The sequence below is a fragment of the Streptomyces sp. NPDC087300 genome, assembly GCF_044744425.1.
Lineage (GTDB): Bacteria > Actinomycetota > Actinomycetes > Streptomycetales > Streptomycetaceae > Streptomyces.
The window spans coordinates 847579-1011094 of record NZ_JBIUYI010000005.1; the positions used below are offsets into that span (position 1 = coordinate 847579).

157 protein-coding genes, 8 pseudogenes and 1 riboswitch (1 of these 166 cut by a window edge) are annotated in these 163516 nt (G+C 70.9%); of the genes and pseudogenes, 83 read left to right on the top strand and 82 right to left on the bottom strand.

Annotated elements, in window-relative coordinates; translation table 11 throughout:
* Positions 1-210, bottom strand: the beginning of a protein-coding gene (locus tag ACIO9J_RS24105) for a GMC family oxidoreductase (protein ID WP_402003090.1). Its footprint begins 1323 nt before the window's first position; the window shows 210 of its 1533 coding nt (coding positions 1-210); its start codon is at positions 208-210; the stop codon falls past the left edge of the window.
* Between the two features lie 201 nt (positions 211-411).
* On the opposite strand from ACIO9J_RS24105, the gene ACIO9J_RS24110 reads away from it, so the two are divergent.
* Entirely contained in the window at positions 412-723 is a 312-nt protein-coding gene (locus ACIO9J_RS24110) for a cupin domain-containing protein (RefSeq protein WP_402003093.1), read from the top strand.
* Positions 724-766: 43 nt separating this feature from the next.
* On the opposite strand, the gene ACIO9J_RS24115 is transcribed toward ACIO9J_RS24110, so the two are convergent.
* Entirely contained in the window at positions 767-1429 is a 663-nt protein-coding gene (locus ACIO9J_RS24115; protein WP_402003096.1) for a pyridoxamine 5'-phosphate oxidase family protein, read from the bottom strand.
* Positions 1430-1588: 159 nt separating this feature from the next.
* Between ACIO9J_RS24115 and trpS the strand changes: the two genes are divergently transcribed.
* From trpS to ACIO9J_RS24130, 3 genes are all read left to right on the top strand, one after another.
* Positions 1589-2752, top strand: coding sequence for a tryptophan--tRNA ligase (gene trpS, locus ACIO9J_RS24120; protein ID WP_402003098.1), 1164 nt, complete (start codon positions 1589-1591; stop codon positions 2750-2752).
* Between the two features lie 148 nt (positions 2753-2900).
* Positions 2901-3065 (top strand): DUF5993 family protein, encoded by a 165-nt coding sequence (locus tag ACIO9J_RS24125; protein ID WP_402003101.1) that lies wholly within the window; start codon positions 2901-2903, stop codon positions 3063-3065.
* Position 3066: 1 nt separating this feature from the next.
* A complete protein-coding gene (locus ACIO9J_RS24130) occupies positions 3067-3702 on the top strand; it encodes a disulfide bond formation protein B (RefSeq protein WP_402003104.1) in 636 nt (211 codons plus the stop codon).
* 85 nt (positions 3703-3787) lie between these two features.
* Here the strand turns inward: ACIO9J_RS24130 and ACIO9J_RS24135 are convergent, their stop codons facing one another.
* On the bottom strand, positions 3788-4630 hold the full coding sequence (locus ACIO9J_RS24135; protein WP_402003107.1) for a methyltransferase domain-containing protein: 843 nt from the start codon (positions 4628-4630) through the stop codon (positions 3788-3790).
* Positions 4631-4899: 269 nt separating this feature from the next.
* Here ACIO9J_RS24135 and ACIO9J_RS24140 point away from each other — a divergent pair, with 269 nt between their 5' ends.
* Positions 4900-6123: a glycosyltransferase gene (locus tag ACIO9J_RS24140; protein WP_402003621.1), complete on the top strand. Its 1224-nt coding sequence runs from the start codon at positions 4900-4902 to the stop codon at positions 6121-6123.
* Positions 6124-6156: 33 nt separating this feature from the next.
* Here ACIO9J_RS24140 and ACIO9J_RS24145 read toward each other — a convergent pair whose 3' ends face one another.
* The 3 genes from ACIO9J_RS24145 to ACIO9J_RS24155 all read right to left on the bottom strand — a co-directional run bounded on the left by ACIO9J_RS24145 (position 6157) and on the right by ACIO9J_RS24155 (position 8093).
* Positions 6157-6645 carry a DinB family protein gene (locus ACIO9J_RS24145; RefSeq protein ID WP_402003110.1) on the bottom strand — a complete coding sequence of 163 codons (489 nt, stop codon included), beginning with the start codon at positions 6643-6645 and terminating at the stop codon, positions 6157-6159.
* A gap of 71 nt (positions 6646-6716) precedes the next feature.
* The gene (locus ACIO9J_RS24150) at positions 6717-7343 is read right to left on the bottom strand and encodes an SAM-dependent methyltransferase (protein WP_402003113.1); all 627 of its coding nucleotides are present in this window, start codon (positions 7341-7343) and stop codon (positions 6717-6719) included.
* Positions 7344-7475: 132 nt separating this feature from the next.
* The gene (locus tag ACIO9J_RS24155; RefSeq protein ID WP_402003116.1) at positions 7476-8093 is read right to left on the bottom strand and encodes a TetR/AcrR family transcriptional regulator; all 618 of its coding nucleotides are present in this window, start codon (positions 8091-8093) and stop codon (positions 7476-7478) included.
* A gap of 230 nt (positions 8094-8323) precedes the next feature.
* On the opposite strand from ACIO9J_RS24155, the gene ACIO9J_RS24160 reads away from it, so the two are divergent.
* The gene (locus ACIO9J_RS24160) at positions 8324-9469 is read left to right on the top strand and encodes an FAD-dependent oxidoreductase (protein WP_402003119.1); all 1146 of its coding nucleotides are present in this window, start codon (positions 8324-8326) and stop codon (positions 9467-9469) included.
* Here the strand turns inward: ACIO9J_RS24160 and ACIO9J_RS24165 are convergent.
* From ACIO9J_RS24165 to ACIO9J_RS24175, 3 genes are all read right to left on the bottom strand, one after another.
* Positions 9466-9813: a VOC family protein gene (locus ACIO9J_RS24165; RefSeq protein WP_402003122.1), complete on the bottom strand. Its 348-nt coding sequence runs from the start codon at positions 9811-9813 to the stop codon at positions 9466-9468. The genes ACIO9J_RS24160 and ACIO9J_RS24165 overlap by 4 nt on opposite strands.
* Positions 9814-9901: 88 nt before the next feature.
* Positions 9902-10435, bottom strand: a complete 534-nt coding sequence (locus ACIO9J_RS24170; protein ID WP_402003125.1) for a putative immunity protein — start codon at positions 10433-10435, stop codon at positions 9902-9904.
* A 118-nt stretch (positions 10436-10553) separates the two neighbouring features.
* Complete coding sequence (locus ACIO9J_RS24175) at positions 10554-11690, bottom strand: PQQ-dependent sugar dehydrogenase (protein ID WP_402003128.1); 1137 nt, start codon at positions 11688-11690, stop codon at positions 10554-10556.
* A 501-nt stretch (positions 11691-12191) separates the two neighbouring features.
* On the opposite strand from ACIO9J_RS24175, the gene ACIO9J_RS24180 reads away from it, so the two are divergent.
* Positions 12192-13043, top strand: a complete 852-nt coding sequence (locus ACIO9J_RS24180; RefSeq protein ID WP_402003131.1) for an acyl carrier protein — start codon at positions 12192-12194, stop codon at positions 13041-13043.
* Positions 13044-13150: 107 nt separating this feature from the next.
* Here the strand turns inward: ACIO9J_RS24180 and ACIO9J_RS24185 are convergent, their stop codons facing one another.
* Positions 13151-13705: a MarR family winged helix-turn-helix transcriptional regulator gene (locus ACIO9J_RS24185; RefSeq protein ID WP_402003134.1), complete on the bottom strand. Its 555-nt coding sequence runs from the start codon at positions 13703-13705 to the stop codon at positions 13151-13153.
* A gap of 66 nt (positions 13706-13771) precedes the next feature.
* On the opposite strand from ACIO9J_RS24185, the gene ACIO9J_RS24190 reads away from it, so the two are divergent.
* Positions 13772-14797 carry an alpha/beta hydrolase gene (locus ACIO9J_RS24190; RefSeq protein ID WP_402003137.1) on the top strand — a complete coding sequence of 342 codons (1026 nt, stop codon included), beginning with the start codon at positions 13772-13774 and terminating at the stop codon, positions 14795-14797.
* A gap of 359 nt (positions 14798-15156) precedes the next feature.
* On the opposite strand, the gene ACIO9J_RS24195 is transcribed toward ACIO9J_RS24190, so the two are convergent.
* Positions 15157-15366 carry a hypothetical protein gene (locus ACIO9J_RS24195; protein ID WP_402003140.1) on the bottom strand — a complete coding sequence of 70 codons (210 nt, stop codon included), beginning with the start codon at positions 15364-15366 and terminating at the stop codon, positions 15157-15159.
* Between the two features lie 154 nt (positions 15367-15520).
* Here ACIO9J_RS24195 and ACIO9J_RS24200 point away from each other — a divergent pair, with 154 nt between their 5' ends.
* The gene (locus ACIO9J_RS24200) at positions 15521-15856 is read left to right on the top strand and encodes a hypothetical protein (RefSeq protein ID WP_402003143.1); all 336 of its coding nucleotides are present in this window, start codon (positions 15521-15523) and stop codon (positions 15854-15856) included.
* Positions 15857-16039: 183 nt separating this feature from the next.
* Positions 16040-16411, top strand: a complete 372-nt coding sequence (locus ACIO9J_RS24205) for a PRC-barrel domain-containing protein (protein ID WP_402003146.1) — start codon at positions 16040-16042, stop codon at positions 16409-16411.
* A gap of 125 nt (positions 16412-16536) precedes the next feature.
* Here ACIO9J_RS24205 and ACIO9J_RS24210 read toward each other — a convergent pair whose 3' ends face one another.
* The 4 genes from ACIO9J_RS24210 to ACIO9J_RS24225 form a co-directional block, all read right to left on the bottom strand.
* The gene (locus tag ACIO9J_RS24210) at positions 16537-17586 is read right to left on the bottom strand and encodes a glycoside hydrolase family 5 protein (RefSeq protein ID WP_402003149.1); all 1050 of its coding nucleotides are present in this window, start codon (positions 17584-17586) and stop codon (positions 16537-16539) included.
* A gap of 360 nt (positions 17587-17946) precedes the next feature.
* Positions 17947-18756, bottom strand: a complete 810-nt coding sequence (locus ACIO9J_RS24215; protein WP_402003151.1) for an SDR family oxidoreductase — start codon at positions 18754-18756, stop codon at positions 17947-17949.
* Between the two features lie 12 nt (positions 18757-18768).
* On the bottom strand, positions 18769-20013 hold the full coding sequence (locus tag ACIO9J_RS24220) for an NADH:flavin oxidoreductase (RefSeq protein ID WP_402003153.1): 1245 nt from the start codon (positions 20011-20013) through the stop codon (positions 18769-18771).
* Between the two features lie 51 nt (positions 20014-20064).
* Positions 20065-20694, bottom strand: coding sequence for a TetR/AcrR family transcriptional regulator (locus ACIO9J_RS24225; protein WP_402003156.1), 630 nt, complete (start codon positions 20692-20694; stop codon positions 20065-20067).
* A 264-nt stretch (positions 20695-20958) separates the two neighbouring features.
* On the opposite strand from ACIO9J_RS24225, the gene ACIO9J_RS24230 reads away from it, so the two are divergent.
* Together ACIO9J_RS24230 and ACIO9J_RS24235 are read left to right on the top strand one after the other, a co-directional pair.
* Complete coding sequence (locus ACIO9J_RS24230) at positions 20959-23034, top strand: WD40 repeat domain-containing serine/threonine protein kinase (RefSeq protein ID WP_402003158.1); 2076 nt, start codon at positions 20959-20961, stop codon at positions 23032-23034.
* A gap of 128 nt (positions 23035-23162) precedes the next feature.
* Positions 23163-25331 (top strand): protein kinase, encoded by a 2169-nt coding sequence (locus ACIO9J_RS24235; RefSeq protein WP_402003161.1) that lies wholly within the window; start codon positions 23163-23165, stop codon positions 25329-25331.
* Between the two features lie 117 nt (positions 25332-25448).
* Here the strand turns inward: ACIO9J_RS24235 and ACIO9J_RS24240 are convergent, their stop codons facing one another.
* Both ACIO9J_RS24240 and ACIO9J_RS24245 read right to left on the bottom strand, forming a co-directional pair.
* Complete coding sequence (locus ACIO9J_RS24240; RefSeq protein ID WP_402003624.1) at positions 25449-26108, bottom strand: ABC transporter ATP-binding protein; 660 nt, start codon at positions 26106-26108, stop codon at positions 25449-25451.
* Between the two features lie 70 nt (positions 26109-26178).
* Positions 26179-27615: an ABC transporter permease gene (locus ACIO9J_RS24245; protein ID WP_402003164.1), complete on the bottom strand. Its 1437-nt coding sequence runs from the start codon at positions 27613-27615 to the stop codon at positions 26179-26181.
* Positions 27616-27841: 226 nt separating this feature from the next.
* On the opposite strand from ACIO9J_RS24245, the gene ACIO9J_RS24250 reads away from it, so the two are divergent.
* From ACIO9J_RS24250 to ACIO9J_RS24265, 4 genes are all read left to right on the top strand, one after another.
* The gene (locus ACIO9J_RS24250; RefSeq protein WP_402003167.1) at positions 27842-28504 is read left to right on the top strand and encodes a response regulator transcription factor; all 663 of its coding nucleotides are present in this window, start codon (positions 27842-27844) and stop codon (positions 28502-28504) included.
* Positions 28501-29793, top strand: coding sequence for an ATP-binding protein (locus ACIO9J_RS24255; RefSeq protein WP_402003170.1), 1293 nt, complete (start codon positions 28501-28503; stop codon positions 29791-29793). Before ACIO9J_RS24250 ends, ACIO9J_RS24255 begins: the two co-directional genes overlap by 4 nt.
* Before the next feature lie 248 nt (positions 29794-30041).
* A complete protein-coding gene (locus ACIO9J_RS24260; protein WP_402003627.1) occupies positions 30042-30620 on the top strand; it encodes a transglycosylase SLT domain-containing protein in 579 nt (192 codons plus the stop codon).
* Positions 30621-30667: 47 nt separating this feature from the next.
* Positions 30668-31744, top strand: a complete 1077-nt coding sequence (locus tag ACIO9J_RS24265) for an LCP family protein (protein ID WP_402003173.1) — start codon at positions 30668-30670, stop codon at positions 31742-31744.
* Positions 31745-31762: 18 nt separating this feature from the next.
* Here the strand turns inward: ACIO9J_RS24265 and ACIO9J_RS24270 are convergent.
* Positions 31763-32588 (bottom strand): annotated as a pseudogene (locus ACIO9J_RS24270) (erythromycin esterase family protein).
* A gap of 169 nt (positions 32589-32757) precedes the next feature.
* On the opposite strand from ACIO9J_RS24270, the gene ACIO9J_RS24275 reads away from it, so the two are divergent.
* Positions 32758-33144, top strand: a complete 387-nt coding sequence (locus ACIO9J_RS24275; protein WP_402003176.1) for a hypothetical protein — start codon at positions 32758-32760, stop codon at positions 33142-33144.
* A gap of 17 nt (positions 33145-33161) precedes the next feature.
* Here the strand turns inward: ACIO9J_RS24275 and ACIO9J_RS24280 are convergent, their stop codons facing one another.
* The 3 genes from ACIO9J_RS24280 to ACIO9J_RS24290 all read right to left on the bottom strand — a co-directional run bounded on the left by ACIO9J_RS24280 (position 33162) and on the right by ACIO9J_RS24290 (position 38321).
* On the bottom strand, positions 33162-35963 hold the full coding sequence (locus ACIO9J_RS24280) for an ABC transporter substrate-binding protein (RefSeq protein ID WP_402003179.1): 2802 nt from the start codon (positions 35961-35963) through the stop codon (positions 33162-33164).
* 115 nt (positions 35964-36078) lie between these two features.
* The gene (locus ACIO9J_RS24285; protein WP_402003181.1) at positions 36079-37290 is read right to left on the bottom strand and encodes an NAD-dependent formate dehydrogenase; all 1212 of its coding nucleotides are present in this window, start codon (positions 37288-37290) and stop codon (positions 36079-36081) included.
* 107 nt (positions 37291-37397) lie between these two features.
* Positions 37398-38321: a LysR substrate-binding domain-containing protein gene (locus tag ACIO9J_RS24290; protein WP_402003184.1), complete on the bottom strand. Its 924-nt coding sequence runs from the start codon at positions 38319-38321 to the stop codon at positions 37398-37400.
* 163 nt (positions 38322-38484) lie between these two features.
* Here ACIO9J_RS24290 and ACIO9J_RS24295 point away from each other — a divergent pair, with 163 nt between their 5' ends.
* Positions 38485-39192 carry a M24 family metallopeptidase gene (locus ACIO9J_RS24295; protein ID WP_402003187.1) on the top strand — a complete coding sequence of 236 codons (708 nt, stop codon included), beginning with the start codon at positions 38485-38487 and terminating at the stop codon, positions 39190-39192.
* 18 nt (positions 39193-39210) lie between these two features.
* On the opposite strand, the gene ACIO9J_RS24300 is transcribed toward ACIO9J_RS24295, so the two are convergent.
* Positions 39211-40047 carry an alpha/beta hydrolase gene (locus ACIO9J_RS24300; protein WP_402003190.1) on the bottom strand — a complete coding sequence of 279 codons (837 nt, stop codon included), beginning with the start codon at positions 40045-40047 and terminating at the stop codon, positions 39211-39213.
* Between the two features lie 200 nt (positions 40048-40247).
* Here ACIO9J_RS24300 and ACIO9J_RS24305 point away from each other — a divergent pair, with 200 nt between their 5' ends.
* The 3 genes from ACIO9J_RS24305 (at position 40248) to ACIO9J_RS24315 (ending at position 42027) form a co-directional block, all read left to right on the top strand.
* Positions 40248-40643, top strand: coding sequence for a nuclear transport factor 2 family protein (locus tag ACIO9J_RS24305; RefSeq protein WP_402003193.1), 396 nt, complete (start codon positions 40248-40250; stop codon positions 40641-40643).
* Positions 40644-40933: 290 nt separating this feature from the next.
* Positions 40934-41230: a hypothetical protein gene (locus ACIO9J_RS24310; RefSeq protein ID WP_402003195.1), complete on the top strand. Its 297-nt coding sequence runs from the start codon at positions 40934-40936 to the stop codon at positions 41228-41230.
* Between the two features lie 245 nt (positions 41231-41475).
* Positions 41476-42027, top strand: coding sequence for a hypothetical protein (locus ACIO9J_RS24315; protein ID WP_402003198.1), 552 nt, complete (start codon positions 41476-41478; stop codon positions 42025-42027).
* Positions 42028-42064: 37 nt separating this feature from the next.
* On the opposite strand, the gene ACIO9J_RS24320 is transcribed toward ACIO9J_RS24315, so the two are convergent.
* Positions 42065-50272, bottom strand: coding sequence for a type I polyketide synthase (locus tag ACIO9J_RS24320; protein WP_402003201.1), 8208 nt, complete (start codon positions 50270-50272; stop codon positions 42065-42067).
* Between the two features lie 129 nt (positions 50273-50401).
* On the opposite strand from ACIO9J_RS24320, the gene ACIO9J_RS24325 reads away from it, so the two are divergent.
* From ACIO9J_RS24325 to ACIO9J_RS24345, 5 genes are all read left to right on the top strand, one after another.
* Complete coding sequence (locus tag ACIO9J_RS24325; RefSeq protein WP_402003204.1) at positions 50402-50893, top strand: MarR family winged helix-turn-helix transcriptional regulator; 492 nt, start codon at positions 50402-50404, stop codon at positions 50891-50893.
* Positions 50894-51135: 242 nt separating this feature from the next.
* On the top strand, positions 51136-52824 hold the full coding sequence (locus ACIO9J_RS24330) for a methyltransferase (RefSeq protein ID WP_402003207.1): 1689 nt from the start codon (positions 51136-51138) through the stop codon (positions 52822-52824).
* Between the two features lie 1461 nt (positions 52825-54285).
* Entirely contained in the window at positions 54286-54888 is a 603-nt protein-coding gene (locus tag ACIO9J_RS24335; RefSeq protein WP_402003210.1) for a hypothetical protein, read from the top strand.
* A 55-nt stretch (positions 54889-54943) separates the two neighbouring features.
* Positions 54944-55573 carry a hypothetical protein gene (locus ACIO9J_RS24340; RefSeq protein ID WP_402003213.1) on the top strand — a complete coding sequence of 210 codons (630 nt, stop codon included), beginning with the start codon at positions 54944-54946 and terminating at the stop codon, positions 55571-55573.
* A 170-nt stretch (positions 55574-55743) separates the two neighbouring features.
* On the top strand, positions 55744-57123 hold the full coding sequence (locus ACIO9J_RS24345; RefSeq protein WP_402003216.1) for a Dyp-type peroxidase: 1380 nt from the start codon (positions 55744-55746) through the stop codon (positions 57121-57123).
* 36 nt (positions 57124-57159) lie between these two features.
* On the opposite strand, the gene ACIO9J_RS24350 is transcribed toward ACIO9J_RS24345, so the two are convergent.
* Entirely contained in the window at positions 57160-57954 is a 795-nt protein-coding gene (locus ACIO9J_RS24350; RefSeq protein ID WP_402003219.1) for an SDR family NAD(P)-dependent oxidoreductase, read from the bottom strand.
* An 87-nt stretch (positions 57955-58041) separates the two neighbouring features.
* Between ACIO9J_RS24350 and ACIO9J_RS24355 the strand changes: the two genes are divergently transcribed.
* Together ACIO9J_RS24355 and ACIO9J_RS24360 are read left to right on the top strand one after the other, a co-directional pair.
* Positions 58042-58902 carry a helix-turn-helix transcriptional regulator gene (locus ACIO9J_RS24355; RefSeq protein WP_402003222.1) on the top strand — a complete coding sequence of 287 codons (861 nt, stop codon included), beginning with the start codon at positions 58042-58044 and terminating at the stop codon, positions 58900-58902.
* A 199-nt stretch (positions 58903-59101) separates the two neighbouring features.
* Positions 59102-59852, top strand: a pseudogene (locus tag ACIO9J_RS24360) (TIGR03619 family F420-dependent LLM class oxidoreductase).
* Positions 59853-59983: 131 nt separating this feature from the next.
* On the opposite strand, the gene ACIO9J_RS24365 reads toward ACIO9J_RS24360, so the two are convergent.
* Complete coding sequence (locus ACIO9J_RS24365; protein WP_402003225.1) at positions 59984-62002, bottom strand: M6 family metalloprotease domain-containing protein; 2019 nt, start codon at positions 62000-62002, stop codon at positions 59984-59986.
* A 313-nt stretch (positions 62003-62315) separates the two neighbouring features.
* Positions 62316-63011, bottom strand: coding sequence for a ribonuclease H (locus ACIO9J_RS24370; RefSeq protein WP_402003228.1), 696 nt, complete (start codon positions 63009-63011; stop codon positions 62316-62318).
* Between the two features lie 120 nt (positions 63012-63131).
* Between ACIO9J_RS24370 and ACIO9J_RS24375 the strand changes: the two genes are divergently transcribed.
* A complete protein-coding gene (locus ACIO9J_RS24375; RefSeq protein ID WP_402003231.1) occupies positions 63132-64529 on the top strand; it encodes a hydrolase in 1398 nt (465 codons plus the stop codon).
* Positions 64530-64589: 60 nt separating this feature from the next.
* Here ACIO9J_RS24375 and ACIO9J_RS24380 read toward each other — a convergent pair whose 3' ends face one another.
* From ACIO9J_RS24380 to ACIO9J_RS24395, 4 genes are all read right to left on the bottom strand, one after another.
* On the bottom strand, positions 64590-65207 hold the full coding sequence (locus ACIO9J_RS24380; protein WP_402003630.1) for a response regulator transcription factor: 618 nt from the start codon (positions 65205-65207) through the stop codon (positions 64590-64592).
* 171 nt (positions 65208-65378) lie between these two features.
* Positions 65379-66125, bottom strand: coding sequence for an FG-GAP repeat domain-containing protein (locus ACIO9J_RS24385; protein WP_402003234.1), 747 nt, complete (start codon positions 66123-66125; stop codon positions 65379-65381).
* A 416-nt stretch (positions 66126-66541) separates the two neighbouring features.
* On the bottom strand, positions 66542-67492 hold the full coding sequence (locus ACIO9J_RS24390) for an SDR family NAD(P)-dependent oxidoreductase (protein ID WP_402003237.1): 951 nt from the start codon (positions 67490-67492) through the stop codon (positions 66542-66544).
* A 210-nt stretch (positions 67493-67702) separates the two neighbouring features.
* A complete protein-coding gene (locus ACIO9J_RS24395; protein WP_402003239.1) occupies positions 67703-68641 on the bottom strand; it encodes a helix-turn-helix transcriptional regulator in 939 nt (312 codons plus the stop codon).
* 189 nt (positions 68642-68830) lie between these two features.
* Between ACIO9J_RS24395 and ACIO9J_RS24400 the strand changes: the two genes are divergently transcribed.
* From ACIO9J_RS24400 to ACIO9J_RS24435, 8 genes and pseudogenes are all read left to right on the top strand, one after another.
* The gene (locus ACIO9J_RS24400; RefSeq protein ID WP_402003242.1) at positions 68831-69751 is read left to right on the top strand and encodes an acetyl-CoA carboxylase biotin carboxylase subunit family protein; all 921 of its coding nucleotides are present in this window, start codon (positions 68831-68833) and stop codon (positions 69749-69751) included.
* Positions 69685-69822 (top strand): annotated as a pseudogene (locus ACIO9J_RS24405) (MFS transporter); the annotation flags it as partial. The gene ACIO9J_RS24400 and the pseudogene ACIO9J_RS24405, both read left to right, overlap by 67 nt.
* A gap of 58 nt (positions 69823-69880) precedes the next feature.
* Positions 69881-70171 (top strand): MFS transporter, encoded by a 291-nt coding sequence (locus ACIO9J_RS24410; RefSeq protein WP_402003245.1) that lies wholly within the window; start codon positions 69881-69883, stop codon positions 70169-70171.
* Positions 70172-70277: 106 nt separating this feature from the next.
* Positions 70278-70766 (top strand): MFS transporter, encoded by a 489-nt coding sequence (locus ACIO9J_RS24415; protein WP_402003633.1) that lies wholly within the window; start codon positions 70278-70280, stop codon positions 70764-70766.
* Positions 70767-71525: 759 nt separating this feature from the next.
* Positions 71526-72029, top strand: a complete 504-nt coding sequence (locus ACIO9J_RS24420; RefSeq protein WP_402003248.1) for a PH domain-containing protein — start codon at positions 71526-71528, stop codon at positions 72027-72029.
* A 40-nt stretch (positions 72030-72069) separates the two neighbouring features.
* On the top strand, positions 72070-72429 hold the full coding sequence (locus tag ACIO9J_RS24425) for a hypothetical protein (RefSeq protein ID WP_402003251.1): 360 nt from the start codon (positions 72070-72072) through the stop codon (positions 72427-72429).
* A gap of 29 nt (positions 72430-72458) precedes the next feature.
* Positions 72459-73052: a YrhB domain-containing protein gene (locus ACIO9J_RS24430; RefSeq protein WP_402003254.1), complete on the top strand. Its 594-nt coding sequence runs from the start codon at positions 72459-72461 to the stop codon at positions 73050-73052.
* An 80-nt stretch (positions 73053-73132) separates the two neighbouring features.
* Positions 73133-73591: an SRPBCC domain-containing protein gene (locus ACIO9J_RS24435; protein WP_402003257.1), complete on the top strand. Its 459-nt coding sequence runs from the start codon at positions 73133-73135 to the stop codon at positions 73589-73591.
* 28 nt (positions 73592-73619) lie between these two features.
* Here the strand turns inward: ACIO9J_RS24435 and ACIO9J_RS24440 are convergent, their stop codons facing one another.
* Positions 73620-74237 carry a LysE family translocator gene (locus ACIO9J_RS24440; RefSeq protein WP_402003260.1) on the bottom strand — a complete coding sequence of 206 codons (618 nt, stop codon included), beginning with the start codon at positions 74235-74237 and terminating at the stop codon, positions 73620-73622.
* Positions 74238-74353: 116 nt separating this feature from the next.
* On the opposite strand from ACIO9J_RS24440, the gene ACIO9J_RS24445 reads away from it, so the two are divergent.
* The 3 genes from ACIO9J_RS24445 (at position 74354) to ACIO9J_RS24455 (ending at position 75693) form a co-directional block, all read left to right on the top strand.
* A complete protein-coding gene (locus ACIO9J_RS24445) occupies positions 74354-74806 on the top strand; it encodes an Lrp/AsnC family transcriptional regulator (protein WP_402003263.1) in 453 nt (150 codons plus the stop codon).
* Positions 74807-74872: 66 nt separating this feature from the next.
* Positions 74873-75460: a DUF2975 domain-containing protein gene (locus tag ACIO9J_RS24450; RefSeq protein ID WP_402003266.1), complete on the top strand. Its 588-nt coding sequence runs from the start codon at positions 74873-74875 to the stop codon at positions 75458-75460.
* Positions 75460-75693: a helix-turn-helix domain-containing protein gene (locus tag ACIO9J_RS24455; protein ID WP_402003269.1), complete on the top strand. Its 234-nt coding sequence runs from the start codon at positions 75460-75462 to the stop codon at positions 75691-75693. The genes ACIO9J_RS24450 and ACIO9J_RS24455 overlap by 1 nt, the downstream gene beginning before the upstream one ends.
* Before the next feature lie 52 nt (positions 75694-75745).
* On the opposite strand, the gene ACIO9J_RS24460 is transcribed toward ACIO9J_RS24455, so the two are convergent.
* Together ACIO9J_RS24460 and ACIO9J_RS24465 are read right to left on the bottom strand one after the other, a co-directional pair.
* Positions 75746-76303: a DUF1062 domain-containing protein gene (locus tag ACIO9J_RS24460; RefSeq protein WP_402003272.1), complete on the bottom strand. Its 558-nt coding sequence runs from the start codon at positions 76301-76303 to the stop codon at positions 75746-75748.
* A 239-nt stretch (positions 76304-76542) separates the two neighbouring features.
* A complete protein-coding gene (locus ACIO9J_RS24465) occupies positions 76543-77601 on the bottom strand; it encodes a hypothetical protein (protein WP_402003275.1) in 1059 nt (352 codons plus the stop codon).
* A 203-nt stretch (positions 77602-77804) separates the two neighbouring features.
* Between ACIO9J_RS24465 and ACIO9J_RS24470 the strand changes: the two genes are divergently transcribed.
* From ACIO9J_RS24470 to ACIO9J_RS24480, 3 genes are all read left to right on the top strand, one after another.
* The gene (locus ACIO9J_RS24470) at positions 77805-78362 is read left to right on the top strand and encodes a hypothetical protein (protein ID WP_402003277.1); all 558 of its coding nucleotides are present in this window, start codon (positions 77805-77807) and stop codon (positions 78360-78362) included.
* A gap of 81 nt (positions 78363-78443) precedes the next feature.
* Positions 78444-78839, top strand: coding sequence for a signal peptidase I (locus tag ACIO9J_RS24475; RefSeq protein WP_402003636.1), 396 nt, complete (start codon positions 78444-78446; stop codon positions 78837-78839).
* A gap of 36 nt (positions 78840-78875) precedes the next feature.
* Complete coding sequence (locus ACIO9J_RS24480) at positions 78876-79235, top strand: hypothetical protein (protein WP_402003280.1); 360 nt, start codon at positions 78876-78878, stop codon at positions 79233-79235.
* Here ACIO9J_RS24480 and ACIO9J_RS24485 read toward each other — a convergent pair.
* Positions 79205-79720, bottom strand: a complete 516-nt coding sequence (locus tag ACIO9J_RS24485; RefSeq protein ID WP_402003283.1) for a lytic polysaccharide monooxygenase auxiliary activity family 9 protein — start codon at positions 79718-79720, stop codon at positions 79205-79207. The two genes, ACIO9J_RS24480 and ACIO9J_RS24485, sit on opposite strands and share 31 nt — an antisense overlap.
* Before the next feature lie 355 nt (positions 79721-80075).
* Between ACIO9J_RS24485 and ACIO9J_RS24490 the strand changes: the two genes are divergently transcribed.
* The gene (locus tag ACIO9J_RS24490) at positions 80076-80543 is read left to right on the top strand and encodes a diadenosine tetraphosphate hydrolase (RefSeq protein ID WP_402003286.1); all 468 of its coding nucleotides are present in this window, start codon (positions 80076-80078) and stop codon (positions 80541-80543) included.
* A gap of 1 nt (position 80544) precedes the next feature.
* Here the strand turns inward: ACIO9J_RS24490 and ACIO9J_RS24495 are convergent, their stop codons facing one another.
* On the bottom strand, positions 80545-81525 hold the full coding sequence (locus tag ACIO9J_RS24495) for an aldo/keto reductase (protein WP_402003639.1): 981 nt from the start codon (positions 81523-81525) through the stop codon (positions 80545-80547).
* A 108-nt stretch (positions 81526-81633) separates the two neighbouring features.
* On the opposite strand from ACIO9J_RS24495, the gene ACIO9J_RS24500 reads away from it, so the two are divergent.
* The 3 genes from ACIO9J_RS24500 (at position 81634) to ACIO9J_RS24510 (ending at position 84508) form a co-directional block, all read left to right on the top strand.
* Positions 81634-82176, top strand: a complete 543-nt coding sequence (locus ACIO9J_RS24500; RefSeq protein ID WP_402003289.1) for an Lrp/AsnC family transcriptional regulator — start codon at positions 81634-81636, stop codon at positions 82174-82176.
* Positions 82177-82288: 112 nt separating this feature from the next.
* Positions 82289-83239 (top strand): virginiamycin B lyase, encoded by a 951-nt coding sequence (locus ACIO9J_RS24505; protein ID WP_402003292.1) that lies wholly within the window; start codon positions 82289-82291, stop codon positions 83237-83239.
* A 138-nt stretch (positions 83240-83377) separates the two neighbouring features.
* Positions 83378-84508 (top strand): FAD-dependent oxidoreductase, encoded by a 1131-nt coding sequence (locus tag ACIO9J_RS24510; RefSeq protein WP_402003294.1) that lies wholly within the window; start codon positions 83378-83380, stop codon positions 84506-84508.
* A gap of 16 nt (positions 84509-84524) precedes the next feature.
* Here the strand turns inward: ACIO9J_RS24510 and ACIO9J_RS24515 are convergent, their stop codons facing one another.
* The 4 genes from ACIO9J_RS24515 to ACIO9J_RS24530 form a co-directional block, all read right to left on the bottom strand.
* Positions 84525-85403, bottom strand: a complete 879-nt coding sequence (locus tag ACIO9J_RS24515) for an endonuclease/exonuclease/phosphatase family protein (RefSeq protein ID WP_402003296.1) — start codon at positions 85401-85403, stop codon at positions 84525-84527.
* 140 nt (positions 85404-85543) lie between these two features.
* Positions 85544-85999 (bottom strand): hypothetical protein, encoded by a 456-nt coding sequence (locus ACIO9J_RS24520; protein ID WP_402003298.1) that lies wholly within the window; start codon positions 85997-85999, stop codon positions 85544-85546.
* A 172-nt stretch (positions 86000-86171) separates the two neighbouring features.
* Positions 86172-87056, bottom strand: coding sequence for an NAD(P)H-binding protein (locus tag ACIO9J_RS24525; RefSeq protein WP_402003301.1), 885 nt, complete (start codon positions 87054-87056; stop codon positions 86172-86174).
* On the bottom strand, positions 87053-87514 hold the full coding sequence (locus ACIO9J_RS24530; RefSeq protein ID WP_402003304.1) for a nuclear transport factor 2 family protein: 462 nt from the start codon (positions 87512-87514) through the stop codon (positions 87053-87055). The genes ACIO9J_RS24525 and ACIO9J_RS24530 overlap by 4 nt, the downstream gene beginning before the upstream one ends.
* A 275-nt stretch (positions 87515-87789) precedes the next feature.
* Here ACIO9J_RS24530 and ACIO9J_RS24535 point away from each other — a divergent pair, with 275 nt between their 5' ends.
* The 5 genes from ACIO9J_RS24535 to ACIO9J_RS24555 all read left to right on the top strand — a co-directional run bounded on the left by ACIO9J_RS24535 (position 87790) and on the right by ACIO9J_RS24555 (position 90958).
* Complete coding sequence (locus tag ACIO9J_RS24535; protein WP_402003307.1) at positions 87790-88221, top strand: DUF6003 family protein; 432 nt, start codon at positions 87790-87792, stop codon at positions 88219-88221.
* Positions 88222-88433: 212 nt separating this feature from the next.
* Complete coding sequence (locus ACIO9J_RS24540) at positions 88434-89255, top strand: hypothetical protein (protein WP_402003310.1); 822 nt, start codon at positions 88434-88436, stop codon at positions 89253-89255.
* 152 nt (positions 89256-89407) lie between these two features.
* Positions 89408-89479: riboswitch (cobalamin riboswitch) on the top strand.
* 60 nt (positions 89480-89539) lie between these two features.
* Positions 89540-89758, top strand: coding sequence for a CbtB-domain containing protein (locus tag ACIO9J_RS24545; protein WP_402003312.1), 219 nt, complete (start codon positions 89540-89542; stop codon positions 89756-89758).
* Positions 89759-89779: 21 nt separating this feature from the next.
* Positions 89780-90541 carry a CbtA family protein gene (locus ACIO9J_RS24550; protein WP_402003314.1) on the top strand — a complete coding sequence of 254 codons (762 nt, stop codon included), beginning with the start codon at positions 89780-89782 and terminating at the stop codon, positions 90539-90541.
* A 102-nt stretch (positions 90542-90643) separates the two neighbouring features.
* Complete coding sequence (locus ACIO9J_RS24555; RefSeq protein WP_402003317.1) at positions 90644-90958, top strand: hypothetical protein; 315 nt, start codon at positions 90644-90646, stop codon at positions 90956-90958.
* A 49-nt stretch (positions 90959-91007) separates the two neighbouring features.
* On the opposite strand, the gene ACIO9J_RS24560 is transcribed toward ACIO9J_RS24555, so the two are convergent.
* The gene (locus ACIO9J_RS24560; protein WP_402003319.1) at positions 91008-91583 is read right to left on the bottom strand and encodes a histidine phosphatase family protein; all 576 of its coding nucleotides are present in this window, start codon (positions 91581-91583) and stop codon (positions 91008-91010) included.
* A 108-nt stretch (positions 91584-91691) separates the two neighbouring features.
* On the opposite strand from ACIO9J_RS24560, the gene ACIO9J_RS24565 reads away from it, so the two are divergent.
* On the top strand, positions 91692-92597 hold the full coding sequence (locus ACIO9J_RS24565) for an alpha/beta fold hydrolase (RefSeq protein ID WP_402003321.1): 906 nt from the start codon (positions 91692-91694) through the stop codon (positions 92595-92597).
* 23 nt (positions 92598-92620) lie between these two features.
* Here ACIO9J_RS24565 and ACIO9J_RS24570 read toward each other — a convergent pair.
* Together ACIO9J_RS24570 and ACIO9J_RS24575 are read right to left on the bottom strand one after the other, a co-directional pair.
* Positions 92621-93199 (bottom strand): annotated as a pseudogene (locus tag ACIO9J_RS24570) (GAF and ANTAR domain-containing protein); the annotation flags it as partial.
* Positions 93200-93227: 28 nt separating this feature from the next.
* A complete protein-coding gene (locus tag ACIO9J_RS24575; RefSeq protein ID WP_402003324.1) occupies positions 93228-93566 on the bottom strand; it encodes an STAS domain-containing protein in 339 nt (112 codons plus the stop codon).
* A 416-nt stretch (positions 93567-93982) separates the two neighbouring features.
* Here ACIO9J_RS24575 and ACIO9J_RS24580 point away from each other — a divergent pair, with 416 nt between their 5' ends.
* Complete coding sequence (locus tag ACIO9J_RS24580) at positions 93983-95104, top strand: PP2C family protein-serine/threonine phosphatase (protein WP_402003327.1); 1122 nt, start codon at positions 93983-93985, stop codon at positions 95102-95104.
* A 31-nt stretch (positions 95105-95135) separates the two neighbouring features.
* Here the strand turns inward: ACIO9J_RS24580 and ACIO9J_RS24585 are convergent, their stop codons facing one another.
* The 4 genes from ACIO9J_RS24585 to ACIO9J_RS24600 form a co-directional block, all read right to left on the bottom strand.
* On the bottom strand, positions 95136-95990 hold the full coding sequence (locus ACIO9J_RS24585) for an alpha/beta fold hydrolase (RefSeq protein WP_402003330.1): 855 nt from the start codon (positions 95988-95990) through the stop codon (positions 95136-95138).
* A 62-nt stretch (positions 95991-96052) separates the two neighbouring features.
* A complete protein-coding gene (locus tag ACIO9J_RS24590; protein ID WP_402003333.1) occupies positions 96053-96676 on the bottom strand; it encodes a TetR/AcrR family transcriptional regulator in 624 nt (207 codons plus the stop codon).
* A 93-nt stretch (positions 96677-96769) separates the two neighbouring features.
* A complete protein-coding gene (locus ACIO9J_RS24595) occupies positions 96770-98293 on the bottom strand; it encodes a carboxylesterase/lipase family protein (protein ID WP_402003336.1) in 1524 nt (507 codons plus the stop codon).
* Positions 98294-98377: 84 nt separating this feature from the next.
* On the bottom strand, positions 98378-99292 hold the full coding sequence (locus ACIO9J_RS24600) for an MBL fold metallo-hydrolase (protein WP_402003339.1): 915 nt from the start codon (positions 99290-99292) through the stop codon (positions 98378-98380).
* A 231-nt stretch (positions 99293-99523) separates the two neighbouring features.
* Between ACIO9J_RS24600 and ACIO9J_RS24605 the strand changes: the two genes are divergently transcribed.
* A protein-coding gene (locus ACIO9J_RS24605) for an IS5 family transposase (protein WP_402003342.1) occupies positions 99524-100470 on the top strand; the annotation gives its coding sequence in 2 pieces (ribosomal slippage) (positions 99524-99923 and positions 99923-100470; 948 coding nt in all).
* On the opposite strand, the gene ACIO9J_RS24610 is transcribed toward ACIO9J_RS24605, so the two are convergent.
* On the bottom strand, positions 100467-100805 hold the full coding sequence (locus ACIO9J_RS24610; protein ID WP_402003345.1) for a hypothetical protein: 339 nt from the start codon (positions 100803-100805) through the stop codon (positions 100467-100469). The genes ACIO9J_RS24605 and ACIO9J_RS24610 overlap by 4 nt on opposite strands.
* A 97-nt stretch (positions 100806-100902) precedes the next feature.
* Complete coding sequence (locus ACIO9J_RS24615; RefSeq protein WP_402003348.1) at positions 100903-101286, bottom strand: DoxX family protein; 384 nt, start codon at positions 101284-101286, stop codon at positions 100903-100905.
* A 201-nt stretch (positions 101287-101487) separates the two neighbouring features.
* On the opposite strand from ACIO9J_RS24615, the gene ACIO9J_RS24620 reads away from it, so the two are divergent.
* From ACIO9J_RS24620 to ACIO9J_RS24630, 3 genes are all read left to right on the top strand, one after another.
* Positions 101488-102411, top strand: coding sequence for an RNA polymerase sigma-70 factor (locus tag ACIO9J_RS24620; protein WP_402003351.1), 924 nt, complete (start codon positions 101488-101490; stop codon positions 102409-102411).
* Between the two features lie 112 nt (positions 102412-102523).
* Positions 102524-105496 (top strand): AAA family ATPase, encoded by a 2973-nt coding sequence (locus ACIO9J_RS24625; protein ID WP_402003354.1) that lies wholly within the window; start codon positions 102524-102526, stop codon positions 105494-105496.
* 28 nt (positions 105497-105524) lie between these two features.
* Positions 105525-105791: a hypothetical protein gene (locus ACIO9J_RS24630; RefSeq protein ID WP_402003357.1), complete on the top strand. Its 267-nt coding sequence runs from the start codon at positions 105525-105527 to the stop codon at positions 105789-105791.
* On the opposite strand, the gene ACIO9J_RS24635 is transcribed toward ACIO9J_RS24630, so the two are convergent.
* Positions 105734-106741 (bottom strand): oxidoreductase, encoded by a 1008-nt coding sequence (locus ACIO9J_RS24635; protein WP_402003360.1) that lies wholly within the window; start codon positions 106739-106741, stop codon positions 105734-105736. The two genes, ACIO9J_RS24630 and ACIO9J_RS24635, sit on opposite strands and share 58 nt — an antisense overlap.
* 197 nt (positions 106742-106938) lie before the next feature.
* On the opposite strand from ACIO9J_RS24635, the gene ACIO9J_RS24640 reads away from it, so the two are divergent.
* The gene (locus tag ACIO9J_RS24640; RefSeq protein ID WP_402003362.1) at positions 106939-107496 is read left to right on the top strand and encodes a TetR/AcrR family transcriptional regulator; all 558 of its coding nucleotides are present in this window, start codon (positions 106939-106941) and stop codon (positions 107494-107496) included.
* Between the two features lie 27 nt (positions 107497-107523).
* On the opposite strand, the gene ACIO9J_RS24645 is transcribed toward ACIO9J_RS24640, so the two are convergent.
* On the bottom strand, positions 107524-108549 hold the full coding sequence (locus tag ACIO9J_RS24645) for a HEAT repeat domain-containing protein (protein WP_402003642.1): 1026 nt from the start codon (positions 108547-108549) through the stop codon (positions 107524-107526).
* 37 nt (positions 108550-108586) lie between these two features.
* On the bottom strand, positions 108587-109240 hold the full coding sequence (locus ACIO9J_RS24650; protein WP_402003365.1) for a HEAT repeat domain-containing protein: 654 nt from the start codon (positions 109238-109240) through the stop codon (positions 108587-108589).
* A gap of 252 nt (positions 109241-109492) precedes the next feature.
* On the opposite strand from ACIO9J_RS24650, the gene ACIO9J_RS24655 reads away from it, so the two are divergent.
* Entirely contained in the window at positions 109493-110689 is a 1197-nt protein-coding gene (locus ACIO9J_RS24655) for a cation:proton antiporter (RefSeq protein ID WP_402003368.1), read from the top strand.
* Between the two features lie 32 nt (positions 110690-110721).
* Here the strand turns inward: ACIO9J_RS24655 and ACIO9J_RS24660 are convergent, their stop codons facing one another.
* Entirely contained in the window at positions 110722-111201 is a 480-nt protein-coding gene (locus tag ACIO9J_RS24660; RefSeq protein ID WP_402003371.1) for a hypothetical protein, read from the bottom strand.
* A gap of 329 nt (positions 111202-111530) precedes the next feature.
* On the opposite strand from ACIO9J_RS24660, the gene ACIO9J_RS24665 reads away from it, so the two are divergent.
* Positions 111531-113225 (top strand): amidohydrolase, encoded by a 1695-nt coding sequence (locus ACIO9J_RS24665; protein WP_402003645.1) that lies wholly within the window; start codon positions 111531-111533, stop codon positions 113223-113225.
* A gap of 85 nt (positions 113226-113310) precedes the next feature.
* A complete protein-coding gene (locus tag ACIO9J_RS24670) occupies positions 113311-114120 on the top strand; it encodes a LuxR C-terminal-related transcriptional regulator (protein WP_402003374.1) in 810 nt (269 codons plus the stop codon).
* Positions 114121-114150: 30 nt separating this feature from the next.
* Here the strand turns inward: ACIO9J_RS24670 and ACIO9J_RS24675 are convergent, their stop codons facing one another.
* The 7 genes from ACIO9J_RS24675 to ACIO9J_RS24705 all read right to left on the bottom strand — a co-directional run bounded on the left by ACIO9J_RS24675 (position 114151) and on the right by ACIO9J_RS24705 (position 120254).
* On the bottom strand, positions 114151-114783 hold the full coding sequence (locus ACIO9J_RS24675; RefSeq protein WP_402003377.1) for an RraA family protein: 633 nt from the start codon (positions 114781-114783) through the stop codon (positions 114151-114153).
* Positions 114784-114892: 109 nt separating this feature from the next.
* Complete coding sequence (locus tag ACIO9J_RS24680; protein ID WP_402003382.1) at positions 114893-116161, bottom strand: cytochrome P450; 1269 nt, start codon at positions 116159-116161, stop codon at positions 114893-114895.
* A 111-nt stretch (positions 116162-116272) separates the two neighbouring features.
* Positions 116273-117481: a cytochrome P450 gene (locus ACIO9J_RS24685; protein ID WP_402003385.1), complete on the bottom strand. Its 1209-nt coding sequence runs from the start codon at positions 117479-117481 to the stop codon at positions 116273-116275.
* Positions 117478-118041: a GTP-binding protein gene (locus ACIO9J_RS24690; protein WP_402003388.1), complete on the bottom strand. Its 564-nt coding sequence runs from the start codon at positions 118039-118041 to the stop codon at positions 117478-117480. The genes ACIO9J_RS24685 and ACIO9J_RS24690 overlap by 4 nt, the downstream gene beginning before the upstream one ends.
* Before the next feature lie 25 nt (positions 118042-118066).
* A complete protein-coding gene (locus tag ACIO9J_RS24695) occupies positions 118067-118423 on the bottom strand; it encodes a DUF742 domain-containing protein (RefSeq protein ID WP_402003391.1) in 357 nt (118 codons plus the stop codon).
* On the bottom strand, positions 118420-118836 hold the full coding sequence (locus tag ACIO9J_RS24700) for a roadblock/LC7 domain-containing protein (protein ID WP_402003394.1): 417 nt from the start codon (positions 118834-118836) through the stop codon (positions 118420-118422). The genes ACIO9J_RS24695 and ACIO9J_RS24700 overlap by 4 nt, the downstream gene beginning before the upstream one ends.
* A gap of 2 nt (positions 118837-118838) precedes the next feature.
* The gene (locus tag ACIO9J_RS24705; RefSeq protein ID WP_402003397.1) at positions 118839-120254 is read right to left on the bottom strand and encodes an ATP-binding protein; all 1416 of its coding nucleotides are present in this window, start codon (positions 120252-120254) and stop codon (positions 118839-118841) included.
* Positions 120255-121011: 757 nt separating this feature from the next.
* Between ACIO9J_RS24705 and ACIO9J_RS24710 the strand changes: the two genes are divergently transcribed.
* From ACIO9J_RS24710 to ACIO9J_RS24720, 3 genes are all read left to right on the top strand, one after another.
* Positions 121012-121932 (top strand): trypsin-like serine peptidase, encoded by a 921-nt coding sequence (locus ACIO9J_RS24710; RefSeq protein WP_402003400.1) that lies wholly within the window; start codon positions 121012-121014, stop codon positions 121930-121932.
* Positions 121933-122311: 379 nt separating this feature from the next.
* Entirely contained in the window at positions 122312-123559 is a 1248-nt protein-coding gene (locus ACIO9J_RS24715) for a cytochrome P450 (RefSeq protein ID WP_402003403.1), read from the top strand.
* Between the two features lie 156 nt (positions 123560-123715).
* Positions 123716-124939 carry a cytochrome P450 gene (locus ACIO9J_RS24720; protein WP_402003406.1) on the top strand — a complete coding sequence of 408 codons (1224 nt, stop codon included), beginning with the start codon at positions 123716-123718 and terminating at the stop codon, positions 124937-124939.
* A 23-nt stretch (positions 124940-124962) separates the two neighbouring features.
* On the opposite strand, the gene ACIO9J_RS24725 is transcribed toward ACIO9J_RS24720, so the two are convergent.
* Together ACIO9J_RS24725 and ACIO9J_RS24730 are read right to left on the bottom strand one after the other, a co-directional pair.
* Entirely contained in the window at positions 124963-125748 is a 786-nt protein-coding gene (locus tag ACIO9J_RS24725; protein WP_402003409.1) for an ArsR/SmtB family transcription factor, read from the bottom strand.
* Positions 125749-125844: 96 nt separating this feature from the next.
* Complete coding sequence (locus tag ACIO9J_RS24730) at positions 125845-126513, bottom strand: hypothetical protein (protein ID WP_402003412.1); 669 nt, start codon at positions 126511-126513, stop codon at positions 125845-125847.
* 215 nt (positions 126514-126728) lie between these two features.
* Here ACIO9J_RS24730 and ACIO9J_RS24735 point away from each other — a divergent pair, with 215 nt between their 5' ends.
* The 3 genes from ACIO9J_RS24735 (at position 126729) to ACIO9J_RS24745 (ending at position 129411) form a co-directional block, all read left to right on the top strand.
* On the top strand, positions 126729-128105 hold the full coding sequence (locus ACIO9J_RS24735) for a rhodanese-like domain-containing protein (protein WP_402003415.1): 1377 nt from the start codon (positions 126729-126731) through the stop codon (positions 128103-128105).
* Between the two features lie 182 nt (positions 128106-128287).
* Positions 128288-128665, top strand: a complete 378-nt coding sequence (locus tag ACIO9J_RS24740; RefSeq protein ID WP_402003418.1) for a rhodanese-like domain-containing protein — start codon at positions 128288-128290, stop codon at positions 128663-128665.
* Entirely contained in the window at positions 128662-129411 is a 750-nt protein-coding gene (locus tag ACIO9J_RS24745; RefSeq protein ID WP_402003421.1) for a sulfite exporter TauE/SafE family protein, read from the top strand. Before ACIO9J_RS24740 ends, ACIO9J_RS24745 begins: the two co-directional genes overlap by 4 nt.
* Positions 129412-129424: 13 nt before the next feature.
* Here the strand turns inward: ACIO9J_RS24745 and ACIO9J_RS24750 are convergent, their stop codons facing one another.
* The 4 genes from ACIO9J_RS24750 to ACIO9J_RS24765 form a co-directional block, all read right to left on the bottom strand.
* Positions 129425-129706, bottom strand: coding sequence for a metal-sensitive transcriptional regulator (locus ACIO9J_RS24750; protein ID WP_018845516.1), 282 nt, complete (start codon positions 129704-129706; stop codon positions 129425-129427).
* 130 nt (positions 129707-129836) lie between these two features.
* Complete coding sequence (locus tag ACIO9J_RS24755) at positions 129837-130235, bottom strand: VOC family protein (protein ID WP_402003424.1); 399 nt, start codon at positions 130233-130235, stop codon at positions 129837-129839.
* Positions 130232-130753: a cupin domain-containing protein gene (locus tag ACIO9J_RS24760; RefSeq protein ID WP_402003427.1), complete on the bottom strand. Its 522-nt coding sequence runs from the start codon at positions 130751-130753 to the stop codon at positions 130232-130234. Before ACIO9J_RS24760 ends, ACIO9J_RS24755 begins: the two co-directional genes overlap by 4 nt.
* Before the next feature lie 139 nt (positions 130754-130892).
* Positions 130893-131714, bottom strand: a complete 822-nt coding sequence (locus tag ACIO9J_RS24765; protein ID WP_402003430.1) for a helix-turn-helix transcriptional regulator — start codon at positions 131712-131714, stop codon at positions 130893-130895.
* On the opposite strand from ACIO9J_RS24765, the pseudogene ACIO9J_RS24770 reads away from it, so the two are divergent.
* A pseudogene (locus ACIO9J_RS24770) lies at positions 131714-132826 on the top strand (AMP-binding protein); the annotation flags it as partial. The gene ACIO9J_RS24765 and the pseudogene ACIO9J_RS24770 overlap by 1 nt on opposite strands.
* Before the next feature lie 34 nt (positions 132827-132860).
* Here ACIO9J_RS24770 and ACIO9J_RS24775 read toward each other — a convergent pair.
* Entirely contained in the window at positions 132861-133658 is a 798-nt protein-coding gene (locus ACIO9J_RS24775; protein WP_402003433.1) for a phytanoyl-CoA dioxygenase family protein, read from the bottom strand.
* Between the two features lie 279 nt (positions 133659-133937).
* Between ACIO9J_RS24775 and ACIO9J_RS24780 the strand changes: the two genes are divergently transcribed.
* Positions 133938-134348 carry a helix-turn-helix domain-containing protein gene (locus ACIO9J_RS24780; RefSeq protein ID WP_402003436.1) on the top strand — a complete coding sequence of 137 codons (411 nt, stop codon included), beginning with the start codon at positions 133938-133940 and terminating at the stop codon, positions 134346-134348.
* Between the two features lie 56 nt (positions 134349-134404).
* On the opposite strand, the gene ACIO9J_RS24785 is transcribed toward ACIO9J_RS24780, so the two are convergent.
* Positions 134405-135628: a saccharopine dehydrogenase family protein gene (locus ACIO9J_RS24785; protein ID WP_402003439.1), complete on the bottom strand. Its 1224-nt coding sequence runs from the start codon at positions 135626-135628 to the stop codon at positions 134405-134407.
* A 23-nt stretch (positions 135629-135651) separates the two neighbouring features.
* On the opposite strand from ACIO9J_RS24785, the pseudogene ACIO9J_RS24790 reads away from it, so the two are divergent.
* From ACIO9J_RS24790 to ACIO9J_RS24805, 4 genes and pseudogenes are all read left to right on the top strand, one after another.
* Positions 135652-136209 (top strand): annotated as a pseudogene (locus ACIO9J_RS24790) (TetR/AcrR family transcriptional regulator C-terminal domain-containing protein); the annotation flags it as partial.
* Between the two features lie 100 nt (positions 136210-136309).
* Positions 136310-137368: a DUF6461 domain-containing protein gene (locus tag ACIO9J_RS24795; protein WP_402003442.1), complete on the top strand. Its 1059-nt coding sequence runs from the start codon at positions 136310-136312 to the stop codon at positions 137366-137368.
* Positions 137369-137548: 180 nt separating this feature from the next.
* Positions 137549-138355 carry an SDR family oxidoreductase gene (locus ACIO9J_RS24800; protein ID WP_402003445.1) on the top strand — a complete coding sequence of 269 codons (807 nt, stop codon included), beginning with the start codon at positions 137549-137551 and terminating at the stop codon, positions 138353-138355.
* 71 nt (positions 138356-138426) lie between these two features.
* Complete coding sequence (locus tag ACIO9J_RS24805; protein ID WP_402003648.1) at positions 138427-139311, top strand: helix-turn-helix domain-containing protein; 885 nt, start codon at positions 138427-138429, stop codon at positions 139309-139311.
* 68 nt (positions 139312-139379) lie between these two features.
* Here ACIO9J_RS24805 and ACIO9J_RS24810 read toward each other — a convergent pair whose 3' ends face one another.
* Together ACIO9J_RS24810 and ACIO9J_RS24815 are read right to left on the bottom strand one after the other, a co-directional pair.
* The gene (locus ACIO9J_RS24810) at positions 139380-140096 is read right to left on the bottom strand and encodes a 2-phosphosulfolactate phosphatase (RefSeq protein ID WP_402003448.1); all 717 of its coding nucleotides are present in this window, start codon (positions 140094-140096) and stop codon (positions 139380-139382) included.
* A 208-nt stretch (positions 140097-140304) separates the two neighbouring features.
* Complete coding sequence (locus ACIO9J_RS24815; protein WP_402003451.1) at positions 140305-140994, bottom strand: nitroreductase; 690 nt, start codon at positions 140992-140994, stop codon at positions 140305-140307.
* 100 nt (positions 140995-141094) lie between these two features.
* Between ACIO9J_RS24815 and ACIO9J_RS24820 the strand changes: the two genes are divergently transcribed.
* Positions 141095-141688 carry a TetR/AcrR family transcriptional regulator gene (locus ACIO9J_RS24820; protein WP_402003453.1) on the top strand — a complete coding sequence of 198 codons (594 nt, stop codon included), beginning with the start codon at positions 141095-141097 and terminating at the stop codon, positions 141686-141688.
* 44 nt (positions 141689-141732) lie between these two features.
* Here the strand turns inward: ACIO9J_RS24820 and ACIO9J_RS24825 are convergent, their stop codons facing one another.
* On the bottom strand, positions 141733-143136 hold the full coding sequence (locus tag ACIO9J_RS24825; RefSeq protein ID WP_402003456.1) for an amidohydrolase family protein: 1404 nt from the start codon (positions 143134-143136) through the stop codon (positions 141733-141735).
* 180 nt (positions 143137-143316) lie between these two features.
* On the opposite strand from ACIO9J_RS24825, the gene ACIO9J_RS24830 reads away from it, so the two are divergent.
* Together ACIO9J_RS24830 and ACIO9J_RS24835 are read left to right on the top strand one after the other, a co-directional pair.
* Complete coding sequence (locus ACIO9J_RS24830; RefSeq protein WP_402003459.1) at positions 143317-143883, top strand: dihydrofolate reductase family protein; 567 nt, start codon at positions 143317-143319, stop codon at positions 143881-143883.
* Between the two features lie 60 nt (positions 143884-143943).
* Positions 143944-144697: pseudogene (locus ACIO9J_RS24835) on the top strand (MgtC/SapB family protein).
* Between the two features lie 29 nt (positions 144698-144726).
* Here ACIO9J_RS24835 and xdhC read toward each other — a convergent pair.
* Genes xdhC through ACIO9J_RS24850 form a run of 3 tightly spaced genes read right to left on the bottom strand, consistent with a single transcriptional unit; the run spans position 144727 to position 149538 of the window.
* On the bottom strand, positions 144727-145536 hold the full coding sequence (gene xdhC, locus ACIO9J_RS24840; protein WP_402003651.1) for a xanthine dehydrogenase accessory protein XdhC: 810 nt from the start codon (positions 145534-145536) through the stop codon (positions 144727-144729).
* Between the two features lies 1 nt (position 145537).
* Positions 145538-148018 (bottom strand): xanthine dehydrogenase molybdopterin binding subunit, encoded by a 2481-nt coding sequence (gene xdhB / locus ACIO9J_RS24845; RefSeq protein ID WP_402003462.1) that lies wholly within the window; start codon positions 148016-148018, stop codon positions 145538-145540.
* Positions 148015-149538 (bottom strand): xanthine dehydrogenase small subunit, encoded by a 1524-nt coding sequence (locus ACIO9J_RS24850; RefSeq protein ID WP_402003465.1) that lies wholly within the window; start codon positions 149536-149538, stop codon positions 148015-148017. The genes xdhB and ACIO9J_RS24850 overlap by 4 nt, the downstream gene beginning before the upstream one ends.
* Before the next feature lie 539 nt (positions 149539-150077).
* Between ACIO9J_RS24850 and ACIO9J_RS24855 the strand changes: the two genes are divergently transcribed.
* Together ACIO9J_RS24855 and ACIO9J_RS24860 are read left to right on the top strand one after the other, a co-directional pair.
* Complete coding sequence (locus ACIO9J_RS24855; protein WP_402003468.1) at positions 150078-151301, top strand: serine hydrolase domain-containing protein; 1224 nt, start codon at positions 150078-150080, stop codon at positions 151299-151301.
* Between the two features lie 371 nt (positions 151302-151672).
* Positions 151673-152335, top strand: coding sequence for a DUF6299 family protein (locus ACIO9J_RS24860; RefSeq protein ID WP_402003654.1), 663 nt, complete (start codon positions 151673-151675; stop codon positions 152333-152335).
* 5 nt (positions 152336-152340) lie between these two features.
* Here the strand turns inward: ACIO9J_RS24860 and ACIO9J_RS24865 are convergent, their stop codons facing one another.
* From ACIO9J_RS24865 to ACIO9J_RS24890, 6 genes are all read right to left on the bottom strand, one after another.
* Positions 152341-152553 carry a hypothetical protein gene (locus tag ACIO9J_RS24865; protein ID WP_402003471.1) on the bottom strand — a complete coding sequence of 71 codons (213 nt, stop codon included), beginning with the start codon at positions 152551-152553 and terminating at the stop codon, positions 152341-152343.
* A 12-nt stretch (positions 152554-152565) separates the two neighbouring features.
* On the bottom strand, positions 152566-152922 hold the full coding sequence (locus ACIO9J_RS24870) for a hypothetical protein (protein ID WP_402003474.1): 357 nt from the start codon (positions 152920-152922) through the stop codon (positions 152566-152568).
* A 107-nt stretch (positions 152923-153029) separates the two neighbouring features.
* Entirely contained in the window at positions 153030-153305 is a 276-nt protein-coding gene (locus tag ACIO9J_RS24875) for a hypothetical protein (RefSeq protein WP_402003477.1), read from the bottom strand.
* 312 nt (positions 153306-153617) lie between these two features.
* Positions 153618-154277, bottom strand: a complete 660-nt coding sequence (locus ACIO9J_RS24880; protein WP_402003480.1) for a hypothetical protein — start codon at positions 154275-154277, stop codon at positions 153618-153620.
* Positions 154278-154371: 94 nt separating this feature from the next.
* The gene (locus ACIO9J_RS24885; RefSeq protein ID WP_402003483.1) at positions 154372-155262 is read right to left on the bottom strand and encodes a class I SAM-dependent methyltransferase; all 891 of its coding nucleotides are present in this window, start codon (positions 155260-155262) and stop codon (positions 154372-154374) included.
* 165 nt (positions 155263-155427) lie between these two features.
* Positions 155428-156021 (bottom strand): helix-turn-helix domain-containing protein, encoded by a 594-nt coding sequence (locus tag ACIO9J_RS24890; protein ID WP_402003486.1) that lies wholly within the window; start codon positions 156019-156021, stop codon positions 155428-155430.
* 263 nt (positions 156022-156284) lie between these two features.
* Between ACIO9J_RS24890 and ACIO9J_RS24895 the strand changes: the two genes are divergently transcribed.
* From ACIO9J_RS24895 to ACIO9J_RS24905, 3 genes are all read left to right on the top strand, one after another.
* Entirely contained in the window at positions 156285-157907 is a 1623-nt protein-coding gene (locus ACIO9J_RS24895; RefSeq protein WP_402003489.1) for an MFS transporter, read from the top strand.
* A gap of 42 nt (positions 157908-157949) precedes the next feature.
* On the top strand, positions 157950-158948 hold the full coding sequence (locus tag ACIO9J_RS24900) for an ArsR/SmtB family transcription factor (protein ID WP_402003492.1): 999 nt from the start codon (positions 157950-157952) through the stop codon (positions 158946-158948).
* Positions 158949-159221: 273 nt separating this feature from the next.
* Positions 159222-159569: a hypothetical protein gene (locus tag ACIO9J_RS24905; protein WP_402003495.1), complete on the top strand. Its 348-nt coding sequence runs from the start codon at positions 159222-159224 to the stop codon at positions 159567-159569.
* A 191-nt stretch (positions 159570-159760) separates the two neighbouring features.
* On the opposite strand, the gene ACIO9J_RS24910 is transcribed toward ACIO9J_RS24905, so the two are convergent.
* Entirely contained in the window at positions 159761-160690 is a 930-nt protein-coding gene (locus tag ACIO9J_RS24910) for an ADP-ribosylglycohydrolase family protein (RefSeq protein WP_402003498.1), read from the bottom strand.
* A gap of 42 nt (positions 160691-160732) precedes the next feature.
* Positions 160733-161911 carry a serine hydrolase domain-containing protein gene (locus tag ACIO9J_RS24915; protein ID WP_402003501.1) on the bottom strand — a complete coding sequence of 393 codons (1179 nt, stop codon included), beginning with the start codon at positions 161909-161911 and terminating at the stop codon, positions 160733-160735.
* Positions 161912-162252: 341 nt separating this feature from the next.
* Here ACIO9J_RS24915 and ACIO9J_RS24920 point away from each other — a divergent pair, with 341 nt between their 5' ends.
* Positions 162253-163266, top strand: a complete 1014-nt coding sequence (locus ACIO9J_RS24920; RefSeq protein ID WP_402003504.1) for a D-alanyl-D-alanine carboxypeptidase family protein — start codon at positions 162253-162255, stop codon at positions 163264-163266.
* A 130-nt stretch (positions 163267-163396) separates the two neighbouring features.
* On the opposite strand, the pseudogene ACIO9J_RS24925 reads toward ACIO9J_RS24920, so the two are convergent.
* Positions 163397-163516: pseudogene (locus ACIO9J_RS24925) on the bottom strand (alpha/beta hydrolase); the annotation flags it as partial.

Sequence of the window (163516 nt, forward strand, 5' to 3'; positions counted from 1 at the left end):
GCCGGTCTGCGGGACCGTGGTGTAGCCGTGGTCGACCTCGGTGCCCTGGAGCGTGGGCCAGGCCATCGGGATGCCGATCTCCGCCCGGCCGTCCTCCCCGCCCGCCTCGATCAGGAGGACCGAACTCCGTCCGTCCTCGGACAGCCTGGCCGCCAGCACACAGCCGGCCGACCCGGCGCCCACCACGATGTAGTCGTACTCCTCGGACATCTCTGCCTCTCTCGTACGGCAGTTGGTGCATCGGACCGGACCTCCGATTGTGGTGGAGGGCTGCTGCCGAGGTCCCAGGAACCTCAGAAGTCCATGCGTTTCCCGCTACGCCGGGTGAGGTTTTACCGAACGGTCGACCAGTGGCGTGCCGCCCCGCCGTACGGTCGTCCCATTCCTTGATCACGAGCAGGAGGCCATGCCATGAACCCCATCGACGTACCTGACCGGGCCGCACGCATCGGCGACGCCTGGAGCTCGTCGGTGCTCGGCCGGGTCGGCCGCGCCGAGGTGAAGGTCCTGCGGATGGACGGCCGCACCCTGCCCCTGGAAGCGCACGACACCGCGGAAGCGCTGTTCGTCGTGGACGGGACGCTGCGACTGATCGCGGACGGCGCCGAGGTCGACGTGCGCGCGGGAGAGATGTACGTGGTGGAGGCGGGGGTCGCACACGCCGTGCGCCCCGGCAGTACGGGCACGCTTGTCATCGTCGAGCAGGGCGGACCCGTGGCCTAGCCGGGGCGCGTGGCTCTTGGGGCCTTGCGGTGGTCCAGGCGGGTCAGCCGTTGTGCTGGATGCCCCGCAAGGCCGACGTGTCGGGCGCCGGGAAGCGGGCGCCGGTGAGGGCGTCGGGGACGGGGGTGCCCGGGGTGACGTTGAAGGGGATCGTCCCGGCCCACGCCTCGACGCCGTCGTCCTTGGGTTCGTCCCTGGCGAAGCCGCTGCGGGTCTTGAGGGAGAACTCCTCGATGGGCAGGGCGAGTACGGCCGTGTAGGCGGCCTCGTCCGTACTGGGACGGCGGGCCGCACGCGCGCCGGACAGGCGGCCGGGAACGATGCCCTCCACGATCTGCCCGAGCAGTTCGGCCCGTTCCTCGTGGTCCTCGATGCCGGTGGCCCGGCCGAAGACCATGACGGAGCGGTACGCGCCGGAGTGGTGCGAGGCCGCACGGCCGAGGATCAGACCGTCGAACAGGGTCACCGTCACGCACACCTCGACCCCGGACGCGGCCTCGGTCATGAACCGGCCGTACGCCGAGCCGTGCAGCAGCAGCCGGTCCCCGTCGCGTACGTGCAGGGTCGGGAGCACCACGGGGCCCTCGTCGGTGGCGAGGCCGACATGGGCGACAAGTGCCTGGTCGAGGACGGCGTAGGCGGCCTCGCGGTCGTAGGAGAGCCGCTCGGGGTAGCGCTTGCCGGTGGTGCGCGTGGTGGGGGGCATGGCCCTCACCGTAGGACGGCGACCGGGTTCGGGCGCGCTGCGTCGGCCGAGCGGCTGATGTCGGGGCGGCGGCGGTCGGGTCACGCCCCCGCGACCGTTATGCCGTGTATATGCCGGTTACTGTGGCGCCGAACGGTGAGCGCGAGGCGGGAGAGACCCATGGCAGGCGACTTGGCGGACGGCGAGCCCCGACCCCACGACGACAGGCCCCGACCCCACGCGGACGCGGGATCGGGAACGGGATCGGGATCGGGATCGGGGGACGCTCCCGCGGTCAGCAAGGCCGACGTGGCGGCGGCCCTGCGCCGAGGCGCCGAACTGGAGAAGGAGATCGCGGCCGACCCCGCCCGCTTCCGGGTCCTGACCGGGGACCGGCCGACGGGACGCCTGCACCTGGGGCACTACTTCGGCACCCTGCGCGGCCGCGTGGAACTCCAGGACCGGGGCGTGGACACCCTGGTCCTGATCGCCGACTACCAGGTCCTCACCGACCGGGACATCGCCGAACACCTGACGGAACGCGTCGAGGACCTCGTCCTCGACTACCTGGCGGCCGGGATCGACCCCGAGCGCACGACCGTCTTCGCGCACAGCGCGGTACCGGCCCTGAACCAGCTGCTGCTGCCGTTCCTGTCCCTGGTCTCCGTCGCCGAGCTGCGCCGCAACCCCACGGTGAAGGACGAGATCGCGCACTCGCGGCAGGCCGCCGTGTCCGGACTGATGTTCACGTATCCGGTGCACCAGGCCGCCGACATCCTGTTCTGCAAGGCCGGCCTGGTGCCGGTCGGACAGGACCAGTTGCCGCACCTGGAGGTCACACGCACCGTCGCGCGCCGTTTCAACGACCGCTACGGACCCGTCTTCCCCCAGCCGGACGCGCTGCTGTCGTCGGCGCCGCTGCTCCTGGGCACCGACGGCACCAAGATGAGCAAGTCGCGGGGCAACGCCATCACCCTGGCGGCCACCGCAGACGAGACCGCCCGCCTGATCAAGGGCGCCAAGACGGACGCCGAACGCCACGTCACCTACGACCCGGAAGGGCGCCCGGAAGTATCGAGCCTGGTCCTGCTGGCCGCGCTGTGCCAGGGGCGCGACCCGCGCCAGGTGGCCGCCGAGATCGGCGACGGGGGAGCGGCAGCCCTCAAGCGCACCGTGACGGAAGCGGTCAACGACCACCTCGCGCCGCTGCGCGCCCGAAGGGCCGAACTCGCCGAGGACCGCGCCCACATCCGCAAGGTGCTCCAGGCCGGGAACGAGAAGGCCTGCACGATCGCCGACGCGACCCTGGACGAGGTGCGGGCCGCGATGGGGACGTCGTACTGACGATCTTCCCAGCCCAGCCCAGCCCGGCCCGCGCCCGGTCCTGAGGTCGCGGCACCGAGCCTCGCTTGCGCCATGCGGAGGTACCGGCCGGGGACCGCATGCGCGGCGCCTTGGTGGCGGTGACGGGCCGTCAGTACGGACCGCGGTCATGGACACCATCATCTTCGCGGGCCTGCTGGCCACGCTCGTGGCGATCTGGCAGGACCGGTCCAGAGGCATGGTGCTCGGCGCCTGGGCGCTCGTGATCCTCCTGGTCGCCGTGCTCCTCAACCACCACGTCACCAGCGGGCTCGGGCTGGGGCTGAGCTACTGACATGGCCCACACCACGACTCCCACCGCTGCCACGGACCGCCTGCCCGCGGTGCTCGGACAGGTCCAGTTCTGGTTCGCCTGCTTCTTCGCCGTCGGCTGGACCGGCATCGTCTGCGCGGGCCTCGGCGTGCAGTTCGTCGGCTGGGACTACCCCTGCCCGCTCTGCATGATCCAGCGGATGTTCATGCTCCTCGCCGCGCTCGGCGCCTGCTGGATCGTGCGGCGCGGCATGACGGGCACCGTCACCGGCCGGGACTACATGCTGGGCTGGGGCCTCGCCCTGGTCGCGGTGATCGGCGGCTCGTTCACGGCCTGGCGCCAGACCATGCTGCACATCCTGCCGGGCGACAAGGGCTACGGTGCGCCGGTCCTCGGCCTGCACATGTACGTCTGGGCGTGGATCCTGTTCCAGGCCTCGGTGGTCGCGGTTGGCCTCGTCATGGCGCTCGCCCACGTCACCGCGGACCGTACGATCGCCCCCTCGCCGCAGCGCGCGATCGCCCGCGTCGTCCTCGGATTCGTCGGGCTGATCATCGCCGTCAACCTCGTCGCCGTCTTCCTGGAAGAAGGCTTCCACTGGTTCCTGCCGGACGACCCGACGCGCTACCAGTTCTTCTACGACATCGGAGTGCTCTGACCGGCACGGCTCCTGACCCTTCGCCAGGGGCGGCGGCCGGGGCGCCCACGGGCCCGGCCGCCGCCACGGCGGGCGTCAGCCGCCGTCAGCCACGGCGGCCGTGGAAGATCCCCCACCTGAAGTGGCCCTTGCGGCAGGCGGCCGCCGTCTGGGGCAGGCTCGTCCTCAGCCGGTCGACATAGCCGGCGCTGACGGCGCCGGTCAGCCCCGGCGCCGCCGCGAGGACCTCTTCGGTGAGGCGTTCGTAGTGGGTCAGCATGTGGTCGCTGAGATCGTCGAAGTCGACGTCAGCGTAGGCGAGTTCCTTGAGCTGCTTGACGTAGAACGCCGCCGTGGCGAAGTCGGTCAGGCGCAGGCGTTCGGCCGCCGGGCGCACCTCGTCGTCGGGCGCGTCCTCGGCGGCCATGAGGTCGGTGAAGACCAGGTGGCCGCCGGGCTTGAGCACGCGCCGCGCCTCCCGCAGGACTCCGGTCCGGTCACCGCTGTGGCACAGGGCCTCCTGGGACCAGACGACGTCGAACTTCCCGTCGGGGGCGGGGATGTCCTGGAAGGAACCGGTCACCACTTCGATACGGTCGTCGAGGCCGCGCTCGGCGTTGAGTTCACGGTGCCGGGCGTTCTGGACCTCGCTGATGTTCAGGGCCACCACATGGCAGTCGAATCCCCCGGCCAGCCTGCGGGCCGCGCCTCCGTAGCCCGACCCCATGTCCAGGACGGTGCTCCCCGCGCCGAGCGCGTCCCCCACCTTCGCGGCCATCCGTTCGACGGTCCGGCCCGCGGCGGAACCGATCGCTTCGTGCGGGTCCGTGTACACCCCGACGTGGATGTCCTCACCGCCCCACGTCTGCGAGTAGAAGCCGTCGATGTCATCGGTGTCGTAGTAGGCGCGTGCCACATCCGTGGCGTGCGTCGCGTTCTCCTCAGTCATGGGGCATTCCTCGGCAGACCGGGCCCGGCACAAACGCGCCTTCAGGACACAAGCGGAGCCGTTCATTCGGTGCTGCTGGCCGGAACCGAGAGGCTCACACGCCGGAACCGAGAGGCTCACACGCCGGAACCGAGAGGCTCACACGGCGGTCGCTATCGCGCCCCTCCACTTTCAACCTATAGCCCACCGGGGGGCTTGCGGCAAGGCCCCACCTCTCCGTCAAGATGGTCGGCCGAAGCCAGGACCTGCGGAAAATGAGGATGCACGAGATGCGTGTGGTGTTGTCGGCGTGGGGATCACGCGGGGACGTCGAACCGCTTGCGGCGCTCGCGGTGCGGCTGCGGGAACTCGGCGCAGAGGCACGGGTGTGCGCGCCGCCGGACGAGGAGTTCGCGACGCTGCTCGCGGGCGTCGGCGTCGAGCACGTACCGTTCGGCCCCTCGGTGCGCTCGGTGGTGACGGGCGAGCGGCCGCCGACACGCGAGGACGCCTTCCGGCTCGCGCCCGAACTGGTCGCCGCGCGGTTCGCCACGCTCGGCACGGCGGCGAAGGGGTGCGACGCGATCCTCGCGACGGGCCTGATGCCGGCGGGCGCGCGGGACGTGGCCGAGAAGCTGGGCATCCGCTACGTGCTCGCCTGCTTCCATCCGTTCGGACTCCCGTCCCCGTACTTCCGTCCGGGCGCGCGGCCCGGCACCCCGTCCCCGAGCGACGAGAGCGACCTCAAGGTGCTCTGGGAACAGGACGGACAGCGGGTGAACGCGCTGTACGGCGATGCGTTGAACCGGCACCGGGCGGAGATCGGCCTGCCGCCGGTCGACAGCGTCCGCGACCACGTCCTGACCGACCGGGCCTGGCTGGCCGCGGACCCGCTCCTCGGCCCGTGGCAGGACCTGACCCACCTCGACCTCGTCCAGACAGGAGCGTGGCTCCTGCCGGACGGACGCCCGCTCCCGGCCGTGTTGGAGACGTTCCTGGCCGCGGGCGAACCGCCGGTGTACGTGGGCTTCGGCAGCATGGCGATGCGCACATCGCAGGACGTCGCCCGGGTGACCGTCGAGGCGATCCGCGCGCAGGGCCGCCGCGCCGTCCTCTCCCGCGGCTGGGCCGACCTCTCCCTGACCGACGGCGCGGACGACTGCCTGGTCGTCGGCGAGGTCAACCATCGGGCGCTCTTTCCCCGGGTGGCCGCCGTGGTGCACCACGGCGGCGCGGGCACCACGACGGCGGCCGCCCTCGCGGGTGCTCCGCAGGTGCTCGTCCCACAGATCGCGGACCAGCCGCACTGGGCCGCCAGGGTGGCCGAACTGGGCATCGGCGCCGCCCACGAGGGCCCGACCCCGACACTCGACTCCCTGTCGGCGGCGCTCAGGACGGCCCTGACACCGGAGATCCAGGCGCGGGCGAAAACGGTGTCCGGCACGATCCGCACCGACGGCGCGACGGTGGCCGCGCGGATGCTGCTCGACGAGGTCGGCAGCGCGGCGCAGTAGACGTCGGCCGCGTGCCACGGGGCCGCCGGTGGATCAGCGCCCGGTGGAGCCGTCGATGAGTTCGCGGAGGATGTCGGCGTGGCCCGCGTGGCGGCCCGTCTCCTCGATCATGTGGGCAAGTGCCCAGCGGACGCTCGGAGATGAGCCGGGGCGTCCGGGGCGGGGGAGAGGCGCGCCGAGGTCGGTGCAGGCGTCGAGGGCCTTGTTCGCGCGGTCGACGGTGTCCCGGTAGCGGGCGACCACATCGGCGACGCTGTCCTGCGGGGCCCGGAAGGTCGCCTGCCAGTCACCGACCGTCTCGCCGAGGAACGTCGCGCTCTCCACGGCCGTCAGATGGTGGAGCAGGCCGAGCAGGGTCGTGCCCGAGGCCACCGCAGACGTCCGGGCCTCAGGGTCCGGGGCGCCCTCCACCTTCGAGGCGATGGAGGCGCGCAGATAGTCGAGGAAGCTGCGTAGGACGTCGCCTTCGTCGTTCGCGGTGCGGGGCGGCGGGCTGTCCTTGCGGCGGGCGGGGGTGGGCACGGCGGTCTCCTTGTCCGGTAAGTCCTGAGGTGCGTGTGCCGGTGTTCGCGCGGGTGTGTGCGGGGTCGGCATCACGCCGTGCGGCGTACGAGAAGGACGTGGTCGACGACCTCGGCGGTGCTGCCGTCGGGGCCGACCGCGGTGCGGGTCGGCGCGTCCGCCCGCTCGATCTCCCACAGTCCGGGCGCGAGGTCGAGCAGCGCGGCGACCTCCTGCGGCGTCGCGTACCGCACGTCCGGGTCCTGGTTCCACGACCACGGCGCCGTCGATCCGTGGTCGACGACCAGGAGGCGTCCGCCCGGCCGCAGCAGAGCGGCGGCGGCGTTGAGTACGGGCGTCCTGTCCTGCTCGTAGGGGGTCTGGAAGTAGTGCGCGGTGACCAGGTCGAGATGGAGATCGGGCAGCGCGTCCCGGGCGTCGTGCGGCACGGCGGTGATCCGGTCGCTCAGGCCGCGTGCGCGGGCCTTCTCGGTGAGCGCCGCGGTCGCCACGGCCGAGACGTCGAGGGCGGTGACCTGCCAGCCCTGCTCCGCGAGCCACAGCGCGTCGCCGCCACCGCCGCAGCCGAGGTCCAGCGCGTCTCCCGGCGGGAGTGCGGTGACCGTCTCGACGAGGCGGGCGTTCGGCCGCGGGTCGGCGGGCGCGGGCCGGTCCGTGTACACGGTGTCCCAGAACCTTGCCGCTTCGGCGCTCTCCATGGCGTGCCTTCCCCTCGATGTGCCGCCGGTTTCGCCCGGCGTCCGTGGGGCCAGTCTCAGTCGATGTGCCGGAAAGAGCATCGTTCGTTGCCGGTTCGGCAAACGCGGCTCCCGGTCGAGGGGCGCGGCCCTTCAGCCTGACGTACCGCGCCAGCCGTTCTCCAGCAGGTCGAAGGCGCGCGTGACCGCCCGGCGGGGATCGTCGTGGCTGTGGACCGCGTGGGGAGCCGCCAGGGCGAAGTGGGCCAGCGCGGCGCAGGCGGGGTCGTCGGCGGGCAGGCCGCTCTCCTCGGCGACGACCCGCGCCAGGGCGTCGGCGTGGCGCAGCCACATGGCCTGGAGGTAGTCGCGCAGGGCCGGGGTGGCGCCGACCAGGCCGGCGAAGGAGGCGAAGCGGGGGTCGTCGTCCGCCGAGGCCATGCGGTAGCTCAGCGCGTGGTCGCGCAGCGCCGCGGGGATCGACTGTCCGGCGGGCCGCTCGCGTACGGCGCCGAGCAGCCGTTCCTCCTGCTCGGCGTCCTCGTCGAAGACCAGGGCTTCCTTGACCGGGAAGTGCTTGAACAGCGTGGTGGTGGACACGTCGGCGGCGTCCGCGATCTCCCGGATGCCGACGTCGTCGTACCCGCGCTCCAGGAACAGGCGTAGGGCGGCGTCGGCGATGGCCTGGCGGGTGGCGGCCTTCTTGCGCTCCCGGCGGCCGATGGGCGGTGACGGAGCGCTCGTCGCGGAGTCGGCCTCGGTATCGGTCATGGCGACAGCGTACCTCTGAGTTGAGCGGATAACTAAGGTGGGCGAATTACTAAGGTGAGCAGATCTAAAAGTGCAACTGTTGCACTTAGTGGGTTGGTGTGCTCTTCTGGAGTGGCGGCCTGAGGCGCCGGCCCGGCAGCACGTCGCTCGCTCGGGTCGGTCCTCCTTCGCCTCCGTCGTGCTCCCTCTCTCCACTCCCTTCCTCCCTCCTCCGAAAGGGGCGATCAGCCATGTCCTCTCCCGAACCCCGCATCGCCGTCATCGGCGCCGGCCCCGGCGGCCTGATCTGCGCGCGCATCCTCCAGCAGCACGGCATCGCCGTGACCGTCCATGACCTGGACGCCTCCGGGACCGCCCGCGACCAGGGCGGCACCCTCGACATGCATCCGCAGTCCGGTCAACACGCCCTGCGCGAGGCCGGGTTGCTCGACGATTTCCTCGCCTTGTCCCGGCCCGAGGGTCAGCAGATGCGGGTGGCGGACGGCGAAGGCCGGATCCTGTTCGACGCGGTCCCGCCCGAGGCCGACACCGCCGAGGGCAATCCCGAGATCGACCGCGGCCAACTGCGCGCCCTCCTCCTGGAGTCGCTCAAGCCCGGCACCGTGCGCTGGGACCACAAGCTCAGCCGCGTCGAGCCCCTCGGCGACGGCACCCACCGTCTGCACTTCGCCGACGGCACCACGTCCGACGCCGACCTCGTCGTCGGCGCGGACGGCGCCTGGTCCAAGGTCCGCCGCGCGCTGTCCGACGCGGTGCCCGGCTACACCGGTGTCACCTTCGTCGAGACCGGCTTCGACAACGCCGACATCCGCCATCCCCGCCTCGCCGAACTCACCGGCGCGGGCACGCTCATGGCCCTCCATGACCGACGGGGCATCGTGGCCCAGCGCAACAGCGACGGACACATCCGCGTCTACATCGCTCTGCGTACGGACGAGGACTGGCACCGGCGGGCCGGGCTCGACCTCACCGACACCGGCGCCGTACGCGATGCCCTCCTGCGTGAATTCACCGGCTGGAGCGGCGAGTTGCTCGGGTTCGTCACCGACACGGATACGGGCTATGTCAACCGACCGCTGTACGCCTTGCCCGTCCCGCACACCTGGACCCACACACCCGGCCTCACCCTCCTCGGCGACGCCGCACACCTGATGTCCCCGTTCTCGGGGATGGGCGCGAACCTCGCCATGCTCGACGGCGCGGACCTGGCGCGGTCCCTCGTCACCCACTCCGACATGGACCGGGCCGTCATCGCCTACGAAGAGGTCCTCCTGCCGCGCTCCGTGGAGGCGGCTGAAGGCGCGGCGGGGGCCATCGACGACGCGTTCGGCCCGGACGGTGCCGCCCGGGTGCTCGCGCACATGACGTCGTGCTAAGAGATAGGGCTCTCGATCAGCGTGACGCGGTTCCCGTCGGGGTCCTGGATCGCGGCGAACCGCACCTGCTGGGAGCCCGGCTGGACCTGACCGGCCGTGATCCCGCGGTCGGCGAGTTCCGCCAGGGCCTTGTCCAGATCGTCCACCACGAGATTGACCAGGGACGATCCGGCGTGCTCGGGCGAGCGGAAGACCTGGAGCCAGGCCGTGGGGGTGATGTGCCAGTCGGCGAGTCCGGGCATCGGTGTCGTGTCCGCCGGCCTGCCGAGCAGCCGCTCGTACCAGGCCACCGATGCTTCGATGTCGCGTACCGGGGCGACCGCGAGCACATGGGTGAAGGACATGATGACGACCTTTCGCCGGGAGTTCCGTCCGTACGTCTAGGGAGACTGTCTCCGCGGACGAAACTCATCGCGACCGGACCACGCCCGGTCAGATACGAAGATCCGTGTCCAGCATGCGGATCAGCGCACCGACCCGGCCGCCACCACCCGGCGCCGCCGGAAACCGCCTGAGTACGTCGACGACGGCCGGTGTCGCACGGCGTACCGCCTGCCGGACGTGCTCGGCGCCCACGGCCGGATCGTCACCCGCCACCAGCTCGGCCGCCCGTGCGGCGTGCGCGCCCGCGCCGAGGATGTGTTTGACCTGGGTGGCCTTGGCCAGCGGATGCAGATAGGCGGCGCCCGCCGCGGCCATCGCCGCCCGTGCCGCCTCCCCGGCGGCCGCGGTGTCCGTGTCCTTGACCGCCTTGAGCGCCGCCCAGGCCGTGTCGCGCAGCGGCTTCCCGCGCTCGCCGCCCCGGGCGAACTCCCATGCCGTGCGGATCGCGTCGCGGGGACGCGGGTCGTCGGGCTGATCGGCCTCGAACAGGTCGAGGACCGTCTCCGCGCAGGCAGCGGCGTACGCGGTGACCTCACGAAGATCCTGCTTGCTCAGGGCGATCTCGCCCGTTTCCTCGGCCATGCGCCCATCTTCGGCCACCACGCCGGGCCGAGGGGCGGCGGGGCGCCGGAACGGCGAAGCGGGAGGAGCGGCCGACGTGGCCGCTCCTCCCGCTCCCTTCACCGGGTCCGTCGTGCCGTCACGCCCGGTCGATGCGGTAGACGCTGCCGCCGATGTCGAGTGCGTACAGCTCGCGGTTGCCGCCCTGGACGAACGAGACGACCTCGCCGCCGCTGGCCCCGAGGTCGTGCGTGCCGGTCACCTTGCCGTTCGCCATGCTCAGTGAGCGGATCGTGCCGTCGCAGTAGTCGCTGTACACGTACTGACCCCTGAGGGCCGGGATGGCCTTGCCCCGGTAGACGAAGCCGCCGGTCACCGAGCAGCCGAGGCCGGTGCGGTCGTACTCGTGGACTGGCGGTACGTGGTTCGCGGGCTCGGTGCCCTCGCGGAAGGGGTGGTTGCCCTCCATCTGGGACCAGCCGTAGTTCTCGCCGCCCTTGCTCTTCGCGGGGGCCCAGTCGATCTCCTCCCAGGCGCTCTGGCCGACGTCGCCGATGAGCATGTCGCCGGTGCCCGCGTCGAAGGAGAACCGCCACGGGTTGCGCAGCCCGTACGCCCAGATCTCGTCCTTGGCCTTCGGGTCGTTCACGAACGGGTTGTCCTTGGGGATCGCGTACGGCTTGCCGCCGTGCGGGTCGATCCGCAGCATCTTGCCGAGCAGGGTGTCGAGGTTCTGCCCGTTGCCGTGCGGGTCGCCGCCCGAGCCGCCGTCGCCGAGCGCGATGTAGAGGTAGCCGTCGGGGCCGAACTTGATGTCGCCGCCGTTGTGGTTCGAGTACGGCTGCGTCTGGGTGATGACGGTGCGCCGGGTCTCCGGCCGGAGCTTGCCCTGCCGTACGGCGAACTCGTCGACAGTGCTGGTGCCTTCGAGGTTCGTGTACGAGATGTAGAAATGCGCGAGCTTGTTGTCGAACGCGATGCCCAGCAGGCCGCGTTCGCCGTCGGTGGTGGTCTCGGCGGAGATGTCGAGGACGGGTTCGCTGAGCTTTCCCTTGTCCAAGACCCTTACGGTTCCCGCGCGTTCGGCGATCCAGACCGTGCCGCGCGGGCCTGCCGTGCCCGCGGACGGGTTCTTGGCCGTGGTCACCTTCGTGAGCGCGACCTTCGTCTCCTGGCGAGGGGCGGACGACTCGTCCGCGGACGCCGTGGTGAGGGCGAGGGACGCGACGAGGCAGATGGTGCCGATGATCGCCGTGCTTCTGGTGCGAACTTTCACCGTGAGCCTCCTGGAGGCGGCGAATGGGGGGCACCCGGCTGCTGGGGGCAGAGTTGGGTGGGCTACGCCCGCGCCAGCACGCAACCTGGGTGGGGGATGGTGGGCTACTGGCCACGGCTGAGGATACTGGGACAGCGGTGGTTGGTGTAGACCAAGGCGGCATCCATCTCGCTCGGCGTGTCGTCGTCTCGCCCCTTGGCGGGTTTCGCCGCGTCCTCGGGGCCGGTTCCCGACGGTTGGGCCGGAGCCTCTCGGTTCAGTGCTCCTTCGATGCTCGGTCCGGGCCCTTTTCCGACGGTCGATGCGGGCCTGCGAGGGTCCGGGCAACGCGCAGGAGGCCCGTCAGTGACCGGCAGTCAAACGCGTCATGCACGGTCCATGCACTCCCCGCGGCCCCTACAACCACGCACGGGCTCCCACATGTCGAACTTCACGCCGGACCACCGGCGAGACCCGCCGGACCCACCGGCCGCAACCGACCGCACCACCAACGGAGTTCACGTGCACCTGCGTACACGCGCCGCGAGATTCACCGCGGCCGCCGCCCTCACCCTGACCACCTTCGCGCTCGGCGCCCCGGCCGCGCACGCCTCGACACCCGCCCACGGACCGGCTGCTGACGGTGACTCAGCGGCTGCTCGTACGGCTGTGGACGACCCGACGTCGCCGTACAAGGTGGCGCTCTCCAGCAGCGCCGCCACGACCGACTTCGCCCACCGCACCACCGACCTCGCCGGCACCGTGACCCGCGCTGACGGCACCCCCGTCACGGACGCGCCGGTCCATCTCAGCAAGACCGTCCTGTACAAGACGTGGAACCCGTGGGGCGACCCCATCGACCCGACCGAGCGCGAGACCCTCGACCTGGGGACCGTCCGCACGGACGCCCAGGGGCGGTTCACGCTCGCCGGGGTGCGGGCGGACCGCTGGCTGGGGGAGAACAGCGTGTACGTCTTCCCCCGTCACCAGGTGCAGTTCGAGGCGTCGTACGACCCGGGGCCGCCCGACGACAACGAGATCTACTTCGGCGACGACACGCTCACCGTCCAGCCGGTCGCCAGTTCGCTCACCTACAAGGTGAACCGGACCAAGGTGCGCGCCGGTGACACGCTCGTCGTCACGGGCAAGGTCACCTGGCCCGCCGGGCACGGTCCGGTCGCGGGCACCCGGGTGCTGCTGCGGACCTACTTCGAGTCCGCGTACGACGCGCAGGCCACCACCGACGCCCAGGGCAACTTCGAGGTACGTGCCAAGATCCGGGACTACGACAACGAGTTCGTGGTCTTCTCCGCGCCCAAGGACTACTACATCGCGGGTGCGAGCAAGGTCCTTCCGGTCAAGAACGTCAGCTGACGACCGTGTCCGTGCCCGTCATCTGAAGCAGGGAGCGTGGTCCGCCGCCGGTACGCCTACGGCGGCGGGCCACGTGGTCGCGTGACCAGGCCGCGAGCTCCGGAGCCTCAGTCGAGGTCCGGCATGAGCGGCGTCCCGCCTTCCTCGACGGCGAGCGCCACGGTACGCAAGAGGGCAGAAAGAAGCTCCAACTCCCCCTGAGGCAACGGCGCGAGGAGCGAAGCCTCCGCCTCGCGCTGGTCGTCGATCACCGCCGACCACGCTTCGGCACCCTCGCGGGTCAGGCCGACGAGGAGGCTGCGGCGGTCCTCCGGCGGATGCTCGCGCGTGATCAGGTCCGAGGCCTGGAGCCGGTCGAGACGGTTGGTGAGGGTCGCAGGATGGACGCCGAGCCCCTGCGCCAGACGCGTCGGCGTCATGCGGTACGGCTCGCCCGCCGACCGCAGGCGCCACAGGATCTCGTACTCCCACATCTTCAGCCCGTGCCGCGCCAGGGCCGCTTCCTTCTGCCGGTGCAGGTGGCGCACCAGCATCTGCATGCGGGTGATCGCGCCTTCCAACTCCGGTACCAGGCCGGGCACTTCACGCTCCCAGCGGGCGATGTGCCGATCGACCGAGTCCCGTACCCGCGCCGATGCCGCCGTCGGCTTCTCTGCTGTCACCACTCCACCATACCGTTCATAAATTACGGACTCAGATATTTTGAAATCGTAGTAACGTCCTGCGGCATGTCGACCTTCACCCTGTCCGGCCGCATCGATGAGCACGTCATCGACAGCGCCCTGCTGCGTGACAACCCCCTCGGCGACCCCGCCCGACGCCCGCTGTGGGTCTACACCCCGCCCGGCTACGCGGAAGCCCCCACGCGCCGGTACCCCGTCATCTACTTGCTGCTCGGCTATGCGGGAACGCTGCCGATCTGGGGCAACCGCATGGCTTTCCGGCAGCCGGTGCCCGAGCTCGCCGACGCACTCTTCGCCCGTGGCGAGGCCCCCGGCGCGCTCCTCGTGTTCGTGGACGCCTGGACGACGTACGGCGGCAGCCAGTTCATCGACTCGCCCGGCACCGGGCGCTACCACTCGTACCTGTGCGAGGAGATCGTGCCGTACGTGGACGCCCACTACCGGACCCTGCCCGAACGCGACCACCGCGCCATCGCGGGCAAGTCGAGCGGCGGCCTCGGCGCCGCGATCAGCACGATGCTGCGCCCCGACCTGTTCGGCGCGTTCGCCACGCACTCCGGTGACTCGCTGTCCCAGGCGCAGTACCAGCCGCACTTCCTCACCGCGGCGCGGCAGTTGAGGTCCTACGGCGGCGACATCTTCCGCTGGTGGGACGACTTCCGCTCACGGGTCGCCTTCACCAAGGACGAGGACCTGAACCTCCTGGAGATCCTCGGCGTCTCCGCCTGCTTCTCCCCGGGGCCCGACGGAACTCCCACCCTGCCCTTCAACCCGCGTACGGGGGAGCTGCGCGAGGAGGAGTGGCAGCGCTGGCTGGCCTGGGACCCGGTACGGATGGCAGCCGGCCACGCCGACGCCCTGCGCTCCCAGCACGGCATCTGGATCGACGCGGGCACCCGCGACGAGTGGTTCCTCGACCTGGGCGCGCTGGCCTTCCGCGACGCGGTCGCCGCGGCCGGAGTGGCGGACGCGGACGTCCACTTCGAACTCTTCGAGGGCGGCCACCGCGCCGTCGAGTACCGGATGCCGCCCGCGCTGGCGTGGCTGGCACACCGGATCGCGTCCCGATAGGCGCGGCGCACGTGTTACGCCGCGCTGAGCTCCGGTACCCGCGATCTGGCCAATGCGATGGCTAAGGTCCTCCACGCCCTGGAGACGGGTGGGATGACCGGGGAGCTGCGCTCAGGTCTGGACCGCGCGCCGCGACCACCGCATGCGTCATGCCGAGGCCCAGATGGTCCTGCCCGACGCGGTGGCGGAGGCGGCCAGCACCGCCACCCGTCATCTCGGCGATTTGTACGGCCTGTTGATGCGACTCGACGGAGGCCTCGATGGAGGCACGGCGGAGCAGGGAGAGGACTTGGGCACCGCTCGCGAGCGCCTGGATGGGCTATGGGAGGAACTGGCCCGCGTCATAGGGCGGAAGCGGTTCATAGGGCGGAAGCCGCTCCCGGCGCCTGCGTGGCCGCCCCCTCCGGCCCGCCGCCCGCGGTCACGTCGGCCGCCGCCACCTCATCCTGTTCCTCCAGTTCGTTGAGGACTCTGGTCAGCGACTGGGTCTGGAGGCCCTCGATGGCCGCCAGTTCGGACGCGGTCGACACCCCGCCGTGCCGCAGGTTCGCCAGCACCGAGGCGGCCATGCGGGATGAAGTACGAAGCGTATGCGTAGTAGAAGTGGGACAGGGCCCGATCCCCCTGTTACGAAGTGCGGACAGAACTCGGTGAACGACTCGGTGCCGGACATCCCTCTGACCGGTTGTCGCACACCGCAATGACCCGTGGGGGGTTTCCCAGATGGCCACTCGTCCTCTTCGTCGTACGCGCCGCGCCGCCGGAACCGGCGGTCTGGCGGCCGTCGCCGCGGCTGCGGCCGTCGTGCTGTCGCTGACCGCCTGCGGCGGGAGCGGTGACGCCGCGGCGGGCGAGGGCCAGGCCGGCGACGAGGGCGGGTCCGGCGTGGTCACGGTCCAGGCCGAGCCGACGCCCGAGCCCGGCATCTCGGTCGTACCCGCCGACGCGGGCGCGACGATGGAGGCGAAGGCGCAGAGCGCCGGGCTGGGCAACCGGCAGGACGCCAAGGGTGTGTACGTCGTGCTCAGCGCCGGTGATGCCGTCAGCGCCCACGAGTAGTCGCCTGTCCCATCAGGCGGCTGCCGTAACCCCCGGGGGTGCGGTTCTCGCCGAAGGCGCGGTCGAGGTCCTGCCGGACGTTTACGTACGGCTTGCCCGGAGAACCGGGTGGTGTCGCCGGGAAGGACGCACGGTGCGGACCGCACCGCCTGACCGGACCGGCTAGCGCACGGAGGTCACACCATGACCGAGAACATCTGGAGCTACCCCGCCACGGCAGGTCACTCTCCCAACGCTGACCTGACGGGGTACAAGGTCGAGGCGACGGACGGGCAGATCGGCAAGGTCGACAAGCACTCGAACGACGTCGACTCGCAGTACATCGTCGTCGACACCGGCATGTGGATCTTCGGCAAGGAGGTTCTGCTGCCGGCGGGGACCATCACGGGCATCGACCCGGAGACGAAGACGATCCAGGTGGCGCGGACCAAGGACCAGATCAAGGACGCGCCCGAGTTCGACAAGCACAAGCACCTCACCGACCCGGCCTATCACGACCAGATCGGTACGTACTACGGCGCCCACTACCCGGGCGGCCCTGGCCGCATGTTCTGATCACGCTCCCGGCGGTCGGGACGCGCGCGAGAGCGCGCGATGCAAGATGACAGAGGCGGGGCCGGACCCTTTCGAAGGGGTCCGGCCCCGCTGCGCCGTGTTCGGCGCGCGTCGCGTCGAATCCGTCAGCCCTTCACGCGCTCCCGCACCCACGCCCCGGCCGGCTTGAGCACGCCGGTGCCCGACCACTCGTCACCGTCGCAGGTGCCCGGCTTGAAGACCGCTCCGGAGCGGTCGTCGTCCGAGTAGTTCCAGTTGGTCCAGGAGATGTTCTTCCGCTTCATGAGGTCGATGTACTTCTGGGACATCGCGAAGTCGTTGCCGCCGTCACCCGACGCCTCCTGCGTGCCGAACTCGGTGACGAACATGGGGATTTCGTCGGCCGCCCGGGACAGCGTCTGGAGGTACTCGTCGTCGTGGTCGGCGGCGTAGAAGTGGAAGGTGTACATGACGTTCTCGGCGTCGACCGGGTTGTCGACGACCTCCCGCTCGTCCGCGCCCTCGGACACGCCGAGCGACGACCAGGCGCGGGTGCCGACGAGCGCGATGCCGTCCGGGTCGTAGCGCCGGATCACGGGGATGATCTCCTCCGCGTACGACTTGATCTCGGACCATTCGACGCCGCTGGGCTCGTTGGCTATCTCGTAGAACACGTTGGGCTGGTCGGCGTACTTCCTCGCCATGTCGGTGAAGAACTTCTTGGCCAGCGAGGTGTTCGCGTTGGGGTCGCCGGGGGAGAGCATGTGCCAGTCGATGATGGCGTACATGCCGCGCTCGATGGCCTGGTCGACGACGCGCTGGGCGATCTTGGTGAACTTCGCCGGGTCGGTCTCGTAGCCGTCCTCCTGGACGTACGTGGAGACGCGCAGCACATCGGCTCCCCAGTCCTTCGCCAGGGCGTCGAGCGAGCCGTCCGTGAGGCACTGCTCGTACCACTGCGTGCCGTGCGAGCTCATGCCGCGGAGCTGCACGGCCTTGCCCTGCGCGGAGCACAACGTCGTGTCGCAGAGCTTGAGTTGGCCGTTGACGGCCACGGGTGAACCGGCAGGGGCCCGGACGGCGGCTCGAGCGTCCTGGTCGGCGCTGGCAGCCGCACTGAACTGCGGGGCGAGGGTGAGGAGTGAGCCCGCGGCGAGCGCCGCGGTGAGGGTGATCCAGCGTCGGTGGGGCGTCATGGGAGGTGCCTCCTGTGTTCGCGTCGCTCTGTGGGGGACGTGCTTCAGCGCGTGTTCAGGGGGTGCTGTGAGAGGTGCGGGCCCTGTGGGGGAGACGGGGCCGTGCGGAACGTGGGGTTGGCGGGAAAACTAAGGTCCATTTCCGGTGCCGTCAAGACTGACAGGAAACTTTCCTATTCCACGTAGGGGAACGCCGTGCCCGGCCTGCGCACCGGCAGGTGCGTAGGAGGGAGCGGGCGCAGGTTTCCCTGAGCAGGACAGAATCGCGCGACACCTCTCGGTGCGCGCCAGAAGCTCAACGCCCAAGCTCGGCGCGGGCGTTCAGAATCCACATCGCGGTTCAGCAGTGTGAACGACTGCTCATCGGGGGCGCCGGGTCGCCGCCTTCGGCCACTCCAGGCCGCGTAGCTTCGCGTCCAGGCCGCCGTCGCAGAACATCAACGAACCCACGCAGTACGCCGACGCGGCGGACAGCAGGAAGAGCACCAGGTCCGCGACTTCCTCCGGACGGCCCGCGCGGCCCGCCGGGATGGCCGCCAGGTAGGCCTTCATGCCGTCCGCGACGCGCGGGTCCTCGCGGCCTGCCCGGGTCATCGGTGTGTCGATGAAGCCCGGCGCGACGGCGTTCAGGCGGATGCCGTCGACTATGTAGTCGGCCGCCCGCGTACGGGTGTAGTACGCCAGGGCCGCCTTGGTCGCCGGGTAGGCCAGCACGCCGCCCTCGTCGGCGAGGGATTCGCCCAGCGCGCACGCGGCGCCCTCGTCGCCCGCCAGGCACGCATCCGCCAGTTCGGGATGCCAACCTGCTTGCGTGGTAGTGGAGTTGGACGAGATCAGCACCACCGATGACGTGCCCGCGGCGGCGAGGAGCGGCCGCAGGCCCTCCAGGACGTCGACGGCGCCGAAGTAGTTCACGGAGACCAGCAGGCCGGGGGAGCGCCCGGTCCCACCGGCGATTCCGGCGAACGGCACGAAGCCGTCCAGCCGCCCCTCGGACAGCCGGGTGACCTCCGCGACGGCCTCACTCCTGCCCTCGGGCGTGCCCAGGTCGGCCGCCACATCGGTGCCGCGCAGATCGACGCCGATGACGCGATGCCCCCGCGCCGTGAGCCGCGCGGCGACGCACGCGCCGATTCCGGAGGCGGCACCGGTGACGGCTATCGTTCCCACGATGAACTCTCCTCAGCGGCTGGGAGCTTTGAGCGGCTCAGGATCCACCAGGACGCAGCGCGTCCCCGAATAGATCGTCGGCATGCAGCGGTTGCAGTGGACGCACAGCGAGTGCGTGGCGCGTCCTGCGGCAAGGTCATCGGCGAAGCGGTTGACGAGGTCCGGCTCGCGCAGCAGCGCGCGGCCCATCGCCACGAACTCGAAGCCCTCGGCCATCGCCGACTCGGCGGTCCGCCGGTCCGAGATCCCGCCGAGCAGGATCAGCGGCAGCCTGAGCGCGGCGCGGAACTGGCGGGCCGACGCGAGGAGATACGCCTCCTGGTACGGGTACGCGCGGATGAACTTCTTGCCCATGAGCCGGACACCGAGCCGCTGAGGCCGCGGGAAGGTCGCCGCGAACTCCCTGACGGGGGCGCCGCCGCGGAACAGGTACATGGGATTGAGCAGGGAACTGCCCGCCGTCAGCTCCAGGGCGTCGACGCTGCCGTCCTCCTCCAGCCACGCGGCCGTACGCAGGCTCTCGTCCAGCCAGATGCCGCCCGGCACGCCGTCGTCCATGTTGAGCTTGGCGGTGACGGCGATCGCGTCGCCTACCTCGTCGCGCACCGCGCGGGCCACACCGCGCGCGACCTTGGCGCGAGCGGCGAGCGGGCCGCCGTACTCGTCCTTGCGGCGGTTGAGGCGCGGGCTGAGGAAGGAACTGGCGAAGTAGTTGTGGCCGAGGTGGATCTCCACCGCGTCGAAACCGGCCTCGATGGCGATGCGCGCCGCACGCGCGTGGGCGCGGGTGATCCGGGCGATGTCGTCTTTCGTGGCGGCCCGCGCGAATCGCAGGCTCCCCTTGTTGAGGAACCGGCTGGGGGCGAGCGCGGGCAGTCCGTTGGAGACGGGGTCGGCGACCGGTCCCGCGTGCCCGATCTGCGCGGAGACCGCGGCGCCCTGCGCGTGCACGGTGTCCGTGAGCCGGCGCAGACCCGGCACGGCCTCGGGCCGCAGGTGGATCTGGTCGCGTTCGGTGCGTCCCTCGGGCGAGACGGCGCAGTACGCCACCGTGGTCATGCCTACGCCCCCGGCCGCGGGGCGCCGGTGGTACTCGATCAGCGCGTCGCTGACCAGCGCGCCGGGCGTGACGCCTTCGAACGTGGCCGCCTTGATCACGCGGTTGCGCAGGGTGAGCGGGCCGAGCCGGGCCGGGGCGAGGAGGTCGGGGACCGGGTCCTGGTCGCCGGAGGGACGAGCTGAGTCTGTGGTGCTCACGGGTGGGCAACTCCTCAACTGTCGTACAGCAGGCGGGTGTTCAGGGGGTGCTCAGGAGGTGTTCGGCGATGCGGGTGGAGCCTGGAGACCGTCGCGACCGTCGAGTCCGGCGGAGACGAAGGAGACGACCGCATCGAGCGGCGGGCGTGGCACGCTGCCCAACTCCGCTGTGGCGGCGAGCGGTTCGCCGTAGAGCTGGAGCAGCAGGTCGAACGTCATGCGCCAGCGGTGGCCGATCTCGGCCCTGGAGAGCTCGGGCCGCGCGGCACTCAACAGGGCGCTCCACGGGGCGTATCCGAACCAGTGCGCGTCGAAGGGCAGCTCACGGCGGCGCAGCACCACGCGGGCGAGCAGATGCATGAGCATCCGCCCGCGCGGGCTCGCCGTGAGCAGATCGAGCGGCCGCACCAGTACGTCGACGAGCTCGCGGACGTCCGGCGGGTGGCCGTCGGCGGCCCGCCGCTCCACCTGCGCGAGAGGCTCCGCCCACAGCGGGCCGAGCCTGCTCTGCAACAACGCGGCGACCAAGTCCTCCTTGGTGCCGAAGTGGTAGTGCACGGCTGCCGGATTCATCCCCGCCCCGGCGTTGACCGCGCGGACGGACACCCGCTCGTAGCCCTGCGCGAGGAAGAGGCGCTCGGCGGCGTCGAGCAGCGCCGCCCGGGTGGCGTCGGTGGCCATCGCCCCATCAGAGCACGGTGTTCCCGCACTTTCAATCAGTGATGGGACACCTTCTTCCTCCGTTTTCCCTCCGTGAGGGAACGCTTTCGCCCCGACCCGTGAGGCGCACACAAGACGGCGGTCCCACCGGTCCGCGACACCGGATCATGGTTCAATTCCGGGCGTGTACGAATCCGTTGGTGATGCGTCGCCTCTCGCTCTCGGTCAGCCGCGAGATCCGGGGGACTCGGAACCGGAAGAGGAATCGGGAGATTCGAGTAGCGCATGGTGGAGTCGCTGAGCCCTTCGGACCCCCGACAGGTCGGCCCCTACCGGATCGAGGGGCGCCTCGGCCAGGGCGGCATGGGGTCGGTCTTCCTCGGAACGTCGCCCGCCGGCCGGCAGGTCGCGGTCAAGCTGATCCGGCGCGAGTTCGCGTCGGCGCCGCACTTCCGCGAGCGGTTCGCGCGTGAGGTGGAGGCGGCCCGGCGCGTCGGTGGATTCCACACCGCCCAGGTCGTCGACGCGGATCCCGAGGCCGAGTCCCCGTGGCTGGTCACCGACTTCATCGCGGGCCCCACGCTGCAACAACTCGTCACCGGACAGGGCGCCCTGTCCGCCGAGGCCGTGCTGCGGCTCGGCGCGGGACTCGCGGAGGGGCTCGCCGCGATCCACAAGTGCGGCCTCGTGCACCGCGACCTGAAGCCCGGCAACGTCATCGTCGCCCCGGACGGGCCGCGCATCATCGACTTCGGCATCGCCCACGCCGAGGACACCGGCACGATGACGCACACCGGCACCCTCATCGGCACGTACGCCTACATGTCGCCGGAGCAGATACGCACCCCGGCCGCTGTGACGCCCGCCTGCGACGTCTTCTCCCTCGGCTCGGTGCTCGCCTTCGCCGCCACCGGCCGGAGCCCCTTCGACGCCTCGAACGTCCCGGCGATCATCCACCGCGTCACCAGCGAACCTCCCGTACTCACGGATCTGTCCGGGCACCCGGGACTGCACCGCCTCGTGACCACCTGCCTGGCCAAGGACCCGGCCGCGCGGCCCTCCGCCGCCGAGCTCCTCCAGCGGCTCTCCACCACGGCCGCGCCGACGGTCGTCCCGCCACCCGCCTCGCCACCTGCCCCGCCGCCCGTCCCGCCCGCTCCTCCCGAAGCCTCGCCCATGGCCCCGTTCTCGGCCGCCGCGACGGTGCCAGACGCCGCCAAGCCGGTCGGGCGACGAGCCCTGATGATCGGCGGGATCGCAGCCGCCGCCACGGCCGCCGTCGCCGTCCCCGCGTACCTGCTCCGGCCCGAGGACGCCCCCGCGTCCGACCGGAAGCCCACGGCGAGGGGCGGCGGCGCCGCCCGGCCTTCGCCCTCCCGCGACATCACCAGGCCGGTCGCCCAACTGACCGGCCACGCCCTGGGCATCAGCTGCCTGGCCTTCGCCCCGGACGGCAGCACCCTGGCGACCGGCGCCCAGGACAAGACGCTGCGCCTGTGGGACGCGGGGGCCGGTCGCCTGATCAGCACGTTCGAGGGCCACACCGAGAACGTCATGTCGGTGGTCTACAGCCCGGACGGGCGCACCCTGTTCACCGGCAGCTTCGACAAGTCGCTGCGCAGCTGGGACGCGCGCAGCGGCGCGGCGAAGCGGGTGATCACCACGTACGAAGGCGAGTACGACAGCGTCAACTGCCTGGCCATGAGCCCGGACGGCAAGACACTCGCCGTCGGCGTGGGCAGCCGCGTCGAGCTGGTCGCCCCCGCCACGGGCCGCTCGCGGGCCACGCTCACCGGACACACGGGGAGCATGGGCTGGGTCGCGTTCAGCCCGGACGGCAGGACGGTCGCCAGCGTGGCCGCGGACCTCAAGGAGGGCACGATCCGGCTGTGGAACGCCCGCACCGGCCGCCTGACGAAGACCCTGACCGCCGACCGCAAGAAGAACTACTCGCAAGTGAGGTTCAGCAAGGACGGTGACACCCTCATCGCCAACGGGGCGGGCGTCCGGCTCTGGGACGTGGCCGAGGGCCGCAGTACCAGAACCCTCACCGACAAGCACGAGTACGTCCTGTCGGCGGCCTACCGGCCGGGAAAGCCGGGGCAGGGTGTGATCGCCGGGGCCGGTGGCTATGTGGAGATGGAGGGCGTCGACACGGTGGGACGCTCCGTCACGCTCTGGGACATGTCCACCGGCAAGGTCACCGCCACGCTGATCGGCGGACCGCCGAAGTCCACGCTGCGGGCCTCGATCCCCGCGCTGGCGTTCAGCCCGGACGGCAAGACCCTGGCGGGTGTGCTGAACCCGGCGGCGGACGCGGACGACGTCGAACCTTCGGTGCAGCTGTGGAGACTCACGTAGGGCGGCTCAGTTCCCGGCCGCGGGCTTCCCCGCTGCCTCGATTTCCCGACACCTTGATTTCCCGACACCTTGATTTCTCGACTCTTCGACTCCTCGCCCCTTCTCGATTCCTCGACCGGACGGTACTCATGGACGCGCTGAATCCCGACGACCCGCAGTGGGTGGGTCCCTACCGATTGGAGGGGCGGCTCGGTGAGGGCGGCATGGGGTCGGTGTTCCTCGGTACCTCGCCCGGTGGCCGGCAGGTCGCGGTGAAGCTGATCAAGCGGGAACTCGCGTCGGCGCCGCAGTTCCGTGAGCGGTTCGCGCGCGAGGTGGAGGCGGCCCGGCGCGTCGGCGGATTCCACACCGCCCAGGTCGTCGACGCGGACCCCGAGGCCGAATCCCCGTGGCTCGTCACGGCGTTCATCCCGGGCCCGACCCTGCACGACGTGGTCGCCACCGACGGCGCGCTGGCCCCCGACGCCGTACTGCGCCTCGGCGCCGGTCTCGCGGAGGGGCTCGCCGCCATCCACAAGTGCGGCCTCGTGCACCGGGACCTCAAGCCCGGCAACGTCATCCTGGCCTCGGACGGGCCGCGCATCATCGACTTCGGCATCGCACGGGCGGTGGACGCCAGTTCCCTCACGGCGACCGGCACCATCATCGGCACGTACTCGTACATGTCGCCGGAGCAGATCCGCGCCGACCGCGCGGGCGCCGCGAGCGACGTGTTCTCCCTGGGCTCGGTCCTGGCGTTCGCGGCGACGGGGCACGGCCCGTTCGACGCACCGACCCTGATCGAGGTCGTCCAGCGGATCCTCGACCAGCCGCCGGTGCTCGACGGCGTCGGGGGCGGCGACGGCGGCGAGGAGGGCGGTGACGGCGCGGAAGGCGGTGGTGGCGAGGAGGCGCGGCGGCTCCACGCTCTGCTCACCGAGTGCCTGGCCAAGGATCCGGCGGCTCGCCCGCCCGTCACGGAACTCCCTGCCCGCTTCGCGGGACGCGCCTCGGCTCGGTCCACTCCGCCAAGTCCCGTGCACAAGGCTCCCGTTGACCCCCGCGTGCCCGCGCGGCCCACCGCCCCGCCTCCCGGCGACACGGACACCGAGGGCGCGGACCACACGGTCCTGCTCGCGTCCCAGCAACCCCGGCTCGCCACGGTGACGGCCCCCGACCGGCCCGGGTACGCGCCGCAGGGCGGCGGCCCCGATGAGCCGACGCGGGGCGTGTCCCGGCGGACGCTGTTCTTCGCCGGTCTGGGCGTGGCGGCCGCCGCCGGTGCGGGCGCCTTCGTCCTCACCCGGCGAGACGACTCCGACAGCGGGGCGAACGCCGCTGGAAAGGACCCGGACAAGGGGACTCCGGACAAGAAGGACCCGGGCAAGAAGGACCCGGGCAAGAACACGGGAGACACCGGCGACGGCTCCGCGGCGAAGGGCTCCATCGCCCTGAAGGGCCTCAACACCGCACGCGCCCTCGCCTTCTCCGCGGACGGCAAGTCGCTGTGCGGCACGGGCAGCAACGGCGTCTGCCGCTGGGACGTGGACTCCAAGGAGGGCACGCCCGTGCACATCGGCATGCCCGGGTACCTACAGCCCACGGTCATCACCCAGGACCTCAAGTACGTGGTGCGGGCCGAGGAGAACAAGATCCGGGTCTGGAACACCGAGACCGGCAAGCTCGTCCGTACCTTCACCGGGCCGGGCTCGGCGAAGGGCCAGGACGGCTGGGCCACCGACATCGGCGTCAGCCCGGACGGCAGGACCGTGGTGGCCGCCACCACCAAGGGCCTCTACGTCTGGGAGGTGAGCTCGGGCAAGAGGCTCGCGCTGCGCAAGGACGCGCCGGGTGGTCCGGTGGCGTTCAGGAGCGACGGCAAGATGCTGGTGGCCGGTCGTCCGTTGCACCTGCGGAGCCCGAACGGCGTGTCGACGGCCGCCGTCAAGGACAGCGAGAACGCCGCGGTCACGGCGTTCAGCCCCGACGGCGAGATCCTTGCGTACGCGGAGCAGTCCGGGGCGATCCGGCTGTGGAACACCGGATCGCACCAGGAGACGGTGAAGCTCGACAACCCGGACGGCATGATCCACGCGCTCGCGTTCCACCCCAAGGGCGACCTGCTGGCCAGCGGCGGCCAGGACGGCACGGTCCGCGTGTGGAACACGGTGACGGGAAAGAGGGTCGGCTCCTTCAAGGGCCCCACCTCCGTGGAGGCACTGGCGTTCAGCCCGGACGGCAACACGGTGGCCGCGGGCCTCATGAGCGCGGTGCACTACGAGGACAAGGACGCGGTGCTGCTCTGGAAGCTCACCTGACGGGTCGGCACATCGCAGGACACCTCCCCGGGCTCCCCGGCCTCCCCGGCCTTCGCGGGCCGAGCCGAGAAGACCGGGGAGACCGTGAAGGCCGGGGAGCCCGGGGAGACGCCCGCCCTAGGCCGTCAGCTTGCCCCGCTTGAGGTGCAGCATTTCGTCCGACGCCGCGGCGACCTCCTTGGAATGGGTCACCACGATCACGCACTTGCCGTCGTCGTGCGCGAGCTTGCGGAACACCTCGATGATGCCGTCGGCCGTCTCGTGGTCGAGGCTGCCGGTCGGCTCGTCCGCGAAGAGGATGTCCACCTCGCAGGCGAGGGCGCGGGCGATCGCCACGCGTTGCTGCTGACCGCCCGAGAGCTGGAGCGTGCGGCGGTGGTGTTCGGCGGGTTCGACGCCGAGGAGCGTGAGCAGCTCGACGGCGCGCTGCTTGCGGCGGCCGCCCTTGACGCCGGTGATCTCCATCGCGGAGGTGATGTTCTGTACGGCGGTCATGTACGTCAGCAGGTTCAGCGACTGGAAGACGGTCGCGACGTGCTGGTTGCGGTACCGGCCGAGGCCGAGCCGCGAGATGTCCCGGCCCTGGAAGCTCACCGTGCCCGAACTCGGCGCGTCCAGGCCGCTGGCCAGCGAGAGGAGCGTGGTCTTGCCGGAGCCGGAGGGGCCGACCACGGCGTACATCCGCCCTGCCTCGAAGCGGTAGTTGACGCCCTTGAGTACCGTGCGGCGGCGGTTGCCGCTCTGGTAGGTGCGGGTCACGTCGGCCAGTTCGAGCATGACGTCGGTGGGGTTCTCGGCGAGCGTGGAGCGGGTGGAGTCGGTGGAATGCGTGGCGTCGGAGGTCACGTCAGTCGCCCTTCGTGAGGATGTCGCGCGGGTTCAGGCGCAGGACGCGGGAGCCGGGGACGAGGGTGGCCAGGGCCGCGATGCCCAGGCCGGTGGCGCCTACCTTGCCGATGTCGCCCGCGCCGATGCGGATGTCCATGGAGCTGATGGGTTCGGCCTCGGGTTCCTTGTCCCCGCCGCCGTTGCCCATGGAGTTGGAGTAGTCCGGTTCCTGGGACTTGTTCGAGGCCTCTTCCTTGGCCGATGACACCTCGCCGGCCAGCAGCTTGTCGCCGATGCTCTGCGAAAGGACCTGACTGCACGCTCCCGCGAGGCCGATGGCGACGACCGCGCAGGCGACCACCTCGACGAGGTGCTGGCCGAGCAGCCGCGGCTTCTTCTCCCCCAGGGAGAGCAGGATGCCGAGTTCCTTGCGGCGCTCGCGCAGCGACGAGGCCACGATCAGCGCGAGGATCACGGTGCCCGCGACGGCGACCAGCCAGACCGTGACGGAAGCGAAGTCCGCGGTCTTGTTGATCGGGCCGACGAGCGCCTTGTACTGCTTGTCGTTGACGGTGATCGGGAAGATCCGCAGATCGGCGCCCGCGGCCTCGGCGTCCTTCTTGAGCCGGTCGAGGTCCCCGGGATCCTTGAGGGTGAAGGTGGCGTTCTTGAGAACGGTGTCCTTGGTGCCCTTGCCGTCCAGCTTGGAGCCGCCGCCGGGCGTGACGTACAGGCGGTTGGCGGGGGCCATCATCGCGGGGACGTACTGGCCGCTGTCGGGCGTGCTGTTCTTGTAGATGCCGACGACCTTGAAGGAGTACTCCCGCTTGTCGCGCTCCTGGCCGGCGCCCGGCAGGACACCCACCATGAGCTTCATGCGGTCGCCGACCTTCAGGCCGTTGTCCTTGGCGACGCGCTCCTCGACGACGATCTCGTCGTCCTTGCTGTCGGGGGTGATGCCGTGCCCCGCGATCAGTTTCGAGTCGCCGTTGCGGAATTCCTTGACCTCGTCGATGTCGAGGATTCCGGAGGCGCTGAACAGGTCGGTGCCGAGTGAGTCCTGGCCCTGCGGCGGCGGTACCGGCTGGTGCAGCTTGGTGGATTTCGTCGGAAAGGCGCCGCCGTCGGTCGAGTAATTGCACTTGGCCACGGCGGACGACTTGCAGATCTTGTCGACGAGACTGGCGCGCAGATCGCCCTCGGCGCCGATCGTGCCGCCCTGCGGCCCGTCCGGCTTGTCCGTCTTCCCGGATCCGATGAGGCCGTTCACGTCGAGCTGCATCGTGGCCACCGCGCCCACCCGCTGCTTGGCGGCGTCGGCGGCGCGTGCGGCGGCCGACTGGATGAGGAATCCGGAGAGCACCAGGGTGCAGATCACGAAGAAGAGGCCGACGAGCATCAGTGTCTTGCCGAGGTGGCCCGTCAGCCGCCACCGGGCCCGTTTGAAGAGGTTCATGCCATGGGACGCTAGGCAGTCGCCGTTTTCAACCGCGTTTGGTTCCGGAGCCGCAGTCGCCGTCCTCATACACGGTTCAAAGACGGGATCTGGTAAATGTGGGCGAGGCAAGGGCGAATTAGCGGGAACGAGTATCCGGTAATTCATGGAATTCTCAGCCGCGCGGAACCTCCTTTCACGGCGTCCCGGGCGGGACGGACCGATCGGGCGAGGACGGGCGGACGGCGTGCGGGTGCTGGTGGTCGAGGACGAGCAGTTCATGGCGCGCGTCATCGAGATGGGGCTGCGCCGCGAGGCCATGGCCGTGGACGTCGTGCACGACGGCGCGGCCGCCCTGGAGAAGGTGACGGTCTACGACTACGACGCGGTGGTCCTCGACCGCGACCTGCCGGGCGTCCACGGCGACGAGGTCTGCCGCCGCATCGTCGCCCAGGGCCTGGACTGCCGGATCCTCATGCTGACGGCCGCGGGCCGCCTCGGCGACAAGGTGGCGGGCCTCGGCCTCGGCGCCGACGACTATCTGGCCAAGCCCTTCGACTTCCCCGAGCTGGTCGCCCGCCTGCGTGCCCTGTACCGGCGCAGCCCCCAGGCACACGCCCCCGTGCTCACCTTCGCCGACCTCGCCTTCGACACGCACCGGCGCCGGGTGGCGCGCGCGGGCCGGGAGATCCGCCTCACCCCGAAGGAACTGTCGGTCCTGGAGCTCCTGATGCGCGCCGACGGCGGGGTGCTCAGCGCCGAATACCTCCTGGACAAGGCGTGGGACGCGCACACCGACCCGCTGACCAACGCCGTGCGTCTCGTCGTGCACACGCTGCGCAGGAAACTGGGCGAGCCCCGGCTCGTGCACACCGCGATCAGCGCGGGCTACTACCTGGGAACCGAGTGAGGCTGCCCCGGCGCGGCCGGCAGCGCGCCCTCAGCATCCACCTGCGGCTCTTCCTCGGCTTCGGCGGCGCCCTGGTCGTCTGCTCGGCGCTGATGGCCGCCGTGATCTACGTCGGCATCCGCTTCGTCCCCACGTACGACCTGACGACCCCCATCGAGGTGAGCCCCCGGCCGAGCGGCGCGACCGGCGAGCCGCAGTGGATCGAGCCGCACACGGTGGGCCCGAGCGGCACTCCCGAAGCGGCTGACGGCAGCCCCGAGCCCGGCGACGGCACCCCCTCGCCGGGGAACGGCACTCCCTCACCCGGGCACGGCACCCCCGACCCCGGGCAGAAGATCTCCTCGGCCGGCGTGGTCCGTGACAAGGAGGACGTCTGGGCCTCGGTGCTCGCCATCTCCATCGGCGGGCTCCTGGTGGTGACCGCCGTGGGGCTCGCCGCGGGCTGGGTGATCTCGCGCAGGCTCCTCGCGCCCCTGCACACGATCAACCGGGCGGCCGCCCAGGCGGGAGAGGGCGACCTGGCGTACCGCATCAACGCGCAGGGCCCGCGTGACGAGCTCAAGCAGCTCGCGGACACCTTCGACACGACCCTGGAACGCCTCGAGGAGTCCTTCGCCGCGCACCAGCGCTTCGCCGCCAACGCCTCGCACGAGCTGCTCACCCCCCTCGCCACCACCCGCGCCGCGCTCCAGCTCGCGACCGCCGACGACTCGGGGGAGTCGCTCCGTGAGCTCCTGCCGATGCTCACGGAGACGAACGAGCGCAACATCCGGGTCGTGAAGGAACTCCTGGCGCTCGCCGCGGCCGACCAGGTCCCCTGCGACACGGAGCCGGTCGACCTCACGGTTCTCGTGCGCGAGGTCGTCGCGGCGACGGGCACGTCCGCCGAAGGACTCGCCCTCGGCGTCCGCGCCGACCCGTCACCTTGTGAAGTCCGGGGCAGGGCAACGCTGTTGAGGCAGCTGGTGACGAACCTCGTCGAGAACGCCGTCACCCACAACACCGGCGATCCGGACGCCTTCGTCGACGTGACCGTGCGGGGCGACGGGGCGGAGGGCGTCGTCCTTGAGATCAGCAACTCCGGCCCGCCGGTCGCGCCGGACACCACCGACCGCCTCTTCGAACCCTTCTACCGGGCGACGCCCCGGGTGGGCAGCGAACGCGGCCACGGCCTGGGGCTCGCCCTGGTCCGCTCGGTGGCCCGCGCCCACGGCGGCACGGTCGCGGCGACGGCACGGCCCGGCGGGGGGCTCGTGGTGCGGGTGGTGCTGCCGGGGCCGAGGGCCTGAGCCACGAGAGCATCCGTGTCCGCGGATGCCCGCGAAAACCACCATGGCTGTGACCCCACCCATAGGAGCCACGTCACATGCTAAGCGCGATAGTAGTGCCCTCCGAGGCGCCGGCAGAAGGCCCTCAGGCGGTAGCGACGAGGCTGGTGAGGGGCTTCTGCGTACCGGGGTAGTACGTCACACCTTTGCGTCCTGACGCCCCGCGCCGTTATCCCTGGCTGAGGTTCCGGTGAAGCGGGGGATCCGCGATCGCCCCTGGAACCACACGCACGCAAAGCCCCCCACGCGCACTCCGCGCATTGGAGAGTCAACGCAGCATGGTCACCACTCGTACGAAGTCCAGCACCGGCCGCACCGCTCGCATCCGCAAGATCTCCGTGGCGGGCATCGCCACCGCGGGCGCGGCCGCCGCGGCCCTCACGCTGGTCCCCTCGCCCGCGCAGGCCGCCGTGCCGACCGCGGCGAGCGCCTCGGTGTCCCAGGCCGCTGCCGCGGACAAGAGCTACCCGGACAACCTCGACGGCTGGATCCGCGAGTCGCTCGACATCATGAAGTCGAAGGGCATCCCCGGTTCCTACGAGGGCCTGCACCGCAACATCATGCGCGAGTCCTCCGGCAACCCGAACGCGCAGAACGGCTGGGACGTCAACGCCCAGAACGGCACCCCGTCCAAGGGCCTGCTCCAGGTCATCCAGCCGACCTTCGACGCCTACCACGTCGACGGCACCCCGCACGAGCTGACCGACCCGGTCGCCAACATCACCGCGGCCGCCAACTACGCCGCCGATAAGTACGGCTCCATCGACAACGTCGACTCCGCCTACTGATTCACGGGCCGGACGAAGAGACAGCGAACCAGCGAGAGGGGCAGCGCATGTCGGACGAGAGCCGGGTGCACCGGTCCCGGCGCAAGCCGCGGAAGAAGGCCCTTCGGTACGTCGCGTGGGGCGCCCTCGGCGTGGTCCTCGTCGGCGGAGGCGGCCTGGCCTACGCCTGGCAGCACCTCGACGGCAACATCCGAGGCACGGACGTCAACGCCGCCCTCGGTCAGGACCGGCCGAGCGAACAGCGCGACGGGTCCATGAACATCCTCCTGCTCGGGTCGGACTCCCGGGCCGGAACCCACGGTCAGTACGGCCGCGGCATCGACGGTGCCCGCGCCGACACGGCGATGGTCCTGCACGTCGACAAGACCCACAAGAAGGCCTCGGTCGTCAGCATCCCGCGCGACACGATGGTCGAGCGCCCCCGGTGCGCGAAGCCGGACGGCGGCGACGCGGCGGGCGCGCGCCAGGCCATGTTCAACTCGTCGTACCAGGTGGGCGGCCCCGCCTGCACCGTGAAGACGGTCGAGAAGATGTCGGGCGTCCGCATGGACCACTACCTCGAAGTCGACTTCAAGGGGTTCGAGAAGCTCATCGACGAGCTCGGCGGCGTGGACATCACCACCCGCAAGGCCATCGACGACCCCAACAGTGGACTCGACCTGACAGCGGGCAAGCACACGCTGAAGGGCAAGCAGGCGCTGGAACTCGTCCGCACCCGGCACGGCGTCGGCGACGGCAGCGACCTGGGCCGCATCCAGCTCCAGCAGGCGTTCATCAAGGCCCTGATCCACCGGGCCGACACCGTCGACCCGCTCGGCAGCCCCGCCAAGTCGTACGCCCTCGCGGACACCGCCACCAAGAGCATCAGCGCCGACTCCGAGCTGGCCTCCGCGGACAAACTCCTCGGTCTGGCCAAGGAGTTGAAGGGCATCAGCCCGGACCACACTCGCACGGTCACGATGCCGGTCACCTACGACACGCACAACTCGGGACGCGTCCTGCCGCTCGACAAGGCGTCGCACCGCGTCTGGACCGCACTGCGCGAGGACCGTCCCATCCCGAAGTCCGCGACCGAGGCATCGGTCGGCGACGCGACGGACTCCCCGGTGTCGGCGGGGTCCTGACGAACGTCCGCGATCTCGTCAGGACACCTCGCCCGCATCCTCGCCGACGTCTTTGACGAACACGATGCCGTCGGCGCCCGCCAAGTGCGCCGGATCCAGCGGGGAGTAGCCGTAGTACGACGAGACGCGTGCGGCGCGGTCCTCCGGGAGTGCGTACAGGAACCCTTCGACGGTGTTCGGCGGCGGGACGTCCACGCCCTGGTGCCGGAGCGTGCCGAGAGCCATGGCCAGGAACACGTAGCGCTCGCCCAGGTGGGCGGGTAGCGGAGCAGGCCGGATCCGTCATGGCCGCCGGATCGGCCCACCGGTCGTCGTCGCCGAGCAGCCGGTCCAGCGTCTTCGCGGTGCAGGGGAGCAGGCCGGCGTCCACGCGGGGCGCGAGGTAGTCGTGGAGCGCGGTGAGGGACTGCCGGGGGCTCGCGGCACCCGTCATCTCCAGCGGCCCGTCGAACCCGGCGAAGCGGAGCCGCTCGGATCCCGCCCTGCCGTCGTTGTGGGCGCGCATCCAGCGCACCAGTTCGCGATTGCCCGCGGACACGTTGAACCACTCGTGGCTGAAGCCGTGTGCCATGACGTCGTCGAGCGTGCCCGTGCCCGAGGTGACGTACGCGTCCACGAGCAGGCCCCGCAGACAGTCGCTCTCGATCGCGATCGTCAGATAGCCCTCCTGTTCGGCGAGTTGGCGGAACATTTCGTTGCGCAGGCGGAGCAGGTCGGCCTCGCCGTGCGTGGGCTCACCGAGGGCGAGCAGCCGAGGCCGGGCCGGGAGCAGCCGCAGGACGGCGGCGTCGACGGCACGGGCGGTCTCGAAAGCATGGGTGGTGTCTTGCATGTCGGCGGCCATGCCTTCAACAGCGCGTCCGTCAACGGCGTACACCGGGAACACAAAGAGCGAACGAGGCGTGTACGCGGGCGGCCCGACTGAGGAAGATGGATGGTGATGGTGTCGGCGTGCCGTCCCGGTTCCGGTGGCGGTGTGTCGGCACAGGCATGGAGACAGGGGAGAGCACAACATGACAGACGTCTCCGATGCGTCCGTGGACCGGTTGGCCGCACCCACGATCGATGAAGCGGTCGACAGCGCGGTGGTCCTGGACGACGGAATTCCGCAGCTCGTCATCCGTGTTCAGCCGTACGCGGGCATGAGCGGCGGGGACCAGGTGTATCTGCGCTGGGACACCGGGGTCCTGCGGACATCGCGGGTCGAGACGCACGTCGTCGACACCGCCGAGGTGGGGCAGACCACCCTCTTCACCATCCCGCACCCGAGGCCCGGCGCCGCCAGGGTCAGCTACGTCATCAGCCGCGCGACCGGGGAATGGCGGGCCTCGGACCGGCTGGACATCACGGTGCGCGGCCGGGACGGGGCCGGTCCCCGGGAGTTCGGGCAGGGGCCGTGACACGACCCGGCGCACCCTCACTCACGTACGTACGCGTTGATCGGGGAGAGCCCGGTCAAGTCGACCTGGAGCCCGCGCAGCGCCGGTGAGTACAGGTAGCTGCGGTCCGGTACGTACACGGGAACGGCGGCCGCCTGCTCCAGTACCAGGCGGTTGACCTTCGACCACAGCTCGCCGGCCTTCTCGAGGTCCGGAGCGGCGTTCGCGGCGTCGATCGCCTCGTTCACCTTCTTGCTGTTGAGCCGGCTGTAGTTGCTCGACGTCTCGGAGGGCACGCGGCCGTCGAAGTAGTCGGGCAGGTAGTTGGCGGCGGTGGGCAGACCGCCGCCGACGGACATGCGGAACAGGTCGTACTTGCCGGACGACGCGTCGGCCCAGTAGGTCTCGGGCGAGACCGGCTTGACGGTCACCTTGAACCCGGCCTTCTCCAGGCCCACGCGGACGGCCTCCGCGCGATCCGCGTCGACCGGGGTGGACGGATGGGCGAGGGTGAGGCGGTGGCCGAGTTCGCCGGCGTCCCGCAGGTACTGCCGTGCGGTGGCGGGCCTGCCGTTCTCGCCCGCGTGGTAGACGTCCACGGCGCTGGATCCGGGCACCCCCGGCGGCATCAGGTCGGAGGCCCGCTGCCCCAGCCCGCCGCTCGCCTTGAGGACCTGGTCGGAGGGGAGGGCGACGGCGATGGCCTTGCGTACGTCGAGGTCCTTCACCCGGGCCGTGTTGATGATGTACGCCTGCGCGTTCCAGGCGGGGAACGTGACGGACTTCGCGGTGCCCGAGGGGCCGCCCTGGACGCCGACCTGATCGGCGGTCCCGGTGAAGGTCATGAACGCCTGGTCAGCGGCCGCCGAGCCGATCCGTTGCCGCATTTCCTGCGGCTGCACCCCGGTCTCGATCCGGAAACCGTCCGGGTAGGCACCGCGCACCGGGTCGCTGCTCCGCTGCCAGTGCGGATTGCGGGTGAGGGTGACGGTCTTGGTGTCGGAGGGATCGCCGCTGATCTGGTATGGGCCGGTGGACGGCAGCGCGTCGGAAGGGCCGACGCCGCCGCCTGCCCCCTTGGGGACCGGCGCGCCGTAGGGTCCGGCGAGGACGACGTTGAAGTCCCGGCGGGGACCGGCGAGATGGAAGACGATCGTGCGGTCGTCGGGTGTCTCGATCGCGTTCTTCTTCGCGGACCCGGCGTCGGATTCCCCGGGGCCGTACACGAACCTGCGCAGCGTCGGGTCGCCCGCGGCCAGCTCCGGCTTGAGCGTGCGCTCGACGGCGTTGCGGAAGTCCTGGGAGCGCACCGGCGTCCCGTCGTTGTACTTGAGCCCGCTCTTGAGCCGGAACGTCCAGTCCTTGCCGTTCGTCGTCCGCCCGGCATCCTCGGCGAGGTCGCCGACGACCTTCACCTGACGGCCGTTCCCCGCCTTGACCGTGGTGAGCCCGCGGTGCACGAGGCGGGCGAGCTGGTGGTCGGCGCTGCCGGGCCACATCGTGCCGGGGTCGAGCGAGGTGAACGTCTGCGGTTCGAGAACGGTGACCTGGCCGCCCTTGCGGGCGCCCTTGACGGCGGGTGCGGGGCCCCTGGAGTCGGCGGCGCTGCCGACGACGAGGCTCGCCGTCGCGGCCCGGGTCAGCCCGTCGGTCACGACGGCCCCGTTGCCGCCGGAACCACCCTGGCCCTGGGCATCGTCCCGGCCTGCCCCCGAATCGTCGTCGAACGGGTTGCCGACCGTGAGGGCCGTGACCAGGGCACCCGCCGCCACCGCGACGGTCGCACCCGTGGCCCAGAGCTTCGCCCGCGACCTGCCGGGCGGGCCGGCGGGGCTCGCGAACGGGGAGGGGCCGGTGACGACAGGGACGACCGGAGGGGTGGGAGGGGCCGCCGCGGTCGGCGGCGGGGACTGCGGCAGCGGCGGCGCGAGGGAGTAGGAGGTGGGCGCACCAGACGCGGACGCGGGCGGGGCAGGGGCCGGCGCCTCGGCGCCCGGGTTCCGTGTGCTCAGGCCCTCCAGGGCGTCCCCGGCCTGCCGCGCGTCCGGGCGGTCGCCGGGCTGCTTGGCCAGCATCCGGCCGACCAGGTCGTCCCACGTCGGGGCCAGCCCCGGGCGGCGTACCGACGGCGGTTCCGGCGTCTCGTACACATGGCCGTGCATCAGCGCGGCGGCGGAGTCCGCGTCGAACGGCGGTCTGCCGGTGAGGAGTTCATGCACCATGCAGCCCAGCGAGTACACGTCGCCGCGCCCGTCGTCCCCGCCCCGCGTGAAGCGCTCCGGCGCCATGTAGTGCAAGGTGCCCACGGGCGCGTCGGCCGTGCCCGTCAGATATCCGGCCGTGGTGGTGACGTCGAGGAACTTGGCGATGCCGAAGTCGAGGACCTTGACCGTGCCCTCGTCCGTCACCATCACGTTCGCCGGTTTGATGTCCCGGTGGACGATGCCCGCGCGGTGCGCGGTGGCCAGGGCCCGGCAGACCTGCGCGGAGATCGCGGCGACCCGCTCGGGCGCCAGGGGGCCGCTCTCCCGGACCAGTTCCCCGACGGTGCGCCCGGACAACAGGGGCATCACCAGGTACGGGACGCCGTCCGCCGATCCGTGGTCGAAGACGGGCACGATGTACGAGCTGTCGAGCGCGGCGGCGGCCCGCGCCTCGCGCACGAACATGGCGAGGAAGCGTTCCGCCGCCGCGGCGCTCGTACCGCGCGGCGCGCTCAGGACCTTGACGGCGACGCGCCGCTGCAACCGAGAGTCCTCGGCGCGCCACACCTCGCCCATGCCGCCCGCGCCGATGCGCTCCACGAGCGTGTACCGGCCGTCCAGGACGGAACCCTGCATCCCTGCCTCCCCCGTCGACAGGCTTGCCCCGCCTGTCGTTGATCCTCAATCTATCGCCGGGGGAGGGGCGTTGCGGGTGCGGGGCCGAGGTGCGGCGCGTTCGCTCCGGTCGCTGTCAGAGCCGGGCGGTGCCGGGGAGCCCGTCGGGGGCGTCGGCGCGTACCGCGTACGAGCGCGCGCCCGTGCCCGCGAGCCCGCCGCCGTCGACGATCAGGTACTCCTCGCGCACGGGGGTGCCGTCGAGCCAGGATTCCAGGATCTCGCGGGTGCCCGCGGCGTAGCGGGCCTGCGCGGAGAGCGAGGAGCCGGAGATGTGCGGGGTCATGCCGTGGTGCGGCATCCCGCGCCACGGATGGTCGGCGGGCGCGGGCTGCGGGTACCAGACGTCGCCCGCGTAGCCCGCCAACTGGCCGCTCTCCAGGGCGCGTCGGACCGCGTCCTGGTCGACGATCCTGGCTCGGGCGGTGTTGATGAGATACGTGCCGCGCTTCATGGCGGCGAGCAGCTTGTCGTCGAAGAGGTGCTCGGTCTCGGGGTGGAGCGGCGCGTTGATGGTGACGACGTCGCAGTGCGGGACCATGTCGGCCGCCGACTCGTGGAAGACCAGGCCGAGTTCGGACTCGACGTCGGCGGGCAGCCGGTGCCGGTCGGTGTAGTGCAGCGCGACGTCGAACGGAGCGAGGCGGCGCAGCACCGCGAGGCCGATGCGCCCGGCCGCGACCGTGCCGACGTGCATGCCCTCCAGGTCGTAGGAGCGGGAGACGCAGTCGGCGATGTGCCAGCCGCCGTCCAGCACCAACTGGTGCGCGGGCAGATAGTTGCGTACGAGCGAGAGCGTCATCATGACCACGTGCTCGGCCACGCTGATGCTGTTGGAGTACGTCACTTCGGCGACGGTCACACCGTGCGCGATGGCGGCGTCCAGGTCGACGTGGTCGGAGCCGATGCCCGCGGTGACGGCGAGCTTCAAGTTCTTGGCGCCGGCGATGCGTTCGGCGGTGAGGTAGGCGGGCCAGAACGGCTGCGAGACGACGACGTCGGCGTCGGCCAACTCGCGGTCGAAGACCGAGTCGGGACCCTCCTTGTCTGAGGTGACGACCAACGTGTGGCCGCGGCTCTCCAGGAAGGCGCGCAGGCCCAGTTCGCCGGAGACGCTGCCGAGGAGGTGGCCGGGTGTGAAGTCGATGGCGCGGGGTGTGGGAGCCGTCTGGCCGTCGGGGTAGGAGTCGATGCGGGGCAGGCCGTCACGGGCGTAGGCGGTGGGGGACCCGGCGGCCGGATATCCGTCGGTCGGGTCGTCGTACAGGACGCATAGCACCTTGGCCATGATCGCGGCTCCTCAGCGGCGAGGCGGGTGTACGGGACGTGTCCCACGGTCCGCGCAGGGCCCGGCGGTGGTCAAAGTGAACTCTTCTATCTCCTGGGAGCCCTTGGCTATCGGTCCAGGTGGGCTCGGAGCAGCGCGTCGAGGGCGTCGCGCACCCCGGCGTCCCGCGCCACGGCCGACAGGGCCCGCACCATGGCCGGCCGGGGCTCCTGTGCGGGGAAGGCCAAGCCGACGCGGGGGCCTTGGGCGGGGCCGGAGAGACGGATCACGCGCATGCCGGCGGGGGTGGCGAACATGTGCAGCCAGGCGTGCGAGATGACGCTCGACCACCGCCCCGTGACGAGGTGTGCGTACAGCCCTGCGACGGTGTCCGACTCGACCGCGGGATCGGCCTTCGCGCCGTCGGCGGCGAAGTTCTCGTCGAGGATGCGCCGGTTGCGCATGCGCGGCGAAAGGAGGCACAGCGGCAGCGAGGCCGCCTCGGCCCAGCTCACCTCGGCGGCCGCCGCGTGGGCGGAGTCCGCCGGGGTGAGCAGGACGTAGCGCTCCTCGTACAGGGGGAGCCGCCGCATGCCGCGCAGCGCGCTGTCGTCGAGGTAGGTGAGGGCCGCGTCGATCTCGAAGTCGGTCAGGCGGCGGACGATGTCGCGGGAGGAGAGCGAGTGCAGGCTCACCTTGGCGCGCGGGTGGAGATCGCAGAAGGGCGTGGTGAGCAAGGACGCCACGGTCAGGGCGGTGGGGATGGCTCCCAGGCGCAGTGTGCCGGTCAACTCGCCGCGCAGGGAGGACAGTTCCTGTCGCAGCGTGTCTCGTTCGGCGAGGGTGCGATGGGCCCACGCCAGGACGTGTTCGCCTTCGGGCGTCAGGCCCTGGAAGCGGCTGCCGCGCCGGATGACGGGCACGCCGAGTTCGGCCTCCAGTCTGCGGATCCCCGCCGAAAGCGACGGCTGCGACACGAAGCACGCGGCGGCGGCCCTGCCGAAGTGCCGTTCCCGCGCCAGCGCGACCAGGTATTCGAGCTGCCGGAGCACGGATCCCCCCTCCCCAACGCAACTACGGCCTATAAGAGCGGTTTATCCGCGCTGAAGTGACGGCCGACGATCCATTAGAGTCGCATGTGCGGCGCCTGTGGTCACCTCGTCGGAACGGTGCGGGTGTGCGGGGGTCGCCCTACGGTGAAGAGGGGGAGCAGGCGTGGCAGTTGAGGTTTCCGCCGAGGCGGAGGAGCAGCGGGTCGCCGGACTGGTGGCGGCGCAGGAGAAGGCCGTCGCGCTGTTCGCGGAGGTCGAGGCGCGCGGCCTGATCGTGCCGGGCGTGGGGGAGCGCGAGGCGAGCGACCGCATCCGGGACCTGGCGAACGACATGTTCGGCACGACCAAGCACTGGCACAAGCGGATCATCCGCTCAGGACCCAACACCCTGGCCCCGTACCGGGAGAACCCGCCGGACCGGGTCATCGAGGAGGACGACGTCGCCTTCGCCGACTTCGGCCCGATCTTCGAGGAGTACGAGGCGGACTTCGGCCGCACCTACGTCTTCGGGGACGACCCGGACAAGCGCCGCCTCCTGGACGACCTGCCGCGGATCTTCGACGCCGGGCGCGCGGCGTTCGCGGCCGATCCCGCCATCACGGGACGCCGGTTGTACGCGGAGGTGGAGCGGCTCGCCGCGGAGGCGGGCTGGGAGATCGGCATCTGGCACGCCGGACACCTCGTCGGCGAGTTCCCGCACGAGACCAACGACGGCGCGAAGGCCGAGTCCTACATCACGCCCGAGAACGCGGGCCAGTTGCGCCGCACCACCCCTTCGGGCCGGGTCTGCCACTGGATCCTGGAGCTGCACTTCGTGGACAGGAAGCGCGGATTCGGCGGTTTCTACGAGCAGTTGCTCGACCTCGCCTGATCAGCGAGGGACCGCACGTCAGCTCTTGCCGAGTTCCCCCGGGGTCGGCGCGAGTGCCCAGTCGAGGGCGAAGTCGGCGACGCCCTCCCAGCCTGCTTCACCGCACGTGTAGTGACTGCGGCCTTCGAACAGCCTGAAGGCCGTGATCGCCTCGGAGTGCTTGGCGTTCTTCTTGTAGTTCTCGCGCTGCACGGCGGGAGGCAGGATGTGGTCGTTGCCACCGGCGATGAACAGCAGGGGAGCACGGTCGTCGTTGGCGAAGTTGTACGTCGTCACGGCGTTCGGCGTGAAGTTGGCGAATCCGCCCTGGAACAGCATGCGGCCCGACACCGGGATCGTATAGCGGTCGAAGACCACCTTCGATTCCTCGACGCTCAAGTTGTTCGTGAACGCGTAGTGGAATTCCTTCTCCGTGATCGGCACGGCCCGGTCCCGGTTGGCCGGGTTCTTCAGCACGGGGAGCGTCGCCTTGATCTCGGTGAGGGGGAGCGCCTTCACGCCCTTCACACCGGCACCGTCGATGGACACGCCCGCCGTGCCGAAACCGGCGTCGAGCAGCAGCTGAACGAAGGCTCCACCGAACGAGTGCCCGATGATCACCGGCTTCGAGTCGAGTGCGCCGACGACCTCGGAGAGGTGGTCGAAGATCTCGCGCACGCCCAGCTTCACCAGCGGGGAGGAATCGGCGCGGATCGCCTCGACCCCGGCCTCACCGGGCTCGATGCCCGGATATCCGGGGGTGACGACGCGCAGACCGCGCTGCTCGTAGTGGGTGACCCAGTGCTCCCAGGACAGCGGCGTCATCCAGAGGCCGTGAATGAGTACGACCGTGTCCGCGGCTGTTTCTCGATCCATCGCTCTCACCCGAATTCTCTCGTGGACTCGTGGAGGAGCGCGCGACGGGCAGGTGCGCAGCAGGCGCGGCCGCTCGACCGACTCGTCGGCCCTCTGTCGACGAGAGGAATGGTATGCGGACGACGGGCGATGCGTAGGTCTGTCGTACGGGCCATATCCGGGCGCCGGAAGCCTCGGGCGGGCGTGGTAGTAGTAGAGGAATGGAGAGCGATGAGGCACGGGCCGCGATCGACATGTTCCTGTCCGCGTTCAACGCCCCGGACGACGTCAGCGTTGTCGACCGGCTCTCCCGCGCGCTGAGCCCCGAGATCATCTTCTGGGGGCCGTGGGGCCGGTCCGACGGTGTGGAGGCGGTGGGCGCCTTCGTGCTCGACCTGCGCCGGCACTCCGCCGGAGAAGGCACGATGGAGCGCTGCTCGGGCGTCGACGTGCCGGGGGAGTGGGCGCGCTACCAGTGGCGCTACGCGGCGGCCGACGGCAGGTCTGCCCTCACCGGCACCGACGTGGTGCAGATCCAGCAGGGACGCATCGCGCAGATGATCGTCTTCGCCGGCGATCTGCCGACGCTGCCGACCGACTTGTCTCGCTCGGTCTAGCCGGCCGGGTCGTCACGTTCGCTCTGGACGGCCCTCATCGGTGGCCGGTTCTCAACTTGCCGTGTGCCAGCGGCCGTTGCGGCCATGCTCCTCGATGCCCCGTCCCGTCCTTGCAGGACGCTTGACGTTCCGCTCGTACCCGCGTGCCAGCCGGACACAACCCCGCGCTGCGAGACTCCCCGCGATACGTCAGCCGTTCGTCGTGGCGGCGGTCCTCCCCGTGTTCCTGTCCGGGGCTTCCCCGCTTCCCCACGCCGAAGGGTCATTCGACTCGCCAAGAAGCTTGCCTCATGCCCACCTTCCCGGCGGCACCGATACCCGGTTCGAACCGGACGGCCCCGTGGGTCCGGGCCGACCGTGACCGGTTCATCCATCCGAATCTCCCGAGCAGCCGCGGCCGGGACGAGCTCGTGGCGGCCGCCTCGGCCCAGTTGGGCACCCTGGAGTGCTTCCACCTCTGGGAGTCCATGAGCAACGACAAGGCGATCGAGCTGGCCGTACGGCTGACCGACCTCGCCCCCGCCGGTCTGGATGGCGCCTGTGCTTCAGCCAGGCCACCCCCGCGCTCGTCGAGAGCGGACTCATGACCGCCGAGGCCATCACGGCCGCCGCCGCCCACCTGGACGATCCGGCCTTCACGGACACCGCCTGGATGATGGTCTCGTGCTGGGGCCGCCGCCCCTGACTCCCCGACGAGGCCCGCCAACCGGACCAGGCTTACCGCCGGTCCGGCATGGCGGCGGGTCGCGGGCCCGATGCGCCGTGATCCTGATGGCTCCGTACGGCGGACCAGGCAGGAGAGACCATGCACGATCCCGGCGCCCCAGGAACCGTGAGGCCGGCGTCCACCGGCCGGGGCAGGGGCGCTCCCGGGCAGTCCGGCGTCATCGGCATCGCACTCGGGGCCGTGCTGACGGCGATGCTCGCGGACGGTTCGTGGCAGTGGTTCGCCACCTACGTCGGAGTGACGCTCCTCGCGGTGCTCTTCTCCCTCTACCGGCTGCCGCCGTGGACCCCGGGCCTGCGTGCCGCGTACGTGGGGAACCTCGCGGGGTACGCGCTGGTCGTGGGCCTGTGCGCGGCGATCACGCTGGCACCCATGCTCCAGCGCTGGGCGTGGCTGTTCCCGATGCCGGGCACCCGCGACAAGTGCGCCGAGCTGGGCGCCTACGAGAGCATCCGCACGCAGGCCGCGCTGTCGGACCTGGCCGGTCGGGACACCACCGCGCTGGCCCGCGCACAAGAGATCCAGAGCCACGACGCCGTCGCCGACTGCCTGTCGGCGACCACGACCCTGTGGCTCCCGGTGTACGCGGCGGGCATCGCGCTCCTGGTCGTCCTCGGGGCGTGGTCCGCCGGCCGGGTGCGGGGGAGCAGAGGCTGAGCGCGGGACAACTGGTGCTTGATCGGGGTGATGTGACTCAGCGGGCTCCCCTCGGCGTCGTCTGCGCGCCGATCCAGTCGCGCACCGCCGACGCGGTCGTCCCCGCGTGCTCCCGCATCATCGTCAGATGGTCGCCGGGCACGTCCACGACGTCGCGCGCCTGGGGCCAGGACGTACGCCAGGAGTCGCCTTCCGCGGTGGCCGCCATCGCGGCGGTGGGTTGCGACGCGCGGATCAGCAGGGTGGGCGTGGTGATCGGCTCCGGTGCCCAGCCGAGGAAGATCCGGTTGTAGGCGCCCATCGCGGCGAGCGTGCCGTCGTCGTCGACGGCCATGTCGGTGGGGAGGTCGGTGGCGACCTGTTCCTGACCGGTGGCCGGCGGCGGGGCGGCCAGGGAGAGCAGCCAGTCCGAACCGCTGTTGTCGGGCGTGATGTGATACGTGTCGAGCAGCACCAGACCGAGCGGCGCCCGCCCCGCGGACTCCAGGTGATGGGCCACCAGGTGGGCGACGTTCCCGCCCGCCGAGCGGCCCACGATCACGAGGGGTCCTTCCCCCGCGTGCCGCAGCACGTTCTCGGCCTGCGTACGTGCCAGCGCGGCGCGGTCCTCCGGTACGGCCGCACCGGCCCCGATCCCGGGATGCGGGAACTCCAGGACGCCCAGGTCGTCGCGGAACGCGCCGTGGAAGCGCGGGAAGTCCCCGCCCGTGGCGGCGAACGACGGGTGGTACGCCGGGAAGTAGACGACGGTCGGCGCGCCGGAATCCGGACGGCCGGGGGCGCGCCGGATCGGGGGCAGGGCGTGCGCGGCGCCCCGGTCGGCGGTGAAGGTGGGCAGTGCCCAGGACGCGGTGACGAGCAGATGCATCGCGGCCACCGGCTGACCGGCCGCGCTGACCGTACGGAACAGCGAGGAGAGGGTGTGGGCGGGCCGCGCCGTCCTGGGGGTCTCCTCGGGAGGCGATTCGGGACCCGTGTCGGCGGACGCTCCGTCCGCCAGCAGTCCGAGCAGGTGGCGTGCCAGGTCATCGCTCGTCCGGTGCTCGAACACCACGGCCACCGGCAGCCTGACGGTCAGCGCGGTACTCAGCCGGTTGCGGATCTGCACGGCCGTCAGGGAGTCGAATCCCAGCTCGGCGAGCGACTTGCCGGCCGGGAGCGCGTCGCCGTCCGGGTAGCCGAGCACGGCGGCCACATCGGCGCGCACCAACTCCGAGAGCTTCTTCTCCCTTTCGGCGGCGGGTAGTTGGACCAGCGCCCTCCGCCAGGACCCGGGCTGCTCGGGCCGCTCGGATGCGGAGGTTGTCGCCGAGGCCACCGGCCGGTTCTCGCGCACGAGGCCGCGCAACAGGGGCGGTACCAGCCCGCCGCCCGTCCGGAGCGCACCCCGGTCGACGAGGACCGGGGCAAGCACCGGTTCCGTCGTGCGCAGCGCGGCATCGAACAGGGCGAGGCCCTGCCGCGTGGACAGCGGGACGAGCACGTCACGCGTCCGTGGACGTTGTCGCGGCGGCCCGGAGACCGGTTCCGCCGCCATGCCGTCGGCGTGTTCCCACGGGCCCCATGCCAGCGACACCGTCGGCAGCCCCTCGGCGGTACGGCGCAGGGCGAGGGCGTTGAGGAACGCGTTGGCCGCCGCGTAGTTGCCCTGGCCCGCCGTGCCGACCAGACCGGAGACCGAGGAGAACATGACGAACGCCGAAAGCCCCATGTCCCGGGTCAGTTCATGCAGATTCCACGCCGCGTCGGCCTTCGGCCGCAGCACGGCCGCCATCCGCTCGGGGGTCTGCGCGTCCAGCACACCGTCGTCGAGCACTCCGGCGGCGTGCACCACACCGGTCAGCGGCGGTTCGCAGCGCTTGACCACTTCGGCCAGCGCCGCACGGTCGGCCGCGTCACACGCCACGATGTCGACGCGTGCCCCCAACTGCGCGAGCGCCTCTTGGAGTTCAACGGCCCCGGGTGCCCGAGGTCCACGGCGTCCGGTCAGGAGCAAGTGTCGTACGCCGTGTTCGGTGACGAGGTGACGCGCCAGCTCCGCGCCGAGTGCGCCGGTGCCTCCGGTGATCAGGATCGTGCCCTCCGCGTCGAAGGCGGTTTCCGGTCCGCCGGCCTCGGCGCCGACCGGCGTCAGCCGTGGAACCGTCAATCGCCCCTTTCGTAGGCGGAGTTGCGGCTCGCCGGTGGCGATGGCGGCAGACAGTAACCTCAGTGACTCCGGCTGCCCGTCCACGTCCACCAGGACGACCCGGCCGGGCAGCTCGGACTGGGCCACGCGCACCAGCCCCCAGACCGCCGCGCCCACCAGGTCCGGCACGGGGGCCGTGGCATCGCGCGTCACCACGACGAGCTGCGCGCCCGCCGTGTCCGGATCGCTCTGCCAGTCCCGCAAGGTCTCAAGGATCCGGCAGGTCACCTCGTGTACGTCGGGCAGCGGATCGGAGTCCGTCCTGCCGGTGCCGAGCGAGTTCGCCGCGCCGGCGACGGCCGTGACGGCGACGAACCGGGGACGCGCACCGCGGGGCAGGTGATCGGCGAGGCCCAGCGGATCAGGGCCGCGCACCGCCCAGGCGTCCGCGCCGGTGGACGGCTGGAGGACGGCTTCGAGAGCGGTCCACCCGGGGCGCAGCAGGGCGCGTCGCACCACGTTCAGCGTCAAGTCGTCCTGGGATGCGGGGAATTCCTTGGTGGTGAGAGAAGCGACGCGGGCCACGAGTCGGCCGCTCGGGTCGGTGAGGGTGACCGAGACCGCGCCGGTACTGGTGTCGGTGTGCGTCACCCGGACCCGCAGTTCCGTGGCGCCGGAGGCGTGCAGTCGTACGCCGCTCCACGCGAACGGTACCCGGAGTGCGCCTGGGGCGTCGGGCGCGGCGAGCAGTGACGCGTGCAGCGCGGCGTCGAACAGGGCGGGGTGCAGCCCGAAGCGGTCCGCCTCCGAGGCGAGCGACGCGGGCAGACGGACCTCGGCGAAGACGTCGTCGCCGTGCGCCCAGACCGCGCCGACCCCCTGGAAGGCGGGCCCGTAGGCCAGCCCGCCGTCGGCGAGAGCGGCGTAGGCGTCGGTGAGATCCACCGGCTCGGCGGCCGGGGGTGGCCAGGGCGCCAGATCGGTGACCGACTCCTCGCCCTCCGGGTACGCCCGCCCGTGGACCAGTTGCCCGGACACGTTCTGGACCCACGCCGAGTTATCCTCCACGGAAGCCCCGGCCTTCACGGGCTCCCCGGGCTCATCGGGCCGCGTGTAGATGTCCACCGCCCGTCGGCCCGCCTCGTCGGGACCGCTCACCACCACCTGGACGCGCACCGCCGACGCGTCGTGCAGGGCGAGCGGGCGCAGCATCACGAGCTCGTCGACCGCTCCGCAGCCCACCGCGTCCCCGGCGCGCACCGCCATCTCCACGAACACCGTGGCCGGCACGATCACCTTCCCGGCCACGACGTGGTCGGCGAGCCACGGGTGGGTCGGCAAGGACAACAGGCCGCTCAGTACGGTCCGTTCCGTGCCCGGCACCGCGAAGGCGGGCCCCACCAGATCCTGGGCGTCGGCGGTGGCCGTGTTCGGGGTGTCCAGCCAGTACCGCTGCCGCTGGAACGGATACGTCGGCAGGTCCACCTGCCGCGCGCCGGACCCCTCGTACACCGCTTCCCAGTCGACGGCTGCTCCAGCCACGTGCAACTGCGAGACGGCCGTCAGAAGCGTCTCCGCCTCGGACGCGCCGCCTCGGGAGGCGACGGCGAAGACGGGATCGCCCTTGTCGAAGGTGTCGGTCCCGGTTCCCGCCAGGCAGTCGGTCGCCGCCGTGGTGAGGGCCGGACCGGGGCCCAGTTCCAGGTGGGCCGAGATCCCGTCGTCCGCGAGTGCGCGCACGGCGTCGGCGAACCGTACGGACTGCCGTGCGTGCCGCACCCAGTACTCGGGCGAGCACAGGTCGGCGGGACCGGCGGGACGGCCCGTCACCGTGGAGATGATCGGGATGTGCGGCGGATGGTAGGTCAACTCCTCTGCCACGTCGCGGAATTCGTCGAGCATCGGCTCCACGAGAGGTGAGTGGAAGGCGTGGCTCACGCGCAGCCGTACGGCCCTTCGCCCCCGCGCCTCGAAGGCGGCGGTCACGGCGAGCACCGCGTCCACCACACCCGAGATCACCACCGAACGGGGCCCGTTGACGGATGCGATCGCCACCCGTTCCCCGAACCCGTGGAGCGCGGAGTCAGGTGTGGAGTGGAGCGCGGAGAGGACTTCGTCCTCGGAGGCGTCCAGCGCCACCATCGCCCCACCCTCGGGCAACGCCTGCATCAGGCGGCCCCGGGCCGCGACCAGCGCCGCCGCGTCCCGCAGATCGAGCACTCCGGCGACATGCGCGGCCGCCAGCTCGCCGACGGAGTGGCCGACCAGGTGGTCGGCGCGCACACCCCACGACTCGACCAGCCGGTACAGCGCCACCTCGAACGTGAACAGTCCGGCCTGCGCGAAGTCCGTGCGGTCCACGAGCGCCGCGTCCGGTGAGCCGGGCCCGGCGGAGAGCACCTCGCTCAGTGGCCGGGGGAGACGGCCGTCCAGGTGTCCGCAGATCTCGTCGAAGGCCTCGGCGAACACGGGGAAAGCGGCGCGCAGTCCGGCGCCCATCCCCGGGCGCTGGGCGCCCTGCCCGGTGAACAGGAAGGCCGTACGGATCTCCGACGACGCCAGGCCTCGTACGATTCCGGGTGCGTCCCTGCCCTCTGCGAGCGCGGCGAGTGCGGTGAGTGTCCGGGCCCGGTCGCCGGTCGGCACCATCGCCCGGTGGGGGAGGGCGGAGCGCGAAACGGCCAGTGAGCGGGCAATGTCGACGTCCAACAGGCTTGGCTGGTGGTCGACTTGGTCTGCCAGCCGCCGCGCCTGGGCGCGCAGGGCGGGTGCGTCGGCGGCGGAGAGCAGCCACGGGGCGGGCCGGGTCGTGGGGGTCGTCCGGGGCGCCCTCGACCCGGACGTCACGGGAAGCGCGGCCGCATCCTTCGGCGCCTCATCCGGCGCCGCTACCGGCGCCTCCTCCAGGATCACGTGCGCGTTGGTCCCGCCGATCCCGAAGGCGGAGATCCCCGCGCGCCGGGGCCGGTCCGACGCGGGCCAGGGGCGGGCGGCCGTCAGGAGTTCCACCTGGCCCGACGGCCAGTCCACGTGGGGCGTCGGCGCGTCGGCGTGCAGCGTCCTGGGCAGCTCGCCGTGCCGCATGGCCTGCACCATCTTGATGACCCCGGCGACTCCGGCGGCCGCCTGCGTGTGCCCGATGTTGGACTTGACCGAGCCGAGCCACAGCGGCCGCTCGCGGTCCTGTCCGTAGGTGGCGAGGAGGGCCTGCGCCTCGATGGGGTCGCCGAGCCGGGTCCCGGTGCCGTGGGCCTCCACCGCGTCGACGTCGGCGGCGCGCAGCCCCGCGTCCGCGAGCGCCTGTGTGATCAGCCGTCGCTGCGCCGGTCCGTGCGGCGCGGTGAGGCCGTTGGACGCGCCGTCGGAATTGACGGCGGAGCCGCGGAGCACGGCGAGGACGGGACGGCCGTTGCGCCGTGCGTCGGACAGCCGTTCAAGGAGGACCAGCCCCACCCCCTCGGCCCAGGCCGTGCCGTCGGCGGCCGCCGAGAACGACTTGCAGCGGCCGTCCGGCGCGAGGCCGCGCTGACGGCTGAAGGCGAGGAAGGGACGGGGCGTCGCCATCACCGTGACCCCGCCCGCGAGGGCCAGCGAACACTCGCCCGAGCGCAGCGCCCGTGCCGCCCAGTGCAGTGCCACAAGGGAGGACGAGCAGGCGGTGTCGAGTGTGATCGCGGGGCCGCGAAGGCCGTAGACGTACGAGATCCGCCCGGAGGTCACACTTCCCGCCGAGCCGAGACCCAGCTGTGCCTCCAGCTCGTGCCGATCTCTGAAGCGGGTGGCGTAGTCGGTGTACATCTGGCCGACGAACACACCCGTGTCACTCTCGCGCAGCGCCGCCGGATCGATCCCGGCCCGCTCCCACACCTCCCAGGACGTCTCCAGGAGCAGCCGCTGCTGCGGATCCGTGGCGAGTGCCTCGCGCGGCGAGATGCCGAAGAGCCCCGCGTCGAACTCCGCGGCCCCGTGCAGGAATCCGCCGTGGCGTGTGTACGAGGTGCCGATCCGGTCGGGATCGGGGTCGTACAGGCCGGCCAGGTCCCAGCCTCGGTCGGCGGGGAACTCGGAGATGGCGTCCTCGCCGCGATAGACCAACTGCCACAGATCCTCGGGGGAGTTGACGTCACCGGGGTACCGGCAGCCCATGGCGACGATCACGACGGGGTCGTCCTCGTCGGGCCCGTCCACGGGATTGGACCCGCCCACGACGTCGTACGACCGCGACGGTCGCCCCGAGGGCTCGCCCCCGAAGAGCTCGGCGGACAAGTGGCGGGCGACTTGGGCGGGCGTCGGATGGTCGAAGACCAGCGTCGACGGCAGTCGCACCCCGGTCAGCGCGCCGAGCCGGTCCACCAGCTCGACCGCGCCCAGGGACGTCATGCCGAGGTCGGCGAACGGGCCCTCCGCGTCGGGTAGTTCCTCCTCAGGCGTGCGCCCGCAGACCTCGGCCGTGCAGGTCAGGACCGTCTCGCGTAGGGCGCGTTCCCGTTCCTCGTGCGGGAGCGCGGCGAGCCGGTCGCGCAGCGAGGCGTCGGCCGAAGGGCCCGGGGCGGGGACGACGAGACGGTGCCGGGCGATCTTGCCGGATGCGGTGCGCGGGACGGCGTCGATCTCGCGGATCTCGGCCGGAACTTTGTGGTCGGCGAGCCGGGTCCGGCACTCGGCCAGCACCCGGCGCGCGTCGAACCCGTCAGGTCCTGGCACGACGCAGGCGACCGGTACTTCGCCGAGCACGTCGTGCGGCAGCCCCACGACCACCGCGTCGGACACACCCGCACACTGCGTCAGGACCTGCTCGATCTCGTCGGGGTGGATGTTCTCGCCACCGCGGATGATCAGCTCGCTGAGCCTGCCGGTGAGCCGGAGGTGTCCGTGTTCGACGAGGCGGCCGAGGTCGCCGGTGCGGTACCAGCCGTCGCGCAGCGCGTCGGCCGTCGCCTCGGGCTGTTCGTAGTACGCCGACATCAGGCTCGGCCCCCGCACCCAGACCTCTCCCTCGGCCCCGTCCGCGACGTCCCCGAGGCTGTCCGGGTCCACGACGCGTACGTCGATGCCGGGTACGGGCGGCCCACAGGAGCCGTCGACCGAGGTGTCGCCGGGGCGGTTCGCCGTGATCACGCCGCAGGTCTCCGTGCTGCCGTACACGTCGAGCAGCGGCGCCCCCAGGTCCGCCTCCACGGCGGCGCGCAGCGCGGAGCCGCTCGGCGCGCCGGCCACCACACACATCCGTAACGCCCGAGGCGCCGCACCCGCAGATTCGACGAGCCGGTGATACGTGGCGGGCACACCGCCCAGCATGGTGAACGGCCCGCCGAGCGCCTCGTCGGCCGTGAGCAGTTCCTGCCGCAGACCGCCCGACGGCAGTCCCTCGCCCGCGATCCGGGCACTCGCGCCCACCGCCGTCACGCCCAGGATCGCCAACGAGTGGCTGAAGCTGTGGAACAGCGGCAGCGGCCAGAGCAGCCGGTCACCGGGGGAGAGGCCGAAGAGCGGGGCGTAGCAGGCGGCCACGGACCACAGCGCGGCCCGCTGTGTGGACAGCACACCCTTGGGCCGGTGGGTGGTGCCGGAGGTGTACAGCATCCAGGCCGGATCGTCGAGGCCGAGCAGGTCGATCTGCGCGGCCGACGCGATCTCCTGGCCTGTCGTCCCTTCCCCCGAGGCCGCGCGCTCGAAGAGCCGGGCGTCGTCGGGGGCGGGTCCGGCTCCGGATCCGGTGACCAGGACGCCGAGGCGATCGAACGGAGCGCCCAGACGGCGCAGTTGGGCCAGGTGCGCGACGTCCGTGATGACGAAGGCGGCGCCACTGTCCTGGAGGAAATGGGTCAGCTCGGCGTCGGAGGAACGCGGGTTGAGTGGCACGCCGACCAATCCGGCCCGCAGTACCGCGAAGCAACTCTCCACTGCCTCCACGCAGTTGCCGAGGCAGATCGCGACACGGTCGCCGGGGCGTAGTCCCGTCCCGGAAAGATGCACGGCCAGTGCGCGGGTGCGGCGCTCCAGCTCGGCGTAGGTGACGTGGCGCGAGGAATCGGCGTAGGCGATCCGTTCACCCGCCCGCTCGGCATGCGTCTTCAACAAATCGGGCACCGGGCGGATCAGCTCGTCACGCGTCATGGTTCTCCGCTCTCCAAATGCTGTGCGCTGTACTGAAGTTGAGCCTACGTGGCCGCATCGCGGCGACGGCCGCGTCAACGACGGGAAAGGGGCTGGCTTTTGCTTTCCGAAGCAAGTAACAGTGTGGGCATGACTGCCGAGCGGACGAAGGCCGAGCCGATGAACAGCGCGGAGGAAGCACTCGTCCGCTCGATCGACCGCGTCGTCTATGTGCTGCCCAGGGCCTTGGACGCGGCCATGCAGCGAGAGCAACAGATCTCGCTGACCGAGTACATGACGCTGTCCCGGCTCTCCGAGGCGCCGGACCGACGGATGCGGATGAGCGACCTCGCCGAGGCCGCGTTCCTGTCGCTGAGCGGGATGACCCATGTGGTCGCGCGCCTGCGGACCCAGGGCCTGGTCGAGCGGGTGCGCGACGCGGAGGACCGCAGGGGCTGGCACGCGGTGCTCACCGACGAGGGGCTCGCCCGGCTGCGCGAGGCATGGCCGAGCAATCTCAGCGGCGTGCGCCGCTACCTCCTCGACCACCTCCAGGGCTTCGACCTGAGCGCTCTCGCGCAGGCGTTCGCGTCCATAGGCGGGCCCGCAGAGGGCGGCCGAGGCACCACTTCGCCGCGTTGATCACCGGGGACTCGCGAGGTCCGTCAAGACTGCTGTGGCCCCCCCACCGAATGCGGCCCTGACACGGATCTGATGTCGGCGCGCGCAGGATGTAAGTAGGTAGGTGGGGGACAGGGAGGGGGACGCGCATGGCCGGTCCCGATGCCCGAGCGTTGCCGGTGCATCCCGCAGATCTCGCTCTCGTCGACAGGACGGTCGAATGTGTCAGAACCGCCCGCACCGCGGAGGTGGTGGGGCGGTTGATGCCGGAGCTGACCGAGGCCGAGCGGGCGGGCCTGGTCCGGCACTGCGCCTTCGCCCACGCCGCCGTCCTGGTCACCGCTCCCTCGGCCGACGTGCTGCGCGCCACCCTGCGGGCCCGTGGGCTCGACCCGGGGAAGGCCGTGCCCAGTGTGATCGTGCGGCGTCGGCTCGCCGAGCGGTACGGGCGCACACCTGAGAGCCTGCGCGTGGACATCGTCCGGGTGCCGGTGCCGTTCTCCGCGCCGGTGTCCGAGTCCGCCGCGGCCCCCGATGACACCCCCGTGGCGCCCGCCGCCGCACGCGCGGTGGAGATCTTCGTGCTCGAAGCGCCGCCCGGAGCAGGGCTCGACGCCGTGGCCGTACGCGAACGTGCCGCGCGCCACGAGTCGCACCTCGCGCTGGAGGTGACCGCGCCCGACGACGTGATCATGGCCGGACTGCGTACGACACTGGTCGAACGCGGAGCGCTGCTCCCCGACGGGGGCGGCTACAACGCCCACGAGGACGCCACCGCGCTCTACTTCCGTACGCAGCCCGGCACTTCAGGTCCGGCGGACGATGCTCGCACGGTGTGGGCGGGTGCTCCCACTGAGGGGACCGAGCGCCTCGAACTGCACGCCCGAGGCGAACACCGGCAGGCGCTCGCCGCACACCTGGCGGCGCAGGCGAGCGAGGAGCCGGCGCGGCGGCTGCTCGAACTGTGCACCGGAGCCTGGACGACCCAGGCACTCGCCGCAGCCGTACGCCTCGGACTGCCCGAGGCACTGCCGACCCGGGCCGAACCCGCCGCCGATGCCGCCGAACTGGCGGCGCGGACCGGGACGGACCCGGACGCGCTCGGACGGCTGCTGCGGTATCTGACCGGCGTGGACGTCGTCGCGGCGGAAGGCGGCCGCTACCGGATCGGCGCGGTCGGCACCGTCCTGCGCTCGGACGCGCCGCATTGCATGGCGCCACTCGCCGAGTTGTACGGCGGCCCGTTCTACGCGTCGTTCGCCGAACTCGACCACGCGGTGCGCACCGGCGAAGACGTCTTCCAACACCGGTACGGCAGAAGCCACTTCACCCACTTCACGGAGCAACCCGAACTGGACGCGCTCTTCCGGCGGGCGATGGCGGCCAGTGCCGCCATGTTCGAGCCGGTCGCGGCGGCGGTCGCCGCGACCGGGGCGCGGACGGTGGTCGACGTCGGCGGGTGTGACGGAGAACTGCTCGTGCAGGCCCTTGAGGCAGGGCCGGACCTGTACGGGGTGCTGCTGGAGCGCGCACACGTCCTGGACGCGGCGCTCGTACGCCTCACGGAGGCCGGAGTCGCCGACCGCTGCACCCTCGTGGCGGGCGACTTCACCGAGTCGGTGCCGCCCGACGGCGACGTCTACCTCCTGTCGCGCATCCTGCACGACTTGGAGGACGACGCCTGCCGCCAGATCCTGCGCCGCTGCGCCGACGCGATGCCCGGAGACGCCGAACTCATGGTCGTGGAACGCCTTTTGCCCCAGGGAAAGCAGTCATCGCTGGCGACCGCGTGGGACCTGCACATGCTGTGCAACGTGGGCGGCAGGGAGCGGACCGCGGAGCACTACGGGCGGCTGCTCTCCGGGGCAGGACTCGTCCTGTCCTCGGTCGTGCCGTTGCCCCTGGACGGATTCCTGCTGCGGGCCCGCAAGTCCGGAGTTCGGCGCACATAGTCGAGCGCGGATGGCTGGGCCCAACGTCCGCCACCTACAGGGGTGTTCGAACATCGGCGTGGCGTCCGCGTCGTACGGCAGCGTGGACAGCACATCGGCGTAGCCCCGGTCGACGGCCTCCCGCTGGCGGGCGATGTGCGGGCCCGAGGGGCGGGCGGCCAAGTACGCGATCCGCTGCTCGTGCGCCACGGCGACCTCGGCGGCGGTGGCCCGCCAGGCGGCGTCGTCCGGCAGGCGGACCAGCTCCACGCACTCCGGCGGCGCGCCCTCCGCGAGCGCGGCCGCGGCCCGGTCGTGGCCGTCGACGAGCAGCCAGCCGTCCAGGAACGACACCCACCACAACAGGACGGGGGCGAGGGTGCCCTCGCGGGCGTGCTTGCGGTAGGCCTTCACCCGCGGTGCGTCCGGCGCGGGAAGCGGACGCAGCGGCAGGACGCCGTGCCAGCCGCCCCCGCAGAGCATGTCCAGGCTCGCATCCGGCCAGTCCCGGACGAGGTCGCAGTCCCAGATGCCGGGTGCGAAGGCGGTACGCGGGGTCAGGCCCCAGCGCCCCCGGTGCAGTGGTCCGTGCGCGGTCTCCTCCAGCCACCGGGCGTACTGGTGTGGCCAGTTGACCCCGGAGCGCATCGTCGCCGCGGATGGGGGCGGCAGCGGGGAGCGGTGCCCTGGCAGGCGGCGCAGAAGGAGTTCGTGACAGCAGCCGTCACCCTCCGACCTGGCCTGGATCAGCGGCCGCTCACCCTGGCGCAGAGTCCACCGGCGGCCCGGCTCCCGCTCGAAGCGCAGCGCGGGCGGAACCGACCGCCCCTCGGGCTGAGTCGACCGCCCTTCACACCCGCCCGGCAACCCCTCAGGCCCGCCCGGCACCCCCTCACGCACATCCAGGACGACGCCGCCTCCTGGCAGCGGTTCTCTCGTCGCCTTGCCGACGGCCGCGCTGTTCATCAGGGCAGTCTCGGCGAGCGGGGCGTACCGAGGCAACCCGGTTCCGGTAGGCCGGCAGGCCGGCATGGCGCGGGAGCCCGGCCTGTTGCGGGATCTCGACTCACGGTGGTAGATGGATGAGTTGAGAGGCGGCCGCGCGGAGAAGCGGCCGGGCCTCCACCGGCAGCGGAAGATCGCAGGGCCCCGCCTAAGCGGGAGCCGTAACGGGCACGGATGGTTGTCGCGCGATCGGAGCGTCATGGTCTTCAGGCCCTCATACCTTCCCGCGGTCGCACTACGGGTCCCACAGCGCGCCTCCTGAGTCCATCAGTGCGCCTCCTGAGCCCATGCCGAGGAGCGGGCGTGCCGACAGGTGCGCAGAACGTCTCAGTTCGGAAGGGGATCGAAGATGGCACAGCGATTTGTCAGGTTCAGCCCCGACGCCGAGCGCTTCGACGACAACTTCGCGAAGAACCTCGAAGCGGTCATCGAGGACACGCGCAGGGCATCTACGGCGCGCCGGGACGCCACGAGGCCATGCTCCGCTTCTCGCAGGGGACCAGCCACACCGGAGCCGACAGGTTCCTCGGGGCCGCCGTCGGGATCGGTCTGAAGATCCTCGGTGTCGACGGGGTGACGCTCCTGGAGGACGAGCCGGACAGCGCCGTACGGCACGGGGACCACATCGCCAAGGTCCGCGTCGCGCCGGTCCAGGAGTGCGCGGACCGCGTCGTACGGCGGACTCTCGACCCCGCCGCCCAGGAACAGGTCTTCCGCCCCGCGCTCGTGGCGGAGCTGCGCGAACGTCCCTACGAGTTCGACATCCAGGTCCAGCTCTGCACGGACCTGGACCACATGCCCGTCGAGGACCTGTCCGTGCGCTGGTCCGAGACGCTGTCGCCGTTCGTGACCGTCGCCAAGCTGCGGCTGCCCCGGCAGGACATCGGCGGGGACGACAACCTGGAGCAGATGGACGCCACCTCCATGACGCCCTGGCGCGTCACCGAGGAGCACCGTCCACTGGGCAACATCATGCGCGCGCGAAAGGAGGTCTACCGCCAGTCGTCGATCCTGCGCCACCAGCTGAACCACCAGGTGCGCAAGGAGCCGAGCAGCCTCGCGGAGGTCTTCGGCAGGTAGTGCCGAGGAACGACCGGGCGTACGAGTCGCAGCGGATCGAAAGGGGAAGGCAGACATGGCATCGCAGAAACGGGCGGCCACCGGGCCCCTACCCGACGAGAACGCCGAACAGCAGGCCAAGCAGCTGCGGGAAGTCTTCGCCGACGCACCGGACATGGCGAAGAGGGCCCTGGAGAACGTGCTCAAGGACCTGGTGACGCAGGCGACGGAAGCGTCGCCTGCGATGCGGAGCGCCGGCCGGATCGGCAGCCGTCAGGGCACGGTCTCGGAGCTGACCATCATCGTTCCGTTCGCACCCGGCGGGGCCGAGCGGCTGCGCGCGATCCTGAAGCTGGCGAAGGGCAACTTCGTCGAGGCGGACAGGATCGGCACCGTCCACGACATGCGCTTCGTCTTCCTGGACAACGACACGAAACTGCTCTTCGCCACCGCGTACGACGGCGAATGGGACGCCTACATCGACGACTTCGCCACCAAGGTGCCCAACTACATGGACATGCTCTTCTCCGCGGGAGAGGACTGGCCGGGGATCCACGACCCGTCGGTGAAGGACTGGATCGCCGAGCGCCAGGTCACGGCCGAGGGCTGGTACGTCGCCAACCCGCATCTGACGGTCGTGGACACGCGCAGGCTCGAACGCGTCGGCAAGGCGGTCGACGAGTTCCTGGACAAGGTCGGCGACTGACACCACCACCGCCGCCACCACCACGGCCGGGACGGTGCGCGGGTCATGCCTCGCCGGATCCGCGCACCGCCCCGGCGCTTCCGCTGCCGCTTCCGTTTCCGATCGACCGATCTCGATCGGTCCCGATCCTGATCCCGAATCCGATGCCCGCTGCTCGGTGAGGACACTCCATGCCACTCAGCGATCGTCTCGGCGACGACCTCCCGCGCGGACCCGTCGGCCTGGAACTGGACGACATCCAGGCGACGTTGCTGCGCTATCGCCCCGAGCCGTACTACGGCACGCACATCATGCTGAACGTCAGCGATCCGCGCGGCGGGCGTGAGCTGTTGCGCCGGCTCGCGCCGCACGTCGGTTCGGCGGCCGACTGGTGGCAGGGGGACGACACCTGGACCGCGGTGGCCCTCAGCTACGCGGGCCTGGTGGCCATCGGCGCACCGGAGCCCTCGCTCGCGAGCTTCCCCGACGCGTTCCGGGAGGGGATGGCGGCGCGGGCCGACCAGCTCAGGGATCACGGCGCGAACGATCCACGGCACTGGGACACGCCCTTCGGCAGCGGCCTGATCCACCTCTGGGTCAGCATCTTCAGCGACTCCGAAGAGCGCTGGCGCGCCGCCATGGAGACGGCATGGCAGCAGTACCAGGACCTGTCGGGCGTCAGCGTGCTCGAAACGCACGCCTTCGGTGCCCAGCCGGGCGACCTGAACCCCCTCGGCTACAAGGACGGCATCGGCCAGCCCGCCGTCGAGGGCAGCGGTGTCGCGCCGCTGCCCGGACAGGGCCGCCCGGTCAAAGCGGGCGAATTCGTGCTCGGCTACCCGGGCGAGGCCGGTGTCCCGCTGCCGATGCCCCGGCCTGACGTCCTGGGGCGCAACGGAACCTTCGCCGGCGTGCGTAAATACCAGTCGCGCGTCGGGACGTTCAACCGCTTCCTCCAGGCGAACGCGCGGAGCGAGGAGGAGCGGGAGCTCCTCGCGGCGAAGCTGATCGGGCGCTGGCGCAGCGGCGCCCCGCTGACCCTGGCCCCGGAGAAGGACGACCCCGGGCTCGGCGCCGACCCGCTGCGCAACGACGACTTCACCTACGCCGATGACCAGCGGGGACTCCACGTACCCCTGGGCAGCCACATGCGGCGGATGAACCCGCGCGACACGCGGATGGCGCAGCTCACCGACGTGAACCTGCACCGCGTCGTGCGGCGCAGCACAGGGTATGGCGCGCCGTACGATCCGCACGCCCTCTCCGAGGCCGACGACGAAGTGCCGCACGGCATCTACTTCGTCTTCCTGAGCGCCAAGGCGATGGCGACCATGGAGTTCCTCCAGCAGGAGTGGATCAACAGCGGCAACTTCATGGAGCTGGGGACCGAACGCGATCCGAACGTGGGGCTCCAGGAGGACGACGCCAGCTTCACCGTCCCGAAGGAGCCGGTCAGGCGCCGCGTCCACGGCATCGAGACGTTCAACGTGCTGCGGGGCGGCGAGTACCTCTTCCTGCCGGGCCTCTCCGCGCTGCGCTGGCTCGCGGGGCAGGGCGACGAGGGCGTCTGACCGGAGGCCGGTGGCCCGAGCCGGCCCGTGACCGGCTCAGGCCACCATGCCCCCGTCGACCGGCAGCACCGTGCCGGTCACATAGGAGGAGCGGTCGCTCAAGAGCCAGGCGGCGGCCTGGGCGATCTCCTCCGGGTCGGCGGCGCGGCCCAGCGGGGTCCGGGAGTTGAGGTGGTCGATCGTGCCCGGCGCCTTCGCGTCCCACTCGTGCAGCATCTCGGTGAGCGTGGTGCCGGGGGCGATGGCGTTGACGCGGATGCCCTCGGGGCCGTACGTCGCGGCCGCCGATGCCGTGAGGCTGTTCACCGCGCGCTTCGTCGCGCCGTACGCGGGCAGCTGCGGGTTGGCCATCAGGCCTCCGATGCTGGAGGTGTTGACGATGGCGCCCCGCCGCGCGGTCGCCCGGATCGCCTCGATCTCGGCGTTCATGGCCAGCCAGGGGCCCTTGAGGTTGACGGCGTAGATGTGGTCGAAATCGGCTTCGGAGAGCTCGTCCATCGGTCCGGGCTCCTGGCCCGTCGCGCCGTTGTTGAAGGCGACGTCGAGCCGCCCGTACAGCTCGACGCACCGGTCGACCGCGGCCCGCACGCTCGCCGCGTCGGACAGATCGCACACCACGTAGTGCGCGGTACCGCCTGCCGCCCCGATCTCCTCGGTCACGGCCTTGAGCTGGTGCTCAGTGCGGGCCGCGAGGAGCACCCTGGCGCCCTCGCGGGCGAAGAGCCGAGCGGCGGCGGCGCCGATGCCGCGACCGGCACCGGTGATGAAGGCGACCTTGCCGTCGAGCAGGCCGAGGGGAGGGGCGGTGGTGTTCGGGGTGTCGTTGTTCATGCCGACGAGCCTGGTCCCGGTCGCCCCGCTCAGCCAGGCACCACCAGTGCCTGGCTGAGCGCCTCGGTGATCATGGACACTGGACGGGTGGATCGACGAGTACGACAAGAGCTTGGTCACTTCCTGCGCAGCAGGCGCGAACGCATCACCCCGGCCGACGTGGGGCTTCCCGCCGGGGCCCGCCGCCGCACCCCCGGTCTGCGCCGCGAGGAAGTGGCGCAGCTCGCCTACATCTCGACCGAGTACTACGCGCGCCTGGAGCAGGCCCGCGCCCCGCACCCGTCGAGCGAGGTCCTCGCACAGATCGCCCGCGCGCTGCGCCTCTCGGACGCCGAACGCGACCACCTCCACCACCTCGCGGGCGCCCCGCCCGCCCCGCCGCCGGGCCCGTCCCGCGAGGTCCGGCAGAGCATCGTCGACCTGCTGGAGCGGCTCCCGGAGGCCGCGGCGGTCGTCCTCTCGGCGACGTACGAGGTCATCGCCTGGAACCCGCTGGCCGCCGCGCTGATGGAGGACTTCTCCGCCCTGTCACGCCGGGACAGGAACCTCATCCGGCGCGCCTTCCTCGGCCCTTCGTACGAAGGGTGGCGGCTGTACGGCGTCTCCGACGCGGGCGAGTTCGCCAGGACCGCGGCCCAGCACCTGCGCACCGCCGCGGTCCGCTACCCCCACGACCCGGAGGTCACGGCCCTGATCGCCGAACTGCGCGCCGGAAGCGCGGAGTTCGACCGACTGTGGGACGCCCACGACGTCACCGACAGACCCACCCTCTGCAAGACCTTCGCGCACCCCCTGGTCGGCGATGTCACCGTCAGGTGCGACGTCCTGGACATTACCGACCAGGACCAGCGGGTCGTCATCTACACCGCGGTCCCCGGCTCACCCTCCGAGGAGGCCCTGCGCCTGCTGTCGGTCGTCGGGACACAGCGCATGGACGTACCGGGCTGATCCGGGGGAGGGGCTGCGCGGTCTCGGCGCGAAGATGGTGGAGATCGGCACGGGCGGCGACGCCTTTCACGCGCCGGCACGCGGCTTGTACGAGAGTCTCGGCTGCGTGAAGCTGCCGACAGCGGTGTACTTCCGTCGGCTCTGACCGACCCTGGGCCGACCGGCTCCTTTCGCCCGCAGCCAGTGAGGTGAGTACCGCATGCGTATCGGCGTCACCATCGGAATGACCGACCATTCGATCGGCCCCGCAGAACTCGCCAGAGCATTGGAGGAGCGCGGTTTCCACTCGCTCTAGGTCTCCGAGCACACCCACATCCCGACCTCATGCCGCGTCTCCGGCGTGACCGGCAATGAGATCCCCGAGTACTGCAAGCGTCTGCTCGACCCGTTCACCGCGCTGGCGACCGCAGCCGCGGTGACCAGCGAGCTACGGGTCGGCACCGGCATCTGCCTCGTGGCCCAGCACGACCCCATCGCGCTGGCGAAAACCGTGGCCACCCTCGACCACCTGTCGGCGGGCCGTTTCACTCTGGGTGTCGGTTTCGGCTGGAGCCGTGAGGAAATCGCGCACCACGGCATTCCGTACGCCCGGCGCAGAGCGGTCGTCTGGGAGTACCTCGCCGCCATGCGGACGCTCTGGCAGCCGGAACCCGCCGGATTCGAAGGCGAGTTCATCTCCTTCGGCCCGTCGGAGACATGGCCGAAACCGGGCGGCGGCACCGTCCCGGTCGTGATCGGCGCACCCGCCGATCCCCGGCTGTTCGGAAAGATCGCCGAGCAGGCCGACGGCTGGATGCCCATCGGCGCTCGCGGTCTCAGCGGTGCCGGACCGAGGGAACCTGGATCACCTCCGCCGGCTCGGCGTCACCGACGTGCTGTGCCAACTGCCGTCAGCGCCCGCCGACGAGGTCCTGCCGGTGCTGGACGAGTACGCGCGGTACGTCGAGTAGGAGTCGGCGCGCCTCGGGACGGCGGTCGGCCGTAGCGGGTCGCGACGATGAAGTCGCGACCCGCGCGGCGCGGTCCCTTACTCCGGCGGACTGCCGCTTACTCCGGCGGGCTGTCGCCTACAGGGTGTCGCCTACGGACGCCCGGACCTGTCGACCTTGCAGACCGCGGACGCGGTCTTGCCCGGGTCGCTCTCGGAGCGGGCGGTCAGCGTGATCTTGCTGTGCCGGTCGGCCTTCGCACCGGCCCTGACGGCGACCTCGACCTCGGCCTTGCCACGCGCCTCCGCCGTGGCGAGCCGGTTGGGGAGCCAGACGGACCAGTCGCGCCCGGAGGCCTTGGCCGACAGACGGTAGACGTCCGAGGACAGATACCGGTCCAACTGCTCGGGGTCGTCCGGGTTCTGCGGCGCCGGGCGCCCGGTGTTGGCCAGGTCGAAGGTGCACACGGCCCGGCGTCCGGGGTCGCCCTCGGCCTCGCCGCGGCCGAGTCGCACCCCGCGCGCCTGCTGACCCGCGCCGTCCAGCGACTTCACGGCGATGGTGTACGAGAGCACGCCGGAGCGGCCGCGGTGGATGTCGAGGACGTAGAAGTGCAGCCGGTTGGCCTCGTCGACGTACTCGTACTCGCTGCCCGAGTCCGCGCCCGCGTGCAGCAGCGCGTCGCTGAGCTGCCGGTAGTCGCCCATGGTGATCTTCTGGAGGGTGCCGTCGGGGCGCTTGAAGTCCACCATGTCGATGTCCTCGGGATGCGCGTCGACCACCCAGGCGAACGGGGCCCTGTCCTGGTTCTTGGTCTTGGAGAGCAGCACCCCGTGATCGGGCGTGAAGGAGTCCATGCCCATCCGGTCGACGACCTCGACGGTGTAGTTGTTGTAGCCGCCGCCGTCGCACAGCGGATCGGCGGACGGATCACAGGCCGGTGAGAGGTCCCGGCCCATGGAGATGTTGACGCCGCTGAGGCCCTTGTCGCCGGGCGGGGCGGAGCGTGCGGTGACCCGGGCGACCACGGTGCCCGCGTCCTTGAGGGCGTCACGGTCCAGGCGCAGCACGTTCTTCTCGTCGACGATCCCGAGCTTGAGCTTGTCGCGCAGTACGTGCTGGGAGCCCATCGACGCACCGTTGGCCGCGGGGATCTGCCAGCGGGTGTGCGGCCCGCCGGGACCGTTGAACGAGCCGCGCGAGAGCATGCTCCAGATCCCGGTGTAGGCCCGGCGCAGCGGGGTGCCGTACGGGTTGTTGTAGTTGTCGCCGATGCCCAGGATGTGGCTCAGCTCATGGGCGTACACGGCCATGCCGGAGCTCTCGGCCTGCGTGGACGAGCCGTCCGACGCGTTGGGCCAGATCCGGGCCGCGGCCGCCCACGAAGTCCACGGCACATAGCGGGTGCTGGCGGAGTTCCCGCCGGTGGAGATGGGCGCGGGCGGCCCCCACGCGGACGGCACGCCCTGCGGGCCCGCGAACTTCATCTGGCCGAACTCCTGCCAGACGGACGACTCGTCCTGCCCGGCGGTGAGGAAGAAGACGAAGTCGTACTTCCCGGTCTCGCCGCCGCCCACGTCGGCCGTCCAGGCGGCCTTGCCGTCGGCGCGGATGTCCTTGCCGCAGGTGCTGCCCTGCGGGCACGCGCCGGGGTTCATGCCGGGCTCGATGCCGTACTGGAAGGACTTGAACGGCATGCGGTAGACGCCGAAGGAGGTCAGGTCGACACCGATGCGGCCGCCGGAGTCCTCCATCCAGTACTCGTTGATGGTGTGGCCGCGATTGAGGGTGCCCGGCTTGTTGAGGAAGTCCCGGTAGAAGGTGGGGAGTTGAGCGCGCGGGATGTTGGACGCGCTGGGCTGCGGATTGCCGAAGAGGGAGGACCCGGCCGGTTTGCTGACCGTGAACTCCTCGTCGGGGTAGTCCAGGAGCACCAGGGCGCCCTTGAAGGTGCGCTTGGTGGGCTTCAGTTCGGGGTCGGCCCAGTCGGTGCCGGGGACGGAGCGGTAGTCCGCCCACGTCATGTCGTCGGGGTTCTGCCAGCGCTGGGGATCGGTCGGCTGGACGAGCGGCGGCCGGTGCGGCCGGTCGGGATTCGCCTGGGCGGGAGCCGTGGCGAAGGCGGCGGCGAGGAGTCCGAGCAGCGCGGCGACGAGCGTCCATCGGCGCAATCGGGTCCCGGCGCGGATCCTGGGTCTGGTGCCGGTCAGGGGTCCGGTGGTGCGGCGTATACGCGTACGACGGAGGAACAAGGCTCACCTCTTGGGTGGAGGATGTGTCTTGCCTGGAGGTTGTGGGCCAGAACATGACAAGCCGTTCGAGCCGTACCCTCCGCCGAAGCCCGTGGGGTGTCAACGCACTTTTGGGACGGTTGCGACGTGGGGCAGCTGAAATGTGCCGCTGTGGGTGCGGAGGGAGCTGACTCACGTGTAGCTCCCCCCGCACCCACGGCGGGCCCGGCACGGCGCCCGCCCCGAACGCCGCTCAGGCGTCCCGGCACTCCACATGGCCCCAGCCGTGCGCGTTCTTCGCGATCTTCTCGCCCGCGGCGTACGGCTTCTGGCAGTGGCAGCGGCCGGGGAACTTGGCCTTGATCGTGGCGCCGGACGACGACTTCTTGGCGCGCCCCGCAGAGCTGCCGCCCGCGCGGGACGTACGCGCGGCCGGGGCGGCCGTCATCCGCTCGGGCCGCGGCTCGGGGATCGTCAGCGCGCCGTGGGCGGTGCCCGCGGGCTCCTGGGACGTGGCGGCGTCACTGGCCGCGACGTCGGCGATGGCGTTGAGGTGATCGCCGTCCACGCGGTGGGCGGCCACGTGCCGGAAGGTCACCTCGCGGTTCTGGAGCAGCGCGTCGATGCGTACGACGAGTTCCTTGTTGGCGACCGGCTTCTTCGACGCGGTCAGCCACCCGTTCCGCTTCCACGACGCGATCCACTTGGTGACCGCGTTCATCGCGTACTGGCTGTCCATCCGGACCTCCAGCGGCTGCGCCGGATCCGTCGACTCCAACAGCTCGGCCAGCGCGGTAAGTTCGGCCACGTTGTTCGTGGAGTGGCCCAGCGGACCGGCCTCCCAGCGCTGCGGCGTGCCCTCGGAGTCGGCGACGACCCAGGCCCATGCGGCAGGACCGGGGTTCTTCTTGGCCGCTCCGTCGCAGGCGGCAATGATCAAATCGGACATCCCCCGATGATTTCATCCGGCGGAGGGTGCTCGGGACAGGCGGCGCCGCTGCCCGTCTGTACACGCAGGCCTGCCCGGTAGTCTCCTGACGCCGTCCGGGCACTCTCGTAACGTCGTCGGGTGAGCCTTTGGACTTCCCTGGAACCCTCCTCTACGACCGTCGACCCCGGCGCCACCACGACGGTGCGGCTGCGGGTACGCAACACCGGAGACGTCGTCGACGCCTACCGCGTCGAACCGGTCGGTGACCTCGCCCCCTGGACCACGGTCGAACCCGCGGAGCTGCGGCTCTACCCGGGAACGATCGGCACGGTGGAGCTGAGGTGCACACCGCCGCGTACGCCGGACGTGACCGCGGGCCCCCATCCGTACGCGGTCCGGATCACGCCGATGGAACACCCGGGCGCCGCCACCGTCGCCGAGGGGACGGTCACCGTCACCCCCTTCACCGAGGTGCGCGCCGAGATGGTGCCGCCGGTGGTCAGCGGATGGTTCAGGGGCCGGCCGAAGCTGGCCGTGGACAACCTCGGCAACACCCCGGTCACCGCGTCGCTCAGCGGCGGCGACACCGGCGACCAGCTCTCGTACGACATCGATCCGGGCAACGTCCAGATCGAGCCGGGCAGGGCCGCGTTCGTGCAGGCGACGCTGCGGCCCCAGCAGGTCATCTGGCTCGGGGCCAAACAGAAGCGGCCGTACGCCCTTGCCGTGCGGCGCTCGGGCACCGAGCCCATCGACGTGGGCGGCACCTTCGTGCAGCGCGGGATCATGCCGGGCTGGCTCGCCGTCGTCTTCGCGCTGCTCCTCGCGGCCACGATCGCGTTCGTGACCATCTGGATGAGCCACCAGCCCCAGGTGCGGAGCTCCGCGCGGGAGCTGCCGCAGCAGGCCGGCAAGCTCAAGCCGGACAGCGACCCGCCACCCAGCAAGGCGGCGCCCGAGCCCACCGAGGAGGAGAAGCCCAAGGACGACGGCGGGGGCGACAAGGGCGGCGAGGAGAAGCCCGGCGGCGGCGGAGGCGGCGGGGACGAGAAGCCCAAGGAGGAGAAGCGCACGGCCGCGACCGCGGTGCGTGAACTCGCCGCCCGCAGCGAGGGCCGCCACATCTGCTACCGGGCCTTCGTCCAGGGCAAGGGCTGGCAGGACCCGGTGTGCGACGGCGCCGAGGCCGGCACGACCGGCAAGAGCACGCCCATCAAGGCGCTGAACATCGCGACGACCGGCACCGGCGGTGTCACAGGGGCCAGCGCCTACGTGGCCCTGGGCTGGCGCGACGGCGACAAGTGGCAGAAGGCGGACGACTCGGCGGACATGGTCATCGGCAGCACCGAGGAGACGGACCCCGTGCTCCAGGGTCACACCCTCCAGGTCTCCGACGGATCCGTGTGCCTCGACGCCCATCTCCAGGGCGGGGACGACTGGCTGGAGCAGACGTGCACCGACCCGGGAACGTGGAAGTACGGCGGCAGCCCCATGGAGCAGAACATCCCGCTGGAGGCGGTGCGCTTCACCGTCTGACCGGGGTACGAAAGGGCGGCCCGAGCTGCCCTTACGGCGCCTCGTCGGCCGCGCCTGCGGTCAGATGAACCCCTCGCGCAGGGCGTACGCCACCACGTGCGCCCTGTTGCGCAGGTGCAGGCGCGTGGTGAGGCCGTACATCACGTTCTTGACGGTGCGTTCGGAGTACGACAGCTTCACCGCGATCTCCGCGTTGTCGAAGCCGTCGGCCACGAGGCGCACCACGTCCATCTCGCGCTTGGTGAAGTTCACCAGGACACCGGACTCGTCGGTGCCGTCCTTCTGGAGGCGCCGCACCTGGCCGATGAGCTGGGCCAGCAGGTCCGACGGCAGATCGCCGCCGCCCTTCGCGGCGGTGAGCACCGCCCGGACCAGGCGCTGGGCTGTCGCCTCGTGCCGCCAGACGATCGCCCCGACACCGCACTCGACGACGTCGAGGAGCTCGTGCTCGCGGATCGCGCCCGCGACGAGCACCGCACGCGAGCCCTCGCTGCGCACGGCGCGCCTGAGCCGGGACAGCGCGGCCTCGTCGAGCGTGTCCTCGATGAGCAGCGCCACGGTGGTGGGTCCCGAGGTCTTGCTGAGCTCGACCTCCGGGTGCCTGCGCAGCTGGCTGATGACTCCCTCGCGGGTGATCGGGTCGGGGGCGGTGATGGCGACCCGCACACGGTTCGCCATCGGTACGAAGGGCGCCGCGGGTGCGCCGGACGCGGTGGTGGTCTCGGGGGCTACGGGGGCTTCGGGGGCGGTGCAGGCCGGGGGCGAGCTGGCCACGGGGATCTTCCTTTCGGGGTCCTGCCGAGGGCCGGACGCCGCCGGTCCCGGAGGACCGGCGGCGCCCGGGGGTGGTCAGGAGCAGGACTTGTAGAAGTGCTTCCAGCCGTCGGTGGGCATGGCCGGCGGCTCGGCCGGGGTGCCGTTCTCGCCGTACTTCTGGTCGGCCTCGCTGTCGTAGCTGCCCGGTCCGGTGCCCGCCTTCGACAGGCGCACGGACCGCTCCCAGACGCCGTCGCCCGCGTTGGCCAGCACCGCGAGGTCCGGGTAGGCGTCGTCGCCGTAGTTGGCGACGGCGAGCTGCTTGGCCTCACGGACGTCGCCGATGTCCAGCTTCCTGGCGGAGGGAGAGCTCAGGTCGGCGCGCTTGAGCGGCCCCGGCCGGAACTGGGAGACCCGGGCGGAGTTGGGGTCGTCGACGCCGGACGGCTTGACGATGTTGACGACGAGGTCGAGCTTGCCGTCCTTCTGGAAGTCGGCGACGGCCGCGGTGGTGACCTCACCGGCCCGCGTGCCGACCAGGTCACGGACGGCCTTCTTGGCGCCGAACGATCCGTCCGCCGCACCCCACTGGACCGTCATCTTGGTGCCGGTGTGCCCGGGGTTGGAGATCCTGTCGGTGTGACCGTCACCGTCGAGGTCACCGATCAGCGTGGTGGCGTCGGCCAGACACGGGGCCGCCGCCCGGGTGGACTTGCCGGACTGTCCCGCGTCGCCCGAGCCCGAGGAACCGGTCGCACTCGCCTGGTAACCGGCGACGGTCAGGGTCAGGGCGACGGCCGCGATCGGCGCGGCGATCAGCCGTGAGCGCTTGCTGAGCATGTACGAACTCCCATGTCGATACTGCTGGACCGTGCTGTGGAACCGGGCTCCTCGCCACGCCTGCCGCGGGGGTGACGCCCAACTGGACGTGGGGCGTGGGGATCTCCCGGATGAGCACCCCTCAACCCTGCGGTGCGAGGCGTTCCGATTGCCAGGAATCCTGGCCAGTTGGGGACGCTGGAACGAGGAAATGACCTCTGACCTGGGGGAACGACGACCGCCTGGAACGCGCGGGTGGGACGCCGCGTGTCCCGGGACCTGGCGAACGGCCGTGTGACGTCGTCTTCGGAGGGGCCTGTCGCCGCACTCCGTAGACGTGGGGAGCACCCTCCGACGACAGATCGTCCCCGTGGTCGTACCCCCTGCCCAAGGGCCACGGCGGCAGGAAGAAGGACACCGGGGGATGGCTTTCGGGCCTACCGGAAACCGGGCCCGGGATCGGCGCCGACCAGGTCGCAGGAGGCGGCCCACAGGCGGGCGGCGACGGCCGGGTCGGTCATGTGGGCCATGGCCGGTTCACGGCGTGGGGCGCCGCGCAGGCCGAAGACCCGCGGCCCCCACATCTGCCCGCCCGCCGCATCCGGATCGAGGACGGCGCGCACGACGGGCCACGCTCCCGCGTCCTTGCCCTGCACCAGGAGCCCGGCGGGCAGGGCGCGGAGGCGCTCGCCGCCGGTGGTCACGTGTACCGGCGGGCGGGAGGGGGTGAGCGAGTCCAGCGCGCCGCCGGGGTGCGCCACCACGCTGAGCACCGTGCTGCCCGTGGCGCGCAGACGGCGGTCGAGTTCGAAGGCGAAGGACATCTGGGCCAGCTTCGAGCGGCCGTAGGTGCGCTTGGGGCGGTAGTCCCTGGCCGACTGGAGATCGTCCAGGTCCAGCCGCTCGGAGCGGGCCGCGAAGCTGCCCACCGTCACGACCCGGCCCGCGGGGGCGGCCGACAGCAGCGGGGCCAGCCACCGCGTGAGCGCGAAGTGGCCGAGGTGGTTGGTGCCGAACATCAGCTCGTGGCCGTCCCGGGTCTCACGCCGAGGCGGATCGTCGAGCGCGACGCCCGCGTTGTGGACCACCGCGTCGAGGCGGTCGACGCCGAGCGCGTCCACGGCGGACTTCAGGGACGACAGGTCGGCGAGGTCGAGAGGCAGCTGGCGTACCCGCGCGCCGGAGACGTGCGACCGGATCGAGGCCGCGGCGGCGTCGGCCTTCGCCGCGTCCCGGCTGCCGAGTACGACGACGGCGCCGGTGGCAGCGAGCTGTTCCGCGACGAAGTAGCCGATCCCGGCGTTGCCTCCGGTGACCAGGAAGACCTTGCCCTCGGCGGGCGGCAGCAGGCGGACGTCCCACGGTCGGCTCTGGGATGCGGATGACACGACGACGGCTCCTCGCGTTCGGGGAAGGCGTGCTCACCCGGGAACGCGTCCCTGGGGGAGCGGGTTCACGGGAAGCACCGGCCCGCCCAAGGTCTCAACCGCCACCGACATGCCACCGACACGTCGGGCCCCTCGCCGACAGCGCTCCGACGACATGCGGCCGCGACCGCACCCCACCGCGCTAGAACTCCACCGCAGCACCTCACCGCACTACGACTGCACCGCCGCCGAGAAGCGCGCCCCCACCGCGGCGACCGCCGCACGAAGCTCAGGCCCGCCCTCGACCCGGAAGTCGAACGGCAGCCTCGCCAGCCACTCCTGCGCGTACATCGACGGCGCGCTCGTACTGCCCACCAGTACGCACCCGTCGTCCGACGCCTCCAGCCGCCCCATCGGAGGGTCGACCCAGCGCGCCACCTCGGACAGCGGGGCGTCGAAGGCGACGCGGGTGACGTACTCCCAGTGCATGCCGAATTCCGCTTCGAGGACCGCCACCGGGTCGAGGCCGTCCGGCGGGGCGAACGTCCGGTTCGTCTCGTGGACCGAGCCGATGCGGTCGACCCGGTAGGTGCGGGTCGCGCCCGCGCGATGGGAGTGGCACAGGAGGTACCAGAGCCCCTGACGGACGACCACCGCCCAGGGATCCACCTCGCCCTCCGACTCCTTCCCGGACTCGCTCCGGTAGGTCACCCGGACGGTCCGCCGCTCCGCGGACGCCGCGACGAGGGCGCCCGTGGTCGCCGGATCGGGGCGGACCGAGTGCGGGTCCGGCGCTGCCGACGCATGCTCGCGCAGGACCGAGGCCTGCTGCCCGACCTGCTCCGGCAAGGCCCGGATGATCTTCCTCAGCGCCTGCCCCACGAGCTCGTCGGTGTCGTCGAGCGCCGCCATGACCAGGGCCAGCGCCTCAGGTTCGGTGAAGGCCACCGGCGGCAGCCGCATCCCGCGGCCCAGCCTGTACCCGCCGTACGGCCCCCGGGTCGACTCCACCGGGATGCCCGCCTCCCTGAGGATCCCGACGTACCGGCGCGCGGCGCGCTCCGTGACGCCCAGCGCCTCGGCGAGCTGGTCCGCCGTCGCGCCGGGGCGGTTCCTGAGGATCTCCAGGGTGCGCAAGGCCCGTGCGGTGGGGCTGGGTTCGGTCGGCACGCGAGCAGATTAGGCGGTCGCTCGCTGTTCCGGAAGTGGATTGTCCGGAACCCGTTCTAGCGTGATCAGCGAACAGAGACCACGCAATCGTGAGCGAGGGGACCACCGTGTCCGACGACGAGTTCATGCCCACCGGCCGACGCCACCGGACGGCCCCGCATCCTGGTCGTCGGCGGCAGCGTCCGGCACGTGCGCAAGGCCCGTGAGCTCGTCCTCGACGTCGTGCACGCCCAGTTCGCGGACGCGTACGACCACGGGCAGCGGCCCTACGTCGATCAGGCGCTGTTCCTCGACTACGGCGACGTCGACCGACTCCTGCCGCTCGTCAGGGAGTTGCACGAGACGCGTCCGTTCCGGGCGGTCGTTTCCCTGTTCGAGCTGGGGCTGCTCCCGGCCGCTCGGATCAACGAAGCGCTCGGACTCGGCGGCGAGTCCGTCGCCACCGTGGAACTGCTCCTGGACAAGGCGCGGATGCGCAGCCACCTGGCCGCGAAGGGCATCAGCCCGGTCGCCGCCGCGGTCGGCCGTTCGACGCGGGACGTCCGCGAGTTCACCCGGGCGCACGGGCTCCCGGTCATCGTCAAGCCGATCCGGGAATCGGGCAGCCTGGGAGTGTTCCACCTCCGTGACCGGTCCGACGTGGACGCGGTCGCGGAACGCTTCCGCTCCCTCGACGACGGACATTGGGGCGTCGGGGACCTCGCCGACGCCGACTCCTTCGACGAGTTCCTCATGGAGGAGTTCCTCGACGGTCCGGAGGCCAGCGTGGAGAGCCTGAGCTTGGACGGCCGCCATGTGATCGTCGCGGTGACCGACAAGGACTGCGGGGGCCCGGGGTTCGTCGAGCTCGGACACGCCCAGCCCAGCGACTGCCCGGCAGCGGCGTCGGCCGAGGTCGGGCGGCTGGTGACGGACTTCCTGGACGCGGTGGGGCTGCGCAACGGTCCGGCGCACACCGAGGTCAAGCTCACCTCGCGCGGCGCTATTCCGCAGGCGCGGCGGGGCTGGTCCTCGGAGCCTCCGGATTCGGCAAAGTACTCGGCAACGCCCTCGGCGGTTACCTCGCCGACCGGATCGGACGGCGCTGGACCATCGTGCTCTCCGCCGTGACCACCGCGGGGCTTACGGCGTGCGTGCCGTCACTCGGTCCGCTGCCGCTCATCGTCGCGGTGGTCGGCGCCATCGGCGTGACGTCGCAGATCTACCGGCCGGCCGCGGCCGCGGTCCTGCTCGACTCCGTTGGCGCCGACCCAGCGCCAACGCCTGGCCGCCTTCGGGGTGTTCCGGTTCGCGATGAACGTGGGCGCCGCCCTGGGCGGCGTCATCGGCGGTGTCCTGGCCGACACCTCCTACACCGGGCTGTTCCTGGGCAACGCCGCCGCGTGCCTGCTGTTCGGGGTGGTGGTGGGGGTGCTGCTACGGGATGCCCCCGCACTCCGGTCCGACGGGCCGGAGCGGCCCGAGGCGGACGCGGGGGCGGACGGAACGGACGGAACGGATGCAGTGGACGGAACCCCCGGATACCGGTAGGCGCTCTCCGGCCGTGCCCTGACGCGATTCCTCCTGATGACCGTGCGCCGAGTTCGTCTACATCCAGTCGACCGTCGGCCTGCCCCTGCACGTCGGCGACGTCGGTCTGAGCGAGAGCGACTTCGGTCTCCTCGTCGGGCTCAGCGGTCTCCTGGTGCTGCTGCTCGAACTCCCCATCACCGCCGCGGTCGCCCGCCGACGGCCGGAGTACGTCCTGGCCGGCGGCAACCTGATCACCACCGGAGGTCTGGCGCTGACCGGCCTCATGAGCGGCCTGACCCCGCTCGCGGCGACGGTGGTGATCTGGACCATCGGCGAGATGATCAACAGCTCCATCTCCCAGGCCTACCTGGGAAGTCTGGCCCCGCCGCGGCTGGTCGGGCGTTACCAGGGGCTGCACGGCGTCGCGTACACCACCGGCACGGGAGCGGGACCGCTCATCGGCGGCGCCCTGTACGCGATCAGACCGTGGGCGCTGTGGATCCTGGTCGCGGTGGCCGGGCTGCTCTCGGCCCAGCTGAGTCTGCCGCGCCGCTGGAGACCCACGCGGCGACGGCCGAAGCCACCTCGGCGGGGCTCCTGCCGCTCGTGGTGAACTCCCGGTCCACCACGCCCCGGAGCTCCTCCGCGTCCTCGACCGCGTCCTGGATCTCGTCGGCCTCCCAGCCACGGGCGGCCAGCCGCGTACGCCGGTCCCCGTCGGTGCAGTCCAGCCGCGCCCAGGCGACGCGCGGCGGATCCGCGAGGCCCGCGGCCGCGCTCACCCACTCGTCGGGGGACAAGGGACACATCACCAGTACGGGGCGTCCTGCCCGGAGCATCATCGCCGCGATCCGCACCCAGAGCCTGTTGTAGTCGGGCCACACGGCGCTCGCCGACGGTGAGGTGATGTCGATCCCCAACAGGCGCCCGTCGGAGTCCGGCAGCTCATCGAAGTCGACCGTGCCGAAGGGGTGGGCCGACAAGGGGTCAAGGAGCGTGGTCTTTCCGGCTCCCGGGGCTCCGGTGACGACGTGCAGCTTCGACAAACCCGGCCATCGCCTTCCTGGGCTGATGCGCATGCGCACGCCCATGCTCTCGGTGCACTCCGGTGACCCGGCGACCACGCGTCACCCTACCGACGTCGTGTAACGCCGGTCCGCCCGGAACCGTCGCGATGCGCTCCCTTAAGAGGCGTACCCGTTTCGGCCTCCATGATCGGGGAACTCCGTGACTGCAGTGGGACGTCCGAGCCTTCCCGGGAGGGTTCGGCAGTGAGCCCGCCCTTCGCCCCTTGCTCCGCGGCAAGGGGCGAAGCGATGGCCCGGGGCGCTCCTGGTGATCTGAGACCTCGTGCGCGAATTACCATGAACCGATGCAAACAGCCCGCATAGCCCTCCCGAGGCGTCAGCGACGCTCCCTGCTCCTGGGCCTGGCAGTGGTGACGGTCACGCTCGGGCTGATCGCGCTGTTCGTCCTTCCCGGCACCTACGCGAACACGACCGGCAGCGGCGCGATCGCCACCACCGTCCTCGCCGCGATCTGGGTGCCGACCGCCTTCTACACACTGAACCGCGCCTTCGGCACGACCACCCTCACACCCGAGGGCATGCGCTTCAGGACGGTGGCCAGCCGACGCCTCATCCCCTGGCACGAGATCACCCGCATCGAGGACCAGCACCGCACCGGGCGCGGCGGCGTCTCGTGGTGGGTCGTCCGCGCCCACCTCACCCGGGGCCGCCCGGTGGTCCTTCCCGGCACCCTGTCCGAAGGCCGCAGGGACGAGCAGTTCCTGACCACCCTGCGCACGCTCGACGCCTACTGGCGGAACGCCACGGGCCGCACCAGCACGGAGCGCGTGGCGAACGCCGCTCCCTGACGACGGGGCCGGAGCACACCCCCATGTAGCCTCCCTCCCCATGAGTGACTTACTGCCGTTCTTGGTCATCTTCGGCGGCTTCGGCGCGGTCCTCGCCGCTCTGACCTGGCTCGCGACGAGCGTCCGCCGCCGCGGTGCGGCGGGCGGGGCGGTCGGCGCGGCGCTGGCCTCCTGGGAGGAGGCGTTCCGCGTCACCGCTCATGAGTCGCACGTGGAGATCAAGGCACAGGCGGACCGCAAGGCCCCTGCCGACGCACCGGACGGCGGCTGGCAGCCCTACGCCCACAAGCCGCGCCCCGCCGGCGGGCCGGGCAGGGGACCTGCCACCTCACGCCGCCGCCGACCCGGCACGCCGTTGCGACGGCGCATGAGCGGGTGGCTGTCCGCGCGGGGCCGATAACCGCTTGCGCGGCCGAGAACAATTGACACATGGTCACCCGGGAACGCGCGGTCGAACTGGTCGAGGCCCAACCGGCGAGAGAGCGCCAGGAGTCGCATCCGGCGGCGCGGCCGCCCGAGGTCGCGGTCGACGACGTGGAGGAGCACGCTCTCGGCTGGCTGGTCCACTGCCAGTCGGTCGCGTACATCCGCAGCCGCCGGTTCGAGGACATGTTGGTGGGGCAAGGGCCGTACTTGGTGGACCGGCTGGACGGCAGCATCCACCACATCCCCGTCACCACGCACGTCGGGGAGAACTGGGAAGCGCTCTACCTGGAGCAGGTCAGGGGCGTCCGACCGCCCGATCCACTGCTCACGGCCGTCCGGGCACTCGTGGATTCCGAGGGAACGACCGCGGCCATGCGCCACCTGCGCAAGCACGCCCCCGCCCTGCGGCCGCAGCAGGCGAAGGCGTACGTCACGGCGGTGCGCGACGGGGGCGAACCGCCGGAGGAACTCGTCAGCCTCACGCGGAAGCCGGATCCCTGCCCGCCGCTGGGGATCGAGACCCTGGCAGGACCGGTCAGGGAGCCGCCCGGCGGCGAGGGCGGCGTTCCGCGCTCGTCGGGCGATGCGCACGGCTGATGGGCAAGATGACGGCATCAGCACGCGCGAGGCCCTCGTCGGCCCCTGCGGTAAGCACACCTTGATCGAGGAGAACCGTCATGAGCAGCGCCCTTCCCCGTCCGGACCTCACCGCGCGCCCGCACGGCCTCACGGTGGAACGTCTGATGAAGGCGGCGCCGGAGGCGGTGTATCGGGCGTGGACCGCGGAGTTCGACTCCTGGTTCGCCGATCCGGGCATGGTCCGCATGCGCCCCGCCGTCGGTGAGCCGTACGTGTTCCTCACCCGTCATCAGAGCCAAGTCCACCCGCACTACGGCAGGTTCCTGGCCCTCGAACCGCACCGCCTGGTGGAACTCACCTGGGTCACCGGCGCCGGTGGCACCGAAGGCGCCGAAACGGTCGTCACCGTCGAGCTCGCGCCCTCCCCGGAGGGAGGGACCCGGCTACGGCTGACGCACTCCGGCTTCAACGACCTGAACGCGGCCACGAACCACGAGGAAGCATGGGACCAGCACGTCCTGCCCCACCTCGACGACGTGCTCGCGGCACGTCCGTAGGAGGCGCGGACGGTTCAGCGCGGCCGCGTCACCGGGCCAGTCGTTCCGCGAGGAGGAACCCGCCGATGACGATCATCATGGCGCCGGAGGCGCGGGTCACCGCCCGGGCAGCGGTGGGCCGGGCCTTCAGGACGGTGCGGGCCAGCACGCCGACCGCGAGGTAGACGACGGCGCAGGCCGTCATGTGGAGCGTGCCGAGCAGCCCGGTCTGCGCCGCGACGGGCCAGCCCGTGGCCGTGTCGATGAACTGCGGGAACAACGAGAAGTACAGCAGCAGCGCCTTCGGGTTGAGGCCGCTGATCCCCGCGCCCTTGAGCATGATCTGTACGCGCGACGTGCCCATGGCCTCCTGCGACGCGGCCACGTCGGCCGGCTGCCGCAGCACGCCCCAGCCGAGCCAGATCAAGTAGCAGGCCCCGGCGACGGTCAGCACGGTGAGGACCGTCGGCGAGCTCGCCACGAGCACGACCAGGCCCGCGACCGCGAGCAGCGTGTACCCGGCGTAGCCGGCGATCAGCCCGGCGACGGCCGGGACGACGGACCGGTCCCGCAGGCCCGCCGATATCGCGTAGGCCCAGTCCGCGCCCGGTGTGAACACCAGCAGCAGGTCGACCGCCAGGAATGCCGCCAGTGTGGTCGTGTCCATCGATTGATCCCGATCCCCTCACGTGCTTCGTTACCCGGGGAACGCTAGGCGGGATCCGGTGGAATGTGTTCCCGCATTTACTCCTTGATCGCGCGTTTCGGGGGAGAATCTTTCCCATGGATGCCATGGACCGGAAGATTCTTACCGAGCTGCAACTGGACGGCCGTCTCACCGTCACGGAGCTCGCCGCGCGCGTGCGGCTGAGCGTGTCGCCCTGCCACCGCCGGCTGCGCGATCTCGAACGCGAGGGGGCGATCCGTGGCTACCGCGCGGTGGTCGACCTCCCGGCCGTCGGCCTCAACTTCGAGGCCCTCGTCTTCGCGACCCTGCGCTGGGAGGACTCCGACACCGTCACGTCCTTCGAGGAAGCGGTGGCCGCCGTCCCCCATGTGCTCCAGGCCCAGCGCCTGTTCGGCGAGCCCGACTACCTCCTGCGCGTGGCCACCACGGACCTCTCCGCCTTCCAGCAGTTGTACGACCAGCAGCTGGCGCGCCTGCCGGGAGTTCAGCGCCTGACCTCGACCCTGGTCATGAAGAACGTCGTCGACGGACGCCCGCTTCCCGAGTAGGAACTTGTCGATTATCGATATGGTCCCCTAGTGTGGGCATATCGAAAATCGATGGGGAGGAACGCTGTGAACACGCGATTCACGAGGACGCTCGCCGGGGTGGTCTTCGCTCTGGGAGTGCTGTGCGGACTGGCCTTCGCGGGCAAGGCGGTCACGCACATGTTCGACGACGGGGACGTCTGTGTGGAGACGGGCTTCTGGGCCAACGCCCCCCTGGAGGCCGAGGGAGTGGCGGTCGGCAAGGGCGTGAAGGCGGCGAGCAGCGCCGCGCGGCTGTGCCAGGAGGACCCGTCGGTGGGCCAGCGCGTCGCGGACCTGGGCGGCCAACTGCCCTGGCTGCTGTTCGCGTCCATCTCCCTGCTCCTCTTCTCCCGGCTGCTGCTGGGAGTCGTGGAGAAGGGACCGTTCACCGACACGGTGGCGCGACGGCTCACCGTCCTCGGCTGGTTCGTCACCCTGGGCATGCCGGTCGCCGGTCTCGTCGTAGGCTGGTCGCACTCGTGGCTGGTCGGGAGCATGGCGCCGATCATCGGCTCCGGACCGACGTTCGCCGGGTCGATGGAATTCATCCTCGCCGGGCTCGCGGCGGTCATCATGGGAAGGATCATGCGTGAGGGTGTGCGGATGCGAGAGGACCTCGAAGGAACCATCTGATGCCCGATGAGGAGCCGCATGCGATCCGGATCCATCTCGACCGGGTCCTCGCCGAGCGCGGCATGACGCTCACCGAACTCGCCGCGCAGGTCGGCATCACCGTCGTCAACCTGTCGGTGCTGAAGAACGGGCGCGCCAAGGCCGTCCGCTTCTCCACCCTGTCGAGGATCTGCGACGTCCTGGAGTGCCAGCCGGGCGATCTCATCACGCACGACCCGGCGGGACCGGCCTAGGACCCCTCCGGCGGAACGTGCCGGAGGGGCTCCGGGCCGGTCGGCCCGGGGCTCAGCGTTTGAGCAGGAAGGCGAAGTCGCCGGAGAGCTTGCCGTCCAGCCGGACCGCCGAGACGAGCTTGCCCGCCAGGGCCAGTCGCTCGACCTCGGCCCGTGACAGACCGCAGCCAGCCGCGATCAGCCGCAGCGGCCGGACCGGAATCCGCGCCGAGAAGCGGACCGAGACGTCGAGGACCTCGCGGGCAGCGAGGTCCGGGCGATCCGATCCTCCGGTGTCGAGGCGCCAGGCGCCGTCCCAGTCGAGGGCGACGCGATTACGGCGCCGTACGAGCGGGTCCTGGAGCAACTCGGCGGCCAGAACCGGATCGTTGGCGTGCATCCGGTCCAGGAGCTCGGGCCGTACGGAGCGGACGTTCATCCGCTCCAGGACCGTGAGCTTCGCGGTGTCCCCGCACGAGGTGCAGAGCACGAGGAGCCAGGCGTCGATGAGCTTGTGATGGGCGTTGACGCGGAACTTGCCTTCGGCCCGGAAGAGTTCGCACGCGCAGGCGTGGCAGCGACGGCGGACAAGAGGGAGACAGGTGGGCATGACCACCCAGTTTTCGAGCACAGCAGTACACCGGTTTCAGTGAGAAGACCGCAGCAAAAAGGGAGCGCGGCGCTAAGGCGCGACGCGCGACGATTCATCGCTCGGGGTGTCTCACACGGTGTACAACGGCACGTCCTCGTCCAGCCGACTCGGTCCGGCAGCACGGTAGGGGCGGGCGGCGGCGCCGCGCCACCGCTTTTCGGGCGCCGCCGTGAGTGCCTGGCCTACCTGGGTCCGTGCCGTCGGCCGAGAGCCGGGCTCTAGAGCAGGCCGCGCTTCGGCCCCTCCGCCTTGATCATGTCCCAACTGTCCGTGACCATCGCGACGTTGCCCTTGGCGGGGATGTACGCGGACCCCTGGTGCAGGTAGTCCACGCGGAAGAGCAGCTCGGACCTCTTGCTGCCCACGAGGAAGGCGATCTGCGGGGACGGGGTGATGCGCGCGGTCGGGTCGGTGGCGTGCATGTACTCCTGCACGTCGGCGTTGAAGAAGGTGAGCGTGCCGCCGTTCTCCGTGCGCAGCGCGTAGACCTTCTTGTGGTCCGTCTTCCCCGCCTTGAACTCGGATTTGCCGCCCGGGTTGAGCATCTTGTTCTGCTCCAGCGGGAACTGGGTCATCCACTTCGCGGTCTCGCTGGCGCCGACCTTCATGCCCAGCTTTTCGTCACCCGAGTAGAGCGCGACCAGCGCGTCGTCCATCTGGTCGGGCGCGAGGACGCCCCGCTTCTCGGCGGTGTCGGTGACCGGGACGGCCAAACCGTCGGCGTCCTTGGCGAGGGCTGGCGTCTTGGGGTCCTTCTTGGTCGTCCAGCCGCTCCACACCGCCTTCCAGTCGCCGTCCTTCTTGTCGAAGATGACGGTGGCGCGGCTGGTCCTGGGCGAAGTCCCGCCGTGGTCCTTGGTGTCGGCGCGCAGCGCGAACCAGGTCGCGCCGCCCTTCGTGGCGGGGATGACGTACTCGCGGTTCACGTACGAGAAGGGCTTGCGGCCCTCGGCCCGGTCCTTGGCGGGCTGCAACTGGTCCTGCTTGTAGCCGTTCGCGCTCGTCTCGAAGAGCCCGCCGCCCTCGACGGCGGACAGGACACCGCTGTCGCGCTTGGCGTTGGCCTGGTTGTTGACCTTGACGTAGTTGTCGACGACCTTCTTCGCCTCGGCCCGCGTGACGACGCCCTTGGGGGCACGGTCGGCGGCGGTGCGCCCGTGGCCGTCCGACTTCGCGCCGTCCTCTGAGTCGGACGAACAGGCGCTGACGCCGAGCGCGAGCGCGGCCGCGCCCGTGGCCATGACGAGCGCGGTGCGGTTCCTGCGGTGCGTGAACATGGAGATTTCCCCGTGTGAGTAGAGGCGGTCAGGGCTGGTCGGAGCGGAAGCTGACATTCATGCCGCGGGGCCACGCTAGTGGCCGCGGTGATCGAGTCATCGCTCAGGGTTGTGTCCGACGCGTCGGCCAGGTCCCTTACGCCGCCGCCCTGTTGGATGCTCCCCGCACCCGAACTCGGCCCCCCCCCGATAGGGTGATCGACATGGAGTCCAAGGGGGCCGGAGCGCCGGTCGCGGTGGTGTGTCCGGGGTGCGGCGGGACCGAGGTGCGTACGGTCGAGAAGGCGCGCACCGGCAAGGGTGCGATGCGGGGGGACCTGATCGGCCGCCTCGAACCGGGGCCGAACAAGACCGGCGACGGATGCATGCACTTCGTGGAGGGCGTGGTCCTCACCGGTATCGGCGTCGGCCTCGCCTACATGGGCGTCGACCAGGAGAAGCCCCTGTACACCATCGGCGGGGTGGTGTTCGCCCTGCTCTGCTTCTTCGGGACCTTCGCCGTCGTACGCGGCGACCGGCGCGAGAGCGCGGCCGCGGCGGCCGGATCCGAACGTGCCGAGCGGCTGTGGACCCCGGCGTACTACTGCTACGGCTGCACCTCGGTGTTCTGTCCGGGCGGCACTCCGTGGCGGGGAGTGCTCACCCCCGAGCAGTTCAAGAAGCTGGTGTGGACCGAGGGCGGCTTCGCCGACCAGCTGGAGCCGGGGGACAAGGCGCGGGAGGCGGAGATACCGCACGGCGTGCTGCCGGACCGGCCGTAGCGCCGGCCCGGCTCGTCCTCCTCGTGCGCGGGGTGATGTTGCCGACTGCTACGTTGCGGGACCGTGGACAACAGCGTGTATATGGACAACAGCGTGTATGTGGGGAACGCGGGCAAAGACGCGGCACTGGACCGCGGCTGGCTCCTGGGTCATTTCAAGGACGTCACCGATCCGCGGCACAGCGAGGCCGTGGAGATCAAATGGGGTGTGCACCCGCCGGGCGACGAGCGGGCGCAGTGGGTGCGGGGTGAGGAGCGCGTCGCGCTGCTCGTCCTGATCAGCGGCCGCTTCCGGGTGGAACTGCCCGGACGCAGCGTCCTCCTGGAGCAGCAGGGGGACTACGTAGTGTGGGGCCGCGGCGTCGACCACTCGTGGATCGCCGAGGAGGAGTCCGTCGTACTGACGGTCCGCTGGCCGTCGGTCCCGGGGTACAAGGTGCCCGACGAGCTCGAACGCGCGGACCGGGCGAGCCTCTGACGGATCACGAGAGGGCGATCCGGTACAAAAAGGGGCATGTGCCATTACTGCGGTTGCCGTGACATCCCCTTGATCAAGGAGTTCATCGCCGAGCACGAGCGGGTCACCAACGCCGCCGGTGACGCGCTCCGTGCCCTGGACCGGGGCGATGTCGTACGCGCCCGCGCACTTGTCGACGTCATGGCCGTCGAGCTGGCGGCGCACTGGCGCGGCGAGGAGGACGGGCTCTTCTCCGTGATGCGGGAGGCCAGCCTCGCTCACCGCGCTGTCCGGCGAGGAGTGGAACAGGTCGATGGCGGCGTGGCGGCAGGCGCATCCCTGAGCGGCGACGACCTGTTACACCTCACCTCACCTCACCTCGCCTCTCAACGGATATTGACGTCGATGCACGCGTAGAAGGCGTTGGACGTGTCGCCGATGTTCCAGACCGCGAGGATCTTGTGCCTGCCGGTGGCGCTGCCCAGGTTGACCTGGTGCGAGACGGTGGCCGGCGGCTGCTGGTTGTGGCCGTCGACGGTGGCGACCTTGGTGCCGTCCACGAAGTACTCGTAGTTCAAGGTGCGGTGCCGGGCCGTGAACGTCCAGGTGAAGGTCTGTGTGCTGCTGACGTCGCTGACCTTCCAGCCCTTGTTGTTGTCGTCGAGCTCCGCGAACCGCGCGTTGCCGCCGCTACAGCTGCGCAGGCCCTTGGGTCCCTCGACGCTCTGCGGCTCGTACTTGATCTCGCCGCACGCCACGGTGCGCGCGGCGCACTGCGCCTGACGGCTCGCGGGGGCGTTGACGTACCCGTGGGCGCTGGCCGACCCGGTCGGCAGGGTGAGGGCGAGCACCGGCGCCATTCCGGCGCCGATAGCCGCGGCTATCTTCCGCTTCTTGTCCATGCGTACTCCTTCACGGCGTTGGCTTCATGGGGGTGTGCGGCGTGAAGTGCTGGGGTGGGGCGGTGTGTTGGGCTGGAGGATCGAGCGGTGGGGCGGGGGATCGGACGGGGGGAGTGCGGTGCGGCGGAGAGAGTGCTGGGGTGCGCTGCGGGGATTTCAGCGGCCGATTAGTCTGGACCATAGACTTTGGCGAGCCACGGTCAAGGCCGGTTTCGGGCCAGGCGTGGGAGCGCGTGACGATGGTGTCCGCCGTGCTGGCTAGGGTCTTTCGTTTGGATCAGGCTGGATCAGGGAGCGTGCGTGCCAGACCCCGCGAGCCCGGCCTGATCCAAACGAAAGACCCTAGGCTCTGGCCATGACCGACGACTGGCGCACGGACCGCGTCGGCGCCGCGCTGCGCGGCGAGAATCCGACCGTGCTGCGGCGGCTCACGGCCGGTTTCGCGGTCATCGGCGACGTGCAGTTCCTGCCGGGGTACTCGGTCCTCCTCGTGGACGAGCCGGATGCGCAACGGCTGTCCGACCTGCCGAGACCGAAGCGGCTGTCGTTCCTGTCCGACATGGACCGGCTCGGCGAGGCCGTCGAGCGCGCCTGCCGACGGACGTATCCCGGCTTCCGCCGGGTCAACCTGGAGATCCTCGGCAACACGGACCCGTTCCTGCACGCGCACGTCTGGCCGCGATTCGACTGGGAGCCGCCGCAACTGCTGGGCAGGCCCGTCTGGTTGTACCCACCCGACCGGTGGACCGACGAGCGGTTCCGGTTGGGGGCGCGGCACCGCGTGCTGCGGGAGGCGATCGGGGAAGAGCTCGACCGGGTGTGAGTCAGGCGTGGCCGAGTATGCGATGCGGGCGGTACGGCGCCTCGATCCGTGCGCGTTCGGCGTCGCTCAGGTCGAGGGCGACTGCCGCGAGCGCGTCCTCCAGGTGCGCGGCCTTCGTCGCACCCACCACGGGCGCCGTCACGGCCGGGTTGCCGAGGAGCCAGGCCAGGGCGATCCGCGCGGCGGGCACACCCCGTTCGGTGGCGACGGCGCGGACCGCGTCGATCACGTCGAAGTCGGCGTCCTCGTACATCTCGTCGGCCAGCGGATCGTCGCCGGACCGCACCGTGTGCCGCCCGCCGCCGCGCTCACGCCCGCCCGCCAACAGGCCGCGGGCCAACGGGCTGTACGGGAGCACACCGACACCCTGGTCGGCACAGAGCGGAAGCATCTCCCGCTCCTCCTCCCGATAGACGAGGTTGTAGTGGTTCTGCATCGACACGAACCGCGTCCAGCCCGACTCCCGCGCGACCTGCTGCGCCTTCGCGAACTGCCAGGCGTACATGGCCGAAGCGCCGATGTAACGGGCCTTTCCGGCGCGCACCACGTCGTGCAGTGCCTCCATCGTCTCCTCGATGGGTGTGTCGTGGTCCCAGCGGTGAATCTGGTAGAGGTCGATGTACTCCGTACCGAGCCTGCGCAGGGAGGCGTCGACGGCGGCCATGATGTGCTTCCGGGACAGGCCGCGGTCGTTGGGGGAGGGGCCCATCGGGAAGTACACCTTCGTCGCCAGTACGTACGCCTCGCGGTCGGGGAAGAGCCTGCGCAGCATGCGCCCTGTCAGCTCCTCGCTGACCCCGTCGTCGTACACGTCCGCGGTGTCGAAGAAGGTGACACCCGCCTCGACCGCACGCCGCACGAGCGGTTCCGCGGCCGTCTCGTCGAGGTGCCAGGCGCGTTCCGAGGTGTCGCCGTAGCTCATCATCCCCAGGCAGATGCGGGAGACGGTCAGGCCCGTGGTGCCCAGGCGGCGGTGCTGCATGGTTTTCGCGTCGGGGTTCTGCATGACCTCTAACCTAGAAACCAGCGGCACGCGGAGCCATCGACGATCGAAGGACATGCGTGCCGATCGCCTGCCGGAGGGAAAGTCATGGGCGCCGATCGCTTTCAGAACGGAAAACGGCCGTCGGAGGCGAGGATTTCCCACCTATCGGCCCCTGCTTCGGGTTCCGCTTCTGCTTCTGCTTCTGGCGCGGCCGTCCTCGACGAGCTGAACGAACGCCTCCTCCGTCTGCTGGCCGCCGACTCCCGGCGCGGCGCCTCGGACCTGGCCCGCGAACTCGGCGTCTCCACCCCCACGGTGCGGGAGCGCGTCAGGCGCCTCGAGGAGACGGGGGTCATCCGCGGCTACCGGCTCGACGTGGACCCCGCCGCGCTGGGCCGCCCCGTCGCGGCCTGGATCAGACTGCGCCCCGGCCCCGGACAGATGTCCCGCATCACCGAACTCGCCGCCCGTACACCGGAAGTGAGTGAGTGTCACCGGATCTCCGGCGAGGACTGCTTCCTGCTCAAGGTGCACGTGCCGGAGCTGGCCGATCTCGAATCCGTCCTGGACCGCTTCCTGCTGCACGGCCAGACGACCAGCTCACTCGTCGTCTCGACTCCGGTGCCACCGCGCCCGGTTCTGCCGTAGGGGGCTTCTCTTAAGGTGGACTGGTGATCGAAATCGCCTTCGACCCCGTGCGGCATCGGGTCAACGGCCCGGTCAGGAACGTCGATTACCCCCACCGCGAGACGGAGCTCTTGTGCAGCCTGCTGAAGTCCCGACCATCACGGAGATCCCCGTCACGGACAAGGACGCGGGGCCCTACGGCATCGCGGCCGGGCCCGACGGTGCGCTGTGGCTGACCTTCGTACACAAGGGGAGCATCGCGTGTCTCGGCCTCGACGGGGCACTCACCGAGTACCCCCTGGACTCGCCGGAGTGCCGTCCCATGGTCATCGCGCCCGGTCCCGACGGAGCGATGTGGTTCACCCGGAACCAGGACCACCGGATCGGCCGCGTCACCGCCGACGGCGTGACGGAAGCCTTCGAGGTGCCGTCGCCCGACAGCGGGCCCTACGGGATCGCGGCGGGCCCGGACGGCGCGATGTGGTTCACGGAGATGAACACCGACCGGATCGGCCGCATCACCGTCCAGGGCGAGGTCACCGAGTTCCCGCTGCCCGTCGAGGGCGGCTTCGCCTCGGCGATCACCGCCGGTCCCGACGGCGCCCTGTGGTTCACCCTCAACCAGGCGAACGCCGTCGGCCGCATCACCACCGGCGGCGACGTCACCCTGTACCCGCTGCCCACGCCCGGCGCCGCCCCCGTGGGCATTACCAGTGACGGCGTCGCGCTGTGGTGCGTCGAGATCGGCGCGGGGCAGCTCGGCAGGATCACGACGGACGGCGAGATCGAGGAGTTCCCGCTGGCCGACCGCGCGGCCAAGCCCCACGCGATCGTCGGCGCCGGCGCAGGGGAGTGCTGGTTCACCGAGTGGGGGGGCAACCGTGTCGGGCACATCAGCGTGAGCGGGGTGAACCCCGCGAGCGGCGAGCTCGCAGAGATCTCCGCGTACGACCTGCCGTCACCCTCCTCCGAACCCCACGGCATCACGGTGGGGCCCGACGGTGCCCTCTGGGTGGCCCTGGAGACGGGGAGCGTCGCGCGCGTGGCGCCCGCGCCGCGAAGGGCCCAGCCCCGGCGCGCCTAGCTCTGTCGGGTCCGGTGTCGGCGATATATCGGAGGTCGCTGTTCCGGTGTCGGTGGCCTGTCGGTGGGGCCTGGCAGATTTCTGGAGAGATCCTGCCGGAGGCCCTTCCGGCAGCCGGACCCCACGTAAGGAATCACCATGAACACCCACGTCACGATCATCGGCGCCGGACTCGGCGGGCTGACGCTCGCCCGTGTCCTGCACGTCCACGGCATCCCGGTCACGGTCTACGAGGCGGAGGCATCGCCTTCGGCACGGGCACAGGGCGGCATGCTCGACATCCACGACTACAACGGACAGCTCGCCCTCAAGGCGGCCGGCCTGATGGACGAGTTCCACGCCATCGTCCTGGCGGGCCGCGAGGCGATGCGGATCATCGACCGGGACGGCACCGTGCTGCTCGACACGCCCGACGAGGGCACGGGCGGCCGCCCCGAGGTGCAGCGCGGTGAACTGCGACAGCTGCTGCTCGACGCGCTCCCGGAAGGCACCGTGCGCTGGGGCCACAAGGTCGGCGGCACGCGTTCCCTCGGCGGCGGCCGCCACGAGGTGACGTTCGCCGACGGCAGCACGGTGACCACGGAGCTGCTGGTCGGCGCGGACGGCGCCTGGTCCCGGGTCCGGCCGCTGCTCTCCACCGACACCCCCGCGTACACGGGCATGTCGTTCGTCGAGACCTACCTGTTCGACGCCGACACCCGCCACCCGGCCGCCGCGAAGGCGGTCGGCGGCGGATCGATGCTCGCGCTCGCGCCGGGCAAGGGCATCCAGGCGCACCGGGAGAAGGGCGACACCCTGCACACGTACGTGGCCCTCGCCAAGCCGCGGGACTGGTTCGAGGCCATCGACTTCACCGACGCGGCCGCGGCCACCGCCCGGATCGCGGCGGAGTTCGATGGCTGGGCGCCGGAACTCACCGCGCTCCTCACCGAGAGCGACACCACGCCGATCCTGCGCCCCCTGCACGGCCTGCCGGCCGAGCACCGGTGGGAGCGGGTGCCCGGCGTGACCCTGATCGGCGACGCCGCCCACGCGGCGGCCCCGAACGGCGAGGGCGCCAACCTGGCCATGCTCGACGGCGCGGAACTGGGCAAGGCCATCGCCGCACACCCCGACGACATCGAGACCGCCCTCGCCGCGCACGAGCGGGCCATGTTCCCCCGCAGCACCGCGGCCACGGTCGACGGCGACGAGCTCTACGGGTTCATGTTCGACGAGAACGCGCCGCACGGTCTGATCGAGATGTTCGCCGGACAGGACGGCCACTGACGGCGCCCCCTGCCGCTCAGGCCGGGTCGATGTCGGTGTGCACCAAGTGGTGGTCCGAGTAGGGGGAGGGCCGGACGCCCTCCTCGCGCGGGGTGAGACCGCGCAGGAAGACGTAGTCGAAGCGGCTCTGCCAGTCGGTCGTCGGCTCGCACGTCCCGGTGTCAGCGTCAGCGTCCGTCTCCGCGGAGGTGCCGGTGCCCGCCGACGCGGGGCGGCACGGACGGTCGGTGGCCGTGGAGAGCCGCCACATCCGGGCGAGTTCGGGCGCCTCGGGCACGGCGTTGAAGTCCCCGAGAACGATCGCGCGGTCGTGCCGGGCGACCTCCGCGGCAAGGACGCGGGTCTGCCCCTCCCGGAACGCCTCCTGACTCCGTTGGGCGAGGTGGGTGTTGAAGACCCGGACGGGACGGCCGCCCACCTCGGTCGTGACCGCCATGTACCCGCGGTCCTCGGACCCGCCTTCGGGGTACTCGACGTTCACCCGGTCCGTCATCGGCGCCGCCGAGAGGATCGCCTGACCGAAGGCACCAGGACGCCAGGGCCAGCCTCCGCAGCGGCCCCAGTTCCGCAGAACCGTCCCGTACTCGACGTGGTAGACCAGCCCGTGCAGTTTCTCCAGGTACTCCCGGAGCCTGTCGACATCGCGTACGCACGCTTCTTGGAGGCCGATGACCTGGGGCGCGTACGAGGCGATCTCCGCTGCCCTGCCGACGTTGTCGTCCTCGCACGGATTGCAGATGTTCCACGTCATGACCCGCTCGGGCACGATGTCCTTGACGGCCTCGACGGGCAGTGGCCTGGCGAAGACGGCACCGCTCGGCGTGCTGGGGCCCACCAGCGCCATACCGGCCACGACCGCGGCGCCCGCGAACAACCGCGTGCCTTTTGCGAGCACTCCGCCTCCTCAAAGTGGATCCACATGGCATCTGGCGACTCCACGCATGAGGTTATGGGACGCGCCTTTGGACGACGCAGGCGGTGTGCGGCGAAGGCACCTGTTGGCGAGCGCCGTGGCCGTGGCGAGCTCGGGACCGGTCAGCCGTGCTTCTTCAGACAGCGGGTCAGGGCGCGCTTGGCGTTGGTGACTTCCTTCTTCGCCGCGGCGTGCGACTTGCCCGCCTTGTCGAGGGCGGCGCGCTCCTCGGCGTACGCGGCGTCGAGCGCGTCACTGGTGTGCCGCACCTCGGCCTTGAGCGCGGCCAGTTCGTCGCCGCCGACTCCGTTGTCGAGCGCTTCCTCGACGGCGTAGCGGGCGTCCTGCCAGGCGTGGTCGGCCTTGGCCGCCTTCAGCCCCGCGGCCTTGACGCCCGCGTCGTCCCGGACGGACGGCAACTTGGCCATCGCGTCCTCGGCGGTGAGCAGACGCTCCGCCTGCCGGTTGCAGTTGGCCGGCGCGCCGGGCGCGGCGGCGGCCTGGGCGGCGTTGGGGGTGAGCAGGGCGGCGGACAGAGCGGCGGCGGCGATCGCGGCACGCAGGATGTTGGAGTTCATGGACCCCACGTTCTGCCGTGTCGGGGGCGCGGGCCACTGGTGTTCACCCAACCGGGATCGCCCGCGTCCGGGCGACGAGCCGTCACAGCATCGCACGGTCAGCGCAGTTGACCGAGCGGCGGAAGGCGACACACCGCATTTCGGAATCCGCACACCTCGGAATCCCCGCCCTTCAGGCTCCGGTCTTTTCAGACTCCGCGCTCGCCATGAACGCGCGGAAGGAACGCGGCGGGCGGCCGGTGACGCGCCGCACGGTGTCGGTGGTGCGGTCCTCGGCACCCCCGGCGATGGCACGGTCCATCTCGGCGAGCATCGCGGCGAACTCCACCGGTATCAGCGCCGCGAGCCGATCGCGCAGCTGCTCGTAGGAGAGACGGCGGTGCTCCACCGGCCTGCCGGTGACGTCGGAGACGATCTCGGCGATGTCGTCGTAGCCGAGGACCTCCGGCCCGGTCAGCACCAGATCGGTGTCGGGGGCCCGCTCGTCGGTGAGCGCGCGGACGGCGACCTCGGCGATGTCATCGGCGTCGACGAAACCGATCCGCCCGCTGCCGGTCGCGGTCCAGACGGCGCCCTCCTCGCGGATGCTGAGGGCGTGCGCGTGGGCACCGGTGAAGTTCTGCATGAACCACGAGGGGCGCAGCACCGCCCAGTGCTCGAAGAAGCCGGGCAGCGCCTCGTGCACCTTGCCCACCGCCGGGCCGCCCTCGGGGATGGCCGAGGAACTGAGCAGCACGGCGCGGCGTACGCCATGGGCGCGGGCCTCGCCGAGGAAGGGCCGCATCGTCGCCAAGGGGTCCGCGTCGCCGATCGGCGGAATGAGGTAGACGCGGTCGGCCCCGTCCAGGGCGGTGGCGTGGGTGGCGGGGTCGTACCAGTCGAAGCGGACGGGCTCGGCGCCGGGCACCGGGGTGGCGCGGCGGCTGGCGGCCTTGACGCGATGTCTGCCGGCGACGAGCCGCGCCACGGTCCTGCTGCCGGTGACGCCGGTGGCGCCGATGACCAGCGTGGTGCCGGTCCCGGTGCTGGTTCCGGCGTTGGTTCCGGTGGTGCTCATCGGGCGCTCCCGGTGAAGTCGGTGCCGGGTTCGAGGACGGCGAGGGGATTCCAGTAGTCGCGGTAGGAACTGATGAGCCCGTCCCGCACGGTGACGACGGCGATATAGGTCATGTCGAACGGCGCACCGGTCTTCACCAGGCGCCCGACACCGCGCATCTCGACCACGACGGTCCCCGGCTCGACGGTCTGGTGCATCCGTACGTCAGGGAAGTCGTGCAGGTCGATGTGGTCGGGGTAATGGCGCATGTAGTCGGCGACGGCGGCCTTGCCGTCCAGCCGACGGGGCCACCCCTCGGGAGCGAACGGGAACTCCAGGACCCCGTCCTCGGCCCACAGTTCGACCCACCCGGCGATGTCCTTGGCCAGAAGAAGTGCGAGGCCGTGGCGGTAGAGATCCGCTGCGGGAGTGGAGGCCGACGGCAAGGTGGCTGATGGCGGTGAAATCGGTACGGACATGGTGCCCTCCAGCTCGTGAAAAGATCCGGACTCTCGGTCCGTTTCTAAGATACGGACCAGCGGTCCGCTTCGCAAGGTGGTGTCACTTCCCGAACGTCCGTCCACGCGCGTGCGGCCCGCGATCGGGCCAGGCCGGGGCGGCGGAGGACGTCGCTGAAGTCGGGCGCGGGCCGCGCGGGTTGGACGCGGTGGTGGAATGGGCGTCGAGGGCCTCCGGAGGGTTAGCATCAAGGGCCTTCCGGGCCCCTGCACTCGCCTCTCAGAGAGCTCCGACGATGTCTGACGATGCCCTGCTCTTCGTACTCCCCGAAGACCACCCGCGCCTGGGAGCGGCCCTCGCCGCGGTCGGCGAACTGGAATGCGCCGGAACCCCCGCGGTCCACGGCTGGCTGCAGGCCCACGGAGTGCCCGCCGATTCGGAACTGGTCCGGATCGTGCCCGCCGGATTCGAGGGCTTCGTGCCGGAGGACGCCGAGCGCCTGCCCGTACCTCTGAGCGAACAGGAAACCCTGCGGGTGGAACAGGCGTGCTCGCCGCGGTCGGTGACCGACATGGAGACCGAGCTCCTGTCCTTCCGGGAGACCACTCAGGACTGGCGGGCCCTGGTGCAGCGCGCCCTCACGGCGGGCATCCCCGCGCCGCGCATCGCCCGGCTGACGGGTCTTGACCCGCAGGACATCGGCGTGACGGGCGCGCCCGGCGAGTGAGTGCGGGCCGTCCTGGGGGCGGTCAGTGCTCGTCGGCCGCGGGCGCGCGATGCCGCCGCCCGGCGGTCACGGTTCCTCCCGGTCGGGTCCGCCGGGCCCGGCTGATCAGGTGAAGTGGCGCGGCGCGCACGGAGAACGGGGGTTCGGGGGACACCCCGAGGGCCAGACTGCGGAGCCGCCCACCCTTCTCCGTGATGTGAGGAACCCCAGGCATGCGACGTACTCTCCTGGCCGCGTTGACCATGGCCACCGCGCTGTGCGGTCTGCCCGCGACACAGGCCGCCACCGCTCTCCCCGGCGGCCCCCAGTGGGCGGCCGCCGCGCAGGCCGCACCCGAGGAGCACTGCGGCGGCATCCACCGGGTCAGCGGCGGTGGCAACAACGCCAACGTCAGACTGTGCGCGAAGGTCGGCCAGGCCGGCCGGTTCATGAACATCGCCACGGGGTCCAACTGCTGGAACGCGCTGCACAAGTGGCAGCACTGTGACGTCACCGGCCAGTGGAAGATGTTCCGTGACGGCCAGCAGATCGCCGACGGGGCCCTGAACAGCCCCGTGCCCTACGTCGGCCCCGGCACCTACGACGTGGTCGCCGACCTCACCGTGCACGCCCACGACGGGAGCCCCTTCAGCGGAACCCGCCTGCACGACAGCATGTCGAGCTCCTTCACCCTGGCCTCCCAGCGCAAGGACCCGCCGTACAAGGTCGAGGTGACGCCGGGGAAGCGCAGCGAGCAGGGCGAGACCCCCTTCACGTTCACCGTGACCCACAACGGCGGCACCGAGACCCAGGCCGACCTCATGATCTGGGGCCAGGAGATCTCGACGGCCACCCCGGGCTGCAAGACGTACAAGGGAGTCGAGCGCGACGAGCCCAATTTCGTCACCTGCGGGATCGGCAAGGGCGCGACGAAGAAGGTCGACGTGCTGGCCGGGAAGGTGGAGGACTCCGAGAAGTGCGACGTCAAGTGGGAGGTGTCGTGGCTGAGCGGGAGGCAGACGTTCGGCATCGACGACACCATTCCCTGCGGCTGAGGCCCCGCGCCTAGGGGCGGCCGTTTCCTGGGCCCAGGGGCGACGCCATTGCCCGCTTCCAGGGCAGATCTTTGCCCGCCGGCCAGGGACTCCATCTTGGCCATGGACGCGACAGACGATACGTTCAGTGGGTTAACGACGACGGCACGAACGGAAGCCGGTGCAACTCCGGCACGGTCGCGCCACTGTGTGCGGGCGGTCCTCGGACCGCCCGTGAGTCAGACCCGTGGCTGTCGTCCTGTGCACCACCGAGACGGGACGCGAGCTCCCCAGGAGGCCCTGCCATGGCGCAACATGTCGCCCAGCCGACCGCCACCCCCACCGCACCGGCCAAGCTGCCCCTGAAGGACATCGCCCCCTGGGCCGTCTTCTTCGGCGTGCTGATGCTGGTCCTGCTGTACTTCGTCGGCGCCGAACAGGGCGCCACCTCCGTGTTCAGCGGCGCGGAGGTCCATGAGTGGGTGCACGACGCCCGCCACCTGCTCGGCTTCCCCTGCCACTGACCAGAGGGACGCCGCGCGCTCATGAACTCGACAACTGTCCGCAATCTCCTCGTTCGAGGCATGCTCGCCGGCCTGGGGGCCGGCGTGCTCGCCCTGATCGTCGGCTACTTCCTCGGCGAACCCAACGTCGACAGTGCCATCGGCTTCGAGGAGGCCCACGCAGGTCACTCCCACGGTGACGAGGTCGAACTCGTCTCCCGGGGCCTGCAGTCCACGGCCGGTCTCGCGACCGGCATCCTCATCTACGGGGTCGCCTTCGGCGGCATCGCCGCACTCGCGTACTGCTTCGCCCTGGGGCGCGTCGGCCGGTTCGGCCCGCGTGCCACCGCCCTGCTGCTCTCGGGCTGCGCGCTGCTCGCGGTGTACGTGGTGCCCTTCCTGAAGTATCCGGCCAACCCGCCTGCCGTCGGCAACCCCGACACCATAGGCAAGCGGACCACCCTGTACCTGCTGATGATGGTGCTGAGCGTGCTTCTCGCCATCGGCGCGACCATCCTCGGCAAGCGTCTCGCCGCCCACATCGGCACCTGGTACGCGACGGTCGTGGCGGTGCTCGGCTTCACCGCGGTCATCGGCATCGCGTACGCCTTCCTGCCCGTGATCAACGAGGTGCCCGAGCACTTCCCGGCGGCTCTGCTGTGGCGCTTCCGGCTCTCCGCCGTCGCCATGCAGATCACGCTGTGGGGCGGATTCGGGCTGCTGTTCGGTGAGTTGGCCGAACGTCTGCTGCGTCCGCGTGCGGACGAGGCGGCACTCGATCGGGCTGTCGCCACGGGACGCTGACCCGTCCGTGTGTATATGAGGGCCCTCGGAACCATCCGAGGGCCCTCAGTCGTTTCCGAGGCACCCCCCGTCACCGATCTGCCCGACGAATCGAGGAGCCGAGTGGCCAGACAGCTCCAGCCCCACCACATCACCCTCGGCGGTCGCGAAGCGGTGGCCCTCACCGTCGACGAGTACGAGCAACTGGTCGCGAGCCGAAGACAGATCGGCGGCCAGAGCGCGCGCGTGCGCGTCCTCGCCCAGCAGGCGAAGCGGACCGAGCGCCTGGTGCGGGAGCTGGAGGAGCTGGTGGAGGACTGCGCGGGGGACGGCGCCTGCGGTGACACCGCACGCCTGGGCGCGCTGCCGGAGGGGGAGTGTCTGCGGTGCGCCGTCGCCGCGTTACTGAGCCGCTACCGGGACCCGTCGTTCCGCTGAACACGGCCCTTCGCCGACCCCCTCGTCCGGACGGTCAAGTCGGCCTGCCTCAGGGGGAGGTCACCGGACGCCCGAGCCGCACGTTCCACCGTCCGGCCCGACCGCTGAGCTCCGTGACCGTCAGCGGTGCCACGTCGAGCCGCCAGAACGCCGCAGGCGGCGCGCCCGTCGCATGCAGCACCGCGGCGCGTACGACCTCCGGTTCCACCACGGCGACGACACGTCCCGAACCGGCCGCCGTGGCATCGAGCCAGCGCGCCACGCGCGCGCAGACGCCGAGTACCGACTCCCCGCCGGTCGGCGCGTATCCGGGATCGGCGAGCCAGCGGGCCACCGCGTCGGGCTCCGCGGTGCTCACCTCGTGCAGGGTCCTGCCGCGCCAGTGCCCCATCGACATACCGGCGAGGTCCGCGGGTGAGTCCGTGCCGGAGAGTCCGAGCGCTTCCGCCGTCTCCCGGCAGCGCAGGCTGTCCGAGGTGACGACGGTGGCGTCCACGGGCAGGGAACCTGCCGCTGCCCGTGCATCGGCCCGACCCCTCTCGTCGAGCGAGGCCCCGTCGTCGAATCGGGCCTGACGCAGCGAGGCGGTCAGGGCGGGTGAGACCAACAGGACGCGGCTGGTCACCGGGGGGAGCTCCTTCTGACACGGGGCAGTGGCCACAGGTGATCCTTTGGGTAGCCGCCCACGGAGTCAAGCGGAGGCGGTCCTCGACGGATGGGTAGGTGCTCGGCGGTGACCTCGACAACGACGCAAGGCGTCGCGACGATGAGCGACGCGGCGCGGGTGAGCTGGCGGGCGCTCGGGGACAGGAGGGGACAACCACCCGTGGTCCTGCTCCACGGCGGTCCCGGGCTGCCCGACTATCTGGAGGACGTCGCCCCCATGGTCGCGGACCTCGCACCCGTGTACCGCTACGACCAGCGCGGCACCGGCCGGTCCCCGTGGCAGGGATCCCACACGCCGACCCGGCACGTCGACGACCTCGCCGAGCTGCTCGATGCCTGGGACGCGCCCACGGCCGTACTCGTCGGACACTCCTACGGCACCGACCTGGCGAGCCGCTTCTGCCTGAAGTACCCCGAGCGCGCGGCCGGGACGCTGCTGATGTGCGGGCCTTTCGTCGGTGACTGGCGCACCGGGGAACGAGCGGAGCGGAACCGCCGCATGTCCGTGGCGCAGCGGGAGCGGCTGCGCGTCCTGGAGGCGGTGCCCCGTCGTACGGAGGAGCAGGAGGTCGAACTGCTCACCCTGGCCTGGTGTGCCGACCACGCCGACCTCGAACGCGGTCGGCGCTGGGCGGCGCGGGCCGCCCGATGCCGCCGCCCCGTCAACTGGACGATGAACGCCGAACTCGGCGCGGAAGGACGCGCGGACCCGCTCGACGACCACCTCGACGCCCTGCGCGCGTGCCTGCCCGCACGGGCGGAACTCCTCGGCGCACGCCAGGATCCCCGCCCGATCTCAGCACTTGAATCCCTCGCGCGGCGACTCGCGGTTCCGCTGACCCGGATCGAGTCGGCGGGGCACGAACCCTGGCTGGAGCAGCCCGACGCCGTACGCGCGCATCTGCGGCGATTCGTACGAGAGGTCCTGGTCGCGGGGGATGGCGACCGGCACCTCGATCCGCCCCGGCACTGACCGGGCGGGACGCGGAAACGCGGTCAGTCCAGGCCGCCTCGTTCGCACACCTGGCGTGCGACGTCCCGGAGCTTGACGTTCTTCTCCTGCGAGCAGCGGCGCAGCAGGGAGAACGACTGCTCCTCGGTGAGCTGGTGAGAAGCCATCAGGATGCCCATGGCTTACCCGATCGCGTGCCGGGTGGCGACGGCACGCTCCATCTGACCCAGGGTGCGCGCGCTGGACAGGGCGACCGCGGCGTGCGAGGCCAGGAGCCAGCCCGCGGTCTCGCTGTCCTCGGTGAAGGCCGTCGGGCGCCGGGAGTGGAGATTGAGGGCGCCCATCTCCTCGCCCTCGGTGTAGAGGAGGAAGCCCATCATGCTGCCGACGCCCAGCTCGCGGGCCGGCGGCGCGTAGACGGGCCACCGCTCCTGCTCGGCCGTGAAATCCGCGATGCGGAACACCGGCTCCTCGGTACGCCTGCGCGCGGCGTCGAAGCACGGTCCTTCCTGGAGCCGCCCTTGCAGCTCGTCACTGGCGACGACGACCTGGTGCGTGGGGGCGAAGGTCTCCACGTGAATGCCGCGCAGCGTCAGTATGCCGGCGGCGTCGCAGCCCTCGACTCACCACATCCGTGACCCGGCCACGATGTCACGCCACGTGCAGCGCGGTGGGCAGATCGGGGTGGACCTCCAGATGGCCGTCGGCCGCGGTGAGGCGCAGAACACGTCGGGTCAGTGCATGAGGAGCGGTGATGAGCAGCCGGAGCCGCAGCCGGTCGGCCAGCTGCTGGGTGTCCTTCAGGGCGCTGACGCACACGGAGGTGGCGCAGGGGGCACGCAGGTCGACCACGACGGAGCGTGGGCCGCGACAACCGCGCAGCACTCGGTGGAGCTCGGCGCGGAAGTGCTCCGCGTTGGCGATGTCGACGACTTCGTACACCTTGATCACCACGACGTGGTCGGCGACGAGGAAGACCGGAAGCGGCACGAACGACTCCAGAACAAGTGGTGGTCAGGGCAGACAGTGGTGGTCAGGACGACGGCTCCTTCCGGACCACGTCTCCCCGCCGGAAGGGAGCCGCGGCATGAAGGGGCGACTCCCGAGTACCCGTCTCGTGGGCGTTTAAGCGGATTTTCGGCGGAGGGGGACCTTCCTGAAGCGAACAGCGGTCGGGGAAATACGGTCCGCTCCCGGCTTCTCGTATGACGTTCTGCCTGCGGCAAGGCGGGTATAAACCTGAATATGCCATCAGCGCCCGGAAGTTGGCCCTTCCGCTCCTGGCCATAAGAAGTATCGCGGTGATCGCGCGCGATCCGCTACGCAAAGTCACCGACGCGGCGATCGGCCCTTGATATACGCGACTGTTCACCGCGTTCAGGCAATGGAAAAAGAGGGGACGGCGGATGTCCGTGGCCTCACGCACCGGCTGGCTCTGGCTCACCGCGCTCGTCGGCGCGGGCATCGCTGTCGGCGACATCGCCACGGGTCCCGCGACCAGCCTGATCGGGCTGCTGCTCGTGTGCCCGCTGCTGGCCTCCACCCAGGACGGCTGGCGGGTCACCGCGATCGTCTCCGGCGCCGCCACGCTGCTCGCCGTGGTCATCAGCCTGGTGGAGCGCGCGCTGGGTCAGGGCGACACGCAGGTGAGGCTCCTGATGCTGGTCGTCGCCGGCGCGTACGGCACGTGGTTCGCGCACCGGTCCGCCGGCCTGCAACAGCAGTTGGAGAAGGTCGCGGCGGCGGCCCAGCGGGCCATCATCCGGCCGACCGACTTCCGTATCGGCGGCCTCGAAGTCAGCGCCCGCTACCACTCGGCCGCGGCGCAGGCCCACATCGGCGGCGACCTGTACGCCTTCGCCAACACGCCCATGGGCCTGCGGCTGTTGATCGGCGACGTCCGGGGCAAGGGCCTGGCACCCGTCCACCTGTCCGCGGCGGCCATCGGCCACTTCCGCGACGCCGCCTACACGCAGCCCGATCTGCTCGACGTCGTACGGGAGTTGGAGTCCCGCCTGGCATGCGATCTCGGGCCGGAGGACTTCGTCACCGCCGTGATCGCGGAGGTCGATCCGCACCACGTACGCCTGGTCAACTGCGGTCATCACGCGCCCCTGCACCTGCCGGACACGGGCACGCCCACCCTGCTGGCGCCACCGGCACCGACGACTCCGATAGGCCTGGCTCCCGAACCCACGGTCCAGGAGGTGCCCCTGGCGGCGGGCGACCGGCTGCTGTTCTACACCGACGGCCTGGCCGAGGCGCGCGACCGGACCGGTTGCATGCCGGACCTCCAGCTCATCGGCCGGTTGTGCACGGGTGCGCGCCTGGACGGTGCGCTCGACACCGTGATGGCGGCGCTGAACCACCACACCCGGCACAGCGCGGCGGGCGACGACATAGCGCTGATCCTCCTGGAGCCCGTCCACGATCTCGCCCGGAACCCGTCCCTTCCCCAGGACGCGTCGGGCCCTCGGCAGGAGCCGACCGCGGGCGATTCCGACGCTCCCTGGGCCGTAGGGCCGTAGGGAAACCGTTCCTGCCCGGCACCTCAGGACCTCAGGACCTCAAGAACGGAATGAGCGCATCGACAAAGCGCTCGTTGCGATCCCCGACCACCATGTGTCCCGCGTCGACCACGTCGACGAACCGCGCGCGGGGAACGCGGGCGCAGAACTCCTCGGCGGTGTCCTCACGCACCACGTCACTGAGCGCGCCGCGGACCAGGAGGATCGGCACGTCCGCGTGGCGGGCGGCGTCGAGGAGGCGCTCCGCCATCCCCGGCGGGTCCATCCGTCCCTCGAAGCTGTCCAGCAGCCGGGGGTCCCAGTGCCAGACCCAGCGGTCGCCGTGGCGCCGCAGGTTCCTCCGCAGGCCTTCGGGGTCGTACGGCCGCGTGCGGTGCGGCAGGTACGCGGCGACCGTCGTGGCCGCCTCCTCGACGCTGGCGAATCCGTTCGGACGGCGCCGCATGAACTCGATGATCCGGCGCACGCCGCGTGGATCAGGACGATGCGCGACATCGGCGAGCACCAGCGCACGGATCGCCGCCCTCGGCGCCTCACCGGCGGCGAGCAGCGAGCTCAGCCCGCCGAGCGAGGCGCCGACGAGCAGGGGCCGGTCGCCGAGTTCGGCGACGAGGGCCCGTACGTCATCGGCGAACAGTCCGAGGTCGTAGTCACCGTCGGCCGACCACGCGCTGGTGCCGTGTCCGCGCAGGTCCGGAGCGACGACGCGGTAGCCCAGGGCGGCCAGTCGGGGGCCGGTCCGCGCCCAGGCGTGGCGCGTCTGGCCGCCGCCGTGCAGCAGGACGACGGGCGGGGCGGTGGCCTCGCCCCAGGTGTCCGCCGTGAGCGGGACTCCGTCATGCCCCTCGAAGGTGCGGGTACGTGGCGGGGCCGCGGCCGCACCCATGGCTGCCGGGCTTCCCGTGCCCGGCGTATCCGTTGCGTCGGTCGAGCCCGTCGCGCCGTCCGTCATGCCGAGCCCCGGGTCAGGAGCGGCGCGAGCAGTCGGTCGCGGTGGGCGTCCGCGGCCGCCGCGGCGAGCGCGACGTCCAGGGCGAACAGGGCGTGTGCCAGGAACCGGTCGTCGTCGATCAGTCCGGCGACCCACTGATGCAGGGCGCCCACGCACGAGGTGGCGACCGTGGCGGCGAGCGCGCCGGTGTTCACATCAGTGCGCAGGACCCCCTGCGTCCGCGCCTCTGCCATCGCCTGACGGAGCTGGCCGAGAGGGCTGCGTACGAGTACGAGACCGCTCTCCTCCCAGCCGCGCACCATGCGACGGGACACGACCGGGTCGTCCACGAACAGTCCTACGGTCGACCGGACGACCTCACGCGGATCGCCGTCTCCCCGTACCGCCAGGCGGCGTTCGAGTTCGTCCATGAATCCTGCGGCGAGTGCCTCCCAGATCTTCTCGCGCGGTCCGATCAGGTTGTACACGGTGGCAGGGGAGACCTCCGCCCGCTCGGCGATCCGCTCCGTGCTGATGACGGATTCCGGGCCGTCCCGCAGGAGTTGACGCGTGGCGTCGAGGATCCGCCCACGCCGCAGCGCCTTCCGCTGCTCGCGCAGCCCGCCTTCGACCGTCTGCATGCGCACACGCCCTTCCGTGAATTTCTGGAGAGGTCTCTAAAGTTAGAGAGGTCTCCAGTGAAGGGCAAGGGGTGGTCGCCCAGCGGTGAGGGTTCAGGTCCAGGCGCGTCGTTCCTCGCTGCGAGGGTCGCGGATCTGGGCCCATTCGGCGTCGATGCGCATCGTGGTGCGGTGCTCGGCGTCGTAGGGGTCCCAGCCCGGGGCGCCCGTGGTGGCGAAGCGGATCCATGTCTCGTGCATGCGGGCGGCGAGTTGAGCCGGGGGCTCGGCGGGGCCCAACAGGGCTGATGGGCCGTGAAGTTGGGGGAGGTGCGTGAGATCGAAGACGAAGGGGAGCTCCATCGTGTGTGTGGCGCCCAGTTGTCCGTCCAGGGCCGTGGAGCGCCAGGCGAATGCGTAGGCGTAGGCGGTGGATTCGGCGCGGGCGGCGTGGGCCTCGGTCAGGGCCCATGTGCCCGCGCCGAACAAGGTGTCGCCCAGGATGGTGGACCGCAGCGCACCGAGCGATGCCGAGGGGCGGCTCGCGCGGTACGTCGCGATGAGCCGGTCCGGGTCGGGATGCGAACGGGCCGCGATGCCCTCGACGTCGGACGCCGTCGAGGTGGCGTACTTGTTCACGGGGGCCAAGTAGAGATTGCCTTCTTCGGCGTTGGTCCCGATGAGCAGGTCGACGCCCGAGCCGCGACCGGCGGCGACGGACCGGGCGGGCTGGGTGTCGAGGACCAGGCTGAAGGGGCTGAGTCCGGCCAGCGGGTCGCGGTGCGTGTCGGTTCGCAGGTCGATGCCCGCCAACTGCGAGGCCGCATGGACCAGCCGTTCGTCGGAGACGTCGGCGAAGCTGTCCACATGCGGCTCGATGCCCAGAACCCGGGCCGCTGCCTCGGTCACCCGGGTGGCCTGCTCGGCGGTGAACGCGCCGAGCCCGCTGCCGCTCTGGACGATCGCCCGGTGGAACAGACCGCCGGCCTCAGGCGTGGCGAGGACGGCGCCGACGATGGTCGCCCCGGCGGACTGGCCGAACAGGGTGACGTTGTCGGGGTCCCCGCCGAAGGCTGCGATGTTCCGCCGCACCCAGTGCAGGGCCGCGATCACGTCGAGCAGACCGCGGTTGGCCGGTGCGCCGGGGATGTCGAGGAACCCGGCGATGCCAAGGCGGTAGTTGAGGGTGACGAGGGCGACGCCGTGGCGGGCGAAGGCGGACCCGTCGTACAGCGCGGAACGTGTCGAACCGGCGACGAAACCGCCGCCGTGGACGAACACCATGACCGGGCGGGGACGCCCTGACGGTGAGGGCGAAGATGAGGGCGCGGGTGCGGGGACGGGCGTGAAGACGTTGACGGTCAGGTAGTCCTCGCCTCGGCTCCAACCGGCGCCGAAGTAGGGGGACATGTCCACGCTGCCCAGATCGCGTGGGGACTGGGGCGCGTTGGGGCCGGGTTCGGTGGCGTCGCGTATGCCGTCCCAAGGCGCGTGCGGCCGTGGTGGGGTGAACCGGTCGGCGCCGCGGGGCGGGGCGGCGTAGGGGATGTTGAAGTAGGTGGCGGTGTCGTCGGCGTGACGCCGACCGCGGACGGGCCCCTGCGCGGTGGTCACGACGGGGGCGGGGTGGTGGTGCACGGGAGGCCTCTCCTGGGGTGCGGCGGCTTCAGCCCTGTCCTGGGGGCGGGACGCGGAACGTCGTCACGGCTCGGTGTACGGACGTCAGCCTTGATCGGCGTACGGGGTGAAGGGGGCCCACCCCTTGATGGCGAACGCGTTTCCCTCGCGTACGACTTCGGCGGCGCCGTGGCCGCCCAGGTGCGCGGGGATGACGAGTGCGTTGTCGTCGGCCGCCTGGCCGAGCACCGTGCGGCGGGTGGCGCGGGCGCGGGCGGGGTCCTCGCAGAAGCAGCTGTTGGCGTCGGGTTCGACGATCTGTACGGGGTTGTGCAGCATGTCGCCGACGAACACCGCGCGGTCCGTGCCGGAGGCGAGCGTCAGGACGGAGGAGCCGGGGGTGTGGCCGGGGGCCGCGTCCAGACGCAGGTTGGCGTCGATCCGGTGACTGCCCTCCCACAGGAGTGTCTGGCCGGCCTGGTGCACGGGGGCCACGCTGTCCTCGAACACGTTCTGATTTCCGCGCCCCAACAGCGGCTTGTGGCCGTTCTCGGGATTCCAGAAATCGAAGTCTTCCTTAGGGATCAGATAGGTGGCGTTGGGGAATGTGGGAACCCACTGCCGCCCGTCCAGGTAGGTGTTCCAGCCGACGTGATCGACGTGCAGATGGGTGTTGATGACGATGTCCACGTCTTCGGGCTCGACCCCGGCGCGGGCGAGTTGAGCCAGGAAGTCGGTGGAGAGGTGGCTCCAGACGGGCGAGTACGGACGCTCCTTGTGGTTGCCGACCCCGGTGTCCACCAGGATGGTCCGGCCCTCGCTCCGCAGCAGCCAGGTCTGGATCGCGGAATTCACTATATTGGTCTGGGAGTTGAGGAAATGCGGCGAAATCCAGTCGCGATTCTCCTCCCAGGTCTCCGCGGGGACGTGCGGGAAGAAGGTGTCGGGCGACATGTCGACGGGGCCGTAGTATTCCCGGATTCGGGTGATGGTGACGTCGCCGAGCTCGATCTGTTCCATGGGTTCCCTCAAAGGTTGGGAGGTTTCCTGGAACGGAACGTTATGAGCGGCCCCGGCCTGTGCGGTATCAGTCAGGTGACTGCATCCAGGTAATTGCATACAGGCGACTGCACCGATACGACCGATACGTAGGCACACGCCGGCACGGGCTCTCAGGGGTACGGCTAGGTCGTTTCTGATGGCTCTTGCTGGGTTGGGTGGATCAGTGCCGGCGCCGGGCACGTGGGTCATATGGTGCGACGTCATGAACTGACTGACGCGCAGTGGCGGAGGATCGAGTCGCTGCTGCCAGGGAACGGCGGCCCGGGCGGGCAGTGGGCGGATCACCGGCGGGTGATCAACGGTGTGCTGTTCCGGGCCCGCACGGGGGTGCCGTGGCCGAATCTCCCAGAGCGATATGGGCCGTGGCAGACCGTTTATGAGCGCCATCGGCGCTGGTCGGCGGACGGGACCTGGCAGCGGATCCTGACCGAGCTGCAGATCGACGCCGATGCAGGTGACCCGGATGGTGCCCTCGCCCGGTCCGCAGACAAAGAGACCGAGTGGGCGGTGAACATCGACTCGACCTCCTGCCGTGCTCATCAGCATGCGGCCGGGGCCCGGCACCGGCCACCGCTTGACTTCCCGCAAAAGGGGGCGGGGCGCGTGTGGAGGCAGATGGACGCGAGGCCCTGGGACGTTCCCGGGGCGGACTGACCAGCAAGGTCCACTTTCTGGCCGATGACCGGGCCCGGCCGCTGGTCTGGGAGACTTCACCTGGCCAGCGGGGCGACAACCCCATGCTCGTGCCCGTCCTGGAGCATCTGCGGGTCTACCGGCACGGGCCCGGACGCCCCCGCACCCGCCCGGACCGACTCCGCGGCGACAAGGCCTACTCCAGCCGTGACACCCGCGCCTACCTGCGCAGGCGGCACATCAAAGCGACGATCGCCCAGCCCGATGACCAGCGTGAACACCGTCGCCGGCGAGGCCGGAGCGGCGGCCGACCTCCGGCCTTCAACACGGATCAGTACCGGCGCCGCAGTGCCGCCGAACGCTGTGTCAGCAAGTGGAAACAGTTCCGTGCGGTCGCCAGCCGCTACGACAAACGCGCCTACGTCTTCAACGGCACACTGACCGTCACAGCAATGGTCATCTGGCTCCGCGACGTCGTCCAAGAACCATCAGAAACGACCTAGGCCCAGGCGACGGCCACGACCACCGCGGCCGCCGTGAACGTAGCCACGGCGTAGAAGGCCCAGGCGGCTCTGGTGCGCATCCCTATCAGTGCGACGAGCGCCACCAGGACGTCGAGGGCGAGTTTCACGCCCATCTTCGCGTGCGGCACCGGCAGGTCGAGGGAGAGGCGGGTCCAGATGAGGCCGGCGCCGGTGGCCAACTGCACGACCGCGCTGGTCACCATGTATCCGCCGGTCACGGGGTCCTTGCCGCGCAACTGGTAGAAGATGCCGCCCAGAATCGCGGCGAAGCCGAAGAGGTGGAAGACGAGGAACGTGTGCCGGAGGATGTTCATGCCAGTGGTCCTTCTGTCCGAGGTGGCGAAGCGGGCGGAACGGGTGGAGTCGGCGGGACGGATGGGACGGACGGAGTCGGCGGGACGAGTCGTCGGCTCAGCCGGTGAAGGGGGCGGGGCCGAAGCGGCCCCAGGCGACGAACGCGGCCAGTACCAGGTAGACGAGGTCCGCGGTGACCGTGGCGCGCTCGCCCCGGCGCAGGCGCATCGCGGCGGCGCAGGCGAACAGGACGACGAGTCCGGAGGCGGCGAGCGGCACCTGTACCGGGGCGATGTCGAGGGCCGCGGGCAGGATCAGACCGGCCGCGGCCAGCAGCTCGACGGCGCCGATGGCCTTGAGCGCACCGGGGCTGAACTCCCACACCCACTGCGCGGAAGCGCCCGCTGCCGCCAGCCTCTCGCGGCCCACGAACATCTTCGAGCTGCCCACGAGGCAGACCGCGGCCAGCATTCCGGCGGTGACCCACAGCGCGATGTTCATCATCAACTCCCAGATACGAGGTCTTCTGGACCCGAGACGAGGCAGTGGTGCGGCCAGTGACATCGCGGCGCCCGAATCGGGGGAGACGTGGATCACACCTGGGCGGGGTGTGGGCGCGAGCACTGTTTCCCTGGGAGCACCCCAGCTCAGAGCGGTAAATGCCATGATCCATAGAGATGTTCGAACACGGGGGAGCAAGAGATGGACGAGGCGACGGAGTTCGAGGAACTGAGACCGCTGCTGTTCTCGATCGCGTACCGGATGCTGGGCAGCGTCAGTGAGGCGGAGGACGCGGTGCAGGAGACCTGGCTGCGCTACGACGCCTCGTCCGCGCGGCCCGTGTCACTCAAGGCGTACCTGGCGACCACGGTGACCCGCATCTCGATCGACGTCCTGCGCTCCGCACGGGTGCGGCGTGAGGCGTACGTCGGGACGTGGCTGCCCGAGCCGCTGCTCGACGACCCGTACGAGGACCCGGCCCGCGCGGCGGAGCTCGCCGACTCGTTGTCGATGGCGGCGCTGCTGCTCCTGGAACGGCTCAGCCCGCTGGAGCGGTCGGTGTTCGTGCTGCGGGAGGTGTTCGACTTCGGGTTCGACGACGTCGCCACGGCCACCGGACGTTCCCAGGCGGCCTGCCGCCAACTGCTCGTCCGGGCCCGGCGTCACATGCACGAGGGACGGCCCCGGTTCGAGACGGACCGGGAAGAGCGCGACGAGCTGGCGCGTCGGTTCTTCGACGCGATGGCCCGAGGAGACATGGCGGGCCTCCAGAGCCTGCTGTCCGCCGACGTGCAGCTCGTCGGCGACGGCGGAGGCAAGGCGCCGCAGCTGGCCAGGGCCGTCGCCGGTGCCCAGAACGCCGCACGGCTGCTGGCCACCGTTCACCCGCTGATGGTGCGTATCGGCATCACCTGCACGCCGTGCCTGATCAACGGGCAGCCCGGAGCGGTCTTCCACGATCGGGATGGGAACGTCCTGCGCACCATGGCACTGGATGTGGTGGACGGGCAGGTCCGCACGGTCCACTCCGTCATCAACCCCGACAAGCTCACCCACCTCGGACCGGTGGCCGACGCCTGGGCCATCGACCGGGAAGTGCGCCGGGCGCGCCGCCCGTCCGCGTGACCCCGGCATCCCCGTACCGCCGCGAGATCACGCCGACCGGGATGACGTCCTAGCCTGGTCGCGAACACGCAAGGCGGCTCCGAGCGGCGGGCCACGAATCCGGGAGACCTCCGTGGACGAGGAGCAGGCGGGCGAACGCCGTACGGTCGCGGAGGGCGCAACGCGGCTCGTCGGCAGGGACGCGGAACTGGCACGCCTGTTCCGCACGGTGGACGCGGCGGGGTCGGCGGATCCCGTTCTGGTGCTGCTCGGTGACGTGGGCATCGGCAAGAGCGCGCTGCTGGAACGCGCGGTACGCCGGGCCGAGGCACGAGGCACACGTGTGCTGCGCGCCACGGGCAGCGAGTCGGAGTCACACCTCGCCTTCTCCGCCCTGCACCTGCTGCTGCGCCCGGTCGCGGACGAGACGGACTCCTTGCCGGAGAGGCAGCGCACGGCGCTGCACGCCGCGTTCGGGACCGGCCCGGCACCGTCGGAGCCGACAGCCATGCTCATCGGCATGGCCGTCCTGGACCTGCTCTCCGGCTTGGGGGAGCGAGGCCCCGTGCTTGTGGTCCTGGACGACGCGCAGTGGTTCGACCGGGCGTCCCTGGACGCGCTGTCCTTCGCCGTACGGCGGCTGGCGGATGAACCGTTCACGATGCTGCTGGCCGCGCGGACCGGCGACGGCGTGCCGGGCTTCGACCATCACGTGCCGACGCTGGCGGTGGGAGCGCTGGACGACGAAGCGGCTGGTCGGCTGTTGGACGAGCAGCCGCAGGGAGTACGTGTGTCGGGACCGCGACCGAAGTCCCAGTCCCAGTACCAGTCCTGGTCCCAGTCCCGGCCGCAGGCACCGCTGCCGTCCGGCCGGAAGCGGAAGGAGATCCTCGACCAGGCCGAGGGCAACCCGCTGGCACTGATCGAACTCACCCGAGCGGCCACAACCGGAGCACCGGTGTCGGTGTCGGCTCATGGGACCACGGCCCAGGAATCCGCAGGCCCAGGCCCAGCCCCAGGCCCGCTGCCTCTCACCGCCCACCTGGAACGCGTCTTCGCCGCCCGCCTGAACGACCTGCCGACTTCCACCGCACGCGCCCTGCTGCTCTTCGCCGCCATGGACACCGTCGATTCCGCGACCGCCGCTGTGGCCGCGCTGCCTGACGTCGAGGACGAGACCTGGCTGCCCGCCGAACGGGCCGGACTGATCCGCAAGAGCGGCCCAGACGCCCAGGGAGGCGGGAGCGGCCTGCGGTTCAGCCACCCCCTGGTCCGCTCCGCGGCCTACCACGCCGCCTCCCTCGACGCCCGTCGCGAGGCCCACGAGGCGCTCGCCGCACGGCTCGGCGACGAACCTGACCGGCGTGCCTGGCACCGGGCGGCCGCCGCCACGGGCCCCGACGCGGGAGTCGCCGCCGAGCTGGAGCAGACCGCCGAACGCGCGCGACGCCGTGGCGGTCACGCGGCGGCGGCGAGCGCCCTGCGCCGCGCGGCGGACCTCGCACCGGGGCGCGAGGAGGGCGCCCGGCTGCTCGTCGCGGCCACCGGGCAGGCGGTGCTCACCGGTGACCTCGCCTGGGCGGAGGAACTGGCCGCCGGGGTCCGCGCGCGGACCGACGACCCCGCGCTCCTGGCCGAGACCGCCGCGCACGTCGGCCGCCTGGCCACCCTCACCGTGCGGCATCACGTGGTCTTCTCCCGACTCGCCGACGCCGCAGCGGAGTTGACGACCGTGCAGCCCGTCACCGCACTGGACCTCCTGGCCGGCGCCGCCGTCACGGGCTTCTACTCCGGGCGGGACGACCAGCGACGTCGCGTCCGGGATCTCCTCGAAGAGCTCCCGCCGGACGCGTCACCGGCGTGGCTGCGCGCCTGGGTACGAACCGTCGCCGACCCCTTCGACGACAGAGCCGACCTGCTCTCCCTTGTCCCGCAGGTCGCCTCCGAAGCGCGAGGGCGACCCGACCGGCTCACCGCTTTCGCGGTCATGGCATGGCTTCTCGATGAGACGCCGCAGGCCGTCCGCGCCTTCGATGAGGCCTTCGACCGCTGGGGGACGCGCGGTCCGCTGCCGGACGGCCTGGGCGGCGCGGCCGCCTGGACCTATGTGGAACAAGGGCGGTGGGCGCGGGCCCAGGAAGCCTGCGCGCGCAGCGGCGCGCTCGGCTCCGCGACCGGGCTCGACCACACGGTGGCCTGCGCGGCAGCGGTCGAGGCCATGGTGCTCGCCCACCAGGGCGACACGGCGGCGGCCCGCGAACGGGCCACGACCGCGCTTGCCCTGATCGACCCCCTGGAGAGCCGCTCGGTGGCCGTCTACGCCCGCCGCGCCCTGGGTGCCGCGGCGCTCGCGGACGGCGCACACGACACGGCGTACGACCAACTCCGCAAGGTTTTCACGGCAGATGGCGCCCCCGTGCACTACCACGCCTCGTATCCCGCCCTCGCGGATCTCGCGGCGGCCGCGGTGCGCAGCGGCCACCGCGAGGAGGCCCTCACCATCGTGGAGCGCGCGGCCCGCACCCTCGCGGAGAACGCCTCGCCGAGACTGCGCGCGCTGATCGAGCGGGCCCGAGGCTTGCTGGCCGACGCGAAGAACGATGAGGACCCCAGGGCCCCCAACACCCCTCAAGGCTCAGGGGACGCCGAGTCGCACTTCCGCGCGGCGCTGGCCGATCCGGTCCTGGTCCACTGGCCCTTCGAGTACGCCCAGGTCCTGCTGGACCTCGCCGAGTGGTTGCGGCGGCGCCGGCGTATCGCGGAGGCGCGGGGACCGCTGGCCGAAGCCCTGGAGATCTTCCAACGGCTGGGCGCGCACCCATGGGCCGAGCGGGCCCGGACGGAAGCGCGCGCCGCGGGCCTCGGCGTCACGGGCACCGCCCCGGCCCCCGGCGCGCTCGCCGAACTCTCGCCCCAGCAGCGGCAGATCGTGGGACTCGCCGCCCGCGGGATGACCAACCGCGAGATCGGCGAGCGGCTGTTCCTGTCCCCTCGCACGGTCGGCTCCCACCTCTACCGCAGCTTCCCCAAGCTGGGCATCACCGCGCGTTCCCAACTGCGCGACCTCGTCGAAGGAGCCGTCACGGCCGCCGGTCACCAGGGCTGATGTCAGTGCCGGGTGCGATGCTCACCGTATGGACGAGCTGATACGGCGGCGCGTGTACGGCGCCGAACACGACGACCCGGACCCGGGCCCGCAGCCCGGCCATGCCTACCGCGAGCTGTCCGGCGGCCCACTCGACGGACTGCTCCTCGACGTGACCGGCTGGACCGCCGCGCAGCTCGACGAGGGCGCCCTCCTGGTCACGGAGATCGGCGCCTTCGGCCCCGGCGGCCGCGCGGACTACGGGCCGCGTCCGGGTTCGGACGTGATGTGGGACTGGAGGGGGGACACGCGCTGATCGGTGGGGAACGCGTACTGCACGCCGGTGAGTTGTTCGGAGAGTTGCCACAACCGCCGCGCTGTGACGGTGTCCTGGAGTGCGCGTTCCCGACTGCGCAGGGTGGGTTCGCCGCGGAGCTGGAAGGGGCCGTCGGGCACGACATAGCTTCCGCCGGGCAGGTGCGGGGTGGTCGCGGCGTGCAGGGAGGTTTTGGCGCCCTCGGGTGTGGGGCGGAAGGCGACGCGGAGGAGGAGACGGGTGAGGGCTGCGTATGTGCGTCCTCTGGCCAGGTTGGCGCCGCCGGTGAGTACGTTGGAGCGGGTGAGTCCGGGGGCGACGGCCATGCTGCGGAGCGTCAGTCCGGCAGCGTCGGCCCTGCGCTGGAGTTCCATCGCGAAGTAGAGATTGGCGCGCTTGGACTGTACGTAGGCGACCGCGGTGCGGTAGCGGCGTTCCGCGTTGAGATTGGTCACGTCGAAGGGGGCGAAGCGCTGGCCCTCGCTGCTCACGGTGACCACGCGCGGGTCGGCGGCCGCCAGCAGGCGGGGCAGGAGGAGGCCAGTGAGCGCGAACGTGCCGAGGTGGTTGATGCCGAACTGCGACTCGAAGCCATCGGCGGTCCTGGCGAACGGCACCATGGCCACGCCCGCGTTGTTGACCAGGAGATCGAGCCGGTCGTGACTCCACTCCTCCGCGAAACCACGGATGGACGCCAGGTCGGCGAGGTCGAGCAGACGTAGTTCGGCGCGGGCGCCCGGCACTTCGGCGCGCAGTCGTTCCACCGCGTCGCGGCCGCGTTCACGGCTGCGGCAGGCGAGTACGACTTGGGCGCCGTGGCGGGCGAGTTCGCGGGCGGTGACGTACCCGATGCCGCTGTTGGCACCGGTGACGATGGCTAAGCGCCCCGACTGGTCGGCAATGGGGTCAGGGGAGGGGCGGGCTGTGGTCGCCCGGGGGCCGCGGGGCATGGGACCTCGTTCCTTGCGTCAGGAGTGTGCCTACGGCCCGAACACCCATGGCCGCATTGCAACTTAGGGTTGCGATAATCTCGATCCTGTCGCATGCGCCGCCAATAAAGCAACTGGGAGTTGCAATGAGTTCCGCAGAATCGCCTTCGAAGGGATCGCCTTCGAAACGAGCTCCCGCTGTCGGGCGGGGCAGCAAGATGCGCACCGCCGTCCTTGCGGCGGCCGTCACCGAACTCGCGACGACCGGGTACGCGGCGCTGACCGTCGAAGGCGTCGCCCAACGAGCCGGCGTGCACAAGACGACGATCTATCGGAACTGGAAGGACTCCGACAGCCTCGTATCCGACGCGCTGGCGGGCCACTTCGACTCCGACATCCCGATCCCCGACACCGGCTCGGTGGACGACGACCTGCGCGCGCTGGCCCGCTCGCTCGTCGCCACCCTCACCACGCAGGCGGGGCGGGCCCTGATCACCACGGTCCTCGCCGACGCCGTGGGCCACCCTCGTCTCGCCGAGCTCAAGCAGGCGGTGTTCGACGACCGTTTCCGGCGGGCGGAACCGGTCGTGACCCGAGCGGTCGAGCGGGGTGAACTCCCCCCGGACACCGACCCGTCCGAATTCCTGAAGGCGCTGGCCGCGCCGGTCTTCTTCCGGCTCGTGCTCACCGGTGAACCGGTGGATGAGACGACCGCGGATCGGGCGGCCCAGGTCGCCCTGGCCGCCGCGCGGGCAGGTGTGCTTTCGGCGGCGTGACCGAGGCCGAAGTTGCCTCTCCTGCGCCTACTGCGCTCCGCGAAGCCTGAGGGCGTACGTCGCTGTGAGCGCGATGGCCTGGTCCTCGTCGTCCGTCAGGTCGGTGAGCGCTTGTGTGGCCGTCGGGCCGGGGATGTCGGCGAGGGCCTGGGCGAGGCGGCGGCGTGCGGGGGTGTCGGTGGGGTCGTGGCTGAGGTGGGTGATCAGGTGGGTGGCGATCTGTTCGGCCAGGACGGGGTCGTCGGCCAGGGCGCTGAGGGCGTCGGCGGCGTCGACGTCGTTGGCCGCGTTCACGATCATTTCGAGGAGGGTGGGGACGGTCTCCGGGGCACGGCGCGTGCCGAGGGCCAGTGCGGCACGTCGGCGTACTTCGATGTCGGAGTGCGTGAGGGCGTCCCGCAGCAGAGTGTTCGAGGCGTCCGCGGCGTCCTCGTCGTCGCCGTCCAGGATTTCGGCGATGCTCTGGACCGCGCGTTCGCGCACCTCGCTGCTAGGCGAGTGAAGGCCTTTCGCCAGGGTCGGCAGGGCGCTGGTGCCGGTCTGGGCCAGGGCCCAGCGCAGTGCTCCGGCGACGTTCGTGTCCGACTCGTCGAGGACCGCCTCGGCGAGTGCCTCCGCGGGCAGGGGGCCCGCGTGGGCCGAGGACAGCGCGGCGCCTTGGCGTTTGCCGGGGTTCTGCGACCCAAGCGCGCTCAGGAGCGCGACGGTTTGCAGGACGTCCTGCCAGTCGTCGGGTTCGGCCGCGCTGATCCGGCGCAGCCGCGTGAGGAGCGCGGTCTCCGCCGCGATGCGTTCCTGGGTCTGCCGGACGAGGTCCTCGACGAGCCGCGCAGGCGTGAAGGCGGGGTCGTCGAGGGCGGCGGCCACCTCGCGCAGGGAGAGACCGAGGGAGCGCAGGCTCTCGACGTGGAAGATCCGTCGGATGTCCTGGTCGGAGTAGGTGCGGTAGCCGCCCCTCGTACGGCCCGTGGGCCGTACGAGGCCGAGCGTGTCGTAGTGGCGGAGCATGCGGGCGCTGACCCCCGAGTGCCGTGCCACCTCGCCGATCCGCATGGTCGTTCCCGCCTCTCCCTCGCCCGTCATCCGCCTGTCACTCCTCCTGGCCGCCGGTGCCGAGAGCCATGATCCGCTTCGCCTCCTCGACGGCGAACCCGAATCCGGCGTCCGGGTCGGACAACAGCCGTTCGGTCGCCAGGGCGTGCTGTCGTACGGCGGGGTCGGTGGCTGTCGTCGCGGCGCGCAGGGGCGGCAGGACCGCTGTCTCGCCGAGTGCGATCAGCGCCCGGCTCAGGCTCAGCTGCGTCATGCGCTCGCCGCGCCCGAGCTGGCTCGCCAGCACATCGGCCAGCGCCGACTCCTCTCCCTCGGGCACGAGCACGACCGCCGCGCGCCACGCGCTGCGTGCCACCTCGTCGTCCGGATCGGTCAGGTGGTCCCGGGTGAGGGCGGGCCAGGCCTGCGGGTCCCCGATCTTGGACAGGGTGTGCAGCGTCTGGCTGCGCGCCTGCGCGAGCGGTGAGCGCAGCTCGTCGACGAGCCGGGGGACCACCGTTGCGGGGGAGTGGCGGGTGAGTGCCCAGGTCAGCATCTCGCGTACGAAGAATTCGGGCTCGACCGCGCTTCGCTCGACGAGGGTGCCGATGAACCGGGGGTCGGGCCTGGTACCGAGGGCGAGTGCTGCCTGCATCCGCGCCGACGAGTTGGTGCTCTCCAGCTTCTGGAGAGCGAGGTCGTTGTTCAGCATGGCGATGGGGCCACCTCCTTGGCCACAGTGAAGACCTTGTCACGGTGTCAAGGTCAAGCGCAGCCCGCAGCCCGCAGCCCGCAGCCCGCAGCCGCAGCCCGCGGCCCGCACCCCGCGAGCGGGCCGATCGGGTCGAGCGGGTGTATCCAGTGCCCCCGGACGTGGCGCTCCCGGAGAACGGGCGGGCGAGCACGGAGACTGGGCCCCGCTCGGCCCTTCCGGGCTCCCTCACGTCGTCCGCTGCGAGTCTCCGTGCCTGCTTTCGCTGTCGTGCTGTCGCTGCTGTTCGCCTGGGCCCTGGTCTCCGACCGGATGGCCCGCTGGAGCATCACCGCGCCGATCGCCTTCGTCGTCGCCGGTGTCGTCCTGACGCGCGGCACGGACCCCGCCGTACCGATCAACCTGGAGGCGCACAGCTTCGAGGTGGCCGTCGAAGTGGTGCTCGCCGTGCTGCTGTTCATGGACGCCACCGAGGCCCGGGACTACGAACGGCTGGGCAAGTCGGTCGGCGAGGGCAGGCTGTTGGGGCTGGCGCTGCCGGCCTCGTTCGCCCTGGCCACCCTCCTCGGCGCGCTCGTCCTGCCCGGCACCGGCTGGTGGCTGCTCGCGGTGTGCGCGCTGGTCGTCATGCCCGTGGACCTCGCGCCGATCGCCGGTTTCCTGCGCGACGCCCGGGTCCCGTTGCGGGTGCGGGCCGCGCTGAACATCGAGGGCGGCTTCAACGACGGACTCGTCTCCCCCCTCTTCCTGTTCTGTGTCGCGAACCTGGCGACCGCGCACGGCAGCACCGTCGGCGAGTTGCTGTGGAGCGTGGTCAAGGGCTCGCTGCTCGCCGTCGTCGTGGGCAGCGCGCTGGGCGGCGGGGCCGCGTGGGCGGTGTGGCGCGCCCACGAGAGCGGCTGGGCCCGTGCCAACGGGCTGCGTACGGCGAGTCTGGCGCTGCCGTTCCTCGCCTACGCGTGCGCGAACCTCGTCGACGGCAACGGGTTCGTCGCGGCGTTCGTCGCCGGTCTCTGGTACGCCACGACCGCGCATGCCGTCGCGGGCGACAGCCTGGGCCTGGTCCACGAGGTCGGCGAGCTGATGGCACTGGCCGTCTGGTTCCTGCTGGGCAAGATGGCGGCCGATGTCTTCGCCGACGGGATCTCGTTCCGCATCGTCCTGTACGGGCTGCTCGCCCTGACCGTGGCCCGTTTCGTACCCGTGGTGCTCTCGCTGGCCGGTACGGACTTCAGCCGGGCCGAACGCGCGGCGATCGGCTGGCTCGGTTCACGCGGCGTCACGTCGATCGTCTTCGCCATGCTCGCGTACGTCCGGCTGCCGCAGTCCGACGCGGACTTCGTCATCGACGTCATGTGCGCGACCGTCCTCCTGAGCGTCGTCCTGCACGGGGTCACCCAGCAGCGCATCGCCCGCTGGTTCGCACGGACGCGGCAGACGGCCGACTGACGTACCGTGCGCACGGCAGGTGCGGCGTGCGGTCAGGCGTCCTTCCACGCCTTGCGGACCCGCGCGGCGAAGTCCTTCGCCTCCTCGCGTCCGGCCACCGTGCCGTACCGGGCCGCGAGTTCGTCGACCGGGCCCTCTTCCTCCTCCTTGAGGTCCAGGACGAGCAGGCTCGTGCCGTCCTGGACGCCGGAGCTGAGCACGATCATCGCGGCGTACTCCTCGCCCTCGCGCTGGACCTCCAGCGCGTTGCCGAACGCGGCGCCCGCCGTCGCGCCGAGCAGGGCGCCCAGCGGGCCGGTGACCAGCCCGAGGAGACCGCCCGCGGCACCTGCCCCCACCGTGGCCTCGCCCGCCTCCGCGTCGTGGCCGAGCGGCACGTCCAGGGTGCCGTCGGCCGCGCGCTCCAGGACCGCGACCTGTCGTACGCCGGGCAGCGGCAGGGCATCGGCATAGGCGACCCGGCACGTGCGCGGGTCGGTGAAGGGGAGGGTGACGACTCGGTGGACAGCCATGCGCGGCGACCCTTCTGCTGATGACGCTCGGCGATGGCATTGACGCTAGGTGACGGTTCTCGCGACCGCCACTTGCACCGGCACCGGCCCCAGCGGTGGGCCGTCGCTGCGGACGCGTATCGGTGGAATGACCGATGTGCGGAGGACGGGGGCGCGGCCATAGTCCAGGGAGATCGTTCGCGGGCGGCCGGCACGGGCCCGCTTGGTGGAAGGAAACTCTGGTGGACTCGGTGGACTCGGTGGACTCGGTGGACTCGGTGGGCGCGACGGGCTCGGCGGAATCGGGGGATTCGGTGCGCGCGGCGGGCGCGGCCGGAACCCCTGCGGACATGGTGTTCGTGGGCGGGCAGGTGGTCACGGTCGACGCGGAGTTCTCCGTGGCGTCGGCCCTCGCGGTGACCGGCGGAATCATCAGCGCCGTCGGCGGACGCGAGGACGTCGCGCCGCTCATCGGACCGGCGACCCGCCTCATCGACCTGCGCGGGGCGACGCTGCTCCCCGGGATCAACGACTCCCATCTGCACGGCTGTGCGTTCGGCATGGCGACGCCCCCGCTCTCCGTGGACCTCAGCCACCCGACGGTGTCCAGCATCACGGACGCGGCAGAAGCGGTACGGGTGGCTGTGGGCAGGGCGCCGGAAGGGCAGTGGATAACGGGGCACGGCTGGGACACCGGCTACCTCGCCGAGTGCGTCGCCGATCCCGCCCGGCAGCCCGCGCGGCACGACCTCGACGCGGTCAGCCCCGATCACCCCGTCGTCCTCTACTCCTTCTCCGGGCACGCCACCTGGGTCAACTCCAAGGCGCTGGAGCTGATCGGCGTCGACAGGGACACGCCCGCGCCGCCCGGCGGGGCCATCGTCGTGGACGGGGCGGGGGAGCCGACAGGACTGCTCCACGAAGGGGCCCAGGCCCTGGTGCAGAACGCGCTGCCGCCGCTCAGCGTCCAGGAGCGCACCGAAGCGGTCCGCTCGGCCCTGGCCGAGTTCGCGCGCCTCGGCATCACCAGCTACACCGAGCCGGGGCTCGGCCCCGGCGGCGACGGCATCATGCGGGGCGCGCTCGGCGCGCGGACCCTCGAGGTCTACCGGCGCCTGCTGGCCGACGGCGAACTGACCGCCCGCCTCGGCGTACTGCTGCTGCCCACCGGAATGGCCAGCACCGCCGAGGAGTTCGCCGAAGCCCTCGCCGCACTGGCCGCCCCGGGCGACGGCGAGGACGCCGACCCGCGCCGTCTGGCGATCCACGGGGTGAAGATCTTCGCGGACGGCATCGTGCCCAACAAGACGTCCTGGATGCACGAGCCGTACGTCGGCGGCGGCTGCGGCTCCCTGTGCGTGGGCGGGGAGAGCGACGACGAGCGGACCGCCGAGATCGACGCGATCATCCGCCACGCCCATGCCGCCGGGTACCAGCTGGGGGTCCACGTCACCGGCGACCGCGCCTGCGACACCGTCACGGACGCCTTCGCCGCGGCCCTGACCGAGCGCCCGCGTCCCGACGCCCGCCACTACGTCATCCACGGCGACTTCCTCACCGCGCACAGCATGAAGGTCCTGGCCGAGCACGACCTCGGCGTCAACATGAACCCCACCATCAAGTGGACCGTCGCGGACATGGAGGAGGAGTTCGTCGGCGCCCACCGCGCCGCCTACGCCTGGCCCTACCGCGACGCCCTGGACGCCGGAGTGCACGTGGCGAGCGGTTCCGACGCCCCGGTCACCCACCCCGACTGGCGCCAAGGGGTGGCCACGATGGTCCTGCGCGAGTCCAAGGCGGCGGGCCGTGTCAGCGGCCCCGAGCAGCGCATCACCCTGGCCGAGGCGATCCGCACCTACACCATCGACGCGGCCTGGCAGGACTTCGCCGAGGACTGGAAGGGCTCACTGGAGCCCGGCAAGGTCGCCGACCTGTGCGTACTGGAGGGGGACCTGCTCACCGCAGACCCCCACGACATCCCCGCCATGCCCGTCCTGCTGACGGTCCTCGACGGGCAGGTCGTGCACGACACCCTCCGGGATTGACGGGATTGACGGGATTGACGGGATTGACGGGGTCGACGGAATCGACGGGATTGACGCCACCCCTGGTCATGATCATCCTGAGGGCATGACAGCGCGGCGGAGCACGGCAGACATCCTGGACGCGGCCGTCCACGTACGGGACGCCGCCCGCAGCGCCACCCGGGGCACGGGCGGCCTGGACACCGTTCTCGCGGCGCTGTCGCAGGTGATGGAGTACGACCACGCGTCCCTGAGCCGTTGGGATCCGCTGCGCCGCCGCCACACCACCCTGGCCGGGAGCTACCCGGACGAGGCCACCGCCTACATCGAGACCAGCCTGCACGACGACCCGATGTTCGCGGTGCTGCGCAGCCCGGCCCGGGGCGGTCTCTGGCTCAGGGACGTCCCCGCCCACCTCCTCGCCGCGTCCCCGGGGTTCCGGGACGTGCTGTCCCCGCTGGGCATCGAGGACGGCGTGGCCCAGTGCCTGTTCGCCGCCGACGGCCGCTACGTCGGCATGCTGAACGTCAGCACGCGCCGGGTCCGGCACACACCGGATCCGGCGCGCGCCGTGGTCGCCCTGCTCACCGAGACGCTGGCCCAGGCCGTCGCCCCTCACCCGGGGCCGCCACCCTCGGACGAGAGCGCCGCGGTGGGACCGGCAGGTCCGGGGCCTGTCGATGCGCGGCGGACACGGGCGAGGGAGCGGCGGCCCGGCGGGCTCTCGCCGCGCGAGCTCCAGGTCCTGGGCGAACTGATCACCGGCCGCACCAACCGGGAGATCGCCCAGCGCCTGTACATCACGCCGCGCACCGTGGGCACCCACATCGAGCACATCCTGGCCAAGCTCGACCTGCCCAACCGCGCGGCCGCCGCCGCGCGGGCCGCGGCCTGGGGCATCGAACCCGCCTCCTGAGCCCCGCGCCCCGCGCCGCCGCCGGATCCGTCAGCCGGTGAACCCCTGCTCCAGCAACGCCTTCTCGACACGGGCCCGGTGCTGCTCCTCCCAGTCGTCCAGGGACTGGGTCTCCTCCTCCGCGAGCTTGGCACGGGCGGCCGCAAGCACCTCGTCCCGGCGGGCTGCGGGAGTGACCACGACGCCCTCCTCGTCGGCCACCACGACGTCCCCGGAGTGGACGAGTACACCGCCGCAGCGCACGGGTTCGCCGAGCGTCCCGATGGCCTTCTTCGTGCCCGGGACCGGGATGACGCCGCGGGCGAAGACGGGAAAGCCCGCTTCCCGTACCTCGCCCAGATCCCGGATGACGCCGTCGGCCACGAAGGCCGCGACACCGCGGCGCTGGGCGATGGCGCACACGTTGCCGCCGGCCAGCGCGTAGTCCACGTCGCCCGACTCGACGACGATCACCGAGCCGGGGGCGGCGCGGTAGATCGCCGCGTGCAGCATGAGGTTGTCGCCGGGCGGGCACCGCACGGTGAAGGCAGGACCCGCGACGCGGGGCACCGGCTGCCACAGCGGGAGCACACCGATGTCCATGACCTGGGCTCGTCCCAGCAGGTCGGCGAGCGTGGTCGAGGGAATCTCGGCGAACTCGTCGGCCGCGTTGCGCATGCTCATCTCGTTCCTTGTCATCGTCGCGGTAACTGTGGTCCGGTTCCTGGGAGTAGGCATCAGCCCTGTCCGCCGGGCCGCGCGCCCCTGACCGGTGCCCACCGTGGACCGCTCCCTAGCCGACCGCGGGCCGCAGACGTACCGGCAGGGACTGATGGCCGTTGCTGAGCAGCGAGCCCAAGGGCTTCAACTCCCTTACCGGCACCGCGAGTTCGAGCTGTGGGAAGCGGTCGAAGAGCAGGCGCAGCGCCGTGCTGACCTCAAGGCGGGCGAGTGGGGCGCCGAGGCAGAAGTGGACGCCGTGGCCGAAGGCCAGATGGTCCTTGACCGTACGGGTGACCTCGAAGCTGTCCGCGTTCTCACCGTGCCAGTCGGGGTGCCGGTTGGCGGCCGCGTAGGAGGCGAGGATCGCTTCGCCCCGCGGGATGGTCTGCCCGTCGGGCAGCTCGATGTCGGTCACCGCGAACCGCATGGGCAGGTGCCTGACCGCCGGTTCGAAGCGCAGCGTCTCCTCGACGGCGTCGTTCCAGTCGACCTGTCCCGACCGGAGCAGCGCGAGCTGTTCGGGATGGGTGAGCAGCTGGGTGACCGCCTGGTCGATGACGTTGACCGTCGTCTCGTACCCGGCGCTGATCATCAACAGGAGGGTGTCGCGCAGTTCGTCCTCCGACAGGGCGCCCTTCTTGCCCCCGGCGGACTCCGCCTCCGCCCCGCCTTCCGCGTCCTCGTCGCGCGAGGAGATGAGGAGCGAGGTCATGTCGTCACCGGGCTCGGTGCGCTTGGAGTCGATGAGCAGCTGGAGCGCCTCGTAGAGCGCCTTGGTGTTGGCCTCGGACTCCTCGGTGGTCAGCGTGGTGTCGAAGACGCCGTCGACGACCCGGCGGAAGGAGTCCTGCTGCTCCTCGGGCACGCCCATGAGCCGGCTCACGACCGCGATCGGCAACGGGTAGGCGAGGTGTTCGCGCAGGTCGACGATCTCGCCGGGCGGAAGGGCGTCGAGCCGGTCCAGGATGCCGGTGACCACCGCGTCGATGCTCTCGCCCAGCGCGGTGATGCGCCGGTGACTGAAGGCGGGAGCGATCATGCGCCGCAGCCGCCGGTGGTCCGCCCCGTACGCGGTGAACATGTTCTCCACCGCGACCCACAGGGCCAGCGGCCACCGCTGGACCACGTCGCCGAACTCCGGCCAGTGCGCGCGGGCGTCCTTGGAGACGCTCGGGCTGGTCAGCAACTCCTTGAGGAGCGCGGGATCGGCGACGGACCAGGCGCGCACGCCGAGTATGTCGACACGGACCGCCTTGCCGTGGCCCCGCAGCAGCCGGTGCTCGTCGTGTGCGCGGGCACCGGTGGGGTCGAGGACGATCGGCTCGGTGGGCAGGGCCATACGGCGAATCCCTTCGGACGGACGAGTCGGACGGAACGGCTCGTACGAATTCACATGGCGGAAGGTGAAGTCACAGGGCGGCAGACGGGGTCGGACGAACCGGTGAGCGGCTCAGGCGGACGGGACGGCGGGGAAGACGACCGGCAGCGCGGCCAGCGCCCGGTGGAAGGGACCGGGACGCCAGACCAGGTCGGCCGCGGGCGTGGCGAGGTCCATCTCGGGCAGCGCGTCGAGCAGGTGGGTGATGGCCGTCTCGGCGATGAGGTAGGCGTGCGGACGCGCGGGGCAGGCGTGCGGCCCGGTGCTCCAGGACAGGTGGGCGCGATTGCTCGCGATGCGCTGGTCCCCGAGGGCCGGGTCGTTGTTGCAGGCCGTCATCGAGATGAGGACCGGCTGGTGCGCGGGCAGCAGGAAACCGTCGACGTCGACCGGGTGCGGCGGGTAGCTGATGCAGTAGTTCGCCAGCGGCGGGTCGGTGTAGAGCACCGTGTCCAGCGCCTCACGGACCGAGGAGCCGCCCGCGTGCAGGTCTCCGGAGAACTGGTCGTCGGTGAGGATCTTCAGGACGGTGTTGCCGATGAGGTTGGTCAGCGGCTCGATGCCCGCGCCGTAGAGCGTGACGAGCTGGTGGAGCATCTCCACGTCGTCGAGACCGGCGGGGTGGGCGAGCAGCCGTGAGGTGATGTCGTCGCCGGGCTGCCGGTGGCGCAGGGCCACCAGGTCGGAGATGGCCTCGGTGAGGATCTGGTTGCCGCTCGCGGCGTCCACGCTCTCGAAGATCTTGGCCATGCCGTCGGCGATGCGGCGCCCCATCTCGTCCGGGCAGCCGAGCAGGGCGCTCAGGACGCGGAAGGCGATGGGCCAGGCGTACTGGGTGAGCAGATCCGCGCCCTCGCCGTCCCGGAACTCGGCGATGGTGGCGTCGGCGACCTGCTCGACCAGCGTGCGCAGCTCGTGCTGGTCGACGCCGTCGATCGCGGAGCTGTTCGCCGACCGGTAACGGGTGTGGTCGGGCCCCGCGGAGCGCAGCGCGTTGGGGCGGTGCTCCATCATCGGGCGGACCGGGCAGGTCTCGGGGACGGACTGCTCCCACACCCGGGGGTCGGCGGGGAACCGCAGCGGATCGTTGAGGATGCGGCGGGCCTGGGGGTAGCCGATGACGAGGGTCGCGGGAACCCCGGGTATGAGGTCCACCGGGACGAACGGCCCGAACTCGGCACGCATCCGTGCGTACGCGGCGTGCGGATCGGCCGCGAACTCGGCTTCGTGCAGGGCGATCCGGCGCTCGGCGACCGTGTCGGTCGTGGTCGGGCTGGTCACGGGCGGGGCTCCAAGACGGGTGCGTGCAGTTCGGACAGGTACTCGCAGAGGGTGATCAGGGCCAGGACGCTCGAGGTGCTCTCGCGCGCGTCGCACGTCGTCAGGGGCGTGCGCGGGTCCAGGTCAAGGGCCTGACGGATCTCGTCCAGCTGGTAGTAGGGGGCGCCGTCGAACAGGTTGATCGCCACGGCGTACGGCGTGCCCTGCTCCTCGTGCAGTTCGAGGATCTCGTGGGAGGCCTCGAGGTTGCGGGTGTCGACCAGGACGAGCGCGCCCAGGGCGCCCTCGGTCAGGCCCGCCCACATGGGGCGGAAACGGCCCTGCCCCGGCGTGCCGAACAGGTAGAGCACCAGGGCGTCGCTGAGGTGCAGCCGGCCGAAGTCCATGCCGACGGTCGTGGTCGTCTTGCGCGGGGTGCGTGCCAGGTCGTCCACCCCTGCGCTGGCCTGGGTGATCCGCTCCTCCATGCGCAACGGCGGTATCTGGGACGCGCTGCCCACGAACGTCGTCTTGCCGACGCCGAAGCTCCCCGAGATCACGATCTTCGCGGACCGGGTCACGCCGGGTGGCACATAGATGAGGCCTTCAGACGAGGGCGCGGAGACCACGCAGTACCTCCTGGAGCAGATCGGTTTGGGGTTGGTCGTCACCGGCGGGGACGGGGCGGGTCAGCAGGCCCTCGTCGATGAGGGAGGAGACGAGGATGCGGACGGTGGAGGGCGGGAACTCCAGGGCGGCCGCGATGTCCGCGACCGCCAGACCACCGCCCCCGGCATGGGTGAACAGGTTCATCACCCGTCGCGCGTCGGCGCTCAGGCCCTCACTCGACCCGCTCGCGGCGAGCAACACGGTTTCCACGCGCACATCCGGATGGGCCCGGACCCGGCCGTCCGTACGGACGTAGGGTCTGACCAGGTCCGGGTCCCGCCGCGGCCCGCTCACGTCGTCGGCAGGCCCAGCGCGGACGGCTCACGCGGGGCGACCTTCATCTCGTGACCGACCCGCTGGGCCAGCTCCAGCATGTGATGGGTGATCAGACCGATGTCCGCGTCGGGTCCCGTCGTCTGCACCGACAGCATCGTGTTGCCGCCGGCCTGGGTGATCAGGCCCACGTGGTTGGTCAGTTCGATCAGCGCCTGCCGGGTCCCGCCGCCGCCGGTCTCCTCGTCGTAGGCGAGCGCGGCGGCACGGACCGCCGCGGTGATCGCGGCGAACTTCTCCGCGTCGTCCTGCCCGATGCCCGCCGTACGGGAGTGGAGCAGACCATCGGAGCTCATCAACACCGCGTGCCTGACGCCCTCGATGGATCCCAGTGATCGGTCCAGCAGCCAGCCAAGTTCGTTGCCGGTGGTCACGGTCAGGCTCCTTCGTGCGAGGTGGTCGGGTCGTCGGTGCGGGCGCTGCGCGTCCCCTTCGCCCAGGCGGCGGCGATGGCGGGGCGACCCGGTGCCGCCTGGCCCTCGCCGGGCCCGGCCGGCGTGGTCGGCGCGCTCGGGGCGGCCGCGCGGGCGGACCGCCGCGACCGGACGGCCAGTCCGCTGGCGGTGGTACGCCTGGCGGGGGCCGCCTCGGCGGCGGGCTCGGGCGCGGGCTCGGGGGCGGGGACGGGTGCCGGTGCGGGCGCCGCGGCGGCGGCCGGCTCGGTGCGCGGCCGGGGAACGGGCGCGGTCGCGGCCGTCGTGGTCAGCAGGCTCTTGGGGATGAACATGTACACACGCGTACCGCCGAACGGATTCGGGGCCTCCAGGTCGATGCGGAACCCGTAGTCGCTGGCGAGCGCCGCGGCGGCCCGCAGGCCGGTCTGCGGATGCGCGCCGAGCTGGTTGATGTCGTCGCGCTGAACACCCGTCAGGATCCTCCTGGCCCAGGTCAGCTGCTCCTCGTTCATGCGCAGACCGGCGTCGTCCACGATGACCGAGACCCCGTGGTGGCCCTCCTGGAAGGCGACGTGCACGCGGGCGGACGAGGGGGAGTAGCGGACCGCGTTGTCCAGGAGCACCGCGAGGGCGTGCACGACGGGGCCGACCGCCCGGCTCGTCACCGTGACGGCGAGCTCCTGGTGCTCGACGCGCTCGTACTCCTCGATGCTGCCCATGGCCGCCCGCACCACGTCGGTCATCGGGGTGGCCGGCCAGCGGCGCGACAGCTTGCCCCCGGAGAGGACCACGTAGTTCTGGGCGACGAGCAGCATCTGCTGCGTGGGGTGGTCGATGCCGACCAGCGTCTCGTACGCCTCGTCGCCCTCATGGCGCCGCACGCCCTGACTGACCCGCTGGCTGAGCTTCGAGGCCATGCCCACCATCGCCGAGGAGACGGCACGCACCGCGGCCCGGCTGGACGCCTCGGCGCTCTCCCGCGCGCGGGCCACCTCCTCCTGTGCGGTCCTGCGCTCCTCGGAGATCTGGACGCTGGTGCTGTTCTGCGCGTCGTACTGCACCTTGCGCACCGTGTGCGCCGCCGAGTCCGCCAGTTCCGCGAGCCGCTGCGCGAGCACCGTGTTCACCAGGGCCTCGGGCAGTTCGATGTCCACGCCGTGCCCCGTGCCCGCACGCTCCGCCTCGGCCCCGAGGCGGGGGATCACACCGCTCGCGAGCTGCGCGAGCACGTGCTCGGCGGCCCGCTGCTGCCTGGCGGTCTCCTCGGCCTGTCCACGGAGGCTGTCGCTGGTGGCACGCTCACCTCGGTACTGGTCCCAGAACCGCCAGGCCGCACCACCGGCGGCCAGGGCCAGAACTGAGGGCACCACTGTGGTGGCCTGTATCAGGTCTGTCATTCACGTCCTCTACAGATCTCAAAGGGGGCGAGGCGGCCGACTGCCGCCGACTGGAGGGGGCGACTGCGACAGGGGCGGGGAAGGGCCGGGCACGACGCACGTTTCGACCTGGGCGCCAACTGCGGAAGAAGTCACACATGTTGACGGACCGGCCTGGTGGCGCATCAGCACTTCCTGGCTCTTCCCTCGGTTGCGGCGGACTTCTCATGGCATGCTTTTCGGCCAACTGGTACGTAAGAATTGGCCAGTTGGACGTCGCTCGTAAACGATATCTTGTCGTGTCCACCGTTCGGTGAACCGGATGCCCCGAAGGCCGTGCGGGCGACGGCCCGGCACCCGTCAACGCTCCCGGCGGACACGGTACTCGGGGCCGTCAGAAGTGGTCGAATTGGTCGAAGCGGTCTTTGACACATCCTTGACCCTCCCTTGATGCTGCCCGAAGGGGCATAAACCGCCTCGCGGGTGCGCCCGCACCATTCCTGCGGGGAAAAGGTGAAAACAACCGCAGGATTCTGTGCACGGGGCGGCTTTTACGGGCCGGGGGTAATGCGGAAGCCCGGCAGGGGCGGCCGGTGGCCGCCCCTGCGCGCGACACCGTGATCCGGTGAACGGCACACACCCTCGACCGTCCTTCCCGGCCGGTCGACGCACATGTCACAGAACATCAACAGCGCAACCGCATGCCCGGGTTCCCCTCTCTAGCAGTGCGGACCGACAGCCCCACCGGCTGACCGCACCCGCCAAGGAGACCACTGCTGTGACCGCGACATCCGCTTCCCCGACCCGACGCGCGCACGGCCGCTCCGCGGGACTCGCCCTCGCCGGAATGGCACTCGCCCTCGCCGTGCCGACCCCGGCGGCAGCCGCGGGCGGCCACGCCGGTGCCGCGGCGGCAGGGCCCGTCTCCGCCCTGAAGTTCACCGCCAAGGAGCGCAAGGACGCGCTCGCCTACTGGACCCCCGCCCGCATCAAGGCCGTGGGCAAGTCCGTGGACCTCGGCCCGACGGGACCGAAGGCCAAGCCGTGGCGCGGTACCAGCCTCAAGACCGTGGGGCGGCTCTTCTTCGTCAACGCCACCGGCGCCGACACCTGGTGCACCGCAACCGCCGTGAAGAGCGCCAACCGATCCGCCGTCATGACCGCCGCCCACTGCGTGCGCAGAGGCTCCTCCCCGTACAACACCAACATGTCGATGGTGTTCGTGCCCGCCTACCACAAGGGCAAGATGCCGTACGGCGCCTTCGCGGTCCGCCAGGCCGTGACCCCGCGCGCATGGGAGACGGACTCCACCGACGACCTGTCCGCGCTGGTCGTCGACGCCGACAAGGGCGGCCGCAAGCTCACCGACGTCGTGGGCGGCACACCCGTCGCCTTCAACCGCCCCGTCGGCGGCACGATCTCCTCCCTCGGCTACTCCGCCACCCGTCCCCAGCTCGGCGAAGAACTCCTGCGCTGCGTGGGCACCGCGAAGAAGGAGCACGGCACCCAGGCCATTCCCTGCGACATGAGCGGCGGCTCCAGCGGCGGACCGTGGCTGGCCGACTTCAACACCACCACCGGCAAGGGCGTGCTGGTCTCCGTCAACAGCTCACTGGATTCCCTGACGCCGACCAAGATGTACGGAGAGGTATTCGGGGCCACGGCCAAGAAGGTGTACGACCAGGCGCAGAACGCCTGACACGACGGCATCGGCGCCCCTGACCTGATGGGAACGACGGGATCCCACAGGAATTTCAGCGGCGCCTTTACCGTGCTCTTTCCGACGATACCGACGATGCCGTCCACGGTAAACTTTCCACCGATGTCGTAGCCGTCACGGCGGACGTCCCCTTGCGTCGCTTTTCCCCTGTCGTTGTCCGGCCCGCCGGACGCCCACTGCGAGAGCGCCCGCCGCGCAATACGCAGAACTACGCATCGAGCCGTATCCCGCCCGGCAGTACGGTCAGTGCCGGATCGCAGCCGCACGGCGGGCCGAGTCCAGTCGCCCGCGGCGTCACGTGTGCCGGGGGAGTGGGTCGGATGCGCATCGGGTTGGGGGGCGTGCCATGGAGCCGTTCGTGACAGGTGTGGGAAACGGCGGGCCCGCCCGCGCCCGGCGCGATGGCGAAGGCCGGGGCCGCCCGGCCCACCCCCTCGCCCGGCTGAGCGCCGAGTTCGACGGCGTCCACGACGTGTGGCGGTCGGCCTCCGGCCTGCTGTGCGTCGCAGGTCCGGAGGCCGCACGGGCGGTGCTGGGCAACCGGCACGCGCTCGTCGCCGAGACCGCCGACTTCTACCGGACCCGGCACGGCGTGTTCGGGCCGCGCGCCGCACAGATCGAGATCGGTCGCGCCTCCCGCGCGCTGATGAACCGTCACCTCGACGCCCGTCAGCCACGGCTGCCAGGGCTGCTCGCGGCACACCTCACGCCCGAGAGCGTCTGGCCGGACGCCGGAAACCTCCTCGTCCTCGCACACCTGCGGGACGTACTACTCCACCGCGACGCCCCGCCCGCACTGCACGCTGTACTCGAAGAGATCGTCACGCGCGCGGTGCTCGCGGGCGCCCGGCAGTGTCACTCCGCGGTGTCCCGGCTGCTCTTCCGCCGCCGTGCGCACGGCGCGCTGCACACCGAGATCGCGGCCCGACGGCGCGCGGGGGAGAGGTCAGGCAGGGGCGGCGGGCCGAGCGCCGGCAGGGGCGACGGGCAGTGTTCCGACGCAGACACCCTGCCGCGCGACCTGCTCGACGTCGTACTGGACGGAAGCGACCCCACCGCGGATCCGGCGGAGCTCGCCGAGGTCTACCTCTCGTTCCTGTTCGCCACGGTCGGCGCGATCGGGTTCGCCCTCGGCTGGGCGGTGCTCCTCCTCGGCACCCACCCCGACTGCCGTACCACGCAAGCGAATTGGGTCGTTCGCGAGGCGCTGCGGCTGTGGCCGGTGGCCTGGCTGTTCGCCCGGTCGCCGAGCCGGACGCAGGACCTCGGCGGGATGCGGGTGACTCCCGATGACCGCCTCGCCGTGTGCACCTACCTGGTGCACCGGCATCCCGGGCACTGGCCGCGGCCCGACGAGTTCGTGCCGCAGCGCTGGGCCGACGCCGTGCCGGACGGGGCATACCTCCCCTTCGGCCACGGGCCTCACACGTGTGCGGGGGCGACCGTCACCATGCGGCTGCTGGAGGACCTCGTCGGACTCATCACCCGTGACTGGCACCTGTCGGTCACCCCTGACGGCGGCGGGCCCCAGGTGGGCCCGGCGCTGGCTCCGCCGCGCTTCACCGCGGCGCTGAGCCGCCGAGCCAACGGCCCCGGAGGGAGGTGAACCACCATGCGCGCGCTGTATCGCCAGGCCAAGTCGGTTCTCAACATCCGACGCCAGTACGAATACTTCTGGTATCTGTACCACCACATCTGACCGGCCCGGCGCGGGGAACCGCCGAGTGGACGGCTCCCCGCGCTCCACGAGGGGGCGCACGTCATGACCACTCCCCAGCACCCGGACGACTTCCTGCACATGCTGCGGATGCGCAGCGCGAGCGAGCAAGGTGTCTTCTGGGTCGACGACGAACGGCTCGCGGTGTTCGAACCGGAGGCCGCCCGCCGCGTCAGTGCCACGAACTGGCACGGATTCACCATGCACGACCGCCTGATCGACGTGGTGCGCAGGCGGACCAGCCCCGAAGTGCCCTGGAGCCGGGTCCGCGCCGCATGGCTCACCCAACTCCACACGCTCGCCACGGCGGAGCACCACGGCCGCCTCGTCGAACGCATGGAGGGGATCATCGACGCGCGGCTCGGCGAGGACGTGGACCTGGCCATGCTCGCCCAGGACGTGGCGGTACGTTCACTGCTGCCGCTCGCCCTGGCGGGCCTGACCCGGGGCGAGTCGGACCTCGTCCGCCGCGACCTGGAGGGAAAACTGCTGCGCCTCGTCTCGCCCGAGCCGGGCAGCGCCTGGCGGCAACTCCGCTTCGTCGCGGTGCAGGTGAGGTCCGGTCTCGTCGTACGCAGGGTGCTGCGCCAGCGCGCGGGCGGCAGGCGCTCCCGCGAGCCCGACCTCACCGATCCCTTCGTCGATCTGCTGCCCGAACTCGGCATGGACCGTGCCCTCGACGTGGTGACCGCGGTCCTCACCGCCATCGCGGGCCCACCGGGCACGGCCGCGGCGAGCCTGCTGTACGAATTCGCCCGGCAGCCCGAGTGGCGAGCGCGCCTCACCGACGAGCTGTCCGGCGTCGACGCCGAGGAGTTCCGCGCGGCGCCGACGGGCGCGGCCCCCGCGACCCATCGGTTCGTCAAGGAGGTGCTCCGGCTGTGGAGCCCGCCGCTGCTCCTCGTACGACGCTCCAAGTACGCGTTCGATCTGGGGCGGACGCGGCTGGAGCCGGGGGAGTGGTACCTGCTGAGCCCGCACATGATCCACCGCGACGAACGGGTCTGGAAGCAGCCCGATGTCTTCGACCCCGACCGCTTCCTGCCCGGCGCGCCGCACGGCCCGGCGGACCGCAGCTGCTACGTCCCGTTCGGCTGGGCGCCGAAGAAGTGCATCGGCGCGAACATCGCCACGGTCCAGCTGATGGCCCTGTGCCACCTGCTCTGCACGCGGTACCGCCTGACGGTGGACCGCCCGCAGGACGTCACCATGGCCCTGCGTTTCGCGCCGGTGCCGGAGAACTTCCACGGGCGCCTGACCCTCCGGTAGAGCCGGCCCGTCGTGCGGGCGGGTCAGGCCTTCTCGAGGATCGTCTTCAGGTGCGACAGCATCATGGTCCAGCCGCCGCTGACGCCCTCGAGCATCTTGGAGTCGGCCGAGACGAAGCCGTCGTGGGTGATGGTCAGCTTCATGCCGAGCTCCGGATCCTCGGCGGGCTCGATGTCGAAGGAGACCTTCGAGCGCTCCTTGACCGCCTCCGCGAAGTCCGCGTCGCTCATGCCGAACATCTCCTGGTGCACCGGCTGAAGCCGGTGCCAGGTGTAGGCGAGGCGCTTGCCGGGCTCCGACTCGGTGACGACCTGGCCGAGGTCCTGCGGTTCGCCGCCGTCCTCGACCGGCCACAGCACCTTCGAGCCGACCTTCCAGTCGGACGAGGGCGCCCAGCCTCCGTGGTACTGCTTCAGGAACTCCGGGCTGGTCAGTCCCTCCCAGAGCTTCTCGGGCGTGGTGCGGATGTAGATCGTGTAGACGTACTCGGGCTTGCTCATGGCAGTTCCTTCCAGGGCGTGTTTCAGGTTGCTGAGCGCTGACATCCGGCTCCGCTCGTAGCGGCCGATCCAGCGGTCGGCAAGGTCGTGGATGGGCACCGGATTGAGGTAGTGCAGCCTCTCCCGCCCCTGCCGGACCGTGGTGACCAGGCCCGCGCCCTCCAGCACCGCGAGGTGCTTGGACACCGCCTGCCTGCTCATCTCCAGCCCCTCGCACAGCTCGCGCAGGCTCTGTCCGGTCCGTTCGTTCAACCGGTCGAGCAGCCGCCTGCGACTCGCGTCGGCGAGTGCCTTGAACACCTCATCCATGTCATCCAACCTCTCCCCACCAGATTGGCAACCAATTGGTTGCATGTCAAATGCTGGGGAGAGTTGCGGGTCCGGCGCAGGTGGGCACGGGGAGCGTCAGGTGCCCGGCGGTACGTCCTCGTCCCTGCCGAGCGCCACCGTCGTCGTGATCCGTGTGGCGGCGGGAGCGCGGGGCACCGAGCCGAACCCGAAGCGGACGGGCGGTTCGACGGGGGCGAGGGCGCCGAGGTCCTGGCCGTCGAGGGCGGCCGACAGCGAGATGACCGGTCGCAGATCTCTTGCGCCGTACCACTCGCGGCGGCCCTGACCGGCCGTGCCACGGGTGCGTACGCCGGACAGGAGTGCGCGGGCGGGGCCGTCGGTCAGCGCGCTCCACGCCGGACGGCCCGCGAGCGCGCCGGGCACGGCCCGCAGCAGAAGACCGAGCGGCCCTCGCCGGCCGGTGGTGAAGCGCAGGTCGAGCGGTCCCGCCGCGACCGCCCATGCCGCGCCCGCCACGTGGGCGGCGACCGGCAGGACGTCCACCGTGTCGAAGGTGTACGTACGGCGGATGAACTCCGCGATGCGTGGCGTGGGGGCCAGCAACAGCCTTTCTCCTGTGGGGAGTTCGACCATGACGTCGCTGAACGCCCCGAAGGGGGAGTGCTGCCAGTGTCCGAGCACGATCCGCGTGCCGGAGGAGGTGCCGAGCCCCGCGATCCAGCCGTCGAAGCGCAGCCGCGGGGACCTGCCTCCGCGGTCGAAGGGCCTGCTCGTATGCGCCACAACTTCGGAGAGTAGGCCGCGCGGGGGCGGTGGGCGAGCGGGGCGCCCGGATGGCTCGGAATGACTGATTCCCCGATACCCCACCGGGTACCTGAAGGGGGCGAGGCGATGCCGAGGCGGGGTGGTTCCCGCACGTGAGATACCCCCCTGGGTATTGCTGTTAGGGTGAATGCTCAGTACCCCCGGGGGTACACAGCAGGAAAGGAGTCGCAGCCGTGTTCTTCGTCGACACCCTGGAGATCGAGGGCCTGGGCAACCGCAGCTACCTGGCCGGTGGGGCCGGAGCCGCGGTGGCCGTCGATCCGCCGCGCGACATCGACCAGGTCCTCGCCGCGGCGGCCCGGCGCGGCGTGCGCATCGCCTTCGTCGCCGAGACCCACGTGCACAACGACTACGTCACCGGAGGCCTGGAGCTGGCCCGCGTCACCGGCGCCACATACCTGATACCGGCCGGGGCACACGTATCCTTCCCGCACGTCCCCGTCGCCGACGGCGACACCGTGACGGTCGACGAGGGCCTGACCCTGCGGGCGCTGGCCACCCCCGGGCACACCCCGCACCACACCTCCTACGCGCTCACCGAGAACGGGCGAGGTGTGGCCGCGTTCACCGGCGGATCACTGCTGATAGGCACCGTGGGCCGCCCGGATCTCGTCGAACCACGGCTGACCGAGGAACTGGCCCGCGCACAGCACGCGTCCGCCCGCCGCATGGCCGACGAACTGGACGACGAGGTCCCGGTGTTGCCCACCCACGGATTCGGCAGCTTCTGCTCCTCCGCGCAGGCCGAAGGTGACACCACCACGATCGGACAGGAGCGCAAGACCAACGACGCGCTGACCAAGGACGTGGACACCTTCGTCGCCGAGCTGCTCGCCGGTCTCGACGACGTACCCGCCTACTACGCACACATGGGTCCGACCAACGCCGCGGGACCGGCGCCCGTCGACCTCACGCCGCCCCGGCGCGCGGACGCGGAGGAGATCGCCTCGCGGCTGGCCGCGGGGGAGTGGGTGGTGGACCTGCGCAGCCGCATGGCCTTCGCCGAGGGGCACGTGGCCGGGGCGTTCAACTTCGAGGGCGAGGGCAAGCTCGCCACGTATCTTGCCTGGCTGATCCCGTGGGGCAAGCCCGTCACGCTGCTCGCCGGGACGTCCGGTGAACTCGCCGCCGCGCAGCGGGAGTTGGTCCGCGTGGGCATCGACCGCCCGGCCGCAGCCGCGACTGGTCGACCGGCCGACTGGATCCGCCCCGGCGAGCGGCTCGCCACGTTCCCCCGCGCCCGCTTCGCCGACCTCGCCCAGGTGCGCGGGCGCGGCGAGGAGGTGGTGGTCCTCGACGTACGACGGGCCGCCGAGCGCGCGGCCGGCTTCATCGAAGGATCGGTGCACATCCCGATCCACGAGTTGTACGGCCGCGTCGGTGAGGTGCCGCACGGGACGGTGTGGGTGCACTGCGCGGGCGGGGCGCGCGCGGCGATCGCCGCGTCGCTGCTGGACGCGGCGGGCCGCGATGTGGTCGCCGTCGACGACGGCTTCGACGCCGCCACGGAGGCGGGACTGCGTCTCGCCCGTCCCGGCAGCGGAACCTGACACACCTGCTCGTCTCTGACGTGTTCCGACGGTGCCGATCGACCCGGCTGAGGTGCTCGGACTGTTCCGATCGACCCGGCTGACGTGTTCGGACTGTCCCGATCGACTCGGCCGACGTGTTCCGGCGGTGCCGACCGTCCTGCCCCACCCGTACCCGTACCACCTGCACGGAGTGATCCACGATGTTCCCGTTCCTTCGCCGGGACTTCCCGCGTCGCGGCCCCGGCCGACTCACACCCAGCCAGGCCCGGCAGCGGACCGCCGACGGCACGGCCGTGCTGCTGGACGTCCGCGAAGCGTCGGAGTGGGAGGCCGGGCACGCGCCCGAGGCGCTGCACGTGCCGCTGTCCCGCCTCATGGCCGGGGCGCCGCTCCCTGCGCGGGCGCAAGGCAAGCCGGTGATCACGATCTGCCGCTCCGGCCACCGCTCCCGACGGGCCGCCACGCTGCTGGCAGGGCGCGGTGTCGACGCCACCGACGTCAGCGGCGGCATGAGCGCCTGGGCCGGGCAGGGGCTGCCGGTCACCCGCGCGGGCGGCGGCAGCGGTGTCATAGCGTGAGCGTACTGATCCTGGCCCTGATCGCCGGAGCGGTCGCCGGGCTCGCGCTCGGCGCGCTCGGTGGCGGCGGCAGCGTCCTGGCCGTACCGGCGCTGATCTACCTCCTCGGCTTCACCCCGGCGGCGGCCACCACCGCCAGCCTCATCATCGTCACGGCGACCTCGCTCACCGCGCTGTACGCCCATGCCCGCACCGGCAACGTCCGCTGGAAGTCCGGCACTCTGTTCGCCGCCGCAGGTCTCCTGCCCGCCGCCGCGGCCGGTGCTGCCGCGTCCCGCCTGCCACAGGCGCTGCTGACCGCCGCGTTCGCCGGCGTCGCGGCCCTCGCGGCGGTGCGGATGCTGCGACCCGGCCGTACGGAGGGCGACCGCTCCACGGCGGTGCGGCCGGTCAAGGCGGCGGGCACCGGCGCGGGCCTGGGGGCGCTGACCGGACTGCTGGGCGTCGGCGGAGGCTTCCTCGCCGTCCCCGCCCTGGTCACCGTCCTCGCCTTCGAGATGCAGGCGGCCGTCGGCACCAGTCTGCTGGTCATCTCCGCGAACTCGCTCGCCTCGCTGGCGACCCGGGGTGCGACCGACAGCGGCCTCGACTGGGCGGTCATCGCCCCCTTCACCGGCGCCGCGATCCTCGGTGCGTGGGACGGCAAGCGCCTGGCCGCCAAGGTCACCGGCACGCTGTTGCGGCGCACCTTCGCCGTCGTGCTCCTCGCGGTGGCGGCGTTCATGCTCGTCGACGCGATCGTCTGACGGCGGATGGAGGTCAGGCCAGCGAGAGGAAGAGCTTCTCCAGTCGCGCGCGCATCTGCTCCCGGTCGCCGGAAGCGGCCATGTCCGCGTCGGTCAGACAGTGCTGAAGCCCGGTCGCGATGATCGCGAAACCCGCCTTGTCCAGGGCCCGGGACGCCGCCGCGAGCTGCGTGACCACGTCCTCGCAGTCCCGCCCCTCCTCGATCATCTTGATCACACCGGCGATCTGCCCCTGCGCCCGGCGCAGTCGGTTGACCACCGTCTTGAGTTCCTCAGCCGCCATCGCCAGTTCCACAACCGCACACTCCCTCGTCGAGATACCCCCATGGGTATCGTACCGAAGGGGTGGCCGGATCGCGGCCGTCACACGGGCCGCCCGGGTCCCGTGGGGGAGTGCCCACCGGACCCGGGCTCTCGGGTGGTGCCTAGCCCCAGCTGCGCGAGCACAGTACGAGGCGGTACCCGTCCGGGTCGGCGACCGTGACTCCGTGCTCGTCCCAGTACGGATTGTGGGCGGGAACCCGGCTTCCCCCGGCGGCGACCAGGCGGTCGATCAGAGCGTCGTCCACGGGAGCGCCCAGGTAGACGACGAACAGGTCGTCGACGGTCGGGGTGGGCTCCAGCGGCCGCTCGGGGTCCTGGGTCAGCTCGAAGTGCCAGGAGGCGCCGGGCAGGCCGACCATCACCAGATCGTGCTCGCCGGAGACGCGCTCGGTGGTGCGCCACAGCACGTCCAGCCCGAGGCCGTCGACGTAGAAGCGCTCGGCGGCGGCCAGGTCACGGGACGGCCGGGCGACACGGATGTGCGTCGTCGCGCCGATCACGCGGAGCGCTCCAGCTCGGCGCGCCAGACGGGGCTGTCGACGTAGTGGTTGTCGAAGCGCTCCGAGGACGCGGCGATCTCCTTGGGGTCGGCCTCGCCGCGCATCACACGGCTCAGCAGACGCAGGTAGTCGAACCGGCCCATGCCCGGGGTGAACACGAACACCACGTCGGCCTCGGAGCCGGGAGCGGCGGCGAAGGCGTGCGGGGTGTGCGGAGGGACGGCCAGGAAGTCGCCCGCGTTCAGGACGGTGATCTCCTCACCGATCAGCACCCGCAGGGATCCGCTGATCACGATGAACAGCTCGGTCGCCTTGGTGTGGAAGTGGGCCGGTGCGCCCACCGCTCCCGCGGCGAAGGTCGAGCGGTAGCTGGTGAAGCCGCCGCCAGCGCCGTCCGATTCGCCGAGCAGGGTCATGACACTACTGGGGTCGGCGCAGGTCTCGGCCTCCGCGCAGCGGGTCAGCAGCGCCTGGTCGGGCGCAGGGGGCAGGGATGTCGAGGAAGGTCTCTCAGTCATGATCAGGACTCTACGACGCGAAATACCGCGCTGACCAGGTCATTTGCATCTCAAAACTATGAGTCAATGGCCGGTGGACGCCCAACGCACCCTGCGTGTCCGGGTGTCCTGGTGACGGCGCGTCAGGGCACCTGACGGTCTACGCCTCGATGGCCTGAGCCCGGACGCCGTGCGGAGCGTCGGGCGCGCGGCTCGCCCGCGTGCGCAGCAGGGAGTTGAGCGCCGCGTCGGTCAACTCGTCGCCCGGAAGCCAGAGTCGGAGCCATTGACTGGCCTCGCCGACGATGAGCACTTCGAGCCGGATGTTCAGGTGCCCGGCCTCCGGATGCCAGAAGCGCTTGCCCGCCGGGCGCCTGGCGGCGACGGGGTAGGACGCCCAGCGCGCCGCGAACCCGGGCACCGCGTGCACGTCGTCGACCAGGGTCCGGAACGCCTCGTCGGAGCCCCATTCCGGCTCCGCGGCCCGCAGCCACCCGACCACCTCGTCCGCCGTCGCCGCCCACGACGCCCCGTCGAAGATGCGGTGCGCCAGCGGGTGCAGGAAGTGATGGCGGACGAGATTGGGCGGGTCCGTGTCCAGCACGCCCAGCGGCGCGACCGTTGTGGCCCACGCCTCGTTGTACGCCACGACGTCGTAGACCGGCCCGAGCAGGCACGCCGGGGTCGGGTTGAGACGGTCCAGGAGGTCGCGCACGCCGGGGCGTGGGCGGATCTCGACCGGCCGGGGCGCGGGGAAGAGCGTGGCGCTGTGCTGTCTCATCGCGAGGAGCGCCAGATGCTGCTTCTCGTCGCGGGACAGGCGCAGGGCGTCGGCGAGTGCGGTGAGCACCGCGCCGGAGGGGTTGGTGTCCCTGCCCTGCTCCAGACGTTCGAGGTATTCGACGCTCAGCCCGGCGAGAGTGGCGAGTTCACCACGGCGCAGACCGGGCGTACGCCGCGTGCCGCGGGACGACAGGCCCACCTGTCACCGCAGGCGACCCCTGCATCATCATGTACACCTCGGGAACGACGGGACACCCCAAGGGCGCCGTGCTCACGCACGCCAATCTGACCTGGAACGCCCTGAACACCCTGATCGACCTGGACCTGACCTCTGATGAACGCGCCCTGGCCTGTGCCCCGTTGTTCCACGCGGCGGGACTGGGCATGCTCGCCCTGCCGACCCTCCTCAAGGGTGGCACGTGTGTCATCGCCGCCTTCGACCCGGCACGCACGCTCGAACTGATTGAGGAGTACGCGATCACGTTCATGTTCGGCGTGCCCACGATGTACGACCTCATGGCCCGGCACCCTGCCTGGGCGGCCGCCGACCTGTCCTCGCTCAGGACAGCCTTGTGCGGCGGCGCCCCGGTTCCGACCTCGCTCATCGACACGTACCGGGAACGCGGCCTCACCCTCCGGGAGGGTTACGGCATGACGGAGGCCTCGCCCGGCGTACTCCTCGACGTCGACGAGGCGAGGGGCGGACCGGTGGCCGCGGCCATGGCGGCTCCGCACTTCTTCACCGACATACGCGTCGTACGGCCCGACATGACGGCGGTGGACGTGGGGGAGACCGGCGAAGTGCTGGTGCGCGGACCGCATGTGATGCCCGGCTACTGGGGTCTGCCGGACGCGACGGCCGCGGCCTTCCGCGACGGATGGTTCCGCAGCGGCGACGTGGCACGGCTCGACGAGGACGGGCACGTCCACATCGTCGACCGCATCAAGGACGTCATCATCTCCGGCGGTGAGAACGTGTATCCCGCAGAGATCGAGGACCTCCTGCTCGCGCACCCCGACATCGCCGAGTGCGCGGTCATCGGCGTACCCGACCCCACCTGGGGCGAAGTCCCACGCGCGGTCCTCGTACCGCGCCGGAACACCCACCCGGACCCGGACGAGATCCTGGGGTATCTCGCCCGGCACGTTGCCAAGTACAAGGTGCCCAAGAGCGTGGTACTGACGGACGAACTCCCGCGCACGGCATCGGGAAAACCACTCAAGTCCCGAGTACGAGAGCTCCATGGAATCGAGCCCTCCGAGCTCCTACGCGATTCTGACGGAACTTCCCGCGCGAGGCGCACGACGTGAGCGGGCCTACAACGACCCCACGGGACACGTGTGTTCAGGTGTCACCGCAAGGGCCCCCGCCGCTCGCCGCCGCGATCGTGCGGTCGGTGCCGTCCGCGGCGACCAACGGCAGGTACCACGAGGCGATTTCCACGCTGCTCCGTGGCACATAGTGGAAGATCAGGGAACGACGGAACCGGTCGCACGTCGTGTTCGGCAGCGAGCCGTGCACCAGGCTCCCGTGGAAGAACAGCACGTCGCCGGGGTCCATGGACGTCTGCACCGTCCGCAGTCCGGCAGACGGGCGGACGAGCCCTGTGGTGAACGACTCCTCGGTGTCGGCCACTTCGGGACACACGACCTCCATGGTGTGCGAGCCGGGGACGACGGACAGCGCGCCGTTCGCGGCGTCGCAGTGGTCGACGGCGATCCATGCGGCCAGACATGTCTCCGGGTATGCGCGCAGGAAGTAGTTGTCCTGGTGCATGGCCTGTCCGCGGGCGGTCGGCGGCTTGAAGTAGAACATCGACTGCGCTCCGTAGGCCGGGCCGATCAATCGTTCCACGACGCCGAGCAGACGGCGGTCGGTCATCAAACGCCGTGCCAGGAGCCCCACTTCGAGGTCCGCGCGCCGGTGTGGCTGCATGAACCGGGGGTAGCGGGACAGGATGTCGCCGGGCGCGAGGCCGTCACGGGCGCCGAGCGCCGCACGGTCATGGCGCACCTGTTCCGTGAAGGCCGCACGGGCGGTGTCCATCTCCTTGCTGGTGAACAGGCCGTTCACCTGCACCACCCCGTCCCGGTCGTAGTCCGCTTCGCTCGCCGAGATGTGCTGGGATCGCAGAATCGTCATGGCGTCGATCGTGCCGCCGCCGGGCGGGACGGGGAATGGAGGAGGCGAGCGAAGACATGGAGGATCCTGTCGCCATGGCACGATCGGACGGCCTGCACGGCTCGCCACGCGGACGGATGGGAACTCCTGTGGGTGCATGTGCACCCGCGCCCGAGCTGGCTGGCTCTCCTCGACTGGCCCCGAGTCGCCCCGGGGGTACGACAGTTGAACCTTGCGCCGGAGGTGGCCGGGCGAGCTGCCGCAGCCTTGTCCCGGGCCGTCACGTTCCATCACGGCCGGATGCGCAACGCGGCACTGTTCGGGATGAACGCCGTGGAGGAAGCGCTGTTGTGGTGCGACATGCGGCGTCCGCAGGGCGACGGGCTCGACCCGCGAGTGCTGACGGTCGTTGAACACGTGAGCTGCCGCCTGGACGAGCCGCACAGCGTGCGCTCACTGGCGGCGCTCGCGGGTGTATCGCCGTCACGACTGTCACACCTGTTCGCCCGACACCTCCACCAGGGTGTGATGGCCTATGTCGAACAGCAGCGGATGGCGGCGGCCGGCGAACTCCTGGAGGTCTCCTCCTTGCCCGCCGCCCACGTGGCATCCCGCGCCGGCTACACGAACCCGCTCTACTTCTCACGCCGGTTCCGCCAGGCGGTGGGGCAGTCACCGACGGAGTACCGGGCTGCGCGGGCAGAGCGTTGAGCGGTGGGGGGCACGCACCCTGAGTCCATCGGCTCCTGGAACAGAGTCGCTTCACGTCAGGAGTCGTCGCGCATCCCCCACGGAGATCCATACGCGCCGAGCAGGTCGAGGAACGGACGGGGCGGCAGGGCCTCCGGGCCCAGCACGCCGTTGGCCGACCAGGTGCCTTTGGCGATGAGTTCCAGGGCGACGACCGGGTTCAGGGCCGTCTGCCAGACGACGGCCTGGGTGCCGTACTCCCGCATCGACCACTCGTTGTCGACCACGTGATAGAGGTACACCTCGCGTGCGGAGCCGTCCTTGGTTCCCTTGACCCAGGTGCCCGCACAGGTCTTGCCGGTCATACGGTCGCCCAGCGCGGCCGGGTCGGGAAGGCAGGCGGCGACCACGTCGCGCGGGGAGACCTCGACCGGCCCGTCCGCACCGGGGACGGTGACCTTGGCGGTCGAGTCGAGCCCCAGTTCGTGGAGGGTCCTGAGCTTGGCGATGAAGTCGTCGCCCAGGCCGTACTTGAACGTCACCCGGCCCGCGTCGACCCAGCGCGGTATCAGCAGCACCTCCTCGTGCTCGACGTTCACGCACTCCACCGGGCCGATCCCCGCGGGGAACTCGAAGACCTCCGGTTCGCTGAAGGGCGCCGTGGTGAACCAGCCGCGGTCCTTCTCGTAGACGACCGGCGGGTTGAGGCACTCCTCGATGGTGGTCCAGATGCTGAAGGAAGGCGCGAAGTCGTAACCGGCGACCGTGAGGTTGGCCCCGTCACGTACCCCGATCTCCTCGATGTCGTCGAAGAGCTCATCCGCCGCGTACCGCGCGAAGACGTCCGAGAGCCCCGGCTCGACGCCCATGCCGACCAGGGCCAGGCGCCCCGACCGCTCCCAGTCCCCGGTCTGCTCGAACTGCCTGTCGCCGAGCTTGACCCCGCACTCCTCGTGCGGGCGCGAGGCGTGCGGCGCGGACAGGGACATCGCCATGTCCAGATAGTGCGTGCCCGCGGCGAGAGCGGCGCCGAACAGCGGCATCACGAAACGCGGGTCGGTCGCGTTGACCAGGACGTCACAGCGTTCCTCGACGAGCGTGCGCCGCACCGCGGCCTGGTCGGACGCGTCCAGACGGAGCGAGCTGAAACGGCCCTCGTGCTGCTTGAGCGCGTCGACGGCCGACTCCGCACGGGCGAGGTCGAAGTCGGCGACGACCATGTGGGACAGAAAGTCCCGCCGAGCCGCGATCCGCGTGATGGCCGTGCCGACTCCGCCCGCACCTACGAGTAGTACCCGCATGTCACTCACCTTTCGTCCCCACGGGCCTGACCGTGCGCCGACTGGGCGCGGCCCTCGGCGCCGATCCGAGCACCCTCTACCGGTACTTCGCCGGCCTGGACGACCTGGTCAGGGCCATCGGCGAGGAACTGATGGGGCGTGCGCTGGACGACTGGGCGGTCACGGGGGAGTGGCGCGCCGACCTGCGCGCCCTCGGCCTGGCCATCCACGCCTCCTACCTGGCACATCCGCAGGCCGCGGTGCTGACCGCGAGCCGCGTCAGCGGCCGCCCGAAGGAGATCGAGGTCGACGAGCGCATCCTCGGCATTCTGCGCGACGAGGGATTCGCCGCCCCCGACGTGGTTCGCATCTACCACGCCTTCATCGACCTCACCCTGGCCTTCGCCGCCCTGGACGCCGGGGCACTGACGCTCACGGACGAGGCACGCCGGGCGGACGAGGAGATGTGGAACTCGACGTACGCCCAGCTACCCGCCCGGACCCACCCGCACATCGCCGCGACTGCGCAGCTGTTGGCGAGCCGGATGACGCACAGCGCCTATCCGGTACTTCTGGACGCGCTCCTCGACGGCGTCATGTGACCTGTACGGGGCACCTGAGGACGGCCCCACATTTCAGCCGAGGCCGCGTTCCCGCTGCGTTCGGGCCACGACTGTCAGGGGCGGAGACGACAATCCCCGCATGACCTCACCCCAGTACCTTCAGCGCCTCCTCGCCGATCTGGGACTTGAGCAGGCGGCCACGTTCACAGCCGTGCACGGTGGAGACGAGGACGCCGTCATCCGTCTCTTCGGCGGCGACCCCGAGCAGAGCTGCCTCCTGCCGCTGGAGGAACTGCGCGACCACTACGACAGCGACCTCATCCTGGTCTCCCGGTCAGGACCGGCGGTAGTCGTCGTGGAGAACTGCAACCATCAAGGGTCTCGCGAAGAGGTGCTGCGCCCGCTCTCCCGGCACGGCCGCACCGCCAGCGCCTACTGGAACGTCAATGCGGTCTCCCAACTGAGCCTGGCCGAGGACGGACTGATCGCCTCCGCATTCGAAATGCTCGTGCCCGAGGACGTATTCGGCTCGCACCCCGAAGCCTGGCAGCCCCTGCTGCAAGGCCTGAACCTGGAAGACGACAACCTGTGGGGCACCGGCCTCGCGGCCGTCGAGCGCGCGACCGGTGCGCGATTCGACGGCGCCTGGGCACGTGGCCCGCACCGCGCCGTGAAGATCACGCGGGTGCCGGAATACCTGCTGGGGCAGGGACTCGTCGACTCGCCCCTGCTCAGGCGGGAGCCCTTCACCAGCTATCTGGCTGACCTGGGACCCTCGCTGCTGAGGCCGATGCGGCGCCACGCCCTGGACCTGGCCCTCGCCCACGCCGGACTACGCGAACACCCCCTGGCCGCGGCAGCACTCGCGGCCGCCATCATCCCGGCCGACGCGAGAGTGCGGCTGCGCGAGGACCTCACTGCCGCACACGACCAGGCACTGCTCCGGGCTCGGGCCCTACTGATCGGCGAGCCGGAAGACTTCGAACCCGAGTGGGAACGTCCCTCCCACCTCGTCTTCCGGCAGGCCATCGTCTTCGGTGTCCTGGCCCAGTGCGTGGCCGCCCGTCTGCCCACCCCGGCAGACGGCCTCCCGGACATCCTCAACTCCTTGGTCACGGCGATGACCGGGGAAGGTACACGCGTCGAGGAGTTCTGGATGGTCAAGCACCTGCACGACGCGGCGCAAAGAGCGGCCTGACCCGCGCAGCCGATCGCCGCACCAGGCAAGGGGGTTCTCGGAGTACCTGGATCACCAGGATCTCCCAGACGTCCAAACCGCCTGCCAACCTGTTGATGCGAAAGCGCCGACAACACCCCATGGAAACGCACTGCGCGACCGTGTCGGCGCATTCTTCCGCGACAGATGGGACGGATACCAATGGCGGACAACCAATTCACCACTCACGCAGAGCTTTTCGATCTGAGGGGGAAATACGCCCTTGTCACTGGCGGTACCAGGGGAATCGGGCTGATGATCGCGCGCGGCCTTCTCCAGGCGGGCGCCCGCGTCGTCATCAGCTCACGCAAGGAAGACGCGTGCGCGGAGGCACAGCAGCTGCTATCCGAATTCGGCGACGTTCGGGCAATTCCCGCCGACCTGTCCAGGCGCGACGAGTGTGAGCGCCTCGCTGATCTCGTCACGGCCGACTCGGAACGCCTGGACATCCTCGTCAACAACGCGGGAGCGATGTGGCGCGAGCCGCTGGAGACGTTCCCTGACGAGGCCTGGGACACCGTGCTCGACCTCAACCTCAAGTCACCGTTCTGGCTCGTGCAGGCACTGCTTCCCGCACTGCGCAAGGCGGGCACCACCGACGATCCCGCGCGGATCATCAACATCGGCAGCATCGCCGCCATCCACGTCGCCCAGGCGCCCAACTACTCGTACGCCAGCAGCAAGGCAGCACTCCATCAACTGACCCGCGTGCTGGCCAGGGAGCTGGGCCCTCAACACGTCACGGTGAACGCGGTGGCACCGGGCGTGTTCCCGTCGCAGATGATGGCGGCCACGCTCGACGCCATCGGCGACACGATCGCGGCGGCGACCCCTCTGCGTCGGCTCGGCCGTGACGACGACATGGCGGGTGTCGCCGTGTTTCTGGCCAGCCGTGCCGGGGCCTACCTCACGGGCGCCATCATCCCCGTGGACGGCGGCACCGCGACGACCGCATCGGGTACCCCCTAGGAATCGGGTGCCCCTAGAAATCAGGTACCCCCTAGAACGCGGGACGGGCTTACGGTGAGGGGATGGCCACGATGGATCAACGCACCGAGATCAGGGAGTTCCTCAGCTCGCGTCGCGCGCGCATCACACCCGAGCGGGCAGGCCTGCCCGCTTACGGCAGCAACCGTCGGGTCAAAGGTCTGCGCCGCGAAGAAGTAGCACTACTGGCCGGGGTATCGGTCGACTACTACGTGCGCATGGAACGCGGCAGCCTCGCCGGTGCCTCCGACGGCGTGCTCGAGGCGTTGGCCGCTGCCCTGCAACTCGACGCGGCCGAGCGCGACCACCTGTTCCGCCTCGCGCGTCGCTCCGGGGCGCCCAGCGGCCCACGTCGGCGCAGGTCTGCCGCGACGGTGCGCTCGGCGTTGCAGCAGGTGCTCGATGCGATCTCCGACGCGCCGGCCTGGATCGGTAACGGACGGTATGACGTGCTCGCCATGAATCAACTCGGTCGCGCGCTGTACTCACCAGTGCTGGCCGACCCGCGACGGCCCGCGAACACAGCGCGGTTCGTCTATCTGAACCCCGAGGCGGCCAGTGACTTCTTTGTCGACTACGACCGAATCGCCGGTGACCTGGCCGGGAAGCTACGCATGGAAGCCGGCCGCGATCCGCACGACGAGGAGCTGATCACCCTGGTCGGCGAACTGTCGACATGCAGTGAGCTGTTTCGGCAGCGGTGGGCATCCCAGGACGTACGGCTGCACCGGTCCGGCCGCAAGCGCGTGCGCCATCCGATCGTGGGCCGGCTCGACCTGGACGTCGAGTCCCTGGAGCTGCCCGCCGAACCCGGCCTGCACCTCATCGTCTACACCGCACCCGCGGGCACACCGACCGCTGACAATCTGGCACTCCTGGCGTCGTGGGCGGCCACCCAAGAGGCGCTGGCGACCGAGTTCGAGGCGCACAACGGATAGTCCAGGCCCTTCAGTCGTACGCGCTCACGGGCCGTGACTCTCACCCTCCACTAGACGTAAGTGTGACCCTAAAGTGGAGGGTGAGAGTCGGGGTGCGGCACCACATCCGGCCGGGGCCGGAACGGCCGCAGCACGGCCAGCCCCTCCTCAAGCCCGACCCGCATGGCGAAGTCGAACCGGTCCACCTCCAAGCACAGCTCGACGTCGTCGGGGTGAGCGCCTCGGCGTTGCCCGCCGCGCAGCTCGTCCGCGGCGAGGGAGGTGCGGGCGCGGTGCTGATAGGGGGCCGGGTCGGGACGCTCCCCGGCCAGGACGCGGTCCAGATAGTCCGCGCAGGCCAGATCCTCGTCGGCGCGGCCGTCCTCGCCGGTGGCCACGAAGGTCACCGCGTCGGCACCGGAATCCGCCAGCGCACGGGCCGTCGCACCGGCCACGGCGAAACTGGCGCACAGTGCCAACTTCGCCTCGACGACCGCCAACGCCCCGACCGTCCCCGCAGTGGTCTTCTGGACGACGGTACGGCCGGTCAACTCGGCCTCGCGGATTACGCCCGGGGAGTTGACCAGGTCGAATCCGCTGGCCGGCGCCCCGTCCTTGAGTGCGAGCCAGCCAGGGTGGCGCGCCTTGATCGCCAGCGCCTCTTCCTGGTCCGCCGCGAGAACGATCTTCTCCGCCCCACGGTGGAAAACCCATGCGGCGGTGGTGAACGCCCGCATCACATCGATCACGACGGCCACCTGCTCGGTGCCTGCCACCTCGGGTATTCCGACTGTTCGCGATTCCATGCCGGGATGGTCGCAGCCCGCCGAAGCGGCCCACAAGACACATCGGCGTTTTGACGATCTTCGCGCGGCCCGGCATTACGCGCACGTACGGAGCCGCAGGAGTGCTGGTCCGCAACGGTGCCGACTCACCTGTCCGTCGCGGCAAAGCGCGTCCTTCCCGGGCCGGGGCCGGGGCCGGTGTTCGGCAGAAGCCGCTGGGTAGAAGCCGCTAAGCGTGGAACGCCGTGGTCGACTCCAGGGCGGCCCGCTCAGTGACGACCCGGTTCACCGGCGCGCTCGCGTCGGCGTAACCGAACGAGATCCCCATGAGCAACTTCCCTTCCGTGGTCCCGAGTTCGGCACGGATGGTGTCGCCGTAGAAGCTCAACAGACCCTGCGGGCAACTGTCCACGCCGTACGCGGTCATGGCCAGGAGCAGCGTCTGCATATAGGCGCCGACGTCGGCGGCCAGGCGCGGCCCGCCGTCTCCGGTGACGAACAGGAACGCCGCATGCGGAGCGCCGTAGAAGCCGAGGCTCTGCGCGTCGTAGGCCGCGCGCGCCGCGTGGTCGTCGGGGCCGATGCCCAACGCCGAGTAGAGGCCGGCGCCGAACGCGGCCCGCCGCTCCTGGTGGACGGGCGCGTACATGTCCTCGGAGTAGGGGAAGTCGGCCGAGACGCGCTGCTCGGCGTGGGCCGACCGCAGGGCGTGTGCCAGACGTGCGTGCCGCGCGCCGCCCGTGACCTCGACGCGCCAGGGCTGCGCGTTGGAGTTGGACGGCGCTGCACCGGCCAGGGAGAAGATCGCGCGCACGGTGTCCTCCGGCACGGCTTCCGGGCGGAAGGCGCGTGTCGCGTGGCGGCCGCGTATCAACTTCTCCGCGTAGTCACTCAGTTCGGTGGAGACCGGTGCACTCACAGAACGCTCCTCAAGGATTCGTAAGTAAACGCTGTCGTTTACTTGTAGGGATCCTAGTGTCCGAGCCTCGCTTAAGTAAACGTGGACGTATACTTCCCGCATGACTACAGTGCCTGCGACGTCCCGACGGCAGGGGCGCGGCGGACGCGAGCGCATCCTGGCCGCCGCCGCCCAACTGTTCGCCGCCCAGGGGATCAACGCGACCGGCATGGAGCAGGTCGCGGAGCGGGCGCCGGTGTCCAAGCGCACCCTCTATGTCCACTTCCGGACCAAGAACGACCTGGTCATGGCCTATCTCCAGGACCTGACCTCGGCGGGGCACACGCTGGAGAGCGTGCTGACCCGCGAGGACGTCCCGCCGCGCGAGCGGATCATGGGACTCTTCCTCCAACCCGCACCGGAGGCGAATCCGGTGCGCGGCTGCCCGTTCATCGACGCCGCCGCGGAATTCCCCGATCCGCACAGCGACGTGCACTCCTACGCCCGCGAACAGAAGCTGCTGATGGTGCGGCTCGTCACGGTGCTGGTGACGGAACTGGGCTGCCGCGAGCCCGCCGCACTCGCCGAGCAGCTGGTCACCCTCGCCGACGGTGCCGCCAGCCGCGCCATGGTGCTCGGCGACGCGGACTACGGACGGCACGCGAGGGCGGCGGCGGAAGTTCTCCTGGAGACCGCACTACCGCGCACGCGCTGAACGTGTCACCGCGCGTGGCCCGCGGACGTGGCTGATCGGTGCGGTCAGCTGGTGGCGGGCAGGTGCGCCGCCGCTTCTTCCGCGGCGTGGACGACCTTGTCGGGGTTCACCCCCACCAACGCGCCGTCGGTCTTGCGCGGTCTGCCGTCCACGTACACGTCGGTGATGTTGGGCGGCTGGCCGTTGAGGACGATCTGGCTCGTCCAGTCGAAACGGGGCGCGAAGTTGAGGGTCCCGGGATCGAGGACGAGGACGTCGGCGCGTTTGCCGGGGGTCAACGAGCCCACCTGGTCGGCCATGCCGATGGCCTCGGCGCCGCCGGTCGTGGCCATGCGGAGGACGGCAGGGAGCGTCGGGTGGATCCCCGGGTCCTCGTGCAGCGCCCGCTGGAGGCCGACGGCGGCCTTCATCAGGGCGAACATGTCCGAGGTGTCGTTGGTCCCGCCGTCATGGCCCAGGCCCGCCTTGACGCCGGCCTTGTGCAGTTTCGGCAGCGGCATGATGCCCGAGGCGAGGCGCATGTTGCTCAACGGGCAGTGCGCCACCCGCACGTCGCGGTCGCCGAGGAGCGCGATCTCCTCGCGGGTGAGGTGGATGGCGTGGTTCATGAGCAGGTCGGGGCCGAGGGCGCCGATCTCGCGCAGGGTCTGTATCTGCTCGTCGTCGCGGTCGGTGCGGTGCTCCAGTACGTGTGAGTTGAGCATCAGCCCCAGGTCCTTGGCCTGTTTCCAGGAGGCCCGCAGTGACGCGATGCCCGCCCTGCGCGCGTGCACCGCGATCTGGGCGGAGGCCAGCGGCAGCGGGTCCAGGAGTCTCTCCTTGACGGTCCGGACCTGCTCCTCCGCTCCCTCGAAGGCGGCCATGGCGTAGACGAAGCGCAGCCCCGCGTCGTCCAGCGCCTGCACATAGCGCTCGCTCGTCGCGTACGGGATGGCGTGCACCCAGTCGACCAGCGTGGTCACCCCGGCCTGGAGGGCGTCGAGCGCGGCCAGGTGCACGAAGGCGTACATGTCCGACGGATCGATCTTGGGCAGCGTCGGGCGGTTGCACGTCTTCAGCCAGCCGGCCACGTCCTGATCCGAGCAGCCGCCCCGGATGCTGGACTGCCACAGATGGTTGTGGATGTCCACGAACCCGGGCATCACGAACCGGCCCGAGACGTCCCGCACCCGGGCGCCGCGCGGCGCCTCCAGGTGCTTGCCGACGGCCGCGACGGTGCCGTGCCGCAACAGGACGTCGGCGCCTTCGAGGAGGCCGAGCTCCCCGTCACCGATTCGCGGGTCCATCGTCAGGACGAGCGCGGCGTTCTTGAGCAGGGTGGTCCGTCCTCGGCGATCGGGCGCGGCGGACGCCGGTCCGGTGCTCTTGGAGACGGCTGCCAGCGAGAGACCGCCGGCTCCGGCGAGGAGGCTGCGACGGTTGAGGCGCAGTGGTTTCTGAGAGGTCATTGCGGCGTTATACCGCCGGTTACAGCACCGTCGACAGATGAGATCCAGCCCATGGTTCGGAATTAAAGTTCCGCGATGCGGGATTCGCGGGCGACTCGGAAACGGGGCCGCGACGCCAACGATGAGTTCTGTGACACCCGGCAGTCGTAGTGTCGAACTCGTGGACGAGGAGGGGTTCTGATGCGCAAGGTGACCTATTCACTGAGCATCTCGCTCGACGGCTACATCGTCGGTCCTGACGGCGGCTTCAACTGGTCGGCACCGGACGCGGAGGTCTTCCGCTTCTCCACCGACGAGGTACGAGAGGCCGGCGTCCACCTGCTGGGGCGGCGGCTGTACGAGTCGATGCTGTACTGGGAGACCGCCGACCAGGTGCCCGGCCTCGATGACCACTTGACGTCCGAGTTCGCCGAGATCTGGCGGGCGCTTCCCAAGGTGGTGTTCTCCACCACCCTGACGGAGGTGCGGGGCAACACCCAGCTGGCCACCGGCAGCCTGAAGGAAGAGATCGAGCGGCTGCGGGCCGAGCCGCGGGAGGGGAACATCGCGATCGGCGGCGCGGAGCTCGCCGCCGAAGCGGCCGCGGCGGACCTCATCGACGAGTACCGGGCCAGGGTCTACCCCGTACTGGTCGGCGGCGGCACTCCGTTCTTCCCGCGCCACGAGCGCCACGTGGACCTCGAACTCGTCGAGACCCGCGCGCTGACCTCGAAGATCGGCTACTTCCGCTACCGCGTGGCGCATTAGCGGGCCGGCCGCACAGGGGGCTGTGCACGTCGCGGTGGGGCCGGAGGGAATAATCGCGACATGTTGCCGACCGGTGAAGTGCCGTGGTCAAGCGCCGCCCCCCTCTTCGACATGAGCGCGGGGCAGGGCGCCCGTCAGTTCGCCGAGCTCGGACTCGCCCTCCTGCTGTCCTTGCTGATCGGAGTCGAACGCGAGGCCCGGCAGCGGAGCGCGGGCATGCGCACGCACATGCTGGTGGGCGTGGGCAGCGCGCTGTTCATGGAAGTCTCCATACACGGATTCGCGGGCGCGGACGGGCTCGCGGGCGTGTCCTTCGATCCGTCGCGGGTCGCCGCCCAGATCGTCTCCGGGAACGGCTTCATCGGCGGCGGGCTCATCTTCGTCAAACGGGACGCCGTACGGGGACTCACCACGGCGGCGACCATCTGGCTGACCTGCGGCATCGGCATGGCGTGCGGCGGAGGTCTGCCCCTGCTCGCCGCCGCGGCGACAGCGGTGCACTTCCTCGTCGTGCGGGGCCTGCCGCACCTGACGGACCGGATCCCCGCTCAAGCCCCGCCCGGAGACCCTGGAACTCACCGTGGCCTACGACACCGCACACGGATCGCTCGGCCGCGTCCTGGAGTTGTCGACCGCGGCGGGCTTCCGGGTGGACGCCGTCCGCGTGCTGCGTGGCGAGGCGTCAACGGGCGTGACCTCGGCCCGGCTGAGACTGGCGGGCTCACCGGACATCCACGCCCTCGTGGCCGACCTCGCGGAACTCGACGGTGTCAGGGAGATCGACCTGGGCTCATCGGCGTACGCGACGGAGTGACTCCGAAGCGGGGCGTTCGACGCGGGGAGTCAGTTCCCCTGGGTCTCGAACATGCGCAGCAGGTCAGCCGCCACGCTGACGGCGATGGTGGCGGGATCCTTGCCGGTGATGTCGGCGAGACCGATCGGTGTCTTGATCCGGTCGATGGTGGCCTCGTCATGACCTCCCTCGGTCGCCAGGCGCTTGCGGAACCGCGCCCACTTGGCCGCCGACCCGATCAGCCCGATGGAACCGAGATGCGTGGCGCGCAGGGCCGCGTCGCACAGAGCGGCGTCCTCGGCGTGATCGTGGGTCATGATCAGGACGTGGGTGCCGGGCGGCAGCTCTTCGAGCACCTCCTCCGGCAGCAGCGGCGTGTGGTGCGTGTGCACCTGCGCCAGCGCGTCCGCGAGCACGTCGAGCCGCTTCTTGGCGAGCATGTCGGACCGGCTGTCGACCAGATGGAGGTCGAGGTCCTGACGGGCCAGGACGCGCGCCAGTTCGAGGCCGACGTGTCCGACGCCGAAGACCGCGACCGCCCGTACGACCGGCAGCGGTTCGAGCAGCACCGAGACTGTGCCGCCGCAGCACTGCACACCGTGCCGATTGGTGACCTTGTCGTTCAGGGCGAAGTCGACCAACTCCGGCTCCGGCTTGGCCGCTTCGATCATCTCCCGGGCCCGGTCGATCGCGACGGCCTCGACGTTGCCGCCGCCGATCGAGCCCCATGTCTCGCTCCGCCCCACGACGAGCTTCGCACCGGCCTCGCGCGGGGCATGGCCGCGCACGGTCGCCACGGTCACCAGCACGCCGGACTCCCTGCGTGCTCGCAACCGCGCGACCGCGGCGACCCATGTCATGTCAGGCACCGCTCAACGCTTCCGTGCCGGCGGGGCGGGCGCCGCCCGCGACGATCCCGTCGCGCGCGTGACCGTTCGAGGAAGCATCGGCACCGGAGTCCACCGAGGCACCGGAGTCCACCGAGGCACCGGAGCCCGCCGCAGCATCGTTGGCCGCGCCCTCCCGAGCGGCCTGCACCGCCCAGAACACCGCCTCCGGCGTCGCGGGCGACGCCAGCTCCACGGCCGCGCCGCTCGGACCGAAGGCCGCGGCCGCCTGACGCAACGCCTCACGCACCGAGAACGCCAGCATCAGCGGAGGCTCGCCCACCGCCTTCGAGCCGTACACCGCGCCCTCCTCGGCGGCGTGTTCCAAGAGGGTGACGTTGAACTCCTCGGGCATCTCCGAGAAGCTCGGCAGCTTGTACGTGCTCGCCGCCTGGGTGAGAAGACGGCCCCGACCTGCCCCGTCACCGGTGTCCCAGCGCAGGTCCTCCAGGGTCAGCCAGCCCGCGCCCTGCACGAAACCACCCTCGACCTGGCCGATGTCGATCAACGGGGACAGGCTGTCGCCGACGTCGTGGACGATGTCGACACGCCGGATGCGGTACGCGCCGGTGAAGCCGTCCACCTCGACCTCGGCCGCCGCGGCGCCGTGGGCGAAGTACTTGAACGGCGTACCCCGGAACGCCTTCGCGTCCCAGTGCAGCCCCTCCGTCCGGTAGAAGCCCGCCGCCGACAGCTGCACCCGCTGGAAGTACGCGGTACGCACCAGGTCGTCCCAGGCCAGCTCGGTGTCGCTGCCCAGGGCGCGCGCGACGCCCTCGACGATCCGTACGTCCGACGCGCTCGACCCCAACTGGGTGCCGGCCACCTGAAGCAGCCGCTCGCGCAGCTGCTCGCAGGCGTTCTTCACCGCCGCGCCGTTGAGGTCCGCCCCGGCGCTGGCGGCGGTGGCGGAGGTGTTGGGCACCTTGTCGGTCCGCGTCGGAGCGAGGCGCACCTTGTGCAGCGGGACGCCCAGTGTGGTCGCGGCCACCTGCAGCATCTTGGTGTGCAGGCCCTGCCCCATCTCGGTGCCGCCGTGGTTGATCAGGACCGAGCCGTCCTTGTAGATCAGGACCAGCGCGCCGCCCTGGTTGAAGGCGGTGAGGTTGAACGAGATGCCGAACTTGAGGCCGGTGACCGCGAGCGCCCGCTTGGTGTGCGGATGCGCGGCGTTGAAGGCGGCGATCTGCCGCTTGCGCTCGGTGACGTCCCCGTTCTCCCGCACCTGCTGCCAGACGGCGGCGATCCGTTCGGGCTGCACGACCTGCTGGCCGTACGGCGTCGACTGGCCGCGCTGGTAGAAGTTGCGCTCCCGCAGGTCCATCGGGTCCAGGCCGAGCAGCGGAGCGCAGCGGCCCATGATGTCCTCGATCACCAGCATGCCCTGGGGCCCGCCGAAGCCGCGGAACGCGGTGTTGGAGACCTTGTTGGTCCTGGCGATGCGGCCGGAGATGCGCGCGTTGGGAATCCAGTACGTGTTGTCGATGTGGCACAGGGCGCGGGCCACCACCGGCTCCGACAGGTCCAGGCTCCAGCCGCCGTCCGCGGTCAGGGTCGCGTCCAGGGCCCGGATGCGCCCGTCCGCGTCGAAGCCGATCCGCCACCGGGCGTGGAAGCCGTGCCGCTTGCCGGACATGGTCAGGTCCTGGGTCCGGTTGAGGCGCAGCCGGACGGGCCGGCCGGTCAGCCGGGCACCGAGCGCGGCGACGGCCGCGAACCCGTGCGGCTGCATCTCCTTGCCGCCGAAACCGCCGCCCATCCGCAGACACTGCACGGTCACCTCGTGACTGTGCAGACCGAGCACGTGGGCGACGATCTCCTGGGTCTCGGACGGGTGTTGGGTGCTGCTCTGCACGAACACCTGCCCGCCCTCGTCGATATGGGCGAGCGCCGCGTGCGTCTCCAGGTAGAAGTGCTCCTGGTCGGAGAACTGGATCTCCCCGGTGAACACGTGTGCCGAGTCGGCGAATCCGGCGTCCACGTCACCGGTCACCATCTGCGGCCGGGCGCCGTGGAAACTGTCCGCCGCCATCGCGTCCTGCAACGTGACCAGCGAAGGCAGTTCGTCGAGCTCCACCTCCACGGCCGCCGCACCGAGCCGGGCGGCCTCCAGGGTCTCCCCGAGCACCCAGGCGACCGCGTGGCCGTAGAACATGATCTCGTCGGGGAACAGCGGCTCGTCGTGCTTCATCCCGGCGTCGTTGACACCGGGCACGTCGGCACCGGTCAGCACGCGGACCACACCGGGTACGGCGAGCGCCGGCTCGGTGCGCACCGCGGTGACCCGGCCGTGCGCCTTCATGACCTGCACCGGGTACGCGTGCAGCACGTCCTTGGTGCGGGCGACCAGGTCGTCGGTGTAGAGCGCGGCGCCGGTGACGTGCAGGGCGGCACTCTCGTGCGGCATCGAGACGCCGACGACCGGCTTCTCGGGGCGCTGGGACAGATGACTCATGACGACACCGCCTCGGTGGTCCGTGCGTGCAGCTTCAACAGGCTCTGGCCGAGCATCGCGGAACGGTAGAGGGCGCTGGCGCGATGGTCGTCCATCGGCGTGCCCTCGCCCCGCAGCACCCGGGCCGCCTCCTCCACAGTCTCCGCCGACCACGGCGCGCCTTCCAGGGCCGCCTCGGTGGCGAGGGCGCGGATCGGGGTGGCGGCCACACCTCCCAGACCGATCCGTGCCTTGCGTACGATCCCGTCCTCGATGTCGAGCGCGAGAGCTACCGCCACGCTGGAGATGTCGTCGAAACGCCGTTTGGCGATCTTGTGGAAGGCGACGACCGGTGACAGCGGCCGCGGTACGCGCACCGCGCGGATCAGCTCCCCGGGGCGGCGCACGCTCTGCCGGTACCCGGTGAAGTACTCGGCGAGCGGCACCTCCCGCTCGCCGTCGGCGTCGGCGAGGATCACCGAGGCCTCCAGGGCGAGCAGCACCGGCGGGCTGTCACCGATGGGCGATCCGGTCCCCAGATTGCCGCCGAGGGTCGCGCCGTTACGGATGAGCCGGGAGGCGAACTGCGGGAACAGCTCCGCGAGGAGCGGCACGTCGCCGTCGAGACGGCGCTCGATCTCGGTGAGCGTCAGCGCCGCCCCGATCACGAGGGAGTCGGCCTCGACCCGCAGCTCGCGCATTTCGGGCAGCCGGTCGACGGCGATCACGCAATCCGCGCGCCGGGAGCGGATGTTCACCTCCACGCCCCAGTCGGTGGACCCGGCGACCACGACGCCGTCGGGCCGTTCGCGCAGCAGCTGCAGCGTCTCGGCGAGGGTGTTCCTGCGCAGGAACACCCGGTCGCCCAGGGCGTATTCGGTGGCCACCGGCGCGGGCGGTGACTGCTCGCGGCGCCGCGCGAGCGGGTCCTCGTCGGTGGGCGCTCCGACGGCGAAGGCGGCATCGCGGATCGGGCGGTAGCCGGTGCAGCGGCACAGGTTGCCACTCAGCGCGTGCAGATCGAAACCGTTGGGGCCGTGCTCGGCGTCGGCGTCGGCGTGTGCGGCTTCGGCGGCGTGGTCGGTCGGGCCTGCGGCCTCGGTCGAGTCCGGGGTCCCGACCGTATCCGCGTGCGCGCAGCGGTCCGGGCGGTAGTACTCGGCGGCCATGCTGCAGACGAACCCTGGTGTGCAGTAACCGCATTGGGAGCCACCGCGGACGGCCATCTCCTCCTGCACCGGGTGCAGCGAAGGCGGCGCGCCGGGCTCGTCGACGGTGGCGAGGCCTTCGGAGGTGATGATCTCCTGTCCGTCGAGTGCCGCGACCGGGACCAGGCAGGAGTTGACCGCCACCCAGTCGGTGGGCTTGGCGACGCCGGGACGGGCCACCAGGACCGAACAAGCGCCGCATTCTCCCTCGGCGCAGCCCTCCTTGGTGCCGGTCAGGCCGCGGTCGCGCAGGTACTCCAGCACCGTGGTGTGGGGTGCGGCCGGAGCGATGGGGGTCTCTTTCCCGTTGACCGTGATCCGCGCCGCCGTCATGACTGGGTTCCGTTTCGGTGCGCGATCGGTCGATGCATGATGTTCGCCAATGTCAGGCAGCTTTCTGTGTTCGGACGCGCCGGGTCGAAGCAGCGTGCGCGGTCCAAGGAACGGGCGCGAAACGGCACGTGACAGCGACGTACCGGAAAAAAGGGGGCGGGAAACCCCGGGGTGTGCCACGACGGCACATCAGGACGGCGTGCTCAGCAGCCGTGCGCGATCCGACCGGGCACCCAGGCCGTGCACTGGGCGAGGCGACCGAGATCAGAGCTGGTGTACATCCGCTGGTCGCCTCCTTTCGCTGGTCATGGGTCGGACGATTACCGAAAAGTAGTGGCAGGGACCACCGAGGTCAAGAGGGGGCCTCGGCATCGGACCCCGGTACGACGCGGCGGAATCCGATGGTCCCCTGGTCCTCTTCGCGTAGTACCACGGTCCCGTTCTTGCCTCCATGGTCAACCGCGCGGTCTGGGCCGACGTCACACGCAGCACAGGGGCACATCTCGCCCCTGGGAGACGACGACCTGGAGGCAACACCCATGGAGCGCAGAGCCGCTGCACGTACGACGTCCCTCGCGATCGCGGTCGCCGCACTGCTGGGAGCGGTCGCCACCGCTCCCTCGGCCCACGCGACGGAGCGGGCGGACCGGGGCCACGAGGCGACCAAGGCCGCCCTGAGGGCACTGGTCGAGGACGGCGAGCTGCCCGGCGTCGCCGCCAAGGCCCGCGACGGCAAGGGGAGTTGGTTCGGTACGGCCGGACACGCCGACGTCGGCACGGGGCGCGAGCGGTCGGCCGCCGATCACTTCCGCGGGGGCAGCATCACCAAGACCTTCATCGCGACCGTCCTGCTCCAACTGGAGGCGGAAGGGAAGCTGAGCATGGACGACACCGTCGAGACATGGCTGCCGGGCCTGGTGCGAGGCAACGGGTACGACGGCAGCAAGATCACACTGCGTCAGTTGCTCAACCACACCAGTGGCATTGCCAATTACACCGACGACCCCACCATTTCCCACAACTCCGCGGGGCCCGGCTTTCCGCAGCACCAGCACGACACCTACACGCCCGAAGAGCTCGTGGCGGCCGGACTGAAGCAGGCGCCCTACCCCCAGCCGGAGAAGGCACCCAAGTATTCGAACACCAATTACGTGATCGCCGGAATGGTCATCGAGAAGGCGACGGGCCGCGGCTACGCACAGGAGGTCACCCGCCGGATCCTGCGCCCGCTGAAGCTGCGCGAGACCTCGTTTCCCGGCACGGCGCCCCAGATGCCGAACCCGCATCCGGTCGGGTACTCCCGCCTCCACCAGAAGGCCCCCGACGCCGAGGTGGTCGACGCCACCGAACAGAACATGACGTGGCTCGGCGCCGCGGGCGACGTCATCTCCACCACCGGCGACCTCAACCGTTTCCAACGAGCCCTGATGCAGGGCAAGTTGCTGCCGAAGGCCCAGATGAAGGAGATGCTCGCCGAAGTGCCGGACGGTGAGGTGCTCGGGTACGGGCTCGGCGTCGAGTTCGCCAAGCTGTCCTGCGGCGTGCAGGTGGTGGGCAAGAGCGGCCGCACCAACGGCTCGCTGTCGGCGATGGTTGGCACGGCGGACGGCAAGCACCAGCTGACCTTCAACATCAACGGCGACTGGCTGCGCGACGGCTCGATGTACACCGACGTGATCGAGGCCGAGTTCTGCGGCAAGGTTCCGGCGTCGAACGGTCACGAGCGGAGCCGTGACCTCCGGGGGCCTGCTCTCTCCGAGTGAGCGTCCAATGAGACATCGGTGAGACATGGGTGAGGCATAGGTGAGCTGCCGCTCTGGAATGCGAGAACGGGCCCGTCCGTTCGAGCGTGCATACAGGTGGGGGTTTCCCGGGCGGGACCGCGCGAGTCCGCCCGGGGCGAACCCCGTCCGGCAGGGCGCGGCGCAAGGAGAGGCAGCACACCGTGGAGCACGAGCGGAAGGGGACGGGGCGGGCCGTCGGGGGTACGGGCGGCCCGGCATTCCTCGGCGGGGGGCTTCTGGGCGAATTCCGTGACTGCCACCGGAAACCCCTTATGGTTCGGCCGGATACGGCGTGCGCCGCTCCCAGGTGCCTGCATTCCGCCAAGCTGAACTACACCTCGTTCCGGGCGATGCAGAGGAGGCTCTCTGAAACGCCGGCTTCGGAACAGGGCCCACGGGCCCAACGGGGCGTACCCGACGAACAGGCGACCGCACCTGCCGCTCGGCGTCGACCGCCGCACGCATCCAGTCGGGGGCATTGGCCCGGAGCAGCGTGTCGTTATGCGGGGCGGGGCGTTGGGCAGCGCGTGCGCCAGGCCTGGACGGCGGGCGCGGCGAAATGCCTAGGGAGAGGAACTGTGTCAGTGCGAGGAAGGCTTGGTGCCGCCGGCGTGGTCGGTGCGGCGTTGTTGGCGGGAGTTACGGGTCCGGCAAGTGCGTTGGGATTCGCGTCGGTTTCCGTTGACGCGACGGGAACCGTTTCCAGGGACGGAACGGTCACGGTCTCCGGAACGTACCGCTGCGCGCCGCGCCCCGGCCCGGGGCCGGTGTTCGTGTCCTCCACGGTGCGACAGGGCGGGGAGCGGCACGGCATCGGCGGCACGGCAGCACGGTGCGACGGCGCCGAGCACACCTGGGTGAACCACGAGAAGCCCGGACACGGGGCCCTGAAGCCTGGAGCCGCCGAGGTCGAGGCGACGTTGATGCACCTCAACACCCGCGGCGGCCTGCCCATGCCGGCCATCGCCGCGACCGACCAACAGGACATCGAACTGCGCCCCGCGAGGAGCTGAGGCCGCTAAGGCCGCTCCTTCTTCGTCCGCTTCATGTAGACGGTGAAGCAAGCCCAGAGAAGGACGATGACCGCGACGGCGATCCATCCGCGGTGTCGTCCGGTGGACAGGGTGAGACCCGTGAAGAGCAGGACGAGCAGCAGAGCGAAGATGTTCGCGAGCCTGGCGTAATGCCGGACCCCTGCCTGCTGCTCCATCGTCCAACCGAGGTGGCCCATGCCGATCACCTTTCATGAATGGGGCAGAGGAACTGGGGTGGAACCCGTCACGGGTTCCACCCCAGCGTGTTGTCTGTTACCCGAAGAGCCATCGACACCGGCATCCCGGACGATCAGTCCGTCCGTGACCCAGAAGTAGCGGCCACCGAGAGCTTCTCCGCTTTCTGCCCAGACCTCCATCAGGCGTGCGACTTCTGTGAGCGTGAACACGGTGGCGGTCCACCGGGAGCCGTCCTGGAGGTTCACGAGGACATCGACATTGCACACCGCGTCCAAGTCCTCGTCCGGGCCAGGCAGGAACACGGCCTCGAAGGCCTTCGTGCGGACCCGGTACCAGGGCTCATCCCAACCCTGTGGCCGGGGAGTCACCCGTTTTAGTCCGACGGGCCGGAGCGAAACCGGTGGAGCAGTTCAAGGGTGGCAGGGCTCTCCACGTCGAAGGTCTGGCCTCGTTGTTCGGCGGGAAGTTCCAGCCCTCAGATGCGGGCACCGTGGCGGCGGAAGCAGAAGGCGATCTCGAAGAGCTGATCGGTGGTGTTGTGAGCTCGGATTCCCCAGCCCGGGAGGAAGCAGCGGTACAGCTCACTGCCTGGTAGGTCGACGATCAAGGACAGGGCCTGCTTGGCTTGGTCGCCTTCCCAGATGGCGGCTGTGTCGCCGGCCAAGTTCTCCGAATTGAGGTGTCTGGCAGGGTCGGTGATGCGGACCACCTCGATGAGTTCGGTCCTCCCATGGCTGGGCGGTAGCAGCATGCTCCTCATTTTTCAGCGCGTGCATTTTCACCGAATCGATCGCGCGTCGCGACCAGCCCAAATCACCGCGTAGACCCAACTCGTCCTATGCGAGGGAGCTTGGCCCACACCCGAGCCCGACCCCACACAGTGAGACGCTGTGGCATCGTCCGCCGCCCTGAGGACGGGTCTGTGCGGTCGGCACCACCCGCTGGGGGCGGACTCCCACAGCCCGTCCGGGACAAGATGCTTCAAGGTCGTCATGGAGGAAGGCCGCCGACCACACCAATCGCAACGACGTCTGAGCAGGATCCGCGCACGTAGCTGGGGAGTTTAAGTCGTACTCCGACACCAGTCACCAAGCTCACGATAGATGTGCGCCGTCCGGCATTCGGGTGCTGCGAGACACTCGGCTTCGCCGCGATAGACGGCGATGAGAGTGTCCCTACCGCGCCACCAGTTGTCCGTGATCCCTTGGACCTCGGGCACGGGTTCGTACGAGTCCAGATCGAGGTCGTCGACGGCGCAGCCCGTGATCTTTGTGATGCTCTGGGACCAGAACGCCGCGTGGTGGGCCAACGCCAGGGACTCGACCCAGCCGTCGACGCCGGCGTGCAGGGACGTCCAGCGATCTGCGTGGATTCCGAAGTCACCATCGGGCCCGATCATGAATCCGTAGGCCATCGACACCCGTCCGTCTCCGGCCGGGAACCACCATCCTTCGTCGGCAGACCCTTCAGGGACGTCCGCATCGAGGATCCGCGGACCGCCTTCGTAGAACGGAGACGGCGGCAGGGCGATGCCGCCCCAGCGCTTCTGGAAGGCGGCGACCCGGTCGATCTGGACCGAGGGAATTCCGTACCTGAGCCACTCTTCGCGGTGAGGCTCGACATCTAGGCGCGGGAGGAGCAGCCCGTGCACCTCAAGGAAGCGTTGAGCTCGACGGCTCAGGGTTTCCGGTGCTCGTGGGGCGCACGATCCATGCTTGGTCACGCAGGGACGGTATGCGTCAGGGAACGCTTGGTGGAAGGCGCGGCCGCCGTCTCGCATGAGGGTGCTTGTCCCCGCCGGTGGCCCGAAGGTCACCTCAGGCGCGGCGTGCGGCCCAGACCGTGCGCTCCGTGCGGACTGCCAGGTCGTCGCGGCGCAGGATGCTGTTCGGGCTGTCCTCGTCGAGGAGTTCGTCGAGGGCGGCCAGGTCCTCGGGCGGGAGCGTGGCCGCGGCGACGCCGCGGATGCGCTGGAGGCTGCCGTGGGCGTAACGGCCGATGGCCTCGCTGCGCCCGCCTTCGATGTCGACGGTGATGGTGCGCTCGTCCTCGACGGTGAACCCGGCCGCGCCGAGCATCGGACCCCAGTCGGCGCCGCGGTGCGGGACGTGCTCGACGTGGTAGCTCTCGGTCGCGGCATGGGCGCGGTCCTCGAGGCCGGGACGGTTCTCGGGGGCGTCGGCGGGCAGGAAGCGGGGGAAGCCCGCGAGTTCGACGACGGCGAACAGGCCGTCGGGTGCGAGCAGGTCGTGGACGCCGGTCAGGGTGCGCGCGGGGTCGGCCATGTGATGCATCGAGGCCGATGCCCACACCAGGTCCGGTGTGCCGAGGTCCGGCCAGTCGCTGCTGTCGAGGTCGGCCTGCACGGTGCGCACGCGCTCCTGCACGCCGCGGGCGCACGCCTTCTCGCGCAGGAGCTGAAGGTGCCCGGCCGAGGTATCGACGGCGGTGACGTGTGCTTCGGGGAAGCGCTCGAGGAGCGCGAAGGTGCCCGCTCCCGTGCCGCAACCCAGGTCCACGATCTGGCGCGGCTGGCTCTTCAGCGGCAGCCACGCGGTGATGGACGCGATGTGCTCGGCGAGTACTTCGGCGTCCAGGTCGAGTATCTCGGCTTGCCCGCTGTCGTCGTGCGACCCGTGGTGCCCGTGTGACTCGTGGTGGCCGTGCAGGGCGTCATGGGGGGAGGTGTGCTGGTGCGCTGGGGTCATGCCAACACCGTAAACCGATGATGCGCGGATGGCGTGACCGCTTGCGGGATACGCAAGAAGGTGGGGGCGTGTGCTGCCCATCGCGCAAGATCGCCTGGTGGGGTGGCGTTGTGTACGTGTCCACGGCGGGCCCTCTGCGCCCTGCTCGTGGGAGCTCCGTACGCCTCAGCAGTCGGCCTCGGTGCCGTCGGCCTCCTTCTGGTGGCCGCGGCGGGCGTCGCGGTCGAAGATGCCCATGATCTCGCACGGTCCGCCTTCGGCGCCGATGGCGTGGGGCATCATCGTGGGGAACTCCGCGGCCTGGTTGGTCTCGATGCGGAAACGCCGGTGGCCGAGCATGAGGATCGCCGTGCCGGACAGCACCACGAGCCATTCGCGGCCGGGGTGGGCGCGCATGCGGGCGGGGTTGTCCGGTGGCGGGTCGGTCATCCTCTGACGCATCACGCTCATGCCGGGGTCGCCCTTGATGGGCCAGCGCATCAGGCCGTGCGTGGCGTCGATCATCGGGCTGATGACGACGTCGTCGGCGGCGTTCTCCACGAGCTGGTCCAAGCTGGTGTCCAGGGCGCGGGCGAGCGTGACGAGCTGGTCCAGGGCGAGGCGGCGCCGGCCGTTCTCGATGCGGCTCAGCGAGGACTGACTGATGTTGGCCCGCCCGGCCAGTTCGTCCAGGGACCAGCCCTGCGCGACGCGCAGAGCGCGGATCCGCTTGCGTACGAGGCTGTCCAGCTGCCCATCTTCTTGCGTCATGGGCAACATCGTATGCCCACAGTGCATGACGGGCTTAGCGTCGGACGCGGATGGCCCAGCACGGGGCCACGTACGACGAAGCCGAAAGTCCCGGCACGCCCCTCTCCTGCTGCTGCCGCTGAGTAGTCACGCGCCTGCACCACCCCATCGCTGCGCGCGCCGAGCGGCCCCCCATCTCACCAACCTCGCGACCGGCCCTGTACCGGCGCCGACTCCCATGCCCTCTGGGAACGCCCCTTGGGCCCTTGGGAATGCCCTTCTGGAAGGAAGACATGAGTATCAACCAGCCTCCCCGGACCGAGGCCGCCGCACCGGTCAGCGACGAAGGCACGCCGGACGCGCGTCAGCTGCGCGCGATCCTCATCTCCGTCTCGATCGCGCTGATGGCCGTCATCGCCTCGGTGTCCGGGCTGAACGTCGCCCAGACCCACATGGCCGTCGAGTGGCACGTTTCGCAGACGACCGTCCTGTGGATCATCAACATCTACACCCTGGCCCTGGCCGCGCTGCTGCTGCCGCTCGGCGCGCTCGGTGACCGGCTCGGCCGCAAGCCCATGCTGATCGCGGGATTGATCATCTTCGGGGTCGCCAGCGTCGCCGCGGGGCTCGCCCCGTCGGCCGAGGTCATGATCGGAGCTCGCGTGGCGGCCGGTGTCAGTGCCGCGATGATCATGCCGATCACGCTGGCCGTCATCACCTCCACGTTCCCCGAGAAGGAACGGGGCAAGGCGATCGGAGTGTGGACCGGTGTCGCCGGAGGCGGCGGCATCCTGGGTATGTTCCTGTCCGCCCTGCTGGTCGACGTCGCCGACTGGCGCTGGCTGTTCGTCCTGCCCGTGGTCCTGGTCGTCGTGGCACTGGTGATGACGCTGAAGTCGGTGCCCAACTCTCTTGAACGGGCGGCCCATTCCTTCGACACCATCGGCGCGCTGGTCGCCACCGTCGCCGTGGTCGGTCTCATCGTCGTCCTTCAGGAAGGCCCCGAGCGCGGTTGGACCGACCCCTTCACGCTGATCAGCCTGGGCGTCGGCGTGGTCGCCGGAGTCGCCTTCGTGGTCTGGGAACTGCGCCGCCGTGACGCCGCGTTGCTGGACGTACGCCTCTTCCGCGAGCGCGGCCTGGCCGGTGGCTCCATCACGCTGCTCGTCGTCTTCGGCGTCCAGGCCGGAATCGCCGTGGTCCTCTTCCCGTTCTTCCAGGCGGTCCTCGGCTGGTCCGGGCTGCTGTCCACCGTGGCGATGATGCCGATGGCCGTCATGATGATGCTGGCCTCGGGGCTGGCACCCAAGATGGCTGCCAGGATCGGCGTCCGCTCCACGATGTCGGTGGGCGTCGCCGTGGCGGCTCTCGGCCTGGCCGCGATGGCGTTGTTCGTGTCCGTCGACGGCGGCTACCTCTCCATCCTGGCGGGCATGCTCGCCATGGGCATCGGCATGGGTCTTTCGATGACGCCGTCCACCGAGGCGATCACCAGCTCGCTGCCCCGCGCCGAGCAGGGCGTCGCCTCCGCGCTCAACGACGTCACCCGCGAGTTCGGCACCGCCCTGGGAGTCGCCATGCTCGGCGCGCTGCTGGCCAACGGCTACCGCGGCGCCATCGACGGCAAGCTCCACGGAATCCCCACCGCCGCCCAGGACACGGCACGCGAAGGCGTCGCCAACGCCATCGAGGTCGCGCCCACGACCGGAAGCCACGCCCAGGATGTGATCCACGCGGCACAGCAGTCCTTCGTGGAGGGCTGGCAGCAGGCCATGTGGATCGGCGCCGCGGTGATGGCGGCGCTGTTCGTCTACGTGGCCCTGCATGGTCCGGAGAAGACCGTGCGCCTCCAGGCCGAGGACGTCTCGACCGGCAGTGGCTCGATTGATCATTGCGTGACGTCCGCCCAGAAATGAGACTGCTGGTGCCAGGCAGTGACGCGTAGGACGGGGCGCTCGGTGAAACGCATCCACTTCACGGCGGAGGATCTGGCGCGAACCCGCGTGGCCACGACGATCGGCCTGGCGGCGGAGACCTTCGACAGCGTGCAGCTGTTGAGGAACCGCGACTCCAGTGCGGCCTTCCGCCGCTGGCACGTCTCCGTACGCGGACGCCTGGGCGAACAAGCAGGCCCGCTCGCCGCGTTGATGCCCGACCGCGGTCCGCAGCTCGACGCGATGAGCCTGATGGGAGACACCGCATCCCTCGACGAGGCGGTGGACAACCTCATGGCGGCTCCCCGCGCCCTGATGCGCGTGGAGCTGGAGGGCATCGACTTCCGCCCCGCACACCGACCCTGGGCCCGCGCCCTGATGGACGGGGACCGGGAGGCTCGCCTCCAGGTGGCCACGGCACTCAGAATCTGCCACGACCTCACCGTTGCCCCTTACTGGAGCAGCGTGCGCTCCCACCTCCGCGAGGTCCGGGCCGGATACGTGAGCACGATGGCCGACGGCGGGGTCGAGCAGCTCCTGACCACAGTCTGCGCTCCGTTGGTCCGCTGGCGGCCGCCGGTGCTCGAAGTGGCCCACGCACGCGATGCGGAGGTCCATCTGAACGGGCGGGGTCTCGTCATCGCGCCGACGCTGTTCTCCACACGGCACGTCGAATTCCTGTATCCGTCGCTGGACCCGGACCGGGCGCCCGTTCTGGCCGTCCCCACCCTGCGGGAGGCCTCGTTCGACACCACGCTGTGGGAGGGCGCCGACGAGTCCACCGCTCCGTCACTCGATGATCTCCTGGGACGTACCAGGGCGGCGGTGCTGGAAGCGGCCGTCGGCGGATGCGGCACCACGGAACTGGCCCGCTGCCTGAACATCTCACCGGCGACCGCGAGCCACCATGCGTCGGCGCTGCGCAAGGCCCGTCTGATCACTTCCCGCCGTGAGGGCAAGGCGGTCCTTCACACGGTCACGTCCTTGGGCATCGCCTTGCTGGGGCGGAGTCCTTACCTCTGACGGAACGGCCGGTCGGATGAGGGAGGGGAGTGGGCCCCAGGGCCCCCGCGCCGGGCACGTCACGACCCTCCACGTTCGACCCTGCACGGTCACGACCCTCCACGTTTCGACCCTCTTCGAAACGTTGGCGGCCGCCCGTGGCCGAAGCCTAGGTTGAGGCCCTCGATCGAGAGCGGTGACGGGACCCCCGCCACCGCGACGGCTCGTCGTAGAGCAGCGGAAATGTGCCTACGGCGACGGATCAGACACCTCGTCAACAGCTGGGGGATCGGCATGATCAAGGGACGTATCGCGACGACGGTGGCGTCGGTAGCGCTCGCCCTAGGGGGAGCACTGACCGTCGCGCCGAGTGCCGTGGCGCAGAGCGGCTCGTCGTCGACCGCTGTCCCGTCGCCCGACAAGTCTTTGCAGCGGGCGTGTTGGGGGACACCGGAACGGGGCAGCGGGGGCCACTACGGAAACAGCGGCTGGTGCGACACGGGGCGCTACCGGCAGGTGATCCGCTGCGAGACCCTGGGCGGCTACCGCTACATCCACTACGGCCCCTGGGAGTGGGCGCCCACGAAGAGCACCGCGTGGTGCAACCTCGGCGACAGGGTCGTCGAGACCTGGCTGGAGTGAGTCAGTCGGGATCTTCACTACTGCCCCTCTAGAGTTGCCGCGTCACCTTCGAGGTGGCGCGGCAACTCGCCGTGCATACGACGGTGGCGTCGACCGGTACGGTGTCGCGCACTTGTACGTGAAGCTCATCTCCGCCCGCCCCCACCTCTGTCTGCGTTCGTTGAAGGGGTCGTTGCGGAGTAGGGACCGGTTCAGCTCGTGAGGCGGTGTGTGAGGTGGAGCAGGTCCGGCAGCCGCAGTACCCGTCCGTCGAATCCCGGGAGGGGGACATGGAGTGGCCGGGTCCAGCGGGCGGGGATGGCGTCCAGTCCGTAGCGTGCGCCCGCGAGGCCTCCGGTGACCGCGGCGACGGTGTCGGTGTCGCCGCCGAGGTCGATCGCCGCGCGTATCGCGTCTTCGAAGCTGTTGGTGGTACGCAGGGCCCAGACGGCGGAGCCCAGGCAGGGCCAGACGGCGCCGTTGAACTCGGTGGCCTGATCGGGGTGCCAGTGCGGCGCGAGGACAGTGGCGTAGCGGTCCCGGTGTTCGGGATGGACAAGCGCCAGGATGTCCGGGAGCGCGGCGACGGGGTCGGTGTCCTTGAGCGTGACACGGATGAGTTCGTGGAAGACCGCGGTGCCTTCCCAGGCCGCGCGGTCGCCGTGGGTGAGGGCAGCGATGCGGCGGGCCGCGTCCATGGTGGCTTCTTGCCCGGCGGCTGCGAAGTGGACTGCTGAGGTCGACGCCCGCATCAAGGAGCCGTTGCCCGCTGCTCGTCGGTTGACCTGGAAATGGATCGCGGCGGCGAGGTCCCAGGAATTGCCGTTGGTAAGGACGTCTTCGGTCTGCAAGCCGATGTCCTTCGGCTCTGCCGCTGCCCATTGTTGGAAGCGGGCGAAGATGTCCGGCAGATCCAGCCCGCCCCGTTCCAGCAGCGACTCCGCGACCAGGACGGCCATCTGTGTGTCATCGGTGGCTTCACCGGGGTCCCAGCCACCGCCTCCGCACATCTCGCCACCGGTACTGCGCGAGGGAAAGCGCGCGGAGAAGGCATTCTGGGGGCCGAACTCGAAGGGACCACCCAGGGCGTCACCCACCGCCGAGCCGACGACCGCGCCGGCGGCCCGCTGGATCCGTTCCATCCGCGCAGGCTATCTGTGCCGTGCTGACGGGCGCGCGCACCCTCAAGTGGTGCGGCACAGAGCATGGTCGATGAGCTGGCGCAGTGCGTCCTCCTGGCGAGCCGCGTCCTGCGGGTCCGCCGGGCGGCTGTGCGCGGAGACCGTGACGGTGCGGCGGCCGTCCGTGGTGGTCGCTCCACGGATGACGTATCCGAAGCCGCTTCCTCCATGTCCCAGGTAACTGCCGCCGCAGGACAGGGGAGTGGAGAACAGGCCTAGACCGTCCCGGGTGCCTGCGGGGTGGCCGCTGCTCTGTGGCACCGGGATCGTGGTCCGCATGGCAGAGAGCTCGGCGGGCTTCAGGAGCCGTCCGGCGGCCAGGGCGGTGAGGAATCGGTTGAGGTCGCGGGCCGTGCCGGTCATCGATCCGTCGGCCCCGCTGTCGAAGGGACGGTAGGGGATCGTGGTGTCGGTCATCGGGCCGTCGGCGGCGAACTGCTGGTAGTTGGCCGCGTGCGGATGCGGCAGGAAGGGCTGAGTGCCGGGGGTGTCGGTCTGCTTCAGGCCGAGCGGGCGCAGGATGCGCTGGCGGACCTGCTGCTCCCAGGTGCGGCCAGTGATCTTCTCGATGATCATTCCGGCGAGTACGTAGTTCGTGTTGGAGTACGCCCAGTTGGTGCCTGCCGGGAAGTCGGGCTCATGGCGCATGGCCAGGGCGACCAGTTCTCGGGGCTGATGGGCGCGCCACCGGTTGGCGAAATAGGTCCGGGCATCGGAACCGGGGAAGACGTCGCGTATGTAGTCGGACAGGCCGCTGGTGTGCTGGAGCAGGTCGCGGACGGTGATGGTCCGTCCGTCGTTCCCGGCTCCGGAGACGACTCCGGGCAGCAGTTGCTCCACTGTCTGGTCGAGGGAGAGCCGCTTCTCGCCCACCAGTTGCAGGACGACGGTGGCGACGAACGTCTTGGTGGTGCTGCCCAGACGCAGGTAGCCGCCGTTGGGGACCGGGCGGCGCGTGTCCAGGTCGCCCACTCCGGAGCGGGCTGTGACGGTGCCGCGCGGGGTCTCCAGGCGTACCGCTACCCCGGTGACCCCGGCGTCGCGCAGCGCGTCGGCGTCACGTTGTACGGACCAACTCGTATCTGAGGGGCGGGATGTGGCGGACGCGGCGGCGGACGGCAGGGCCGACGCGGTCAGCGCAAGGGCTACGGCTGACAACCGCAAACGAGGAGAGATCATCATCGCCCGAGGCTACGAGCCGCGAAGGGCCACCAGCCATGCGGGATACGCCCCTTCTTGAACGGGTGCCAGCCGGATGGACGTGCGCGCCGGCCGGGTATCTGGCACATCCATCCACCGGTCTCCCGCCGTCGGTCGACGACGCGACCAAGGACAGGGCGCAGTCGTTCCACACGTCACAGGAACCACCCGTCACTTCCACCACTCCTCCATGGCAGTGAACTCTGTTACCCGGCTAGGACATAGCGATCTTGACACCGCCTGTCGGTAGGCAACTAGGTTCAGAGTGCAACGATTTATACGGCAAGCCCGGTGTGTCTCCGCACCGGAGAGAAGGAATATCTATGGGTTCCCATGCCCGCCCCAACCGGATCCACCGGACCGGGGCCCGGATCGCGACGGTCGCCCTGTTCGGGGCCGTCATGCCGATCACTGCCGGCGGTATCGCCCAGGCGGCCACTACTCAGACCTCCCACTCCGCCGAGGACAACGGCCCGCAGAACGCCGCGCGGAGCGACGCCGCGGTCGCTCCCGCGGGGCAGGAGCAGGGCGCGCCGGACGCGAAGGACCAGACCGACCCCGTGGTCAAGGCCGACCACGCCTTCCTCATGGATGCCCGTGACGGCAGCCAGGAACGGGAGTTGTGGGCCGGGGCCAAGGCGGACGAGAGCGTGTCGATGGCCAGCACCACGAAGATCATGACCGCGCTGGTCGTGCTCAGACAGCCGGAGTCGCTGGACCGCCAGATCACGGTGAAGCAGGAATACCGGGACTATGTCGCGAAGGTCGGCGCCAGCACGGCCGACCTCCAGACCGGCGACAAACTGACGGTGAGGCAACTGCTGCACGCCGCACTGATCCCGTCGGGAGCTGACGCGGCGAGGGCCCTCGCGGACAACTTCGGTAGGGGGAACACCGAAGAAGAGCGAATCGCCGACTTCATTGGCCAGATGAACGCCGAGGCACAGCAACTGGGCCTGACGCACACGCGTTTCGACTCGGTGGACGGCATTTCCAACGGCGACAATTACAGCACCGCCCGCGACATGGCGAAGCTCGGCCAGCGGGCCATGTTGCAGCCGGTGTTCGCGGACGTAGTGAAGCGCCAGCAGTTCAAGACCGAGGCGCCCGCGGCCAATGGACGTACCCGGTATTACACCTGGGAGAACACCAACCAGTTGCTGGGTAAGTACGACGGCGCTCTCGGCATCAAGACAGGCAGTGGCCCGGAGGCCGGCTACGCCCTGGTCTTCGCCGCCAAGCGGGATGGCCGCACCCTGGTCGGCGCGGTCCTCGGGACCCACAAGACCCGTTTCGAGGACGCCACCAAGATTCTCGACTGGGGTTTCGCACACTGAGCGATAGACACCCGGACCTCTGAGCGCGCATCTCGCGCACCCCGCGCGGTCAGAGGGCCGGGGGAACCCCGGCCCGTCCTCATCTCGGTGAGGAGGGGCCGGGGTTCCCTGTTCCGAGCTCCCATGGGCGTCAGTCGCGGTCGGCGATGAAATCGGCTATCGCGGCGGCGACGGCTTCTGGCTGCTCATCGGGGATGAAGTGTCCGGCGCTGGGCACGACGACTCCGGTCGTGTCGGCGGCCCAGGGGCT

Bases quoted from the DNA above. Each gene is read 5' to 3' on its own strand.
- ACIO9J_RS24110 (WP_402003093.1), top strand. From the start codon at position 412: ATGAACCCCATCGACGTACCTGACCGGGCCGCACGCATCGGCGACGCC.
- ACIO9J_RS24115 (WP_402003096.1), bottom strand. From the start codon at position 1,429: ATGCCCCCCACCACGCGCACCACCGGCAAGCGCTACCCCGAGCGGCTC.
- trpS (WP_402003098.1), top strand. From the start codon at position 1,589: ATGGCAGGCGACTTGGCGGACGGCGAGCCCCGACCCCACGACGACAGG.
- ACIO9J_RS24125 (WP_402003101.1), top strand. From the start codon at position 2,901: ATGGACACCATCATCTTCGCGGGCCTGCTGGCCACGCTCGTGGCGATC.
- ACIO9J_RS24130 (WP_402003104.1), top strand. From the start codon at position 3,067: ATGGCCCACACCACGACTCCCACCGCTGCCACGGACCGCCTGCCCGCG.
- ACIO9J_RS24135 (WP_402003107.1), bottom strand. From the start codon at position 4,630: ATGACTGAGGAGAACGCGACGCACGCCACGGATGTGGCACGCGCCTAC.
- ACIO9J_RS24140 (WP_402003621.1), top strand. From the start codon at position 4,900: ATGCGTGTGGTGTTGTCGGCGTGGGGATCACGCGGGGACGTCGAACCG.
- ACIO9J_RS24150 (WP_402003113.1), bottom strand. From the start codon at position 7,343: ATGGAGAGCGCCGAAGCGGCAAGGTTCTGGGACACCGTGTACACGGAC.
- ACIO9J_RS24155 (WP_402003116.1), bottom strand. From the start codon at position 8,093: ATGACCGATACCGAGGCCGACTCCGCGACGAGCGCTCCGTCACCGCCC.
- ACIO9J_RS24160 (WP_402003119.1), top strand. From the start codon at position 8,324: ATGTCCTCTCCCGAACCCCGCATCGCCGTCATCGGCGCCGGCCCCGGC.
- ACIO9J_RS24165 (WP_402003122.1), bottom strand. From the start codon at position 9,813: ATGTCCTTCACCCATGTGCTCGCGGTCGCCCCGGTACGCGACATCGAA.
- ACIO9J_RS24170 (WP_402003125.1), bottom strand. From the start codon at position 10,435: ATGGCCGAGGAAACGGGCGAGATCGCCCTGAGCAAGCAGGATCTTCGT.
- ACIO9J_RS24190 (WP_402003137.1), top strand. From the start codon at position 13,772: ATGTCGACCTTCACCCTGTCCGGCCGCATCGATGAGCACGTCATCGAC.
- ACIO9J_RS24195 (WP_402003140.1), bottom strand. From the start codon at position 15,366: ATGGCCGCCTCGGTGCTGGCGAACCTGCGGCACGGCGGGGTGTCGACC.
- ACIO9J_RS24200 (WP_402003143.1), top strand. From the start codon at position 15,521: ATGGCCACTCGTCCTCTTCGTCGTACGCGCCGCGCCGCCGGAACCGGC.
- ACIO9J_RS24205 (WP_402003146.1), top strand. From the start codon at position 16,040: ATGACCGAGAACATCTGGAGCTACCCCGCCACGGCAGGTCACTCTCCC.
- ACIO9J_RS24210 (WP_402003149.1), bottom strand. From the start codon at position 17,586: ATGACGCCCCACCGACGCTGGATCACCCTCACCGCGGCGCTCGCCGCG.
- ACIO9J_RS24225 (WP_402003156.1), bottom strand. From the start codon at position 20,694: ATGGCCACCGACGCCACCCGGGCGGCGCTGCTCGACGCCGCCGAGCGC.
- ACIO9J_RS24230 (WP_402003158.1), top strand. From the start codon at position 20,959: ATGGTGGAGTCGCTGAGCCCTTCGGACCCCCGACAGGTCGGCCCCTAC.
- ACIO9J_RS24235 (WP_402003161.1), top strand. From the start codon at position 23,163: ATGGACGCGCTGAATCCCGACGACCCGCAGTGGGTGGGTCCCTACCGA.
- ACIO9J_RS24240 (WP_402003624.1), bottom strand. From the start codon at position 26,108: ATGCTCGAACTGGCCGACGTGACCCGCACCTACCAGAGCGGCAACCGC.
- ACIO9J_RS24245 (WP_402003164.1), bottom strand. From the start codon at position 27,615: ATGAACCTCTTCAAACGGGCCCGGTGGCGGCTGACGGGCCACCTCGGC.
- ACIO9J_RS24265 (WP_402003173.1), top strand. From the start codon at position 30,668: ATGTCGGACGAGAGCCGGGTGCACCGGTCCCGGCGCAAGCCGCGGAAG.
- ACIO9J_RS24275 (WP_402003176.1), top strand. From the start codon at position 32,758: ATGACAGACGTCTCCGATGCGTCCGTGGACCGGTTGGCCGCACCCACG.
- ACIO9J_RS24280 (WP_402003179.1), bottom strand. From the start codon at position 35,963: ATGCAGGGTTCCGTCCTGGACGGCCGGTACACGCTCGTGGAGCGCATC.
- ACIO9J_RS24285 (WP_402003181.1), bottom strand. From the start codon at position 37,290: ATGGCCAAGGTGCTATGCGTCCTGTACGACGACCCGACCGACGGATAT.
- ACIO9J_RS24300 (WP_402003190.1), bottom strand. From the start codon at position 40,047: ATGGATCGAGAAACAGCCGCGGACACGGTCGTACTCATTCACGGCCTC.
- ACIO9J_RS24305 (WP_402003193.1), top strand. From the start codon at position 40,248: ATGGAGAGCGATGAGGCACGGGCCGCGATCGACATGTTCCTGTCCGCG.
- ACIO9J_RS24310 (WP_402003195.1), top strand. From the start codon at position 40,934: ATGCCCACCTTCCCGGCGGCACCGATACCCGGTTCGAACCGGACGGCC.
- ACIO9J_RS24320 (WP_402003201.1), bottom strand. From the start codon at position 50,272: ATGACGCGTGACGAGCTGATCCGCCCGGTGCCCGATTTGTTGAAGACG.
- ACIO9J_RS24325 (WP_402003204.1), top strand. From the start codon at position 50,402: ATGACTGCCGAGCGGACGAAGGCCGAGCCGATGAACAGCGCGGAGGAA.
- ACIO9J_RS24330 (WP_402003207.1), top strand. From the start codon at position 51,136: ATGCCGGAGCTGACCGAGGCCGAGCGGGCGGGCCTGGTCCGGCACTGC.
- ACIO9J_RS24335 (WP_402003210.1), top strand. From the start codon at position 54,286: ATGCTCCGCTTCTCGCAGGGGACCAGCCACACCGGAGCCGACAGGTTC.
- ACIO9J_RS24340 (WP_402003213.1), top strand. From the start codon at position 54,944: ATGGCATCGCAGAAACGGGCGGCCACCGGGCCCCTACCCGACGAGAAC.
- ACIO9J_RS24345 (WP_402003216.1), top strand. From the start codon at position 55,744: ATGCCACTCAGCGATCGTCTCGGCGACGACCTCCCGCGCGGACCCGTC.
- ACIO9J_RS24350 (WP_402003219.1), bottom strand. From the start codon at position 57,954: ATGAACAACGACACCCCGAACACCACCGCCCCTCCCCTCGGCCTGCTC.
- ACIO9J_RS24370 (WP_402003228.1), bottom strand. From the start codon at position 63,011: ATGTCCGATTTGATCATTGCCGCCTGCGACGGAGCGGCCAAGAAGAAC.
- ACIO9J_RS24380 (WP_402003630.1), bottom strand. From the start codon at position 65,207: ATGGCGAACCGTGTGCGGGTCGCCATCACCGCCCCCGACCCGATCACC.
- ACIO9J_RS24385 (WP_402003234.1), bottom strand. From the start codon at position 66,125: ATGCTCAGCAAGCGCTCACGGCTGATCGCCGCGCCGATCGCGGCCGTC.
- ACIO9J_RS24420 (WP_402003248.1), top strand. From the start codon at position 71,526: ATGCAAACAGCCCGCATAGCCCTCCCGAGGCGTCAGCGACGCTCCCTG.
- ACIO9J_RS24425 (WP_402003251.1), top strand. From the start codon at position 72,070: ATGAGTGACTTACTGCCGTTCTTGGTCATCTTCGGCGGCTTCGGCGCG.
- ACIO9J_RS24430 (WP_402003254.1), top strand. From the start codon at position 72,459: ATGGTCACCCGGGAACGCGCGGTCGAACTGGTCGAGGCCCAACCGGCG.
- ACIO9J_RS24435 (WP_402003257.1), top strand. From the start codon at position 73,133: ATGAGCAGCGCCCTTCCCCGTCCGGACCTCACCGCGCGCCCGCACGGC.
- ACIO9J_RS24440 (WP_402003260.1), bottom strand. From the start codon at position 74,237: ATGGACACGACCACACTGGCGGCATTCCTGGCGGTCGACCTGCTGCTG.
- ACIO9J_RS24445 (WP_402003263.1), top strand. From the start codon at position 74,354: ATGGATGCCATGGACCGGAAGATTCTTACCGAGCTGCAACTGGACGGC.
- ACIO9J_RS24455 (WP_402003269.1), top strand. From the start codon at position 75,460: ATGCCCGATGAGGAGCCGCATGCGATCCGGATCCATCTCGACCGGGTC.
- ACIO9J_RS24465 (WP_402003275.1), bottom strand. From the start codon at position 77,601: ATGTTCACGCACCGCAGGAACCGCACCGCGCTCGTCATGGCCACGGGC.
- ACIO9J_RS24470 (WP_402003277.1), top strand. From the start codon at position 77,805: ATGGAGTCCAAGGGGGCCGGAGCGCCGGTCGCGGTGGTGTGTCCGGGG.
- ACIO9J_RS24475 (WP_402003636.1), top strand. From the start codon at position 78,444: ATGGACAACAGCGTGTATGTGGGGAACGCGGGCAAAGACGCGGCACTG.
- ACIO9J_RS24480 (WP_402003280.1), top strand. From the start codon at position 78,876: ATGTGCCATTACTGCGGTTGCCGTGACATCCCCTTGATCAAGGAGTTC.
- ACIO9J_RS24485 (WP_402003283.1), bottom strand. From the start codon at position 79,720: ATGGACAAGAAGCGGAAGATAGCCGCGGCTATCGGCGCCGGAATGGCG.
- ACIO9J_RS24490 (WP_402003286.1), top strand. From the start codon at position 80,076: ATGACCGACGACTGGCGCACGGACCGCGTCGGCGCCGCGCTGCGCGGC.
- ACIO9J_RS24495 (WP_402003639.1), bottom strand. From the start codon at position 81,525: ATGCAGCACCGCCGCCTGGGCACCACGGGCCTGACCGTCTCCCGCATC.
- ACIO9J_RS24500 (WP_402003289.1), top strand. From the start codon at position 81,634: ATGGGCGCCGATCGCTTTCAGAACGGAAAACGGCCGTCGGAGGCGAGG.
- ACIO9J_RS24510 (WP_402003294.1), top strand. From the start codon at position 83,378: ATGAACACCCACGTCACGATCATCGGCGCCGGACTCGGCGGGCTGACG.
- ACIO9J_RS24520 (WP_402003298.1), bottom strand. From the start codon at position 85,999: ATGAACTCCAACATCCTGCGTGCCGCGATCGCCGCCGCCGCTCTGTCC.
- ACIO9J_RS24525 (WP_402003301.1), bottom strand. From the start codon at position 87,056: ATGAGCACCACCGGAACCAACGCCGGAACCAGCACCGGGACCGGCACC.
- ACIO9J_RS24530 (WP_402003304.1), bottom strand. From the start codon at position 87,514: ATGTCCGTACCGATTTCACCGCCATCAGCCACCTTGCCGTCGGCCTCC.
- ACIO9J_RS24535 (WP_402003307.1), top strand. From the start codon at position 87,790: ATGTCTGACGATGCCCTGCTCTTCGTACTCCCCGAAGACCACCCGCGC.
- ACIO9J_RS24540 (WP_402003310.1), top strand. From the start codon at position 88,434: ATGCGACGTACTCTCCTGGCCGCGTTGACCATGGCCACCGCGCTGTGC.
- ACIO9J_RS24545 (WP_402003312.1), top strand. From the start codon at position 89,540: ATGGCGCAACATGTCGCCCAGCCGACCGCCACCCCCACCGCACCGGCC.
- ACIO9J_RS24550 (WP_402003314.1), top strand. From the start codon at position 89,780: ATGAACTCGACAACTGTCCGCAATCTCCTCGTTCGAGGCATGCTCGCC.
- ACIO9J_RS24580 (WP_402003327.1), top strand. From the start codon at position 93,983: ATGTCCGTGGCCTCACGCACCGGCTGGCTCTGGCTCACCGCGCTCGTC.
- ACIO9J_RS24585 (WP_402003330.1), bottom strand. From the start codon at position 95,990: ATGGGTGCGGCCGCGGCCCCGCCACGTACCCGCACCTTCGAGGGGCAT.
- ACIO9J_RS24590 (WP_402003333.1), bottom strand. From the start codon at position 96,676: ATGCAGACGGTCGAAGGCGGGCTGCGCGAGCAGCGGAAGGCGCTGCGG.
- ACIO9J_RS24600 (WP_402003339.1), bottom strand. From the start codon at position 99,292: ATGGAACAGATCGAGCTCGGCGACGTCACCATCACCCGAATCCGGGAA.
- ACIO9J_RS24610 (WP_402003345.1), bottom strand. From the start codon at position 100,805: ATGAACATCCTCCGGCACACGTTCCTCGTCTTCCACCTCTTCGGCTTC.
- ACIO9J_RS24615 (WP_402003348.1), bottom strand. From the start codon at position 101,286: ATGAACATCGCGCTGTGGGTCACCGCCGGAATGCTGGCCGCGGTCTGC.
- ACIO9J_RS24620 (WP_402003351.1), top strand. From the start codon at position 101,488: ATGGACGAGGCGACGGAGTTCGAGGAACTGAGACCGCTGCTGTTCTCG.
- ACIO9J_RS24630 (WP_402003357.1), top strand. From the start codon at position 105,525: ATGGACGAGCTGATACGGCGGCGCGTGTACGGCGCCGAACACGACGAC.
- ACIO9J_RS24635 (WP_402003360.1), bottom strand. From the start codon at position 106,741: ATGCCCCGCGGCCCCCGGGCGACCACAGCCCGCCCCTCCCCTGACCCC.
- ACIO9J_RS24640 (WP_402003362.1), top strand. From the start codon at position 106,939: ATGCGCACCGCCGTCCTTGCGGCGGCCGTCACCGAACTCGCGACGACC.
- ACIO9J_RS24645 (WP_402003642.1), bottom strand. From the start codon at position 108,549: ATGCGGATCGGCGAGGTGGCACGGCACTCGGGGGTCAGCGCCCGCATG.
- ACIO9J_RS24650 (WP_402003365.1), bottom strand. From the start codon at position 109,240: ATGCTGAACAACGACCTCGCTCTCCAGAAGCTGGAGAGCACCAACTCG.
- ACIO9J_RS24660 (WP_402003371.1), bottom strand. From the start codon at position 111,201: ATGGCTGTCCACCGAGTCGTCACCCTCCCCTTCACCGACCCGCGCACG.
- ACIO9J_RS24665 (WP_402003645.1), top strand. From the start codon at position 111,531: ATGGTGTTCGTGGGCGGGCAGGTGGTCACGGTCGACGCGGAGTTCTCC.
- ACIO9J_RS24670 (WP_402003374.1), top strand. From the start codon at position 113,311: ATGACAGCGCGGCGGAGCACGGCAGACATCCTGGACGCGGCCGTCCAC.
- ACIO9J_RS24675 (WP_402003377.1), bottom strand. From the start codon at position 114,783: ATGAGCATGCGCAACGCGGCCGACGAGTTCGCCGAGATTCCCTCGACC.
- ACIO9J_RS24680 (WP_402003382.1), bottom strand. From the start codon at position 116,161: ATGGCCCTGCCCACCGAGCCGATCGTCCTCGACCCCACCGGTGCCCGC.
- ACIO9J_RS24705 (WP_402003397.1), bottom strand. From the start codon at position 120,254: ATGACAGACCTGATACAGGCCACCACAGTGGTGCCCTCAGTTCTGGCC.
- ACIO9J_RS24720 (WP_402003406.1), top strand. From the start codon at position 123,716: ATGACCACTCCCCAGCACCCGGACGACTTCCTGCACATGCTGCGGATG.
- ACIO9J_RS24725 (WP_402003409.1), bottom strand. From the start codon at position 125,748: ATGGATGAGGTGTTCAAGGCACTCGCCGACGCGAGTCGCAGGCGGCTG.
- ACIO9J_RS24740 (WP_402003418.1), top strand. From the start codon at position 128,288: ATGTTCCCGTTCCTTCGCCGGGACTTCCCGCGTCGCGGCCCCGGCCGA.
- ACIO9J_RS24760 (WP_402003427.1), bottom strand. From the start codon at position 130,753: ATGACTGAGAGACCTTCCTCGACATCCCTGCCCCCTGCGCCCGACCAG.
- ACIO9J_RS24775 (WP_402003433.1), bottom strand. From the start codon at position 133,658: ATGACGATTCTGCGATCCCAGCACATCTCGGCGAGCGAAGCGGACTAC.
- ACIO9J_RS24780 (WP_402003436.1), top strand. From the start codon at position 133,938: ATGCGCAACGCGGCACTGTTCGGGATGAACGCCGTGGAGGAAGCGCTG.
- ACIO9J_RS24785 (WP_402003439.1), bottom strand. From the start codon at position 135,628: ATGCGGGTACTACTCGTAGGTGCGGGCGGAGTCGGCACGGCCATCACG.
- ACIO9J_RS24795 (WP_402003442.1), top strand. From the start codon at position 136,310: ATGACCTCACCCCAGTACCTTCAGCGCCTCCTCGCCGATCTGGGACTT.
- ACIO9J_RS24800 (WP_402003445.1), top strand. From the start codon at position 137,549: ATGGCGGACAACCAATTCACCACTCACGCAGAGCTTTTCGATCTGAGG.
- ACIO9J_RS24805 (WP_402003648.1), top strand. From the start codon at position 138,427: ATGGATCAACGCACCGAGATCAGGGAGTTCCTCAGCTCGCGTCGCGCG.
- ACIO9J_RS24810 (WP_402003448.1), bottom strand. From the start codon at position 140,096: ATGGAATCGCGAACAGTCGGAATACCCGAGGTGGCAGGCACCGAGCAG.
- ACIO9J_RS24820 (WP_402003453.1), top strand. From the start codon at position 141,095: ATGACTACAGTGCCTGCGACGTCCCGACGGCAGGGGCGCGGCGGACGC.
- ACIO9J_RS24825 (WP_402003456.1), bottom strand. From the start codon at position 143,136: ATGACCTCTCAGAAACCACTGCGCCTCAACCGTCGCAGCCTCCTCGCC.
- ACIO9J_RS24830 (WP_402003459.1), top strand. From the start codon at position 143,317: ATGCGCAAGGTGACCTATTCACTGAGCATCTCGCTCGACGGCTACATC.
- xdhC (WP_402003651.1), bottom strand. From the start codon at position 145,536: ATGACATGGGTCGCCGCGGTCGCGCGGTTGCGAGCACGCAGGGAGTCC.
- xdhB (WP_402003462.1), bottom strand. From the start codon at position 148,018: ATGAGTCATCTGTCCCAGCGCCCCGAGAAGCCGGTCGTCGGCGTCTCG.
- ACIO9J_RS24850 (WP_402003465.1), bottom strand. From the start codon at position 149,538: ATGACGGCGGCGCGGATCACGGTCAACGGGAAAGAGACCCCCATCGCT.
- ACIO9J_RS24855 (WP_402003468.1), top strand. From the start codon at position 150,078: ATGGAGCGCAGAGCCGCTGCACGTACGACGTCCCTCGCGATCGCGGTC.
- ACIO9J_RS24860 (WP_402003654.1), top strand. From the start codon at position 151,673: ATGCAGAGGAGGCTCTCTGAAACGCCGGCTTCGGAACAGGGCCCACGG.
- ACIO9J_RS24865 (WP_402003471.1), bottom strand. From the start codon at position 152,553: ATGGGCCACCTCGGTTGGACGATGGAGCAGCAGGCAGGGGTCCGGCAT.
- ACIO9J_RS24875 (WP_402003477.1), bottom strand. From the start codon at position 153,305: ATGCTGCTACCGCCCAGCCATGGGAGGACCGAACTCATCGAGGTGGTC.
- ACIO9J_RS24885 (WP_402003483.1), bottom strand. From the start codon at position 155,262: ATGACCCCAGCGCACCAGCACACCTCCCCCCATGACGCCCTGCACGGC.
- ACIO9J_RS24890 (WP_402003486.1), bottom strand. From the start codon at position 156,021: ATGTTGCCCATGACGCAAGAAGATGGGCAGCTGGACAGCCTCGTACGC.
- ACIO9J_RS24895 (WP_402003489.1), top strand. From the start codon at position 156,285: ATGAGTATCAACCAGCCTCCCCGGACCGAGGCCGCCGCACCGGTCAGC.
- ACIO9J_RS24905 (WP_402003495.1), top strand. From the start codon at position 159,222: ATGATCAAGGGACGTATCGCGACGACGGTGGCGTCGGTAGCGCTCGCC.
- ACIO9J_RS24910 (WP_402003498.1), bottom strand. From the start codon at position 160,690: ATGGAACGGATCCAGCGGGCCGCCGGCGCGGTCGTCGGCTCGGCGGTG.
- ACIO9J_RS24915 (WP_402003501.1), bottom strand. From the start codon at position 161,911: ATGATGATCTCTCCTCGTTTGCGGTTGTCAGCCGTAGCCCTTGCGCTG.
- ACIO9J_RS24920 (WP_402003504.1), top strand. From the start codon at position 162,253: ATGGGTTCCCATGCCCGCCCCAACCGGATCCACCGGACCGGGGCCCGG.